This window comes from Rhizobium herbae, from assembly GCF_019511375.1.
Classification (GTDB): domain Bacteria; phylum Pseudomonadota; class Alphaproteobacteria; order Rhizobiales; family Rhizobiaceae; genus Pararhizobium; species Pararhizobium herbae_A.
The window spans coordinates 572,843-786,357 of sequence record NZ_JAEUAO010000003.1 but is presented as its reverse complement, the minus strand read 5'-3'; the positions used below and the strand labels follow the sequence as shown (position 1 = coordinate 786,357).

The window sequence follows — 213,515 nt, the reverse complement described above, 5'->3', positions numbered from 1 at the left end:
AGCGTGGCCGGGGCGGCAAACACCGCCTCGCCGTCGTCGACGTCGCTGACCGTCAGCTTGCCGGACGCAGTCGGATCGCCGCTGCCGGCCTGCCCCGCCTCGACCGCCGCCCGGTCGTCGGTGACCGTCGCATCGACGGTGATCGACGCCGCGTCGTTGGCGCCGGTGAGAGAGATGGAGACATTTGCCTCACTCAGCGTGCCATTGCCAAGCCGTATCGCGTAGACGAAACTATCTTTGAGGATTTCACCGGAAGACAGCGTGTTGATGTCCGCGCCCGCACCCGGCGTGCCGCTTCCATCACTCAGGCGGTACTCGATCTTTCCATTGTTGATCCTGACCCAATTGCCGAGCAGGGTCTTCTCCCAGGCCGATGCTCCAGTCGCTCCGACGTCCTTCGCAAGAAGCTCGTAGTCCGCGGTAATCGGGTTGCCGTCGCCATCGTCGACCGAAAAGAGGGACTTGGCATTTCCGCCAAGATCATTCGACATCACATCAAGGGTGATGGTTTTGCTCGCCTCATTGTAGACCTGCAGACTGATCAGCTGATCTTCTGTCCAGACGTAGGTATCGTCTTTTGCCTGCGGCGTATTGGTGAATGAAGTCGTGCTACCGCCAACCGTGCTCTGTGTGCCCATTGAATTACCCCCCATAACTCAAAAGAAGTAACCCGGCAGAGATTCACGACGAATCATCCCCGACAAGACCTGCGAATTCAATCGCCGCGTCGGATTGTTGGGCAAAATACGCCCATACTTCTTAATTGAAAACCGGATTATTCCCCCTCACTAATAAAGTGTTACCACATATACTGTGAAATGGAAGATGCTTTTCTTGCGGTAGTTAAATTTCGCTAGGCGGAGCGTTGCCTCGAGCACAATTGAGCCGTCGCGGACTTCTCGAAGCCTCAGGCATCCCATGCATGATCTGATCGCTTCCCGAGGGGCATTGCACTACGTCACGCATCATCCCCCAGCAAGTGCTGGTCGACGGCGATGCCATGACTGTGTGGAAGCGCTACGGCGATCCGATAGGTTGAATGCCGGCTTAGTCCTCGTCGCCAGCCGGCACTTCAATCGGCTCGCGGACGGCGGAAAGGATCGCGCGCTTGCCGACATGGTTTGCCGGTCCGACAAGGCCTTCCCGCTCCATGCGCTCGACGAGCGAAGCGGCGCGGTTATAGCCAATCTGCAGGCGACGCTGGATGTAGGACGTCGAGCACTTCTTGTCCCGCAGCACAACCTTGACTGCCTTGTCATAGAGATCGTTGCCGTCTTCCTCGGCGAGCGCGCCCTTGTCGAAGACCGCGCCGTCCTCCTCCACGGCCTCGTCTGCCTCCTCGGCATCCTCGGTGACCGTCCCGAGATATTCCGGGCGCCCTTGCGTCTTCAGATGCGCAACCACCTTCTCGACCTCCTCATCCGATACGAAGGGGCCATGCACACGGGCAATCCGCCCGCCGCCAACCATGTGCAACATATCCCCCTGTCCCAGTAGATGCTCTGCGCCCTGTTCGCCCAGGATCGTCCGGCTATCGATCTTGGAGGTCACCTGGAAGGAAATGCGGGTCGGGAAGTTGGCCTTGATCGTGCCGGTGATGACGTCGACCGACGGGCGTTGCGTCGCCATGATCAGATGGATGCCGGCAGCGCGCGCCATTTGTGCCAGACGCTGGATGGCGCCTTCGATTTCCTTGCCGGCGACCATCATCAGGTCTGCCATCTCGTCGACGATGACGACGATATAAGGCATGGGCGAGAGGTCCATTTCCTCCTGCTCGAAGATTGCCTCGCCGGTCGACCGGTCGAAGCCGGTCTGGACGGAGCACAGGATCGTCTCACCCTTGGCCCGTGCCGATGCGGCGCGCGCGTTGAAGCCATCGATATTGCGCACGCCGAGCCGTGACATCTTGCGATAGCGGTCTTCCATCTCCCGCACCGCCCATTTCAACGCCATCACTGCCTTTTTCGGATCGGTCACGACCGGGGTCAGCAAATGCGGGATGCCGTCATAGACCGACAGCTCGAGCATCTTCGGATCAACCATGATCAGCCGGCATTCCTCGGGTTTCAGCCGGTAGAGCAAGGAGAGGATCATCGTGTTGATCGCAACCGACTTGCCCGAACCGGTGGTGCCCGCGACCAGAAGATGCGGCATCTTGGCAAGCTCTGCCACCACCGGCTCCCCACCGATCGTCTTGCCCAGGCACAGCGCCAGTTTGAACCGGGTCTCCCCATAGTTCTCGGATTCGATCAGTTCGCGGAAATAGACTGTTTCGCGAACCGGGTTCGGAAGCTCGATGCCGATGACATTGCGGCCGGGAACCACAGCGACACGGGCAGACAAGGCTGACATGGAGCGGGCGATATCGTCCGAAAGGCCGATTACGCGCGAGGATTTCACGCCAGGCGCCGGTTCGAACTCATACAGCGTCACCACAGGACCTGGCCGCACGTCGATGATCTCGCCGCGAATGCCGAAATCCTCCAGCACGCTTTCCAACAGACCAGCGCTTTGTTCCAGCGCCTCCGGTGTGATGATCGCCGTTTCCTGAACCGCTGGTTCCTGCAATAGTGCAACAGGCGGGAAAACATATTCGCCCGTCGCGAAACCGGTCGAGGCACCGGCAGCTTTCACAAGGATCTCGGAGCTGACCTGCGGAGCCGGCGCCGAAGCCGCGGCCGGCGGTGCGACATCGACAATCGGCTCTATGACAGCCCGGGTCGCCGGGCGGACTGGTTTCACCTCGGCAAGCACCTCCGACGTCAGTTGCACAGGAGCCTTGGCCGGCGGTCCTGCAACACCGATCCGTGCCGACGGCGTACCGGTAGATCTGAAACCGATCTCGCGGTAGAGCGCCGTCACCGAATCCGGCGCGGCATGAAACGCGGGCGGCTGCCAGCGTGCCGTGGGTATCAGCGCGTCGATGTCAGCAGCCGTATCCAGGGCACTCCAAAACACTTCATCGGAGACGTCATACAAGGCATGCGGCCCCTTCAAAATTGTATCGCGGCTCTGCGTCGCGGCGTGCCGATCCTCGTCCGTCGGAAAACAGGCAAGATCGACAGCATCAATCGCGGCAGGCTCAGTCGCCACGCAGACTGGACTTACATCCGCACGCAGTTCGATCTCCCGCTGCAGGCGCAGCGAAAGCAGCTGAATGCCCATTGCCGCATGCTCGACCCGCATGTCGGCAACGGTCGGCTCGTCTGCCACAGGATTTGCGACGACAGACAATGCAGCGTCACTGCCGGTCGCCACCGTGACGTCCGCCTCTGCCGGCACCGGCTGCTTCTTCATTTCAGCAGTCGTACGCTTGGAATAGGCGCTCTCCGGTGTGCGGGTGAACCGCACGTTGGGTTTGAGTACAAAGGCGCTTTGCCAAACCGGCGCGTCGGCGCGCCCCTCGATCTCGCTTGCCGCCCTGGCATCGGTATCGGTACCGGGCGTATTTTCCTCGCTGTTCGGATCGATCTGAGAGCCATAGACGCGCCGCTGATGCTCCGTCTTCGCCTGATTTTCCTGGTCTGCGCTTTGCTCTCCCGTGTGATCGAAGGGGTTCGAAAAGTTGGTTCGGGAAAGACGCATGGGGACCTACTCACTCATAATTCACGGGCAATGGGCACACCCATTTCAATAGAAAATAAAGGTTAATCACCTCTTTCCAGCCTAGCTGTCTCCCGGAATTTTCAGCGGTGCCCCAAGCGCCGCGTTGGTCACCAAATTCCCATTTTCCGGCACATTACGTCAGGCACAACGATGGCCTGCGACCGGCCGCACGGTGATCGATACGGCTAGCGGCCATGGTGCAGGAACCGTCACCGCGGCGCATTCAGACCATTCAGTGGCGAGGTGGGTTCAAGATGAAGTGTGGCTCAAAGAAAATTGCCCGCCGCCAACCCAGCAAAGCGGCGGGCCCGAGCCAGCGCTCGATCTGCCGCGTACGCTACGCTGCGGCGTATCGAAAACGGCTCAAATAACGCGCAGGTTCCTGGCTGTTTTGATTGGTGCGCTATCGTACATTTCCGGGTCGCCACCGGCGCGCACTTCGGCACGCTACCCAGCTTTCCACGCCTTGCAGCACATGGCCAGGGAACCATTTTGCGCGGATGAAGTTGAGGGGCGCTATCAACCCACATCGGAGGACAACAATGGCTGAGAAGAAACTCGACGACCTGTTCTTGGATACGCTCAAGGACATCTACTTTGCGGAAAAGCAGATATTGAAGGCACTTCCCAAGATGGCCCGTGCCGCTCAGTCGGAGGAAGGCAAGGCCGCTTTCCTGAAGCACCGTGACGAGACTGATGGTCAGGTCGAACGGTTGCAGCAGGTTTTCGACATCGTTGGCAAGGCTGCCCGCGGCAAGACCTGCGAAGCCATCCAGGCCATCATCGCCGAGGGCGAAGAAATCATGGAGGAGTACAAGGGATCTGTTGCTCTCGACGCTGGCCTGATCTCATCGGCCCAGGCCGTCGAGCACTACGAAATCGCTCGCTATGGCACACTCAAGTCCTGGGCCGAGCAGCTCGGACACGCGGAAGCAGTCGCATTGCTCGACGCCAACCTGCAGGAAGAGATCGCGACGGACAAAATCCTGACACAGCTCGGCGAAGCTTCGGCAAATCCCAAGGCTGCGGAATCGAAGGTTGCGTAACCGTATGAGCGCACAGGCTGAGGCCCGCTTCGGCGGGCCTTTCGCGATCAGGCGCAAAATGACCTCCCATGAACGCCGCGCACTGCGGCAAATGTCGTCGGCTGTGGCGGCGATTTCATGGCGCTGGTCGAGCTTTGAATCGAGACCTATATCCGATTTTCGCCGACGCAGTCCGCAGGTCCGCGCCGAACGGGTCGCCTTAAAAGGCAGCCTTGCCGGCAGCGGCGCTGACATCGCGTCGGCAGAAGAGAGGAGGTGAAATGATGGCGAAGGCTCAGACCCCCATCGAAGAAATGACGCAGGTCGCTGCCGACACGCATGCCGCAACGATGAATATTCTTTTGGCCCTCACCAAGGCGCTGGAGGAAGCGGACTGCATCAGAGTTGAAAACTTCGAAGAGATCATTCGCGTAATGGCAGAGGCTGCCGCCAGGAATGGCTCGCCGGCCGTAGCCGCCTTGATGGTTGATTTTGCCGATCAGCTGCAACCGCCACCAAAGCCATCTGGTGGACTGGTATAGGAAATGCTGTTCTGCTGGTAGGCACGTAAGGGGTCAGGTGTTCGAGGTTTGGGACGATTTCGGGCGCCTGCAGGTCAAGCTGAAATTCAAGGACCTTTTGCACAGCGATGCGTCTGATCGATGATATGCCTTGGCGAGTTGCGCCCCCTCGGCGACCCAGTTCGTCGGCCTCGCCGAGAAGTTCGATTCATATCCCGATCAGCTCTCCGGCGGGCAACAGCAGGGCATGGCGATTGCCCCCTCGCTGCCATGCGGCCGAAGGCGATGCTCTTTTACGAGATAACGTCGGCGCTCGGCCCGGAACTGACAGAGGAAGTACTGATGGCGATGGAACAACTCGCCCGTGACGCCTGACCATAATTCTTGTCACGCCTGAAATGAGTTTCGCACGCAGCGTGGCGACGCAAGGCATCTACATGCATAAGGGCATCCGACAGCCGGATCGTCGACAACCGTTAGATTTACCACAAACAACACCGATCAACAGGAATGCCACGGGCATGCGAAGATCTTTACAAGTGCGTTGACGATTTTCTCAAGCCAACTCGTGACTGGGCCACGGCGCGCTCCGCCTCAGCGTCCCTTGCGCCATCGCCGCGCAAATAATTTTTATTGTTAAGCGTGCCATTCGCGCGATATAATACTTCATCTAAGCTTCAGACTGGGAGGTCTGACATGGCAAACGCTCTGATGGAAGGAAAGAAAGTACAGGACTGGGCCAATCTGGTCTTGGCGGCATGCGTGTTCATCTCACCATGGGTCATCGGCTTTACGGCCGAGGCTGTGCCAAGCTGGAACGCATGGATCGTCGGGCTTCTGCTCGGCGGGCTGGCAGTGGCGGCTATTTCGGCATTCGCCGAATGGGAAGAATGGGTCAATCTGGTGCTTGGTCTCTGGCTAGCCGCATCCCCCTGGCTGCTCGGCTTTGCCGCCAATGTGAACGTGATGTGGACGAATGTGGTGCTGGGATTGCTCGTTGCCGTCGTATCGCTCTGGGCAGTCTGGGATCATCATCATCCTCACGCCCACGCCTGAGCTCGACCACGAGCCGATACCGCTAATGCCCGCCGCAGTGAGCGGCGGGCGCAAGCGAATACGCAACATCCGACATTGATGCCTTTGGTGCCGTCATTAACGTAAGTTCTTTAGCTGCCCGTGCCCGGCACCCTGCCGGCCGAGTACGCTAATCGAGTTGTTTGTCACATGTCCCGCCTTCTCGCAGCTCAGCCGAGCTTGAAACCATTCGCCGTGAGATAGACGGCGTAGAGCGAGCTCGTCGCCGTGATGAACAGGCGGTTGCGTCTGGCGCCACCGAAGGTTAGGTTCGAGACGACTTCGGGAATGCGGATCTTGCCGATCAACGTTCCGTCCGGATCGTAGCAGTGAACGCCGTCTTGGGCGCTGGCCCAGATGCGCCCTGTCCGATCAATCCGGAAGCCGTCGAAGAGGCCGCTGGTGCATGTTGCGAAGACCTCGCCACCCGACAGCTTTCCTTCATGCGAAAGTGAAAACCGGCGGATATGGCGCGGCCCGTCTTCCAGGTGGCTGGCGCCCGTGTCGGCGACGTAGAGCAGCCGCTCGTCGGGCGAGAAGGCAAGCCCGTTGGGCTTTTCGAAATCGCCGGCGACTTTCACAACGTCGCCGGACAGTGGATCGACGCGATAGACGTGGCAACCGCCGATCTCTTCCTCTCCGTATTCTCCTTCGTAGTCGTGCATGATCCCGTAGGAAGGATCGGTAAACCAGATCGAACCGTCGGATTTGACGACGACATCATTCGGCGAGTTGAAGCGCTTGCCCTGGAAGCGGTCGGCAATCACCTGCACAGTGCCGTCGAAGTCGGTGCGCGTCACCCGCCGCGTCAGGTGCTCGCAGGTCACCAGGCGGCCCTGATTGTCGACGGTGTTGCCGTTGGAATTGTTCGAAGGCTGCCGGAAGACGGATACGTAACCGCTGGTCTCGTCGAACCGCATCATTCTGTTGTTCGGAATGTCCGACCAGACGAGAAAGCGGCCAGGCGCGAACCAGGCCGGCCCTTCCACCCAGCGCCCGCCCGTCCACAACCGTTCCACGCGGGCATGGCCGACGAAACAGGCGGCAAAGCGGCGATCAAGAACTTCAAACCCTGTTCCTTCGATCTCCCCGAACATGTCTTCTCCCCTTTCAATATTTCGCCGTCCAGCACTTGCCTCTGGCCCGTTGTTTCTTTTGGATGATAGCGATAACATCTATCCGCATAAACAGGTTTTTTGACGCAATCGTCCATGCGGAAGCAGCAATGACGAAAATTCCCAACGGCAAGATAGCGGAACCGCCAACCATGAGCGACGTGGCGCGACGGGCGGGCGTTTCGGCAATGACCGTGTCCCGGGCACTGAAAGAAGGCAGCCACGTTTCCAAGGCAACGCGCGAGCGAATCGCTCAGGCCATCAACGAGCTCGGCTACGTCCTCGACCAATCGGCCGGCAGCCTTTCGTCGCGACGCACCGGCTTTGTCGCTGCGATCATCCCCTCGATCAACAATTCAAACTTTTCCGACACCGCGCGCGGCATCACCGATGCGCTGGAGGGAACCGGCCTCCAACTACTCCTTGGTTATACCAACTATTCGGTCGACCGGGAGGAAGAACTGATCGAAGCCATGCTGAAGCGGCGGCCGGAAGGCATAATTCTAACCGGCGGCTCCCATACACCGAGGGGCCGACGAATGCTGGAACAGGCGGGCATCCCCGTCATCGAGACCTGGGACAGGCCGGCTCAGCCCATCGACAAGGTCGTGGGCTTCTCCAATGGCGAAGCGATGGAGCTCCTTGTGGAGACGCTGGCAGGCAAGGGCTATCAGCGCTTCGGTTATATCGGCGGCACGACGGCGCGCGATACGCGCGGCAGCCAGCGCCGGGCGGGGTTCGTTCGCGCCCTGGAAAGGCTCGGCCTTCCCTCCGACCGGCTGATCTCCTTCGGCGTGCCGCCCATCTCCATGGAACAGGGCGCGCAGGCGGTCGTCAACATGCTCGAGCGCTGGCCGGATACGCAAGTGGCCCTTTGCGTTTCGGACCTTTCGGCCTTTGGCGCATTGATGGAGTGTCAACGCCGCGGCCTGAAAGTCCCGGATGACATCGCCATTGCCGGTTTCGGCGACTATGAAATCGCCGCCTGCTGTCATCCCCGCATGACGACCGTCAACGTCGATTGCTACGGCATCGGTCGACAAGCGGCGCTGAAGCTGACACAGACGATTCAGGCCGTGTCGGCAGAGACGCTGGAACCGATTACCCTCACTAGCTTTCGCGTTGTCGAGCGCGAGAGCACGTAAGCAGGCGTCGGCAACAGACCGCTAGAACGCGATCTGCACCTTCATCGAGCGGCTGCGGTCGCCGGCCGTTTCGAATGCCGCAACCGCATCGTCGAGATCGAAGATACTGGTCAGAAGCGGTTTTACGTCGACGCGGCGACGATTGATGAGGTCGACGGCAAGCGCAAACTCCTCGTGGAACCGGAAGGTGCCGCGCATGTCGATTTCCTTGGCGACCACAAGGTTTTGCGGAATTGAGACATCGCCGCCGAGCCCGAGTTGCATCAGGATCCCGCGCGGTTTCAGCACTTCGAGGCCGGAGCGGACGGCGCGCTCGTTGCCGGACGCCTCGAACATCACGTCGAAGTAACCTTTGTTGGCCGAATAGGCCGCAAGCTTGTCGCCGTCGGTCGCGACATTGATCGTGCGGTCAGCGCCGATATCCGAAGCTTTCGCAAGCACGGCGTCCATAACGTCGGTCGCGACGATCTCCGCGGCGCCATGGGCGCGGGCGGCAAGAATGCACAATGCACCGATCGGGCCGCAGCCGGTGACCAGCACGCGCTTTCCAAGCAGCGAGCCCGCCCGGTTGACGGCGTGCAGCGTTACGGCGAACGGCTCGGCAAAGGCAGCTTCGTTGATCGAGACGTCGTCGGCCACTTTGTGGCACTGCCAGCTCTCGGCAACCAGACGCTGGCGAAACGCGCCTTGGATATGCGGCATCGGTATGGCGCTGCCGTAAAAGCGCATGTTGAGGCAGTGGTTCTGCTGTCCCTTCAGGCAGTAATCGCATGCATTGCATGGCCGGCTCGGCGAAACGGCCACTCGCTCGCCGATGGTGAAACCCGACACGCCACTGCCGAGGGCCTTGATCGTGCCTGCGACCTCGTGGCCGAGGATCATCGGCTCGCGCAGCCGGATCGCACCGAAGCCACCGTGATTGTAATAGTGCAGATCGGAACCGCAAATGCCGCCGGCTTCGATGGCGATCTCGACCTGGCCCGGACCAGCCGTCCCCGGATCGGTATCCTCGATGCGCAAATCCTTGGCAGCGTGGATGACGATGGATCTCATGGCTGTTCCTCCGCTTTTCACACGACCGGCGTCAGCAGCGGCTGACCGGAAAAATGCGCCGCCAGATTGTCACGCACCAGCTTGCCCATGGCCTGGCGCGTTTCCACTGTGCCGCTGCCGTGATGCGGTTGCAAAACAGCATTCTTCAGGCCCGCAAAGCGCGGATCGATGGCGGGTTCATTGAGGAACACGTCAAGGCCTGCCCCGCCAATGCGGCCTTGCTCGAGCGCGTCGAGCAAGGCGGCCTCGTCCACCGTGGTACCGCGCGAAATGTTGACGAAGATGCCATCAGGGCCGAGCGCCTCGATCACCTCCCCAGTGACGATGCCGCGTGTGCCCTCGCCGCCGGCGAGGGTGACGACCAGGAAATCGGACTGCCGGGCAAGCTCGACGAGGTCCCCGACGAACGCATAGGGAAGGTCCGGCTTCGGCGATCGCGCGAAATACGAGACGGTGCAATCGAATGCGGCGGCGCGACGGGCAAAGGCGGCCCCGATCCTTCCCATGCCTACAACACCGACGCGCTTGCCAAAGACCCGGGTCGTCAGGTGCATGTTGCCCTTGGCCCAGCGTCCGTCGCGAGCATGGGCATCGCCTTCGGGGAGCTGCCGCGCAACAGCAAGCATTAAGGCCATGCCCAGATCGGCGACGTCCTCTGTCAAAACGTCGGGCGTATTGGTGACGCGTATACCGTTTTCGCGGGCAAAACGAAGATCGATCGCGTCGGTGCCGACGCCATAGCAACTGACGATTTCAAGCTTCGGCAGTTTTTTCAGAAGCGGCGCCGAAGCGCCGAGTTCGCCACGCGTTGCCACGGCACGGATGCCATCGCCATGCTGGGCCAGGAACCGTTCGCGATCCTCGGCCTCCCAAAGCCGATGGATGGTGTAGCGGGATTCGAGATCTTCCATATCCCAGGACGGATAGGGTCCGACCATCAGCACCTCAGGTTTCGACATGGCTTTCTCCTGAATTTTCCTGCTTGACTTGATATGTTATCGATAACATATGTGTCAATAGAAACCGGCCGCTGTAAATAGTCAGCGTCATTGAAACAATACGGAATGCTGGGAGGCAGCTCATTCATGGGATTTCCACTGTTCGATCTGAGCGGCCTTCGGGCGCTCGTCACCGGCTCCAGCCAGGGCATCGGCTATGCGCTTGCAGAAGGTCTTGCGGCACATGGCGCCGAGGTCATCATCAACGGCCGCTCGGCTGAAAAGGTCGAAGCCGCGGTTGAAACCCTGCGTCAGGCTGGCCACACGGCCCATGCCGCCGTTTTCGACGTGACCGACAAGGAGTCGGTTGCAACAGGCGTCGCTGCCATCGAGGCAGATATCGGGCCGATCGACATTCTCATCAACAACGCCGGCATGCAGTTCCGCACGCCGCTCGAGGATTTTCCGGCCGACAAGTGGGAGCTGCTGCTCTCCACCAATATATCCAGCGTCTTCTATGTCGGGCAGGCCGTCGCCAAACACATGATAGCGCGCGGTCACGGCAAGATCATCAACATCGCCTCGGTGCAGAGCGAGATGGCGCGTCCGGGCATCGCGCCCTATACCGCGACCAAGGGCGCGGTGCGCAACCTGACGCGCGGCATGTGCGCCGATTGGGCCAAACACGGGCTGCAGATCAACGCGATTGCCCCTGGCTATTTCAAGACGCCGCTCAACCAGGCACTGGTCGATAGCGCGGAATTTTCCGGCTGGCTGGAAAAGCGCACCCCGGCCGGCCGCTGGGGCAATGTCGATGAACTGGTCGGATCGGCGGTTTTTCTCGCCGGCAAGGCTTCCTCTTTTGTGAACGGACACACGCTCTATGTCGATGGCGGCATCACCACCTGCCTTTAGGGGGCCGATCGTCGTGATGGGCGTCAGCGGCTGCGGCAAGTCGTCGATCGGCGAGCGGCTGGCGGCTCATCTCGGCCTGCCCTACGTTGAGGGCGACAGCCTGCACCCGGCGGCAAACATCGCCAAGATGTCGGCCGGCGTTCCGCTTGACGACGAAGACCGCTGGCCCTGGCTCGAGATCATCGGCAATCGGCTCGAAGGCGCGCGGGAGACGGGTATCGTCATCTCCTGCTCGGCGCTGAAGCGGATTTATCGCGAGCGGCTCCGGCGGGCAGCGGGCAGCGCCCTCGCATTCGTCTACCTCAAGGGATCGAGGGACATCCTTTTGGCGCGAATGACCGACCGTCCGGGGCATTTTTTCAAGGCCTCGCTGCTCGACAGCCAGTTGGCGACGCTGGAAAGCCCGGAAGGCGAGGATCGTGTCGTGACCGTCGATATCGCACCCTTGCCGGACACCATTGCAACACAGGCGCTTGCGGGCCTTGCCGCGCTGAACGGAGTTGACCCATGACCGATGCGCAAGCCTGCAGGGTCGCCGTCATCGGCGCCGGGATCATGGGATCGGCGATTGCAGCGCGCCTGATCGAGACCGGGCAGACCGTTACCGTCTTTGATCTCGACAAAGAGAAAGTGAAGGCGCTGACGGACAAGGGAGCATCGGCGGCGGCATCGGTCGCTGACGCCACCCGGCGAAGCGACTTCGTCATCCTCAGCCTCAACCATGCCAATATCGTGCGAGCCGTTGTGTTCGGCAAAGAGGGCGTCAGCGCGAGTGCGGATGCGACCAAGATCTTGATCGACATGTCTTCAATCGACCCGGCCGACACGGCGGAAATGGCAGGAAGACTGGCCAGCGAGACCGGCATGAAATGGGTCGATTGCCCCCTGTCCGGTGGCGCACCCGGCGCTCTTGGTGGCCGGCTGACGATCATGGCAGGCGGCGAGGAAGCCGATTTCGAGCGCGCCCGGGCGGTGATGCGGCACCTTGCCCGCAACTACACGCTGATGGGCGGCAGCGGCGCCGGGCAGACGACGAAGCTCATCAACCAGCTGTTCTGCGCGGTGATCTTCCAGGCGGTCGCGGAAGCGACGAAACTGGCCGAGGCAGGCGGCGTCGATGCCGCTTCCATTCCGGCGGCTCTCGCCGGCGGCCGCGCCGACAGCAGCATCCTTCAGGAATTCATGGGAAAGTTCGCCGCCCGCGACTACACGCCTACCGGCCGGATCGACAATATGCTGAAGGACCTGGATTCCCTTCAGGCCTTTGCCTTGAAGACAAAGACGCCCTTGCCGATGACCGGTCAGGTCGTAGAAATCCACCGCCTGCTCTGCGCTGCCGGACTTGGTGCGCGCGATTCAGCCGAAATGATGCGCCTGCTCGACGGCGCCTTCGCCCGATAAAATCGGTTTGAAGCCACTTCGGTCCTTGACTATCCGATTATGTTATCGATAACATATGTCTCATTCGACGCTTTGGGAGGAGCAGGGATGGACAGCCGCAAACTCATCGAGTTTCAGGGGATTACCAAGATATTTGGTGGCACCCGCGCGCTCGAAAATGTCTCCATCAACCTGCTTCCCGGCGAAATTCTCGCTCTTCTGGGAGAAAATGGCGCCGGCAAGTCGACCCTTATCAAGACGCTGGCCGGTATCTACAAGCCAGACGGCGGCCAAATCCTGTTTCGCGGCGAGCCCTACAGCCATCGCCCGCCCAAGCCGAACGAGCGCCAGCCTGTGGCCTTCATCCATCAGGATCTCGGTCTCGTCGAATGGATGACGGTCGGCGAGAATGTCGGCCTCGCACAGGGCTTTTCCCTGCGCTCGCGACTGATCGATTGGCGCCGGACGGAAGAGCGGGCGCGCGAAGCGTTGAAGCTCGTCGGTTGCGATTTCGATCCGAGCACGCGGGTGCAGGACCTGACCCGTACCGAAAAATCGCTGGTCGCGATTGCCCGCGCCTTGGCTGTCGAAGCCGACGTGCTGGTGCTCGACGAGCCGACCGCCAGCCTGCCGGCCGACGAGGTGGAACGGCTCTTCGAGGCCATCCGCCCGCTGAAGGAACGCGGTGTCGGCATGATCTACGTGTCGCACCGGCTTGACGAGATCTTCCGTATCGCCGATCGCGTCGCCGTCTTGCGCGACGGTCGCCTGGTCGGCCAGCGCCCTGTTGCTGAAACAAAGCCTGACGAGTTGATCGAGATGATCGTCGGTCGCCCGGCCAACCAGCTCTTCGTCAAGGCGCCCAGCAAACCGGGCAAGACGGTGCTCGCTGCCCGCAATCTCATTTGCACGGGGACCGCACCGATTTCCTTCGACATCCGCCAGAATGAGCTTCTCGGGCTCGTCGGCCTGCGCGGCGCGGGCCAGGAACTGATCGGCCGGGCCTTGTTCGGCTGCGAAGCCTTCGGCGGCACCATACACTTGAACGGCGAGGAACCGGATCTCGCAAACCCGGTTGCGGCGATGAGATCCGGCATCGGGCTGATCGCGCGCGACCGCACGGAGGAATCGGTGGCAATGTCGCTGTCGCTTCGGGAAAACACCTTCCTCAATCCGGGCGCATCCGGCCGCGGCCTGTTCTCGTTCCTGTCCCCGGCGAACGAAGCCGAAGAGGCCCGCAGGATCGGCGAGACTGTCGGCCTTCGCCCGAACGACCAGAGCCTGCCGATCGAAGCGCTGTCAGGCGGCAACCAGCAAAAGGTCGTCGTCGGCCGCTGGCTCAGAACGAGCCGCAAGCTGCTCGTCGCCGAAGACCCGACGGCCGGTGTCGATATCGGCGCCAAGGCCGAGATCTACAAGCTGATCGCCCGGGCGCTCGAGGCGGGCCTTGCCGTTGTCGTGGTTTCGACCGACTTCGAGGAAATTGCCCATATCTGCCATCGCGCCCTGGTGTTTTCACGCGGCCGCATCGTCGCGGAACTTCAGGGCGAAGCCCTTACCACATCCGCCGTCATAGCCGCCGCATCGGCATCGGAAGCCGCCTGAGAGCCACGGGAGCCAAGAACCATGCAATCGATCGAATCCACGGCCCTTGAGCCGACGCGCAGCGAACTGGCCGGACTGACCGCAAGCCAGAAGATTGCTCGCTATATCCCCGTCTATGGCCTGGTTATCCTGACAGTGCTGCTGATCGTCCTGTTTTCGGTCCTCCTGCCGGCGACCTTCCCGACACTTCTCAACCTGCGCTCCATCGTCTCCGACAAGGCGATCATTGCACTCCTGTCGCTGGCGGCGATGATCCCGATGGCATCCGGCCGCATCGACCTTACGGTTGGCTATGGTATCGTGCTCTGGCATATCCTGGCGATCAGCCTGCAGACCATGTTCGGCGTGCCCTGGCCGGTGGCTGTGGCGATCGTGCTTGCGCTCGGCGCCATCACGGGTTTCCTCAACGGTCTGCTGGTCGAGGTCGCTCGGATCGACAGTTTCATCGCGACGCTCGGAACCGGCACAATCCTTTATGCGCTGGCGCTCTGGCACACGGGTGGCCGGCAGGTGGTCGGGGTCTTGCCGGAAGGCTTCTACGCGCTCAATGGGACGATGGTCCTCGGCCTGCCGATCACCGGCTTTTATGTTCTGCTGCTCGCCGGCGCACTCTGGATCATTCTCGAATATCTGCCAATCGGCCGCTACGTATATGCCATCGGCGCCAACCCCAAGGCGGCGGCGCTGAACGGCATCCCGGTGCGCCGGTTCGTCATTGGCGCCTTCGTCTCGTCCGGAACCCTCGCGGCACTCGCTGGAGTGCTGCTTGCCTCCAAGCTGCGCATCGGCCAGGCGAGCGTCGGGCTTGAATATCTGCTGCCGGCACTGGTCGGCGCCTTTCTCGGCTCCACCACCATAAAACCCGGCCGCGTCAATGTCTGGGGCACGATGACCGGCGTTATCATTCTGGCCGTCGGCATTTCGGGGATCCAGCAGACCGGCGGCTCGTTCTTCGTCGAGCCCCTCTTCAACGGCGTCACTCTGCTCGTCGCCATCGGCATCGCCGGCTATGCCCAGCGCAAACGCGGTGCAGCCGGCAAGGCCGCGGCACCCGGCCCGTTGCCAACGAAAACACAAAACAAATGACGGAACACCATCTTCAAAGGGAGGAAGAACCATGAAACGCAGAACACTACTTCACGGCTCGATTACGACACTCGCGTTAATCGCGGCGTGGCCGGCTCTGGCGGACGCGGTCGCGGATGCCAAGGCGGTCGTCGACAAATACGCGACCCGCGTCACGGCCTGGGACGGCCCGAAGACAAGCCCGAAGGCGCAGGAGGGCAAGACGATCGTCGTTCTCGCCGGCGACCTGAAGAACGGCGGCATTCTCGGCGTCACCACTGGCGTCGAGGAAGCTGCCAAGGCGATCGGCTGGGAGGTCAAGGTGCTCGATGGCGCGGGCTCGATTGGGGGCCGCACGGCAGCATTCGGCCAGGCGATGGCGCTGAAGCCGGCCGGCATCATCATCAACGGGTTCGATGCGGTCGAGCAGGGTCCGGCGCTGGAACAGGCCAAGGCCGCGGGCATTCCGCTGGTTGCCTGGCATGCGGGTCCGGTCATCGGTCCGGATGAAAAGACCGGTCTCTTCGCCAATGTCAGCACCGATGCCATGGAAGTCTCCAAGGCTGCGGCCGACTATGCCTATGTAGACGCGAAGGGCAAGCCCGGCGTGATCATCTTCACCGACTCGACCTATGCCATCGCGATCGCCAAGGCGGACAAGATGAAGGCCGAGATCGAGGCGCTCGGCGGTAAGGTGCTCGAATATGTCGATACCCCGATTGCCGAAACCTCGCAGCGCATGCCGCAGCTGACGACCTCGCTGTTGCAGAAATACGGCGACCAGTGGACGCATTCGCTCGCCATCAACGACCTCTATTTCGACTTCATGGGGCCGTCGCTTGCCGCAGCCGGCAAAACCGGCACGGACGCCCCGATCAATGTGGCAGCCGGTGATGGTTCGGAATCCGCCTATCAGCGCATTCGCGCCGGCCAATTCCAGAAGGTGACGGTTGCCGAACCGCTGAACCTGCAGGGCTGGCAGCTCGTCGACGAGCTGAATCGTGCCTTTGCAGGCGAGCAATGGTCGGGCTACCTCTCACCGCTCCATGTCGTCACCGCTGACAATGTCGAGTTCGACGGCGGGCCGAAGAACACCTTCGACCCGGACAATGGCTATCGCGACGAATACCGGAAACTCTGGGGCAAGATGTAACAGCCCTCCCAGCAACTGGGCACCGCGAATGGTGCCCATTTTTTTCTTCGACCTTCAGACATCCCGCCAACCGGAAGCAATCCCATGATCATTCGCTATGCCCTCTTCGAGGGGGAAATCCATCCAGGCAAGGAAGCCGAATTTCGCACTTACGTGAAAGAAAAGCTCGTCCCGCTCTGGACCCGGTTTCCGGGCGCCGAGGAAGTGCGCGTGCTGGACGGCTCCGACCGCGACGAGGGAGCGCCAACCTTCGCCATGGCGCTTGCCATCCGCTATCCCGACATCGAGACATGCAACAGGGCACTACAGTCGGATGTGCGCTTCGAAAGTCGCGCTGTCACCGGCGGACTGCTTGAGATGTTCAAGGGGCGCGTCCATCACCATGTTTTCACGGCGAACGAATATCCGACTGCGTAGGAGGACGCTTGTCGCAAAATCCTCCCGGCTTGGTGGTCATTCCTCGTCGTCTTCCTCAGATATTGGCGTTGCGAGATCTGCCGACATCATTCCATCGCGCCCGAGCAGCCCCGCGTCCTCCAGCATCTCAATCTCGGGCAGATCACGCAGGGTGTCGAAGCCGAAGGCTGACAGGAATGCGGGCGTTGTCACGTAAGTGTAAGGCGCGCCGGGCTGGGGGCTGCGCGGGCCCGAAGCGATCAGCTCGAGCGAACGCAGGCTGCCGATCAGGTCGCGGCTGATTTCCTTCCCGAAGATCCTCGAAAGTTCTGCGCGCGTTACCGGCTGGAAATAACCGATCGCCATCAAAACGGCGGCTTCGTTGGTATTCAGATCGGCGGCTGCCCGCGTTGGCGCGCCTGAGGCGCGGATTACGCCGGCATGAGCGGGTTTCGTACGATGCTGCCAGCCGCCGGCGACGGATACCAGCTCATAGGGCCGGTCGCGCAGTTCCTCGCGCAGGTCATCGATCAGCAAATCGACACTGCAGTTGCGGCCGACGACCCGCGCCAGCGTTTCGCGCGGCACCGGAATCGCCGAAGCGAAGATGACAGCCTCGACCCTTTGCATCCATTCGCGCCAGCGCAACTCCGGCGGCAAGTCGGCAAGCTCGGTGTCGAGGAGCACATTGTCCGAACCTCTGCGCGATCGTTCCGCCCTTCCGGCTCTGGCTGCGTCTGCTTGCCTTGCCATGATTACAATCCGTAGATCCTGAACGTCGATCGCCCGGACAATTCGCGCACGGCGTCGAATTCGATCAGGCGCTCAAACAATCGACGGCTGGCCCAGCGCGACAGCCTTGCGGTCCGTAACGCACCGGAAACCGCATCCTCGTCAAGCAGGATACGGATTGCCTCGCCTGCACCCTTGGCCCGCAGCTTCGGCGCGACGGCCACCAGCCGATCCGCACGCCTCGCGAGCTCCGACGCCAGCCGGCATGCCTCGGCCGACGCCTGCGCCAGAGCCAGACACACCGCCCGCTCAAATCCTGGCTCTGCCGGGCGCACACGCCCCCTCCCCGCCTCGAGACGAAACGCGGATGAAGCGCGGTGCGCCATCAAGAGCGGGATCGGGCGATCCCAGTGTAGTCTTTGCGCCAGCACCCAGTCGGCCAGCCACCAAGCGAGCGCCTCGGCATCGGGACGAACGGACAAAATCTCCGCCACGATCGCGGCGGCGGCAAAAGGAGCCATCCGCCCGGCTTGATTGAGGTCATCGATCGTGGCCGGGATATTGGCAAGCTCGTCACTCCAGCGGATCGCGAAGAGATCGGCTAGTTCGCGCAGCACCTTGATGTCGATCGGCATCGGCCGGGCCGCCAGCCGCTTGTAGGCCGCAAGGATCGCGCCGGCAGGGCCCAGCTCGTCGCCGGACCCACGCAAGACCCAGACGTCCCGCAAGGCCGCCTCATCCTCGGATCGGCCGGTAAGCCGCACCGCGGATACGGCACATTTCAGCGCCAGGCGCTGACGCCAGACGCCAGCCCAATCCGGTTGGAGCCGCACCAGATTGTCAAGCGTATTCAAGGCCGCTCCCACCTGGAAGGCGGCCTCCGTGTCGCTGCTTACGGGAACGCGCGCAACTGCCCATGCGGGCACAACAGGGATTCGATCCAGCCGGACAATTTGCGAATCGGACTTCGACATCACCGAAGGCTAGTTCAAGAGATCGCTTCAAGCCACGGAATTGTTCGAAAACCGCACAGCGTGCGGCGCGACCACGCTAAGTCCGCGTTACCAGACTCCTGCGGTCGCGGCAGTAAAATGACGTCACCGCTTCTTCAGCTTTCTCTCGGCGAGTCGCTGGACGTCAAGCCAGGATCAGCGCCCTTATCATCTTCGTGTCTCGTGCTGCCGCGACTGCGCGACGACCGGTTGTTTTCTCCTGTTCGCGCGGATCCCGGTTTCGCATTTACGACATCCTCGAGCAGCCAACTGCCGCTGCCGAGAAGGAAGAGAAAGAGAACATAGGTAGCGTTCCAGAAATGAACCGTCCAGCCGACGAGAAAATACCCCGTCATCACGATCAGGTACGCCGTCCTGTACCGCAGGCGTCGCTCGTCGGTTTCCTTTGTGAACGCGACGGACGCAACCATGGTCAGGAAGCCACCCATCATGAAGATCCCCCCTGGGATGCCGAAAAGTATCGCGTGGTACAACCAGTACATATCGATGCTTGGCGGCATCCACTCAGGCCGGTCCCATTGACCGTATCCCACACCGAATATTGGATGGTTCAACGCGGATTGGGATCCAAATTCCCATATCAGAACACGATAATAGGCGGATGCCGGCTCAAAGGAAAAATAGGTCAGGAGAAACTCAAAGACGGTCTGGTTGGATGCCAGTTCTATGAACGCGTACATGGACAGCAAAATGACCCACAAATATTGCCAGCGTCTGGCATCCTTGGCGAGCAGCCAGTTCCAGAACAGGAGAGACACCTGGGCGACAATCGCCGTCAGCGGCCCCGAAGACAGGGACAGGCTGGCCGTGAGCAATACGGTCAGGGTGGCGAACCACCGCTTCGCCGCCGATATTTCTCCACCGAGCACCAGATGGACGAGCGCGAGGATCGCGCCGCAGGACACGCCGAAAAGGATCGGATGCTCGAAAACACCTTGGACGCGCCGCAATCCCCATCGGGGGTCCTTGATCGCTTCGGGATGCGTCGGGAAAAACCTTGAGAAGACGTCCAACGAGACATTGGCGTTTGTGATCGTTTCCACCAACGCGAAGGGCAGCATGATCGCGACGAGCACGAACAACAGTCGCGTCATGGCGTAAAACTGATCGGGCCCGCGGATGAAACATCGTCCAAAAAAATAGGCACCCGCAGTCTCCACGACGATTATGCCGCCTGACTGCAAAGCGACCTGTGCGTCGTGGACGGCAAAGAGGCTTATCGGACACCAGATGCTGTAGAGAATGATCAGGATATCCGGCGTCTGGATTTTCCCTGCTTTTCCGGCAAGCCACAGAAACATGCAAGGCACGAACCCGGCAAGCAATGCCACCCGGTAAGGAAGGATTAGTAGCGGTCCTATCGTCCATAGCCAGGGAATGAAGACGCCAATCAGAAACGCGACGACAAGCCAGGGAAGCGATTTTCGAGTCTTTGCTACGGGTGCCGCCGTTGTGCGCAGTGTCGAACGTGGCCGTCGAGATGCCACAGCCAGCCCGCGCGTGCGCGGTGACGTGAAATGCGATCTGGCCGCGGCTCTCATGACCTATCTCGCTCCAACCGGCTGGGACCTCGGACAGCGCCATACTTCCCCGAATGACGCGAACCGAACCACTTCAACAGCCCGTGTCCGCACCGTCCATATGATCGAATTGCTCAAGCCCTAGCGCATTGGATCAATGGGGGCAGCGATATGGACAAGGACTAAGCCGAATGATGTAGGTTTACTGACAGGCGGCGAGGACCGCTACGCCTTCTTTCCGGGTTTGCAGCGTCCCGGCAATTGCTATCCTTCGACCCTTGCATCAACCCCAGTCAAGGGATGACCCCGCTGAATGAACACGGTCCCGGCACTTCTCGCCAAGGCGCGCAATTTCAGCGGCAAGATGCTGTGGGGACGACGCGTGGTCGGCATGGGAGCTGCCGCTAAAGGCGCAGTGCGAATAGGCTATTTATATCTTCGCCGCCCCCGCAGGAGCGAGATACGGTTGCGCTCCGGCCCGGTTCTCGAATTCGCCTTTCCGAGCCAAGTCCCCCGCGCGCTCCTTGCATTCGGCGATTTCATCGATCCGGAGTTCGCGTTTCTTCGCAAGATTTATCGTCCGGATTGGATCGTCGCCGATGTGGGCGCGGCGATTGGCCAGTTCACCCTATTTGCCGCCACGCTCGCCGCGGCAAAGGTCCACGCTTTCGAGCCGAGTTCTGCAAATGTGGCTGCCCTGTTAAGGAATATCGCCCGCAACAACGTCAGCGACAGGGTGGAGGTCCACAGGATCGCCTTCTCAAACGCCGAATCCGAAGCCTACTTCGAAACCACGCCAAGCACCTGGATGAGCGGCCTTCGTGAAACCGGCACAGAGCGCGTCTCGGTTCGCACATTGAGTGCCGATTTTCAGGAACGAGGATTGGAACATGTCTCCGTCCTCAAGATCAATGTCGCGGGTTTCGAACCGCAGGTCATTGAGGGAGCCGCGGCTTTTCTGGCCAGAGGCGGAGCCGACATTTTGATACTCCTGCTTGGGTTGGGATCGCTGCCGTGGTACGCTAGGCTTGCCACATATGGTTACAGGTTCTTCTATTATCATCCGAATGAGAATGTCCTCTATGAGGTCACAGCTTTCGATGCGGATTCGGTACTGGAGCATCGCCCTTGGCCGGCTCGCAACATCATTGCGGTGCACCGATCGGCGATGGAAACGCATCTTGGTCTGACGATGCCGGTTCGCAAGCTTTAGGGATCGCTCCGGCCTCCCTGCCAGGGCGGTGGGCCTGCCTAAGGAGGCCTGTGAGATGGAAAATAGTTGATTGCGGCTGATGCTTGCCGGGCGGCCCCGCAGCTTGCGGCGTCGCTCATCACAGAATTGCGGTTTCAAGGCGGAAGGCTTTTCCATGTACCGCATCGCTGCCGTCGCTGCTGCCGCGCTTGCAGCGATGGTCGTTTACTCTGCGCATGCCGAGGTGCTGGTCGGGGTTTCCGCCGCGATGACGGGGCGGCTTGCCTGGATTGGCGAGCAGGGGCAACGCGGCGCGGAGATGGCGGTTGGCGATCTCAACGCGATGGGTGGCGTGCTCGGTCAGCAAGTCCGGCTCATCACGGTCGATGATTTCTGCGATCCCGAGCAAGCAGTGGCCGCCGCCGAGAAGCTCGTGGCCGACGGCGTCGTGCTCGTCGTCGGACATTATTGTTCCGGCGCCTCTATCCCGGCATCGAAGGTGTACGAGGCGGCGAACGTTTTACAGATTTCGCCGGGATCGACCAACCCGCTGTTGACCGAACAAGGCCGGGCCAACGTGTTCCGCGTCATTGGCCGCGATGATGCACAGGGTATCGTCGCCGGCAATTACCTCGCCGATCATTGGGGCGACAAGAAGATCGCAATCCTCCATGATGGCACTACGTATGGCAAGGGTCTTGCCGATGAAACCAAAAAGCAGCTGAACAAGCGTGGCGTTGCTGAAGCGATTTACCGCGCTTACGAGCCTGCGAAGAGCGACTATTCGGAAGAAATCGCTGCCTTGAAGGCCGCAGAGGTAGCCGTGGCATATGTCGGAGGCTATCACGCCGAGGTTGCGCTGATCGTTCGCGGCGCACGCGATCACGGAGATACGATCCAGCTGATATCAGGCGACGCGCTGGCGACCGAGGAGTTTGCCCTGATTGCCGGCCCCGCCGCTGAGGGAACCCTCTTCACTTTCTCCGCCGATCCGCGGCGGAACCCGGAAGCGGCCGCGGTGGTGGAGCGGTTCCGTGCAGAAAACTTCGAACCCGCAGGCTATACGCTGTTGAGCTATGGTGCCGTGCAAGCCTGGGCTCAGGCGGTCAAAAACGCCGGTTCGCTGGAACTGCCTGCCGTGATTGCGTCATTGCGCAACCATCAATTTGATACGGTGCTCGGCCGTATCGCCTTTGACGACAAAGGCGATCTCACTGTTCAGCGCTGGGTATGGTATATCTGGAAGGGTGGCGAATACGTGCCATTGGCAATAACCCAACGCTGACCACCTCGGATCGCGTTCGAGGAAATAGCCGTGCGGGCCATAATGAACACACCAGCCGGATCGATGGGTTGCCGCGATGTTTGAGCGTCTCGGCATACGTGGCCGTTTACTCTTCGCTTTCTTTGGCATCAGCACCTTCGCGGTGCTCGCGACAGCCGCAGCCGTATATGCCTTCCTCCAATTGGGCGAGGTTGTCGAGCGCATCACGGAGCACCGCGTGCCCTCCGCGCTTGGTTCGCTTGAATTGTCCCGCCAGGCAGAGCGGGTCGCCGCCACCGCGCCGGCCGTTCTGGCGACGACGACCACGGCTCGGCGCAACGAGGTCTCGGCGGCGATCGGGGCCGAGATGGCGCACCTTGAAGATTTGCTCGCAGCGCTCAAAGGCACCGCGGTAAACACTGCGGCCTTGCCTGAGATCGAAGCCGCAGTGATCGGTCTGCGACGCAACCTCAAAGCTCTCGATGAGCTCGTCGCTGCTCGCCTCACCGTGGTTGCACGCAAAGAGGAATTGCTGCGCCGCTTGTCGGCGGCAACGACCGCGAGCGAGCGTCTCGTCGCGCCCGGCATCCTCGTGATGAGCTCCAAGGTTCCCCAATGGCGTGCGACCGTGGCGGACGCGGCGACACCAAGCGACACGCGCCTTGCGGCGACGGCAGATCTTGTATCGGCAATCTCCTCCTATATTCCGCAGCAGAAGGCGCAGCGGGAAATCTCGGCGATCAACGAAGCGTTGCTCAAGACGGCGGTGGCGCCGACAGCCGGCGATCTGGCCTTAATGTCCTTTCCCTTGCGCCGCTCGCTCGCAGCCCTTGCGGCAGAGATCCCTGAGATCGATGAGAAGCTGCGCGCGCGGTTCCGCCAGCGCGTTGACGAGTTCGCGAGCCTGATCGACGGCCCGACGAGCATCCCCCAGGCGCGGCAAGACGAACTCGCCGTGCTCACAAAGGGCGGCAAGCTCTTGAGTGAGAATGATCGACTGTCGCGCAATCTGACCGGCGCCGTAAATCGCCTGGTCGCTGTGGCCAATCGCGACATCTCCGAGGCCGGCCGCGAGGCTGCGACCGTCCAACGCTACGGCACCGGCGTCGTCCTCGGCTCTGCCGTGCTGAGCCTCCTCAGTTCGGTTCTGGTCGTTTGGCTGTATGTCGACCGCAATCTCCTCGCCCGCCTGGCAGGCTTGAGTCAAAGCATGATCGCCATTGCCGGCGGAAACCTTCGGGCACCGCTGCCGGCCACGGGCCGTGACGAGATCGGCAGGATGGCCAAGGCGCTGGCGCTGTTCCGTGACACTGCGGTCGAGGTCGAGGAAAAAAATCTGCGCGCGGTCGCCGAAGCACGCCAGCGGCTCGTCGATGCAATCGAGAGCATCTCCGAAGGCTTCGCCCTCTACGATGCCCAGGACCGGCTTGTCCTTTGCAACAACCGCTACAAGGAAATCCTCTACCCGGGCATAGCCGAAGCAGTCGTTCCGGGGGCGGAATTTGAAACGATCGTCCGCAAGGCATTGCAGCGAGGCCTTGTCGAGGATGCGAAAGGGCGAGAGGAGGCATGGCTTGCAGCGCGGCTCGAGGCCCATCGCAATCCCAAGCAGACGCTGGTGCAACATCGCAGCCAAGACCGCTGGGTGCAGGTGAATGAGAGGCGCATTGCCGGCGGCGGCACGGTCGCCGTCTACACGGACATCAGCGCGCACAAAAGGCATGAAGCCGAGCTCGAAATAGCGAGGGACGCGGCCATGGCGGCCACACAGGCCAAGAGCAAATTCCTCGCCAGCATGAGCCACGAGTTGCGCACGCCGCTGAACGCCATCCTTGGCATTACGGAAATGTTGCAGGAAGATGCCAGCGAAGCCAATCAAATCGAACTGGCCGAACCGCTCGGGCGCGTTTCCCGCGCCGGAAAGCATCTGCTCAAGCTTATCAACGAGGTGCTCGACCTATCGAAGATCGAGGCCGGCCGCCTGGAATTGCATAACGAGACTTTTGATGTTTCAGGCATGGTGGACGAGGCCGCGTCAACGGCACGGGCCCTTGCAGAGAAAAACCGCAACCGCATCATTGTCCTCTGCGCGGATGACATTGGCAGCATGTGTGGCGATCCGCTTCGCATTCGCCAGATCCTGCTCAACCTGTTGAGCAATGCCTGCAAGTTCACGGAAAATGGTCGGGTCACGATTACCGCTGCACGGGTAAAGGTTGCCGACGTAGAGGGTGTGTCGTTCACCGTCGCCGACACCGGTATCGGTATTACGCCGCAACAGATGACGAACCTGTTCCAGGAGTTTAGCCAGGCCGACAGTTCCACTACCCGCAAGTACGGCGGCACCGGGCTAGGGCTCGTCATCAGCCAACGCCTTTGCCGCGCCATGGGCGGCCACATCACCGTGGACAGCACTCCTGGCGTCGGCACCAAGTTCACCATCTGGCTGCCCTCGGGGATCAGGGAGCCTGTGACGCCGGAACAGCCGCCCATCCCTGCGATCACCGAAGATGATCGTGTTCGCTCCGTCTCGAACGTCGTGCTCGTCGTCGATGACGACGGGGAGGTGCGGGATCAGATGCGCCGGTTTCTCGTCCGCGAGGGTTGCGATGTGGTGACGGCCAAGGACGGTGCAGAAGGTATTGCACTGGCTCGGCAGGTGAAGCCGGCACTCATCACCCTTGACGTGCTGATGCCGGGCTGTGACGGCTGGAGCGTCCTCCAGGAGCTGAAGGCGGATCCGGAGCTCGCGACCATCCCGGTCGTCATGCTCACTATGGCCGACGAGAGGAACCGGGGATTCGCGCTCGGTGCCGCCGATTACATGGTCAAGCCGGTCGAGCGCGACGGGCTACGCCGGCTCATCGCGAAATTCCGTCCCGGCGCGCGTGCCGCAGCGCTTCACGTTCTGATCATCGAGGACGACGAAGACGCCCGCCGGCAATGGCGTCGCATATTGATCGCTGAAGGTTGCGACGTGAGCGAGGCCAAGAATGGGCGGGCGGCACTGGAGCGTCTTGAACAGGCCCTTCCGAATCTCATCATTCTCGATCTGATCATGCCGGAAATGGACGGCTTCGAGTTCCTTGCCGAATTACGAAAGCGGGCAGACTTCAAGGCCGTGCCGGTTGTCGTCGCGACGGCAGCGGCCCTGAGCCATGAAGATCTCCGGCGCCTGAATGGCGGGATCGAGCGCGTGATCGCCAAGGCCGCTTTCAGCCGTAACGAGCTTCTCGAGGAACTGCGCAAAACGGTTTCACTCTACATTCCGAGCCGAGGCTCGCCTACCAAGGATCATGATCGTGGTTAGGATTCTCTATGTCGAAGACAATGAGGACAACATCTACATGTTGTCCTCCCGGCTGCGGCGCAAAGGCTGCGAAGTCATCGTTGCCGTTGATGGCGAGGAAGGCGTGGCGCGGGCCCAATCGGACGCGCCGGCGTTGATCCTGATGGATCTCAGCCTTCCCGTGCTTGACGGCTGGGAGGCGACGAGGCGCCTCAAGGCTATGGCCGAAACGCGCGACATTCCGGTGATCGCGCTCTCGTCGCACACCATGCCGGGCGACCGCGAAGCCGCTCTGGCGGCCGGCTGCGACGACTTCGATGTCAAACCCGTCGAGTTCGCGCGCCTGCTCGCAAAGATCAAGGCACTGCTTCCCGAAGGGTCTATGTCATGAGCAAGAACGCACCTGCCCTGCTCGTAGTCGACGACAACGAGGACAATCGCTTCACGTTGACAGAGCGGCTGAGGCGGGAAGGTTATGGGGACGTGGCATGCGCCGGCAATGGTCTCGAAGCGCTCGAGGCGCTGGCGAAAAGGCCATTCGACCTCGTACTGCTCGACATAGCGATGCCTGAAATGGATGGCTATGAAGTGCTCGCAAAGGTCAAGGCCGACACAAGATTGCGCGATATCCCGATTGTCATGATATCGGCGGTCGATGAGATAGAGAGCGTTGCGCGCTGCATCGGCCTTGGCGCTGAGGACTATCTGTCCAAACCGTTCAACGCGGTCCTGCTTCGCGCGCGCGTTGCTGCCTGCCTGGAAAAGAAGAAGCTGCGCGACCAGGAAGGGGTGTACCTCCAGCAGATCGAAACTGAAAAGCGTCGGGCGGACGAGCTTCTGTACGCGATGCTTCCCGCCGGCGCCGTACGGGAGCTTAAAGCAACCAATGAGGTCCGCCCGCGCCGCTATAACGAAGTCGCGGTCCTGTTCTGCGATATCGTCGGCTTCACAGCCTACTGTGACGATAATCCTCCTGAGAAAGTGGTTGAGGATCTCCAGGCGTTGATCTGCGAGTTTGAACGGATTGTGCACCGGCACGAGATGGAGAAGATCAAGACCATCGGCGACGCTTTCATGGCTACGGCCGGTCTGTTTAGCCCCCTGCCGGATCCGGTTTTCACCAGCATACAATGCGGGCTTGATATGGTGGCAGCGTCACGCCGGATCGAACCCAGGTGGGACGTTCGATGCGGCATTCATTTCGGGCCGGTGGTGGCCGGAATCATCGGCCACCGGCAATACGTCTTCGACCTGTGGGGCGACACTGTCAACGTAGCCTCCCGTATTGCAGCCCGCGCGCCTCCCGGGACGGTGGCGACCAGCGGCGCCACCTGGCTTCGTATTCGCGAACGAGGCCGCGGACGTTCCCTTGGGCTTGTGGATATCAAAGGCAAAGGCCCACTCGAACTCATCGAATGTCAGGAACTGGAAAGGCCGGAGCAATGCTGGACGGGGCACCCGCCATCCTCGCCTCGGTTCAAATGAGTTTCATTCCCCTGCTGACACGTCATGCCTCGTTGAGGCCGGCTTAATCCGTGTGGCTGTCGATCGCGCCGTGGGCGCGGCAATCCTCAGGTCCGATCCTTCTCTTCCGCGATACAATCCCGATCGGCGGCCTCCAGAGCGGCGATGACTTCCGCATCGGTCACCTGCGTGAACTCGTTGTAAAAATGTCCAACAGCATAGAAGACGGGCGGCGTTTCGAGGCAGATGAGCGCATCGACATCGCTTTCCAACTCTTCAAGGGTCTCAGTCGGCGCCACCGGAACCGCCAGCACCAGTTCCCGCGGCTGCTGTTTTCGAATGGCCTTGAGGGCCGCCTTGACGGTGGAACCGGTGGCGATGCCGTCATCGACAACGATGGCCACGCGCCCCCCGAGAGCGATGTTGCCCCGATCGCCGAAATAATGTTGACGTCGGCGTTCGATTTCCGCCTGCTCCAGCGCGCAGATCGACGAAAATTCCTTCTCCCGGATTCCGGCGCGCCGGATTACGCCTTCGTTGCGCACGATCGTCGGCTGCGGTCCGTCGACGATGGCGCCCATCGCCAGTTCCGGCTGGAATGGCACGCCGATTTTTCTAACGAAGAGTAAATCCAGAGGCGCAGCGAGCGCCCTGGCAACTTCACCAGCGACCGGCACGCCGCCGCGCGGAAGCGCAACGACAACCGGCCTTTTCTCTCGATAATCAGCCAGGGCGGCGGCCAGTCTCTGCCCCGCGTCCTTGCGGTTTGCGAATAACATCTCGGCCTGCCTGTTCAAGCGCGGCTAAGCGCGATGCGTTCTTACAGTTTACCTCATTCGTAGACACGCCGCCATTTCAACTACGGCCGAGTGGCTGTCCATCGCCGGCACCAAACTACATGGTGCTTGACGCGCACGCCCGGCTGGTATTATTGATCAGATGTCAGACCAATTTGTTTCTCAAATGAAGGCGGACAATGACGCGCAAGGATGCAAGAGCAGTCCTCATGCCCCTGCCCCCGGTGGATCGGGCACAGCAGGTGACGGCTGCGCTTGCCGACTACATCCAGCGCTCCAATCTCCTCCCCGGCGACAGGCTTCCCGCCGAGCGGGAGCTGATGGCCGCGCTTGCGGTCGGCCGCTCGACCATCCGCGAGGTCATCCGGCATTTCCAGGCGCTCGGTGTTGTCGAGGCTCGCAAGGGCAGCGGCACTTACCTGCTGAAGCCAATATCCGGCGCCACCATCCATATGCCGCTTTCGCTGGAGACCACCCATCTGCGCGACGCACTGTTAAAGACGCTGGAGGTCCGCCGTGGCATCGAAGCCGAGGCCGGCATGGTCGCCGCCCGCATGCGATCGTCACTCGACCTCAAGATAATCGAAGAAAAGCTAAATGAGATGGAGCGAGTGCATCTCTCCAAGGGCACGTCCGGCCCGGAAGACCTTGCCTTCCACCTCGCCATCTACGACGCCACCCACAATCCGCTGTTCAGGCAGTTGCTCGAACAAATGCGCGAGGCGTTCGAACGTTTCTGGGAGAAGCCCTTCGATCGGCCCGACTTCGCGCGTCGATCCTTTCCGTTTCATCGAACCCTCTTCAACGCTATTGCCGCTCAGGACCCGGAAGCGGCGCGCGGCGAAACACTGAAAATCCTCGCGATCGTCGAGGAAGACATCAAGGAAATGTCCAAATGAACAACGGCTTCGCTCCGTTCGAGGATGCTTGCCTCACCGTCGCCCATGACGAGAGCAACGCCTATGACGCCGTCGTGCCGCCGATCGTGCAGACCTCGCTGTTCACCTTCAACGACTATGACGACATGATCGCCTCCTATCGCGGCGAGAAGATCCGGCCGATCTATACCCGCGGCCTCAATCCGACGGTGCGGATGTTCGAGGAAATTCTGGCCAAACTTGAAGGCGCACAAGACGCGATCGGCTTTGCCAGCGGCATGTCGGCCATCTCCTCCACGGTCCTTTCCTTCGTCGAGCCGGGCGACCGCATCGTCGCCGTGAGGCATCTCTATCCCGACGCCTTCCGCCTGTTCGGCACGCTATTGAAGCGCATGCGCATAGAGGTTACCTATGTCGACGGCCGCGACGAGGAAGAAGTGGCCCGGGCGCTGCCTGGCGCGAAACTTCTCTACCTGGAAAGCCCTACGAGCTGGGTCATGGAAACCCATGACATCGCGGCCCTTGCAGCGCTGGCCAGGCGTCACGGCGTCATCACCACAATCGACAACAGCTGGGCAAGTCCGATCTTCCAGCAGCCGCTCTCGCTCGGCGTTGATCTCGTCATCCATTCGGCCTCCAAATATCTCGGCGGCCACAGCGACGTTGTCGCCGGCGTCGTCGCCGGATCGAAAGAGCTGATCGGGCGCGTGCGCTCCGAAGCCTATCCCTATCTCGGCGGCAAGCTGTCCCCCTTCGATGCCTGGCTCCTGATCCGCGGCATGCGAACGCTGCCGATCCGGATGAAGGCGCATGAACAGTCTGCCCTGGCCATTGCAAGGCGTCTGCAGGCTCACGAGGCGGTCGAGGCCGTCTGCTATCCTGGCCTCGCAAACCAGCTGCCGAACGGCCTTTCCGGCACGTCCGGCCTGTTTTCGTTTATCTTCAGGGACGGCGTCGATATCCGTGCATTCTCGGATCACCTGAAGCTGTTCAAGCTGGGTGTGAGCTGGGGCGGCCACGAAAGCCTGATCGTGCCGGGCAATGTCGTCCTGGCGCAAAAAGCACAACCCAATTCCGCGGTCGCCTTCGGCATCAGTCCGCGCTCGGTACGGCTCCATGTCGGCCTGGAGGGAACGGAGGCCCTCTGGAGCGATCTCGAGGCGGCGATCACTGCCGCCTCGTCAGGCTGACGCGACGGCAAGTAACCACCCAAACAAAAAAGGGGATATGAAAATGAGGAAACTGATTGCGGCGACTTTGTTCGCCTCCCTGATGGCAGGCACCGCCTTTGCCGACACGAAGTTGAAGCTGGTGGAAGTTATCACCAGCCCGGAACGCACCGAGACGCTGAAATCGATCGTCGCCAAGTTCGAAGCCGCCAACCCCGGCACGACGGTCGACGTCATCTCACTGCCCTGGGGCGAGGCCTTCCAGAAGTTCGCCACCATGGTCTCGGCCGGTGAAATCCCGGACGTCATGGAAATGCCCGACACCTGGCTGTCGCTGTATGCCAACAACGGCATGCTCGAAAGCCTGGAGCCCTATCTCAAGGAATGGGAGCATACGTCCGGCCTGACGGATCGCGCGCTCGAACTCGGCCGCGACGTCAAGGACACGGCCTATATGCTGCCCTACGGCTTCTATCTGCGCGCCATGTTCTACAATAAGAAGATCCTGGCCGAAGCCGGCGTCGATGGCCCGCCGAAGACATTGGACGATTTCGTCGCCGCCGCCGAGAAGATCAAGAAGCTGCCGGGCAAGTATGCGTATTGCATGCGCGGCGGTCCGGGCGGCCTGAACGGCTGGATCATGTTCGGTGCCACCATGGCCGGCGACAATACGTTCTTCAATGAGGACGGCACCTCGAAGTTCAGCGAAGAAGGCTGGGTGAAGGGCTTCACCTGGCTGACCGATCTCTACAAGAACGGCTACGCGCCGAAGGACAGCGTCAACTGGGGCTTCAACGAGATCGTCGCCGGCTTCTATACCGGAACCTGCGCCATGCTCGACCAGGACCCGGATGCGCTCATCGCCATCAGCGAGCGCATGAGCCCGGCCGATTACGGCGTTACCACCATGCCGAAGGGCCCGTCCGGCAAGACCTTCCCGACCATCGGCTACGCCGGTTGGTCGATGATGTCGGCGAGTGCCAACAAAGATCTCGCCTGGAAGCTGATCGCCACGCTGGAGGGGCCCGAAGGCAACATCGAGTGGAACAAGCGCATCGGTGCCCTGCCTGCCCTGAAAGCCGCCGAGAAGGACCCCTTCTATGCGAGCGAGCAGTTCAAGGGCTGGTTCGAGGAACTGGCCGACAAGGACGCGGTTCCGACCGTCATGCCGACCTACCTGGAAGAGTTTGCCTTCTTCAAGGATTCGATGGCGATCAAGACCAGCCAGGAAGCCATGCTCGGCGATATCACGCCCGAAGAGATGGCCAAGCAATGGGCTGACTACCTGACAAAGGCTCAACAGAAGTTCCTCGCGAGCAAATAGGCCTCGCCGCAGGTAGCAGACCGGTACTGCTACCTGCGGTTCATTAATTGAACACGGCCTGCCCTCGACACGCCGCGAAATGGAAATAGTTGACGATGGATTCACGCGCAGCCCGCAGTAGTGGCTCAAGCAGGGATCAGCGGCCGCTGAGACAGCGCCTTGCCGATGCTTCCGCGCCCTATCTCTATAGCGCACCCGCGCTGATCCTGATCGTCACCGTGATGCTGGTGCCGCTGGTGCTCGGCATTTCCTATGCCTTTCGCGATATCCAGTTGCTCAACCCCTTCTCCGGCGGCTTCATCGGGATAGACCACTTCAAGACGCTGTCACAGGACGAGAATTTCTACCGGGCGCTGCGCAACACACTCTGGTGGACAGGCTGGTCCGTCCTCCTCCAGTTTGCCTTCGGCCTCATCCTCGCGCTTCTACTCGATAAGCCCTTCCACGGCCGAGCGATCGTGCAGGCGCTGGTCTTCCTGCCTTGGGCCGTTCCGAGCTTCCTTGCCGGCCTCAACTGGTCCTGGCTGTTCAACCCCGTCGTCGGCCCCCTGCCCCATTGGTTTTTCGCAATCGGCCTGATGAGTGAGCCGGCCAATATCCTTTCCGATCCGCAGCTTTCGATGTGGGGGCCGATCATCGCCAACGTCTGGTGGGGCATCCCGTTCTTCGCAATCACCCTGCTTGCGGCTCTCCAGGCCATCCCGCGCGACCTCTACGAGGCGGCAAGCATCGACGGCGCGGGACCGGTGCAGCGCTTCATCTCGATCACGCTGCCTTTCCTTGCCCCGACCATCGCCATCACAGTTCTTCTGCGCACCGTCTGGATCTCCAACTTCGCCGACCTCATCATCGTCATGACCAATGGCGGCCCGGCCGACCGCAGCCAGATCGTCGCCAGCTACATCTTCACCCAGGCCTTCAAGCGGCTTGATTTCGGCTATGCCTCGGCCATCGCGCTGGTGCTGCTGGTACTCCTGATCACCTATTCGATGCTGATCGTCGTGCTGCGGCAATGGCTCGTGAGCAAGGATTGAGGCCATGACCGGCAAGCGCATCCTTTCCACCCTCGCCCACCGCCTGGCCATTCTCGCATATGTCGCCTTCGCGCTCTTCCCGCTTTACTGGTTGCTGAAGGTCTCGGTGACGCCGAACAATCTGCTGTATTCCGAAGGCATCAGGATGTGGCCTTCGCAGACGAGTTTCGAACATTTCGAATTCGTGCTGCGCCACAGCGAATTTCCGACCTTCTTCAAGAACAGCCTGATCGTCTCCGGCTCCACAGCCGTCATCGTCACCGTGCTTGCGTCGCTTGCCGGCTATGCCATGTCGCGCTTCAATTTCCGTGGCAAATACTGGATCGTGACGCTGATGCTGCTCACCCAGATGTTCCCGCTGGTCATGCTGGTCGCGCCTATCTTCAAGATGCTCTCGCCGCTCGGCCTGACCAACAGCCTGACGGGCCTTGTCATCGTCTACACCGCCTTCAACGTGCCGTTTGCCACCTTCCTGATGCAGTCCTTCTTCGACGGCATCCCGAAGGACCTGGAGGAAGCTGCGATGATCGACGGCGCCACGCAGTTCGTCGCCTTCCGCCAGATCATCCTGCCGCTGACGCTGCCGGGGATCGCCGCGACGCTGGGCTTCGTCTTTACGGCCGCCTGGAGCGAGCTTCTTTTCTCGCTAATGCTGATATCGGGCAACGACGCGGCGACCTTCCCCGTCGGGCTTCTCTCCTTCGTGTCGAAATTCTCGGTCGACTTCGGGCAGATGATGGCGGCGGGCGTCATGGCGCTCATACCGGCCTGCCTGTTCTTCCTGTTGATCCAACGTTATCTCGTGCAGGGCCTGACGGCCGGCGCCGTGAAAGGCTGATCCCATGGCATCCATCGACATCGCCCACGTCCAGAAATCCTATGGTATCCATCCAGTGCTGCATGGCGTCGATCTCGAGATCAAGGATGGCGAGTTCGTCGTCCTCGTTGGCCCCTCCGGCTGCGGAAAATCAACGCTCCTGCGCATGATCGCCGGGTTGGAAGCTGTCACCGAAGGCGAAATCCGCATTGCCGGAAAACGTGTGAACGACCTTGCTCCGAAGGATCGCGATATCGCCATGGTGTTTCAGTCCTACGCGCTCTATCCGCATATGAGCGTAGAAAAGAACATGAGCTACAGCCTGCGCCTGAGAAAAACCGCCAAGGACAAGATCGCCTCGGTCGTCGCGGGCGCGGCCAGCAAACTCGGCCTCGATCCGCTGATGGAGCGTCGTCCCAAGGCGCTTTCCGGCGGCCAGCGCCAGCGCGTCGCCATGGGCCGCGCAATTGTCCGGCAACCGAAGGCCTTCCTGTTCGACGAGCCGCTCTCCAACCTCGACGCCCGGCTGCGCGAGCAGATGCGCGCCGAAATCAAGAAACTGCACCAGGATCTCGGCGCCACCTCGATCTACGTCACCCACGACCAGATCGAAGCGATGACGCTTGCCGACCGCATAGTTGCCATGCACGGCGGCCTTATCCAGCAGGTCGGCAGTCCGCTCGATCTTTACGACCGGCCCGCCAATCTCTTCGTCGCCGGCTTCATCGGCTCGCCGGGCATGAACTTCTTCGAAGGCCGCTATATGGCAAACGGCGAAACCGCAGACTTTGCTCTCACCGGTGGCGGCATCCTGCCGCTCGGCGGCACTGCCAATCTGGAAAACGGCAGCCGCGCGACCCTCGGCATCCGCCCGGAACATGTGGTTCTCGGCGCAGAAGGCCCGGACGTGCTGAAGGCGACGGTCGACCTCGTCGAGCCGACCGGTTTCGGCATCATCGTCCACCTGAAGCTCGGCCCCACGACCTTTAAGGCCTTCACGCTGGACCGCCGCTTCCTCGGAATGCACGGCGAGGTCACTGTCCGGCTACCCGTCGCCAACCTGCATTTTTTCAACGAGGACGGCCGGAAGGTCTAATGGGCGGAAGCGCGAGCGGGGGAAGTCCCGCATCAATTTCCAAGAGCGCTGAGCCAATTGCCGAATGTGCCTCCATGAGGTCGTTCGGCAGAACCGGTCGGCGGGATGGGACGCTCCAAGGCCGCGGCCTTTCGGAGTTCCCGGGGGCTGAAACCGAATTCATTGCTGAAGGCCCGAGTGAAGTTGGCAGCCAGATCAAAACCGGCCGCTTCTGCTATTTCTGAAATCGGCCGATTGTTCGTGGGATCGTTGAGTTCCGCGTAGGCCGCCAATAGCCGCCGTTTGCGTATGTAGTTGAGAACGCCGCCACTTGTCGCAAAGAGTTGATAGAGCCGGGTCCGAGACAATCCGAGCGCCCGGCAGATATTGTCGGGGGTGAGTTCTGCCGAGTGGAGGTTAGCGTGAATATACCGGTGCGCCCGCTCCATCATGCCCATGTTGTTCGGTAACGTCGCCGTCTCGGGCGGCGCCACCGACGATGCGACGCAGGCAACGACCATATCGCGTATCGTGTGGACGATCCGCGGCAACTCGTCAGCCGTGAGGCTGGAGAGATTGGCCTCGATGCCGTGAATATAGGTGATCAACAACTTGGCGAGATTGCCCGACAATATCGAATTGTTGGCCGCCTTCATAAGAGCGACCTCGTCGGCCAACAAATCGTAAGACATGAAAAGGAGGATGGCGTCCGAGTCGGTTGCCCGCCCGCGATAGGGATAGCCAAGCGATCTGAAGGCGAGCCTGTCCGGCCCGCTTTCCGCAACCCGGCGGTCCACTTCCGTCCAGGCTCTGCCGTCGCGGAACAGTTCAACGTACCAGTGATCGATCGAGCTCAGACGCAACATTGCACGCGAACGGTTATAGCGGTGGGCCGGCGCGCGTTGCTGAACGACAAGCATGTTGCCCAGATGCCATGCCGTCTGATCTGCCGGGAAGCCGTCCTCCAGCGACATGTTGTCGGGCAAACTGACGTCGACCAACGGCGCCATGTGTTCACGCCATGCATGGAACTGTTCGGCCGGCGGAAGCTCGCGTGTCGAAAAATGCAGGGGCATCAGAGCGGGCGGAGCCGAAGGACGCGGCGCCGCCTGCCCCTCGGATTGACGCGGCCATCGGCGACGATCCATGTGCGGCGTTGCCGCCTTCACCGTGCGGTCACCCGGTTTTGGCCCGGTTGGACAATCACTCATTCAATCCTCCAGCCCACGATCGCAGGCGGAAATAGCCCTGGCGATCTCTTGTTCTGGCGCGGCGGCGCCTGGCCTACGCCTTTGTCAGGCTCAGTTGTACTCCATTTGGAGTAGAAATGCACGGGACGATAAATTTCAGGATGCGCGGATAACGACATTCGGGGCCGACCTATGCGATAAATAACCCATGGTTGTTGCTAAAGAATAAATGGAAGTATCTAAAAGACTTTTTAAATATTTCTTTTCCAATGACCTATTTATGACTGTCTTTTGGGGGAAAGACAGGTCCGCCACGGGTTTGGTGAATTTTGTCGCGATTTTATTGCGTAATGAGCGGCAATTCTTCATCAGGGGCAGCCCGTAGCGACAACAAAGTGCTCCGGCGACAAGAAGATCGGAAGCGGATTCTTGTCGCCGGCCACACAGGCTTTTATCGGATCGCATTCCTGCGAGCGTCTCTTTGACGCGGCCATTCCGATCGTTTGCATCGACATCTTCTCGATGAACCACGCTAGTGCCGCGCGGGCATTTCGTTCGCTATGCGGGAACTCGACCAGCGCGCGAAAGTGAATTTATCGGCCGGTCTTGTCAGAGGGCTGGCCATTTCGATGGACGTGTTACCCGGTTTCACCGGATTTTGATGGAGGTTGTGTGATGGTTACGCCGCGTGTACTTGTGACCGGTGGCGCCGGCTATGTCGGCAGTCATACGGCAAAGATGCTCCGCCTGGAGGGCGTTGAGCCGATTGTCTATGACAATCTGACGACCGGAAATCTATCATCGGTGCGCTGGGGACCGTTCGTTCAGGGAGATATCCTCGACACGCCTCGCCTGATCCAGGCCATCGAGCACCACAAGCCCGTAGCCGTCATGCATTTCGCCGCTTCGACCTATGTCGGCGAATCCGTGAGCGACCCAGCAAAATATTACCGCAACAATGTCGGTGGAACGCAGTCGCTTCTCGACGCCTGCCGTCAAACGAGGCTCGACAAGATCATCTTTTCGTCAAGCTGCGCAACCTATGGCGTGCCGGCGAAGCTGCCGGTTGACGAGGCGACACCGCAGGTACCGGTCAATCCCTATGGCAGGACGAAACTCATCGCCGAGCAGATGCTCGCCGACTACGCCACCGCTTTTGGCATGCGTTACGTGGCGCTCCGCTACTTCAATGCCTGCGGTGCCGATCCGGAGGGGGATCTCGGCGAATGGTCCGAACCGGAAACCCATTTGATACCGCGAGCTCTGCTGGCCGCAGCAGGCAAGATTCCGCGCTTGAAGATATTCGGCGACGACTACCAGACGATCGATGGAACCTGCGTACGCGACTATGTTCACGTGGCCGATCTCGCTCGTGCCCATGTGCTGGCCTACCGGCACATCGAAAAGGGCGGCCACAGCGTGGCTCTCAATTTGGGCGCTGGCCACGGGTCTTCCATCAGGGAGGTCTTGCGCGCCATCAACCAGGTCACCGGGCAAGAAGTCCCGATCGCCATCGGACATCGGCGCCAGGGCGACCCGCCGGCTTTGTATGCGGACGTCCGCCGCGCCGAGCAGGTCCTTGGGTTCCTGCCCGAATATTCTGACCTCGCGACCATCGTGCGGACCGCGGCGCCCTTCTTTGGATTGGAGGTGCGGTCCTAATCCGCCGCAGCGGCATCGCGCAAGCTGATCCACACGGGCGCGTGGTCGCTTGCGCCATCCAGGCCGCGGATATGCCGGTCGACGCCCGCGCCACTGAGCCGACGGGTCAGTTTATTGTTCAAAAGGATGTGGTCGAGGCGCAGACCGGCGTCGCGCGGCCATCGGTTCCGGCGATAGTCCCAGAACGTATATAGCGTCTCATCAGGATGAACGCTACGGAGCGCGTCGAGCCAGCCTTGATCAACAAGCCGCCGGAACGCGGCACGGCTCTCCGGCTGGATAAGAGCGTTGTCATCGTAGGAACGGGTGGGATAAATGTCGCGCGGTTCCGGAACGATATTGTAATCGCCGGCAAGCACGACGGGCACTCCCGCCGCAAGCAATTCCGCGGCATGCAGCGCAAGTCGGTCGTGCCAGGCAAGCTTATAGTCGAATTTCGGGCCGGGCTGCGGATTTCCGTTCGGCGCATAAAGAGATGCGATCAGGATGCCGTTTACTGCCGCCTCGATGTAGCGGCCCTGCGTATCGGACGGATCGCCAGGGAGCTCGGCCCGGGTCAGGATCGGTTCGCCGTTACGCGCCAAGATCGCAACCCCGTTCCAGCCTGATTGCCCACGCCAGACTGCGCCGTAGCCGGCGGCTTCGATCGCCGTCCTGGGGAATTGTCCATCCGTTGCCTTGAGCTCCTGGAGGCAGACGACATCAGGCTTTGCCGTGCGTAACCAGGCAAGCAGATTCTCAAGCCGCCGGTTGACGCCATTGATGTTGAAGGTCGCGATCTTCATCAGCGTCAGCGGGCCAGCCGCCCGGCCCAGGTAGCCACGGCCTTGGCCATCGTCGCCAAGTGGTCGGCGGTCGAGAAACCGGAGGCGCTCTTGCGCGGCTTGAGATCATGGTCGCCATCCTCAAGCCAGAGAATTTCGATCCTGTCCGAGAGCTCGTAGTCCTCAACGTCCTGCGGGGTGCCGAACTCGTCACGCGTTCCCTGACAGATCAAGGTCGGTGTCGCCAGCCCGGCGAGATGCTTTGTGCGCAGCTGTTCCGGTTTGCTGGGAGGGTGAAAGGGATAGCCGAGGCAGAGAAGTCCGGCGATTTTCCCCTCAGAATAAAGATCATCGGCGACCATGCTGGCGACCCGTCCGCCCATGGACTTGCCGCCGATAATGAGAGGGCCGTCTGCGGCAAGTTCAGCGACGGCTGCCCTATACTCCGGGTTAAGGGTCTCGGCACGCGGCGGTGGCTTGCGGCCCGATGTGCGGCGGGCTGCCATGTATGCGAATTCGAAGCGCGCGATGCGAAAGCCGACGTCGGCGAGAGCCTTGGCAGTCGCGGTCATCGACGCGGAATCCATCGGCGCACCGGCGCCGTGCGCAAGCAGGATGGTGACGGCAGCATCACCCGGTCCGTCGAGCAGAAATCGCTCAGGCATTTCGACCACCCATTTTAGCGATGAACTGGAGGTCAACGAACTGAACGCCGCGGGCTGCTGTTCGAGCCCATTCGGAATCACTGTCGAGTTCGAGATAGCGTGCCCACCGGCGTCGCGCTTCCCCGAGATTGCCGGCATCGAATTCCAGTTTAGCCAGGTTGAAAATCGCATCCGCATACTCGCCATCGAGTTCGATCGCTTTTTGCAGGTGCCTGCGAGCCGCATCGACCCGGCCCCGCTCGCCCATAAGCCCGGCGAGATTGAACCAGGCCTCGACGAAGCTCGGGTCGAGCTTAAGCGCGCGGGCATAGTCATGCGCGGCCTCCAATTGCCGGCCACCCGCCTTGAGGCAATTGGCGCGATTGAAAGCTGCAACGGGATCCGTCGGATCGATGGCGAGGCAACGTTGATAAAGGGCGGCGGCCTCATCGTACAGGCGATCCGCTTCGGCGGCTTCCGCCTGCGAAAATAGGTCGTCAAGTTCGACGTCGTCTGGCGTTCCAAGATCGAACAGCAATTGGCCGTCGAGTTCGCTCAAACCCTCGCCACCGCGCACATAGATGGCGTCCGAGCCCTCATGGTGGAGCGATAGTCGGGCGAGCGATGCCACCGAACGGGTGCGGGAGACCGACCTTGCGATCGCGCTCCATGGTGCGCCGCTGGCAATCAGGTCCGCATATTTCCTTGCAAGGATCAGATCACGGAACGAATAGGGTTCGGCGGCGTGCTCGAAGGCATCGAACAGGGACAGAAAATCGAAGGTCCGCGGTGAAAGCCGGGACTGGTCGATCAGCGCCTGCCGTGTCAGGGTCGATGTTTCCGGCGATCTCAGCAGGCCCAGCAAGCGAAGAAACCCGTTCTCGCTGAGAAGAAACCTGCCCTGGCTGGTTTCCGCGAACCGTGCTTCGATCTGGGCCTCGCTTGCCTTTGCCAGCAAACCTCTGCCGAAGACCAGATGCGAAGTTTGGCGCGTTACACCGCGCCGTAGATGCCCACCTTGCCGTTCGACTTCGCGCGTCGCCAGCCGTCGCGGAAATGCTGCCAGCGCACCGACGATCCCGAAGGTCTGGCCAGCTACCGCCATCAGATTTTCTTCTTGGACGTCGGTTTGGGCGTTACCGAAGCGGTGGCTTTCGCCGCCGGCTTTGCCGCCGGCTCCGACTTGCTCTTGCTCTTGGCGGGAGGCTTCGATTGCGAAAGGCTCGCCTTCAGCGCGTCCATGAGATTGATGACATTGCCGCGTTCCGGAGCCGCTGCGATGATTGGCTTGTGACCCTTGAGTTTCTCGCGGATCATCTGCATCAGCGCGACTTCGTAGCGATCCTCATAGTTCCTGGGATCAAAGGTCGTCAGTTTCTGCTCAATGAGCGCTTCGGCAAGCTGCAGCATTTCGGGTTCCGGTTTGCCGACCGGGATATTGCCGAAATATTCGGCCGTACCGCGCACCTCGCTCGGATTCCTCAACGTGCAGACGAACATACCGGTCTCGCGCGCGCCGATAGTGACCACCCGCTCGCGGCTCGACAGGACCAGACGCGCGATCGCCAGCTTGCCGGATTTCCGCATCGCTTCCCGCAGCACGATGAAGGTCTCCTCGGCCATCGCTCCATCCGGCGCCAGATAATAGGGCGCGTCCTGGTAGATGACATCGACCGACTTTTCGTCGACGAACGCCTCGATATTCATCGTGTGGTTGGATTCGATCCTGACGCTGTCGAGATCGGCGTCCTCGATGATGATGTATTTCTTGTCTTCGTACTCGTAGCCCTTCACCAGGTCCGCCCGTTCGACCAGGCCGAGTTCAGGATCGACCGGCTTCATGTTGATCCGGTTATGGGTATCCTTGTGAAGCTGATTGAAGCTGATGCGCTCGCTCGAACTGGTTGCCGGATAGAGCCGGACCGGACAGCTCACGAGACTGAGTTTGAGGTAGCCTTTCCAACTTGCCCTGGGCGCCATGATCATCTCCTGCGCGGCAACGCGATTGCTTTCCGGCCTTATGATAGCAAGGGCAAATCCCTGGCAAAGTCGTCGATATCGGCCCATGGATCGCCGGACGTGGCCAGAAGGCCCGGCAATGAAGAATAGTTCAAATCCTCGGGAGCGTCGATAGCTTCAAGATCGGCCCAGCTCACGGGGGTCGATGCAGGCAGATTGGTGCGGGCGCGAAGCGAATAGGGAGCAGCGGCGGTATGACCGCGTGCGTTGCGATGGAAGTCGATGAAAATGCGCCGTATGCGGTTGTCCTTGCCCATCGTCGTGGTGAATGTTTGCGGAGCAGTCGCCGCCAGGCGCGCGGCTATGGCGCTTGTCGCCGGATGCGCTTTCCTCCAGGAGAGCTTGGGCGTAACCGGCACAACCACATGGATACCCTTGCCGCCCGATGTCTTGACGAACGGGACAAGGCCAAGGGCACCCAGTTCACCACCGATGTGGACGGCTGCCTCGACCACCTCGCGCCAGGTGACACCCTCGCCGGGATCGAGGTCGAAGACGATACGATCCGGCTTTTCCAGCCGCTTTCGAGTTGTCCCCCAGGTATGGAATTCGACCACCCCGAATTGTGCCAGCGCGAGGAACCCTCTTGCGTCTTCCACCGAGAGGTAGGATTTCGTTTCGCCCTCGGAGTTGGTGGTTGCGAATGTCGCCATCGAGGATGGCATGCCAGTGAACGGATGGCGCTGGAAGAAGCAGTCCTGCGCCTTTCCCGTCGGACAGCGGACAAGCGAGACCGGGCGGCCGAGAATATGCGGCAGCATGAAATCGCCGACCAAGGCGTAGTAGACCGCGATGTCGAGCTTGGTGGGACCCGATCGACCAAACAGCCGGCGTGTCGGATTGGTAACGGTGATGCTGGCGAGATCGGCATCCGAGATCAGCCGCTCGCGCCGGGCGGCAACCGGGGTGGAAAGCGAGATGTCGCGAAGCCCCTTGAAGACGGCGTGGCGGAGCGCATTGTCGGCGGTGCGGTTGGCGTAGTGAATATGCGCAGAAAGTACCGGCCTGACCCAGATGATATCCCTTGGGGCGCCGTCGAGTTTGGTTGCGCCAGCCCGCAGTGGTTCCAGCCGAGCAAGCAATTGCCTGAGCATGTCTGCGCCGAAACCCGTCCCGACCTTGCCGCGATATTCCAGTTCGCCATCCACCCATTCGCCGAGCGCCAGCGCTGCGAGGCCCTCAGCTGCTTCGGAGATGGTGTAGCCGGCAATCACGAAGTCATCGGCCTTCAAAGCCTTGGTCTTTGTCCAAGTCTGGGACCGGCCGCTCTGGTACCTGGCCGAAACGCGCTTCGACACGATGCCTTCGAGCCCCATTTCCGAAGCCTGTTCGTAAAGCACGCGCCCGTCACCAACGACGTGATCGCTCAGCTGAATGGCGGAGTGGCTGGATATGTGCCCCTCGAGCAGCTGCGCCAGCAGCGCCTTGCGTTTTTCGAGAGCAACGTTGGCAAGGTCCCAGCCGTCGAGATGGAGGAGGTCGAAGGCATAGAAGACAAGGCTGGTGCCTGAGCCTTTGGCGAGCGCATCCTGCAGCAACGCGAATCGGCTGATCCCCTTGTCGTCGAGCACGACGATTTCGCCGTCGATAACGGCATCGCGGCTCGGCAGCCGCCGGAAAGCCTCCGGCAGGTCACCATAGCGCTTCGTCCAATCCAGTCCGCCGCGGGTAAGCAGATGCACCGCACCGGCGGAAACGTGCGCCATTGTCCGGTAACCGTCGAACTTGATCTCGTGCAGCCAGATCTCACCCTGGTCGGCGCGGCCGGGTGGAATTGCCGTGGGCGTTGCAAGTTGCGGCTCGATGCGCGCTGGCAGGGCGCCTTCCACCGCACCAGGAAGCGCCCCCGGATTGAACGTTACCGGCCGACCTGCAGGCTTTGGCTTCTCCACCAGTTCCTCTATCCGCCGGCCGGACTTAACGCTTTCCGGACGCGCCGCGAGGATGTCGAATGTGTCGTCTGCGGCAAGGTCATTTTCCTTGAACAGCAGCCAGTTGCGCTCATGATTCCCCGGCCTGGCCTTCAGCCGCGCAAGCATCCAGCCGCCATTGAGCTTTTCGCCGGCAAGTCGAAACTTGAAGGCACCCGTCCGCAAGCTCTTTTCGACATCGTCCATCGGCGCCCAGACGCCGGTGTCCCAGACGATCATCGGACCGCCGCCGTATTCGCCCTCGGGGATCACACCCTCGAAGTCCACGTATTCCAGTGGATGATCCTCAGTTTCGACTGCCAGCCGCTTGTCGGCCGGGTTGAGCGATGGCCCCTTTGGAACAGCCCAACTCTTCAGGACGCCGCCGACCTGCAGGCGCAAATCGTAATGATCCGCAGTGGCGTGATGCTTGTGCACGACAAAACGGTTGCCGTCGCCAGCGAGACGACCAACCGGCTCCCGCGTCTTCGAAAAGTCCCGCTTCTTGCGATAGGCCGTCAGTTTCGATGTCGCCATTTTTCTACGCTATGGCGTGTCCGGCAAACCTGCAATATCGAGCGCGAGCAACGTGATCTAACGATTCCAGATGTTTTCAGAGGCGCGGCGACGTCGATGCCGTTCTGCCTGGCACTCTTCCATCTCGTCCCGAGAGAATAGGCGCAGACACTGCGAGCGCCATGCTGACGCCCGCGAACCTTCGATTCATTCGTTAACCGCCGCGACTGTCAGGCACTTGCAAGGAACTCCTCTGTATTCATGACCTCAAGTTGAACGGAAAACCGATTTCCCATCAGTTCGAGGGAAGCGTCGTGTGTTTGGTCGGCGACGCTGCAGACCGCATCTTTCAGAATAATCGTGCGGTAGCCGAGATCGATTGCGCCCATCACCGTGGCCATGACGCAGACATCCGTCTCACCGCCACTGATGACCAGGGTCGAAACCTGTTCTCCGGAAAGGGCGGCATGCAGGCTCCCATCGAACCACGGCGAGTAGACGCGCTTATCAAAGCATCTGGCCGGAGGAATGAGCTTTTTCAGACAAGGCACGACGTCAACCATTTCGCGCGGCAACTGCTCGCCTGTCATCATCCACCATTTGCGGTAGTAGGTGCGCCAAGTCCCCGGCAAATCGTCCGGTTTGGGCGGCGGGACAAAACGCGTGAAGATGGTTCGTTGAGCGTGTCGCTCAGCAAGCTCCCTGATCTGTGGCAGCACCGTCTCCATCCACGGGACATGCCAAGGCGTCTCCTCGGCAAACATCCGTTGCATGTCGACACATATATGGCGCCATTCCATCGCATCGTCTCCGCCCGCGCCGTGTCAAACGTTGCCCCTGCCCTGAAAGTTCCCTTTTTCGAGCCGCCCCCAAGCATCCAAGGACCGCTGCACTGCGGCGGCACTGGCCTTTTTCATCGACGCGAGTGATGGGGGTCCGTCAGTACGAAGGGCGAAACTGAGATACCGGCGGACCGTGGCCCTGTCCTGGCTGTAGCCCCCGCCACTCAACTGCAGCTACAAACTCTTCCGATCCGCTCGCGATTAAAGCCGCAGCGGTGCCGCGTCGCGACAGCACCAACCAATGATCAAAGCGCTAGAGACCAGCTATTTTCGCCAGATCCTCCCGGGCACCCGGTCCGGCCGCAAGCACCGGCGCGCCTCTCGTGAGACGTTCGCCTGCAGTCGGGAACGGGTGGCACCACCCGCCCGCTTCATGGACGAGGCAATAGCCGGCAAGGCAGTCCCAGGCATGCATGCAAGGCTCATAATAGCCCACCAGCCGACCCGCAGCGACATAAGCGAGCATCAGCGCGCCTGACCCGTTGCGGACGAAGTTACCACCGGCCTCCAGCAGGCTCTCTACGATTTTGCCGACCGCGGCGGGAGAGACATAGTTGTTGGCGCCGATGCCGGTCACCGCATTCCTGATCGTGCGGCTTGGATCGAGGCTCAGCAGTTTGCCGTTCAGGATGGCACCCTGTCCCTTGGCGGCGGCATAGAGCTCGTCATGGCACGGTGAAAAGATCACCCCGATCACCGGTTCGCCATTCTGGAGCACGGCGATGGACACACACCAGTTCGGCATGCCGTTGACGAAAGGGCTGGTGCCGTCGATCGGATCGACGATCCATGTATAGCCGGATTGCCCCTCGACAAGCCCGTATTCCTCGCCGAGAAACCCGTCCTCCGCGTGAATGTTCGCGACACGCGCGCGGATGAGATTCTCCACCTCGCGATCTGCGATGGAAACGACGTCTTGTGCGTCCCGCTTCGTCTCCACCACGAGCGTGTCGCGTGTGTTGAAATAGCCGAGCGCAACGGCGCCAGCTTCCTTGGCTATGGTTTTCGCCAGCGCGAAACGGGCGTCAAGCCCGGATATCTGCGAAATCATGTCAGCTGACTTTCCTTGCTGCTTGGCGGCTTCTCCCCGGCTTTCCGCAAAATCCAATAAGCCGTTGAGGTACTCCATACCCGTGCAGAGTTGGGGGACCAGATTAAGAATATCGCTCAAAATTCACTCTCTGCGGCCACGTCCGGAACTTCCGCCGCGCCGGGGAATTTCTGACATGCTTGTTCGCCAGGGAGAAGTCCCATGTCCCATAACCCCAGCTTCTTTTCCAGATTTTCCGGGAGCGTTGCAGAATTGACCGGCAAGCCGGCGACGTTTGTGATTGCCGTCGCCGGCATCATCGTCTGGGCCGCAACCGGGCCCTTTTTCGGCTTTTCGGAGACGTGGCAACTTGTTGTCAACACTGGAACGACGATCATCACCTTTCTGATGGTCTTCGTGCTCCAGAATTCGCAGAACCGGGACGGCAGGGCGGTCCAGGCAAAACTGGACGAGCTGATCCTTACCAGCGAGGCGGAAAACCGCTTCATGGGCATTGAACATCTCGATGAGACGGAATTGAAGCGGTTGACGCTGCTGCTGAGAGAAGCCGCCGACAGCGAGCCGGATCACGCGCTTGCCGGAAAAGTCGATCACATCATCCGGGATCGGCGCACCAAGCTGAAAAAGAGGATACAACCAGCAGGAGAGCGACCGGTGGACGGGTGAGACCGTCCGCGTCCGGATTTTTTTGGCAAGTCGTCTTTTCCAACCTGCCAAGTGAACTCCAGAGCATTATATGCGTTTCTATGGGAGGAGAAAAATCATGAGCCGAGCATTTACCCGGGAGGTCGACGACGCCCCTCCCCCACCTATCTTGGAGCGAGCGATTAGCTCCGCCCGCAATCTCGTGACGCCGAACGGAGCGCGCCAAATCGAGCAGGCCATGGAATCGCTGGACCGTCAGATCGGAGCATCTGGTGATAACGATGCACTGGCCACGCTCAGGCGTGAACTGCGGTACTGGCATGCGCGTCACGCCAGGATGGAAATCGTCGAACCACCGGAAGCTCCCACCACCGTCACATTTGGAACCTATGTTGCGATCAAACGCGGTGGCGAAACCAAACATCTCCACATCGTCGGCGAGGATGAGGCCGATCCGGCGGCTGGAACGATCGCCTGGACCTCCCCTCTGGCGCGGGCGCTGGAAGGCGCACGCCCCGGTGATGTCGTCGAGTTCGAAGCGGGCGGACGGGAGGAAGAAATCCTCGTTCTGTCGGTAAAAGGTGCCTCGCAATAGGACCGAAGGGTGCGACATGCGCGTCGAGACCATTCTGTTCGGAGCAAGCGACTGGGTGCCGAACAACCCCGAATTACCGGTGGTGGTTTACCATCATGCCCTTGCAGACGAGGCCGATCTCGCCACCGTATTCGAAAATCGTTTTGCTCAAAACGGTTGGGAGAATTGCTGGCGCAACGGCGTTTTTTCCTACCAGCACTACCACGCCGGCGCCCATGAGGTGCTGGGCATCGCCCGTGGCGAGGCCCGGCTTTTGATCGGTGGAGCCGGCGGTCGCCAGATCGACGTATCGGCAGGCGACTGCATCGTCCTGCCGGCGGGGACGGGACATTGCCGGATCAGCGCCGGTCCGGACTTTCTGGTCGTCGGCGCTTACCCGCCGAACCAGACGGCGGACATCAAGACGGGGGCTGCCGGCCCGAGGGAGCTGCAGACTATCCGCGCGTTACCCTTGCCCCTGGCTGACCCGATCGGAGGCAATCCCGGTGTTCTGACCGATGCATGGCACATCGACGGATGAACGGCTCACGCCCGCCAGCGGCCGCCACGCGCGTTGCATCGGATGCTGGTTCTTCCGGTTTGGATGTGACCCTGTCTCAGCCACTCCAGCAGCGGCATCCGCAGACAAAATTGCACCCTTTTGTTGATCTCCTCCGCGAAACGCGCCAAGACCGTGGCGCGAACAATCGAGGACATGATTTGGAGACCACGCTCTATCTGCCGATCAAGCGCTTCCTTGAGGCCGCCGGGTACAGCGTCAAGGGCGAAATCGCCGGCTGCGACATCGTGGGGCTTACCGTCGACGAACCGCCGGTCGTCGTCATCTGCGAATTGAAACTAAGCTTCAATCTCGAACTCATCCTGCAGGCTGTCGACAGGGCATCGGCCAGCGACGAAGTGTGGATTGCAGCCCGGGTTTCGGCCAGGGGAAAGGGCCGTGAAAGCGACCGCCGCTACCGCGACCTCTGCCGCCGGCTGGGCTTCGGCATGCTTGGCGTCGCCGATAATGGCACCGTCGATGTCATCGTCAGCCCGATTGCGCCGATGCCGCGCAAGAATCTTCGCAAGCGCTCGCGTCTGATGGACGAGCACAAGCGCCGGAAGGGCGATCCTGCAGTCGGGGGAAGTACGAGAGCGCCGATCATGACGGCCTATCGCCAGCAAGCGCTGGCCTGCGCCGCTGCCCTGCGCGATGGGCCGCTACGCCCAAAGGACCTGAAGGCCATCGTACCGGCGGCAGCCAACATCTTGCGGGGCAATGTCTACGGCTGGTTCGAGCGTCTCGACCGCGGCATTTACGGACTGACCGCAGCGGGTGGCGACGCGCTGTTGCGCTGGTCAATATTGCCGACTGACGAGGCTGTGACAGGCCCCTTTGCCGTCGAAGGACGTGAGCACGCTCTCGACATCCCTGGAGACGCTGGCTAAGCCGATCGGATCGTGCAATTCAATCGCGTTCATGTGCCTGCCATCCCATCGGCAGGGACGCGCTCAATAGTCCGATTGATCTCGACCGATCATTCCCGATCGAAGGCGGTGATGATGGGGCACGGGCCACTTGAGGTGGAACCACAGGCATGGGCGAGCCGGCGGAGCGAATCGCGCGCCGCCTGCAGTTCGGCGATCTTGGCGTCGAGAGCCGCGATGCGCTCGGCGGCAAGCGTGCGGGCGCGCTGCCGATCTTCACCGGCATCCAGTTGCAGCAATTCGCCAATCTGATCGAGCGTGAAACCGGCCGATTGGGCCGAGCGAATGAAACGAAGGCGGCGGACGTCCTCTTCCCCATAGCGCCGAACACCGCCGACGAGACCCACACCACCTGTCCGTTCCGGTGTATCGAGCAGGCGCCGCCGCTGGTAGAAGCGGACCGTCTCGACGCCGACGCCGCCTTCGCGGGCGAGCGCTGCAATCGTCATGTTCTTCATCGCTTGACTCCGTACCATGGTACGGACCTTATACTTCCGGCAATCGATAAAACCAACCGAAATGAAAGATTGCACCATGCTTGACCGCGTACCCAAACAGGCCACGCTCTACCGGATGGTCATGGCTAAACATATCTGCCCCTACGGGCTGAAGGCCAAGAATCTCCTGCAGCGCGAAGGCTATACAGTCGACGACCGGTGGCTGACCTCGCGCGAGCAGACCGACGCTTTCAAGGCCGAGCACAACGTCAAGACGACGCCGCAAGCCTTTCTCAATGGCGCACGCGTCGGCGGCTATGACGATTTGCGCCGCCATTTTGGCAAGCCTGTCCATGACCCGAAGGCCGTTACCTATCGTCCTGTCATGGCTGTATTTGCCGTGACGGCCCTGATGGCGCTCGCCACAAGCTATGCCGCCTATGGCGACATCGTCACGGTGCGTGCGGCCGAGTGGTTCATCGCGTTCACCATGGCGGTGCTCGCCCTATTGAAGCTGCAGAACGTCGAGGGGTTCTCGACGATGTTCCTGAACTACGACCTGCTGGCCAAGCGCTGGGTCCGCTACAGCTATATCTACCCGTTTGCAGAACTCGGGGCGGGCATCCTCATGGTTGCAGGAGCGCTGAACTGGATTTCGATTCCCGTCGCGCTGTTCATCGGCACGATTGGGTCCATTTCGGTATTCAAGGCGGTCTATATCGACAAGCGGGAACTCAAATGCGCCTGCGTCGGTGGCGCCAGCAACGTGCCGCTCGGCTTCGTCTCCTTGACGGAGAACCTGATGATGGTGGCCATGGCAATCTGGATGCTGGCGGCAATCCTGTCCGGCAATGGCGCCGAACACCTCATGCCGGCAGCGGGCGCGATTTGAACTAGGGCCGGGTGGAGACACGGCCCATTCTCGACAGCAGGATAACAGGCAGGATGCCGATGGCGACGATGGCGAGAGCGGCGATGGATGCCTCTTCATAGGTGCCCCTCGCCGCCTCGCCGTAGAGATGCGTCGCAAAGGTCTCGACGTTCAGCGGGCGTAAAAGCAGGGTGGCGGGAAGCTCCTTGACACAGTCCACGAAGACCAACAGTCCGGCGGCAGTAATCGCAGCCTTGGACAGCGGCAGATGGACATATCGGAAGGCGCCCATCTTCGACTGGCCCAGGGTGCGGGCGGCATGATCAAACGAGATGGGGATACGTGAAAGTCCCGCCTCGATACCGCCAGCCGAAATGGCAAGAAATCGCACCGTATAGGCATAGAGCAGCGCTGCACTCGATCCCATGGTCAGCAACCCGGTCGAGATGCCGAACCAGGCGATCGCCGTGTGGTCGACGAACCGATCGAATGTTCCAAGCACGATGAGGATGCCGATTGCCACGACCGTACCGGGGGCGGCGTAGCCGAGCGTCGAGAGCCGGTGAAACCAGAATGTCAGGAGGCCGGGGCGCAAGCGCCCGGCATAGGCAACCAGCAGGCCGAAAACAACCGTCATGGCAGTCGCAGCGGCCGCCAGGCCGATGGTGTTGGCGGCCTCATAGAAGAACCGCGACGAAAACCCGGCAAATTCCACCCTTTTCCAGGCCGCGACGACGAGGTAGGCCGCAGGAGCGGCAAAACCGACAAGTATCGGCAGAAGCCCTGCGATGAACAGAAGCAGACCAGTCGCCGAAGAAACACGGCCGGGTTCGAAGGCCCGACTACGCTGCGCGCTCGACGCGTAGCGCTGCTTTCCCCTGCCCCATCGTTCCCACGCCACCAGGGCCACGACCATCGCAAGCAATGCCAGGGCAATCTGTGCCGCCCCCGGCAGATCAGACCGGGTGACCCAGGTGGTGTAGATGGAGACGGTCAGCGTCCTGACGCCGAGAAACTCGGAGGCGCCGATATCGTTGAGCGTTTCCATCAGCGCAAGACTGACCCCGACGGCAACCGCGGGCCGCGCCAGCGGCAGGGCGACACGCCAGAAGATCGCGCGCCTGGAAACGCCGAGCGTTCTTGCAGCCTCGATCAGATTGGCGGCCTGCGTCAGGAACATCGCCCGAACGGGGATGTAGACGTAAGGATAGAGGACAAAACCAAGAAGCACGATGCAGCCGGTCATCGAGCGCAAATCCGGCAGGCGAAACTCCCTCGGGCTGGAATAGCCGAGCAGCCATCGCACCGCCCCCTGCACCGGCCCTATTGGATGGAGGATGTCGAGATAGGCATAAGCGATAATATAGGTTGGCACTGCCAAAGGAAGGAGCAGCGCCCATTCCAGCACCCGGCGGCCTGGAAACATATAGGCCGTGACAAGCCAGGCCGTCGTCGTTCCAATAATGGCAGCGATCAGACCGACTCCGGACAAAAGGATGATCGTATCCATCAGCGCGACGGGCAGGACAGTTGAGACAAGATGCGACCACAGTCCCGCGGATCCCTGTGCCGCCTGCAGCAACAACGCCAGGAACGGCAGCATGACGAAACAGGCGACGGCGCCCGTGCAGACCAGCCATCTGGATCCGGTCGAGCGCCGGTGCCGGCTTCGTGCGGCGCTGGTCATCAAGGGCTATCCAATTCATCGGCGACAAGAAGGCGCCCGCACACACCGCCGGCGCCTTCCTGTTTTAGTTGTCGAAGCCGACCTTGTCGACCAGTTCGCTTGCCTGCTTACGATGGCTGACAATTTCCGTCAAAGGCTTCGGATCGATCTTCAGTTCACCGAAAGATGCGATGATCGGGTCTGTCGCGGCACCCGGCTTCACCGGATACTCGAAATTTGCTTCCGCGTAGATCTTCTGGGCCTCGTCGGAGACGAGGTACTCCAAGAGCTTTACGGCTTCCTCCTTGTTCGGCGCATGTTTTGCGACCGCAGCGCCACTGACGTTGACCTGCGTTCCGCCATCCTTGAAGGTCGGCAGGATGACCTTGATGGCATTGCCCCAGGCTGCCTGCTCCTCACCGCCCTTGCCCGAGCGCATGAGGCCGACATAATAGGAGTTGGCAATGGCGATATCGCAAATCCCTCCGGCAATATCCTTGGCGCCGTCGCGGTCGCCGCCGGCTGCCTTGCGCGCCAGATTGTCCTTGACGCCGGCGAGCCATTTCTCCGTCGCTTCAGTGCCGTAATGAGCGATGTAGTCCGCAAAGAGCGCGGTGTTGTACGGATGCTGGCCGGAGCGAATGCAAATCTTGCCCTTCCATTTCGGATCGGCCAGATCCTCGTAGTTGAGGGCTGCGAGATCGAGGTCCTTCGCCGCATAGACGACGCGGGCGCGCATGGAGAGGGCAAACCAATTGCCCTTCGCATCGCGCAGTTGCTCCGGGATAGACTGCGTCAAAATAGCAGACTCGACCGGCTGGGTGACGCCCTTTTCGGCGAGATCGACGAGATTGCCAGCATCGACGGTCATCAGGATATCGGCCGGCGAGCTTTCGCCTTCGGCTGCGACGCGCTCGACCAGTCCGTCCTTGAGAAAGACCGTGTTGACTTTGGTGCCAGTGGCCGCCGTGAAGGCATCGAGGAGCGGCTGGACGAGACCCGGCTCGCGCGTGGTGTAGATATTAAGCTCCGCCGCCGACACAGCGCTCGCGCCGAGCAACAAGGTCGCCGAGAGCAGTGCAGATTTTCCGATGATCGACATGGTCGTTTATCCTCCAGATGAATTGCGCCACGCTGTCGAGCATTAATGGAGGCGCAAGGTCAAGATTAACAAGGGCGGTTTACCGTAAAGGCCGCCTGGGCCCTCAGGTTGCGGCAAATGCCAGGCAACTCTCCGGCGAGACGACCAGGCCGACAAGGTCCGTCCCGGCTTCCAGGCGCTCCATCGTTTTCACGAGCAACGGCTGCTCCAGGCCGTCCACCTTGACGGCAAGCTGCTCGACGTCGCCGAGGAAAACCCGGCTCTGCACGTGTCCGCGGAATTGCCCGTCTCCGCGCGACACCGAAATTCCCTGTGTGCGGATATAGAGCGTGGCGGGGCTGCCTTCGCCGAGATCCAGCCTCTGGGCAAACCGGCCGATAGCCGTTTCGACATGACCCTCACGGAAGACGCCCGGAACCTTGTTGAAGGCGCAGAAGAACTCGGCGGCATAAGGATTCACGGGTCGGTCATGCAGGTCGTAGCCCGACCCGGTCTGGACGATGCGGCCAGCCCGCATCAGGACAATGCGGTCGCCTGCCGATAGCGCTTCCTCGGGATCATGGGTGACCATGATCACCGTCGTTCCGAGCCGTCGCAGAAGCGAAAGCGTTTCATCGCGCACCCGATCGCGCAGCCCGCGGTCCAGGTTGGAAAACGGCTCGTCCATCAGCAGGATATCCGGTTGGGGCGCAAGCGCGCGAGCGAGGGCGGCGCGCTGCTGTTCGCCGCCCGACAGCATATGCGGATATCTGGCCCTCAGGTGCTCTATGCCGATATGGTCGAGAATTTCGTTGACCCGGTGTGCAGCAGCTTTTTTCGGACGGCCCCTGAGCCCGAACAGGATGTTCTGCTCGACGGTCAGATGCGGGAACAGAGCGTAGTCCTGAAAAACAAAACCGATCTTGCGATCCTCCGGCTCCACGAAAATCGAAGGACCCGAAACCTCGTCACCGTTCAGCAGGATGCGGCCGGCATCGATCGTATCGACGCCGGCGATCATTCTCAGCAATGTCGATTTTCCGCAGCCAGAACGGCCAACGAGACAGATGATCTCGCCGGAGCCGATCGTCAGCGACACGTCGTCCAGAGCGGCGGTCTTTCCGAACCTGCGGCTTACATTGCGAAGTTCGAGGGCCGGATCTTCTGCTGCCGGAATCAAATTCTTCTCCGTCTTACGGTTCCATGCGCCCAAGGTCATCGTTCCTTGCGAAAACACCTATGCGTCTGCCAATAACTTGACAATAGCATTCATGCATTTCATAGGGGAACAAATCCGACTTCCCTTAATCTTTCCACACTGATTGCTCACATGGCACCGCTCTTCACGTCCACGCTGGCAAATTGGGGCGATGCGCCGGCACTGCTTTTCCCAGACCGCGAGCCAATCACCTATCGGGAGCTGGCCGACCGCGTCAGCCGCAAATCCGCAACATTTGGTGCGGGGAAGCTGCTGGTTGCTGTGGAAGCGTCGCATTCCGAGCATGCCATCATCGGCTATCTCGCGGCGCTTCAGGCGGGCCACGCCGTCGTCATGGTCCCGCCCGCGGATCACGCACAAAGCGCGATCATCGACGATGCCTTTGCACCCGACATCCACTTTCGCCAGAGACGCGGGCGCTGGGAGATGTCCCGCCGCGGCTGCGGTGAGGCCGGCGTAGCGCCCCATTCCGATCTGGCGCTTCTGCTCATGACATCCGGCAGTACGGGCCGCGCCAAGGCGGTAAGGCTTTCAAGCCATAACCTTGACGCGAATGCGGCGTCGATTGCGCAGTATCTCGGGCTGACACCATCCGACCGCAGTTGCATGGTGCTGCCCTTGCATTACTGCTACGGGCTCTCCGTGCTGCATTCGCATCTTGCCGTCGGCGCGAGCCTGTATTTCCCAAAGGTCCCGATTTCGGATCCGCATTTCTGCGAGCGGCTGGAACGTGCCGGGTGCACGAATTTTTCAGGCGTGCCCTATTCCTACGAGCTTCTGGAAAGCATCGATTTTCGCAACAAGCGGCCCGCATCCCTGCGGTTCATGACGGTTGCCGGCGGTCGGCTTTCGCCCGATATCATCCGACCCTACAATCGCCTGATGCGCGAAAACGGCGGCGCATTCTTCGCAATGTACGGCCAGACGGAAGCCACGGCCCGGCTGGCCTATGTGCCGCCGGATAAGCTTGAGGGCAACGAGGATCGGATCGGCGTCGCAATTCCCGGCGGTACGCTGACCTTGGAAGACGAGGAAGGACGGCCGATCCTGTTGCCGGGGCAGCCCGGTGAACTCGTGTATCGCGGCCCGAACGTCATGATGGGATATGCAAGCTCGCGCCGCGAACTGACCCGCGGCCACGATCTCGATTGCCTGAAAACGGGCGATCTCGCCGAACTGGACGACCAGCGGCTCTTTCGCATCTGCGGGCGTCTGAAGCGTATTTCGAAGATCGCCGGTCTCAGGATCAGTCATGATGCGATGGAACAGGCGCTCGAGAAACATGGCATTCGCGCGGCCGTCATCGGCAACGACAAGGTAATCCATGCCTATTGCGCCGGTCCTGCCGATGAGCTTGAGGCAAAGCGCATTCTGGCAACGGCAAGTGGGCTCACCCTGTTGCAGGTCGGCGCCACGGCGCGGGCAAAGCTGCCCCGCCTTTCGTCCGGCAAGATCGACTATGGACGGCTGACGGCAGAATTTTCCGCAAAGAATACGGAGAACGACGACCGGAAAGACACCGTCCAGGACGTCTTTGCTCAAGTGTTTTACCCGGTCCGGGTCAGTCCGCGAGACAGTTTTCTGTCGCTGGGAGGGGATTCGCTGCGCTTTGTCCAGCTCTCGATCGCGTTGGAGCGCATCCTCGGTGAAGCGCCGGTGAATTGGGAAAGGCTTTCCATTTCGGACCTAACCGACAGAACCAAGCGGACTGAAACAGCCCCGGCGCTGGAGACCAGCCTTCTCATCCGGGCGTTCGCCATCCTCTTCGTCGTCGTGCAGCATGAGACGCTCTGGCCGATTCCAGGCGGTTCCGCCGCGATGGTCCTGCTTGTCGGCTTCGGACTTGCGCGCTTTCAATGGCGGGCCGTTGCGGAGTTCGATATCATTCGACTTCTCCGCTCTGCACTTCCAATTGTGATCCCCTACTATCTCATTGTCGCAGGCTACGCGGTCGCCTGGGGTGAGGTGCCATGGGCGTCCATGGTGATGGCCGGGAATCTCGGCTTTGCCGATCCCGAGCGACACACCATGCTTCCCTACCTCTATTGGTTCGTCGAAGCCTATTGCCAGATGCTCTTGCTGTTCGCCGCCTTCTTTGCCCTTCCGCCCGTTCGAAAAATGGCAGCACGGTCACCGTTCTCGTCGGGACTGGTGCTGCTGGGCGTGGCGCTGCTTGCCCGCCTGATCATTCCCGACCTCTGGCAAATCGGGAACCGGCAGATTTTCACATTGCCGTGGATGCTCTATCTCGCCGCGATCGGCCTCCTGGCGGCTTTCGCGGATACGACCTCCAAGCGGCTGTTCCTGATGGCGGCTGGCCTGGTCGTCTTCAGCTTTTTCGCGTTCTACGAAAGCGTCTGGATCGGCACGCGGGTCAAATATTTCCTGCAGGTTCCCGTTTTGGCACTCCTCTTGTTCCTCCCGCGGCTACCTGTTCCGCGAGCGCTGAAAGCGCTCGTCCTGCCGGTTTCTGCCGCCAGTTTTCACATCTACCTCCTCCACCGTTTCATGCCGGAACTGCTTCTCCTTCCGCTTTCCGGAAAAATCTCCGCTCCGGCATTTTCGATACTCGCCATTGTCGGAGGCGTGGCCTTGGGGATCATTGCATGGTGGGGCCAAAAACAGGTCCTGTCGTACCTCTCCAAACACCGGGATCTCTCCTCCGGGCTCACCACCATTGCGCTTCGCCGGCACTGCCTCGCTGCAGTCGATTTAGCCAAACGGATCAGCATGCCGAGCGCCGCGCCATATGGCGGCCGTCAAGATAGATGAGCAGCGCAAGCCCCAGCATGCCGGCACAGGCACCGAGCTTCGATGCACCGGAATAGTCGCTGAAACGGGTTCCGAGAGCAAACAGTATCGCGCTCAGCCCGCCGCTCAGGAACAGGTTGACCGAAATCAGCGAACTGCCGAGACCGGGGCGATCGGCGATCAGGTCCTGGATGTAGGTGATCGGGATGCTGATCAGTGCGGCAGCGGCGAAAGCGCTGAGCGGCGTCAGGGCATAGACGTGCCAGGGTGCTGAGGAAAAGCCGAGCAGCGTCAGGTAGACGGCATAGAGCGCCGTGCCGGCTGCAAGCGCCGTTACTGGATGCAGGTGAAGCTGGATGCGCGCCCAGACGAAAATGAACACGACCTCGAGGAAGGCGATCATCCCGACGATGAGGCCGATATCCGTGACCTTGCCGCCCGCGGCGCCGGTGATGATCAGCGGCTGGACCGCCGCGTTGACATGCAGTGTCGACGTGATCAGGGAAACTGCCATCAGCCGCCCGAACACCTTGGGCGATAGGACTTCGGCAAAGGAGGCGAGGAAGGAATGGCGGCGGTCGATCGGCGGTGTGGCCTTGCCTGCCGGCAGTTTGAAATAAACCAAAGCCAGATTGGCGACGCAGCCGAGGCAGGCAAGCAGATAGGCGGGCATCATGCTGCCGCCGCCCGTCAGGACGAGCGCGACAAGTCCCGGAACCAGAACCCAGGCGACGGAAATCGCCGCACGAACACCGGAATTGATCGCCGCCGCATCCCGTCCTCCCCCGGCGTTTGCGACCGCACGGACATTCGCAAACAGCAGCGAGTTCATGGCGTTGTAGACTGGCAAGATGATCAGCGTGCACACCACGAAGCTCGCTGCCACCGGTACGGCATAAACGAGACCGTAGCCGACAATGCCGAACGTCATGACAGTCATCAGCAGGATCCGATAGTTGCCGATCCTGTCGGCGAGCACGCCGACCCAGAGGCTTGCAACGACGTTGACGGCGGCGGCCGTGAAAATCAGGATCGAATAGAGGCCGTCGCTCAGGCCCAGTTCCGTGATGCCGATGACGGACTGATATGGCGACGTCGCCGCGCCGGTGAAGCCGAACAGGAAAATCGCGATCATGCTCAACCGAACCACCGGGTGGCGGAACGCGATCGACAGCGTGGGGGTCATGATGAAAACACAGAGAGAGAGAGAGAGAGAGAGAGAGAGAGAGAGAGAGAGAGAGAGAGAGAGAGAACTATGGTAGCGCCGGAAATGGCGGGTTCGCAGATGGTATTGGTGTTCAGCCTTTGGGACCCATGAGCCAGCGCGCCGAAAGCCTGGCCTGTGGCGTGAATTCAAAATCCCGGTCGAAGGGAAAGACCGGCCTTGTCCTGCGGTTGCTCGCAAGATTGGCGATGTCCTGATTGACGACGCCATCGGTCAACGCCATCAGGTTCGGATTGGCAATCGGCGCGAGTTCCGGCGACAGGTAACCCGATTTAACGACCAGCAGCCGCGCGGTGTTGGGATCGAGCCCAAGCCGGCGGAAGTCCGCAATATTGTGATAGGGACGCCGGCGCGCAGCGAGCACGACCTCGATACCGCCGACACGCACGACGGCCTGGCGCTCGGCCGGGGCGCCCGGATCATCAAGACGCAGGACGGTTGCCGTGACATCGGCGGGAACGCTGGCCGGATCGAGACTTCCGCCAATGCGAAGGGCGAGTGGCGCTCCCTCACCGGCCGCAAAGCAGGCTTCGACGGCGGGCCGATCGGTGATGCCGGCAATAAGCGCTCCCTGCCAGTTGCGCGCAAGCAGCGCACGCAGCACGTCAGCCCGGTCGCCGACGCCGCCGCCCGTCGGATTGTCGGCTGAATCGGCAAGAATGACTGGCTTGGTATTCGCAGCCGCCGCAATCTGAAGCATTTCTGCCAACGGCCCCGTTTGCTGGCCGAAACCGAAGCTGTGCCGCGCATTCCAGTATCGGAGGGCTATTTCCTCGGCTGCCTTCAGCGCACCGGCTTTGTCTACGCCGGTGACGATTGCACACCCCGTTGCCCGCGGCTCGTCAGCCCAGACATAACCGATCATCAGATTGGCATCGAGGATACCCGGCCGGGCATCGAAGCCGGGAAGCTCGCGATAGATCGACTTCGCCGGCTCATCCTCCGTTGAAGTGCATTCGCCCGGCAGCAAGACGGGCACCTTTGCCCAGGCGACGCCCGGACGACGGCCGGTCCGCAGCGTCCCGACCAGCATCGACCAGGCGCGAACCATCGTCTCGCGCACATCGATATGCGGCGCGGTGCGATAGGCGGCGAAAATGTCGAGCTGATCGATGATCCCTTCGCTGACATTGCCGTGGAGGTCATAACTCGCAGCGACCGGGCAATCCGGCCCGACAACCGCGCGCGCCGCAGAGATCCAGTCGCCTTCGGCATCGTCCATACCCTCGACATTGATCGCGCCGTGCATCGCGAGATAGAGACCGTCGATCGGCAAGGCCGCTTGCAATCTTGCAAGAAACTCGGACTTGAGAATTTCATAAGCATCACGCGACACCGGGCCGCCCGGAACGGCGCGCGCGTGCAGCAGGGGCACGTGCTCGATACCGTCCCCCTGCAGGAAACTGAAATAGTCTGCGCCCAGCAGATCCGCATCGCGCAGCACGCGAAAGTCCTCCAGGGTCATCAGGACCGGCGAATAGGTGCTGCATTCGGTATGGATGCCGCCGACGGCAATGCGCATGGCTTCCCTCACGGTTTGGAGTTTAAAGTTTCGGGCAGAGACCGACGATGGCCGCGAAGCGGAGCCAGTTCTTCCCGCTCTTCGGCGTCCACGCCGCCTCCGCAATGGCCGGAAGGCGCGGAAAGACGAGGCGGTTAAAATAGCCGCGCGAGAGGAAATGCTCCGACCAGATACAGGCTTGCACGCCCTTCAGCCGATGTTTCAGCTCCTCTGGAAATTCGCCCTCGGCCTCGTAGTCATAGGTGTGGGCGGGCGGCACCGTGCCGGCCCAGCTGGCGCCCGGCTCCTGCCATGCCTCTGCCTGCACCATGTCGAGATAATAGGCCTGGCCGGGCGTCATGACGACTTCATAGCCTTCGCGGGCAAGCTCAATGCCGACTTCGGGGCTCTGCCAGGCCATGAGCAACGTCTCCGTCGCATTGACACCGCCGCCGTGGGCGACCTCGTTCCAACCGGCCAGCTTCTTGCCGCGCCTGGTCAGCATGTCCTTCACCCGGTTGAGAAAATAGGACTGCAGCCCGAACGTACCGGAAATGCCCTCGCGTTCCATCAACGATCTTGCCAGCGGCGAGGCGAGCCAGGCGCCGTCCGCGACCTCATCACCACCGACATGGACGTAGGCGGACGGAAAAAGCTCGACCATTTCGTCGAAGACTTTTTCTAGGAATTCGTAGGTGAACGGCACTGCCGGGTTAAGCGCATTGTTGGCGTAGCCCTGCACGGAGTGATAACTCTCCGGTGCTTCCTGGCCGTCGGACAGATCGCGCAATGCGACAAGGGTCGCAGCATTGTGACCGGGAATATCGATCTCGGGGACGATCTCGACGTTTAGCGCTGAGGCGTGGGCAACCAGACCGCGGACATCGGCCTGGCTGTAGAAGCCTCCCACGGGCTCGGCACCATTGCCGAGCTGCGGCAGAAGCGGCCCATCGGGGCTCCGCAGGACCCCGACAGTGGTGAGTTCCGGATAGGCCTTGATCTCCAGCCGCCACGCCTCGTCGTCGGTGAGGTGCCAGTGGAAGATGTTGAGCTTCAGCCAGGCAAGAATGTCGATCAGCCGTAAGAGATCGCTGATGGGATAAAATTGCCGCGACACGTCGAGATGGCAGCCGCGCCAGCTATAGCGCGGCGCATCGGCGATGGTGCCGGCGATCGGGAAGCGGAATTTTGCCGGCTCCCGGCGCGCGCCGTTCAGAAGCTGTGCCAGTGTCGTCAATCCGTATTGGCGCCCAGCACCACCGCCAAAGGAGAGCCTGACCTCGTCTGCCGAAAACGCAATCTCGTAGCCTTCCGGGACGAGTGCTGCGTCCTCTTTTAGACGCAGCGTCCTGCCCTGATCGTTCGGCGCAAGACTGAGGGGCGCATGATCCGCCGGGAAAAGGCGGCAGAACAGGGCAAGGACAATCTCGACTGCCTTGAGATCGTCCAACGAGCACCCCTGCGCCGGGTAGAGGCAGACAGGAAAGCCCTCGCCCGGCTCCGCATCGATCCGGCGTGGCCATGGCTGCACGGCGAACGGCAGGTCGAGTTTGCCTTGCGGCAAAAGCACCGGCGGTGGCTCGCTCACCCGGCCCTCGAGCATGAGATCGGAGACGGCAACCGGGACATGGCGGCCGGGGGCGAGCGTCAGATAAGCGGATTTCGCACCATCTGTGCAATGCACGGCCTTGCGGTGCAGGCCGCCAACGGTGAACGTCCACATCGCACCCGGTGCCAAGGCAAAACCGGTCGGCGGCGCAAACTCGTGATAGTTGGCGTCACGCCTGACAAAAGTCGCGTTTTCGCAGGCGTCCTGGTCGATAACCCGCGTCAGTGACGTGTAGACGATCGTGAAGTTCTCAATCGTGCTTTCTGAAAGATTGAAGAGGCGGAAGGTGAAGCGACCGTGCGGACCGCCGTGCGGTTGCCACGCGCTTTCGAGACGATAGGACGCCGTGTGCATGTCTGTTCCTCGTGTTCTAGTAGTGATCCGACTGGGAAAAGGTGCGGGCGAGTTCCGCCTGCCCCGCCGTCAGGCCGCAATCGACCGGCAGGCAGGCGCCGGTGATTGCCGCAGCAAGCGGGCTCGCCAGAAAGCCGACGGCATTGGCGACATCATCCGGAGTGGCGATCCGCTGCAGCGGATACCAGCGCCTGGCATCCTCAAAGACATTCGGATTGGCGGCGGCGCGATCTTCCCACGCTTGCGTGCGCACCGTGCCGGGCGAAACGGCGTTGGCGCGAATGCCGAACTTGCCGTATTCCACCGCAATCAGCTTCGTCAGGTGCAACAGGCCGGCCTTGGCGGCGCTATAGGCGGGATGGCCGAAGACATTGGTACCGTTGACCGAGGCGATGTTGACGACGGACCCCCTCGTTTCTTTCAATGCCTCTTCGACTGCGCGAAAACAGAGGAAGGCAGCCTCCAGATTGAGCACGCTGTCCATACGCCAGATTTCCGGCGTCGTGTCGTGCAGGCTGACCGCCCGCGCTGCGCCCGCATTGTTGACGAGGGTTCGCACCTGGCCAAGCTCGGCCGCGCGGCTTGCCATATCGGCAACATTTGCCGGATCGGTAATGTTGCAGGCAAAGGCAACGAATTTGCCCGGATCACGCAGACTAATTGCCGCCGTTTCGGCCGCAGCCCCGTCGAGATCGGGCATCAGGACGATGTCATGATCTTCGCCAAGCCGGCGGGCGATGGCGCGGCCGATGTCGCCTGCGGCGCCGGTTACGATCGCGACGGATGCTGGCATGCCGGTTCCCCTCTGAGCATGTATGTCAGTCCCCCAAAAGCTGGCGGTCATCGCCATCGCGGTGGGCGACGAGCTGTTGCTTGATACGCCGCAGCGTCACTGTCGCCTGCGGCTGGACGTGGTACGCAACGAGGCTAGCAATGATATCGACGAGGGCGAGATAGGCGATCCGGGTCGAGGTCGGCCGGTAGATGTTGTTGCCCTCAGGCAAATCGACCGGCACGGTGATGTCGGCCGCGCGGGCGACCGGACTGCCGCTCTGGGTCAAGGCAATCGTCGCCACCTTTTGCTCGCGCGCCAGCGTAAAGGACCGCACGAGCTCGGCATTGCGCCCCGAAAACGACGAACCGATCAGAACGTCGGTGGGCTTTGCCGCCGCCGCCATCATCAACTGCATGCTGTGATCGGCACTGGCCGTGACGCGCAACCCAAGGCGAAACAGCCGGTTCTGCATTTCGCTGGCGATCATGGAGGAATTGCCGCCCGAGCCGAAGGCATAGATCATGTCCGCCGATGCAAGCCGCTCCGCTGCCTGTTGGATCGCCGTAAGGTCGAGATTGCGGTGCAGCAAGAAAAGGGCGTTCTGCGCCTTGGTGACGATATCCTGCGCCACGTCGGCGGGCTCCCGGCTTTTCGGCTCGGGCTTCAGATAACGCATGCCCACATAGGCGGTGCGCGCCAGTTGCACCTTGAAGTCGGAAAAGCTTTCGCAGCCAAGACGACGGCAAAAGCGCGTGACGGTCGGCGGCGAGACGTCGGCCTTGCCGGCAAGCTCGATGATCGAGGCATTTACGGCGAATTCGAAATCGGTGAGCAGGATCTCGGCAATGCGGCCTTCGGCCTGCGAGAGCTTGGCCTTCTCTTCCTGAAGCGTGGAGAAAATATCCATTTAAAGTGTACCTTTCATGAGATCGCCGGCCGCCTTGCGGAGGCCGCCTGAAAACCGCGGCAGTGCTGCGATCCGGCACACGATTCTCACCCTATGTCCACCCTCCATCCGGTACCGTGTTCAGACTGGCGCCGTCTTTTCTCTGTAGGCGATGCAATCGATCTCAACCTTGCAATCGACCATCATCGACGCCTGCACACAGGCTCGCGCCGGTGGATGCTCGCCGAAATAGCTTTGATAGATCTTGTTGAAAGTCCAGAAATCGCGCGGATCGTCCAACCAGACACCGACGCGGACGACGTGCTCGGGTCCGTAACCCGCCTCGGCAAGAATCGCCATCAGATTGCCAATGGTCCTGTGGGTCTGCGGAATAATGCCGCCCTCAATGATCTCGCCGTTCTCCATTGCAACCTGGCCGGAAACATGAAGCCAGCCGTTCGCCTCCACCGCGCGCGCAAATGGCAGCAACTTGCCGCCAGCACCCGGCTGTTCGGCGCCGTAACGTTTCATGGACACCCCTTCTTCATGCAAATTATTTTCGTGATGCGTTGACAAATGACCACAGAAAGCAGAATTTGACCAGAGAAAAACGAAGTTTATGAAAAGAATTTCAATAGAGGGAGCAAAGGTGCGCGATCCTTTCGGCAATCCGTTTTCACCGTCCGACGCAGCCCGCCATGCGATATGGCAAATGTTGGTGGAACGGGACATCGATGCCTTTCTTTCCGCCGACTGGTCGAAAGTCGCCGGGGATTTCGTCGAAGAGGGCTTCATCGGCATCGATGGCAGACGCAATGTAAACCCCGACAAATGGCGGCTTGCCTTTCCTTCGCTGAATGCCTATTGCAACGAATGGCTGCGCCAGGCTAAGGACTTCGCGCAGCAATCCTTTGCCGAAGACCCGCGCACTGCGCTCTTCACGACCACGACGCTTGAGGACATCGAGGTTGAAGACGGGATGGCACTTGCCCGCAAGAAATTCGACGGCAGCCTGAAGAAATCGGATGGAAGCGTCGATGTCCTTAAATGGCAGACAGTCTATTATTGTCGCCTGCACCAGGGGCGGTGGAAGATCTGCGGCTTCACCGGCTACTTGCCCAATCCGATGATTGAGGCCTGAGAAGCGAGCAAGAGGCAACTGCATTGCGGATATTTACCGCCACGCTGGCGACCGAAACAAATACTTTCTCGCCGATCTGCGTTGATCGTCGCGCCTTTGAAGCCTCGCTATACGCGCCGCCGGGCAAACATCCGGAAACACCGACGCTCTGCTCGGCTCCAATCACCGTCGGCCGCCGGCTGGCGGCGGAACAAGGTTTCGACCTGATCGAGGGCACTGCCGCCTGGGCGGACCCGGCTGGCCTCGTCAATCGCCTGACCTATGAAGGCCTGCGCGACGAGATACTCGATCAACTTCACGCGACACTTCCGGTCGACGCCGTCGTACTCGGACTTCACGGCGCCATGGTCGCCGACGGCTACGAGGACACCGAAGGCGACTTCCTCACGCGCGTGCGCGATATTGTCGGCCCAGATGTCCTCGTCTGCGCCGAGCTAGATCCGCACAGTCACTTGACCGCGAAGCGCCTGGCCGCCGCCGATTTCTTCGTCTACTTCAAGGAATTTCCCCATACCGATTTCGTCGAGCGCGCCGAGGATCTGTGGCGTATCGCGCTCGATACCCTTGCCGGACGGGTCAAGCCGGCAATGTCGGTGTTCGACTGTCGCATGATCGATGTATATCCGACCTCGCGCGAGCCGATGCGCTCGTTCGTCGACAAGATCATGCGGATGGAAGCCGCAGACCCCGATATTCTGTCGATCTCCGTGGTGCATGGCTTCATGGCCGGCGACGTGCCGGAGATGGGAACGAAGATGGTCGTGCTCACCGACGGCAAGCCGGACAAAGGAGCGGTTCTCGCTCGCGAACTCGGGCTTGAGCTCTTCGCCAAGCGCGGCACCTTCATCATGCCCCAGATCAACGAAAGGGAAGCCGTGTCGCGCGCGCTTGCTGCGGCGAGCGGTCCGGTAGTGATCGCCGACATCTGGGACAATCCGGGCGGTGGCACAGCCGGGGATGCGACAGTGCTTTTAGCGGAATTGCTGGCCAAGGGCGCAAAGGACACGGCAGTCGGCACGATCTGGGACCCGATGGCGGTGCAAATCTGCATGGCGGCCGGCGAAGGCGCCCGGATCCAGTTGCGCTTCGGCGCGAAATCGGCGCCGGGCACCGGCAATCCGATCGACGGCATCGTCAAGGTCATCCGGCTGGTGCGCAATGCCCAGATGCGTTTCGGGGAGAGTTTTGCACCCTTCGGCGATGCAGCGCATATCCAGCTCAACGGCATCGACATCATCCTGAATTCGACGCGGGCCCAGAGCTTCGATCCAAGTCTGTTTTCGGTGATGGGCATCGAGCCGACGTCGAGGAAAATACTGGTGATCAAATCGACCAACCATTTCTACGCCTCCTTCGCCCCAATCGCCTCGGAAATCCTTTATTGTTCGGCAGGCACCCCCTACCCGAACAACCCGGCCCGCACTGCCTATCGCCGGGCGCCGCGCGACATCTGGCCGATGGCGGACAATCCGCACGAAGATGCGCAAGGCGCGGCTTGAGAAACGCGATCGCGTCCTCATGCTGGATGGCAAAGGCTGCATTTGCAGTGCTGAATGAAAATTCACGGGCAATGTCAGCGCTCGTCACAAGGCACCCTTAACTACCCCCCGAGCGCGAGATCCGCTCGCTCGCACGCCAACAATAGCGCCGCGCGAGCACCGCTCTTGGCCTATTTTCATCGGCTGCCCTCCGTGACCACCCCCGTTCGCTTGCCGCGCCTGGGAAGCGGACATACCTTTCCGCCAAGCCAGGCTGGGTGATCAGCAGCGCGCTTGCAGGGTCTTGAGACCGACCTCCACGGATGGGGATGCACCGTAAGGTACCCCGCCGACATGCTGCCTGCACGCGCATCGTGGCCGGACGGCCGCCCTCAGACCCCGCCAGCCTTCAACAGCCCCATATCGACATCGCCGAGTTCCAGCCGGCGTTCAAGGGCAATGCCGTCGGCGTCGAAGAGATGGCAATCGGCGGCTTTGAGGCCGACCGGAACCGTCTCCTCCGTGCGGATCGCTGCGCTGCCTGGCAGCATGGCGCAAAAGTTCTCGCCTTCGCCGTTGACGGCCGCATAGGCGACGGTGTGGGCGCCGAGGTGTTCGATCACAGAAGGCGCAATTGCCAGTGCGAGGTCCGCCGCGCCGAACTGAATGTGTTCCGGGCGGATGCCGAGCGTCAATGGCTGTCCGACGAGGCCGGCGCGTCCTTCGACGGGGATGGTCGCAGTCTGGCCCTGGAATTCGATCTCGACGCCTGTGGCGCCGACGGCTTTGCAGATAACGGGGAGCATGTTCATCTTCGGATTGCCGATGAACCCTGCGACGAACATGTTGGCGGGCTTGTGGTAGAGTTCGAGCGGTGCGCCGGTCTGAGCGATCTCCCCGGCATTGAGAACGACGATCCGGTCCGCCATCGTCATCGCCTCGACCTGGTCGTGCGTGACGTAGATCATCGTCGCCTTCAGCTGCCGGTGGAGTTTCGCCAGTTCTATGCGCATGTCTGCGCGCAGCGCCGCGTCGAGGTTCGACAACGGCTCGTCGAAGAGAAAGATCTTCGGCTCCCGCACGATCGCCCGGCCAATCGCCACGCGCTGACGCTGGCCGCCGGACAGCAATCCCGGCTTCTGCTGGAGCCGCTGGTCGAGATGAAGAATGCGGGCAGCGTTTTCCACCTTGGCCTTGAGCTTGTCCTCCTGCATCTTTTCAACACGCAACGGAAAGGCGATATTTTCGAACACGGTCATATGCGGATAGAGCGCATAGGATTGAAAGACCATGGCGATCCCGCGCTTGACCGGCGGCAGGTCGTTGACACGTTTGCCGTCGATCAGGATATCACCCGCGCTGGTCTCGTCGAGACCGGCGATCATTCTGAGCAGGGTCGACTTGCCGCAGCCGGAGGGCCCGACGAAAACGACGAACTCGCCGTTTTTGACCTCGAGATCGATGCCTTTGAGCACCTCGAACGTGCCGTAGAATTTCTGAACCGTGTTGAGATTGAGCTGTCCCAAGAATCTGTCTCCGGCCGCCGACGGAAGCAGCCTTTTCATAGCAGCAGAATTGGACCGCGAACCGGTGGGTTCCCGGTCCGATGGCCTTACTTGTACTGCTCGAGATCGGCAGCCGCCTTCTTGAGTGCGTCGGCGGGCTCGGCCTTGCCGGTTACGACCGACTGGACCATCTCGATCATCGTGTTCTGAAAGCCCTTGTAGTCGGTGAAGAGCGGTTCTGGACCTCCATAGGCGATGCCGTCGATGAATGGCTTCCAATAGGGCTCCTTGGCAACGAATTCATCGACAACGGCGCCAGGGCGCAGAGGGGTCAGGCCGGCGCCGCCCTGCAGCTCATATTCGTGCTGGATGTCGGTCGAGGTGATGTATTTGGCGAACTCGGCCGCCTTCTCCTCGACGCCCGTTCCCTTGAAGATGGCCAGGCTGTCGGTGATCAACAGCGTGCCTTCCCCCTTGGCGGAGGTGCCGAGCGGCAGCGCTGCAACACCCCAATTGATCTTGGTGTCCTTGAGGCGGGCGGCAGCACCCGAGCCGGCCTGGATCATTCCGACCTTGCCGTCGAGGAAGATGGCACGGATCTCGTTCTGTTCGTATGCGGTAGCGCCTTCGACCGAGTAGGGCGTGATGTCCTTGTAGGCCTGCAGTGCAGCCAGCACTTCGGGGCTGTCGATAACGATCTTGTCGCCGTCGATCACCTTGCCGTTGTTGGTGTAAACCCAGTGCATGAACTGGTGCATGGTGTTGTCAAAGGTCTTGGCCGGCAGGCCGTAGCCGGCCGTTCCGGTCTTTTCCTTGATCTGCCTGGCGAAAGCGATCTCTTCAGCCCAGGTCTTCGGCGGCGTTTCGGGATCGAGGCCGGCAGCCTTGAACAGGTCCTTGTTCCAATAGAGAGCCTTGGTCGAGAAGGCGATCGGCACGCCCCACTGGTTGTCCTCAAACGTCACAGTGTCGACGATGTTCGGATAGTAGCTCTTCTTCTCGTCTTCCGTCATCGGAACCGGAATGATGAGATCGTTCTGCGCGAACTCCTTCAGCGTACGCGAACCGACATAGGCCATGCCGACCGGTGTGCCGGCAGCAGCAAGCGTCGTTGCCTTGTCCTGGCACTGCTCCCACCCGACGACTTCCGGTGCAATCTTCCAGCCGGCGTTCTTGCCTTCCCATTCCTTGATGTATTTTTCATGGATCGGGTCGATCTTGTCGCCGCAATAGATCCAGCTGATTTCCTGGTCAGCAGCATGTGCGGTCATGGCGCCGAGCGCGGTCGAGCCGAGCAAGGCAAGGGTAAACACTCCGGTCGTGAAATGGCCGGTCTTGAAACGAATTGTCACGTTTTTAGCTCCCATTTTTCTCTGGTGGTTCGGCTTATTGTTTCACCGCGCCGGCGGTCAGCCCGCTGACGAGATAGCGTTGCAGGAAGAAGATCACGATCATGGCAGGCGCAATGCCGACGAAGCTCGCGGCCATGAGCTCGTTCCAGATGACCTCCTGCCGGCCGAAATAGGCAAACAGGCCTACCGGCAATGGCGCGTATTCCGTCTTGGAATTGAAGGTCAGCGCGTAGATGAACTGCTGGGCGTAGGAGCCGATGAAGGTGGTAATTGCAACCACCGTGATGCCAGGCATGGCGATCGGCAGGATAACGCGGCGCAGCGTATAGAAATGGCTCGCGCCATCGACGAATGCAGCCTCGTCGAGTTCCCTTGGAATACGCATCATGTAGGTGCGCAAAAGCCAGATGGCAGACGGGATCAGGAATGCTACGCCCGGCACGATGATGGCGAAGTAGGTGTTCAACACACCGAAGGAGCGCATGAGCCGGAACAGCGGGATAAGCAGCACCGCACCGGAAAACATATTGACCGCGAGGAAGGCGCCGAGCAGGTGGCCCGATCCCCTGAATTTAAAGCGGGCAAAGGCATAGGCCGCAGGGACAACCAGCATCAGAACGACTGCGGTCACGATGGTCGAGATAAAGAAGGAATTGAAAATATAGCGGGCAAAGCCCGGGACGCTGACCCACATGGTCCGGTAGGCCTCGAAGGACCCATTTTGCGGAATGAACCGGTACGGAGATGAAAAGAGCTGGCTGAGCGGTTTTAGCGAAACCAGGAAACCCTCGACGAAGGGCGCCAGGATGAAGGTAAGAAAGGCCAGGATACCTGCATAGATGCCGATCAATTCGTACCAGCGATAGCGGTTGACCATCAAAGGCTGGCTCATCGGTTCTCTCCCGAGGAAAGACGGCTGGTGACGCGGAAATAGGCGAGACAGAAGATCGACAGAAAGATGCAGATCAGCACGGCGCGGGCGGCACCCTCGCCGTATTTGTTCGATCCGATCGCCGTGCGGTAGGTATCGATGATCATCGTCGTGGTCTCGCCGCTCGGACCACCGCGGGTGAGGATCCAGATGATGTCGAAGGAATTGAAGGTTGCGATCAACGACAGCATCGACATCGTGATCAGCGAGGGGATGAGCAGCGGCAGGGTGATGCGCCGGAAACGATAGAAGCGGCCGGCGCCGTCGGTCCAGGCAGCCTCATAGAGATCCTGCGGGATCGATTGCATCGCGGCCAGCATATAGAGCGTCACGAGCGGCACACCGATCCAGACGTCGGTGATAATCGTTGCCCAGAAGGCCGTGGAGCCCTGCGCAAGAAAAGCGATTGGCCCGTCTGCAAAGCCAACCCGCTGCAGCACCCCGGAAATCATGCCGAACTGGCCGTTATACATCCAGCCCCACATGAAGATGCCGATGGCCATCGGCACGATCCATGGTGGCGTCGTGAGCACGCGAAACAGCGCCCGGCCGGGGACGGCCGCGTTCAGCATGGAGGCGCCGAAGACGCCAATGATCATTTTGATCGACACCGAGAAGAAGGTCCACACGAAGGTGCGGATGATGACCTCGGCGAAGGTGGCGTTGAAGATCTTTTCGTAATTGATCCAGCCGACCCATTTGGTCGTTTTCTTCAGCGAGGCATCGGTGAAGGACAGGATGAAAGTGTCCACCAGCGGATAGGCGACGATCACCGTGACATAGAAAAGAGCCGGCAGCAGCAGGATCCAGGCGAAGATGACGGTGCTGCGCTGAACACTCATCCTGCCGCCTCCTTACGCCGCGCGGGCGTGGAGCGCCTCGTCGAAGCGGTCCCAGGTGGGTCGCAGATCGACGACGCTTCGCTTGCGCCGCGCCTCGTCCATCGACAAAGCCAGGATGCCGGCTTCGAGCGCATCGAGCGTTGAGACGGGCAGCGCGCGGCCGTCGCGGACATGGCCGATGATGTCGGCTGCCATCTGCTCGTCGGCCCCGTAATGCTGCGACAGTTCAGTCGCGGCATATTTGTTTTCGATGACCTTCTTGCCGGTCAGCATCTCGTGGACGTCGAAATAGCCGCGGATGAAATCGCCCTCGGCCATGCCGCGCGAGCCCATGATGCAGAAGCGGCGGAACTGGTCTGGAACGTTGAGATTGGTGTGGAAGTTCATGCCGACGCCGTTGGCATATTCGACGATCGCCACCTGGTAATCGATAATGTCGCCATCGCTGTCGAAAACCTTGTCGGAGCCCATCCAGCCGCTCGGCTTGCGATGGAAGAGTTCGAGATCGTTAACGCCCTCACGGGCCGGATCGTTGGCAGGGATAAAGCTCTTGCGACCGCCGAAGCTCGCGACCCGCTCCGGCCGCGCGCCGACGATGCCGTTATAGAGATCGAGGTCGTGGCAACATTTTTCCAACATGAAGCTGCCGGAATAGCGCTCGTAGCGGCGCCAGTCGCGCATGAAGAAGGCGCCGTGGTAGGGCTCGATGTGCTCGGCCGCCTCGATCGAGACGACCTGGCCGAGCGTTCCGGCGGCCTGGGCGGCACGCAGGTCGCGATACATCGGCGCATAGCGCAGTACGAGACCGACCATCAGACGTTCATGCCCGTACCTGGCCATCAGCCGGGCAAGTTCCAGGCTTTCCTCGACGGTCGTAACGATCGGTTTTTCGCTGAAGACCTTGAGACCGGACTGCAGCCCGATGCGAATATGATCAAGGTGCATGTGGTTCGGCGAACCGATCATCAGCAGATCGAGGTTTTCGTTGGCGACCAGGTCTTCGGGGGTCTCATAGGCGGTGCCGGCGGAAATGCCTTTTTCCGTAAGGCCAGACAGGCCGGCCGGTTTCGGATCGACATAACCGGCGATCTCGAAGCTTTCATCCATGGCCTTGAAGACGTAGCCCAGATAGCCGAGACGGAATCCGAGCCCGATGATGCCCACTTTCATTGTTCTGGCATTCCCCGTTTATGTCGTAATTTATTTTCTCAGACTGAGGCAGATTTTCACCATCGTCAACTGAAATCCGCCCAAATTTTTATTTTCATGAAATTCATTTTCATGTGTGCTCATGCGGTATCAGATTGGTCCTGTTCTGGAGTGCATGCGTGTGGTTGAAATCCGGTTGAGGGGCGTGTGGGGGAGCAGGTTTCCTGCTGCCTTGGAAACGCGTAAAGGCGGCGACGGCTGGCAGCCGACCCGCCGCAAGCATCGCCGCCTGTTTTCTGGGGAGAGGGATTATTTTCCCTGAAACTTCGGGTCCCGCTTCTCGATAAACGCCGTCATGCCTTCCTTCTGATCAGCGGTTGCAAAGAGCGAGTGAAACAGGCGCCGCTCGAAAAGAAGACCCTCGCGCAAGCCGCCTTCAAGGGCGCGATCAACGGCTTCACGCGCGGCCATGGTTGCGGCCTTGCCGTAGCCGGCAATGGTTCGGGCAGCAGCCAGTGTTTCATCCATCAGCTTGTCTGCCGGAACGACACGCGCGACGAGGCCGCAGCGTTCGGCCTCCGTCGCGTCCATCATCCGCCCGGTGAGGATCATGTCCATCGCCTTCGATTTGCCGACGAGTTTCGTCAGCCGCTGGGAGCCGCCCATTCCCGGCATCACGCCAAGCTTGATCTCGGGTTGGCCGAACATGGCCGTGTCGGCGGCGAAGATGATGTCGCACATCATCGCCAACTCGCAGCCGCCGCCGAGCGCGTAGCCCGACACGGCGGCGATCTTCGGCGTCCGGAAGGAAGCGAAGCGATCCCAGGCTGCAAAGAAGTCGTCGCCGAACATGTCGGAGAACGATTTGTCGGCCATTTCCTTGATGTCGGCGCCCGCGGCAAAGGCCTTGTCCGAGCCTCTCAGCACGAAACAGCCGACGCCCGGATCGCGGTCAAGTGGCACTAGTTCGGCTGCCAGCGCGTGCATGATCTCCGAATTCAGCGCGTTGCGGGCGGCGGGCCGGTTCAACGTAATGATCACGACCCGGTCCTGCTGTTCGATGATGATCGGTCTTTCCATTGTCTTGCTCCTGAATTTTCACGGCCGCAGGCTGGGTCCCTCACGCGGCTGCGCCGCCTGATTTTTCGCGCAACAGGTTGATGATACCCGAAAAGTCCTTGTCGGCGTTTCCGAGTTCATTGAACAGTTGATAGAGTTCCGTGGCCTTGGCGCCGAGCGGCGTCGTCGCTCCGGTCGCTGCCGCCGCTTCCTGTGAGAGCTTCAGGTCCTTCAACATGAGCGCTCCAGCAAAACCGGGCTGGTAGTCGTTGTTGGCCGGCGAGGTGGGAACCGGACCGGGCACGGGGCAATAGGTGGTAAGCGACCAGCACTGGCCCGAGGAGACGGACGCCACGTCAAAGAGCGCCTGATGTGTGAGGCCGAGCTTCTCACCGAGCACGAAGGCCTCACCAACGGCGATCATGCTGATACCAAGGATCATGTTGTTGCAGATCTTTGCCGCCTGGCCCGCCGTCGCACCGCCGCAGTGGATGATGCGCTTGCCCATTGCCGCGAATATGGGCTGTCCCTTGGCGAAGACCTCTTCGTGGCCACCGATCATGAAGGTCAGGGTGCCCGCTGCCGCCCCGCCGGTGCCCCCGGAAACCGGTGCGTCGAGCGAAGGACAATTTTCCGCAGCAGCCATGGCATGCGCCTTGCGGGCACTGTCGATGTCGACGGTCGAGCAGTCAATGAGCAGCGTGCCGGAGGGCACGGAGAGCACCAGTTCCCCCCAGACTGACAACACGTGCTTGCCGGCAGGCAGCATGGTGATAACCGTATCGACGGCGTCTACTGCTTCGGCGAGGGACGCACACGGGATCACGCCGGTTTGCCGTGCCTGCTCCAGCAATGCCTGCGACAGGTCGAAGCCCCTGACCGTGTATCCGGCCTTGACCAGATTGGCCGCCATCGGGCCACCCATGTGGCCGAGACCGATAAAGCCGATGGATGTCATGCGCGGGGTCCTCCCTCATTCGTGTCCGAAAAAAGCGGATTGGCAGATGGTTGAAAGTAGGCAGCGACCTGCGTTTCGGTGACGTCACCAAGATGGCCGGGATGCCATTGCGGATTGCGGTCCTTGTCGATGACCGCCGCGCGCACGCCTTCGTAGAAATCATGGCTGCGCAGCACCGCCGCGGTCGCGGCGAACTCCCGTTCGAGACACGATTCCAGGCGTGCCGTCTGCCGTCCGAGCCTCAGCAGGCCAAGCGTGACCTTGAGGCTGAGCGGTGATTTTGCCTTAAGGACGGCGAAGGTTTTTTCGGCGAACGGGCTGCCATCCCGACGCAGGGCTTCGACTATCTCCTCCATCTTGTCGTAGGCAAACAGGCGATCGATCGCCTGTCGATGCGGTTCGAGTGCGGCTGCAGGTGGCGGGGCCGAAAAATCCTGGATGCGGGCGGATATCACCTCACTCGCGTCTCCCGCTGGAAGACTCGCCAAAGCCTCCGCGAGGGCCGGCAGGCGCTCCGACGGGACAAAACGATCTGCAAGGCCGACCAGAATGACATCGGCAGCGCCGAGCGGCTCGCCAGCAAGCGCAACATAAGTCCCCAGTTCGTTGGTCTGGCGGGTCAAGAACCAGGACGCACCGATATCGGGGAAAAATCCGATGCCAGTTTCCGGCATGGCAAAACGGGTTCGCTCCGTCACGATGCGGTGGCTGCCATAGACGGAGATGCCGACACCGCCACCCATGACGATTCCATCCATAAAGGCGATATAGGGTCTGGAATAGCGGCCGATCCGGGCATTGAGACGGTACTCTTCACGCCAGAAGGTTGCCGGCAATCCCGACCCGGCCTTTCCGGCGTCATAGATGGCGCGGATATCGCCGCCGGCGCAAAGGCCGCGCTCGCCCTCGCCTGTAACAAGAACAGCGGCAATGGCCGGATCGTACTCGAACCTGTCCAGCGCAGCTTCGATGTCGCGGACCATCTCAAGTGTCAGGCTGTTCAGCGCTTTTGGACGATTGAGCCGGATACGGCCAAGGGCGCCATCGCGATCGACCAGTGTTTGCGGCGTAGCGCCGAGAGAAACGGGTTCAGATGTGGAGGGCATGGCCAAGGGCTTTCAAAGCGGCTTCCTGGAAGCCTTCGCTGCGCGTCGGGTGCGCATGGATCGTTGCGGCGACGTCTTCCAGGCGCGCGCCCATTTCGATTGCCAGCGCAAAGGTGCTCGACAGTTCGGAGACGCCGGCGCCGACAGCCTGAATGCCGAGGACGAGATTGGTGTCCGCGCGCGCGACCACCCGAACGAATCCATCCTCGGAAAGCGTGGTCATGGCCCGACCGTTGGCGTTGAACGGAAACTGGCCGACGCGGATTTCAAAACCTTGCGCCCTCGCCTCGTCCGGCGAAAAACCGGCGGTGACGATTTCAGGGTCGGTGAAGCACACCGCCGGAATGCAGCGCTTGTCCCATGTTCGCTTCTTTCCCGCCACGATTTCGGCAACCATTTCACCCTGCGCCATGGCGCGGTGGGCCAGCATCGGCTCGCCGGTTATATCGCCAATGGCATGGACGCCGCGCATCGACGTCCGGCAGCGCTCGTCAATGCGCAGGAATTTGCCAGCGCGGTCGAGGTCGAGTTCGTCCAACCCCCAGCCTTCGGTACGCGGCTTGCGCCCGACAGTCACGAGGATTTTGTCGGCAGCAAGCCGCTCCTCGCCCTCGGTGGTTTCGATCAGCAGCGTTTCACCGGAAAGCCCCCGGGCCTTCGCGCCGGTCACGACCCGCACACCCAGTTCGCCCAGCCGCTTGACAACGGGTTTTACCAGTTCGGCATCATATTGCGGCAGGAGTTGCGGCGTCGCTTCAACGACCGTCACCGCAGAGCCCATCTTGGCGAAGGCAATGCCAAGTTCCAACCCGATATAGCCGCCACCCACGACGACGAGTTTCTGGGGCACGGCTTTCAACGACAGCGCCTCGGTCGAGGATATGACCGGCCCTCCGAAGGGCAGCGACGGCAGTTCCACCGGCTCGGAGCCAGTCGCGATCACCACCGTCTCGGCACGGATGACCTGCGTTCCCGTTTCCGTCTCAACCTCGACCGTCTTACCGTCGCGGAAGGTTGCCCTTCCGTGGACGATCTTGACCTTGGCCTTGCGCAACAGGCCGAGCACACCGCTGTTCAGCCGGCCGACGATGCCGTCTTTCCAGGCAACGGTTTTGGTCAGATCGAGCTTTGGAGTCTCGACGCTGATGCCGAGTGGGCTTTTCGCGGCGGCCATATGACTGACTCTTTCGAATTCCTCGGCCGCATGGATAAGCGCCTTGGACGGGATGCAGCCGATGTTGAGGCAAGTGCCGCCGGCTTTGACGGCTTCGACGATGACGGTATCGACCCCAAGCTGCCCGGCGCGAATGGCGCAGATATAGCCACCGGGACCGGCGCCGATGACCAGAAGTTTGCAGACGATCTCTTTCATGGCATCAGCTTTCAATGAAGATCAGCGCGGGGGTTTCGAGCAGCACCTTGAGCCGCTGGACGAAGGCCGCCGCGTCCCAGCCGTCCACGACCCGATGATCGAAGCTCGACGACAGGTTCATCATCTTGCGCGGAATGAACTGGCTGCCGTCCCACATGGGACGCGTCATGATCTTGTTGACGCCGACAATGGCCACTTCAGGGTGATTGATGATCGGCGTCGTCGCGATGCCGCCCATGGCCCCGAGCGAGGTGATGGTGATCGTCGAGCCGGAAAGCTCTTCGCGCAGGGCGGATCCTGTTCTTGCCGCGTCCGCAAGGCGCACCAGTTCGGTGGCGCAGTTCCAGATGTTGCGCGCTTCGGCATGACGCACGACCGGGACGGTGAGGCCCGCCGGCGTCTGGGTCGCAATACCGATGTGGACGGCACCGTGACGCGAGATGATGCCGGCATCATCATCGAAAGTGGCATTCACGCCTGGTTGCTCCGCGACCGCTTTCACAATCGCCCGCATCAGAAAGGGCAGGATCGTCAGCTTCGTCTGGTCCGGTTTGCGGCTGGCGTTCATGGTCGTCCGCAGATCTTCGAGATCAGTGACATCGATCTCCTCCACATAGGTGATGTGGGGAATGCGCGAGGTGGCGAGCACCATCTTTTCGGAGATACGGCGGCGAAGGCCGGTGACTTTGATCTCCTCGACCGCCGTTTTCATGGCAAGACCCGCCGGCGTGACCGAGGGCTGAGCGCCACGCGCAAGAAACTGGTCGAGGTCGTCGTGAGTGATGCGTCCTGCCGGCCCGGTGCCCGGGACCTGACGCAGGTCGATGCCGCTCTCCTGCGCCCGAAGACGAACGGCCGGCGAGGCAAGCGGCTTGTCTGCCGGCGACTGCACCACGGCACGGGCCACCGGTGCGGGCTGCACCGGTGTCTTCACCTCGACTGACGGCGGGCTTTCCACCTTCGCGGGGGGAGATTGCTCGTCGGTGGTGTCAATGGTCACCGCTTCCGGCACCGGAGCAGCAGCGACCTCGCCCCCCTCGCCTGCCACCTGAATGCGCAGCAGCGGCGATTTGACGGCAACGGTATCGCCAATCTCTGCCCCCAGCCACAGAACCGTGCCGGTCACCGGTGAGGGTATCTCGACCGTTGCCTTGTCGGTCATGACGGCGGCAAGCACCATGTCCTCACGAACGGGATCGCCTGGTTTCACATGCCATTCGACGAGCTCGGCCTCGGCCACGCCTTCGCCGACATCCGGCATCTTGATGATGAATTCACCCATGGTCACGCCTCCATGACTTCGGCGAGCGCGCGTCCGACGCGGGCGGGTCCCGGAAAATAGTCCCATTCCTGCGCATGCGGATAAGGCGTGTCCCATCCGGTTACGCGAACCACCGGTGCCTCCAGATGGTAGAAACAATGCTCCTGCACCAGCGCCACCACCTCAGCGCCATAGCCGGACGTCAGGGTCGCCTCGTGTACCATGACGCAGCGGCCGGTCTTGGTGACGGACTGCACGACGGTGTCGAGATCGAGCGGCAGCAGGCTGCGCAGATCGATCACCTCCGCATCGATGCCCATTTCCTCGGCTGCTGCCAGCGCGACATGAACCATGGTGCCATAGGCAATGACGGTGACGGCGGATCCTGGCCGGCGGATTTCGGCCTTGCCGATCGGGATGCTGTAGTGGCCTTCGGGAACCTCACCAAGATCATGCTTCGACCAGGGCGTGACCGGCTTTTCATGATGGCCGTCGAAGGGGCCGTTGTAGAGCCGCTTCGGTTCGAGGAACATCACCGGGTCCGGGTCCTCGATCGCCGCGATCAGCAGCCCCTTGGCATCGTAGGGATTGGAGGGGACGACGACCTTCAGGCCGCAGACATGGGTAAACAGCGCCTCCGGACTCTGGCTGTGCGTCTGGCCACCGAAAATGCCGCCGCCGGTGGGCATGCGCAAGACGATCGGGCAGGTGAAATCGCCGTTGGAGCGGTAGCGGATGCGGGCAGCTTCCTGGGTGATCTGGTCGTAGGCCGGATACATGTAGTCGGCGAACTGGATCTCCACACAGGGTTTCAAGCCATAGGCAGCCATGCCGATCGCCGTCCCGACGATGCCGCTTTCGCTGATCGGCGTATCGAAACAGCGGGTCCTGCCGTATTTTGCCTGCAGGCCTTGCGTACAGCGGAAGACGCCGCCGAAATAGCCAACGTCCTCGCCGAAGACGACCACGTCATCGTCGCGCTCCATCGAGACGTCCATGGCGCTGCGCACCGCCTCGATCATTGTCATTCTGGCCATGTCAGTATCCTGCCTTCTGCCTCTGACGGCGAATATGTGCGGGCATCTCGGCATAGACCCCCTCGAAGATGTCGCGCACCGAGGGCTTACCGCCGGCATGCAGCGTACCGTGCGCCTCCGCCTGCTTCTGTGCCTGGATCACTTCGTCGAGGATCTCGGCTTCCGCCTGCACGTGTCGTTCCTCAGACCAGACACCCCTGGCGATCAGATGCTTCTTGAGGCGCAGAACGGGATCGCCGAGCGGCCAGGCTTCCGATTCCGTCTTCGGGCGATAGGCGCTCGGATCGTCCGAGGTCGAATGCGCGCCGACGCGATAGGTGACGTACTCAATGAGCGTCGGCCCGAGATTGCGCCGGGCGCGCTCGGCCGCCCAGCTGGAAACGGCGTAGACGGCCAGATAATCGTTGCCATCGACGCGAAGGGCCGGGATGCCGAAACCCAGGCCACGCGCGGCAAACGTGCCGGAGCCGCCGCGGGCAATGCCCTGGAAGGTCGAGATCGCCCACTGATTGTTGACGATGTTGAGGATGACCGGTGCCTTGTAGGTCGAGGCAAAGACCAGCGCAGAATGAAAATCCGATTCCGCCGTCGAACCGTCACCGATCCACGCCGCCGCGATCCTGGTGTCGTTCTTGATGGCCGAGGCCATGGCCCAGCCAACCGCCTGGACATATTGGGTGGCCAGATTGCCGGAGATGGTGAAGAAGCCATGCTCCTTTGAGGAATACATGATTGGCAGCTGCCGGCCGCGCAGCGGATCGCTCTCGTTCGAGTAGATCTGGTTCATCATCTCGACCATCGGATAGTCATCCGCGATGAGCAGCCCTGCCTGGCGATAGGTTGGGAAGTTCATGTCGCCCTTGCGCAAAGCCTTGCGGAAGGCGCAGCTGACCGCCTCCTCGCCGAGATGCTGCATGTAGAACGAGGTCTTGCCTTGCCGCTGCGCCATCAGCATGCGGGCATCGAAGGCACGCAGCTTCATCATGTTGCGCAGACCCGTCAGCAGTTCCTCGTCCGACAGCAAGCCGGCCCAGGGACCAACCGCGTCTCCGTCGCGGTTGAGGACGCGAATGATCGAATAGGCGAGATCCCGGATCTCTTCCGACGCGACATCGACCTCCGGCCGTGGCACGACGCCGGCCTTGGCGATCTTGACATTGGAAAAATCCGGCTGATCGCCGGGCCGGACTGCCGGCTCCGGAACATGCAGACTTAATTGCGGGAACTCGGTCATGCCCTCGTTCTTCCTCCCCTTTTCGCCCACGCTCTCCTCTTCTCTCCCGGAAAACGAGGGGCCCTCATTTCACAGAGTACGCGCAATCACGATGCGCTGCACGTCGCTTGTTCCCTCATAGATCTGGCAGATACGGACATCGCGGTAGATGCGTTCCACCGGATAATCGGACATATATCCATAGCCGCCATGGATCTGGATCGCATCCGAGCAGACCTTTTCCGCCATTTCCGAGGCAAAGAGTTTGGCCATCGAGGCTTCGGTCAGGCAGGGCTCCCCGCTTTCCTTCAATTGCGCAGCATGCAGCACCATTTGCCGTGCAACCTCGATCCGCGTTGCCATGTCGGCGAGACGGAAGGCGACCGCCTGATGTTCGATGATGGGCTTGCCGAAGGCGATGCGTTCGCGGGCGTAGTCGCGCGCCGCCTCGAAGGCCGCGCGCGCCATCCCGACCGATTGCGAAGCAATGCCGATCCGGCCGCCTTCGAGATTGGCGAGCGCGATCCTGTAGCCGTCACCCTCTTGCCCAAGCCGCAAATCCGCAGGGATACGCATGTCGGTAAAAGCGATCTGACAGGTATCGGAGGAATGCAGGCCGAGCTTGTGCTCCACGCGCACGACCTCGTAGCCGGGCGTATCCGTTGGCACGATGAAGGCGGTAATGCCCTTCTTGCCGGCAGCGGCATCGGTGACGGCGAAAACGATGATGACCTGTCCGTTCTTGCCCGATGTGATGAACTGCTTGGCGCCGTCAAGCACATAGTGATCGCCGTCGCGGCGAGCGCGGGTGCGCAGGTTTGAAGCATCCGAACCGGCCTGCGGTTCCGTCAGTGCAAAGCCGCCGATCCATTCGCCGCACGCGAGCTTGGGCAGGAAGCGCTGCTTCTGTTCCTCCGTCCCGAATTTGAGGATAGGCACGCAGCCGACGGAACTGTGAACGCTCATGATCGTCGAGCAAGGGCCATCGCCGGCGGCTATCTCTTCGATTGCGACGGCGTAGGCGACGGTTCCCGTCTCCGAGCCCCCGTAGGTTTCAGGCACAAGCATGCCGAGGAAGCCGAGTTCGCCCATCTCCTTCAATTCGGCTTTCGGAAAGGAATGCGACACATCGCGCTCGGCGGCGCCTGGCATCAGGCGTTCGCGGGCGAAGTCGCGAGCCATGTCGCGAATCTGGACTTGCTGTTCAGTCAGGATCATCTATCGGTCTCCTCCCAGCCCGATCACGGCCGCTCGACCGCGATGGCAGTAGCCTCGCCGCCGCCTATGCAAAGCGAGGCCATGCCGCGTTGCAGCCCGTAACGTTCGAGCGCAGCCAGCAGTGTGACGATGACGCGTGCGCCGGACGCGCCGATCGGGTGACCAAGCGCACAGGCACCGCCATGCACATTGACCTTGTCATGCGGCAGGTCGAGGTCGCGCATCGCGGCCATCGCAACGACGGCAAAGGCTTCGTTGATCTCGAACAGATCGACATCCTTCAAATCCCAGCCAGTCCGTTCCGAGAGCCTGTTCAGGGCGCCGATCGGCGCGGTCGCGAAGAGATTGGGCGCCTGCGCGTGGGTCGCATGACCGGCAATGGTCGCAAGCGGCGTGAGGCCCCTGCGATCGGCTTCGGAGCGGCGCATCAGCACGAGCGCCGCTGCGCCATCGGAAATCGAGCTGGAGTTGGCGGCCGTCACCGTTCCGTTTTCACGGAATGCCGGCTTTAGTGTCGGGATCTTTTCAAGTCGCGCCTGACCGGGCTGTTCGTCGCGGCTGACAACCTGCTCCGTTCTTGCGCTCTTCACCGTGACCGGCGTGATTTCGGCGTCGAAAAGTCCCTCCTTAACAGCCTTCTGCGCGCGCCCCAGCGAGGTCACTGCAAAATCGTCCTGCGCAGGCCGGGTGAACTGATAGGCCTCAGCGCAATCCTCCGCAAAAGTCCCCATCAGCCTTCCCTTGTCATAGGCATCCTCCAGCCCGTCGAGGAACATGTGATCAATGATGCGGCCATGACCGAGCCGGTAACCGCCGCGTGCACGATCGAGCAGATAGGGCGCATTGCTCATGCTTTCCATGCCGCCGGCAACAGCAATGTTCGCGCTGCCGGCCGCGATCAGGTCATGCGCCAGCATCACCGCCTTCATGCCCGAGCCGCACATCTTGTTGACGGTGCTTGCGCCTGTCGCGAAGGGGAGGCCAGCGCCGATCGCGGCCTGTCGCGCCGGCGCCTGCCCCTGGCCGGCCGGCAGGACGCAGCCGAAAACCACTTCCTCCACCGCGTCGGCGGAAACGGCGCCGCGCTCGAGGGCGGCGCGAATGGCCGCAGCCCCGAGTTGCGGAGCGGTTGCATCCTTCAGTTCGCCCTGAAACCCGCCCATTGCGGTGCGGGCGGAACCGACGATGACGATTGGATCAAGCATTGCCATGACAACCTCCCGGAACTCGCCTCAACGCGGCCCCATTCGCAAGGCGCCGTCCAGGCGGATCACCTCGCCGTTCAGCATCGTATTCTCGCAGATATGGCGTACCAGCGCCGCAAATTCTGCAGGGCGGCCGAGCCGGGGCGGAAAGGGCACGCCCTTGCCCAGTGCATCCTGAACCTCCTGCGGCATGCTGGCCATCATCGGCGTTTCGAAGATACCGGGTGCGATCGAAACGACGCGGATGCCGTGGCGGGCCAATTCGCGGGCGATCGGCAGGGTCATGCCGACGACCCCGCCCTTCGAAGCCGCGTATGCGGCCTGACCGATCTGTCCGTCGAAGGCAGCAATCGAAGCGGTGTTGACGACAATGCCCCGCTCGCCTTCGCGGTCCGGTTCCTCCTTGTGGATGACCGACGCCGCAAGACGGATCATGTTGAAGGTGCCGACGAGATTGATGCCGATGGCGCGGCTGAAATTTTCGAGGCGGTGGGGACCGTCGCGACCCAACACCTTTTCGCCGGGCGCGATGCCCGCGCAGTTTACCAGACCATGCAGATGGCCGAAGGCCTCAAGCGCTGCGTTGACCGCGGCCAGACCGTCCGCTTCGCTGGTGACGTCGGTGCGCGCGAAACGCGCGCTCGCGGCACCCAGTTCGGCGCTCATCCGCTCGCCGGCCTCGAGTTTGACATCGGCAATGATGACCCGGGCTTCAGCCTCGACCAGCATGCGGGCGACGGCCGCGCCCAAGCCCGACGCGCCACCTGTCACCACAAAGACCTTGCCGGGGATCAACATGATCGTCCGCTCCCATTTAGAGCGGGCACGGGTGCTGATTTTCGATCCATCCACAGCCCTCCCCTGCCGCGCCTGATCCAGGGCGCCCTTGTTGACTGCGCCATCTTGCGCGACTCTACGCCGACGCAGTATTGCAATCGATGACAGAACTGTCCTTCATTTTTCGGCCAGTTTTGCCATACGAGAGGAGAAGCGATGGCGGATGCGGACCGGCGGATGATCTCGCCCTACTTTGTGGAGGAGGCGCTGGATTGCCTGCGGCGACAGGGCAAGCCGACGGCGCCGCTGCTGGCGTCGCTCGGCCTGCCGCCAGTGATCGAAAGGCCGATTTCGGCTGAAAGCTATGGCGCCCTCTGGCTAGCTGTTGCAGCTGCGGTCGATGACGAATTCTTCGGCATGGGCGGGCGGCCGATGCGCCGCGGCAGCTTCACGCTGCTTTGCCATTGCGTGCTGCACGCAAAGACCCTGGAACAGGCGCTACGGCGTGCCTTGCGGTTTCTCGGCGTCGTGCTCGACGATCCTAGCGGCGAACTCGTCATCCGCGACGGCCTCGCCGAAATCGTGCTGACGGACAAGGGCGAGGCCCGCTCGGCCTTCGCCTACCGCACCTACTGGATCCTGCTGCACGGCATCACCTGCTGGCTGGTCGGGCGTCGCATCCCGATCCGCAGGGTGGACTTCCGTTGTGCTGAGCCGCAACAGGGCGCCGATTACCGCCTGTTTTTTGGGGCGCCTGTACAGTTTTCACAACCCGTCAGCCGCCTTGCCTTCGACCGCGCGGTGCTGAAGCTGCCGATCGTTCGAACCGAGCAGGCCCTGAAGCAATTTCTCCGCGGTGCTCCAGCCAATATTCTGGTGCGCTATCGGTATGACGCTGGAATCGCCGCAAGCGTACGCAAGCGGCTGCGGCAAGCGACACCGTCAGCATGGTCCAGCTTCAGTGAGCTTGCGGCGCAGATGAAGATGTCTCCGTCGACGCTGCGCCACCGCCTGCAGAGTGAAGGCCAAAGTTATGCCAGCATCAAGGACGAGATCCGTCGGGACCTTGCGATCAAGATGCTGCTGCATGGACACGGCAGTGTTGGAGACATTGCCGCCCAGGTCGGCTTCTCCGAGCCCAGCGCCTTCCACCGCGCCTTCCGCAAATGGACGTCGAAGAGCCCCGCAGCCTTCCGGCGCGAGGAGGGTTCGGTTGTTGCCCTCTCCGAACGTTAGGCCCTCGCGCTTCCATCAAAAGGATTCATTCTAGATCCCGATCACGCAGGCGCCACCGGTCAGTCCCGCGCCCGCCGCAGTCAACAGCAGTTTTTCGCCGGCGGCGAAAGGCACAGCCTGTTGGGCAAGCGATAGGGAAAGCGGGATCGTTGCGGCGGAAGAGTTTCCATAGTCCATGATCGTGCGAACGGTCCTTTCCGGTTCGATGCCAAGATGGCTGCAGACGGCATCGAAGATGCGTGCGTTTGCCTGGTGCGGAACAAAACGGCTGACATCCGCAGCGGCGAGTTCTGCTTTTGCAAGTGCCCGTTCGCCACACAGGCTCATCATCCCGACCGCCTGCGTATACATCTCCCGACCGTCACGCATCGTCATCAGGCATTCGCTCGCTGCGACGTCCGCCGCAAAGGGCCGGTTGCTTCCACCAGCCGGAATCGAGATCAGGTCGTAGCGGCTGCCATCGGACGCAAGGTCGACGCCGAGTAGCCCCGTGTCGGGGACCTCTGACGGCATCAGCACGACGGCGCCTGCGGCATCGGCAAACAGCACTGCGCTTGCCCGCTCGGCCGGGTTGATTCGGCGGCTCAATATGTTGGCCGCAACGACCAGGACCGGACGGCCATGCGCGCGGACAAAGCCGTCGGCGAGCGTCAGCGCATAGAGGAAGCCGGAACAGGCACCGGCGAGATCGATCGCACCGGAATTGGCAAGCCCGAGCTGATGGGCAAGAAGCGGCGCCGAAGGCGGCAAAAGATGATCTGGCGTTGAGGTAGCAAGAAGCGTAAGTGCGATATCGCCCGGGACTGTGCCGGCATTTTCGAGTGCCATCGCTCCGGCCTTCGCAGCAAGGCCGGACAGCGTATCGCCAGGCTCCGCCCAATGCCGCGCCCTGATGCCGGTCCGGCGCTCGATCCAGCCCGGCTCGAGGCCGAGGCTTTCCTCGATCTCGGTGTTTTCGACGCGGCGATGAGGAACGCAATGACCGAAACCGGCAAGCCGCGACGACCGCGCCCCCTTCAAAGCCGCCCCGCCGCGAAATACACCGCCGCTTCGTCGATGGCGTCATAGGCCAGGTCGAGTTCGGCGGCTGTGACACAATAAGGTGGCATCAGGTAGATGACGTTTCCCAGCGGCCGGATCAGCAGTTTTCGCTCGCGAAAGAAGGCCCTGAGCCGCGGACCGACATCCGACAGATAGCCGCCTGCCGGGACGCGCAGATCGAGAGCCGTGATCGTGCCCGCCTGCCGAATATTGGCGAAGCGCAGATCCTCCTGGAAACGGGCAAGCCGCTCCTGTTGCATGCCCACTAGCGAGCCGATGCGCTCGCGCACCGGCTCGTCCTTCCACACGGCAAGATTAGCGACGGCGGCCGCGCAGGCAATCGGATTGGCGGTGTAGGAGCTCGAATGGAAGAACGTCCGGCGACGGTCCGCAGACAGATGCGCTTCGAATATTTCGGCGGTGCAGAGCGTCGCGGCAAGCGGCAGGCTGCCGCCGGTCAGGCCCTTGGACGTGCAGAGGATATCGGGCATCACACTGGCCTGTTCGCAAGCGAACAGGCTGCCCGTGCGCCCCCAGCCGGTCATCACCTCGTCGGCGATCATCAGGGCGCCATGCCTCTCAGCGATCCGCTTCAACTCAGTGAGGACAGAGGCCGGATAGATGCGCATGCCGCCGGCGCCGAGAACAAGCGGCTCGATCAACAACGCCGCCACATGGCCTGTCGCGCAGAAACGCTCGAAGGCATCGAACGTCGCCTGCTCCCGGCCGGTCACCGGAAACGGCAGCCGGTCGACGCCGAACAGCAGCGGCTCGTAGGCCGCGTTGAAGACGCCGCGTTCGCCTGCCGACATCGTGCCGATCGTATCGCCGTGATAGCCGTCCTCCATGACGCAGATGCGGCCGCGCGGCGCGCCGGAATTGTGGAAGAAGCCGAGCGCCATTTTCAGCGCGACTTCGACCGAGGTCGAGCCGCTGTCGGAATAAAAGACATGCGTGAGCCCGGCCGGTGCGATCTCGATCAGGCCCCGCGCCAGTTCCTCGGCCGGTTCATGGGTGTATTCAGCGAAGATGATCTGGTCGTAGGTCTCACATGCCGTCTGGATCGCCTTCATGATCGCGGGATGACGGTGGCCGTGGGTAATGACCCACCAGGAAGAAATCGCATCGAGGATGCGCGAGCCGTCCTCATCGACCATGCACGCGCCGTCCGTTTGTATGACGCGCTTCATCGACGGTTCTAGCGCATGCTGGGTGAAGGGGTGCCAGACGGGTGAGGTCATGCCGTCCTCTCCTGAAAGGAAGAAAGTGGGAAATGGTCGCGAAAGGTGTGTTCCAAACGCGCCGGCGTCAGCGGGTCAAGGGGCGGCAGACGCCCGAGAATCGGCACTTGCCCCATCGCGCCAACAATCCGTTGCGTTTCTGCTTCCTCGTCGCCGATAAACGCCACGCCGAAAATGGGGATGGACCTGTTGCGCAGCGCTTCGAGCGACAGCAGCGTGTGATTGATCGTGCCGAGCCCCGTGCGCGCGCAGAGGATCACGGGGATGCGCCAGCGCGCAAAGACATCGGCGAACACGTGGTTTTCCGTCAACGGCACCAAAAGACCTCCGGCCCCTTCGATGACGAGCGGCGTGTCGGTCAGTGGCGGCGTCAGGGTCTCGGGTGCGATCTCGACCTCGTCGAGGCGCGCAGCGAGATGCGGCGACGCGGGGGTTCTGAGCCGATAGGCTTCCGGCAGAATGCGTTCCGGCGGCAGGCAGCCCAACCGGCTGACGGTCTGGCTGTCCGTTTCTTCCTCGAGCCCCGACTGCACCGGCTTCCAGTAAGCGCCGCCGAGTGCCGCAGTCAGCGCGGCGGAAAACACGGTCTTGCCGATGCCGGTGTCCGTGCCGGTCACGACGAAACGCATCACGACGTCTCCTCCGCCATGATGGCCGCCAGTCGCACGAACATGCGGCTGATGACGCTCTCATCAACGTTGAGCGTGATCGCGATCCTCAGCCGTGCTGTGCCTTCGGGAACGGTCGGCGGGCGAATGGCGCGGATGTCGAAGCCTTCGGCCCGCATGCGCGCGGCGATACGGATCGCCCGCCCGTTGTCGCCGACGATCACGGGCAGGATCTGCGAGCCGCTGCCCGCCATCCCGAGCTTGTCGGCAAGTTCCCTGTTGGCAAAGTTGCGCAAGGCGTCGAAGTCCGCGCGCCGTTTTGGCTCATCCACGAGCATGCGCAGGGCTTCGCGCACGGCAGCCGCCATCAGCGGCGACGGCGCGGTCGAATAGATGAAACCACGCGCCCGGTTGACCAGATAGTCGCACAGCGCCGCGCTTGCACCGAGCAGTGCGCCGGAAACCCCGAGCGCCTTGCCGCAGGTGTGCAGCACGATCACATTCCTCCGGTTCTCCAACTCGGCGGCGAGACCACGACCGCCGGCACCGAAGACGCCCGTCGCATGCGCCTCGTCGATCACCAGAAAGCCGGCATGGCGTTCGGCAAGGGCTGCAAGTGCTGCGAGCGGTGCCCGGTCGCCGTCCATCGAATAGAGGCTTTCGACCGCGATCCACGGATGGCCGGTGCCGCCGCCCTGCCGCCAGCGGGTGATCGCCTCTTCGAACGCCGCGACATCGTTGTGCGCTGCCGCCACCGCCTGTGCCCGGCTCGCCTGCATCCCCTCGTGCGCACTGGCATGCACCAGCGCGTCATGCACGATCAGATCGCCGCGCTGCGGTAGGGTTGAAAAAAGCGCGGCATTGGCGGCAAAGCCGGTGCTGAAGTAGAGGACGCGCTCGGCCTCAAAAAAGGCAGCGGCCTCCGCCTCCAGCGCTTCATGCTCCGGGTGGTTGCCGCGCAACAGCCGCGAGCCGCCCGCACCAACGGGTACACCACGCTGAAGGGCTGCCGTGATCGCCGTTGCCAGCCGCGTCGAACCGGCAAAGCCGAGGTAATCGTTCGAGCTGAAATCGACGCCGTCCCGCACCATCAGCGTCCGAAGCCGCTCACGGCGCTCCAGCCCCGCCAGCGTCGCTTCATAGCGCGCGAGCCGCGTCGGCGTCATTCAGCGGGCTCCAGTTCCATGGGCTTCAGACCAAGACGGCGGAACAGCGCCATATCGTGATCCTCGCCCGGGTTCTCGGTGGTGAGCAGTGTATCGCCGGCAAAGATCGAATTGGCGCCGGCGAAGAAACAGAGCGCCTGCATTTCGTCGCTCATCTGGGTGCGCCCGGCCGACAGGCGGACGTGCGTGGACGGCATAAGGATGCGGGCGAGCGCGATGGTTCTGACGAATTCGATCGGATCGACCGGATCCGCGTCGGCCAGCCGCGAACCGGGTATGGGAATCAGCATGTTGATCGGCACGCTCTCGGGCGCAGGCTGGAGATTGGCGAGCGTTACCAGCATGGAGATGCGGTCGTCGGTCGTTTCGCCCATGCCGAGAATGCCACCGGCGCAGACCTTCATGCCCGCTTCGCGCACGTTCGACAGGGTCTCCAGCCTGTCGGCAAAGGTGCGTGTGGTGATGATTTCGGAGTAGAATTCTTCCGACGTATCGATATTGTGGTTGTAGTAGTCGAGGCCGGCCTTGGCCAGTTCGCCGGCCTGGGCGGGCGACAGCATGCCGAGTGTCATGCAGGTCTCCATTCCAAGCGCCTTGACGCCTCCGACCATGGCAACGAGCGTTTCCATGTCGCGGTCCTTCGGACTACGCCATGCAGCGCCCATGCAATAGCGGGTCGCACCCTCAGCCTTCGCCTTGCGCGCTTCGGCGACGACCTTTTCGACCATCATCAGCTTGGAAGCCTTGAGACCGGTCGGCGAATGGGCCGACTGGCTGCAATAGCCGCAATCCTCGGCACAGCCGCCCGTCTTTATCGACAAAAGCCGGCTCAACTGCACGGCATTGGGATCGAAATTGGCGCGATGAACGGTTTGGGCGCGATACAGCAGATCATTGAACGGCAAATTATAGATAACTTTGGCCTGCGCGAGTGACGTGCATTTCTCTAGCGCACTCTTAGGCGCCTCCGCGCGGTTTTCGGCTGTGTTTTCGTGCAACATTCTCAATCGGCTCCCTTCGATGCGACTGACTACAAATCCCCGTATAGATAAGAGCGAATATTATCTATAATTTATTGCAGCGCGATCGAACGCAAGCGCCCTTTCGTTGAGCAGCTATAAGATTGCAATCAAAAGAAGATTTCACGGACTGCGCTGGTGGGTGGATGTCAGGCAAGAAGCTGACAGACAGGCACCGGTCGGCGGGCGGTCAGCCAACGATCGCGAAAGCCTCGCGCGTCGTTCCGGAGGCATTCCGGACGGGTTTTTGGCCGATCCACTGCACGTGGCGCTCAAGGACGGCAGCGGCATTTTCGATGTTGCCTTGGCGCAGAAACGTCAGGATCGCACGATGGTCGTGATCGGTGCGCACTTCCCATTCCGAACGCCAGCTTGCAAACAGAAAACGCGCGCTGGCGGCATGCAGATCGTTGATCGAAGTCAGGAGGCGGGGCATGCCGCAAGGTGCCAGAATCAGGCTGTGAAAGCGCCGGTTGGCCTCTTCCCAGGACCGAACGTCGCGGGAGTTGTCGCCGGCGACCGTCGCTTCCTCCGCCTGATCGAGGATCGACGGCGTCAGGTGCGGCGCAGCGTGCCGAAGCGCCAGGACTTCCAGCGCCGCCCGCATCTGTGCTACCTCGCGGACTTCCTTGAGATCGAAGGACGCGACCCTAACGCCGCGGCGCGGCTCGCTGACCGCCAAGCCCTGCGCCTCCAGCCGGCGAAAGGCTTCGCGCACCGGCACATGGCTTGTTCCGAACTCCTCGGCGATATGATCTTGGCGCAATTTCGTGCCCGGATCGAGCTCCCCCGTCACGATCCTGTCGGCAAGGATGCGGCTGATACGGCTGGCGATGGTGTCTTCGTGCGTCGAGGTCATTTTTTATAGATAATTTGCCACAGCCGCGCTGTCGAGACAAAGACTGAAATCGTTGAAAATCTTTACAGCTTGCCGTGCAGGCGCAGCCGCCGCCGCTTCAGCCCCATCGCGCCCGTCGCGCCAACAAGGCCTTGACGGGCCGTCCTGAACCATGCCTTACTTGCTGCATTCACCAGGGGGGTCCCGACAAGGGGCTGAGATACTGCTGGCGTGACAGGCGGCCTTGCCGCCCTCAAGAGCGCAGTGACCCGTTGAACCTGATCCAGTTCATACTGGCGTAGGGACGGTGCAAGCGCTGTTGCGGCTCGAATTCCATTTGTGGACTCGCGTCGGCGTCTTTTCATCATTCCGGCTTTGATGACTGGGTCTCCAACCTTAAAATTTGGAGCCTCAAACCATGAATATTGCCGCAAAAAACCTCACTCCGACCGTCACGACCGGGCCGCTGCCCGCATCGCGAAAGATCCATGTCGCCGGGGAGATGCATCCGGACATTCGCGTGCCAATGCGCCAGATCGCACTTCATCCGACATCCGGCGAGCCGCCCGTCACCGTCTATGACAGCTCCGGGCCCTACACCGATCCATCGCATGCCGTCTCGATCGACGCCGGCCTGCCGAGACTGCGCGCCGCCTGGGTGACTGCCCGCGGCGACGTCGAGGCGTATGAGGGCCGACATGTCAAACCGGAAGACAACGGCTTTGCCACGGGCGAGCGGCTGACCCCGGAATTTCCGCTCCGCAACCCGCCGCTGAGAGCGAAGGACGGCAAGGCCGTCACGCAGATCGCCTATGCGCGGGCCGGGATCATCACGCCGGAAATGGAATATATCGCCATCCGCGAAAACCTCGGCCGCAAGGCTGCCAAGGAAGCGCTCGTCCGCGACGGCGAAAGCTTCGGTGCCCATATTCCCGATCATGTCACGCCGGAATTCGTCCGGGCCGAGGTCGCGGCCGGCCGGGCGATCATTCCCGCCAACATCAATCACCCCGAAGCCGAGCCGATGATCATCGGCCGCAATTTCCTGGTGAAAATCAACGCCAACATCGGCAATTCGGCCGTCACCTCCTCGATGGCAGAGGAAGTCGAAAAGATGGTCTGGGCAACGCGCTGGGGCGCCGACACCGTCATGGATCTTTCGACCGGCCGCAACATTCACAACATCCGCGAATGGATCATCCGCAATTCGCCCGTCCCGATCGGCACTGTGCCGCTCTACCAGGCACTGGAAAAGGTCAACGGCATTGCCGAGGATCTCACCTGGGAGGTCTTCCGCGACACCCTCATCGAGCAGGCCGAGCAGGGCGTCGACTATTTCACCATCCATGCCGGCGTCCGGTTGCATTACATTCCGCTCACCGTCAACCGCGTCACAGGCATCGTCTCGCGCGGCGGCTCGATCATGGCCAAGTGGTGTCTGCATCACCACAAGGAGAGCTTCCTCTACGAGCAGTTCGAGGAAATTTGCGACATCTGCCGCGCCTATGACGTCTCCTTCTCGCTTGGCGATGGCCTGCGCCCGGGCTCGATCGCCGATGCCAACGACGCCGCGCAATTCGCCGAACTCGAGACGCTCGGCGAACTGACGCAGATCGCCTGGGCGAAGGATTGCCAGGTGATGATCGAGGGCCCCGGCCATGTGCCGATGCACAAGATCAAGGAAAACATGGACAAGCAGCTGAAAGTCTGCGGCGAGGCGCCCTTCTACACGCTCGGGCCACTGACGACCGACATTGCGCCAGGCTACGACCACATCACCTCCGGCATCGGTGCTGCCATGATCGGCTGGTTCGGCACGGCGATGCTCTGCTACGTCACGCCGAAGGAGCATCTGGGATTGCCCGATCGCAATGACGTCAAGGTTGGCGTCATCACCTACAAGATCGCGGCGCACGCAGCCGATCTCGCCAAGGGGCACCCCGCAGCCCAGGTTCGCGACGATGCTCTGTCGCGCGCCCGCTTCGAGTTCCGCTGGGAGGATCAGTTCAATCTCTCGCTCGATCCGGAAACGGCCCGCTCCTTCCACGATGAAACGCTGCCGAAGGAGGCCCACAAGGTGGCGCATTTCTGCTCGATGTGCGGGCCAAAATTCTGCTCCATGCGGATATCGCATGACATTCGCGCCGAAGCGCAGAAAGAGGGCCTCGAAGCCATGGCCGCGAAGTTCCAGGCCGGCGGCGAACTCTATATGCCGCTTGGTGCGGATGGGACCGTCGCGCCTTCAGGAGAGTGATCATGCGCGTCCTGATCAAGGGGGCCGGCGTTGCCGGTCTCACGCTCGCCCATGAGTTGACGGCGAGAGGCGCCGCCGTCGAGGTGGCGGAGATCGCACGCCACGTCGGCGGCGGCGCCACCTGGTTTGCCGGCGGCATGCTGGCGCCCTGGTGCGAAAGCGAAAGTGCACCCGACACCGTACTAGCGCTCGGACGCGAGGCTGCCGACTGGTGGCACACAGTCCTGCCCGGCCACGTGACCTGCAAAGGCACACTGGTCGTCGCGCCGCAGCGCGACACCGGCGAGCTTGCCCGCTTCGCGGCCCGCACGTCCGGCTGCGACTGGCTGGATGCGGATGACATCGCCTCCCTGGAACCGGATCTCGCCGGGCGGTTCCGAAAGGCGCTGCATTTCCAGAACGAGGCGCATCTCGATCCCCGTCGTGCAATAATGGCTCTCTACGGCACGCTGCAGGCGAGCGGCGTACGTTTTCATCTCGGCGCCGGGCCGGATTTTCCGGAGGCCGGGTTCGATCGTGTCGTGGATTGCACCGGGGCAAACGCAATCGGCCAAGCGGCGGAACTGCGCGGCGTGCGCGGCGAGATGCTGATGCTGGAAACGCCCGATCTGAGCCTTTCGCGCCCAGTCCGGCTGCTGCATCCGCGCATCCCGCTCTATGTCGTTCCGCGCGGCGATGGCCGTTTCATGATCGGCGCTACCATGATCGAGAGTGACGATGCGGGACCGGTGAGTGCCCGGTCGCTGATGGAGCTTCTAAACGCCGCCTATACGGTTCATCCGACCTTCGGAGAGGCGCGCGTGATCGAAACCGGCGCCGGCGTGCGCCCTGCCTACCCGGACAATCTGCCACGCCTCTCGGTCGATGGAGGCGCCATCCGCCTCAACGGCTTTTACCGCCACGGGTTTCTGCTCGCTCCGTCAATGGCGAAGGACGCCGCAACCCGCATCTTCGGCATGCAAGCTGACAACGGGCAACAGTCTTTGGTTCGCCCAAGCTCGCGTGACCCTTCCGAACGCAACGTCATTCCACTTCAGATCGGAGCTGGCCGATGAAACTGACAATCAACGGCGAAGACCACTATACGGATATCTCCGTCCTTTCGGACCTTCTCGTCTCGCTTGAATACGAGGGCGAGTGGCTGGCGACAGCCGTCAATGGGGAACTGATCCATCGCGAGGATCGCTCGGTTTTTACCCTTTCCGACCGCGACCGCATCGAAATCCTCTCTCCCATGCAGGGAGGTTGACGGTGCTTGAGCTTTACGGACACGTCGTTGCCTCTCGCCTGCTGCTGGGAACGGCGCGCTACCCCTCGCCGGCCATCCTCGCCGAGGCGGTGCATGCTTCAAAGACCGACATCGTCACTGTGTCGCTTCGCCGCGAAATGGCGGGCAGCCGCGCGGGCGGCGCCTTCTTCGAGCTGATCCGAACGCTTGGCGTCAGGGTTCTGCCCAACACCGCGGGATGCCACACTGTCGCAGAAGCGGTGCTGACGGCGAAGATGGCCCGCGAGGTGTTTGCCACGGACTGGATCAAGCTGGAAGTGATCGGCAACCACGACACGCTGCAACCCGACGTGTTCGCGTTGGTCGAGGCGGCCCGCATCCTGAGCGGCGAAGGGTTCAAGGTTTTTCCCTATACGACCGATGACCTCGTGGTGGCGGAACACCTCATGGAAGCGGGATGCCAAGTGCTGATGCCCTGGTGCGCGCCGATCGGTTCGGCCATGGGGCCGGTCAACCTGCCGGCGTTGCGCAGCATGCGTGCGCATTTTCCGGATGTCCCGCTGATCGTCGACGCCGGCATCGGGCGGCCATCCCACGCCGCTATCGTCATGGAGCTCGGTTACGATGCGGTGCTGCTGAACACCGCCGTTGCCGGTGCTGCCGATCCGGCGGCGATGGCTGCGGCGTTTACCGGCGCGATCGAAGCAGGTCACATTGCTTTTCGAGCCGGCATGCTCGAGCCGCGCGACATGGCGGTGCCCTCGACACCGGTCATCGGCAAGGCGGTGTTTTCATGAAGCTTGATCCCTTTTATCTGATCGTCGACAGTGCCGACTGGATCGAGCGCCTGGTGCCGCTCGGCGTGAAGCTCGTTCAGCTGCGCAAGAAGGATTGCACCGCGGCGGAATTGCGCCAAAACATCCGCCGCGCGAAAACGATCTGCGCGGCGCATGGCTGCCAGCTCATCATCAACGACTATTGGCGGCTGGCGATCGACGAGGGTTGCGATTTCGTCCATCTCGGCCAGGAGGATCTGGCAACCGCTGATCTCGCCGCCATACGCTGCGCGGGCGTGAAGCTCGGCCTCTCGACCCATGACGAGGCGGAGCTCGAGACGGCGCTGGCAGCGGCGCCGGACTACGTGGCGCTCGGGCCGGTCTGGCCGACGATCCTCAAGGCAATGGCATGGGCACCGCAGGGTCTCGAGAGGCTGCGCGACTGGAAGGTGCGTATCGGCAACCTGCCACTCGTCGCCATCGGCGGGGTCACTGCCGATCGCATCGGCAGCGTCTTTGCCCATGGAGCCGACAGTGCCGCCGTTGTCACCGACATCACCCTCAATGCGGATCCGCAAGCACGCACGCGAGAGTGGATTGAGCGGACGGCGCAATTTCGATGACGAGGAAGTCGCATGTGCTTGTCGTCGCAGGATCGGATTCCTCGGGCGGCGCCGGCATCGTCCGTGACATCGAGACGCTGGCCGCGTTTGGGGTGAAGGCCTCTGTGGCAGTCACCGCGGTCACCGTCCAGACCCATCACGGCGTTCAACATGTCGATGCCATTCCGCCAGAGCGTGTCGCCCAGCAGATGCGTGCTGCCCTTACAGCCAATGACGTCGATGCCATCAAGATCGGTATGCTGGCAACGGCCGCGACGATTACCGCCGTCGCTTCAGTTCTGACGGACCATCCGGATATTCCGGTGGTGCTCGATCCGGTTCTTGCATCCTCATCGGGGGGCATCCTGCTTGCTCCCAACGCCACAGCCTCCTTGCATCGGCTGTTCCTCCAATGCGCACTGATTACGCCAAACCTGCCCGAGCTTTCACTTCTCACCGGTTCGATGAACGAGGAACCGCCGGAGGCCGCAATCGCCCAGGCACGAGAGTTGGTTACCGCAGGGGCGCAAGCCGTTCTTGTCAAGGGAGGCCATGGCGACGGCCTGGAATCAGTCGATATGCTTGTTCAGGCAGGCTGCGCCATCCAGGGCTTCGCGGCTCCTCGCCTTGCCGTCTCGATGCGCGGGACCGGTTGCATGCTGGCGAGCGCAATTGCGGCGCGGCTGGCCTGCGGTGGCGACTTGGCGACTGCGGTCGGCGACGCCAAGGCCTTTGTTCATAACCAGCTGAGTGAGCGGAACGACTGATCGGGAATAGCGACGCCAGTGTGGCCACTGCCCCCGAGGCGAACAGTTGTTGGCGGCCTATCCGACATCATCAATCTCGCCTACATTGCCAATGCCGGTTGGGGGCCCAGCGTGCCTGAGAGGTCGGCGCGGTGGCAAATGGAGTTGGAGGTTGAGCATGCAAGACGGTCACGACACGAGCCAACTCGAGATGGTCGTACTGATGACGCCCGACATGGCGAATTTCAGCGGCAAGGTCCATGGCGGGGCGCTGCTCAATCTCTTGGACCGGGTCGCTTACTCCTGTGCGTCTCGATATTCGCAGGAATATGCCGTGACTTTGTCCGTCGATCAGGTCGTCTTTCGCCAGCCGATCCATGTCGGCGAGCTCGTCACCTTTCGCGCTTCGATCAACTACGCCGGACGGACCTCCATGGAAGTCGGCATAAGGGTCGAGGCGGAGAATATCCGGACCGGCGAGCGACGGCACACCAATTCCTGCTACTTCACTATGGTTGCCGTGGATGCGGAAGGGCGTCCAACCACTGTGCCGATCTATGAGCCGGCCGATGAAATGCGGCAACGCCGCCTGCGTGCGGCAGAGACACGGCGCAGTCTGCGGCGCGAATTCGAGGAACGCTTTCGCGCTGCCGGCTCGACTCATGACGAGTAGGCGGTTGTGCACGTGGCGCAAAGAAGCCCGCATGGCGGCATGACGCGCAACCATGCGGTGGTCACGTGGTTTCGCCCAATGTCCGTTGGCAGCGCCTAGTTTATGGCAGTGAGGGTTACAGAAGTGCCGCCCGCAGCGAGGTTCAGGCCAATCTGCCCCGTGACGCTGACCGTCTGGAGGTGAATCGAACCCGACGTGCCGCCGACCAGAATATTGGCGCCGACGCCGGCTCCGACCGTCGCCTCAGCGCTCGCCCCCTGGTAGAGGCCGCTCAGGGAGCCCTGATGATAGCCCGCCGTCGGCGCAAAGACTGCCCAGACCAGCTTGCTGCGAGTCGTGAAGCCGAGGTCGAGGCCCATCTTCCGCACCGCACCGGTATAGTGGTCCGTGCGCTCTTCACCGACAGCGGAGTGGAAGACGCAGTCGATGTCCTTGGCGGACCCCAGAACGTAACCGGCGCCGCCGCCGACATCGCACTCGAGATAGCCGATCTTTACGCCGCCCCGGGCGTCCGGTTCCTGGTATGTCGGGACGGGGTCGTTGGCCCGCACATCGGCCGCCCTGGCGGTACCGCCGGTTGCGCCCATTGACACGGCGAAAAGCATCATCGCGACAGATTTATTCATCGATTTTTCCTTCTTGACCCCACTCGATGCGACAGCCGAGCAACACTCGGTCCTTTGCTGACGCATCGTGTCGGGAGAGTGTTCCCATCCGCCGTTTCGACGCAGCCGGCGCCGAGCTGTGAATGGACCACACGTTAACAGACCATTCACACTTCAACCGGCAATAGGACTTTTCGAAGGCACGATACCGACGCGCGACCGGAACCGGCCGCTCTGCCGGCACATCGATCACACGGCCCGTTTAAGGGCATCGCCAAGCACGGAGACGATCTCGCCGATCTGTTCCTTCTCGATGATCAGAGGTGGCGAGAAGGCGATGATGTCGCCGGTAACCCTGATCAGCAGGCCCTTCTGGAAGCAATCGACGAAAACGTCATAGGCGCGCGCACCGAGCGCCCCGTCGCGGGATGCAAGCTCGATACCGGCAATCAGACCGATCGTGCGGATATCGATAATATGCGGCAGGCCCCTCAGGGAGTGCATTGCCTCGTGCCATTCCGTTTCGAGTTCGGCAGCGCGCGTGAGAAGTCCCTCGCCGCGATAGATGTCCAGCGTGGCTATGCCCGCGGCGCATGCTGCCGGGTGACCGGAATAGGTGTAGCCATGGAAAAGCTCGATCTGACTTTCAGGCCCATGCATCAGCGCGTCATGCACGGCGCGGCTGGTGAAGACGGCCCCCATCGGGATCGCACCGTTGGTCAATCCCTTCGCGGTTGTGACGATATCCGGACGGACGCCGAAATAGTCCGCGGCGAAGCCGGCACCAAGGCGGCCGAAGCCGGTAATGACCTCGTCGAAGATCAGGAGAATGCCGTGACGGTCGCAGATTGCCCGCAGCCGGTCGAGATAGCCTTTCGGCGGCACGAGCACGCCGGTGGAGCCGGCCACGGGCTCGACGATGCAGGCCGCGATCGTTTCGGCGCCGTGAAGCGCGACCAGACGCTCGAGATCGTCGGCAAGCTCCGCTCCGTGCTCCGGTTGGCCCTTGATATAGGCGTTGCGGGCAAGATCATGAGTGTGCCGCAGATGGTCAGAACCGGCGAGTTGCGGGAAAACGCGGCGATTGTTGACCAGGCCGCCGACCGAAATGCCGCCGAAGCCGACGCCATGATATCCGCGCTCGCGCCCGATCAGCCGGGTTCGCGTGCCCTGACCGATAGCACGCTGGTAGGCGATGGCAATCTTCAACGCCGTATCCACCGATTCCGAACCGGAACCCGTGAAGAAGACCCGGTCGAGCCGATTGTCCGGCCCGCCGGGCGCGATCTCCGCCAACCGTTCGGCGAAATCGAACGCGATCGGATGCCCCATCTGGAAGGACGGTGCATAGTCGAGCGTCGTCAACTGACGCTCGACTGCCGTTGCGATCTGGCGGCGCCCGTGGCCGGCGTTGACACACCATAGCCCCGCCGTGCCATCGAGAATCTTGCGGCCGTCGGTCGCAGTGTAGTGCATGCCTTCAGCCGATTCGAGTAGACGCGGTGCAGCCTTGAATTGCCGGTTGGCGGTAAATGGCATCCAGTAGCTGTCAAGAACCGGGGCATTTGGTTTGGTGTGTGCGTCCATCTTAAATCTCCCTTGCGATGGGCCATTGCCGCCATGATTTTCCCGATCGAACAAGTCCTTTTCTGCGCCAGATCAAACTGTTGAATTTGTTAGATGAGCGTGCTTGTATTTGCGCTATTTCGAACAACAGGAACGGATCTCCATGTCAGTCGATATCGGTGGCCGCCTCAGGTACCTGCGGACAACGCGTAATCTCTCCCAGCGCGAACTTGCCAGACGGACTGGCGTGACCAATTCGACGATCTCGTTGATCGAATCCAACTCCGCCAACCCGTCGGTTGGCGCGCTGAAGCGCATTCTCGACGGCATTCCAATCGGCCTGGCCGAGTTCTTCGCCTTTGAGCCGGAGCGGCCGCGCAAGGCTTTCTACCGCTCCGATGAACTCACCGAGATCGGCAAGGGACCGATCTCCTACCGGCAAATCGGCGACAATCTGTTCGGACGCAGCCTGCAAATCCTCAAGGAGTGCTATCAGCCGGGCGCCTATACCGGAAAGGTTCCGCTCGTCCATGAGGGCGAGGAGGGCGGGATCGTGCTGTCCGGACGGCTGGAGGTGACGGTGGATGACGAGCGGCGCGTCCTTGGACCCGGCGACGCCTATTACTTTGAGAGCCGGCGGCCGCACCGTTTCCGCTGCGTGGGACCGGTCGCTTGTGAGGTTATCAGCGCCTGCACGCCGCCAACCTTCTGAAACCGCTGCGACGCTGCTCTTAGCCGCCGTTCACCAGCGCTAGAATCAGTTGGTGAATATTGCCGCCATCACTGAGCTCCATACGGTCGAAATCCCGGCTTTGCTGTCGTTGCGCCCGGGAGAGCGCGCCAAGGCGGGTGGTCATTTCGGTCTTGATCTTCTTGCAACCGGGATCCGCAAGAACGCTGAGCCCGACGGTTGCGGCTTCGATCTTTTTCACCATGTCTTTTATGTGATCGCCATGCACGAGCTCATGCTTGTGGACCCCGGCACTGAATGCTTCCCAATTCTTCTTCGTGTCGGCAGGTAACGGCTCGGACGGCCTTGGCAAAGTATAGGTGATGATGAGCTTGGGTCGCGCCGAAACGAGCACGCAGGCGTCGCCCTGCACTTCGTATTTCCTGGTCCAGGTCAACTTGAAACTGGTGTGTGCGATTGCCCGTCCCAGACCACCGGCCTTCGGCCCTCTTTCGCCAATCGAGGCATAGAGCTCGGCGCCGCTCCTGCCGGCGATGGCGTAGGGCTGGACTTTTTCGACCGCCCGCCACTCCGCACGCGTGTCCATCGGCGGGAATGCGAAGCAGGCTGCGAGCAGGCAAAGTCGGACGTCTATCTTCACGCAAATCCCCGCAAAACCGGTGCTTCGTCGGTCTCATGACTAAAGGACACGAAGACCGCGTTCAATCGTCCATACGCCGATTGTTGATTGTCGGCCGGAGATCGGCGACGGCTATCGCGTTTCAACCGTGAGATGGGCCAGTTCGTGCACCGGCGCCAGACGCGAACGCACGGTCTCGCCACTAACCGCACCCGTGACGCTGACAATGGCTGCGTGCGCCCCGGGCCCTACACGCCAGATGTGCAGATCGGTAATCCGGGCGTCACCTTTGCCCTCGACATGCGCGCGCACTTCGGCTTCAAGATGTGTGTCAGTCGTATCCAGCAAGACCGCCGCCGTTTGCCGGATCAGCGACCACGACCAGGTAGCGATGACGATGGCTCCGACTAAACCCATCACCGGATCCAACCACACCCAGCCGAGATAGCGCCCGCTGAGCAGCGCGGCAATGGCCAGGACCGAGGTCAACGCGTCGGCGATGACATGCACAAACGCCGCGCGCATGTTGTTATCGTGATGATGGGTGCCGTGGCTGTGGTGGTGGCCATGATGATGATCATTACCGGCATGCTGATGAATATGCTTGTGGCCACCGCTCAGCAGCAGTGCGCTGGCGATATTGACCAGCAAGCCGATAACCGCAACCAGGGTTGCTTCGGTGAACGCGACCGGGCGCGGTTCCATGAGGCGAACCACGGAGTCGACGGCAATGCCAAGCGCAATAATGCCCAGTATCAAAGCGGAAGCAAAGCCTGCGAGGTCACCCACCTTGCCTGTTCCGAAACTGAACCGACGGTCACGAGCGTGCCGCCTGGCAAAGGCATAAGCCCATGCCGCGATTGCGAGAGCCCCCGCATGCGTCGACATATGAAAACCATCCGCCAGGAGCGCCATGGAATTGAACATCGAGCCGGCAATGATCTCGCCGATCATCATGACCGACGTGAGCACCACGACCCAAAGGGTTCGCCTGGCATTTGTGTCATGAGAATCGCCCAGATAGCTATGCTCATGGGTAAGAGGGCTGATGTCACCGTGGCCGGTCATGCGCGGCATTCCCTATCTGGCGTAGCGACGGATCACAGCAGCAAGTTCGTCCGCTCCTTTCGCGCGCGCCGCCCCGTCGAGATCGGGATGGGCCACATGTTCACGCAAATGATCCTCGATAATTTCGTCCATCAATCCGTTGATCGCACCGCGGGCGGCGGCGACCTGCTGGAGAACAACCGCGCATCCGGTCTCCGCCTCAAGCGCCCGCTCGAGCGCTGCAACCTGTCCGGCGATTCGCCGGACCCTGGCGATGAGGTCACCCTTGTTGGTTTTCGTGTGAGACATACTATACTCCTATATAGTATATTTTGACCTTCAGCAAGGCGGCGCTCCATTGGTGGCGGCGCGCCCCCTCCCAACCAGGAGCGTTCACGCGTCCAACGCAACAATTGTGGCCGTTCGGTGCGGTTGAAATTTTAACGCTGGTCTATCACCTTGCGAAAACTTCAAGCTGGCCGCAGAAGATCCGCAAGTCCAACTTCCACCGAGAACTCTGGTGAGGAGGCGGCAGCCCGGCTACAAGCCTGCGGGAAAACTGCTCGACGGCTACCCATCGGGTCCTCGATGCAAGATGACAACAGATGACGGGGAAAAGCGGAGGCAACCGAGTGACAAGCAACATCTTGGAACCGGGCGACGGCCGAAGGACGATCCCGGCGGGAATCTGGGTGCTCGGCTTCGTGTCGATGCTGATGGATATTTCCTCAGAGATGATCCACGCCCTGCTTCCCGTCTATATGATCTCAGTGCTCGGGACCTCGGTGCTTACCGTGGGCATTATCGAAGGCATCGCGGAAGCGACCGCTTCGATCACCAAGGTATTTTCCGGAGCGCTCAGCGATTGGCTCGGCAAGCGCAAGCTCCTCGCCGTCCTCGGCTATGGCCTTGCCGCGCTCACCAAACCGATCTTTCCGCTCGCACCAACGGTGGGTTGGCTGGTTGCTGCGCGTTTTATCGACCGGGTTGGCAAGGGCATTCGCGGCGCGCCGCGCGATGCGCTTGTGGCCGACATCGCTCCACCCCATCTGCGTGGCGCCAGTTTCGGCCTGCGCCAATCGCTCGACACGATCGGCGCCTTTCTCGGGCCGCTTCTCGCCATCGGCCTGATGTGGCTGACGGCGGATCACTTCCAGGCAGTGTTCTGGGTCGCTGTCCTTCCGGCGTTTCTGGCCGTTGCGCTCTTGGCCGTCGCGGTGAAGGAGCCGAAGCGGCCTGAAGGATTGCGCCGCGTCAGCATGCCGTTGCATCGCGACGAACTTGTCCGCCTCGGGCCGAACTATTGGTGGGTAGTCGTCGTCGCCACCGTGTTTACCCTTGCCCGTTTCAGCGAGGCGTTCCTGCTGCTGCGGGCTCAGTCCGACGGTCTGCAGTTGATGCTCATTCCGGCAGTCCTTGTCGTGATGAACATAGCCTATGCCCTGTCGGCCTATCCCGCCGGAGCCTTGTCGGACCGCGTAAACCGGGTGGCGATGCTGGTAATCGGCCTTCTCCTGCTTATCGCGGCGGACGTGCTGCTCGCATTCGTGCCCGGCTTCCCCGGCCTGATCGCCGGCGTGGTGTTGTGGGGGCTGCACATGGGGTTCACGCAGGGACTGTTTGCAACTTTGATTGCCGACGCCGCGCCGGCCGAGCTTCGCGGGACCGGATTCGGCATATTCAACCTCGTCACTGGCCTGGCCCTGCTGCTTGCCAGTGTCATCGCCGGCGTATTGTGGGATATGGTGGGGCCACAGGGTACATTTCTGGTTGGCGCCGCTTTTGCTCTTTTCGCGCTGATCGGGCTGGCGCTTCTGGGCCGCCGGTTGAGTGGCGTTCCCGCATAGCGCCTCAACTCAGGTCTTCAGATAGCTTACGACCGCGTCGGCGATCAGTGTCTTGTGCCGCTGCGCCGTTGCGGGCTCGGAGAGATCGCGCCGAAAGATCGTTCCGAACGTGTAGCGGTTCGACACCCGGAAGAAACAGAAGGCGCTGATGAGCATGTGGATGTCGATCGGGTCCGCGTTGCGGCGGAACACGCCCTGCGCAACGCCGCGATCAAGAATTGCCGCAATCGTTTCAATCACCGAAACGTTGAGTTCGCGGATGGCTTCGGAACGCAGCATATGCGCGGCATGATGGATATTTTCAATGCTGACAAGGCGTACGAAATCGGGATTGGTCTCATCATGATCGAACGTGGAGGATATCAGCGTTCTCAGAGCCTCCTCCGGCGCCAGGCTCGAAAGGTTCAGGTCCTCTTCGTGCGTGCGGATTTTCCGGTACGAGCGCTCGAGAACGGCAAGATAGAGGCCCTCTTTGCTGTCGAAATAATAGTAGATCATCCGTTTGGACGTTCGGGTCTTCTCGGCAATCGCATCTACGCGTGCGCCGGCGAGACCATGGGTGGCGAACTCCTCGGTGGCGACAATCAGGATATCTTCCTTCGTTCGCTGTGGATCGTTTTTGCGTCCGTTTTCTCGCGCCGCCATTCCTAGCTGTTTCTCCCCCGCCACAGTCCTGATTTTCAACGCGAAAGGTAAAAACCAAACGCGTCGCACGCGAGCTCCATTCCCGCGCACTGCCCCACAGTCTTATTGACCTTGGCGATGTCTTTCAAGAGATCGTACTTGACATTCGAACTAGTTCGTACATTTTAGAGGGAGGCAACGAAAGCTTGGAGGAGTGATCGTCGCATTCGCCTTGTTGTAAACCTGTCCTGACCGATGAGGACCTGGAAGACGGCGAGACGGTAACCGCTTGGGAGGAGCGAATGATCCGGATAATTGAATTCTGTTTTCTGGTGGTGAAGGCCGCGATGGCGCTGCTGCTTGCCGGCATGGTCGTGCTGGTTTTCGGCAACGTCGTCCTGCGCTATGCCCTAAACACCGGCATCACCTATTCCGAAGAACTTTCACGTATCTTCTTTGTCTGGCTGACCTTCCTTGGCGCCGTCGTCGCCATGCGGGAGCATGCCCATCTCGGCGTCGACTCCCTGCTTCGGCGGCTGCCTCCCCTTGGGGCTAAAACCGCGGTCCTCGCTGGCCACGCGCTGATGCTATGGGCAACGTGGCTGATGATCAGTGGAAGCTGGGCACAGGCAGCGATCAACCTGCATGTCGCAGCACCGGCGACCGGTATCTCCATGGCCGTCTTCTACGGTGCCGGGCTCGCTTTCGGCATTCCCGCGTTCCTGATCATCCTTTGGGACGCCTTTGCGGTCGCAACCGGTCGGATCGACGTCAAGACCGCCGAGTTGGTGCGCGACAGCGAAGACCAGCTTGCTCTCGACGACCATGTTGCTCCGGCGCTGGTTCAGCCCGTTGCAAAACACTGAGGAGCGCGCCATGACAGTCACGATTTTCCTCGGAGCCCTGCTTGGCCCCATGGCGCTCGGCGTGCCGATTGCGTTCGCACTGATCATCAGCGGCGTCGCCCTGATGATGTATCTCGGCCTGTTCGACGCACAGATCGTCGCGCAGAACGTCTTGAACGGCGCAGACAGCTTTCCGCTGATGGCAGTGCCGTTCTTTCTTCTGGCCGGTGAAGTCATGAATACGGGCGGTCTGTCGCGCCGCATCGTCGAACTCGCCATGGCCATGGTCGGCCACATCCGCGGCGGTCTCGGCTTCGTGGCAATCTTCGCGGCCTGTATTCTTTCGAGCCTGTCCGGCTCGGCGGTGGCGGACGCGGCCGCACTCGGCGCGCTGCTATTTCCGATGATGCTGAAGTCCGGCCACGATCCGGCCCGCACCGGCGGTCTCCTCGCTTCTGCGTCTGTTATCGGCCCGATCATCCCGCCCTCCATCGGCTTCATCCTGTATGGCGTGGTCGGCGGGGTTTCGATCACGAAGCTGTTCCTCGCGGGCATTTTTCCAGGGCTGATGATTGCCGGAGCACTCTGCGCCACCTGGATGATCGTGGCCCGCAAGGAGCAGTTCGCCTTGCCGGCGAAACAAAGCGGTGCGGTGCGGCTGAAGGCATTCCTCGACAGCATCTGGGCGCTGATGCTGCCGCTGATCATTATCATCGGGCTGAAGTTCGGAGTTTTCACACCGACGGAAGCCGGCGTCGTCGCAGCCGTCTACTCTCTCTTCGTGTCGATGGTGATCTACCGCGAACTGCCGCCCGCCAAGCTGTTCCACGTCTTTGTGGCCGCAGCGAAGATTACCTCGGTCGTGATGTTCCTGGTCGCCTGCGCCGCCGTTTCCGCCTGGCTGATCACGGTCGCGGACGTCCCGGGGGATCTGGCAAAGCTCGTCGAACCCCTGATGGACAATCAGACGCTGCTGTTGCTTGCGATCATGGGCCTGGTCGTACTCGTCGGCACCGCGATGGACATGACGCCGACCATTCTGATCATGACGCCCGTCTTGATGCCGATCATCAAGCAGGCGGGCATCGATCCTGTCTATTTCGGCGTCCTGTTCATCATCAACAACGCAATCGGACTCATCACGCCACCGGTCGGCACCGTCCTCAACGTGATCTGCGGCGTCTCCAAACTGAACATGGAAGAGCTGATGAAGGGCGTGATGCCTTTCCTTATCGCCGAACTCGTCGTGCTGCTGCTGCTCGTTGTGTTCCCGCAACTGGTGACCGTCCCGGTCTCCTGGCTCGGACACTAATGCCTCAAATTCAACTGGCCGATGGGAAACCCAGGCCAAATTCGGGAGGAAGACATGTTGAATAGACTGATGAAACTGGCCCTTGGCCTTGCCATACCCTTCTCATTGCTGACCGCCGGTCCGGCGCTGGCGGAAATCCGCGAGCACCAGCTCAAATTCGCAGCCGCCAACAACAAGGGCCACCCGCAGGTGACCGGCATGGAAAAATTTGCCGAACTGGTCTCGGCGAAAAGTGGCGGCAAGATCGAGGTCAAGCTCTTCCCCGGCGGTGTGCTGGGCGGCGACGTGCAGACCGTCTCGGCTCTGCAGGGCGGGGTGATCGAGATGACGGTGCTGAACGCTGGCATTCTCGCCGGCAATGTAAAAGAGTTCGGAGCTGTCGATCTTCCCTTCCTCTTCAACAATGGCGAGGAAGCCGACAAGGTGATGGACGGCGCCTTCGGCACCGGCCTGATGGAGCGTCTGCCCGACACCGGCCTGGTTGGCCTTGCCTATTGGGAGCTCGGTTTCCGCAATCTCACCAATAACCGCCATCCAGTCACCAAGCTTGAGGATATCAGGGGCTTGAAGATCCGCACGATCCAGTCGCCGATCCCGATCGAACTGTTCAACACCCTTGGCGCCAATGCAGTACCGCTGCCCTATACCGAGCTCTACACCGCGCTCGAAACCGGCACGGTTGATGGCCAGGAAAACCCTGCTGCAAACATCCTCAATGCCAAGTTCTACGAAGTGCAGAAGTACATGACGGTGACCCGCCACCAGTACAACCCGCAGATCGTCCTGATCAGCAAGAAGTTCTGGGACGGCCTGAACGACGAGGAGAAGGCTGTCTTCCAGTCGGCCGCCACAGAGGCCCGCGACTACCAGCGCAAGGTCTCGCGCGAACTCGACGCTAAGGCGATCACGGATATCAAGGCGACCGGGATGGAAGTCAGCGAACTCTCCGCTGAAGAGACACAAAAACTGCGTGATGCGGTCAAGCCGGTGGTCGACAAGTTCAGCGCTGAAATCGGCGCCGACACAGTCGCTGCCCTGTTCAAGGAACTTCAAACCCTGCGTGGGCAGTAAGCTTTTCGCCGGCCTGCCCAGCCCGCAGGCCGGCATTTCCCCATCAATGGAATCAGTTGCGATGACCGAGACACTCCTCAAACCGTTAAAGGCCGGATTGATCGGCGGCGGCATCCAGGCGTCGCTCACCCCTGCCATGCATATGCGCGAAGGCGCAGCACAGGGCATGTCCTATCAATATGAGCTGATCGACCTCAACCAGCGCGGCGCAACGCCCGCGGATCTGCCGCAGCTCTTGCGGGACGCGGAACTCAAGGGCCTTGCCGGCCTGAACATCACCCACCCGTGCAAGCAACTGGTCATCCCGTTTCTCGATGAGCTTTCAACCGAAGCCCGCGATCTTGGCGCGGTCAACACAGTCGTGCTGAAGGGCGGCCGCCGTTACGGCCACAACACCGACTGGTGGGGTTTCGCCGAGAGCTTTCGCCACGGCCTGCCCGATGCGGACCTGTCGTGTGCCGTACAGCTGGGCGCCGGCGGAGCCGGTGTGGCGACCGCCTATGCGATCCTTTCGCTCGGCCTCAAGTCGCTCCTGGTTTACGACCGGGAGATGGATCGCGCAGATGCACTTGCCACACGCCTGTCCGTCCTGTTCCCGGATGTGGGCATTCGGGCTGAAGCTGATCTGTCCCTGGCGATGAAAAAGGCCGCCGGATTGATCCACGCGACGCCGACAGGCATGGCGAAATATCCCGGCTTGCCCCTTCCGGCCGCTCTGCTCGAATCCCGCCACTGGGTTGCGGAGATCGTCTACTTCCCTTTGGAGACCGAGCTTCTGGCGGAGGCGAGGCGACGCGGATGCAAAACGCTCGACGGCGGCGGCATGGCCGTCTTCCAGGCTGTCGGCGCCTTCCGGCTGTTTACCGGGCGCGAACCGGATGCTGCCCGCATGCTCAACCATTTCAAGGCACTCACAGCCTGATCACCGAACGTCAAGGAGAACAGGATGAAGACCTCGATCGCGACCGTTTCGCTGAGCGGTGATCTCAAGGACAAGCTGGGCGCCATCGCCAAAGCCGGCTTCGACGGTGTCGAGATCTTCGAGAATGATTTCCTGGTGTTCGATGAAAGCCCCCGGCAGGTGGGCCGGATGGTGCGCGATCATGGGCTGGAGATCACCCTGTTCCAGCCGTTCCGTGATTTCGAGGGCATGCCGGAGCCGCTGCGCGGCCGCACCTTCGATCGCGCCGAGCGCAAGTTCGACCTGATGCAGGAAATGGGCACCGAGCTGGTGCTCGTCTGCTCGAATGTCTCGTCGGCGGCGATCGGTGGGCTCGACCGTGCGGCGGCGGACTTTCATGAGCTTGGCGAACGGGCCGCCCGGCGCGGCCTTAAGGTCGGCTACGAGGCGCTGGCCTGGGGTCGCCACATCAACGACCATCGCGATGCCTGGGAGATTGTCCGCCGCGCCGATCACCCGAACGTCGGCCTGATCCTCGACAGCTTCCACACGCTGTCGCGCAGGATCGACGTCAACTCGATCCGCTCGATCCCAAAGGAAAAGATCTTCATCATCCAGCTCGCCGACGCGCCGCTGATCGACATGGACCTCCTGTACTGGAGCCGGCATTTCCGCAACATGCCGGGCGAAGGCGACCTGCCCGTGCTCGATTTCATGAAGGCGGTGGCCGCCACCGGTTACGACGGCTATTTGTCGCTGGAAATCTTCAACGACCAGTTCCGCGGCGGCAATGCCAACGCCATCGCCGTCGACGGCCGCCGTTCGCTGATCTATCTCGGCGACCAGGTGCGAAGGGCTGAACCGGACAGCGCCCTCGCCGTACCGGCAATGCCGGCGCGAGTTGCCGTCGAGAGCGTGGCCTTCGTTGAATTCGCGATCGACGAGGCCGAAGCGCCCCAGCTTGAAGCGCTGATCTCGACACTCGGATTCCACAAGGCGGCGAAGCACAAGACCAAGAGCGTCACGGTCTTCCGTCAGGGCGGCATCAATCTTGTCGTCAACACGGAAAGCCGCGGCTTTGCCGCCTCCTCCTACCTCGTGCATGGGACATCCGCCTATGCCATGGGTCTGCTCGTCGGGGACGCGCAAGCGGCGCGCAGTCGCGCGGTGGCGCTTGGCGCCGAACCGTTCGACCAGCCGCTGGACCCCGGCGAAATCGAAATGCCGGCGGTACGGGGCGTCGGCGGCGGCATCGTCTACTTCCTCGACCGCAACAGTGCGCTTGCCCGCATATGGGATGTCGAGTTCGAGCCTATTGCCGATACATCAATGACCCCACCCGCCGGCCTGGAAGCAATCGACCACGTCGCCCAGACCATGCAATATGACGAACTGCTGACATGGCTGCTCTTCTACACGTCCTTGCTGGAGGCACACAAGACGCCGGTTGTCGACATCGTAGACCCCTCCGGTATCGTGCGCAGTCAGGTTGTGGAAAACGCCGCAGGAACGCTGCGCATCACCATGAATGGCGCCGAGAACCGCAACACGCTCGCCGGCCGCTTCATCGCCGAGACCTTCGGCTCCGGAATCCAGCATCTGGCTTTCAGGACGAACGATATCTTCGCAACGGCCGCGGCGCTTTCGGCAAACGGTTTTGTCTCGTTGGCAATCTCGCCGAACTACTACGACGATCTTGAAGCACGCTTCGGGCTTGAAGCGCAGATGAGCGAGCGGCTGCGGTCACACAACATTCTCTACGACCGTGACGAGCACGGCGAGTATTTCCAGCTCTACAGCCCGACCTTCGCGGAAGGCTTCTTTTTCGAGATTGTCGAGCGCAGGGGGTATCGCGGTTACGGCGCGGCAAACGCGATTTTCCGCATCGCGGCGCTGCGCAAACATCTGCGGCCCGCGGGAATGCCACGCGCATAGAGCTCCGTCGAAGGCAACACGTCAGACGCCGCGCTTGTTGCCCCATAGCAGCACGTGCAGTTGCGGCAGAACGCGCGCCTCGAACCAGCGATCTGCGGTCACCTTGTCGACCAGCCAGAGCATCCGGTCCATGATGCCGTCGACATCGACCTTTGCATCGTCGTCATCGGGCGGCGGCGGCGTGTGGTTGCCGGGCTGAAGGTAGACGGGGAGATCGGGATGGCGCGCGGCGGCCGCGCGGGCGTAGAGGTAGTCTCGATCGTCGAAGACGACGACTTTTAGTGCAACCTGCGGCTTTTCCGCAGCCATTCGCAAACAGGCGTCGAAAGCGTCCCAATCCGTTTCCATGCCGCTTGAGGGCGGTTTCGGGCTCAGCACCAGAACGTCGAGATCGGCGAACCAATCCTTGGCAACGCTGCCCTGCGTCTCCAGCGCGAAACGGTAACCCTCGCGGTGCCCGCGCTCGATGAGTGGGCCGAGCGGTTGGATCGCCGGGTTACCGCCTGACAGCGATACCGTCAGCGGCCTGTTGCCGGCAAGCCGGGTCACCTCCTGCCAAATCTCGTCTGTCGACATCAGGCGCCATTGATCGCGATAGTCACTGTCGACCGCATGCAGCGTGTCGCACCACGAACAGCGGTAATCGCAGCCACCGGTCCGGACAAAGACGGTCGGCAGGCCGATCAGGATGCCCTCCCCCTGGATCGTCGGCCCGAAGATTTCGCTGACGCGGATGTGCCTCTCGCGGGCGGCGGTCATGGCCGGTATTCCGCCCAGGTCTTCGGCGTTTCGCTGACGCGAACGGCCGAGGTTTCCGGCAGGCGTTGCTTGCACCAGTCAAAGAAATGTTTCGCCAGCCATTCCGACGTCACCCGGTCGTGGCCGAGAACGTCGTTCAGATGCCGATGGTCGAAACGCTCATCAATATAGCGCTTTAGCGGCGCGAGTTCGTGATAGTCCCTGACGAAACCGTTTTCATCGAGTTCATCAGCCGAAAGCTCCACCTCGACGATATAGTTGTGTCCATGCAGCCGGGCGCATTGGTGATCGGCCGGCAGGTGGGTCAGCTGATGCGAGGCCGAGAAGTGAAATTCCTTGGTGATGCGGAACATCATTTCACCTCTTCGGCACCAAAGCCCGCAGTCGCGGCGAGCCAGAAATCGGGATCCTCGTACTCGGTCGGATCGTCGACCCCGGCGAGATGGAAAGCCTCTCGTCGTTCGACGCAGGTTCCGCAACGGCCGCAATGGCGCGTACCGCCCTTGTAACATGACCAGGTGTCCGCAAACGGCGTGCCGTTCCTTGCACCATCGGTGACTATGTCCGCCTTTGAGATTGTGACGTAGGGCGCATAGAGCGTGACGCTGGCGTAACCGTCGAGCGCTTGGTTCTGCATCGCCTGAAACGCATCGATGAAGCCCGGCCGGCAGTCGGGATAGATGAAATGATCGCCGCCATGCACGGCAACTGCAACGGCATCGGCCTTCTGAGCGGCGGCAAGACCGAAAGCTATGGCGAGCATGATCGCGTTTCGGTTTGGAACGACGGTGGCTTTCATCGTCTCCTCCGCATAATGCCCGTCCGGCACGTCGACATCGTCGGTCAGCGCCGAACCGGTGAGATGGCTGCCGATATTCCGGATGTCGATGATCTGATGCGCGACGCCCAACCGTTTGGCGCAGGTGGCGGCGAAATCCAGTTCCTTGCGATGACGCTGTCCATAATCGAAGGACAGAAGCCCAACGAGCTGATGCTCCGCGGCGACCCTATGGGCAAGCGAAATGGAGTCTAGTCCGCCGGAGCAGATGACGATGGTCTTCATAGTATGGGATCCCTTGTTTTGACCGGGTGGGCTGCGACCGGATTTCGGGCGACTATTAGCGCAAACGCGCCGCGTTGGAAAGGGCGCGCCTGCTGCTACGGGAATCTGCGAGGCTTACAGCTGCAATCCTGAGCGGGATGTCAGCGAAGATCGAAATCGCGGTTCACGCGCCAGCTGGCTCGGGACTTGCAAGATTGACCCTCATTCCACAAAAGCGCCCCATGGGGGAGACAAAAACCGGGCCGAAGCCATTTTCCTGATGGAGTGGCGGCCGAAATGGGGATCCAATGTTCAGTTTCGCCCCATATTTTTCTGGTACGCTTAGAATAAGCGCCCAGGGCAACGCCGTACTTTTAGACGCAAGACCATGCTGGAGACCTCGCCTATGCCAGAGCCAAAAGACGCCAAGATCAATGGAGGGGCAAAAACCACAGACGAGCAGCCGTTTCGCGATCAGTTACGAATGATGCAGCGTGCATTCATTGCCTCTCCCGTGCGCAACGTGATTGCGTGGCTCGCGATCGGTATAGCCGTTCTCATCGTGGCGACCGCATTCGGTCAAATTCTGCTCAACAGGTGGTACAAGCCGTTCTACGACACTCTGGAGCGGCGCGATCTCTCGGCATTCCTGCTGCAACTGATCGTCTTTGCCGAGATCGCCGGTGGGCTCCTGATCCTCAACGTCTTGCAAACCTGGCTGAACCAATGGATCAGGATCAAACTGAGAGAGGGCCTCACGCTTGATCTGATCAACGAGTGGATGAAGCCGGCGCGCGCGTTCCGTCTCGCCAATGCCGGCGCCATCGGCATCAATCCCGACCAGCGGATACACGAGGATGCCCGTCATCTAGCAGACCTGACGGCAGGCCTTTCCATTGGCCTGTTTCAGTCGGGCGTTCTCCTCGCCAGCTTCGTCGGTGTGCTCTGGTCGCTTTCGGCCGGCTTCGTCTTTCATATCGCCGATTACGACATCAATATTCCGGGCTACATGGTGTGGGCTGCCTTTCTCTATGCCGGCACGGCAGCGACTTTGAGCTGGTTCGTCGGACGACCGCTGGTCAGGCTCAATGGCGAGCATTATGCCAGGGAAGCCGTCCTGCGCTTCTCCCTGATGCGCGTCAACGAACATATAGAGGCGGTCTCGCTTTCGGCAGGCGAAGCAAATGAAAAGCGGCGACTCCAGCGCGACCTTTCATCGGTCCTGGAAATCAGCCACAACCTCATGCTTGCGCTGACCCGCCTCACATGGGTTACATCCGGCTATGGCTGGGTTACCGTCATCGCGCCGATCGTCATCGCCGCTCCGGTCTATTTCGCTGGCGATCTCAGCTTCGGTGGCCTGATGATGGCCGTCGGCGCCTTCAACCAGGTGCATGTGTCGCTGCGCTGGTTCGTCGACAATATCGACACCATCGCCGACTGGCGAGCGACCTTGCTTAGGGTCGCCGCTTTCCGTTCCGCGATGGTGATGACCGACGAGCGCCATGAGAGCGACAAACGCATCGAATTTGCCAAAGCAGACAACCGGTTGACAATTGACCACCTCGAGATCGCATTGCCGTCCGGATGCATCAAGCTGAAGGAGCCGCATGTGGAAATCCGTCCGGGCGATCGTGTTCTCGTCACCGGCGCCCCGGATGTGGAAAAGGCCCCGTTTTTCCGTTCCATCGCCGGGTTGTGGCCTTGGGGAGACGGCCGTATCTCGCTTCCGGAAGGAGGTGACATAGCCTTCGTGCCCCGGACGCCCTATTTCCCGCCAGGCACATTGGAGGAGGTTCTCTCCTATCCGAGAAATCCGGGCAGTTTCCCCAAGACGGAGCTGGCGGCGGTTCTCTCCAAGGTTGGTCTCGAAAAGTTGAGCGACCGCCTCGACCAGGATATGCGCACGAAACTGAAACTCAACGAGACGGAACTGCGGCTTCTTGCCGTTGCCCGGCTTGGCCTGCACAAACCGCGCTGGGTCATCATTGACGAGGCGCTCGACACGCTGGGAACCGGTGCATACCAAGCGGTCGTGACCTTCCTGGAACAGCAGCTTGGCGATGCGGCGGTCGTGAATATCGGCAGGACTGAGCCGGGCAATCGCTACTTCACACGCGTGCTGCAGCTCCAAAGCGATCCGGCAGGCCGGTCGCTGCGGCTGCTCCAGCCGAAGAGCTTGCGCGCACATGACCCTCAGATGGGGTGATGGAGCCGGAGGGAAAATCTGACTTAGCCGCGACAGACGCGAATCGGGCGCTTGCGGTGACGCATTGACGAGAGCCGGCGGCGTCACGTCTCACAAGCAGATCGACGTCACCCCTGTCGGGACCCGGATCGCAACTCGACCGTTTCGACGACAGTCCCGAAATCAAAGACCGTTCACGTTGCGATTGTGAATATCAAATTTTCTGATATGAATCATGCATATTTTGCTGATTTAAGGTCGCCATGAGCAGAAACTTCCTCGTCATCGAGCCTGAAGAAGGACTAGCGGTTCTCAAGGGACTCGCCTCGTCCGTCCGCGTCCAGATGCTCAAGCTGCTGCATGAGAAAGGCCCGATGAACGTCAACGACATCGCCAGCATCCTGGCGTTACCGCAATCGACGGTCTCCACCAATGTCCAGGTGCTGGAGGATTGCGGATTGATCCGCACTGAAAACCAGAAGGCCAGGAAGGGCAGCCAGAAGATCTGCCACCCCGCCGCCGAGGAGGTGCTGGTCGTCTTCAAGAGCGAATATCGCGAGACGCGCAGGGACACGATCGAGGTCTCCATGCCAATCGGCCTCTACACGGGTTTCGAGGTCACCGCGCCATGCGGCCTCTGTTCTCCCGAGGGCATTATCGGTCTCCTCGATGTGCCCAACGCCTTTCTAGACCCTGACAGGATGAAGGCCGGTTTGCTGTGGTTCACCCGTGGCTTCGTCGAGTATCAATTTCCCAACAACGCCAAGCTATCCAACCTGGAGATCCATGAAATCGAGGTCGTCATGGAACTGAGTTCGGAGGTGCCGGGCACCAGCGCCGACTGGCCGTCCGACATCACCCTGTCGATCAACGGCAAGGATGTCGGCGTCTGGATGTCACCGGGTGATTTCGGCGACAAGCGCGGCGTCTTTACCCCTGCCTGGTGGAAACTCAAGGGCTCGCAATACGGCAAGCTGAAGAACTGGCGCATTGCCAGGGACGGGACCTATGTCGATGGCGTCAGGATATCCGATGTGACGATCGCAGAACTCGACCTAGCCAACCACCATTCCGTTCGGCTGCGCATCGGCGTCCACGAGAATGCGGCCCATCCTGGCGGCATCAATATTTTCGGCAAGGGTTTTGGCAACTATGATCAGGACATCGTGCTGCGGTTGAAGACAGCCTGAAACCCGACTTTTTGATATTGAAAATAAACCATTAAACACAGCGGCCTAGAAGAACAGCGCAGGCTCCTGAGCCTGATTTATACTACTTTTTCGTCAGGACGGCTTGACCCCGTCGCGATTCCTGCCATTTAATATCAGCCAAGATGATTTAAATCATCAAAGTTGATATGAATGGGAGGTTTATAATGAAGGCTGCCGTGACGGCACATCCGCGCTATATCGTGTCGGAAATCGACCCGCGGCTCTATGGGTCCTTTATCGAGCATCTGGGACGCGCAGTTTACACCGGCATCTACGAGCCCGGTCACCCGACGGCGGACTCCAACGGTATGCGCCAGGACGTCATCGACCTGGTCAAGGAGCTCAATGTACCGATCGTCCGCTATCCCGGCGGCAATTTTGTCTCGGCCTACAACTGGGAAGACGGCGTCGGCCCAAAGGAAGAACGTCCGGTACGCCTCGATCTGGCTTGGCACACTTCGGAAAGCAACGAAGTCGGCCTGCACGAATTTGCCGACTGGTGCGCGTCGGCTAACACCGAGATGATGCTTGCCGTCAATCTCGGCTCGCGCGGTCTCGACGAAGCCCGCAACTTCCTCGAATACACCAACCATCCCGGCGGCAGCGAGTGGAGCGACAAGCGCATCGCCAACGGCCGCAAGGAACCCTACAACGTCAAGCTCTGGTGCCTCGGCAACGAGATGGACGGCCCCTGGCAGATCGGCCATAAAACCGCCGACGAGTATGGCCGCCTCGCCCATGAGACCGCCAAAGCCATGCGCGCCTTCGACAAGTCGCTCGAGCTCGTCGTTTGCGGTTCGTCCAACGCCAAAATGCCGACCTATCCCGAGTGGGAAGCGACCGTTCTCGACCATACCTACAACGAGGTCGATTATATCTCGCTGCACATGTATTTCGACAACGAGTCCAACGACACGCCGAACTATCTCGCCATGAGCGAGAAGCTCGACGCCTATATCGTCTCGGTCGCAGGCGTCATAGACTACATCAAGGCCAAGAAGCGCTCCAACAAGCGTGTCTATATCTCGTTTGACGAATGGAACGTCTGGTACCATTCCAAGGAGCAGGACAAGAAGATACTTGGAGGCAACCACGGCTGGCCCTTCGCCCCGCCGCTGCTTGAAGACATATACAATTTCGAGGACGTGCTGCAGGTGGGCCTGATCCTCAACACTTTCATCCGTCGTGCCGATGTCGTGAAGATCGCCTGCCTCGCGCAGCTGGTCAATGTCATCGCCCCGATAATGACCGTTCCGCACGGCCCAGCATGGCGCCAGACAACCTTCTACCCCTATTTTTATGCCTCGATCTACGGCCGCGGCAACGCGCTGGACCTCAAGATCGAAAGCCCGACCTACACCTCCACCGTTGCCGGCGACGTTGCCTATGTCGACGTCACCGGAGTGCATGACACGCAAACCGGCCACGTGACCTTCTTTGCCATAAGCCGGCATCCGCATGACGCGATTGAAACGGTCATTGACCTGACCGGCTTCGGCGCGGCGGAGATCGTCGACCATCAGGTGATGACGCATGCGGACCTGAAAGCTGTCAATTCGTCCGAAAATCCTTTCAAGGTCGCTCCCAACAAGGGTGCAGGCGCCAAGATGACTGACGGCAAGCTCAGCCTGTCTCTGCCGGCCTATTCCTATCAGATGATCCGCCTGAAGCTTTGATTTCAGGCGAACCATCGAGACGGTGTATGCGCTGAGGAGGAGCGTCGACGTGACCGCAAATATCGAAATCAGGAATGTGAGCAAGCAGTTTGGTGCCATGACGGTGCTCGATGACCTGTCGCTCTCCATCAGGGCGCGCGAATTCATCGTGTTCCTTGGGCCATCGGGTTGTGGGAAATCGACCCTTCTGCGCATGATTGCCGGACTTGAAACCGTGGATGGTGGCGAAATCGCCATCAACGGTGAACGCATCGACCACCTGCCGCCCGGCAAGCGCGGCATCGCGATGGTGTTCCAGTCCTATGCGCTCTACCCGCACATGACGGTGCGCGACAACATGGCCTTTGGCCTGGATAATATCGGCGTCGCGCGCGACGTGATCGATGCGCGCATTGCCGAGGCGGCCCGTATTCTTGAAATGCCGCAACTGCTCGATCGCAAGCCCGGACAGCTCTCCGGCGGCCAGCGCCAACGCGTCGCCATCGGTCGCGCCATCGTCAAGGAGCCGAAGGCCTTTCTGTTCGACGAGCCGCTCTCCAATCTCGATGCTGCACTACGCACGCGCACGCGCATAGAACTCGCTCAGCTTCACCAGCGCCTGCAATCGACGATGATCTTCGTCACCCACGATCAGGTGGAGGCGATGACGCTTGCCGACCGTATCGTCGTCATGAACAATCGCAGGATCGAGCAGATCGGTTCGCCGATGGAAATCTATGAGCGTCCAGCGACCAAGTTCGTTGCGGGGTTCGTCGGCGCGCCAGCGATGAATTTCGTCGATGCGGCGATCGATAGGTCCGGCGACGTAATTACCGTGACGTTTGCCGACAGCACGACCATCGCTACCGATATAGCTTCGAACCAGGTCGTCGACGGCGCACACACATTTGGCGTCCGCGCGGAAGACGTGCGCATCGCGCCAACCGGCCAAGGCAATGTCGACGGCAAGGTCGATGTGCTTGAGCGTCTTGGGGAACGCACACTCGTCTATACGCGCCTCAGCGATGGTCAGATCATCGTCGCCTCTGACGCCGGCAACAGCCGCGTTGCCGTCGGCGACACGGTCGGGCTCGCCTTCGATGGCCGAAAATCGCACCTCTTCGATGAGACCGGGCGCGCCTGGCATGCGCGGAGGGCCTGATATGGCTGACCAGATGACGATCCGAGAAACCGCTGCGCCGGCCGTCGGCGTCAGGGTCCCAAGCGCCAATATCTATGCACCGCAATGGCGAAACTTCGTTTTCGTCGCACCGTTTCTGTTCTTCTTCACGACGCTGCTCATCCTCCCGCTTTTCTGGGGCATGTGGCTGAGTGTCCACAAGGCCGACACATTCTCGACCGGCAGGTTTGTCGGCCTCGACAACTATGTCAGGCTCGTTCATGACAAGGTCTTCCTACAATCGGTGTGGAACACCTTCTACTTCGTGCTGTTGACGGTGCCGGCGCTGGCGCTGATCGGCCTTTTTCTGGCGCTTTGCCTCAACCGCCGCACCCGCACCGCCGCCGTGCTGCGGACCCTGTTTTTCTCCTCCTCGGTATTGTCGGTTACCATCGTCACGCTGATCTGGCGGATCGTCTACATTCCCAATGTCGGCCTGCTGTCGACGATCTACGGATGGTTCGGCGCAACCGCACCGGCGTTCATCTCCGATCCAAGCCTGGCAATGATCGGCATTGCCATCGCCACGATCTGGTGGTGCATCGGTCTGCCGATGATGCTGTTTCTCTCGGCCCTGCAGCAGATCCCGCAGGATATCTACGAGGCTGCGGCGCTCGACAATGCCAACCGCTGGCAAACGCTGCGGTCGATAACCCTGCCTTCGATAAAACGCACCTTCATCCTGGTAATCATCATCCAGATCGTGCTGCAATTCCAACTGTTCGGCCAGGCCTGGCTGATGACGCGCGGTGGCCCGAACAATCTCACCAAGCCGATCGTGCTCTACATCTATGACACCGCGTTCCGCCGCTGGGACCTCGGCATGGGTGCCGCAGCCTCGGAAATGCTCTTCGTCCTCATCCTCATTGCGGCCATGGCCCAATACCTCGTGACTCGCAACAAGGGAGATCAGGCATGAGCGCTCCCTCCAACTCCATCAAGGGACGGGCATTCGGGGACCGGATGCTGCTTGCCCTCGTTATCCTGCTGTCGATCATCATGATCGCGCCAGTGCTTTGGGTGATCGGCCTGTCGCTCAAGGAAAACGCCGAGCTGATGGCCAATCCGAATTCGGTGTTCCATGCGCCGTATACGTTGAAGAACTACATCAATACCATCGGCACATCGTCTGTTTTCCGCTGGGTGCTCAACAGCATCATCGTTTCGGGCGGCCTGACGCTCGGAACGTTGATTCTGTCTTCGCTCGCCGGCTACGGTTTTGCGCGGCTGAACTTCCCTGGTCGCAACATCCTTTTCGTCATCGTTCTCTTCGGACTGGCGGTTCCGGAGCAGGCCGTGCTGGTCGCCCGCCATCAGATCTTCAGCATGCTGAAGTTCCACAACACCTATCACGGCCTAATTCTCCCCGGCCTGTCGGCTTCGTTCGGCGTCTTCCTGATGACCCAGTATTTCAGGGCCATCCCGAAGGAGCTGGATGAAGCCGCCATGCTGGACAATGCCAGCCGCTTCAAGATTTTCTGGAAGGTGCTTCTGCCGCTCACCGTACCGGCCCAGGCAACCCTTGGCATCTTCACCTTCCTCGGCGCATGGAACGATTACTTCTGGCCGCTGATCTCGGCAACCAAGAAGGACATGTTCACGCTGACGGTCGGCATGGCTTCGACACAGACAAATTTCGCCCAGTCGGAGGGCATCGGCTTCTTGATGGCGCAGGCCGTGTTCGCCGGCGCGCCGATCCTGATCATCTACCTCTTTTTCCAGAAATACATCGTCACAGCGGTTTCTGGTGCCGCGGTACGATAGCGAAAGGTGCCTGTCGGCCGAGAGGAGTGGCCGCAGCAGCGAATGAAGCCAATCCGGGGTGGAGTGGCGGAAACTCAGTAGGAGGAACTGATATGAAAATGAACGCAATACTGCTTGCCGCGGTCTCCGCGGGTGCAATGATGCTCGCCAATCCGAGCTTTGCGGCAACGGAACTGACCGTTCAGCGCTTTTTCGGTGCCTGCGACGCCGATTTCGGCACCAATACGGATGTCTCCAAGGCCGTTGGAGAATGCGGAATCATCACGTCGTTGATCAACAAGTTCAATGCCGACAATCCGGATGTGCATGTGACGGTCACCACGGTGGAGTGGCCTGGCTATGATCAGTTGACCGCCCAGTTCGCGTCGGGCGACGCGCCTGATATCGTCACCATCCATGAATCGGTGCTGTCGGACTATCAGTCCAAGGGACTGCTCCTGCCGCTCGACGACGTGCTGAAGTCGGTCGGCGTGACCCCGGATGCATTTACGGATGCCGCCCGCAACGGCGCTACCAAGGACGGCAAGATCTATGGCCTGCCGATCGACAGCTGGACCATGCTTTACCACATAAACATGGACCTGTTCAAACAGGCCGAACTCGTGAATGCCGACGGCACGCCGATCCTGCCCAAATCTGTCGATGAACTCCTGGCCCAAGCCGAACAGTTCAAGCAAAAAACCGGCAAGCCTTATTTCGTCCAGAACCTTGCCAACGAGACCGCGCTCTTTACGCGCAACCTCTATACCTATCTTTTCCAGCAGGATTCGGACTTCTTCGCCGATCCGAAGCACGTGGAGCTTAATACGCCGGAAGCCAAGAAGGTCGTCGAGATGTACAAGACGATCTTCGCCAAGGATTACACCACCAAGGGTCTCGATTACGGGGGCGCGATCAATGCCTTCCTCGCGGGTGAGGGTGGTGTGCAGCTGAACGGCACCTGGGTCGTCGGTGATTACAACGCACAGTCCGAAACCAATGGCACCGCGCTGAACAAGGGCGGCTATGCCGTCTACCCCTATCCGCAACTTTTCGATGGCGCGCACGCGCAATATGCCGACGGCCACACCTGGGCGGTTTCGGCCAAGGAAGATCGTACGGCTGAGCAGACCGCTGCGATCGGCAAGTTTCTGAAGTTCTTCACTGACAACAACTTCGACTGGTCGCGCACCGGCCACCTGCCTGCGGTCAAGTCGATAATTGCCTCCGACCAGTTCAAGGCGCTGCCGCACCGCGACACGATTTCTGCCGTCGCAGAACTTGGTCGATCGCTCCCGCCAGAAGTGGAGCGTCAGTTCGCCATCCAGGAGATTATCGGCGAGGAAATGGCTGCTGCAACCTCCGGTCAAAAGGAGACCGACGCAGCCCTTGCCGATGCCGAAACCCGTATCAACGAGTTGCTTGCCAATCTCTAAGCTCCCTGGCGCGGTGGCTTCTGGGCCGCCGCGCATTCGAGCGCCTGTGCCTGTTTGCACGGGCGCTCTCCCTCCCAGGAGTTTTCAATAAGCAGATAAAGATCGGAGCAGAGCGTCGTCGCCGCTCAGGCGGGAGACCGGCGTCGACCCCCGGAACAACTGGCCGCATGGCATCATTTAAAGTCGAAAGACGACAGCAATGCATTGGCGGGCTAACGCCCCTCCCCTCTGCTGACGGGACCCGTCGACTCGCGAAGGATCAATTCAACCGGCCAGAGTTCTTGGATCTCCGTCGGCGGCTTCCCTGAAAGCAGTTGCAGGACCATTTCCGCAGACCGCTTGCCGGCGGCGCGCATGGATGACCGCGTCGTGGACAGCGACGGAGCCATGTTGTCGGCGTTGAGGTAGGGGAAGACGTCGTCATGGGCGATGACCGAGATATCCTTGCCGACGACGAGGCCAAGTGATCGGGCAGCGCTATAGACGCCAAGCGCCGTCATCATCGAACCTGCGACGAGGGCTGTTGGACGCGGCGATTGTTCAAGGAAGGACCGCGCGAAACGAAAGCCAACTTCGTCGGTGAAACTCCCATGGGCGACCAGACGCGGGTCGAACTGCAGGCCTCGCTCGACAAGAGCGTCACGATAGCCCTTGTCGCGATGCAGGGAAAACGTGACACCCGGGCGGCCATTGATCATGGCGATCCGCGTGTGTCCAAGATCGAGCAGATGTGCGGTGGCGCGCTTGATTGCGCCTTCGTTGTCGATGTCAAGCCAAGCATAGGGGACATCGGTCTCCGACCGGCCGTGAACCAGAAATGGCATTCCGAGTTTGTGAAGCAGTGCGATGCGCTCGTCATTGGGTCTCGGCGCATTGACGATAAAGGCGTCGACGCGCCTACTTTCGACCAGCCGGCTAAAGAGTTGCATCTCCTCCTTGGCGTCATGTTCGGCTATCGGGCTGACGAGAATGTCGATATCCTCTCCGTCCAGGCGCTCGCCCATTCCGCTCAAAAATTCCGCGAAATTCACTTCGCGACCCCTCTCCATCAGTATGCCGATGGCACCCACTCGTCCTGTTACGAGGCGCACCGCGTTGATGTTCGGCCGGTAGCCCAGGCGTAACGCCGCGTCGGCAACACGCTTGCGGGTACTTTCACGAACTTCCGGATATCCGCTCAGGGCTCGGCTTACCGTGGTCGGCGAAAGGTCGAGATGCTTGGCAAATTCTTTGAGTTTCATAGGGTCCGACGCTGTCTTGCATTCTGCCTATTAGCTATAGCTCCACAACCGTACTGCCAGCAATCCACATCGCAGGGAAGATCGCGCATCCGACCCGGTTTAAATTAAATCGTTTTCAAAAATGCATCTCAAAGCAAGCCTTCACGTCGCGCCCGAAACAAACATGGGGCGCATACATGTCGATGTTAACAAATTGATTAGAAATAGTTTTGTCTACGGACACACCAGCTTCTAGCGCAGTCATATGTTGTGGTCTTGACTCGATTTCTCGTTTCTGACAGTTTTTCTTCAACCAAAGCGCTTTCGATTTTGCTGATCCGGTTTCAGCGCGCTTTTGGAGGCCTGGGAGGAGCCGACCATGAAACTTTTTGCGACAGCCGTAGTTCTGGGCACGATCACAAGCGGCAGTGCTTTTGCCGCCGAACTCTCGATGGCGGCAAACGTGACCGGCAAGGCTGCCGAGTTCCTCCGCGCGCGCCTTGCCGAGTTCGAAGCGAAAACGGGCAACAAGGTCAATCTCGTGACGATGCCCGCATCGAGCAGCGAACAGTTTGGCCAGTACCGCCTCTGGCTGGCGGCCGGAAATACGGATGTCGATGTCTACCAGACAGATGTCATCTGGGCGCCCCAGCTTGCCGATCAGTTCGTCGACCTGACGGAAGCCACAAAGGATGTAATTGGCGAGTTTTTCCCGTCGGTCGTCCAGTCGCAGACGGTCAACGGAAAGCTTGTCGCCTTGCCGATGTTCACCGACGCCCCCGCCATGTACTATCGGAGCGATCTTCTCGAAAAATACGGCAAGCAGCCCCCCAAGACCTGGGGCGAGCTGGAGGCTACGGCAAAGGAAATCCAGGAAAAGGAACGCGCCGCCGGGCAGGCGGATTTCTGGGGCTTCGTATTCCAGGCCAATGCCTATGAAGGCCTGACCTGCAATGCGCTCGAATGGATCAAATCCTCGGGCGGCGGGCAGATCGTCGAGCCGGACGGAACCATTTCCGTCAACAACGAAAAGGCTGCCGCTGCGATCGACCGTGCAAGGGGCTGGATCGGCACCATCGCGCCGGAAGGCGTGCTCTCCTACCAGGAGGAAGAGACGCGCGGCGTGTGGCAGACCGGCAAGGCGGCCTTCATGCGCAATTGGCCCTATGCCTATGCACTCGGCAACGGCGACGACAGCGCGATCAAGGGCAAGTTCGACGTCATGCCGCTTCCCGTGGCCGCCGCGGGCGACCAGCCGGCGTCCTCTCTCGGCGGTTGGAACGGGGCCGTCTCTAAATATTCGGACGAGCAGGAGGCCTCGATCGAGCTCGTGAAGTTTCTGGCCTCAAGCGACGTACAGAAAAAGCGCGCGGTCGAGCTTGCCAACCTGCCGACCCTATCGGCTCTCTATGACGATGCGGATATCGCCGCCAGCCAGCCTTTCATGCCGAGCTGGAAACCGATCTTCCAGAATGCCGTGCCGCGCCCGTCGGCCGTGACGAAGGTCAAATACAACGAAGTCTCGGCCGATTTCTGGGGGGCGGTGCACAACACGCTTTCCGGAAACGGTTCGGCTGCAGAGAACCTTGAACTGCTCGAAGCCGAGCTGACGGAGCTCAAGGGCGACGCCTGGTAATCGCATTCAGCCGCGGACGGCAGCCGTATGTTGCCATCCGCATGTTCGATGCTTCCGGCCCCCGCCGGATGACAACCAGTGGGCAACCGTCATGACCGAGCTTTCTCTAGAATCCGCTGCGACCGTTCCATTGGACGGCAGCGTGATCAGGTCTGATCTGCGCGCGCAGCGCGTCCGTTCAGCCTGGATATTCCTGGCCCCCACCCTTTTCGTGCTCGCTATCGTCGCGGGCTGGCCACTGATCAGGACCATCTATTTCAGCTTGACCGATGCGTCGCTGACCAACTTGTCGGGGGCCGAGTTTGTCGGTCTCAAAAACTATCTCTCCTGGGTCACACTGAAGAGCGGCCGGGTCGTCTATAGCGGCCTGCTTGCCGACCCGGCCTGGTGGGGCGCCGTGTGGAACACGCTGAAGTTCACATTGATCTCCGTAAGCATCGAAACCGCGCTCGGGCTGATCGTGGCGCTCGTCTTGAATGCCGAATTTCCCGGGCGCGGCCTTGTGCGCGCTGCGATCCTCATCCCCTGGGCGATCCCGACGATCGTTTCCGCCAAGATGTGGGCTTGGATGCTGAACGATCAATTCGGTATTTTGAACGATATTCTGCTCGGCCTTGGTCTGATCAGCCAGAAGATCGCGTGGACGGCCAGTCCGGATACGGCGATGATCGCCGTGCTGGTGGTCGACGTGTGGAAGACCATTCCTTTCATGGCGCTGCTGATCCTCGCGGGACTGCAGATGGTTCCCGGCGATATCTATGAGGCCGCACGCATCGACGGCGTTCACCCGGTGCGCGTGTTCTGGCGGCTGACGCTGCCGCTCATCCGTCCGGCGCTGATGGTTGCCGTCATCTTCCGCATGCTGGACTCGCTTCGCATCTTCGATCTTGTCTACGTGCTGACGCCGAACAATGCACAGACGCGCACCATGTCGGTGCTCGCTCGCGAGAACCTCTTCGAGTTCGACAAATTCGCCTACGGAGCGGCGGCTTCGACCATGCTTTTCCTGATTCTCGCGACGATCACGACCCTTTACATGTGGTTGGGCCGGGTCAATCTGGAAGGAGAGCGCTGATGATTGCCACACTTGCCAAACGCTCAGCGTTCTATGCGCTCGTCGCCGCCATCATCGTCATCTCGGTGTTTCCTTTCTACTATGCGATCCTGACCAGCTTCAAATCCGGTACGGCGTTGTTCCGGGTGGATTACTGGCCAACAGCCCTTTCGCTCGCAAACTATGCCGGAGTTCTCTCCGGTGGCAGCTTTCTTCGAAATCTCGGCAATTCGCTGCTGGTCGCGGGACTGGTGGTCGCCATTTCGCTGCTCCTTGCAGTTACGGCATCCTATGCGCTTGCGCGCGTGTCCTTTCGAGGTCGAGGCTTGCTGCTGCTGACCATTCTGGCGGTTTCGATGTTTCCGCATATTGCCGTTCTCGCCGGGCTGTTCGAGCTCATCCGCTGGATCGGCATCTTCAACACGCCGTTTGCGCTCATCTTTTCCTATATGATCTTCACCTTGCCGTTCACGGTCTGGGTCCTGACCACCTTCATGCGGGACCTGCCGATCGAAATCGAGGAAGCGGCCATTGTCGACGGTGCAAGCCCCTGGGTGATCATCACGCGGGTCTTCATGCCGCTGATGTGGCCAGCGCTCGTTACCACCGGATTGCTCGCCTTCATCGCCGCCTGGAACGAGTTCCTGTTCGCCCTGACATTCACGTCATCGGACATCCAGCGCACGGTCCCCGTGGCCATCGCCATGCTTTCCGGAGGCAGTCAGTTTGAGATCCCCTGGGGCAGCATCATGGCCGCTTCCGTGATCGTCACCGTCCCACTTGTGATCCTCGTGCTGATCTTTCAGCGGCGGATCGTATCCGGCCTTACCGCCGGCGGCGTCAAAGGATAGGAGAATAAAATGGCAGAGATTCAACTGCGGGATATCCGCAAGTCCTTCGGCGCCTACGAGGTCATCAAGGGTGTCAGCATGGACATCCGGGCGGGGGAATTCATGGTGTTCGTTGGGCCCTCCGGCTGCGGCAAGTCCACCCTGCTTCGGCTCATCGCAGGGCTGGAGGAAATCACCTCGGGCACACTTTCATTCGATGGGCGGGTCGTTAACCAGCTTACACCTCCCAAGCGCGGCATTGCCATGGTGTTCCAGTCCTATGCGCTGTATCCGCACATGACGGTCTTCGAGAACATGTCCTTTGGCATGCAACTGGCCGGGCGGGACAAGGCACAATGCAAGCAGCGGGTGGAGGCGGCAGCCGCAATGCTGCAGCTCACGCCCTATCTGCAGCGCCTGCCGCGCCAGCTTTCGGGCGGGCAGCGCCAGCGCGTGGCGATCGGCCGGGCGATCGTGCGCGATCCGAAGGTGTTCCTGTTCGATGAGCCTCTGTCGAATCTCGATGCAGCACTGCGCGTCGCGACGCGCCTGGAGATCGCCAAGCTTCACCGCAGCATGCACAAGACGACGATGATCTACGTTACCCATGATCAGGTGGAGGCCATGACGCTTGCGGATCGCATCTGCGTGCTGCGGGACGGCTTGGTCGAGCAGATCGGCACGCCCTTGGAACTCTACGAGAACCCGAATTCGCTTTTCGTCGCCGGCTTCATCGGCTCGCCGAAAATGAACTTTCTCTCGGGTGATTTCTCGCGACCCTATGGCGCCCACACGATCGGCATCCGCGCCGAGCATATCGCGATCACTGAGCATGAGGGGCACTGGGCCGGCACGGTCGTCCATTCCGAAATTCTCGGCTCCGACAGCTATGTCTATCTTGATGTCGGATCGGCGGAACCGCTGATCGTTCGGGAAACCGGCGTCTCGGGACATCAACCCGGCCAAAGACTGCAGATCACACCGATGGAAGGCCGCGTGCATCGTTTCGACATTGCGGGCCAGGCAATCGCCTCGGCAAAAATACGTGGTGCAGCTTAGTGAGTTAACGAGCCCTCATTCCCGCAAGCCATGCCCCATGGGATGTTGCGAGTTCCGAGGCCTGATTGCCCGCCATGGCGGGATCGGAGGCCTCTGCAAGCCCGAGCAGGGACCGTCAGGAAGAGGAGGTCACTCGACGATCGTTCGTTGTGCCTCGATACGTGACGTTCGCCAGGAGGACCAGACGAAGGCGACGACGAACATCGCGGTCATCAACAACACGATGGTCGGCGCCGGCGCGCTGTCGATGAAGAATGAGAGGTAAACGCCAAGGAAGGACGCCGCGATCGCGACCAGGACGGCGACGATGAGCATGGCACCCATCGTGCGGGTGACCAGGAAGGCGATGGCGCCCGGCGCGATCAGCATGGCGATGGCGAGGATCAGGCCGACGGCCTTCAGGGCTCCGACGATCGTGAGCGACAGCAGGGCAAGCAGCCCGTAGTGCAGCCAGTTGACAGGCAGGCCGACGGCCTTAGCCTGCGCGGGATCGAAGGCATGCAGCAGGAAGTCACGCCACTTAACGCCCAGGATGCCAGCGGCCAAGAGCGCAATCATGCCGGTCTCGATGACATCGGGCCAACCGATACCGAGCATGTCGCCGAAAAGGATGTGGTCGAGGTGCACGTCGCTCTGGATCCTGGTGTAGAGCACCAGTCCAAAGCCGAACATGCCGGAGAAGACCACGCCCATCACCGTATCCTGCTTGATACGGCTGTTTTCCTTGAGGTAGCCGGTCAGGAGCGCGCAGGACATGCCAGCGGCAAACGCTCCCGCCGCGAGCGGCAGTCCGACGATGTAGGAGATGACGATACCGGGAAAGACGGCGTGCGAGATCGCGTCACCCATCAACGACCAGCCCTTCAGGACGAGGAAGCATGAGAGCATCGCCGTCGGGATCGCCACGAGCACGGAAATCAGAAGCGCGTTGCGCATGAACTCGAATTCGAAGACGGCAAAAAGCGTGTCGAGCGAGGTCATCGAGCGACCTCCAGCGCTTCGGCACTACGCCTGCGAGCGGCAAGCAGGCCATGCTTCGGGGCAAAGAGGAAGGCTAGAAGGAAGATCAGCGTTTGCAGCACGATAATGATTCCGCCGGTGGCGCCGTCGAGGAAATAACTGAAATACGCGCCGAAGAAGCTTGTCAGCGCGCCGATCGCCACACTGATCACGATCAGCTTGGGAAAGCGGTCGGTGAGCAGATAGGCGGTTGCACCGGGGGTTACCACCATGGCGATGACGAGGAACGCGCCGACGGTCTGGAGCGCCGCGACAGTGCAGGCCGAAAGCAGGGTGAAGAACAGCAACTTCAGAAAGGACGTCGGGATTCCGATCGAGCGGGCGTGGCTCTCGTCGAAGAAGGTGACCATCAGGTCCTTCCATTTGGCGGTGAGGATAACAAGCGAGACGATGCCGATGAGCGCAAGCTGCAGCGTATCGGCAGGCGTAATGGCGAGAATATTGCCAAGCACGATCGTCTGGATATTTACCGAGGTCGGCGACAGCGACACCATAAACAGCCCGAGACCAAAGAAGGAGGTGAAAATCAGCCCGATGATGGTGTCTTCCTTCAGCCGGGTACGCTGGTTAAGAAAGAGCATTGCGCCCGCTGCGAGTCCGCCGGAGAAGAAGGCGCCGAGCGAAAAGGGCAGACCCAGCATGTAAGCGCCGGCAACGCCGGGAACGATGGCGTGCGAGAGCGCATCGCCGATCAGTGACCAGCCCTTCAACATTAGATAGGACGAGAGAAAGGCGCAGACCGCGCCAACCAGTGCGCTCACCCACATGGCATTGACCATATAGTCGTAGGTGAAGGGTTCCCAAAGCGAAGCCATCATTTGCCGTCGGCCTCCGGGTCACTCTCGGGCTTCGCCGGTTGCGATACCATTTGATCCTTTGCTCCGTACATGACCAGCGGCCTTTCGTCATCGGTGATGACGGAAAGCTGGCGCGGATCGGCGTCGTCGTGCAGGTTTTCGCCACCCAAGACGAAATGACGAAGGACGCCACCGAAGGCGAGCTCGAGGTTCTCACGCGTGAAGGTGGTGTCGGTGGGGCCGTAAGCAAGCACAGTATTCTTCAGAAGCACTGTGCGGTCACAGAATTCCGGCACGCTGCCGAGGTTGTGAGTGGAGACCAGCATGACCCTGCCTTCGTCGCGCAAACCGATCAAAAGGCGAATAATCGCGTCCTCGGTCTTCACATCGACACCGGTGAAGGGCTCATCAAGCAGGATGACGCGACCATCCTGCGCCAGAGCACGGGCGAGGAAGACGCGTTTCTTCTGGCCCCCGGAAAGCTCGCCGATCTGGCGCTTGCGAAAGTCGCTCATGCCCACGCGGGCAAGCGCGGCTTCGACGGCGTCATGATCGGCCCTCTTCGGGATCCGGAGAATGTTCATGTGGCCGTAGCGGCCCATCATCACCACGTCCTCGACAAGGACCGGGAAGTTCCAGTCGACTTCTTCGGCCTGGGGTACATAGGCGACGAGGTTTTTCTTCAGTGCTTCCGGCACCGAAAGGCCGAGAACGGAGATCTCTCCAAGCGCCAGCCGGGCAAACCCCATGATCGCCTTGAAAAGGGTCGATTTACCGCTGCCATTGACGCCAACCAGTGCCGTGATGGTTCCGGTCGGGATTTCGAACGAGGCATCGCGCAATGCGCGATGGCCGTTGCGATAGGTGACAGTGACACCTGAGGCACGGATGCCGCTACCCGCCTCACCCGACGCCGGCGTTTCGCTCCATCGGGTTTTCACCTGAAAGTTCATTGCGAAAGGCCTTTCGCGATGGTTTCGGACGTCACCCGCAGCAGGTCGACATAGGTCGGAACCGGACCATCCGCTTCGCTCAGCGAATCAACATACAACACGCCACCATATTTTGCCCCCGTCTCGCGCGCGACCTGCTGGGCAGGGTCCGGGGAAATCGTGCTTTCAGAAAAGACGACGGGGATGTTGTTGGCGCGAACCGCATCAATCACCTTGCGGACCTGTTGCGGCGTGCCTTGCTGATCGGCGTTGATCGGCCAGAGATAAAGTTCCTTCAGGCCGAAGTCCCTCGTCAGGTAGCTGAAGGCCCCTTCGCTCGAGACAAGCCAGCGCTTTGCCTCGGGTATCTTGCCAATCTCGGCCCGGATGGGCTCGATCGTGGCTTGGATCTTCTTCTTGTAGGCTTCGGCGTTGGCCTTGTAGGTCTCTGCATTGGCCGGGTCGTATTTCACAAGGGCGTCCCGAATATTGTCGACATAGATCAGCGCTGCCGAAGGCGACATCCAGGCGTGCGGGTTTGGCTTACCGCTATAGGGTCCTTCGGCGATCCCCATCGGCTCGACGCCCTCGGACACGACGACGCCAGGGATATCGTCAAAGTTCTGGAAGAACTTCTCGAACCAGAGTTCCAGGTTGAGGCCGTTCCAGAAGATCAGCTTGGCATCATGCGCTTTCAGGATATCGCGCGGCGTCGGCTGGTAATTGTGGATTTCCGCACCGGGCTTGGTGATCGACTCGACGATTGCAGCGTCACCCGCAACGTTCTTTGCCATGTCTGCAATCACCGTGAAGGTGGTGACGGCCTTGAATTTCTCCTGCGCCCAGACAGCGCCGGGAGCGAGCGCGAAAGCTGCCAGTGCTGTTGCCGCTGCCAGGATCGCGCGTCTCGTCGGATCGATCATTCCATACTCCCTGATGTTGTCTGTGACAGCACTTAAGCGAATGGCCTGCATAAGTCAATGCAAATGCGAACCATTTGCAACTGGCTATTTTCAAACCCGCTACCCTTGGCTAGTGTTGAGACCATGAAACAGAACAAGAATCGGGTCGAGGAACTTGAGGGTGTCCTGCGCGACGGCGGCGTACGCGTAACGCGTCAGCGCGCCGCAATTCTGAAGATTCTCGCCGTTGCCGAAGACCACCCGGATGCCAGCGAACTGCACCGTCGGGCAAAAGAAATCGATGCAACCGTCTCGCTCTCGACGGTCTACAGGACGCTGTCTGCGCTTGAACAGCAAGGCGTCGTGCAACGCCATGCATTCGAAAGCGCCACGGCTCGCTTCGAAACCGCGGACGCCCCGCACCACGATCACCTGATCGATATCGATACCGGTGCTGTCATTGAATTCCGCTCCGACAAGATCGAACAATTGCAGGCTGAGATCGCGGCAGAACTCGGCTACGACCTCGTGCGGCACCGGCTGGAACTCTATTGCCGCAAGCGCAAGCACTGACGAACCGTTCAGCAAGCACACCGAGCACTGGGGCAAGGCCAGAAATCCCTTTGCCATGGGTTTAGCGCCGCTACCGGCGGCATTAAGGTTGCTTCCAAAATGGCAATCGCATAGATAGCGGTTCGCATCCGTCTTTAGGTTCCAACGATGGCGATTCCGTCATTTGACACCCAAAAACGCACAATTATTGCTCTGCCGAGCCTCCGGATAAGCCAGGCCGCTACAGCAAACAGCAAGTAGGATCTACAATTTATGTCCAAAGCTCGTGTGATGGTCGACGGCTACAATCTCGCCTTGGAAAAAGGGACCGGGATTGCCACATACGCCCGGAATTTGAGTAACCAACTGACCGAGCTTGGATATAAGGTCGACTTGATGTACGGCGTACGCTCATCGACCGGGAAAAACGAACTTCTTGCGGAAGTGAGCTTCTTCGATCCATCGGTCAAGCCGATCAAGACAAAGGAAATCGTCAAGAGCCTTTTAACGTCGCCGTTCGGTGTAACGGCCAAGCAGGTCCCGATCACCGGTAAAGTCATCCCCAAAAGATCAGCGGGTGCCCTACCTGCTCACGACCGGATTTACAATTCGCGCAATCTCTATGCGATGGCCCGTTGGCATTTTCGCACCTATGGTCAATTCATGAATGTAGATTACTCTGGCCGTGCTGGTATTGCGCACTGGACCTATCCCATGCCGGTCAAACTCAAGAGCGCAGCCAATCTGTATACGATCCATGATCTGGTCCCAATGCGCCTCCCCTACACGACGCTCGACATCAAGAACGAGTTTCTCAAGCAGCACCGGCACATCGGGAAAAAAGCGGATCACATCGTCACCGTTTCTGAAGCTTCCAAGCGGGATATTATCGAGCTTCTCGGCGTTGACGAAAGTCGCATTACGAACACTTATCAGGCCGTCAATCTGCCGAGCTACATTCTGAACCGGCCGGAGGACGAAGTCCGCGAAGAGGTCTCGTCGATCTTCGGCCTCGAGCATCGTCAGTATTTCCTCTTTTTTGGCGCGATCGAGCCGAAGAAGAATGTTGGCCGGATTATCGAAGCCTATTTGGCCAGCCATAGCCAACACCCACTGGTGATCGTCGGTCAGTTGGTTTGGAAGGATGCCTCTGAGCTTCGTCTTGTCGACGCTCTGCAGGACACCGAGAAATCGCTTCTCAAGAAACTGATGCTAGGCCCCGCGACAGATCGCCCCGCAAAGACATCCTCGGTGATTCGTCTGGAATATCTGCCTCTTAATCTGTTAACGTCGTTGATCCGCTGTGCCAGGGCGGTGGTATTCCCTTCGCTGTACGAAGGATTTGGCTTGCCGATCCTCGAGGCGATGCAACTAGGTACCGCGGTCATTACCGGTAGCGAAGGCGCAAACCCGGAGATCGCCGGCGACAGCGCTTTAATCGTCGATCCGTACAACGTCAATTCCATCTCACAAGCTATGAAGACCATTGCACATGACGATGGATTGATGGAGCACTACCAGAGAATGGGTCACGAGCGCGCGAAACTGTTTTCTCCGGAAAAATATGCCGAGCGTCTCCAGAACCTCTATGCCAAGTTCAAGTGAGGCTCTGTGAAAATGTCTGCGACGAACTCGTATTGAAGAAGTCAGAGCACCGATGAACGACCAGAAGCCTTCAGTGAATGACCTTCTCGCGAGGGCGCGGGACGAAGCGCAAATGATGGCCGACAAAAAGGCCGCGGCCCTTCTTCTCGAAGTGTGCGCCGCCGCGTCTACACTCGTCGCAGAGCAGGAGAGCATAAGGAAAGAGGCTTTTCGCGATGGTATCCGCGGGGCCGCCAAGGTGATCCGCAACCGGCAGGCAGCACCCGGGTCAGCCCTTTCGGAACTGTTCACAGGTGACGGGACCAACCCCGACCTCTTTGCGGATGAATTGGCAAAAATAGCCGCCAGTACGGCGGTCACGGTCAACGATCTGCGCAAACTCCGCCAGAAAGTAAATGCCGCGCCTGAGGGCAGTGACGAGATCGATGACGAGATCAGGCGCATCTATTATTCGGTGATGAGCGATCGCAATCCGACATCTGCCGACATTCTGCCGCCAGGCTCTCCATCGAGATCGCTCGACGTCGCCACATTCGTCATCGAAAAGATCCTGCGCGAGGGTTGGTGGACGCTCGGCAACGGCGGAGTCAACACAGGCGACAAACCCGTCGGCAAGGTCGGGTTAACTCCGGCTCAAAGCTCCAAGCCGCAAACCGCTGCGACAGCGCCCTTGACGCTGCTTTCCGCGCTGATACTGACTTTGATCGAAAGCAGCAAAGCCCGCTGACGTACAGAAGCGGAACGCATCGGTCACGCGGCGCCCGCGCGGGCATCATTTCGCCGCGCGCAGCTTGTCCTTGCGCTTCAACTCGTTAACGTCGTGCTGTAGCATCAGGTTTTGAAGAACCGGATGATCCCAGATCGTCTTCCCCGCAGGCGCCGTCAGGGGCGCGAGATCGAGCGGGAAAGCGTCGAGAAGCGCTTGCGCATTGAATGCCTTAGGTACCCAGGTCCGATCGATCGCACCCATCAGGTCATTCCAGTCGGTCAGTTGATGGCGATCCTGTGTGTAAACGGGTAGTTCCGTCAGGCCCAGCCCGCGATAGAGGTCGATGAATCGGAGATCGAGATCGCAGTTGGCGTCCAGCTTTCGGACATTGAGTCCTTGATTTGGTCCGTGCGTCGGAAAATGCAGACACGGAATGCCATAGCTTTCGGCAAAGACGATGCCATGAAGGCTGGTGGACACGATGCGCTCACAGGCCAGAATTTCGTCGATTTTGTCTTTGATGGAGGTCATGCTGATCGGCGTCACCGTGTTGATGAGGTGGATGTCGTCCTTCAGGCTCTCCGGGATCGCATAACGCTGGAGTTCCTGCTTCAGGTGAGCCTCGGTATCGCGATCCGACAGCTCGGACAGGTGAACGATAACGCCCAGCTTCCATTTCTTTTTCGGCGTCGGCGCATAGAAGCGCGGCAGCAGCCAGACGGGGTCGCCATAGACACCGACGGTGCCCTCCGGCTTGCCCGTCAGCAGACGCTCCGACAGCGGGCCACGTGTCGCTGTCACATTGAACCCGGTCTCTCCGGCGACGGTGAAATCCTGTTTTTGGTCAGCTGCAGCTGATGGGTTTTTCCACGGCGATGCACCGGTTCCCCAGAACCAAACTTCGCCGCCTTCAAATCCATGGCCGATCGTCCCGACGCAGGCCATCCGCAGAGACGTCGATTTTGATGGGATGCGCTCGACATCACGTCCAGACAGAAGTGCTACCATCACAGCGCTGAGCGCATCACCGATGTTGAGATAATCCATGTTGGACGTGGAGCCAGCCCAGGACAGCGGAACCGTACCATGACGACGCACATATTCGGCCAAGCCGTTTGATTTCCCGCCTGTTGCCTGTGCTCTAAACGCCTTGAAGATCGACTTCACCAAGCTTCTCCTGAGATGCTGTCATGCCGCTTCGTACGGGCCCTTTCGCTTTTCTGCAAGACGGAATTGAATCCTCCTGAAGCAGAAATGCGTTTGAGCGCAGGCGGCCAGTTGTACGCAGCCGGATGACAAGACGCCTTATTGTCCCGTCGAACACAAAGCCGGGGTGAATTTAAACACCCCGGCCAATTTTCTCGCGACTTCTCCCGCCAGGCGAGCGAATGGATCGATGCACACGATTTTCTGTGGCATCCGGGCGCTGACATCGCGATACTCAAGTGACTGACCGACCGACAACGCGACCATGAGGAACCGACCACAACATGACGAAGAGCGGCTTGAAGGATAGCGGGGAGACTCATCCCTCCCAGCTGATAGATGCGAAAATAAGGGAGCTGAGCGATTGGCGTGGCGAGACGCTCGCGCGGGTCCGCGGCCTTGTCAGGCAGGCCGACCCGGAAGTAGTCGAGGAGTGGAAATGGAGAGGAGTTCCGGTGTGGTCCCACACCGGTATCATCTGCACCGGCGAGACCTACAAGAATGTCGTGAAGATGACCTTCGCCAAGGGCGCCGCGCTGGAGGACCCTAAAGGCCTCTTCAATTCCAGCCTCGAGGGCAACACCCGGCGCGCCATCGATTTCCACCAGGGCGACAAGATTGACGAAGAAGCGTTGAAGGCGCTGGTTCGTGCCGCCGTCGCACTGAACACCTCGGTGCAGACGACAATGCGCTCTCGAAGAAAACCAAACAGCGCTTGAGCTGCTTCGTGGCGCACCTAACCTTGATTAGAGTCCGTCCCATTGAGGACGGACGAATGAATAAGCAGAGATTTACGGAAGAGCAGATTATCGGTGTTCTGCGAGAGCAGGAGGCTGGCGCGAAAGCGGCTGATCTCTGCCGCAAGCATGGGATTTCCGAGGCGACATTTTACAACTGGAATGCCAAATACGGCGGCATGGAAGTCTTCGAAGCGAAGCGGCTGAAGGCGCTTGAGGAAGAGAACGCCAAGCTGAAGAAGCTGCTCGCCGAGCAAATGCTGGATGTGGCCGCTCTTCTCTCTTGGAAGTTCAGCATAGCGGCCATTCCCTTTCGCTCGATGTCTCCCGATTGGCGTGCCGCATCGCCGATGTTCCTCCCCAGGTGGCCTGGTGGTTCGCTTTCATGAAGACGTACCAAGCCACCAATCCCCATAACCGCTTTGCCCTGCCGCTTACGCGCTGAAATCAGGCCGAATTGCTCGCTCGACCGGACGTTCTCGGTTCTGGAACCAGATTATAAGGAGCACACTGACGTTCGCTCGACCAGTTTACAAGGCACAACGCGACTGCTCGGAGGAGCCTTGCTTCCCGCCACCACGCTATTCAACAATTCCGCGCCTTCCCGACCTAAATCGTAATAAGGTAAGGCCGCGGTGGTCAGTTGCGGCTTCAGCGCCAGGGAAACCGTGCGAAAATCGTCAAAGCCAACAATACTGACATCCTCGGGGATGCGGAGACCCAATGCCATTGCCGCGATGTAGATTTGGATGGTCATTTCGTCATTGCCGCTCATGATTGCAGTCGGTCGATCTTTTTGTTGTAACATCTCTGTCGCAACGGCATAAACGTAGTTCTTCTCCGCTCCAACCGGTCCTTCCATGCCCAGGCGGATACTGAGGTCGCTCTCTGCAAGACCAAAGTCTCCAGCGGTTTTCCGGAAGGCATCGAGTCGCAGTTGCGCACCCAACAAGATGGGATTGAGCCGGATGTAGCCGATCTTTCGATGCCCCCTGTCAAGCAGATAGCGGGTAAGATCTTGCGCGCCCTGGTAGTCATCAGGCACGATCGACGGTAACAGTTCGTTCGTCTGAGGCGTGCAGTTGATCATCACCGTGGGGATGCTGACATCGCCGGTTTCGGGGTCGACGATGCGATGAAACATCGTTACGTAGAGAACACCGTCGATGCGATGGGATTGGAACATCTTCCAAATTTCCGCCTCCCGCTCGGACGCGCCGCCGGTGTTTGCCATCAGGATAGTCTTTCCGTTTGCATTTGCCCAATCCTGGACTCCGCGAACGATATCCACCGAGTAGGGCGTGGTCGACACATAATCCGTGATGATGCCGAATGTGTTGGAGCGACTTGAGCGGATGAGGCGCGCGGCCATGTTCGGCACGTATCCGAGGTCTCGAATGGCCTTTTCTACCCTCTCCCTTGTCTCCTCGGTCACATAAGGTTCGCCGTTAATCACCCTAGAGACAGTTTTGTTCGAAACCCCCGCCACTTTCGCGACGCTGACTATGCTCACCATGTCCGCAAATCTCCGTGTTGAGATTCGTTTTAAACCAGACGCATGACAACGTCGACATATTTTTCTGACAACGTCGACATTCCGTATTGACAACGTCGTCATACGAAGATTACCTTCGCATCAAGAAGGAGGCTCAGCGCAAGTGCCACGAGCCAGATGGGAGGAATTGATGAAGAAATTGCTTGGTGCTAGCGCACTCGCGCTTGTTTTTATGGCCGCTACTGTCAATGCGGAAACCATCAATATTTTGGTCGAAGGCGGCGGCGAAATGCTGCAGAAGGCGGTAGCCGAGAAGTTTACCGCCGAGACCGGCATCGAGGTGAAGTTCACCGTCGTCCCCTATCAGGGTGTCTTTGACAAGTTCTCAGCCGAGATCGCTTCCGGTTCGTCGGCCTTCGACGTGGTGACAATTGATGTCGTGTGGAATGCGAAGTTTGCAAGCCATGTCGAAGATCTCTCACCTCTTTTCACCGATGCGATTCGGGCAGATTTGCCACCTGCTTTACTTGCAGACGCAAAGGTGGGTGACAAATTGATCGGCATGCCCGGGTGGGCAAACGCCGAGATCGTCTTCTATCGCAAGGACCTCTTCGATCAAGCGGAGGAAAAGGAGGCGTTCCAGGCAAAGTACGGCTACCCCCTTGCTCCTCCCACGACCTGGCAGCAATGGCGCGACATCGCAAAATTCTTTACGCGTGACAAGGACGGTGATGGCAAGGCCGATTTCTGGGGCACCGACACCATTGGCACGTTTTCAGAGGAATGGATGGCGCATGTGCTGCAGGCGGGTTCGCCCGGCGTGATCCTCGACAAGGATGGGCAGGTCATCATCGATAACGAGGCACACAAGAAGGCACTGGAGTTCTACATCGCGCCGCACTGCACAGATCACTCAGTCCCGGAAAACGTCAATGAAATCGGCTGGGGCGAGGCCCAGAACCTCTTCTACCAGGGCAAGACGGCGATGATGAAATTCTGGGGTCACGCCTACAAGATGACGCCCCCGGACTCCAAGGTCAGCGGCAAAGTTGGCGTCGCGCCGATGCTGGCTGGCGATGCTGGAATCGCAGCCATTCCCGGTCCCTGGTACAACGTTGTTCCGTCGACCTCCCAGAACAAGGACGCCGCGAAAAGGTTCATCGCTTTCGCGATCGCCAACAACGCTTTGGGCATCGAGGCCCCACTCGGTCTCGCCGCGACGAATTCCGCTTATCGCAGCTATGCCGGCAAGCCCGGTTATGAGCATTTCACCCCGCTTCTTGAAACACTGAGTGCTCCTGCGACGCAAGGTCGGCCGATGAACGAGAAATATCAGGAAATAGTCGACGAAGCTGTGCTACCCGCGGTGCAGCAGGCACTCACCTGTAAGGCGGATGTCGGTGAGGTCCTCACGGAAGCGAAGGAAACGATTGAGGACATCCTCAACTAGCCTCGGACATTCCTCAACATCGCGGGGGGACAATATGCCACCCGCAGTCCTCAGCTTTCGGAGACGGACATGTCGGGTGAAGACCGATTCGTGTTTTGCATGCTCGCGCCTGCGGCCGCCATCCTTGGCCTGCTGGTCGCCTATCCTGTGGGGCTCCTGGTATTCGATTCCTTTTTCAAGGTCGATACGATCACGCCCCATATACGCGAATGGGTCGGCCTGCAGAACTATTTCGATGCCTTGACTTCGAAACGCGTCGTGGAAAGCGCTCTGCGGACCGTTCAGTATTCAGTCTTCGCGCTGTTCTTCGAGTTTACGTTTGGCTTCTGTGCGGCGCTGCTTTTTTCGGCGCTTGCCGGTCAATCGCGGTGGCATCGCACGATCTTCGCTCTGCCGTTGATGGTTCCGCCAATCGTCGCGGGTCTACTGTGGCGATTTCTGCTCGTCGGCAATATCGGCATTCTGAACTACGGGCTCGTCCGTTTGGGTCTCATAAGCGATCCAGAAGCGATCGCATGGTTGTCCAGCGAAGATATCGTCATCTATTCCGTTTCCTTTGCCGACATCTGGCTGACGACCTCCTTTGTCGCACTTGTGTCCTATGCCGGGCTGACGAACATCCCAAAGGACCTGCTGGAGGCAGCACGGATCGACGGGGCGAATGCGCTCAAGCGCTTCTGGCATGTCACTCTTCCTCTGATGCGGCCGGTGATCGCCGTCGTCGTGATCGTGCGGGGTGTGGATGCTGCAAAGACATTCGACTTGATCTGGATACAGACACAGGGTGGTCCCAGTCATGCTTCTGAGGTGTTCTCGATGAACATCTACCAGCGCATGGTTCGGTTCGGCGATCTGGGCGAGGCTTCCGCGTCCGGAACTTTGTTTCTCATAGTCATGATGATCTTGGCGGCATTCTCCTATTGGAAGATATGGAGGCCGGTACATGCATAGAGCTGCACGCCTCAATGTCAGCGGAGTCCTGATCAACGCGGCAGCCCTCGTGCTGGTGCTATCCTACGCGCTGCCTTACATTTATCTCCTGATGACCTCCATAAAGCCGGCGGCTGATGTCCAGCAGATCCCGCCGAGCTTCTTTCCGGCTGTCGTATCGTTCGAGAACTTTCGCGAAGTGCTGCGGTCCTCAACCTTGCCGAGAGCCTTCGTCAATTCGCTCACCGTCGCGGTGCTGACGACTGCTCTCTCGCTGTCAGTGGCCGTTACTGCTGCTTACGTTGCCACGCAGTACCGGCGCCGGGTCACCACCATTTTCCTACTCTTCGCACTGGTGACCCGTATGGTGCCGTCGGTGGCGCTGGGAGTGCCGCTGTTCCAGCTTTTGAAGTCGCTGGGTTTGCTCGATACAATTCCAGGCCTGGTCCTCGCTCACACGTCGGCCGCGGTACCACTGGCGCTGCTACTCATGTCCGCCTTCTTCGAGGGGGTACCGAAGGAGCTCGAAGAAGCGGCGCGCATGGATGGCTGCACACGATTCCAGGCGTTTCGAAAGATTATCCTTCCAGTCATGACCGGGGGCATGGCGGTCACCGCGCTCTTTACCTTCATCACAAGCTGGAACGAGTTCCTCTACGCGCTGCTGTTGACGTCGGAGGCGACCAAAACGGCTCCGATCGTCATCGCCGAATACAATTCGGTCTATGGGCTTGCCTGGGGCGCGATGACAGCTGCGGCCGTACTCTACTCGCTGCCGGTCATCATCGTAACGCTCGCACTTCAAAAACAAATCGTCGGCGGCCTGACTTTCGGCGCTGTAAAGGGATGAGGAAGGCAAAGGCATGGCCGGCATAGAACTATGCAATATCAACAAGGTCTACGGAAACAGCTTTCACGCTCTGCACGATCTGAGCTTCGACATCAGGGATGGCGAGTTCATGGTTTTCGTCGGTCCGTCAGGATGTGGAAAGTCGACGGCACTCAGGATGATCGCTGGCCTGGAGAGCATTACTAGCGGTGAACTCAGGATCGGTGACAGATTAGTCAACGATGTCGATCCCAAGGATCGCGACATCGCCATGGTCTTCCAGTCTTACGCGCTATACCCGCACAAGACAGTGCGAGAGAACATTGCCTTTCCCTTGCTGATGGCAGGCCTGCCGAAGACCGAGATTGCCAGCCGCGTAGACGAAGCCGCACGCATCCTCGAACTGACGGCTTTGCTCGACCGCAGGCCGGCACTTCTTTCAGGAGGCCAGCGTCAGCGTGTCGCCATGGGACGAGCGATCGTCCGCAAACCGGCGGCATTCCTGATGGATGAACCGTTGTCGAACCTCGATGCCAAGCTGCGCGTGCAGATGCGCGCCGAGATCGCCAGCCTCCAAAGAAAACTGAATGTCACTACGATTTACGTGACCCACGACCAGGTCGAGGCGATGACGATGGGTGACCGCGTAGCTGTCATGAAAGGCGGCGTGCTGCAGCAAGTCGACACACCGCAAAACCTGTACAATCGCCCTGACAATGTCTTTGTCGCCGCTTTTATCGGATCGCCCTCGATGAACTTGTACGAGGCCGTTCTGAATGGAACGACACTGACCTTGGGCAGCAACAGTTTCGAAATCCCTGACCGGGTTTTCGAATACCGCCCCTCCCTCGGCGGTGCGTCTAGCCGTCGGGTCATTGTCGGTATCCGGCCCGAGCACATGAACGACGCCGCAATCCGGCCTTCTTCGGCCGAGATCTCGGCGCCGGTCACTCTTGTCGAGGCGCTAGGTTCTGAATCCATGGTGCATCTGAATATCGACGCACCTCGGGTGGATGCTGGCGACCCGGATGCCGTTGCCGACATCGGCAGCAAAAAAGCTGCTGTAGCCCGTTTTTCTCCGAAGAGCCTCGTACGCGCAGGTGACATCGCGCGCATCGCTGTCGATGCCGAAGAACTTCACTTCTTTCAACCCGACAGCCGCACCAGCATCTGGTGATGGTTCGCGGACTTTTGTTCCAAACCCGAGCGAGATAGCCGGCTTAACGCGTATCCCAGGCGGCTTTCGCACGACAAGCCCGTCAAGAACATCGGTCAGGAAATGGCCGAGGAGAGATGAACAATGGCAAGTGAAAACTTTTACGACGTAACATGCTACCCCGCAGGAAACCCCTATGAGGATATCGGATCGGTCATCAACAGCATCATTGCGGATATTAAGAGCAGGCAAGCGGTTCCCGACCTGAATGATGGCGGAAAACCTGGAGCAGTCATCTATATACCACCAGGCGATTATCGTCTTGTCACTCAAGTCTTCATAGACGTGAGCTATCTGAAGATTGTGGGCTCTGGACATGGTTTTACGTCTTCGAGCATCCGTTTCAACTCACCCGCAAACGAACTGGCACAGTGGCGTGAAGTGTGGCCGGGCGGAAGTCGCATACTTGTGGACATTTCTCCAGAGGCCGCCGATGGTGAGGCTGCTGGAGCCGCCTTTTATGTGAAGCGCGCCGGAAATCCTCGTATAAGCTCCGTGGAGTTTGCTGACTTTTGCATCGATGGCCTGCACTTCATTGACGATGGTTCGGAGCAAAATGATGCGGAAAATACATACAAGAATGGCAAAACGGGAATTTATGTAGGCAGCGCCAATGACTCATTCCGGATAACTGGGATGGGTCTAATCTATCTGGAGCATGGCGTTACTGTTCATGACGCGGATGCGCTGGCGATAGACAACAATTTCATTGCGGAGTGCGGCAACTGTATCGAATTGAAAGGTATGGGGCAGGCCTCAAGAATAGCAAATAATTTTGTCGGAGCCGGATATCGGGGACACTCCATCTACGCTGAAAACTATGGTGGCATTCTAGTATCCTCAAACAATGTATTCCCCCGAGGAGCTAGCAGTGTCTATTTTTCCGGCGTGGTGCGTTCTTCGATCACAGGAAATAGATTCCATTCCTTTTATCCCGGAATGTTGGTTTTTGCCGCCAATTGTTGCGAGAACTTGGTCTCCTCAAATCACTTTTTGCGAGATCGCGAGCCATGGGCGCCCATGCAGAAGTACGATAACGGCCTGGATGATCTGTTTGGACTTTTGCAAATTGATGGCAGCAACAATTCTGTAATCGCGAACCACATTTCGGAAACAATAGATGCTCAATATATCAAACCTCTCGCCGTAAAGCCTGTGATAATTAATGTTGTTTCCGGCAGCGGCAATTACATAGCCAATAATCACATTGTGGCAACGACCGAAATATCTCAAATCAATGATGCACAAAACAGCGCCTGCTTTTCAACACAAGTTGGGGCGCTGCTTTCAACTGACAATTTGAAGGTACTCGAAGTAACGACAGTATTGGTGAAAAAGGGGTTGGTACGGAATACCGTCCTAGATTCAGGCAGTGACGAACAGGTTGAGATGGACAGAACAATGAATGCATTTAGGGGCACTCCAGTTCCTAGGCAATAGTTGGCAGTTTCAATGTAGACCGAGGGGAACCTAGATCGTCTCTCGAAAATTCAGTGACTATTCGGAGTTGTGTTCATGACCAACCAAATGGAAAACGGGAAGGTGGCCCGTTGATGAAGCAAAACCTATTCCTGCCCTCGGGTTACCGCTTGGAATTTTGGGCCGCGGGCGACGGCTTTTTTCGTATCAACATTGATGGCAAAACCGTTTGGCAGGTTCCGGCATCTTCCATCCATCCGGAGTTTTTCACGTATCACCACAGGGAAGCTTGCGAGGTCACCATTGTTACCAATGCGCCGGACGCTGTTCTTTGGGCATATGGATATCAGCCTCAAACCGTCAACGAGACCGGTATAACAGTGTTTGAATTTTCGGAAAGAGGGATCCTTCAACGCACCGGTGCGGAAATTGAAGATTGGCTTCGGTCCGATCCGGCTCGTCCTGCGCTCCATTTCTCGCCGATCCGGCATTGGATGAACGACCCCGTAGGTCTCTGCAAGATCGGCGAGCTATGGCACCTCTTTTATCAATTCCATCCCAGCGGCAGTGATTGGGGACCGATGCACTGGGGACATGCGACGAGCCGTGAGCTGGTCAATTGGCTTCACATGCCGGTATTTCTGCATCCAGAGCAGAACCTGTGGCGTCTCGGCGCCACAGGTGGTGCATTTTCCGGCAACGCCTTTCGGGATCGAGATGGGAGCCTGATGTTCTTTTACACCGAGCGCCTGCCCGCCTATGACCTTTTCAAAGGTTATCGGGAGATTCAGAAAATAGCGCGCCCAGATCGGCGGATGATCAAGGCGGAAGGCATTGTGACGGTGTTGGAGGAGCGTCCCCACGGGGTCGAGCACGACTTTCGAGATCCAAAGGTTTGGTGGGACGACGCAGCCAACGCCTATCGCATGATACTCGGCGCGTCGATCGAGGGCGATCCCGCTGTCTTGTTGTTCGGCTCCGGCGATGGCCTCGATTGGCAGTATCTTAGGCCGCTCTACCGCGCGCCGGCGAACTTCCGCCAAGAAGGCGCACGTGCGGTAGAATGCCCGGATTTCTTTCCGCTGGAGGACAAGTGGGTTTTGGTGATGGGCTTTGTTGGCCACGTCGAGCCACGAACACGGCGCCACAATCTTCTTTACGCGCTGATCGGTGAGTTGAACGACGGCCATTTCGTGCCCGACACGCCGGAACTGCAATTGCTGGATTTCGGGACTGACTATTACGCGATGCAGAGTTTCGAGGCCGATGGACGTCAGATCGCGTTTGCCTGGCTTTTCAACTGGGAATACCGCAAGCCCGAAGGTTCATCCTATTCCGGCGAGATGTCCCTGCCGCGCGTTTTAAGCCTGAGCGAAGACAAGAAAAAGCTGCTCATGCTGCCAGCGATTGAAGTCGACGAGCGCTGTGCCGCCGACCCTGTATTTGAGAACCAAAATGGCCAATACTTGCTGCCGAAAGCTCCCATTGAAATCCGGCTTGCGGGGCCGCTCGAAGGCAGCAAGCTTGTCGCGACGAAAGGTGGCGAGCTTGCTTTCGAGGTGAGCGTTGCCGACGGCATCCTTTCGATTCGCCTTGCCCAGGACGACGGTTCACTCCACTATGTGGCGGAGCTCGGCGAGGCGAAAGACCTTCGTCTTTTTCATGACTTCGGAATCGTCGAGATATTCGCCGACGGCGGAGCGGTTTGTGGAACGCGCCGCGGCTACGTGAATATTGACCCCGATCGCCTGGAAATCTCGACCCCTGCATCAACGCAGGTGCTTGGAAGGTATACGAAACGATTCTCTGCTGTGGCGAAGCGCTGATTGACATGATCCCGGCGTCGACAATCGACGGAGGCAGGTATTGCCAGTTTTGTTCCACCGGCTCTGGCGAGTCGCAGCCAAGAACAATAGTGCTGATTGCGGGATGGGCAGTGACAAACCGCAAAGCCACTTCTGGCAAGGCGACGTTGTGGGCGTCTTCCGCGACTGCAGCAACCCGCCGCACGACGCTCTCGCGAGCTTTGGCATAGTCGTAAGTGCTCATGGCTTTGCGAGTGCCGCTACCGAGAATTCCCGAGTTGAAGACACCGGCTGCGATAACCTTGATACCCTTCGACATCATTAGGAAGGAACTCCTCAAGGGCGCTAATGGTCGATCAGCGTGTAGCGGCCTGCAACAAGGCAGCAATCGAGATCAAACTCCCGAGGCGGCTGTCGAGATCATCAAGAGCGCCAAGATTGACTCGGTCACCCGCGTGTCGCCGGGCACTACCGGCTCCGGAGCATCGCAACCCGCCATTATCCTCGATCCGATCGCCATCACGCGAGACAACCTCGACCACGTCGTGCAGGCCGGCTGGATTTCGAAGGATGTGCTGTGCAAGGCGTGACCGAAAATCCGCCACCGCCGCGGCTTCCAACTCCTTGGCCTAACAGCAGCCCGGGGCGTGCAGCCAGCGGTCAGCTGACATTCTTCAGGTAAAGCGAGAGCAGCTGTGTTTGGGAGGAGATGCCGAGTTTGCGATAGACGTTGCGGCGGTGGACCTTCACCGTTCCGGTCGAGATGTTGAGCTTCAAGCCGATCGATTCCGATGAGTGCCCCTGTAAAACGAGCTCGACGATGGCAGTCTCCCGGCTCGTCAAATTGAGATCCCGCCAGACGGTTTCCGCTGGCGGGACAGTCTCGTTCTCGCCCTTCCTGCGCCGGCTCCTGCTGCCGGCCACCAGTTGCGTATCGAAGCGAGAGGCGAGGCCGGACCAATAGTATCTCACCATGTTTGCGACCAGCGCCTCGACCTTCTTCAGCATAGCAAATTCCGCAGGCGGAAAAACCCCGGTCTTCTCGCGCCGCATCAATGACAGGACGATGGTGACGTCCTCGTCGGCATTGACGAAGAAGCCGATCTCCTCGGCCAAGCCGGTCTGAACATAATAGGTTCGGTAATATTCGCTGGAAAAGAAGCGATCCGGCGCCAGCTCCCGCATCCTGAGCACGCCTTCGCGGCGTTCGCGCGCCGTGTGGTAGAAGGGATCCAGCAAATAAGGGCCAGCCTGGTAGAGCGTGACGAAAACGACATGTTCTTGGGGATCGAAGGTACTGTAGAGATCGATCGGCCGCTCCTTGCCTCGGTAGGCGAAAACGACCACGTAGTCGAACCGCACCAGCGCCGCCATCATCTGACGGAACGTCTCTCCGAATTCGGCATCCGCCATCGTCGATCGGCCGATCATGGCATTGAAGGCGGCAAACAGCCCTTCAAGGTCGGTGCTCATGTGACGGATCTCCTCTTCCGCCCTGCGCATTCAGCGCAGCCCTTATATACACCTCCCACGAACCATTCTGCGCGAAAATACCTCTTTCGGGGTATATACCTCGCGAGAAGCTCAGGCTTACTCTTTCCTTAACGACGGTGGCAATAAGGCGGCGATAGACTGCCATTCCAAACCAACCGCAGGGAACAGACGTGGCATCCGCTTCGACGAACGATATCGAATTCCGTTCGGTCACAAAGAACTATGGCGTTGTGACCGCTGTGACGGACATTAATCTTACTGTGCCCAAGGGTGCCTTTCTGGCACTGCTCGGACCTTCCGGCTGCGGCAAGACGACCTGCCTGCGTATGATCGGCGGCTTTGAACAGCCGAGCGAAGGCGCCGTGCTGATCGACGGGCGCGAGATGAACGGAGTTCCGGCCTATCGGCGTCCGGTCAATATGGTCTTCCAGCACTACGCGCTGTTTCCGCATTTCAATGTCGAGCAGAACGTCGCCTATGGGCTCAAGCAGATGCGCCCGAAGATCGCGGCAAAAGAGATCGACAGGCGCGTCGCCGAGGCGCTCGAAATGGTCCGGCTCGGCGGTTTTGCCAAACGGCGCATCCATGAAATGTCGGGTGGGCAACAGCAGCGTGTGGCGCTTGCCCGCGCCATCGTCAACCGCCCTTCGGTATTGCTCCTCGACGAACCTCTGGCTGCACTCGACAAGAAGCTGCGGTCGGCCATGCAGATCGAGCTGCAAACCCTGCAGCGTGACCTCGGCATCACTTTCGTTCTTGTGACCCACGACCAGGAAGAGGCGCTTTCGATGGCCGACGTTGTCTGCGTGATGAGCGCCGGCCGCATCCGTCAGCTCGGCAGCCCGCAGGAAGTCTATGACCGGCCTGTAGATCTTTTCGTTGCCGATTTCGTCGGCAAGACGAACCGTATCGCCGCGGCAATGGAAGCCGATGGTACGACGCTCAGGCTGGCGGATGGCTCAGCAATCGCCAGCGGCAAGCGGCTGGCATCGGGCGACGTTATCGCGGCTCTCCGTCCCGAGGCGATCCATCTGACGCGCAAGGCTGCGCCATCAGGCACATCGTTCAAAGGAACCGTGACGCATCGCATCTTCCTCGGCTCGTCTGCCGAATATGCGGTCAGCGTTCCGGGGCTTGGCGACTTCCTGATTACGGCAGACCGCCGCAGCATGAACGAGAGCGATCTTGTGGAACCGGGCGAGGAGGTTTTCCTCGGTTTCGACCCCGCCGCCATCCATGTCTTTCCAGCATCGAATGCATAAACCAAAACAAGGGAACAGCATCATGAGCAAGGATTATAAGGACAATCTGCCCATTTCCGCCGAAGGCTTCATGGACGAGTTCATGCGCCTGAAGCGCGGCTCCGTCAGCCGCCGCCACTTCCTCGGCGTTACGGGCCTCGGTCTTGCGACCGCCGTGCTGTCGCGCTTCCCGGGCGCGCTGTCGACGCCTGCCTATGCGGCCGAAGATCTGGGCACGCAAATGTCGATCGCCACATGGCCGAACTATCACGACCCGGCAACATTCGAAAACTTCAAGGCGGCAACCGGCGTTGCCGTCGAGGTCAACGTCTTCGGTTCGAACGAGGAAATGCTCGCCAAGCTTCAGGCCGGCGCTTCCGGTTGGTCGCTCTTCGTGCCGACCAACTATACGATCTCGACCCATCACAAGCTCGGTCTGATCGAAGAACTCGACCTTTCGAAGATCCCGAATTTCAGCCAGGCAACCGAAAATCCGCGCTTCACCAAGGAAGGACAGATCGACGGCAAGACATATGCCGTGCCGAAGAACTGGGGCACGACCGGCTTTTCCGTCAACACATCCAAGATCAAGACCAAGCTTTCCAGCTGGAAGGACTTCTTCGAAATCGCCCAGACGGAAGCCGATGGCCGCGCCATGGTGCATGATTATCAGCTGACTACGATCGGCAGCGCGCTCGTCTCGCTGGGCTATGACTTCAATTCGATCAAGGCCGACGAGCTTGCCAAGGCCGAAGAGCTGCTGATCAAGGTGAAGCCGCATCTCTTCGCGATCAATTCCGACTATCAGCCGTCCATGCGCTCGACCGATGCATGGCTCACCATGTGCTGGACCAATGACGGCGCCCAGCTCAACCGCGACATGCCGGAGCTTGCTTATGTCCTCGGCACCGACGGCGGCGAAATCTGGACCGACTATTATGCGATCCCCAAGGATGCGCCCAATAAGGCCGCCGGTTACGCGCTGCTCAACTACCTCATGGACCCGCAGAATGCGGTGAAGGAGCATATCGCCAACGGCGCACCGAGCACCGATAGCCGCGTCATTGCGCTGCTGCCCAAGGAGGTAACATCGAACAAGATCGTCTATCCGGACGAAGCGGCACTGACACCGCTGGAATTCGGCGCCGCCGTGACACTCACCGACCCGGGCCGCGCCGAATTGATGGCGCGCTTCAAGTCGGCGTAAGTCTATCCCGCATCCCGGCTTCCCCCGCCCTGTAGCTGCGGAAGCCGGTTCAGCTTCGTGATCCGGTAGATGAAGACCCAGCCATGCCCCTGCCCCACGCCACCAAACGGCGCCTGATCACCGCGGCCCTCGTCGGCCCGGCCAGTGTCTGGCTGTTCGTCTTCCTGGTGCTGCCCTTCATCGCCATCATCGTCTTCGCCTTCGGCGAACGGGCGCCGGAAGGCGGTTATCAGGCGGCTTTCACCTTCGAACAGTTCGCCAATCTTGGCGCGCGCTCGGCAGCCTTTGTCAATACGCTGATCCTGGCACCGATCGGGGCCGCAGCCTGCCTCATCGTTGCCTACCCGGTCGCCTATTACCTTGCGGTCAAGGCGAGCCCGCAGCGCCGGCTGTTGCTCGTCTCTCTTGTCGTCGTGCCCTTCTGGACCAGCCTGCTGGTGCGCACCTATGCCTGGATGTATCTGCTTGGCGCGCGCGGCATTCCGCATCTGTTCGAATTCGTCGGCATCGAAAACGTCAGGCTGATCAATACGCCCGGCGCCGTGCTGCTCGGCATCGTCTACGGCTACCTGCCGCTGATGATCATGCCGATCTATGTCAGCCTGGAAAAGCTGGATCGCCGGTTGCTCGAAGCCTCGGCCGATCTCGGTGCTAAGCCGATCTCGACGTTTTTCGGCATCACCCTGCCGCTATCGCTTCCGGGCGTGATGACCGGCGTTGCGCTGGTCACGATTCTGCTTCTCGGTGAATATTTGATCCCGCAGCTTCTCGGCGGCGGCAAGGTCTTCTTCATCGGCAATGCGCTTGTCGATCTCTTTCTGCAATCGCGCAACTGGCCTTTCGGATCGGCGATTGCCGTCACATTGGTTGTCGTCGTTGTCATCGTGCTGCTTGTTGCCATGCGTATCGCCTGGCGCGTTGCCGGTACCCGGCAGGTGGATCTCATCTGATGCGCGCACTCGTCACTTTCGTCTATCTCTTCCTTTACACGCCGATTGCGCTCGTCGTGCTCTTCTCCTTCAATGCGGGCCGCAATGCCAGCGAGTTCACCGGCTTCTCGACGCAATGGTATGGCCGGGCGCTGTCGAATACCTTTCTGATGGAAGCGCTGCGCAACAGCCTGATCATCGCGGTCACCAGCGCCGCACTCGCAGCGGTCTTTGGCACCATGGCTGCTATCGGCATGGAGCGGCTCGGCGCCCGGACGCGTGCCATCTTCGACGGGCTCTTTGCGGCGGCGATCGTCGTGCCGGGCGTCGTCATCGGCATCGCGACGCTTGTTGCACTCGTCGAGGTCTTCGGCTTCATCAATCCCGTCATCGCCGCCCTCTGGCCGGGCGATCAGCCTCCGAAGCTCGCGCTGGGCTACGGCTCGATCATTGCCGCGCACGGGCTGTTCACCATGGCGCTGGTGACGATGATCGTGAAGGCCCGTATCGCCAGCCTCGGACGCGATATCGTCGAGGCCTCCAGCGATCTCTACGCAACACCCTTCACGACGTTCCGGCAGATCGTGCTGCCACAGATCATACCGTCGATTCTGGCGGGTTTTCTGCTCGCCTTCACCTTTTCCTTCGACGATTTCATCATCGCCTTCTTCGTGGCCGGCTCGAAGACAACGCTGCCGATCTACGTCTTCGCCTCCATTCGCCGCGGCGTGACGCCCGAAATCAATGCGATCGCGACGATGGTGCTCGTCGCCTCGCTCGTCCTTATTTTCATCGCGCGCTTCCTGATGCGCGAAAGGACAACGACAAACTGACCGGGGGAATGCCATGATACTGAGAGATCGCATTGCAATCGTCACGGGCGCAGGCTCGGGCATCGGTCAAGCCGGCGCACAGATCATGGCGCGCGAAGGCGCCCATGTGATCGTTGCCGATATCAACTTCGAGAATGCCGAAGAGACGGTCGAACTGATTGCCGAAGCCGGCGGCAATGCCGAAAGCCTGGTAGTCGATGTGACCGACGACAGGGCGCTCGAAACCGGCATTGCCGCTACTGTCGCGCGCCACGGCCGGATCGACATTCTGCATAATCACGCAGGCGCACAGGTGGCAGGTGATCTGGAGCAGGTTGCAATCGACGGCTTCGACAAGTCCTGGAGCCTGAATGTGCGGGCGCACTTCATGGCCGCGCGTTTCGTCATGCCGATCATGAGGAATGCCGGCAAAGGCGTGATCCTGAACACGTCATCATCATCAGGTGTGCTCTATGACCGCGAAATGATCGCCTACACGACGACCAAACATGCTGTCATTGCCATGACCCGTCAAATGGCGGGCGACTATGCGAAGTTCGGCATTCGCGTGAATGCTCTTTGCCCCGGATGGGTTGACACGCCATTCAATGCACCGTTCATCGCGCAGATGGGTGGACGCAGCGCCATTGAAGGCTACATCGCCGAGAAAGTGCCGCTCGGCCGCTGGGCGGATGTTTCGGAGATAGCCGAACCGATCCTTTTCCTCGTCTCGGACCGCTCGTCCTACATGACGGGGCAGATCCTTGTCGTCGATGGCGGCGAGACCGTCGTTTAGACTTGACCACCCGATTGTTACCGGGGGAATATGTCTTGACACGCGGTCGAGCACGTCAGCCAGATAGGCCCGCGGATCGAGGCCACTCATCTTGGCGCTTTCTATGATCGTCATGGCCCGTGCCAGGGTCTCTGCTCCGGTGTCAGCACCAGCGAAGTGCCAATTTCGGCTCCCGACTCCCACACGACGCAATGCTCGCTTGGCAGCATTGTTATCGATTGCGACACGGCCGTCTTCCAGGAACAGGCAGAATGGGGAGCACCTGCTCAAGCCGTATCGGAAAGCGCCCGCTAGATCGCTCTTGCCGAGAATACCGGTTAGTTGCAATCGCATCGAAAAATCTCAAACTATTTGCCATCACCTGCCGGAACGGGCGCATTCTTATGATTAAATGCCAACGACACAGGCGATTGCTGGTCAGGCTTGTTGAAGAACAAGGCCTCAGGCCGATGCGGATCACCACCGACAAACTGCGTTCATATGGAGCGGCAAAGCGGGATGTAATGCCTAGGCATCTTTCGGCAGCACTGAGCGAACCCTTGCGATGAAGACATGGAAGTCTCTCATGAACGTGCGAAGAAATTCGGCGGTGGAGTCGTTCGTCACCTCGCCGTCATCTGTAATCAGTCCCGGTGTGAACTGAATGTAGGCTTCCGGGGCATTCATCTGGGGAGAGTTGCAGAAACTGAGCACGCTGCGCAAGTTCTGCTGGGCGACGGCTGTGCCTATCGCGCCCGGCGACGTGCCGATCACCGCCGACGGCTTGCGTGTGAATGAGTTGGTTCCATAGGGGCGGCTCGCCCAGTCGATTGCGTTCTTCAGCCCGCCGGGGATCGATCGATTATATTCGGGCGTGACGAATAGCACGGCGTCGACGGCCGCGATTGCCGCCTTGAATATCCTGCCGGCCGGAGGGTAGTCGGCGTCATAGTCGTAGCTGTAGAGAGGCAGGTCCTCGAAGGATATCTCCGACATTTCAAGTTCCGGCGGGGCGAACCGCACCAACGCCTTGGCGAGCTTGCGATTGATCGAGCCCTTGGCGAGGCTGCCGATGAGATAACCTACTTTATGCGTGGTCATGGCGTTCTCCAATATCCCGCGTGATAACGGACCTATCATACGCGGGGATCATAAAAGGGTCTCTTGTTTATTGAGCGCAAATCATTCATCGCCGAGGAAGGTGACCGTCTCGGCGAGCGGGGCGCGGCCTGTACGGGCGTAACCCACCGCGGGGTCCTCGTACCCGATCGACATGCCGCAGAACAGGATGAGCCCATCCGGGGGTGACAGGGCCTCCGCGACCGTTTCGCGAACCTGCGACCACGCCATCTGCGGGCAACTGTGCAGACCTTCGGCGCGCAGCAGCAGCATGACGGTCTGCAGATACATGCCGACGTCGGCCCATTGCGGCAGGCCAAGGTCATGGTCGATGTAGCAGAACAGGGCTGCGGGGGCCCCGAAACAGTTCCAGTTGGCGATAGCTGCCCGCTGGCGCGCCTCCCAGTCCTCGCGCGCAATGCCGAGCGCGCTGTAGCGCTCCTTGCCGAAGGCGGATCGGCGCTCCCCGTACGGGGATTTCAGCTCGGGCGGGTACATCTCGTACTGCCGCTTGTCCCAGGCGTCGCCATGGGCCACGCGCTCGACGGCTGATGTCTTGAGCTCCGCCAGCGGTGCGCCGGTCACTACATAGGTATTCCACGGCTGGATGTTCGATCCTGATGGCGACCAGGCTGCGGCCGTCAGCACGCGCTCGAGAACCTCCCTTGCCACAGGCTTGTCCTTGAATCCGCGCACCGACCGGCGGCTTGTCACTGCCTCATATACGTCCATGCTCGCCTCCATCCTGACGGCCGTTCGTTTCGTCCCGTTTCCGATGTGGTTCATTACCTCCGTTCGCAATGGCGACGTAATCACACCGTGGTCTAGGAGGCTTACATCCAACGTCCATGTCCGCGAAGGACCGCAGGAACCCATGGTCAGTGCATCCGGGCCTTGCTGAGAAGCCCGCCGGACGGCCTCAGCTTGGCGCTTGCCGTTCCCTAGATATCCTCGAGAACCAACGGCGGAGCCAATGGTCATGATTGTTGTGGAGGTTTCGACCACTAGCGGAGTAGCCCGTCGCGCCGCGAACTCTTCCACGCTAGGCGGATCGGTTCAGACGAATATCAGCCTCGTGCATCGATACAGGCAGAGTTCCCCAGGCCCGGATCAACTCACCGATGGAATTGACCTCCATCTTACGCATAACATTGCTGCGATGCAGCTTGACGGTCACTTCGCTGATGCCGAGGTCGAAGGCGATTTGCTTGTTAAGGCGCCCGCGCGCAACTTCGTACAGAACCTCGCGTTCGCGGTGGGTCAGCATTTCAACACGTTCGATATTGCGTTTGGCAATCGCCGCTTCCACCCGTCGCGCGGCATCCATAGCAATACCTGCGATCACGGCGTCGAGCAGCGTTTGATCCCTTACCGGCTTGGTGAGAAAATCCACGGCGCCGGCTTTCATCGCCTCGACGGTCATCGGGATATCGCCATGTCCGGTCAGAAAAATGATCGGCTTGGGATTGCCGCTCTCGGTCAAATGGCGTTGCAGATGAAGTCCGCTCTCTCCCGGCATGCGCACGTCGAGAATCAGACAGCCGGGATTGTCCAGAATGTCGGCATCAAACAATTCGCGCGTCGATCCAAAACTGACGGATTGCAAGCCAGCCGACAGGATCAGCTCCGACAGCGCCTCTCGAACGGAGGCGTCGTCGTCGACAATGATGACAAGCGGTTGGTCCGTGACACCTCCTTGCGGCGACGACGATCCGCGCGGGAAACACTGGTCAATTCTCATCTCACCCTCCATTTCTCGATTTGTTTAAGGCATCGGCGATAGCCGCAAGCAGGGCCTGGGCATCGAAGGGCTTGCGGAAAAATCCACTGATACCCTGCGCCCTTCCCTGATCGGCTATTTCATGTCGACCCGTAATCAGGAACACCGGCAGTTCTGGACGTGATTTCTTAACCAGATCGCGAAGTTCAAACCCGTTCATGGCGGGCATTCCGATGTCCGTGATGAGCACATCAAGGTCCGCCAATCCGCTGCCGAGCAACGACGAGGCGGAGGGGAAGGCGCGAGCAAGGTAACCCGCCGATTCCAGCAGGTCGCCAACCGATTCAAGCAATCTTGGATCGTCATCGACGATTCCCACCACATGTCTTGTCTCATTCATGTTCATTCCCTTCCACCCGACGCGAGTGGGTAATCGGTACATCCAGTTTCTCCGCAATGCGCACCAGATCGGCGAGCGACGCCGCCGCCATTTTCAGCATCACATTTCGTCTATGGACCTGCAGCGTGACCTCGCTGATACCGAGCTTGGCTGCCGCTTGCTTGTTGAGAAGACCGCTCACGACGAGCGGCAGCACGTCGCGCTCGCGCGGTGTCAGATTGAAATACCGTTGCCTCAACGCGCCGAGATCTGAGCTATCCGCTCTTTGCTTTCGGTCCTCCGCTATCGCGGCCTGAATCGCCGCCAGGAGGTCGGCATCGCTGAAGGGCTTGGTCAGGAAGTCCACGGCTCCGCTCTTGATGGCACGCACCGAGGACGGAATGTCGCCATGGCCCGTAATGAAGACGATCGGCGGGTGGCCGCCTTGCGCGATTTGCCTTTGAAGGTCGAGACCGTTGATGTCGGGCAATTCGATATCGAGCACCAAACAAGCCGCGACATCCGGCTTGCTCGCGCACACATAGTCGCCGGCTGATCCGAACGCCATGGCGCGCATGCCATGAGATTCCAGGAGCTCGATGAGCGCCTCTCGAATTCGCTCATCGTCATCCACGATAAAGACGGCATAATCATCGCGTGTCATGGCGCGGCCTTCGCTTCCGCCGGCAAGGTGAAGATGAATGTTGCACCTTGCGCTCCGTTTTGCTCTGCCCACAATCGTCCGCCATGCGACTCGACGTTCGAGCGGCATATCGCCAGCCCCATGCCTAGGCCGTCTTCCTTCGTCGTGAAGAAGGCCTCAAACATTTTCTCCGGAAATTCGATGCCCGGGCCGCGGTCGCTGATTTCGGTCTGGATGAGGTCTCCGGTCCGGCGCACGCGTATCCCAAGCACTTTGTCGCTTGAGATGGTATCCATCGCCTCCATGCCGTTGCGCATAAGATTGACCAGGACCTGTTGAATCTGAACACGATCGATTACGATATCCGGCAGGCCGTTGTCGATATTGACGTCCATCCGCACGCGACGCCGCAGCGCCTCGCTGGTCATGAGTTTATGCGCCTCGTTGACGACGTCGGACAGCGCCGCAACGGTCCTGGTTTCCGCCGATTGCTTGAATAGGGCGCGAATACGGCTGACGACATCCGCCGCTGAGTTTGCATCCCGGACGATGCGCTCCACCGTTCGCTGCGCGCGTTCAATATTTGGCGGCGCGGCTGTGAGCCAGCGATGACAGGCATGGGAATTTGCCACGACCGCGGCCAGAGGTTGGTTGACCTCGTGGGCGATGGAAGCCGAGAGTTCCGCCAGACTGGCGGCTTGGCTCGCGCGCGCGAGGCTCTCCTGCGCTAGTCGCAACCTTTCCTCCGCCCGAACCTCGCCGTCAATATCCAGGCAGATAACATTCCACTGCACGATGGTGCCCTCGTCATCGCGCATCGGCGCGGCACGCGTCTCGACCCAGCGATATTCACCATCGAAACGCCGCAGGCGGTGCCTCCGCGCATAGGGCTCCCCCGTCGCCAGCGAATAAGCATAGTCCTCCTTGACGCCGGTGACCTCATCCGGATGAACGCCCGCGTCAAGCGTGCCCTCCAACCGGGACTTTCCGGTCCCGTCCAGCTCTTCGAGCTTGTAGCCAAGGAAGTCACGGAGCCGAGGATTGCGATAAACGGGCTCTCCGTCGGGCGCGGCACAGTCGATCATTGCCGGCAGCGTCTCAACAATCTGCCAGAGCGCGCGCTCTTTCTCACGCAGCGCCTCCTGAACGCGCAATTGATCGTCGATGTCATGCGAGAGACCAAACCATTGAACGATCCTTCCACTCTCATCTCTGAGTGGCTCCGCATTGCCTTGCATCCAGCGATAGACACCATCTGCACGCCGAAGACGGTACTGCTTGGAGAAGCTCTTGCCGGTGGTGAGCGAACGGTTGAGCGCCTCGCCAAGATCGTCCGCGTCATCCGGGTGGACGGCAGCTTCAATGATGGCTGCCAATCGGTCCGTGCTCGGCGTCTTCAAATCCGCCAGGTCCAGGCCCAGAAAGTCTACCAGCCGGCTATTGAAAAAGGTCGGCTCGCCGTCGGGGCTCAGACGCCAAAGAAGGCTGGGGACCATGCTTACCAACTGCGAGAGTTCTCGCTCGCGTTCCCGCAGCGCTTGCTGCGCGCGTACCTCGTCATCAATATCGATGGCAGCTGCGTACCATTGCACGATCTCTCCACCTTGATTCCGCAGCGGCTCCGCACGACCCTCCATCCAGCGATAAGCGCCGTCTGCACGACGTCGTCGATATCGTATCGTGTAGGGCTCACCGGTGAGGAGAGCATGGCCAAGAACCTCCTTCATACGGGGTCCATCCTCGGGATGAACGACTTGCCCTATCAGGGCCGACAAGCGAGTCCTGTCGAGATTGTCCCAACCCGCGACGTTCTCCAGCCCAAGAGATTCCAAAGTACGCTTGCTGAAAAAAGTTGGCTCGCCGTCGGGCGCCATACGTGCAATGTGAACCGGAACCATATCGACCAGCAGCGTCAGTTCCCGCTGCCGCTCCCGTAAGGCTTCCTGTGCGCGCACCTCGACCTCGATATCGAGAGCAACCGCGTACCACTGCACAATCGCTCCGCCTTGATCGCGTAGCGGCTCGGCCCGGCCCTCCATCCAGCGATATGCGCCGTCCGCGCGCCGCAGACGATATTTCCTGGAAAAGCTCTCGCCAGTGACGAGGCAGCGGTTGAGTTCATCGCCGAATTCTTTTGAATCTTCCGGGTGAATGGCGGCCGCGATCGCGGCCGCCAGCCGGGTCATTCCGGGCGTGTTCGTATCCGCTACGTCGATACCGAGAAAATCGCTCAGGCGCTTATTGAAGAAGGTCGGCTCGCCGTCTCGCGTCAGACTGGCGATAGCGACCGGAACAACGTCGACAAGGAGCGCAAGCTGTTGCTCGCTTTGCCGCAGCGCCTCTTCGGCCCGCATCTGATCGTCAATGTCATGGCAAATGCCATACCACTGGATGATACAACCGGCCTGGTCACGCATAGGCTCCGCCCGGCTCGACATCCATCGATAGCAGCTGTCCGCGCGACGCAGCCGATAGCGCATCGCGAAGCTGCCGCCGGTGGCGAGACTCTGTCGGAGGGTACTCCGGAACTCCGTTTGATCCGCCGGATGGACGACAGTCTCAATGAAGGCGTCCAGCCGGTTCATGCCGGGCTTGTCCATTTCCGCCGCATTGAGACCGAGGAAGTCGACCATACGTTTGTTGAAGAAGGAAAGCTCCCCATCCGGACTCAGTCGCCAGACGTGGCTCGGAACCATATCCACGAGTTGCGAAAGTTCGCGTTCCCGGTCTTGCAATGCGTCCTGCGCCCGCACCATGTCTTCGATGTCAACGGACACGCCGTACCACTGGACGATCGCGCCGAACTCGTTACGCAAAGGTTCCGCCCGGCTCTCAACCCACCGATGGGGGCCATTGGCCCGGCGCTGACGATATCTGCAAAGAAGAGACTCACCCGTCTCGAATGAGCGCGCGAAAGTCTCGTCCATGGCTACACGATCATCCGGATGGACGACGGTGAGGGATCGCGACCCGTCCGGCGCGATCAGATCCTTCAGAGTGACACCTGTGACATCCATGACCTGCTTGTTGAGATAGCATGGAATTCCTTGCGGCGTCGTACACCAGATGAGAGCGGGAACCGCGTCAATAAGCTGCTGAAGTCGGTGTTCACTTTCACGCACCGTTAGCAGTGCCAGCTGGTACTGACGGGATATGGCAGCCACGATGAGTGCGGACAATGCAGAAACTGCGAGAAAGAGCTGCAGCATGATCTGCTTTTCTCGCTGCGCCTCTGGACTGCCGGCAAACTGACTGGTGCCGGACAATGTGAAAACGGCCGTGACCAGGGCGAGCAAGATCAGCGTAACGACGGCGCCCTTGAACTCAAAGCGGACGGCCACCCAGAGAAGAGGCGGCATGATGATGTAGGCGAATGGCAGGTAGCCGCTCAGAGAAAAAGCGGCGACACCGAGAAAGATCAATCCCAGGACACAGAATTCCATCCATTGCGCGGTGGAGAGATGATCCTTACCGCGCCAGTTCTGCAGTGCGACGAGCATAAGCGGTGCGACGATCAGTACTCCCGTGGCGTCTCCGATCCACCACAGGGGCCATGCGGCGGTGAAGGTTTGCGATTGGATGCCAAACCAGGCAAGCGTCACGCTTCCCACGCTCGCGCCCACTATTGGCGCAACCCCTGCGCCTAATCCGACAAATGCGAGAACTTCCGGCAGGCTCTCCAGACGGGCCGGCCCCCTCAACGCCCGCTCGATCAGCCATGCGCCGGTCATCGCCTCAAGGGCGTTGGCGACGTAGATCAGGAAGGCTGCGGGCAGCGGACTGTGGAACCACACGGCATTGCTGAACATCTCGCTCGCACAGCCCACGAGGAGCCACCACGGCCAGCCGCGTCGGGGAGCCAGGATGAGGGTTGCCATAAAAAGCCCGCCCGGAGGCCAAATAGAAATGCCGGTCCCAGGCACGATCGCAAGCGACTGTGCGAATCCGCATCCAAGGACATAGGCGAGGCTAAAGAGCCCCAGATGCAAGAATTGGGGGCGGTGCGACCAGACGCTCATCATCAGCTGCTCCTGCCGGACAAGAAAGTCACGGAATGACCAGCCTAATCCTCCCCTGCCCCCCTCGCAACTTATGGAAATCCATGTATTGGGCGTCAATCACGCGGCTGCCTATGCGGAAAACGGCGTCGTGGTCACGGTTCCATCACGCCATGCACCCATTCGGCGGAAGAGCGCACCTACGCCTTCGGATAGCCTCTTCAGTATCAAATGCTCGCTGCGCCACACCGGCAGCGCAGACCGCCCTATCTCAAGGTGTTGCCGTCCCTGCCCCCTGGTGCGGTCGACCGCCGACACGCTCAAACCTAGTGTAAGCGACGAGGCCTATCTCGATCCCGCAAACAGGAGCGCATCATGTCACAGGCAGAAGCAAAACCGCACATGAATAGCCAGCAGGACACCCAGCAGGACACAAAACTGAACTTGGAGACAGCATCCCCCCGCAAGCCTGACGAATTGGTCCCCTCGCGTTACGCTTTGCAGATCGGTGAGATTGAGGTGCTGATCGTTAGCGACGGGGTGCTGCCCCTTCCCACTGCCATGCTGGCCCACAACATCGACCCGTCCGAGCGGGCCCAGTGGCTGAAAGACATGTTCCTGCCGCCGGATGCTTACGACTGGGCACTGAACGTCGTGGTGCTGCGGAGCGGCGACCGGACCGTTCTTGTCGACGCCGGCCTGGGATTAGACCCCGATTTGAACCTCCCGCGGGCCGGGCAGTTGATCAAGCGCCTGGCCGACGCAGGCATCGATCTTACCTCCGTCACCGACGTGGTTCTGACCCACATGCACATGGACCATATCGGCGGGCTGCTCATCGACGGCGTGAAGGAGCAACTGCGTCCCGATCTGCAGATCCATTTGGCGGCCGCCGAAGTCGAGTTCTGGCAGAAACCCGATTTCTCCCGTGTCTCCATGCCGAGTGGGTTCCCGGATGCGCTTCGCTCAGCCGCCAAGCGGTTCATGAAGGAATATGCTAGCCAACTGCGGCCGTTCGATGAGCGGTGCGAAGTGGCGCCGGGCGTGGTTGCCCACCGCACCGGTGGCCACACGCCCGGGCATAGCGTTGTTCGCGTGGCATCCGGCGGTGACAAGCTGACATTTGCCGGCGACCTTGTGTTCGCGGTCGGGTTCGAACATCCCGAATGGTACAACGGCTTCGAGCACGATCCCGAGGAGGCCGCCCGCGTTCGCATCCGTCTCTTGAAGGAACTTGCAGGAACCGGCGAATACCTGGTGGCCACGCACTTGCCGTTCCCGTCCGTCGGACATGTGGCAGTCGATCGGGGCGCCTTCCGCTGGGTCCCGGCCTTCTGGGACTATTGACCGCTTCTTAAGGACCGAGGTTGCGCCGGGCGTGCTCGCCTGGCGCACCGCCGCATGCGTCTGAACAAGGCGCGGGTGTGACTGACGATGTCCGCCGGCTTGGGCGCTCGAATGCGAGTCCAGCGTTCCAGGATGGGGCCACGCTCGGCAGGTGGCCTGCGCCCCTCGCCTCGCCGGGGCGACAATTAGGCTTGCGCCCCGTTCGCAAGAGCCGACGCTGGAGCGACGCCCCCGCGCGGCAAGTGTACCCCGATCCTGCGGGAAATCCCCTGACGATCCCGCCTCGCACCACAAGGAAACCACCATGAAAACCATCCTACGCATCATGCTCGTTTTGATCGCCACCGTTGGCGCCCTGCCAGTTGCAGCAGCAGAGGACAGTGCAAAGGTCACGCCCCTGATGTCCAAGGATTTGCAGGATTACCCCGGAAAAGAGGGACTGATGCTGTCGGTCGAGTATGAGCCCGGCGGCTCCTCCCCAATCCACCGACACAACGCCCACGCCTTCGTCTACGTCCTGGAGGGCTCGATCGTCATGCAGATCAAGGGCGGCGAAGAGGTCACCGTTGCGCCTGGGGAAACCTACTACGAGAACCCCTCCGATATTCATCTCGTCAGCCGGAATGCGAGCACGACGAGCTCAGCCAAATTCATCGTGGTTCTGCTCAAGAACAAGAATGCTCCGGCCGTCATGCCGGTGGAGTGACGCGCGTCTGATCCGGGAGGGAAAGCAGCCATGCAGCCGCGTCAAAGTGCGGCTGCGCTTGCTCGAGAGAAGCGAGAGCACAGGAGGGAATAGCCGTCATGTCAACCTCCTATCGTCGGTCCGCGCGATTGCCACGCTCGCGCGTCTGGTCCGCCGCCAGGCCGTTGTCCTGTCGATCATCGACGGCTTTGCCGCCTTTCTGGGGCGCTATTGCTGGGCTGCTGCTGGTGAGCCTCATGCGAGCCGCGCCGCCGGGACCACTGACGCCTGGCCGAATGCCAGCCAAAGCGAGGTCGACCCAATGACGGCCGACAGCAAGGGGCACCGGCCGAGCGCGGATTGCACATTGAACATACCGCGACTGATCAATCTCGCTCTTTTGGTGTTTTTGCTGCCGTTCCTTGTATTGTCGCCATCATGCTCAAACTCGCAGTACAAAACCGGCAAGCACCCGATCGCACGAAAGGCGTCCGTTTCTCACGTCAAACAGGGCAAGCCGCTCGGTATAGTTTACGTGACCAACCGAGCGCCTTCCCCTTCGGTTGATGGCAAAGTTTCTTACAGCTCGTTTCGTGGCCATTCCATGAGCTACGGTTCCGTGACGCTTGCCCGCAAGGGATCGTCGCTAGACGTCTTGCACATAGCCAAACGAGGAGAGTTTCCTCAGTCGCCATACTCCATTGAACTCACCGGGCAGGGTCCCCGCCGGGTACCTGCCATTGTGGATGCGCATCTCCGGGCAGCCTCAGCGTTGCAGCGTGAGGTGAACGATCGCCTTGCGAAGGCGAAACGCAAGGAGGTGGTCGTTTTCATTCATGGTTACAACAACAGTTTCGACGACGCGGCAAAAGCCACCGGAAAGATATGCAACACACTGTCCGTGGAGTTTGTGTGCGTGTCGCTGTCATGGCCCGCGGGCGGGGCAGGCGGCGCGTTCTATGGTTACAATATCGACCGGGAGTCCGGCGAGTTCGCAGTCCTGGATTTAAAGAAGGCCATTCGCACCCTCTCCGCAGCCAACCGCGTCAAGCGTCTTCATCTTATCGCACACAGCCGTGGTGCGGACGTTCTGCTCTCCGCCCTTCATCAACTCGGAATGGAAGGCTACATCACCCGAACGTCCCTCGGCGAGCGCTACAAAATCAACAATGTCGTGCTGTTCGCCCCCGATGTTGATCTGGATGTCGCCACAACGAAACTGTTCGGCTTCGTGTCTGATCCGGATGCTCCATTCGGAACACGAGCAAGTCCCTACGGCCTTCTGCCGCCCGTTGGCTCGCTGCATCTGACCGTCTATTCGTCCCCCAATGACAAGGCGCTCGCCCTCTCGAGTGCTCTGTTTGGAAGCGTCGTTCGGCTTGGGCGTTTGACGAGCACCAGCATAGGTTCCAAAGCGGCGAGCTCGAATGCGCTGTGGAGCAATTCACAGATATCGGGTGTCGTCGACTTCATCGAATACGAGGGAAATGCCGGCTTTTCGGGCCATAGCTACTTCCTGTCCGACCCGGCGGTTCAACAAGATCTGGACGCCTTGCTGAGGGGGCGCCTCAAGGCCGGCGATCCCCGTCGACTACTGGTCGAAACGAAGCCTCCGTTTTGGAAATTTGTGGGCCGCACCCACCAAACCGTAGGAGACTGATTGAACGACCCCGCACGAGGCCTCGACCGTGACCGTGCGAAACCCGCCCGGCCGTCAGCCGTTCTGGCAATCGTCGGCCTCGTCGCGGCGCTTTTGCCGGCGCGCCAGCGATTGGCTCGAGGCGCAAAAGAAGCTTCGCCATCCTCGCGAAGCTACTGAGCAGACCGTCAGCATGCGAAGCCGGCGTCAGCAAACTGTGACAACCGGCGATCGTCGGGTGAGGCAATATGCCCGTTCGAGAGATGTTGTCGATGCTTGATGCCCGGCGCACAACGCAAGGTCACATTTGGCGTCATCTGCCTGAGCGCATGGCGAGGAGATTCTACCCCCGCTTCGACGCGTCTGGCTTCACTAGAATGTGCAATCGCTACCTGTTCTCCGGACAGGATATCCTGGACCTTCGCATAGGATACTTCCGCGCGGCTTTCATTATAGATGACGGTGTCGAGACAATTTCCGACCGGGTAAGGACAAGAGAGGCCTGGGGTGAAGAAACCATCACCCCGCTGCAGTTCGAGCCGATGGATGCCTGAAGAAGCTGCAGGCGACATTCGGTAACGGAAACATTGCCGCGTGGAGTTCTCGACGCACCACAGGAACTCGCTTGCGGGTGTGGAACAGGCGTGTCGGTGAGATCGACGACTTTGCTTCACAGCTGTTTTCAACAAGGACTGAGAGGGATGTCATGTCTAGTAATATCGTGATTATTGGTTCCGGCTTCGCGGGGCTGATGGCAGCGCTGGGGGCTTCCCGGCTACGCCATGAAAAAGGCGTCTCGCCGGACGAACTGGCGATCACCGTGGTGTCGCCTACGCCGGAAACGGTCATCCGTCCGCGTCTCTATGAACGCAACCCCGAACAGATGGTCGCGCCTCTCACCAAATTGTTCGCCGCCACTGATATCAACTATCATCAGGGTCGCGTCGAGACGATCGACAGCGTCGCTTCGGCGATCACGATCATCGCGGCAGATGGCACTTCGGCCACCCTAGCCTATGATCGGCTGGTCCTCGCGGCGGGAAGCAATGGTTTCACGCCCCCGATCCCTGGCCTCGCCGAGTTCGGCTTCGCCGCCACGGAAATGGCCGAGGCAGTGGCCCTCGATCGCCACCTGCATGCTCTGGCGCAGAAACCGGCATCGACAGCGCGAAACACGGTTGTGGTGGGTGGTGCCGGGTTCACCGGGCTGGAGGTCGCCACCGAGCTGCCAGGACGTCTGCGCGAGATACTGGGCGAGGATGCGGATATCCGTGTCATCATCGTCGATCGGTCGGAACATGTCGCGCCGGCAATGGGCACCGATCCCCGACCCTTCATCGAGGAGCGGCTACGCGCGCTGGGCGTCGAAACGCGGTTGAATGTCGGCATCGGAGCACTCGACGAAAACGGTGTGACACTGGGTAACGGCGAGCGGATCGAAACGTCCACGGTGATCTGGTCCGCCGGTATGCGCGCCTCGCCCCTGACGGCACAACTGCCCGCCGACCGCGACAATCTGGGCCGGGTCATTGTAGAACCCGATCTGCGGGTGCCGGGAACGAACCAGATCTTCGCAACGGGCGATACGGCCAAGGCGCGGACCGACATGGCGGGGAACTATGCCGCCATGTCATGTCAACATGCCCGCCGCCTGGGTGCCTTCGCCGGACATAACGCTGCAGCGGATCTGCTTGGAGAACCGACACTTCCCTACGATCAGCCCGTTTATGTGACGTGCCTCGACCTCGGCGCCGACAATGCAATTTTTACACGCGGATGGGACTCCAAGGTGGAAATCACCGGCGCGCAGGCCAAAGCGGTCAAGAAGGAGATAAACGAGGTCTGGATCTACCCGCCAATCGCCGAACGCACAGCCGCCTATGAGAATGTGCTCGCCGCTCGCACAGTCGATTTCTAATCGCCACGTTGTGCAGCGAAGCCGTGTGGCAGCGGTGGGGAAGTTCCGCTGCCACACCGGTTGGACGAAGCGGCCGGAGCGCCTTCGATCGCGTCATTGAGACGGCCGCCTCCCCCCTCGCCCCGGAGCCGACACCCCGTGTCCCGCCGCGAGGGCTTTGAGCCGCTGCCGTCCTCCAGCGAGGTCCTCGGCCTCTATATCGGCGCCTGTGCCGCAGGCAGTGTCAAGACACCGCTGCCGGATCCCTCCCCTCTCCGTCGCGACGATCGAGCGGCGCTTCTCCGGCCTGGCCTGGAACTTTGCCCAACGCGGCGTGCCGATGACCGCGGCGACGGCCGTGGCTGGATCGAGATTTTTCCAGACCAGGGCGTGCTGGTGACGTAGCGTTGCAAGACCGGCTGGCCATGCTGCCCCATCGCGCCTGCTCCGACAGGCGAAAAATCTGCAGCATTTTCAATGCTGGCGGATGAGGGATGCTTTGTTCGGTGACAACTGGAACTTATCTCGGTCACGAAGGTTGAACCTGGAATACGAGGAGTTGACGTCATGAGATTGGAACCGCGCAGAATTGTTCTCTCTGCAGAGCGCCTGGAGGATTGCCGGGAGTCCCTTGAAGACGCCTTTCACGAGGTGGTCGACCAAGCTATTAGCCGCGGTTGGTCGCTCGATGAAATCTTGGTCGCCCTCAATGGGTTGATAGCGCAGGAAATCGCGGACCCCGATCGCGAGATCACGCTACATTAGGCATCTGTACGCAAACCGGCGAGCGGTCTCGCACTCGCCGTGTCACCCTGAACAGCCACGTTTGACAGACGCAAACGTCCCTTTTTTCCTTTCCGCCTTGGGCTGGCGAGCCATGTTCTTCCCTTCATCGGGCATTCCTACCTGGGCGCAGACCCGCAACACCATTGCGATCAGTTACGTTTGCCAAGCCGAATGTTTTTCGCAGGCTGCGATCGACTGCAGATGCCGGCATGAACCTCCGCAGCCGCTCAACACTGTGGCCGGACCGCGCGTCCGTCGCCGCATACGGTACGGTCCATTGATTGCCGTTAGAATTTGGACGGCAACAACGGACGCCGACTTTATCTGCGCCTCGACAGCCTTGGTGGTTGCCGAGGCCTCCGACGCGTAAACCTCTGGCAGCTCGGCCCCATATAGCCTCATCCTGAACGTAGCTGTCATCCTGCAACGCCCGAAGCGTCGCGAGCGGTTCATGCTGAAAATACGAGCATAACCGCACCGGACGTCGACAGTTCACAATGAGTGATAATTATGACCAGTGGGGGGATGGCCTTTACCCCGCCTCGGAGCAGTCGGTATGGACACGGCATCTTCGCCGGCATCACATATGGCCATCCTGCCCCGATAAACGACCTGCCGCGACTGCCGGCTGCGAAGGCATATCACGATGCTGCCCTCGTCGTCTTAATGCGCTGCGCTCGCATCAGTGCCATCAGCATGGGACCGAGGGAAAACTCTCCCCGCCTGGCTTTGGCAGTGAGATCTCGCAGATAACCGCCGGCCGAGGTGATGTGCCCTGCCCTTTCGAGGATACAGGCCATGGCCACAGCTGCGTTCTCCGCACCCATGACGTGGCAGGCGTCCTCAAAGGCTGATGGGGTGACGCCGAGCATGGACCGCACCACGACTGCCGCTGACATGAGATCCCGCCAATCGGTTATGGTGCCTCCCGGCGCATAATCGGCTATATCAGGGCATGCTTGCAGCACCATGATCAAGGGAAAGGTCCGGATCGCGGCACTTTTCGGACGCAGGTTCTCGATCGGCCTGGCATCCAGCGCATTTTCAGAACGACGTTCAAGTTCATTGATGGAATCGGTATATGAATTCTGTATGTGGCGGTCAAAACGGACATCATCGGTGTCTATTTTTTCGGATTTAATCTGCATTTCCAGCGCATTAATGATGCTCTCGCGGAGCGCTTCCATCTCCTGGAGGAGATCCACCAATTGGCTGGTCGTCGGCGATCGGGGGATGCGAGCCAGGAGAGCATGAAAGTGTTCCTCGATTGTCCCCCAGTTGCCGGACGCTCCTTCGTTCATCGCAGCGGCGATCAACTTGCGGATATCACGTCGGCATACTGAAAGTGCTTCCTTGGCAATTCGCAGGTTTTTGCGCTCGGCAGCGACGTGTTGAGCCATCGCGGCCAGTTCTTCTGCGCGGGCAAGCATAGGCGCGAGGCTGAACCCGAAGGCCTGCTCGAGCTCGCCGGACCTGCCGCGTCGAGCGTAGCGCTTGCCGTTCGGGCTATCTTTGCGGATGATGAGACCAGCCTCCACCAGAGCGGCAAGGTGCCGCCGTAGGGTCGTTCCTGTGATCCCATGAGCCCGTACAGACAGTTGGGCGTTCGACGGAAACACGACCAGCCCACGTTCGTGTGACAGTTCGTTGTCTGGATAGAATGTCAGCAGGGCGTCGAGAACGGCAAGCGCTCGGTCCTGAATCCCAAGGATCGCCCTCGCTTCGCAAGCGTCGCGGAAGACCTTCCATTTGTCGGCAGTCTTGCCTGCCTTCATGTCTGCTGTATCGAGCTGCCTTTTCAACAAGGCAAGCGTCATCGGCCGCCGTCCGACGGACGTCGTTACACTCTGTATTTGCATTTTCCTTCACCTTTCGTGAGGCAAAAGAAATCCACTCACCAAAACGGTGCCAAAGACTCTTGACTGGGATTCGGGGAAATGCGATTCTCTAGGTGCGAACTATGAGAGAGGCTTCCACGACGGCAACGTTTGGGGGCCTTTTTCTTTTGCGGTTCAGTCTCCTTTTCCAGCCATATACTTTGACTGCATAAACTCGTCATAAAGCGCGCTCAGCCTCGCTTCGACAAAGGAACCGAACTCGGGTTCGATCGCCTTGTCGAAGGCGAGATTTAACTTAGCGTCAGTTTCCGAAATCCTGACGACCTTCCCGCCCCTCGCGGTTTTCCAGACCGCCGTTCTGGCCTTGTCCTTGACCTTGCGAAGGTGGTCGTAGACGGCCTGGAAGCGCTCGTCCGACGTCATGGTTTGAAAGTCTGGCGTCTGGACGAGTTTGATGGCTTTGGCTCTTTTCCCGGTCTCCTCCAGAAGATCGGCAATTTCGGCCCATCTGGTGCGCCCAAATCCCGGTGCAGCACCGATTGCTTCGATCAGCTGGTCCGGAAGACGGCTGACCAGGGCAATCATGCGCGACAGTGCTGCTTTATCGACGCCGAGCGCCGACATGATTATGTCGCGGCTGAACTGACGCGCTTCGAGCCGGAACGCGAAGAAAGATCGTTCAATGAACGTCAGGTCGGTGCGAGCATTGTTTTCCTGCCCCTGGCTAACAACGAGTTGTTCGTCGCTGAGATCTCGCACAACGGCCTTGACGGCTCCGCCTATCTGCTTGATCGCTGCCAGTCGCCTGTGCCCGTACGCCACCTGGAAGCGCCCCGGCATTTCGGGATGCGGACGAACAAGAATAGGCACCTGCTGTCCATGCTCTCTTATCTGCGCAACAAGCGTTTCCTGGTCCTCCGCATTGACGCTCAAGCGGTCTGCGACGAAGGAACTGTCGATCAGTAAGGGATCGAGCTCTACAATAGCCTGACCTTTGGCGAGCTGCTTCTCCAGATCATCGACGCGTTGCGCCTTTTCATTGATTCCACCCAACGACTGCGAAATTGCGCCGACGGGGGTTGCACGGCGAAGCGGTTTCTCAAACCCCGCAAGCGGCCTCGTGTTGACGAGCGGATGGTCGATCTCCACCGGTGTTGCAGGATCAGTCTCGACCAGACCGAAAACGTTCTTGCGAGCCATGGGTTACTTCCTCCCCCAGGTCTGCTTGATGAGATCTTCGATCTCAGAGTTCACCGCAGTAAGAGAATCCAGGGCGCGGTCATAGGTGCCGCGCGTGAACTGGCTGCGATCGACTTCGTACAGCGTCTGCTTGGTCAAGCCGGCGTCGGAAATAGCGGTGGATTTGACCATCGCGTTCTCCAGAAGCCGATTGCCGAAGATAGACTTCATGAAGCCAGACATCTGCGACTGCGGCCCGTCGTTCGGCTCGAATCGGGTCACGAGATAGCGCATCCAATCGTAATCCATCGTTCCGCCGGCGTTTTCCACCACACGCAGCAAATCACCGGTCATATGAAGAAACTGACTCATGGACATCACATCCAGCATTTGCGGATGGACGGTTATGAGAACTGCCGTTGCCGCGCAAAGGGCGGACAAAGTCAGGAAGCCAAGTTGCGGCGGGCAGTCGACGACGACGATATCATAAGCGCTCTCGATTTCGGCCAGGCACTCGCCGATCCGTGCGAAGAACATAGAATCTGTGCTTTGGCGCGCCGCAAGTGCCTTAGGAGTCTCGTGTTCAAACTCCATGAGTTCGAGATTGCCGGGTATGATGTGCAGGTTCGGCGTGTAGGTTGCCCTCACAATCTCGGTAATATCCCGTCTCGCTTCATCATAGCGGATCGCGCCGTAGATGGTCTCATTTTCCCCGACATCCAGTTCGGGCTGATGACCGAAGAGCGCCGAAAGGGACGCCTGGGGATCGAGATCCACGGCCAGAACGCGGTAGCCTCTGAGGGCGAGAAACTGCGCAAGATGGGCGGACGTGGTCGTCTTACCGGATCCGCCCTTGAAGTTCATCACAGAGACGACTTGTAGTTTTTCGCCATCGCGGCGGTGACGAATATATTTGCGAGGCCCCTTCCCGCCCTCATCAAGGGTCCGACGCAAATTCTCGATATCCTGAACGGAATACATCCGCCGACCATTCGCCAAAGGCTCCGGACCGTGTCCGTCGGCCACGATCTGACGGAGATAGCCCTGATGAATGCCGATGAAGTCTGCAGCCTCTGCTGGTGTGAACTGACGGATGGTCTTGAGGGCGGTCGGAGGGAATGTGCGCTGCTGATGGGCCTGGAGCTGGCGCGTCAACTCATCCGCGTCAGACGAAATGAGGGAGCGCAGGTTGCTGCTCCTCTGGTTGCTTGCCGTGTTCAACATCGTTGCCTCGGTGGGTGAAATCTGCGCTTATTACGGGCGAAGCGCTCAAAAAGCGCTGATGGCAATAGACCCGATTCTAGGCAGCGTGGCAAAGAGTTTTTCATTAACAGCTGGTTAATCGCCTTTTTGAGAAAAATGCTCTCGCACCAGCGTTGTACATGTACAACTGAGCTTCTCCGGCAGTCCTATTCGATTCGCGCGCCGGCGTGGAGTCAGCCCGATCGTGCTTGGCGTTTTTGCCCCGGGTTCCGCTCGGCTCCCTGCCCGTTCGCCGGCCTGGCTTGACGAGCGCGTGGTCGCGCCCAGACCGCTTTCGGCGACTTTCAGTCGATCGTTGTCGCAATGCCCCTTGCGCATGCGTCTATGCGGGCGGCTTCGAGTGCTCGCCGGATAAAGCACTTACTCACGAAATGGGGCCGCAATTCTGTCGGGTAGTTCACCGACCTTCCTTGCCGTGCCGGGCCATTTGCGGCAAGGATTGGTTCCTGGCGTCGCGGCTTGTGAATGCTGAAAGGTGCGCGGCTTCAATCGGAGATCGGGGCTACGTCCGCCACAGCGTCGGCGGGGTTGATCCCCGGCGTTCGCTTTTTTGCCGCTCATGTGAACGCTAGGGTCTCTACGCCCCGCCCCCATCGGTCCCTTTCGGAGAAGGGACGTTGGGGCGCAAGGAACGCCCGGAGAATTGCGCAACTCTGTCGTGCTCGGCGAGCTCGCCGATACCGGCAGCCAAAGCTGTACGCTTGACGAGGCGAGCCACCTCCTGACCGTTCAATCGTTGCGACCCGACCAATTTCCCACGTCCGGTCACGCGGCGGAAAAGCGGACCGTGGGTGATCCTGGCGAACTTAAGCCACATCTCCAGAGCTGCGACGGGGCAGGTGGCGTCCGGTGAGTCACGGCTAATCTCGACGGTGCGCAAGCGGGTTCTCCCGCGTAATGTCACAAGCAGTCTTTCGTCACCAATCTCTACCCAGCCGCCACCGTCGTCCGACTGATCTTTCTCAACGTCAAGGCCAACGATTTCGGAGCGGCGCAGACGGCCGGCAAAGCCGATCAGCAGTATGGCGCGATCCCGAATGCCCCTTAAGCTTCCCCGATCGAGGGTCGCGAGCATGGCGATAATGTCATCATGATTCACTCGTATCTTTTGGATCGGTGGCTTTGAAAGAGAGTTGCGGATTTCGGCCATGACGGCGGTGATGTGGTGATCCTTGCGATCCAGGCGCTCGCCCCGCTGAACATAATTCCAACTGAGCGAAGAGAGGCGCCGCTCGATCGTCGCGGCGGAGTTTGGCCTTTTATCGCCCGTCACCGAACCGGCTGCGCAGGCGGCTAGATACCGGCTGACGATCTGCGCCTCTGGGGGGAGGGCGGCTTCGCCATGGCGTCGACACCATGCGGTAAAATGCTTCCAGTCGCCGGCATAAGCGCGCCGCGTATTGTGCGACGCCGACATTCGGGCAGAGTCTCCCGCTCCCGCGGGGTCAATGCTGACGCTTGACAGGCCAGCCGCTTGCCCAGGCTGCGAGGCAGGCATTCCAGAGATGGAGGGCGTTGCGGGCATGTTGCCTCGGTGGGTTTTCATATTTTCATCTCGGCGATCATTCACACGGTATCGGCATTATGTACAACAGCGTCGTTGCCGTTGAAGGGAAGGGATGGATCAGGCACGGGTGCGGAAAACGCAGTCACCGGTGTCACCGACGCCGACGACCTTCATTTCCTCGCATGGCCGAGGCTGATGGCAAACCGGCGGATGTTGTCTTGATGCGTATAGGCACTTTCATCTGGTCGGGGAGGCGTTCAGGAACATAAGCATCTTGCAACAACTCAGCAAGAATCATCGGATTCCATGTCTTCTGGTCATGACCCAGCCACGCGGGAGCGAACCAGTCCCAAACGCCGTGCGTCGTCCAACAGCGCCCTGACGGAAGAAGGCTGCCATTTGCGGCCACCACGCGGGGGGCGCTCCTGCATCTGCTCCAACTGGGCGGCAATGCCACGCAAAGAGAGATGGGGCTCGGAAATGGCGATCCCGGCGACGACCTTCATCAGACGATCCTCGGGTGGCCGGCGCGGGGAACGCTGGATCAACTCCGGTTCCGCCAAGCGTTCACGCACCATGCGATGCACCGCGCGTCGTAAGCGTTCGACTGTCCAGTCGAGCCCCTTGCGATTGAGAATACGCACGACATCCTCCCAGCTGTGCTGTGGCCGCAGATGCCGGACCGTCGGCAGCCATGCTTGCGCCGATGACGTCAATTCATTGAGGTAGGCGCGGTCGCGTGCGTCCGAGACGGCGCGGATTGCGTCCGGTCTGTGTTGCCGCAGCCCGGGATTGCCGGCGAGTCGCCCGCGAGCCTTGGCCGCTTTCATGCCGGCCTTTGTCCGTTCCGCAAGGAGCGAGCGTTCCAACCGAGCCACTGCTTCGAGGACTTGCACGGACAGCTTGCCGTGTGGCGTCGAGGTGTCGATCGGATCGTGGAGGGAGCGGAAATGCACACTACGCTTGTCCAGGTCTTCGATGACTTCAAGCAAGTGTCTTACCGACTGCGCCAGTCGATCGAGCCGCACGACGACAAGTACATCGCCAGGATCAAGGTCCCGCAGCAGCCTCGCAAGGACAGGTCTGCTCCCCGTGCTGCCGGGTTCCTGCTCCTGATGGATGCGGTGACAACCGGCAGCTCTCAGTTCGTCGATCTGCGTATCGATGGACTGCTCCTCCGTGGAGAGCCGGGCATATCCGATCAGCCTCGAGTGCAGGGAAGGCGGAGGCGTGTTCATGGTTGGGGGCATGTGGCTTCCTCCTTGTTCTGAAGAGCGTTTGTACAGATATACGATGCGCAATAATGTACCTTTGAAAACGAGTTTTATATGCAAGATTAAGCGCCGTACAGCACGAAATAGGGCGAAGAGCGAGTTGATGCACGTCACGTCGGCAAAGGCGCGCCTGTGGGCCGCCATGGCCGAAATGCTTGTGAGAGTGGGTAAACGTGGGCCGCCGAATTTTTTAACGTGCCGGGCGCCGCTTCGGGGGCAGACGGAAACTCCGCGTCGTGTTAGGACCGAGCCGGTCATCCGTCACTGATCGAGCCCAGAGAGCGATTGCCTTGCCATTATCGTTCGTTTTGCGAAGGCGACGGGCAGTGCGGTTTTGTGCATATTGACGCGGCTTAGTGCACATGATGTCCGGGTGTTGGCCGGTGAAAGCAGGCGGTCGATCAGATCTTCACGTCGTCCGCTCCAAGTCGGTAAACAATCTCAAGGTGACCTGCCGGACGGCGACGCTCAGCGGGCGGTCGCACACCAGCCGGTATTGGCAGGGTTACCAAACAGTTTGGACATCACAATCGTCAGGCGCGAGACACTCGTACTCAGACGCGTCGCCACCTCCTCGTCGAGCAACATCTCCGGGGGGGCAGAATCGGTCCGCTTCTGCTTCGAGAAAGCCGACGGGGCGGAAAGGCAGCAAGACTCCATGTCGTGGCGGACCTCTTTACGAAGCAGTCGTTGTTCGGCGCGATTTCTTAAATCCCTGATCCGTCGAATTGCTGGGCGTCGCTGCCTTCCCAAGGTGAGGGCATCGAGAGGCGATTGAGATTGGCCGAGGGCATCGGCATCCAACACTTCAACTCCGGCTCCGCGTATTCGATGATGTGCCCGGGCGAGGAATCAGACGCGCGCCAGCCTTCTCCACCGAACTGATCACCATTCGACCAATAGGCAAGGTCAACTGCTGCCGGCCCCTGTTCGGTCGGGCGGATCGTGACTAAGATCCGACTACCATCTTTCGGTGCGCTGGCCATGTGGCGCCAGCGGTCTGTCTCGTCCATCGTTTTTCCTCCTGCCTTGCTGCGGGTTGCAACTGTCGCCTCGCCATCGAAAACGGTCAAATCAAACTTTGCGAAACCAGGCCTTCAATTTAGAAACGATGCACCCGATCTCCGATCCACCTTTGAGAACTGCGGAAATATGAACACTGGCTCGCGGGTCAGCTCCACGTCGCGAGACGCCGATTTCGTGCCTTATCACCATTTAAGGGGGCCCGCAGGTCGCTACACACGGGCCTTACCGCATCGTTCGGAGATAGGCTGAGGGGGCGTTTCCTCGAAGGTGCGAGAACTGTTTTGGAGCGCCCCGAACGGAGACGCCGACCTCGGCCACTGCCGCCGACGCAAACGGGCAACTCGCCGTCTGATCTGCTCCATTGAAAACACAGTGACTGGAAATGCTGAAACCACACGGATTTCTTCACGACTTCTAAATTAAACGCGCGCATAGCTTGACCCTGAGGTGGCCGGCTACACCAGCTTGAAGCGGTTGGAATCGATGAATCGCGGCGGCCTCTCGCCTGAGGAAATCCCGTTCGTTAAGTGTGACAATGCCCAGAGAGATCGATACCACCCGGCAATTCTTCTTCAAGGTCATTCTGCCGCTGGCTCTGCTGACCGCATTGCTGCTCGTCGGTTCGGGCGGTGGCCTGATATGGCTTGCGAACTATCAGACGAACACCGCGATTGGTGAGCAGGCGCGACTGGCGCGCGCTGCGGTCAAGGTTCACGGCGAAGCGCTTGCCAAGGGAGCATCAGATTACGGCCACTGGGACGAGGCCGTGGTTGCCATTGTCGATCGCTTCGACTTTCCCTGGGTTGATGGCAACATCGGCCAGGCGGGTTCAACCAGTTATGGCTTGGCGATGTCATTCGTGCTGGATCCGGAAAATCGCTCTGTCTACTCCCATGTCGATGGGAAAGGTGGAGCTGTCGACGCCCGGTCGCTGTTGTCCAATGGCTTCAATGAACTCGTCGCGCGCAACCGAGCCGGCGATCACATCAGTGCGACATTCGGTCTTGTCACGGCGCGAGACGCCCTCGCTATGGTTGCGGTAGCGCCTTTGCGTCCCTTCGATGACAAAGAAAGACCGCAGGAGACTGGATATCTGATCGTTTTCGTCGATGTCTTGAACGAGGCCCGCTTGGCCGAGCTTGGTCAAACCTATCTGTTGCCCAATCTGCGGCTTGTTGACATCGATGATGCGAGTGTCGATCCCCGGGCGCGAATTCGCGTTTCCGACGAGATGCGGGCAACGGCACGTTATCTCGCCTGGGATCCTGTGCGCCCCGGAGATGCACTCTTGCGAACGGCCGGACCGGTTCTTGTCGTCACCCTTTGCGCCTTCTTTGTTCTGTCGATCTTCGTGCTGCGCTATTCGAGCGAGGCCGCACGATTGATCCGTAGCAGCGAGGCTCGCGCCATGCGCGACGCACTTACCGGACTGCCCAACCGGGTGCTGTTGCTTGATCGCCTGGATCGCTTGGTCGGACATCTCAAGAGCCGCCAGCCGGGCGTGGCGCTCATGTATCTCGATTTGGACGGCTTCAAAGCGGTCAACGACGGGCACGGCCACGCCGCTGGCGATGAGCTTCTCTGCCAGGTCGCGGAGCGGTTGCGATCGCTCCTTCGCGGTCAGGATACGGCCGCCCGCCTCGGCGGCGATGAGTTCGTCGTGGTCATGCCGGGGCTGACCAATCACGCGGAGTTGCGGGCGCGGGCGAGCTGGATCATCGATACTTTGCGCTCCCCCTATCGATTAGGAGACACCGTGATCGAAATCGGTGTCAGCATTGGCATCGCCGTTTCGCCCACCGATGGACAGGAAAGCGCCGATCTCCTGCAGAAGGCCGATCGAGCGCTTTACTTGGCCAAGTCCAGCGGCAAAGGCAATGCGCGCTTCCACTCGGAAAATCCCCTGCAGGTGGTGAGCGGCTGAGTATTCTACGATGCGGGTTGCCGGAACGCATCTGAGCTGAAAGACCATTCCGCTTGCCGTCCGCTCGAAATGGACATTTCTGCCACCGGTGATTGGGGCCACAATCGAACCGTTGAGGGAGTGGGATGATGGGCACGGCGCCGGCGGTGCTTTCGCCATTTTATAACCAGCCGACCGAATTTCAGCTCGGCTCGCTATCAAGTATGCGCTCATAAAGCTTCACATAATCCCGCGCCATCCGCTCGACTGCGAAGCGCTGGGTGACGAGTTCTCGTGGCTTGTGTCTGTCGATACCTGTCACGGCTTCAACTGCGGCCACGGCTTGTTGCAGACTGTCGACAATAAATCCGGTCCGCCCGTGCTCGATAATTTCGGGCATCGAACCGCGCCTGGTGGCAATGACCGGCGTTCCGCAGGCCATGGCTTCGACCACCGACAGTCCGAATGGCTCCTCGAAATTGATCAGGTGGAGAAGCGCATGTGCGCGGCCGAGGATTACGCGCTTTTCGACGCCGACCGGTTCATGCAGAATGACGGATCTCCCGTCGATCTTCGGCTTCACGCTGCGCTCGAAATAATCACCGTCTTGTATGATGCCGTAGATATGCAGTCTGCGGCCGCAGGCATTGGCAACCTCGATTGCTTCCTTCGTCCCCTTGTCCGGATGGATCCGCCCGAAAAAAAGCAGGTCTTCACTGCCTTTCGGATCAAATTGAAAATCCTCGACCCGAATCCCATGATGAATTGTCGCGGCATAGCGGAGTCCCGGATGTCGGTCGGCGTTGCTGATTGCCACGAAGTGCACACGCTCCTCATAAGGCTTGTACATCGGCAAGATGCGTTCCGACGAAAATCCGTGGATTGTCGTCACCATGGGTGTTCGCACCAGGCCGGAAAATGCATGCGCGGGAAAATCCGCCTGATTGTGGATTATGTCGAAGCGATCGGCCCGTTCGAACAGGTAAGCAAGATGTCGGTATTCCCAGACCTTCGCATCGATGGATGGATCATCGCAATAGGGAGCGGGGACAATGCCATCGAGCTTGGCCGTGGTCAGGCTGTCGCGCGTAGCAAACAATGTCACATCGATACCGCGGGCAACAAGCGCTTCCGTCAGGAGGTGAGTGACCAGTTCCCAAGGGCCGTAGTGGCGGGGGGGTGTGCGCCAGGCAATCGGCGCCAGCATGGCGATTCGCATGAGGTGACCCTTACGGCGAGCGGTTGCGCCAAGAAGCGCCCAACCTCATCAGCGTTCCCTGGCCGATGGGACCGCCCGTGCGAGGTTGGATTGGAGCGGTGCGAGTGCGTGTGATTAACAGGGTCATGGTAACTGACCTACAGCGTCACGAATTCACCATCATACCACGTCCTCGACAATTGAGGCATTGCGCCTGAGAACCCGTCGCGCGAGCGGCGCGCCCGTTTAGGACAACCAGTCATCGTGCAGATCGCGATCGCTCGGGCTTGCCGGCTCGCTTGCTTCGGTTGGTACGATCTTCTTCAGAAACGATGGCGCTCAGTTCATCCTCTCTGATTGTCTCCCGCTCCAAAAGGAGCTTTGCCGATCGCTCCAGAATTGCCCGCTGCTCTTCAAGCAGCGCGACAGTGCGATCGAACGCGTTCTCGATAATTTTGCGTACCTCTTCGTCTAGAATCGCCGCAGTTTCCTCGGAATAATCGCGTTCGCTCGGGCCGGAATACAGCGGATCAGTCGTCAGCAGCGAACGGCGATCCCTCTCCAGCGCGACATGGCCGAGTTTTGCCGTCATCCCATAGCGCGCGACGATCGCGCGTGCGATGTCCGTCACCTTCACGAGGTCGTCTGCGGCCCCTGTGGACAGATGACCGAAAACGATCCATTCCGCTGCACGTCCGCCAAGCAGGACCGCCATCTTGTTTTCAAGCTCCTCTTTCGTCATCAGGAAGCGATCCTCCGTGGGGCGTTGGATCGTGTAGCCGAGTGAGCCTATACCGCGCGGGATGATCGAGACCTTGTGCACGGCGTCCATTCCCGGCAGTGCCATGGCCACCAGCGCATGACCCATTTCATGATAGGCGACGATTTCGCGCTCCCTTGGATTGAGCAGCCTGTTGCGTTTCTCAAGCCCTGCGATAATTCGCTCGATCGCATTGTTGAAATCGTCCATCGTGACCGCTTGGGCTTTGCGCCGGGTCGCCAGCAGGGTTGCTTCATTAACGAGATTGGCGAGGTCCGCGCCGGTGAAGCCGGGCGTCAGTGCGGCGATCTGTTCGGGCCGAACATCCGACGCAAGCTTGGCCGTCCTCAGATGTACATCGAGGATTTGCGCGCGCCCGCTTTTGTCGGGGCGGTCGACGAGCACCTGACGATCGAAGCGTCCCGACCTCAACAGCGCTGGGTCGAGAATTTCCGGGCGATTGGTGGCCGCGAGCAGGATGAGACCAGTCGAAGAGTCGAATCCGTCGAGTTCGACCAGCAACTGGTTCAAGGTCTGCTCTTTTTCGTCATGGCCGGCCATTGGCCCGATGCCGCGTGCCCGCCCGAGCGCATCAAGCTCATCGATGAAGATGATGGCCGGCGCCTTCGCTCGGGCCTGTTCGAAGAGATCGCGCACGCGGGCAGCACCGACACCGACGAACATCTCCACGAATTCGGAGCCAGAAATGGAGAAAAACGGCACGCCTGCCTCACCCGCCACGGCTTTTGCAAGCAGCGTCTTGCCAGTGCCGGGTGGTCCCACGAGCAGGATGCCCTTCGGCATCCGACCGCCAAGCCGACCATAGCCTTTGGGGTCCTTGAGAAAGTCGACGATCTCCTTCAACTCATCCTTTGCCTCGTCTACGCCCGCCACGTCCTTGAAAGTCACTCCGGTATCACTCTGAACATAGACCCTTGCCTTCGACTTTCCGATCTGCATGAGGCCACTGCCCATGCTGCCGCCCAAGCGCCTGAACATGAACATCCAGATGCCAACAAAAACGGCGACGGGAATTGCCCATGACAGGAGGTCCCGAAGGAAGGTGCTCTCAACCTGGCCCGTCACGACGACGCCGCCCTTACGCAACCGCTCGGCAAGATCCGGTTCCACGCGAGTCGTGATGAACCTCGGTTTGCCATCGTGCGGCGCCTTCAAGGTCCCTTGGATGAAGCGATCCGAGACTGCGACCTCCTCAATCTTCCCCTCGGAAAGATAGGTTTCGAACTGGCTGTAAGGGATCTCGGCGACCTGCGTGGCCGCCGCGAAGAGATGCTGAAAAAGCATCAGGCCAAAAAAGGCGATGAGCCAGTACCAGACGTTGAACTCGGTCTTCTTGTTCATCTTGGTGCCGTGTACGGTTATGGCTGCGTCAGCGTCGCGGGCTGCTGGCCCTGACGATCGTTACAGACCAAACGCTGTCGGGGTACGGCAGTTCCGCCGGATGGTGGCTAAAAGACCGCCCACGGGGCGATGCATTTCCGCCTTGGCCTTGAAGAAGCCCGACATTGCGCGAACCATTATCGTCGGTGACTTCGCGCCCTTCGACCGCCCGACTTACATGTATGCGAGCCTGCAGAAGCTGAGCCAGCCGCACCTTCACGGATTCAACGCGGATCAAGGGCTTTACAGCTCATCCACTATGATCTGCGATCAAGCGAAATGTCGGTCGGTCCTAGTTATTTTTTCAGAATCACGGATACATTGGCTCGCAGCTCGCCGTTTCCGGAAGATGACTCGCCGGAGCAATGAGCCGATACAGTGACCGGGAGGCTTACAGCGTGCTGACACTTCGACAGATCGAGGTCATTCGCGCCATCATGGTTACGGGCACGATCGCGGGGGCGGCGAAGCTGCTCAACGTCTCGGCGCCGGGAATTAGCCGGTTGATGAAATATACCGAGGATTCGCTCGGCATCAGGCTGTTCAACCGCAGTCATGGCCGCTACGTGCCGACCTCCGAAGCACGCACCGTGTTCGGCCAACTCGATACGGTCTACAAGAAGGTCGAGGACCTGCAATTCGCCATCGAGCGGCTGGGGAAGGGGGAGGGCAGCGAACTCAGCTTCGCCTCGGTGCCGAGCATCGCCAATGTCATGGTGCCTCGCGCCGTCGAACGCGTCATCGGCAAGTATCCCGAACTCGACATCAACATCAACATATTGAAGATCGAGGAGGCTATTGATTACCTGCTTCTGGGGCGGGGGGAGTTCGTCGCGATCAGCAGCCGCTCTGATCATTCCGTCGTTCATTTCGCGCCGCTGGCGACGGGCCGGCTGTTCTGCATCGTGCCCGCCGAAAGTGCGCTTGCGCAGCGCAAATCGATCAGCCCCAAGGAGATCGTCGAGCACCCGCTGATCGGTATCGATCCTAACGATCCCTACGGCGCGATCATGACCGAAATCTTCCGCCGCCAGAACCTGGAATACAGGATGAAGATCAGGGCGCGCTTCGGCACAACTGTCTGCAGCCTGGTGGCGGCTGGAGCAGGCATTGCCATCATTGACCAGTTTACCGTTGCCCATGGCAAGGTGAACGGCATCAAATGCCTTGAAATCGAGGCGGACACAAGGTTCCACGTCTATGTCGCCTATCGCAACGATCTGGCGCTCTCGGTCTTCGCGGAGGAATTCATCACGACGCTGCGCGCAGAGATGCGGTTTGTTTCCGAAAATGCGGAAGGGCGCCGCACCGCCAAAGCCGAAAAAAGCAGCTGAAATCCCGGTCTTCGTTCTGCAGGCAGGCCGTGGGCTCGCATGAGCGATTGGTCTCTGGAAAGATAACATCATGTTATCCGCAAATGATATTTTTGTATTTGCAGTTAAGTTTCATTTTGACGAAACTCGGCGCGGGTGAAGGCAGAAATGCGAGCGGGAGGCTTGCATGCCTGTTTCGAAAGGACTCGGAATCCGATGACATCCATTATGTCGTTAGGTTCCAACCTTGCTTGATCTTTTTCGAAGCCGGAATAGGTCGGAGATGCGCTCTAAAGGGAGGACTATACCAATGAACCGCAGATATTTTCTCGCACTGACGGCAGGTGCCGCCTTTGCAATGGTCGCCGCCGCACCGTTTGCCGCAACGGCGGCGGACCCGATCAAGATTGCCAATGTGATCGAGCTGTCCGGTGCCGGCGCTACTGTCGGCACGAACTGGCGGGACGGCCTGACGCTCGCCTTCGAGGAGATTAATGCCGCGGGCGGCCTGCTCGGCCAGTCGGTGGAGGTTCTGAACTACGATACCCAAACAGACGCGCCGACCTCGCGCGCGATGGTGCAGAAGGCTATCGACGACGGCGCCTATGTCATTCTCGGACCGATTTATTCCGGAACAGTCAAGGTCAACATGCTGGTCGCGCAGCAGAACGGCGTGCCGCAACTCACAGGCGCCGAAGCTCCATTCATCACCGGCATGGGCAACCCCTATATCTTCCGCACCTCCTTCGGCGCGCAGCAGTCGATGCCGAAGCTTGCGAAATACCTTTCCGAAAAAGCCGGCACGAAAACGGTGGCCGTTGCCTGGTCGAATGACGATTTCGGCAAGGGCGGGCGCGATTCCTTCGTTGCCGAAATGGAAAAACACGGCATTCAGGTCGTGGCGGATATTTCGAGCGAAGTCGGGCAGGCGGACTTTGCCGCCGACGTCGTCAAGCTGAAGGGCAGTGGCGCGGAAGCTATCTTCGTCTACCTGCACGAAGAGGAAAGCGCACGCCTGCTCAAGGAAATTCGCAAGCAGGACGTCAAGCAGGCGATCTTCGGCGAAACGACGCTGATGAACCAGAAGGTGATCGATCTCGCCGGTGATGCCGTCAACGGCGTGCGCGGCCACGTGGGCCTGACGGCGGATGCACCGGTTCCGGGCATCGAGGACTTCGTCAAGAAGTTCGAGGCGAAATACAAGTACAAGCCTGACCACAACGCCATCAAGGCCTATACTGGCGCCTATGCCGTGAAGTTCGTCACCAATAAGATCGGCAAGGCCGATCGGCAGGCCTTTGCGGATGCGCTCCATAATCTGACGATCACGCCCGCGGAAGAGCCCGGGATTCTCATGGAGACCTCATGGGACGACAAGGGTGAGATCAATCGTGAAAGCTTCCTCGTCGAAGTCGTCGATGGCAAGCAGAAGGTCATCGAAACCTTGCCGAAGCTCTAAATCCAAAGCGGAGCGCGGCGTGCCGTGGCTCCGCTACTCCTCACGGCGGATAGGTCCATGACAGAATTCATCCAGTTGCTGATTTCCGGTCTCGCCACCGGATCGATCTACGCGTTGGCCGCAATCGGCTTCACGCTCCTTTGGCAGGCATCCCAGACGATCAATTTCGCACAAGGCGAATTCGTCATGCTGCCTGCCTTCTTCGTGCTTGCCGGCATGCATTTCCTTGGTCTCGGTTTCGGGCCGGCGATCCTTCTCGCTCTGGTCGCCTCGCTGCTGATCCTGGGGCTTACCTTCAAGCGCGTAATCATCGATCCGCTACTGCCGCATGGCGTATTGCCAGTGGTGATCGCGACGATCGCGCTCGGCATCCTGATGAAAGAGAGTGTCAAGCAGTTCTACTCGGCCGAAGCCCAGCCCTTCCCGGCGTTGTTTTCGGAGCGGACCATCACCGTTCTCGGCGCGGTCGTCTCGGTGCAGGATATCGCGGTGCTGCTGATTTCGCTTTCGGCGGTGGGTCTCCTGCAGTTCTTCCTGACTGGAACAAAGACCGGCCGCTGCATGCAGGCGACGGCGCAGAATCCGGCGGTTGCGGAAATACTCGGCGTCAACGTCAAGAGAATGATCCTCTATACCTTCCTGATCAACGCAGCGCTGGCACTGCTTGCCTCGGTACTGATCTCGCCCATTTATCTTGCCAAGTTCAACAACGGCGAAACGCTCGGCCTCATCGCCTTCATCGCGGCGATCGTCGGCGGCTTCAACCAGATTCGTGGTGCGATTGCCGGCGGGCTGCTGATCGGCGTTATCGACAACCTCGCCGCGGCCTATGTCTCCGCGCAGTACCGCTCGGCAATCCCGCTGATCCTGCTGATCATCATCATTCTCATCCGCCCGCAGGGTCTCCTCGGCAAGGCAGAAGGACGCACGGTATGAACGCGCGCGCCAATTTCCTCGCAATCCTGGCCGCTGTCGCGGTGCTCGCGGTCCTGCCCTCGTCGCTTTCGACCTACAGCGTCTATGTCCTCTGCTCGTGGATGGTCTTTTCCATCGCGGCAATGGGCCTCAACCTGACGCTCGGCTTTGCCGGGCAGGTCTCCCTGGCGCAGGCCGCCTTCATGGGCATCGGCGCCTATACGACGGCACTGATGACCATGGCCGGCATTCCCTGGCCGCTCGCCATGATCGCCGCCGCCGTCGAATGCTTTCTGATTGGTCTCGTGCTCGGCTATCCGGCGCTGCGCGTCCAGCATCACTTCCTTGCTTTCGTAACGCTCGCCTTCAACGCGCTGGTCTTCCTGGTGCTGCGCAACGAGGAATGGTTGACCGGCGGCACCTATGGCGTGGTCGGCATTCCCCGGCCATCGGTTCTCGGTTTCAGCACCAACCAGCAGACTGGCTTCTACTATGTCGTGTTCGGCTTCTTCCTGGTCTTGAGTGCTGTGCTTTATGGCATACTGCGGTCGCCCTGGGGCCGGGCTTTCCAGGCACTGCGCGAAAACCCGATCCGCGCCAACAGCCTGGGTGTCGATATCCGCCGCATGACGCTGCTTGCCTTCGCTATCGGCTCGGCCTATGGCGGCATCGCCGGCGGGCTTCTCGGGCAACTGGTGCAATTCATCGACCCGAACTCGTTTACGCTGACCATCTCGCTGAAGGTGCTCCTGATGGTGATCGTCGGCGGCGCCGGCTACTTCTTCGGTCCCTATCTGGGTGCCCTTCTGGTCATCCTGATGCCGGAGTTCCTGCGCTTCACCGAAGGCTATTACCTGATGCTCTACGCGCTTCTGGTGATCGTCCTAATGATCTCCTGCCCGAAGGGGCTGCTCGGCATCGTCGATCGCATCAAGCTCAGCATCAAGCTTCGCCAAAATCCGTCGGCTACCGCATGGGAGCAAGGCAAATGAACCCCGTTCTCTCCGTTAAAGGCGTCAGCAAGCATTTCGGGGGCCTTAAAGCCGTCGACGACGTCACCTTCGAAGTCCGTCGGGGCGAGATCCTCGGGCTCATCGGTCCAAACGGCTCCGGCAAGTCGACGCTCTTCAACTGCATCCTCGGGCAGCTTCCTGCCAGCGGCGGGAAGGTCGAGGTAGATGGTAGGGACGTCGCGGGTCTGCGGCCTTGCGATCTCAACCTGCTCGGCGTCGGGCGCACTTTCCAGATGTTGCAGGTCTTCCCGGAGATGACGGTGCTAGAAAACATCATCCTCGCCGGTCAGGAGCACAAGGGAACCATGTTCTCCAGGCTCTTCGGCAAGCCCGATGCCGGTCTCACCGACGAAGCGAAAAGGATGATCGAATTCTTCCGCCTGACGCATCAGACCAACGAGAAGGCAGGCTCGCTCTCCTACGGCCAGCAGAAGCTGCTAGACGCGGCGATGGCCTTCATGGCCGGGCCGAAGCTGGTGCTGCTCGACGAGCCAGCCGGCGGCGTCAATCTGACGATGCTCGCCCATCTGAAAGAGCGCCTGAAGGCTTTCAACGAGGAGCGCGGCGCCACCTTCGTGGTGATCGAGCACAACATGGAATTCGTCATGTCTCTGTGCACGCGCATCATCGTGCTTGCCAACGGCAGGATCATTGCGGAGGGCGAACCGGAAGCGGTGCGCAACGATCCGCAGGTCATCGAAGCGTATCTCGGAGGCTGAGCCAATGCTGGAACTCAAGGACATTTTCGGCGGATACGGCAAAATGACGATCCTGAACGGCACGTCGTTCAAGATCGATCGCGGCACGATCACCACCGTCATCGGCCCGAACGGCGCGGGCAAATCGACCGTCTTCAAGGCGATCTTCGGCCTGTTGCGCATCCGCTCCGGTCAGATCCTGCTCGACGGCACCAACGTCACCTCGAACACGCCGGCTCGGATGTTGTCGCACGGCGTCTCTTACGTGCCGCAGGGGCGCAATCTCTTCCCGATGCTCTCCGTCCGCCACAATCTGGAGATCGGCGGTATCTCGTCGCCGGACCAGGCGAAGATCCGCCGACGGATCGACGCGGTGATGGACCAGTTCCCGATCCTGCGAGAGAAGGCTGATAGCCAGGCAATCACGCTTTCCGGCGGCCAGCAGAAGCAGCTCGAAATCGCACGTGCCTTGCTTCTGGAGCCGCGGCTGATCCTCATCGACGAGCCGTCCATTGGCTTGTCGCCCCAGATGATCAACGAGACTTTCCGCACGCTAATCCGGCTGCGCGACGAGGGCGTGACCATATTGATGGTCGAGCAGAACGCGAAGGCCGCACTTGCCATGTCCGACTACGGCCTTGTGCTCGAACAGGGCCGAGCACGCATGTACGACAAGGCAGACAAGCTCCTGCACGACCCGCGCGTCGGGCAATTGTTCCTCGGCGCGCATCTCGAGGAAGAGGCCTGATATCGTGAGCGGAGACAGCGCGCGGATATCCGGCTCCACCCGGTTCATCGCCCTGATTGGCCACCCCGTCGTTCAGGTGAAATCGCCGGAGCCGCTGAACCGCTGGTTCGATGAGCACGCTGCGGGCGCGGTGATCCTGCCGATGGATGTCCAGTCTGACCGCGTTGGCGCCTTTCTGGAGGCGATGCGCGCAACGGAAAACTGCATAGGCGTCTCCGTGACGATGCCACACAAGCAGGCAGCCTTCGCGCTTGCCGACGAGGTCAGCGATAGGGCGCGGCAGGTGAGGGCGGCGAACATCCTGCGGCGGACAACGGATGGCAGGCTGGTGGGCGACATGGTTGATGGCATCGGCATGATGACTGCACTGGAAGCGAACGGCGTGTCGGTCGTTTCCCGGCATGTGCTCGTCGTCGGTGCCGGTGGGGCAGGGACGGCGATTATCCATGCCGCCGCGGAGAAGGGGGCGGCGGTGATCACGGTGATCGAGGCGGACGTGGCGCGTGCGCGCGAGGTCGTGTCCGGTGTCAGCACCCGCCACCCGGATATTCGCGTCCGCACCGACCTACCCGCGAGCGATACGGTCGATATCGCCATCAATGCATCGCCCGCGGGCATGAAACCCGGCGATCCGCATCCGTTTCCGCTGGAGCGGCTTGCCGGCTCCACCATCATTGCGGATGTCGTGACCAGGCCGGCGCTTACGCCCTGGCTCGTGGCCGCGCGGGAACAGGGGTTAAAGATACAGGCCGGCGCCGAAATGACCCTGGCACAGCTTTCCATCCAGCTGAATTTCTGGGGCTTCCCAGCCGAAGCCGTCCAGTTTTCCAAGAGGGATCGGGCATGAAGACCTCGATCGCGACCGTGTCGCTGAGCGGTGATCTCAAGGACAAGCTGGGCGCCATCGCCAAAGCCGGCTTCGACGGTGTCGAGATCTTCGAGAATGATTTCCTGGTGTTCGATGAAAGCCCCCGGCAGGTGGGCCGGATGGTGCGCGATCATGGGCTGGAGATCACCCTGTTCCAGCCGTTCCGTGATTTCGAGGGCATGCCGGAGCCGCTGCGCGGCCGCACCTTCGATCGCGCCGAGCGCAAATTCGACCTGATGCAGGAAATGGGCACCGACCTGGTGCTGGTCTGCTCGAATGTCTCGTCGGCGGCGATCGGTGGGCTCGACCGTGCGGCGGCGGACTTTCATGAGCTTGGCGAACGGGCCGCCCGGCGCGGCCTTAAGGTCGGCTACGAGGCGCTGGCCTGGGGTCGCCACATCAACGACCATCGCGATGCCTGGGAGATTGTCCGCCGCGCCGATCACCCGAACGTCGGCCTGATCCTCGACAGCTTCCACACGCTGTCGCGCAGGATCGACGTCAACTCGATCCGCTCGATCCCAAAGGAAAAGATCTTCATCATCCAGCTCGCCGACGCGCCGCTGATCGACATGGACCTCCTGTACTGGAGCCGGCATTTCCGTAACATGCCGGGCGAAGGCGACCTGCCCGTGCTCGATTTCATGAAGGCGGTGGCCGCCACCGGTTACGACGGCTATCTGTCGCTGGAAATCTTCAACGACCAGTTCCGCGGCGGCAATGCCAACGCCATTGCCGTCGACGGCCGCCGTTCGCTCGTCTATCTCGGCGACCAGGTGCGAAGGGCTGAACCGGACAGCGCCCTTGCCGTACCGGCAATGCCGGATCGTGCAGAAGTCCAAGGGATAGAGTTCATCGAATTCGCGACCAGCGAAGATGAGACTGAAAGTCTCGTCGCACTGCTGCACAGCCTCGGCTTTAGCTTGAGCGGACGACACAAAAGTAAACGCGTGAGCCGCTACAGTCAGGGTGGCATTAATATCCTGGTCAACGCGGACGAGGAGGGCTTCGTTTACTCCTCCTATGCGATGCACGGCACCTCGGCCTACGCGATCGCACTCAAGGTCGCCGACGCGGGGCGCGCCTTCGAGCGCGCGCTAACGCTCGAAGCCCAATCCTTCGAGCAGGATGTGCCTTCAGGCGAGTTGAACATCCCAGCGATCCGCGGGATTGGCGGCGGATTGATCTATCTGGTGGACGACGTCTCCGAGCTGTCGCGGATATGGGATGTCGACTTCCTGCCAGAGGCCGAGGCGACGAGCCCGCAAGAGGCGGGCCTGACGGCAATCGATCATCTCGCTCAGACGATGAATTCCGAGGAAATGCTGACCGCGATCTTATTCTACACCTCGATCTTCCGGATGAGGAAAACGCCGGTTATCGACGTGATCGATCCGGCTGGCATCGTGCGCAGCCAGGTCGTCGAAAATGAGACAGGCACGCTGCGCATAACGTTAAATGGCGCTTCCAATCGCCGCACGCTTGCCGGACATTTCCTTGCCGAAAATTTCGGTCCGAGCGTGCAGCACGTGGCTTTCGCGACAGGCGATATCTTTGCCACCGCCAGCGCTCTCAGGGCCAACGGCTTTCGTGCGCTGCCGATCTCTGCAAACTATTACGACGACGTGGAGACCCGTTTCGGCTTGGCCTCGGACTTCGTGGACCGGATGAAAGCCGAGAACATTCTCTATGACCGCGACGAGCACGGCGAATTCTTCCAGCTCTACAGTCCGAACTACGGTGAAGGCTTCTTCTTCGAGATCGTCGAGCGACGCAGCTACAGCGGCTATGGCTCGAATAACGCCATTTTCCGCATAGCGTCGCAGAAGCGGCAGATAAGGCCGGACGGGCTGCCGGCGGCCTCCTGAACCAGAGGGTCACATATGCCTGATCTCGAATGCGGAAGAAGTTACCGAGCAATTTCAGCTTTGCGCGCTCTGGGCGAAAGTCAGCATTTCCGCGACACGAAAAACTCCTCTTGCCTTAGAGTCTGACGCCGTTATCTCCGGTCATTGTGAGGAATAGCGGCTCGGGCCGATCCGCGACAACCCGTCAGCCTCCGGCGGTTCCATGAGGCTGCGCAATTCTTCGGTGAACCGCCACCACAAAAGGACGGCTGTAACCCCGAAGCCCAGGCAGAGGCCGAACCAGATACCGCTGCTCCCCCAACCCAGCCCATATCCGCAAGCGGCCATCGCCGGGATACCAATCAGCCAATAACCAATGAGCGTGTTGAACAGTCCCGCCTTGGTGTTGCCGAGGCCGCGCAGCACTCCGATGCAGATATTTTGCGACCCCTTCAGGAACTGATGGGCAATCGCAAACCAGAGCAACGTGGCCGCTGCTGCGACAACACCTGGATCAGCGCCCGCGCCAAGGAAGGGATAAAGCACGACGCTTGGCAGAAGGACGTAGATGACGCCGACCACGGCCATGGCCGAAAAGCTGATCGCCAGGCTACGCCGGGCAATGGCTCCAACCTCGCTTTGCTCACCCTTGCCGACCGCACGGCTGACCAGGACCGACGAACCGTGGGAAAGCCCGATATTGAGCTGGTAGACGATATAGGCAAGCTGGTTGACGACATTGGACGCGGCAAGCGCCACCGGCCCGAACGTTCCCATGAAGATCGAGGCGATCGAGGTGATCGCCGCCTCGGATCCATAGGTAAGGGCAATCGGCGTCCCCATCCTGGCGATCTTCATCACCGTGGCAGGCTCAGCGCGCCAGCCGTCAAGGGCAAGGAGGGGGCTCAAGGCCCCGTCGCGGCGCACGGTCCGGAAATAGACCAGGAAAGTCCAGACCTGGACGAGTGTGGTCGAGAGGCCGATACCGGCAAGGCCCAGCACCGGAAGGCCGAACCATCCATGGATGAAGACGGCATTCAGGAAGATGTTGACACCGATGGAGATGATTGTGACCCGCAGAAGCGAGCCGGCACGCCGCATGCCCACCGCGAACTGCCGCAGCACATTGAGCCAAAGCATAGGTAGAAGCCCGGGCGCAAGAGCGAACATGGTCGGTTGGGCGAGGTCCGCCACCCGAGGGTCCTGTCCGAGAAAGCCGAGCATATAGCCGAGCCCCACGAGGAGGATGCCGGCGAAAGTCGCGACGATCGTGGCAAGCAGCATGGACGCCCGCACCAGATCGCGCACCTCGTTGCGGGCAATTTCATCGGCGGCCCCAGCGCCGGTCCGTTTTTCCCCGCGCGCAATCGCCGCGGCGATCATGTTGCCGACACCGGTGACCATGCCGACGCACATCGTGCGGAGCTGGTTATAGAGCAGCATGGCCAATCCGCCCGCGGCCACCGCCTCGACGCCGATCAGGCCCATCATGAGAAGATCGGCGCTGGTGAGCGCGACCTGGGCGAATTGAATCCCCGCAATCGGCGCGGAGAGCTTGATGATGTCGAGATAAGGCTGGGATCGATTCTGCATCTTGCTTACGCCTTCATCCGCGGCGGGGTAACGGCGGCGAGGCGGATCGATTCCACATAGGCCTCGAAGAGCCCGTTGATCCGCTGATGGGCGGCTTCGCTCAGCAACTGGCGCTCCATCAGCCAATCGTCGTTGAAGACTGTATCGAGATACTTCTCGCCGGCATCGCACACCAGAACGACCATCGTGCTGGCCGGCTCGGTCAGCGCCAACCGGTTGAGCGCTACGTAGATCGCGGCCCCCGCCGTGCCGCCGACCAGTATTCCTGTGCGGCGCGCGACGATGCGCGCGGTGGTGAAGGCCTCGACGTCGCCGACCGTCAGGCCCTCATCGATCAGGGCATGATCGACATTCGGCCCCACGGTGAAGCCGCCGGGAGCACCCGCCCCGGTCTGCCAGTAGCGGCCGGCAGGGCCTCCGAAGATGATCGACCCCTTGGGTTCAACGCCGATCGAGGTTGCCCTGCATCCATGGTCACGCAATTCCGCGACGGTTCCGCAAAGCGTGCCGCCCGTGCCGACGGCGCCGACCAGGTAATCGATATCGAGTCCCAGCGCCTCGATCAGCTCCGCGGCAAGACCGACATAACCCTTGTTGTTGTTCGCGTTATAGTGCTGGTCCGGCCAGAAGGCACCGCTCCTCTGGACGATCTCCTCGGCGACACGCCGTCGCGCCACCGTACTCGGTCCATCGCCGTTGGAGTCGACGAAGACGAGTTCCGCGCCCATGGCCTTCATGGCCCGCAGCTTGTCGCGCGAGGCGTGCCCGTCGACGACAGCCGTGAACTTATAACCTCGCTCGATGGCGACGAGCGCAAGGCCTGCGCCGGTATTGCCGGATGTCGGCTCGACGATGCGACCGCCAGGCTTGAGCTTTCCGGAACGCTCGGCCGCCAGCACCATTTCCCGCGCCATCCGGACCTTGCAGGAGCCGGTCGGATTGAACTGCTCCAGTTTCAGGAGCAACCGGCTGCCCGACCCGGTCCGGGCCAGCTCGAACAAGGGGGTATGGCCGATGAGCGCGGCACTGCTGGTGGCGATTTTCTCGGTACGAAGACGTTCGAGCATCATGGTTGATCCATTCTCCAGGTAAAAGCTCCGCCCTCCTGCGACACCACGATCTTCGGTGGCAGGGCGAGCTGGTGAAACTCACTCTCGTTCTTGTCCATCTGGTAGCCGGCCGTGTTCGGATAGACGATCAGGTCGCCATGGCGGGGTGCCGCCGGAAACAGGATCTTGCGCCAGGTCAGCACGTCATATTCCATGCAGCTCGAACCGCCGATCGCGGCGCGAACGCGTTCCTGCGGACGATCCGGACCACGCTGTACGAGCATCGGCGTGGGTAGATATTCGCTATTCTTCCACTGTTCGGAGAGGCTCATGCTGAGACCAGCCACGGTGACGATGCCGTGTTCGGCATTGCGCTTGAAGCCCTGCACGGGGAACACCGTCAGCCCCGCGCCATCGAGCAGAGCGCGGCCCGGTTCGAGATAGAGCGCCACCTGCGCCGCGATCAGCTTGGACGCCAGCATCTCGGACCCAACCTCGGTCGCAAGGATCGCATCCAGCATCGATGCCCCTGTGGGCGACTGGTGATAGGGGTAGAACTGCTGAAAGCTCTTTTCGGCATGGAACTGCGACGGATCGAGCCGCTCGCGGAAGTTCTGCCAATCGTCCTGCTCGACATAGGCGCAGGCAAAGCCGCCTCCGATGGAGATGGCCGAGCAGGGAAAGCCGTATTGGCTTCGGGTCTCCTTGCACAGTTCGACCAGCGTGGCGGCAAGTTCCGCCCGTGGCAGAACCGCATAACCGTCGAGATGGAAGGAAAAGCCCTCGACGGTGATCTGTTGCTGGGCCTCCCCGCAGCGCCGAAGCGCTGCGGAAAGATCGGTTGGGTTCAGCCCAAAGCGGCTATTGGGACTTTTGGGCGGGAGCACCCGCAAGAGCACCCTGAGCGGCCTTGCCTGATCGGCAATGGCAATCGCCCGCTCGAGTTCATCGAGCGCGTCAATAGCAACGGTCGCGCCATGGCGGCTTGCCAGCCACAGAAGATCGTCGCTCTTGGCCGCCCCCGTAACGCCAACATCCTCGCCACGTACGCCATTGGCCAGCGTGTGCACGAATTCCGGCACGCTCGCGACATCCACCGCGCCGTCGAGCTTTGCCACTTCGCGCAGCCAGGCGGCGGCCTTGTTAGCCTTCTTGCCGAAATAGACGCGACCAGCAACGCTCCTTTCCCGCAGCACCCGCTGGAAGGCCGCGAGGTTATCGGCAAAGCTTGCGGGATTGACAAGATGGAACGGCCCGTCGATGGTGCGGGCGATCTGGTCGAGCAAGGCGATATCCTGCCGCGCGGCAATGGCCCAATCCCGCTCCCGGGCCAGCATCGGCATCGATCCTAGTTCCATAGCTCGACCCTCTTGCCGCGGCCGGCGGCGATGGCGCGGGTGGCAAGCGCATGCGCCACGGGAATATCGGTGATGATCATGCCGCTGCTGAAGGCAAAGACACGATCTTCCTGCGACCGGCGGCCGGGCTTGCGGCCGGCGACGATATCTGGCAGTTCGGCATCGATATGGGCCACGCCGTCCGGTCCAGCGAGCCGCTTGCCGGTAACGCCCATCTGGCCTTCGTTCGTAGCGATCGCATAATCGGCCTGGTGCAGGGCGCCTGCTTCCACGCCCTTGCTGGCCACAGAGATCAGAAGCCCGCCGGGCTTCATCCAATTCGTCTGCACCTTGGGGTGGGCGGCGCGACCCGAGGCGGCGACGACGATGTCGGATTCCGCCACCGCGGCCGGCACATCCTGAACCAGTTCGATCTTGCGATCAGGGAAATAATGTTCGAACCGCTCGATGCTGGCAGTAATGCCATCCGGGTGGGTGCCGAAGAGCCGCACGGTCTCGAGGTCGGGGCGGACGGTCAGAAGATAGGGCAAGGTATTGACGCCTTGCGCACCGGTGCCGAGCATCAGTGCCGAGCGGGCGTTCTCGGCGGCGCAATATTTGGCGATGATCGCCGTGGTCGCAGGCGTTCGCGAGCCGCCGACCCGGTGGCAATCCATGAAGGCGAAGGGCAGGCCGGTCGTATCGTCATAGAGACTGATGGTGGTGTAATATTTGTCGGCGCTCTCACTGCCCTGGCGGTAGGACGTCTTGAAGCCCAGTTGCTGGAGCGCACCGTCATAGCCGAGCATCGAATAGGAGACCGCATCGCGCTCTTCGAGCGGCAGCGGCATCATCAGCTTGGTCGGGCAACGGGATTCACCGCCAGCGAAAGAGCGGTAGGCGTCTTCGACCAGCCGGATCACATCCGCCGGAGGTACCTCGACGTCGCTGAGGTCCGACCGGGACAGAATGTGAAGGGCAGGCGTATGCAGATAAGAAGCACTCATGCGTGGTACCTTTCAAGTGTCTCGACATGGGATGGAGAAATGGAGCTGGCAGCGGTCGACCCGGACCGCGGAGCTGGCTGTCGGTGAGGCAGTGGTTACCGGCTGCCTTGTAGTAAGCGCGCAAATTCGCGCCGGATTTGCCGGCCCGCAAATCAGGGCAAACTGCTGCTGGTTCGTGTATCGTCGGTGACGCTTCGGATCGAGGGGCTTACGCTTCCGCCCGCGGCGGCGACCTAAGCGCCGTTCTGTTGGATCCTGCCAGATAGTCGACTGGCGGATTACGAGGGGCACGCCTCAGATCGCTGAGCGGGATCGCGCATTCGGGGATTGGATGGGCAAAGACATGCCCCGTCGTCTTGCACGGGAACTTGTCCCCGCTGCGCACCATAACGAAGATGCTCTCGGGTGTTATTGTTTCCCCCGGTCGCCAGGCCTCGACATGCACGCTGTCATAGTCGAGAAGAACGACCGGCAGGAGCTCCAGTCGAAGACGCTTGGCGACCGTCAGCCGATGGTGCCCGTCCATGACGAACAAGGCGTCCCTATGAACGGTGATCGGAACCTTCCAGCAACCAGACTGAACAATCTGGTCTTCCAGCTCGAACACGCGCTCGACATCCACGTCCTCCGTGGGAATCAAGCTGTCGAGGGGCAGCAGGCGATATTTCATACCAATACCTCTGATGATGTGTGCAAACCTGAGAATTGCATCTTGATGGTTTAATGCTCGCGATAGATGTGATCCTAAGCCATTTGGTTTCGGCAAGTCAATAAACATGAGTAAATCAATCATGTTTTATGAAGAAGATTATTTCGCAGTCGTCGGTCGCCGATCCAAATCGGGACAACCGGCGCTGGAGCAGCAGTCTCTCCCAAGCCTGCATCGAAGGCGTTTTGGCCGAGGATAACCGATCTCATAAAACATGATTGCATCTATCATGTTTTATCGCTAGAAGGCGTGACAGTTCATTCAAGGGGGTTGACGAGGCTATGAAAATCTCAAGCATCTTCTGTGTAGCGGGAATGTTGACGGCATTGGCGGCGGGCTCGGCTGCCGCAGAAGACGCGAGGACGCTTTCCATCGTCGACGATCGCGGAGCGACGGTAGAGGTTGCCGCGAGCCCCAAGAGAATTGCATCGATTTCCTATCTCGCAACCGACGTTGCGCTGGCTCTCGGCATCAAGCCCATTGCGACGACCTACATGACCAAGGGGCGCGACCCGGACTTCCTGCTCGGCCTGACCAAGGACATGAAGCAGATCGGACAGCGCGCCAAGCCCAACCTCGAACTGCTATCGGAAGCCAAGCCCGACGTGATCGTCTCGATGAAGCGCTATACAGTGGGCAACGCGGCGCAGCTCGAAAAAATCGCCCCCTATGTCGCCTACAACATGGAACTCCTGAGCGAGAGCTACCAGGAAGTCGCCGATCTCTCAAATCTGTTCGGCAATCCTGAGCGCGGTGCCGAACTCAATGCCGCCTTCAAGAAAGATCTCGAGGACTTCAGCGCGAAGGCTCCCAAGGGCGCGCATCCGCGCTTCGTGATCATGTGGGGCGGCGACATACCGTTTGCCTTCCACACCGAGAACACTACGGCTTCCATCGTCACGGCGGTAGGCGGCGACAATATCGCCGGGCCAATGACGCCGGGCGGCACGTTCGGATTGGAAATCAGCCTGGAAACCATGCTGGAAAAGGATCCGGAAGTCATTTTCGTCTATGACAGTGGCCCCGATCGTCCGCATGAGAACAACCCGATCTGGCAGCAGCTCTCCGCCGTCAAGAACCATCGCGTCCATTATGTCGGCGATCAATGGGTTGAAGCCAATGGCCCGATCGGTCGCGAGATCGTTCTTCGCGAGGCCGCCCACTACCTCTATCCGGACACATTTCCCGCGGTCGACGTGCGGAAAGAAGCTGCAAAGCTCATTCCCGCCACCCTGCAAAATTGACCGAGATCGTAGCAGCCAGACAGACGATGAATATGGGGCGGTCATCAGCGAAGACCGCCCTCGTGGTCATTGTCGCCGCCATACTGATTATCGCCGGCGGATTGCTCGTCGGCGCAAAACCGCTTGCGCCGCAGGCGGCCTTGAAGGTCCTGTTCTTCCCCGACGGCAAGATCGATTCCATCCTCGTCTGGACGCTTCGCCTGCCGAGAAGCCTCGCGGCTTTTGTCGCCGGCGCCGGCCTCGGCGTGTCGGGCTATCTGCTGCAGGTGCTGACCCGCAATCCGCTCGCCGGACCGGGCCTGACCGGTGTGACCTCCGGCGCGGTCGCACCGATCGTCTTCTGCTTCGTCTTCCTTCCCTGGTTTTCCTCCGTATTCTATCCACTGGTGGGCATGGCCGGCGGGCTTGCCGCCGCCTTCGTCACCTTCTGGATTTCTCGTGGTGGGAGAGGCCGACCCTTGCATCTGGCACTCGGGGGCATCAGCGTTTCCCTGTTCCTTGGAGCAATCACGACCTACATTCTCCTTCTGAGCGGAACGCAGGCGCCATCGCTCCTGTTCTGGCTGACGGGCGGGCTTCAGGGGCGCTCCTGGACGCAGCTTGCCTATATGCTCCCGTGGGTTGTCGCCGGCCTCGGCGGCGCACTCGCCGTCCACCGCGCCATCGGCCTCCTCATGCTCAACGAAGAGGCAGCCGCCGGCATGGGACTGCGGCTAGAGCTCTGGAAGCCGCTCTTGCTGCTGCTGGCCGTCCTTCCGGTGGCGGGCATCGCGCCGGTGGCGGGACCGGTGGCCTTCGTGGGCTTGGCCGCACCGCACATCGCAAGGCTCCTGAAGCCCGGCGGTCCCCGCTCGTCCATTGCGCTGACCGCGGCGCTCGGCGGTCTCATCCTGGTTGCTGCCGATGTGATCGCCCGAAGCATCGCCATTCCCCAGGAATTGCCTGTCAGCATCGTCACCGCGCTGATAGGCGGCCCGGTGTTCGTCTATCTCGTACAGCGCCGCAGCGTGTCTTTCTGAGGGCTCTTTTCATGACCACGACCCTCGATGTCCGCAAGCCCGCTCCGCTCTGGTTCCTGCCGGCCACCTTTCTCTTCGCACTGCTTTCGCTTTCGCTCGCTCTCTTCCTCGGCGTTGCCGACGTCGCGCCTTCCGATATCATCGCCGTGCTGACCGGCCATGGTTCAGCCGAGGCGCGGTCCATCATCATGGAGATACGGCTGCCGCGGATCCTGACCGGGATCCTGGCGGGTGTCCATTTCGCCGTCGCGGGGCTTCTGCTTCAGACTATTACCCGCAATCCGTTGGCCGATCCTTCCATCATGGGCGTTTCCCAAGGGGCGACCCTTTCGGTGACCATCTTCCTGGTATTCACCGTCTATATCGAGGATCCCGGTTCGAATACGCTCGCGGCAATCCCGGTCGAATGGCTGCCGGCTGTGGGCATGCTCGGAGGGCTTGTCGCCGGCGGCATTATCTATCTTCTCGCGTTCCGCCGCGATCTTGGCCCGCTCCGGATCACCCTTTGCGGCATCGCCGTCGGCGCGGTGCTGCATGCGCTCGCCATCGGCCTGATCGCCGGATGGGGGTCGGCCCGCATCGAAGTGCTCCTCGAATGGCTGTCCGGTAGCCTCTATGCCCGCAGCTGGGAGCACGCAGTCTTCCTTCTACCGTTCACGATCGCCGGCCTCGCGGTCCTGCCCCTGATCCGACGGTCGCTGGAACTCCTGCGCTTCGAGGCCCCGGTCGCCCGATCGTTCGGGCTTTCCTATCGGCGGCAGTTCTCGATCGTCCTGCTGCTCTCCTGCGGCCTTGCCTCCAGTGCCGTTGGCGCCGTCGGGCCGGTGGTGTTCGTCGGTCTCGTGGTTCCCCATCTTGCCCGCTTCCTTGCCGGCCGGCATTTCGCCTTGGTGCTACCGCTGACCGTCGCGCTCGGTGCGATCGTCGTCACGCTCAGCGATCTGGTCGGCCGCTTGGCTGGCCAGGCCGACGAAATCCCGATCGGTGTCGTGACCGCGATCTGCGGCGTGCCCGTCCTCGTCGCTTTTCTTCGCAAAACACCGTGAGATGTCCATGCTGCTCTCCTGCTCCAGCCTGTCCGTCACCTATGGCCGCCGAAAGGCGCTGAACGCCTTCGATCTTTCCCTTCGGAAGGGCGAAATCCGGGCGCTGGTCGGGCCGAACGGTTCCGGCAAAAGCACGGCGCTGCAGACGCTCGCCGGCCTGATCAAACCCGCCGAAGGCATGGTGGAAATCGACTGTCGCCCGATCGGCTCCATGTCGCGGCGGCAGCTGGCACGGCATCTCGCCTTCCTGCCGCAACAACCCTCGGCCCCCGACGAGATGACCGTGGAGCAACTGGTCCGCCAGGGACGGTTCGCCCATGTGGGTTTGTTTCGGAACTATGGCATCGAGGATGAGGAAGCGATTCGCTGGGCGCTGGAAAGCACCGGCCTTGCAGGTTTTGACAACCGAAGCTTGAGCGAACTTTCCGGCGGCGAGCGCCAGCGCGCCTGGATATCGGCGGCGCTCGCCCAGGAGGCGCAAATTCTGCTTCTCGACGAACCTACCTCGTTTCTCGACATTGGCTACCAGATCGAAATCCTCGATCTCGTCTACCGCCTCAGCCGCGAGAAGGGCGTCACCGTCGTCATGTCGATCCACGACCTCAATCAGGCCATGTCGATCTCGGACCACATTTCGCTTCTGGAACGGGGCGAGCTCATTTTCGACGGCGAACCGAAGCAATTGGCCGATAGCGGGCTGATCGAGAAGGTGTTCCGGGTGAAGGGCAATTTCGTCCAGATCGCGCCGAACGCCCCACCCCATTTCGACGTGGAACTGGCGCGACGGACAGCACTTACGGCTTGACCAGGCGGAACACCACCTTGGTCTCAGAATAATAGGTCAGCGCGTCGGCGAAATCCGGCGTCCAGCCATCAGCGACGTAAGGAACGAAGCCGTCGAATTCCAGCTTGCGCGCCGACACCTTGAAGCCCGCTCTTTCGAACACCCGGGCATATTCGGTGTCGAGCGGTCCTGCACGACGGTGTTGGTACGCGCCGCCACGAGATCGCGCCACTTCGGCCAGAGGGGATTATCGGTATGGCAGCCGGTGACCGCGTAATAGACGCCGCCCGGTTTGAGCGACTGCCAGATGTCGGCGGCATGAGCATCGATATCCCTGACGCGGGCTCTTCTGGTTCTTCCGTCACAGCCAAGGGGCCCACACATTGGTCGTCGCCAGACCCCGTCTCGTGCCTCAAGGGACAAACAACGATTATTGGCGGCTCGACAAACCGGGCAGGGGGCGACGCAACCGGTTGCGGTTGCACGATCTCGAGCGGGCCAAAAATGTCCGGTGCGGTGGCCGGCAGGTGGCGCATGTGGGAAGCGCGGCGTCTTGCGGCGGGACGGTCGCGAGCGGTTGTACCGGCGTGGGCGTCATCTGAACGGGCGTCAAGTTCTTGTGTCCTTCGGCGAGCATTGGCGAAATCAACCCATATGTCCGCGGGACCCCTCCACTGGTGCAGTTTTAGCATGCGCAGCTGTTGGCCGTAGCCACGCGCAGGCGTGGACTTGAACTCAGTTTTCCGCAGAACTATCTGTTACTTGCGCCTGCTGGAGACAGCTGGCGTCTCCCTTGAAATACGTCTGTGGAGGTTACAATGGCAACGCTGATGGAAGGAAAAAAGCCGCAGGACTGGATGAACCTCGTCCTCGCAGTCGCCCTTTTCGTCTCGCCTTGGGTCATGGGCTTCGCTGGTGAGTTCATGGCGGCCTGGAACGTCTGGATCGTCGGGATCGTCATAGGTGCCTTGGCGCTCGCCACGTTGACCGTGTTCTCAGAATGGGAGGAATGGGCGAACATGATAGCTGGCTTCTGGCTGGTTATCGCTCCATGGGTTCTCGATTTCGCCACGCACGTCAACGCCATGTGGACCCATGTGGTCCTGGGTCTGCTGGTCGCGGCGATATCGGCATGGGCTCTGTGGGATGAGCGGCAGAATCCGCACGCCCGGGCTTGATCGCAAGGGATGCCCGCCGCGAAGCGTGCGGGCATCCCAACTTAATGAACGCATCGAAAGGCTTCCCCTCGATAATCTCGTTTGCGCTTCGTAGAGTGATGCACGAGTATCAGTTTCCGGTTGCCAGCCCTCGCTAGAGTCACCCGATCGTCGTCCCCGGCCAACGGCATGTGACCTTTACGCTTTTTCAGGAACAATAACTCGAAAAGGCGGTTGGTTTGGATAAATCCGATCGGAGGAGAACCGACGTTTGGAAACGGCGAATGCCCGGCCGAACCTCAAGAAGGAAGAGCATGCAGCGGCCGAACCAGCGTTAAAATTTCTGACGCTGTTGGAATTGGGACCCAGTTCATGCCGGTGGCCAGTCAACAGCCCCGCGCCGCGCAGTCTCTATTTGTTTTGTGGTTCGCCGACCGATGGACAAAAGCCGTATTGCAAGCTGCATTGCGAAATCGCTTACAGGCCAAATGTAAGAAAGCAGAGCGCCACTAGGCAAGAAACGTGAAAATTCAGGTTCTGTTGCAAGATCCTTTGACGACGGGATGATCGCTGGCAATTTTCAGCGAGAGACTTTTGATGAATGATTTCAAGTGGCGTCATTTTCAGGGTGAAGTGATTTTGTGGGCGGTGCGATGGTATTGCCGCTATGGGGTGAGCTACCGTGACCTTGGCGAACGGTTTGCCCGTCGACCATCGACACGACGGCCGGAGATCGAGGTGTCCGGGATCGCCGCCAGGCATTCGCGCGTCACGTCATCGACGATGGTGAGCACGCGAAATCTTCTTTTGCAGGCGAACTGATCATGGACGAAATCCAATGGCCAACGGGCATTGGTTTTCGCTTAGGCCAGTATCGGCGCACGCGTGCGACGGCAGGGCTCAGGCCCTCCGTTTGCGGACCGACAAGCCTTCCTCGCGGTATAAATTCAGTGAACGGTAACGTACTGATATTGTTGAGTCAGGTGACATCTCGCTAGTGTACTTCCAGCGCCTCCTTGCGCAGGACATATTTGATAACCTTTCCGGACCCGGTTCTCGGAAGCTTATCGACAAAGCGGAACTCCTTCGGGACCTTGTAACGGGCAATGAATGACTGGCAGTGGCGCGCGAGTTCCTCCTGGTCGAGCTCCTGACCCGGTGCGGCGACGACGTAGGCGCGGCCGACTTCACCCCATCGCTTGTCGGGAACGCCGATCACAGCGACCTCGCGCACCGCGGGATGTTCCAAAAGCACTGCCTCGATCTCCACCGGATAGACGTTCTCTCCGCCCGAGATGAACATGTCCTTACGGCGGTCGACGATCGTGATGTAGCCGTCCTCGTCACGCCGTCCGATATCGCCGGTACGGATCCAACCGTCCTCGGTGAAGCTACCTTTGCGCTCCTCCGGCAGGTTCCAGTAGCCGGCGATCACGTTCAATCCGAAGACCAGGATCTCGCCCGGTTCGCCGTCAGGCACGTCCTGGTCATCCTCGTCCACCAGCCGCACAGTCGTCAGCGGTCCCGGAAGACCCGCCGCTCCAGCCTTGCTGTAGAGCAGGTCGCGCGAAAGGGGCATGCCGAGCGTGGTGCCGGTTTCGGTCATGCCGTAGCCGTCGACCATCCGCACGCCCCGCTCAAGCCACCAGCGGATGTGTGCCGCGGGATTGGGTGCGCCGCCGGTGAACAGCGCCTTGAGCTTTGTCCAACCCTCCGGTTCGAAGTTCGGCGCCTGACGCAGGGCCTCGGCCATCTGCGGCACGCAGAAATAGTGTGTAACGCCGAAATCGGGATCGCTGAGCCGGTCGTTGGTCTTCTCCGCATCGAAGCCGGGCGAGACGATGAAAGTCCCGCCGCGCAGCATGGGCGGCCAGATCTGTGTGACGATGCCGATGACATGGAACATCGGGGTGTCGCACAGGAATATGCAACCGGTGTCGACCTCCCCGAGCACGTTGAAGTTCATCGCCGTCGCCAGAAGAAATTGGGCGGTGAGCTGCGCACCTTTCGGCATCCCTGACGTACCGGAGGTGTAGAGGATGATGCAGGTGTCGCTGCTCGAATGCGGAAGGCAGCGCGGTGCCGGATCGAGAGCTGCGAACTCAGAGGCAAAGCTCACCAAGCTGTGGCTGCGGCAGCCCGGCGGCAGGTCGGAAACTTCATCGTCCGTATACAGGATGGTGGGAGTGCAGTCCTTCAGCAGATGCGGCAACTCCTGCTGGGACAGACGCCAGTTCAGTGGCACGAAAATCGCGCCGAGCCGCATCAGCGCCTGTTGCAGGATGATCTGGTAGACGCTGTTGCGAGCAAGGACGGCAATCCGGTCGCCCTTGTCGATGCCCTCGTGGTGCAACAGGGCGACTGCGCGCTGAATGTCCGTATCGAGTTCGCGGTAGGTCCAGCGGCAGTCGCTTGCCAGGTCAACGCAGGCAAGCGAATCTGGCCGAAGGCGCGCATGCAGTGCCACCGGATCGGGACAAAAAAACTCCTGCATCGTTCTCCTCCTCCTTCCTTCCTCCAGGGCATCAGCGGATCTGTCGATCCTTGTCGTAGGCGCCGAGACCCGGCCTGTAGGACTTCTCGTCGATGAACTGGCGAATGCCCTCCTTGCGGCCGTCATTGTCGAACGAGTTGGCGGCCTCCTGAGCGCGGACGAGGTAGTCCTCCGCCTCATCGTAGGCCATGATGCCGACGCGGCGCACGGCGTCCTTGGTGGCTTTCAGCGCCACAGAGTTCTTTTCGAGCAGGACCCTGGCAACTTCGATCACCCGGTTCTTGAGCCCCGCGAGCGGCAGGCTCTCGTTGACGAGGCCCCACTCCGCGGCGGTCTTGCCGTCGATCGGTTCGCCCAGCAACGCATGATACATCGCCTTGCGGAAGGGCAGGAGTTCGACGGCGACCTTGGTCGCTCCACCGCCCGGCAGGATACCCCAGTTGATCTCCGAAAGGCCGAACTTTGCCTCGTCCGCCGCGAAGGCGAGATCGCAGGCGAATAGCGGACCGTAGCCGCCGCCGAAGCACCAGCCGTTGACCATTGCGATGGTCGGCTTCTGGTACCAACGCAGCCGGCGCCACCAGCCGTAGCTCTCGCGTTGCGACTTGCGGACGCCCTTGAGGCCCTCCGCCTCCGTCTCGCGGAAATATTCCTTAAGGTCCATGCCGGCCGTCCAGGCGGCGCCTTCTCCAGTCAGCACCAGCACGCCCACGTCGTCCCGGAATTCGAGTTCGTCGAGCACCTCCATCATCGCGCGATTGAGCGTCGGGCTCATTGCGTTGCGCTTGTCGGGCCGGTTGAAACGCACCCAGGCGATGCGGTCGACGACATCATATGCGACGGTCTCTATATCGTTGGCCATAGGGCCCTCCTTGTATGTGCATAGCCTCGGCCGAATTGGCCGGCGGTGCTCGGCCCCGTTCAGAGCGGAAAGCGGCCGGGCTCGGTCTCGATGGTGATCCAGCGCAACTCGGTGAACTCGGCGATTCCGGTCTTGCCACCGAAGCGCCCGTAACCCGAGGCCTTGGTGCCGCCGAAGGGCATCTGCGCCTCGTCGTGAACCGTCGGACCATTGATATGGCAGATGCCGGAACGGATACGGCGGGCCACCGACAGCGCCCGGGCCGTGTCGCGGCTAAATACCGCAGCGGAAAGGCCGTATTCGCTGTCGTTGGCGAGACGGATTGCGTCCTCCTCGTCCTTAGCGCGCAGGATGGCGACGACCGGGCCGAAACTCTCCTCCGAATAAAGTCGCATCTCGGAGGTCACCTTGTCGACCACCTGGGCGGGCATGAGCACACCTTCCGCAGCGCCGGCGCCGGTCACGGTCGCGCCCTTGGCCACGGCGTCGGCGATCAGCGCGTCGACCTTCTCCACGGTGCGGAGATCGACGACGGCGCCGAGCGGGGCCGCCCCCTCGCGCGGGTCGCCCGCCTTCAGGGCCTGGGCGCGCGCGGTGAACTTTGCCACGAACGCCTCGGCCACTTCGGGCACAACGATGATCCGCTCGGTCGACATGCAGATCTGGCCCTGGTTGAAGAAGGCGCCGAAGATGGCGGCCTTGACCGCCTCTTCGATGTCGGCGTCCTTCAAGACGAGGAGCGGCGCTTTGCCGCCGAGTTCCAGGAGGACCGGCTTCAACTGTCGGGCCGCACGTTCGGCGATGATCCGGCCGACTCCGGTGGAGCCGGTGAAGTTGATGCGCCGGACGGCGGGATGGTCGATCAGCGCGCCGACAATTTCCCCCGCGTCTTCCGGCGCGTTGGTGACGAGGCTGACCACCCCTGCCGGCACGCCGCCCTCCTCGAGGGCCTCGACAATCAGCGCGTGGGTGCGAGGGCAGATCTCCGACGCCTTGAAGACAATTCCATTGCCGCAGGCAAGCGGCGTCGCCAGCGCTCGCACGCCGAGAATGACCGGCGCGTTCCAGGGGGCAATGCCGAGCACAACGCCGGCGGGCTCGCGGACCGCCATTGCGAGGCAACCGGGCTTGTCGGAGGGGATCACTTCGCCGGAGACCTGCGTCGTCAGCGCGGCGGCCTCGCGCAGCATGGACGAGGCGAGCATGACGTTGAAGCGGGCCCACGCCTCCGTTGCGCCGATCTCGGAGGCCATGGAGGCGACGAAGGCGTCACCTTTCGCGGCGAGCGCGTCGGCTGCTTTTAGGAGCACGGCGCGGCGCGCATTGGGTCCAAGCGCGGCCCAGGCGGGGAAGGCCGCCGCGGCCGCATCAGCCGCGGCGGCTGCGTCGGCAACAGTCGCCGCGGCGGCTTCACTCGCCACGTCGCCGGTTACCGGATTCTGCCGGCGGAATGTGCGGCCGGTCGAGGCGGCATGTTCCGCCCCAGCAATGCGCATCGATACGAAAGCCATCTGTCTCCTCCCAAAGACGGCCGGCGAAGGTTGAGAGCTGCCGGCGAATACCCGCTATGTCATATAGCGGATTGACTGTTATGTGACATAGCATTATGAATAATGCAAGAGCCAATGCGGGAGACGCCACATGCCTTTGGAAAAAACGCAGCCCGAGCGGAATCCCGAAGACGCAAAGTTCGGCCGGCTGGACGACCTGGTGGGCTACCATCTCCGCCGTGCGTCGATTTTCGACCTGCAGGGAGTAGGGTCGGCGCTCGAACGGGCGAACACACGGCCGGTGCCGATGAGCGTATTGCTGAGCATAACCGAGACGCCCGGCATCAGCTCGGCGGAGATCTGCCGTTCGCTCGGCATGCAGAGGGCAAACATCGTGCCGATCCTCGCGGAGCTTGAAGAACGGGGGCTTTTTCTGCGCGAGGCGGATGAGTCCGACCAGCGGGTACAGCGGCTCTTCCCGACCCGGCGGGGCGAGGAGGCGGCAACCGAGTGGCTGGCGCTCGTCGCCGAGCACGAACGCAGCATGCTTCGCCGCCTGACGGCGGCGGAACAGACGGAGCTTCGCCGGCTGTTGGCGAAGATCTGGCAGGAGGATGGGCCGAAGCAGGGCTAGGCCTGCAACCAGCGGGTAGGTAGGAACCCGCTTTCTGGAGGATGAAATGCAGACCACCAACGACCACCGCTCCGGCGGGCGGCGAGCGCTCGCGCTCGCCTTCATGGCAGCTATCATTGAAGGCTTCGACCTTCAGGCAGCCGGCGTCGCAGTGCCCAAGCTTGCACCGGCTTTCGGGCTGACGCCTCAACAGATCGGCCTCTTCTTCTCTTCTGCCACGATCGGCCTGATCTTCGGGGCGCTCGCCGGCGGGCGGATCGCCGATGCCTGGGGAAGGCGCTCCGGGCTCGTGCTTGCGCTCGTGACTTTCGGTATATTCTCGGCCGCCACCGCCTATGTCACCAGCTTCGAACAACTCGTCATCATGCGCTTCCTGACCGGGGTCGGCCTCGGTGGCGCTTTGCCGAACCTCGTCAACATCGCCGCGGAATCCGCCGATCCGGGCCGCCGGGGGCGCGCTGTCTCAATCATGTATGCCGGCGTGCCGTTGGGCGGTGCCGTGGCAAGCTGCGTCGCAATGCTCGGCCTGCACGGCGGCGACTGGCACTCGATCTTCCTCGTCGGCGGCATCACGCCGTTGCTGCTCGCGCCGGCCATCCATATCCTGCTGCCGCCGCTCCGCGTGGTGAAGAGCGAGGCCAAATCCACTTCGGGCGCTCTTTCGAGCATTCTGGCGCCGCAGACGCTGCTTTCCACGGCGGCGCTCTGGCTCTCGTTCTTTCTCGGGCTGCTCGTCGTCTATCTGCTCTTGAACTGGATGCCGCAGCTTCTCGTCTCCCGCGGCTTGGCGCGTGAGGAGGCATCGTTCGTTCAAATACTGTTCAATCTCGGCGGCGCTGCAGGTAGCCTGGCCGGCGGTCGGATGCTCGACCAGAAGAACCCGGTCATGCCGGTCGCGCTAGGCTTCGCGGCGGCGGCCGCAGCTTTGCTCATGCTCAGCCTGCTGCCCGCACATCTCGGGCTCACCCTCATGGCTGGAGCGCTGGTCGGCGGTGCTATCCTTTGCGTGCAGGCAATCCTCTACGGCGTGGCGCCCCAATGCTATCCCTTCGAAATCCGTGGCACCGGTGTCGGTATGGCAGTGTCCGTCGGCCGGCTCGGTTCCATCGCGGGGCCATTGTTGGCGGGTTTTCTCGTCGCCGGCGGCAGCAGCCCGTCTGACGTGATCTTCGCGCTCGTTCCGATCACGCTACTGGCTGGGCTGACCACCGTCCTGCTGCTGGTGCGTCGGGAGCGATCCCTGCAGGCGGCCTGACGCGGGAGCGATCTGCAGAATCAGAGGCGGGGAGACCGCCGCGGCGGCCTCCCCGCATGTCATTTGTGTCACCGGGGCTTCTTTTCAAATATGGGCGGCAGCGAGCCCGCCATCGATCGGCAGATTGATGCCCACGACCCAACGGGCGGCGTCCGAGCAGAGGAAGAGTACTGGGCCGGCGATCTCGTCGGCGAAGGCCGGGCGCTTCATTCGCGTCGCGTCGTGTTCGACGCGCTCTTGGCCGAGCATACTGATGAAGTCCCCAAGGATCGGGGTGAAGACCGGCCCGGGGGCCACCGAGTTCATGCGAATGTCGTGCCGCGTGAAGAGCTCGAAGCTGCGCTTGTGCGACCAGACGATCAGCGCCTCCTTGAGGTACTGATAGCAGGTCTCCTGCCGGATCGGGTTCTCCTCGAGCCACGCCAGGCCTTCGGCGAAGCTGGCGGTGGCGGCCAGGGCCCTGTGGGCCTCGACGCGTCTCGGCCATTCGGCGCCCAGAATGGAGGCGAAATTGACGATCGAGCCGCCCTGCGGCATGCGGTCGACCACGAGTTCCGTCAGGTGCCGCAATCCGAGATAGTTGACCCTGGCGACGATATCACGGTCGACGGTCCCGGGAACCCCTGCGGCATTGATGAGAGCGTCGATCCGATCCGGCAGTTGGGTCACGGCCGCGTCGATTGCTGTCGGATCGCTGAGGTCGGCGTTGACGAAACCGTCGAGGCTTAGCGTCGCCTCGTTGCGGTCGACGCCGACGACGCGGGCGCCGTGGAAGCGGGCGAGGCGGGCGACTTCGGCGCCGATGCCTGAAGATGCGCCGGTGATGACAATGGTCTTTCCATTGATGGTCATGTGTTGTTCCTGTCTTGGTCGGAATGAACGCGTGCCGCGAGCGGGCCAGCGGGCCCTTGCTACCGGCTTGGTTCAGCGTTGAATCAGAACGGATAGGGTGTTGCGGCGTCCTTCACCGACACCCATTGCCACTGGGTAAATTCCTCGATGTCGGCCGGGCCGCCGACGCGCGTGCCGTTGCCCGACTTGCCGCGGCCGCCGAAGGGCGCGTAGGGTCCGCCGTTCACTGTCTGATCATTGATGTGCAACTGACCGACGTTGAGCTGGTCGCCGACGGTGATGGCACGGCCCAGATTGGCAGAGATCACGCCCGCGGCCAGGCCGTATTCGGAGCGGTTGGCGAGCTCTATCGCCTCCTCGTCCGTTTTGAACGAGGCGATGCAGGCAACGGGACCGAAGATTTCCTCTTCGAAGGCGAGCATGCCCGGCCTGACGCCGGCAAGAACGGTCGCCGCATAGCAGCGGCCGTCATGCGTGCCGCCGGCGAGCAGTCGGGCTCCCTGGGCGACGGCCTCGTCGACGATCTTCTGGATGCTCGCGACCTGGGAATCGGAGATGATCGGGCCGAGTGCGACCCTGTCGGTCGAAGGATCGCCCGCCGGTAAACGCTGGGCCTTCGCCACCAGGCGAGCCGTGAGCGCCTGCTCGATCTTCTCGTCGACAAGGATCAGACCGGTGGCCATGCAGATCTGGCCCTGGTGCAGGAAGGCGCCCCAGGCGGCATTCGATGCAGCGATGTCGAGATCGGCATCGTCGAGGACGATTAGCGCATTCTTGCCGCCGAGTTCGAGCTGGACGCGCTTCAGGTGACGGCCGCAGACTTCGCCGACCCGGGCACCGCCACGGGCGGAGCCGGTAAACGAAATCATCGCCACATTCGGGTCGCTGCACAGGGCCTCGCCGGCATCGGCGCCGCCAGGAACAATATTGAGAACGCCTTTGGGCAAGCCGGCCTCCTCGAAGATGCGCGCGATGATGATTCCGCCGGAGATCGGCGTGCGCGGATCGGGCTTGTGGACGACCGCGTTGCCGAGCGCCAGCGCCGCCGCGATCGAACGCACCGAGAGCACCAGCGGAAAGTTGAAGGGCGAGATCACGCCGACGACGCCGTGCGGCACGCGACGCGCATAGTTGGTACGGCCGTCCATGCTTGGCAGGAACATGCCGGTCGGCGCCGTGGCGAGTGTTGCCGCGTGGCGGATGAAGAGCGCGCCGTGTTCGATCTCGATCATCGCCTTCGCCCGGATGGAGCCGGATTCCTTCATAATCCATTGGGCGAGTTCGTCGCCGTTTTCCTCGAGCAGCTCGGCCGCTTTGTTGAAGATCCTGGCGCGCTCGGCCGGCAGCGTCTTTGCCCAGCTCTTCTGGGCAGCCCGGGCTCCGGCCGCCGCCCAGGCGATGTCCTCCGGGCCGCCAAAGGCGACTGAGGCGAGCACGGTGCCGTTGGCGGGATCGGTCACTTCGATCGTGCCGCCGCCTGTCGGCTCCCAATCGGATATGAAGGCGCGGCCCGTCCAGCGTTCCGCGTCGAGAAAGTTCTGGTTATGCGTGTTCATCGAAGGCCTCCTCGGTCCTCAGTTGGTGGAGCAAGGCATGGCTTCGCCTTCCTGCGGCGAGGGTGATCCGCCACGGTTCCGGTATGCCGCCAGTGCAATGCTCCGGGCCGCATTTTCCTCCAGCGGCCTGCCAGTAGCTTTGCAAGGCGCGTACCAGTTTGCAGTTCTGGTTGCTAAAGGCGGCCATCTCGTCGGTGATGTCGCTGAAAGGATTTGTCTTCTCGCATTTTGTCGGAGATATGAAACCGGCACTGCTCGACCTTGCGCCTATTCAGCAAATCATGGAATGTTTTATAAATTTCAGCATTTCATGAAAGACCGCCGATGCCGAAGAGCGAAACTCCATCTCAGCTCATTTCTCTAGCCGACGCATCAAGGGCGACCGGCAGGATGCTCTCTAAAGGCACCTTCAGCGAGCTCGACACCGGTGCCTCGCCCACGCTGGTCGAGCTTGCCGAGGCGTTGAATTTCGCCCTCGGCGATGGCCGGATCTGGCTCAACGACCAGCGCATGGTGCTGATGCAGTCCCAGGTGCTCGGGCGGCTTAGGCAGGAGATCATCGAGGCTTTCGGTGTGGAGACGGCCAAGGGTATCTTCATGCGGGTCGGCTATATGCAGGGCGTGCGCGACGCCGAACTCATCCAGAAGCGTTTCCCGCAACAGGATCTCACGCATGCACTGGCGGCCGGACCGCGCGTTCATACGCTCGAGGGTTTCGTCAAGGTCACCACCAGGCACTTCGAATTCGACAGCGTCAAGGGAAGATATTACGGCGAATTCTACTGGGACGATTCCTCTGAAGCCGCCGAGCACATCGCCCATCACGGTCTCGCGAGCGAACCGGTGTGCTGGATGCAGTCGGGCTATCCGACCGGCTACACCAGCACATTGTTCGGCCGGCCGGTCATTTTCCGGGAGACCGAATGCGTCGCAATGGGCGCGCCGCGCTGCCTGGTGGTCGGAAAAAATGCCGAAGAGTGGGGCGAGAATGCGCCGGAGCGGGCCTATCTCGGGCTCGAATGGAAACGGACGCGCCGTCCCCTGCGAGGAAAGGCCGAGGCGCCGCTGCCGGCGGTCGAGCTATCCGGGAGGGGACCGGAAGAGCCATTGGCCGTTAGAGATCAGGTCGTCGGCGTCTCAGCCAGTTTCCTGCGCGCCAGGCTGATGGTGGAAAAAGTTGCCGACACCGAAGCGACCGTGCTGCTGATCGGCGAATCCGGTGTTGGCAAGGAACTCTTCTCGCAACAGCTTCATCGCCTCAGCGCCCGCGTCAATAGGCCCTTCGTGCCCATCAATTGTGCCGCGATACCGGAGGGGTTGGTAGAATCGGAGCTCTTTGGAGTTGAGAAGGGGGCATTCACCGGGGCAGTCGCTTCCCGCCCGGGCTATTTCGAGCGAGCTGCCGGCGGCACGATCTTTCTCGACGAAATCGCCTCCCTGGCCTATGCCGCCCAGGGCAAGCTCCTGCGCGCGATTCAGGAGCGCCAGATCGAAAGGGTGGGCGGCACCCGCACCATCCCCGCCGACGTGCGCGTGATCGCCGCATCCAATGTCGACCTCGCCGAGGAGGTTCGCGCCGGCCGCTTCCGTCAGGACCTTTATTTCCGTCTCTGTGTTTTCCCGATCGTCATTCCACCCCTGAGGGAGCGGCGCGACGATATCCCCCTGCTCGTCGATCACTTCCTCCGCCTGTTTCGCGAGCGCCACCGCAGGGATACCGTCGGTCTGTCCCGCCGGGCGATGGACGCCCTCCTTGCCTATGACTTTCCCGGCAACATCCGCGAACTGCAGAACCTGATCGAGCGAGGCGTCATTTTTGCCGAGCCCGGTGGCCAAATCGACATCCAGCATCTTTTTACCGCCGGCGAGGTCTCACCCGTCTTGCCGCAGTGGCTCAGCCCGGAGGGAAGAATCACGGTCAAGGCCCCCCTTCCGAAGTCCACCGATGCCGCGTCGATCCCTGCGCAGATTTCCTCATCAGCGGATCTTGCCACCGCCGAGAGCGCCCTCTATCAAAACGCCCTGCGCCTCGCCGGTGGCAATGTTTCGGCTGCCGCACGCGGCCTCGGACTGACCCGTGCCAAGCTGGAGTACCGGATGCGAAAGCTCGGCCTGATTGGCTGAGGAGGCTGCCATTCAGTAGGGAAGCCCGAATAGTTTTCGCAAGAGCGGTGGAGGCGGCGCGTGATTGCACGAGGCAGACCGGTTCGGGTTCCTGAATACGCTGACCGAAATCGCCGGTATCAGGAAAACGATGCATCATCGTCGTGATCTACCCAGGAAAAGCGCACCGCCTCCAGACGCGGGAAAGCGCCTTCCGCGAATAGGCGTCGATCCCCGCTACAGACCTCTCGCGATGAAATTCGAACACCACGCATGCAGTCACACCCAGGTGCGCCGATGACGCAAACCGGGGTGTCGCGCTAAGTGCGCGCACCGTCCTGTTGGTGCTTCGGTCGAGCACTCAATCCAAGAGAACCACTGCCTCAACCTCGAAAAGCATGGGATCAATGGCGAGCTTTGGCACCGGAACCAGCGTCTGCGCAGGCAGCTTGGCGCCGAACATCCGCTTCACGTTCTCGGTCAGCACACCCAACTTCGACATATCGTGGTCGACCACGAAAACTGTCAGTTTCACGACCCGGTCCGGGCGAGCGCCGAGCGCGTCGATCACGCCGGCGAGGTTCGCGTAGGCTTGCTTTACCTGCTCGCAGAAATCGGACGAGAGTGCGCCGGTCTGGTCCTGTCCGCCTTGCCCTGAGATAAAAGCCAACCGACCGGAAGCAGGGGCGATGGTCACTGTGCTGTAGCCATTCGGCGTCGGGTCATGCAGGTGGGAAGGGTTGACGCTGACCGGCGTTACCGTGGGGGCGGGTGTCTGGCTTTGGGATGTCATGTTCAGTCTCCTTGCTGAGTTGCCACGACCCGCCTAGAGTAAATCGGTGCCATAATTTGGCACCGATTGTGCTAGGGTCCGCAAATGAACATCCGCCTCAGACATGACGCCATAGTGCGCATCCTCCGGCGCAACGGAACCTTAACGGTCAACGATTTGGCGGAGGAAATTGGCGCTTCTAGGCGAACGGTGCTGCGCGACATCGGAGCGTTGCGTGACCAAGGCTTCGTCATCCATTCCGAATCCGGCCCGGGCGGCGGGCTTCAACTCGATCCTGAATCGGTGCAAACCACTACTCGGCTCTCCGTGACGGAAGTGTTTGCACTCATCATCAGCGTTGCGGCAATGCGCGCGGCCCGATCCCTTCCCTTCTCCGCTCTCGCCGATGCGGGGCTTGCCAAGATCGAAAAGACATTGCCCGCCGACAAGGTGCGAGACCTGCGCCGGCTTCTCGACTGTCTGTATGTCGGACAGTTGTCGCCCAAACAGGATATATCAAACCTGGGTGCAATCGACCCCGAACTGCTGCCTGCCTTCGAGGCGGCATTTCTCCAGCGGCTACATCTGCGGTTCCGGTACCGTGACGCCAAAGGAGTGGAAACCGTCCGCGAAGTCGAACCACAGGCAATGCTGATCCTGCCGCCACTTTGGTATCTCGTGGCTTGGGACTCCGGCCGTGAAGCTTTCCGCCACTTCCGCATGGACAGGATCAACAAGCCGGAGATCGTGGAGGGCACACAGTTTCGGCGACGGCACGTACCCTTCGAAGACGATGTTTGCCCTTTCAAAGAGATGCCACGCTAGACCAGGTGTAGCCCGCTCGAATATCGCGCGAGTGCCGCAGGCTCCCCTTCCAGAGCCAGAGGACGCCCGGCGGGGTATTCTTTCTGAGTTTGTAACGGGGCCAAAGCGCGACTCAAATCGGCGACTTGCCGGTGGATGGAAGCCCGGCTTGTCGTCCCGCCGTCCTTGCAGATGACGACATCATTCGGTGACTCTTGCGCAAGGATTTTCTCGGCATCCGGCTTGCACTCCTGGATGAAGCTGAAGTGCATCGCATCTCCGATCTCGACGAATTGCGCAGTGTCGTCAGGCAGATATTGCGCCAGGTAACCCGATTCAAGCCGCGTTGGCAGGCTGCTGCTGTCCGTCCCGGCGCCGATGATGAGAAATGGCTTGCGCACGGATCGTAAGCTTTCCGGTGTAAAGCCGCGCGCCAACCCGATATCGAGAGTGACAAAGGCGCCAATACGGTGATCGGTCAGCGAGTCTTCAAGGATCGCTTTGTTGTCCATTGAAATGCGCGGTCTTGCGCAAGTCCGCAAGTGAAAGGATTCGGGTGCGCTTGGCAATCGGCCAAAAACTGTTCGGTGTCGAACCGCCCGCCAGCCAATGCGGCAACGGTCCGTCCTCCGAGCGATGGCCGATCGATGCGATTCGCGGGCGATCAATCGTTGCGAAGGGGAAACCCTCCGCAGCCAACGCGTCAATCATGCGGGTCAGATCACGCGGCCGCTCCCATAGCTCCTGGCTTTCAGCGGGATTTTTTTGAAAGCGGTGGTGCCGGGATGATCAGGTGCCGCGACGATATAGCCCTCCTGCACAAGTGCGACCGCGAGCCAGCTTAGATTTCTCCAACTGCCGCCACACCCATGGGAAAGAAGGACAAATGGGGAAGGCGTCTTGTTTGAAGCTTCGGGTACATTGACATGCTGTACGGCGGTTTGAGACCTAGATCACGATTTAGCACCTTTGATCGTGCTCGGGGGCTCATCACCTCGAACACGCGTGCTCACCCGCGGGTGACGACTTGTTTTCAAGGAATGACGCCTTTCTGGCCGGAGCCCCAATGGCCTAACGTCGTCTGCACGGCTCCGCGCACCGGGCGATTTCAGCCCCAATGTTTTGAAGCGAAATTGCGATCGGGTTAACCTCGTGCCCGAAATACCCTCAGGCGGCCAATCGCCCCGAAAGGCCAGCCTGACCGAAAAGGGGTTTCTATCAAATGGAAGGTCAGATGCGAGACAGCCAGCACCGCGGCCACCGCAACGAGCGTCGACAGCGTACCCAAGCTCTGATCGAGTGCCAGCATCGTATCACCATTCGCGGCCACTACGGTCGGTAGCGTCATGCCAAAGCGCAGAACCTGTGTGACTACCCAACCGATGATCGAATGAGTCAGGTAGACGCTGTAACTAATGGTGCCCAACCAGACGAAGAACGGCCATTCGAGAAAGCGGCGCAACGCTGTATCCCCCCGCAAGTTGGCGACGGCCACGACTGCTACGGCAAAGAGCGGTGGTAGAAGGATTTCCGCTCGGCTTCCGCCAAGGCCCGAAGTAGCCAACACGATGAGTGCCAGGGCGGCTGCCGTTATCGCCGCCGGCGCATTTCTGGAAAAGCGGGCTTGAAGCGAAGCAGCCCATGCGCCGAGAAAGAAGGAATATATGCAGCGGATGATCGCAAACATTGGATCGGTTTGGAGCCGCCCGCCTTCAAGGCTTAGCAAGAAGATGGCAGCCAGGGCAGCCAGAACAAGGCACCACCGCATGCGTAGCCGCAACAGTCCCATCGTCAATGCGAAGATCAGATAGGTCCAGAACTCGACGGAGATGGACCAGCTCGGGATATTGAACCCGGGGTGGGCCAGAACCACGCCCTGCAGCAGAAATACATTGGCAAGAAATGCGCTTGAATCGGAAACGACAAAGGCAGGACTGTTAGAAGCGATGCCCGTCTTTTGTTCAAAGATGTATTTGAGACACTCGATCCCGAGGAAGGCGAGCAACGTGAACAAATGAAGCGGATAGAGGCGCCAGAATCGCCGGCGCTGAAAGCTCGCGAGATCTGCGGGGCTGGCTAATCTGTTTGCGTAGCTGAGAGCGATCACGAAGCCGCTGAGTACGAAAAAGAAGTCGACCATAAGGTAGCTGTGCCGGATGAAGGTGTTTTCACTCAGCAGGCTGCCATAACGGAAGTGATGGAGGGCGACGGCGATGGCGGCGAAACCCCGCAAGGATTCGAGCGCCAGAAGTTTGGGTTTCGTCGCCATAGTGGAGGATTCCCCATTCCTGATAGCTGTCGCCGCCATTTCATCACGCTCGCGGCGCTTGGATTTTCTGCTGCGAAGGAGGCAGGCCGCAAGGACAGTTGTGGGATAGTTTGACTGGGAAGGCTTAAAATCCCGTATATCCAATTAGCCAAGAGTGCATCGTAATGATCAAACCATTGGTCAGAAAGGGGAATCCATGATCGGCCAAATATGAACGATAAGACAAGCTTAATGGACATTATTGGGTGGCGACGGGCGGTGCGGTTTAGTGCCATTGGTCCTTCTCAACCGCCCGCGAACCCAACGGTTGCCCCACACCAAAAAAGCCTCTTTATTGAAAAGACACCTCAGCCCAAGAACCGTCAGTCCGCTGCCGGCCCCGTCGCAGAAGGCTTCGGCCGCGCGAAATTCATAGAGGCAGTTCAAGTTGCGACGCGGCATGGCCTTCGCGGAACTCAGCGATGAAAGAGCGATGCCCGAGCTCCACATGTCAGACATTCCTGGAGCCTGTATCTTGCGTTAGGCTGGTCATGGCCACCTGGTAAACTATTGATTACCCGCAGTACGCGACGCGGAGTCATGTCCAGAACGCGGCACACGCGGCCGAGGAATTTCTTCGGATGTGACGAGCAGTGTCTCGTTGAAGGCACTACCCCTTCAGCGCCGTTTCGACTGGCTCACCGGTTGTCCTCATCAACATCTCAGCCGACATCCCGCGGCCTTGCTTGGATGGATACCGTGCAACAACCGAGAGATGATCGTCACATTCGGGTTCTGCATTCTGTTCAAAGTATCCACGCTTCTCCTCACGTGACCAATTCCGCCGTTGGCGTCCACTCAATTTGCTTGCAAGGGCGTGTTTGGCAGCTTCAAAAGCTACTTCATCGCGGTAATCTCGGTGCCAAATGCTTGCATGCTCAACGCTAAACAAATCAACGCGAGGCCAACCAGTCCGGGTAGGGTGTTAATTAAGGCTAACGCGCCATCGTCGACGAGAAAATCGCGCCAGTTCATCTGCGTGGCGTTAAGATGCAAACCCGTGACACCTCTTCTTCCTCTTTTTTTTTCACGTAATGCGAGTTCCGTCCACGCAGGACCGCGTTGCGGGAAATGCGCGCTTCCCTGAATAGCGCTGTCGAGTATCGGGAATAATAGATTGCCATGAGACGCGCCGCCATTGAGATGAAGAAGATAGTCGTACCACATCCTGACAAAACCAACCAAAAGGGCAAAGTTTTAGGTCCTGTTGACAAAGTGGATTCCCAAATCACTCGGAGCATGATTCAAGACTGTCTTTTAGGAGGCGGCTTTGGCTCGTGGCGATCTGACGGATTTGGAATGGAGGATCATTGAAGGGCTGCTGCCTACCGAGCGCGGGAGGAAATCTCGTCCCTCGCATGACAACCGGCGATATCTCAACGGAATGCTCCATGTTCTGCGGATCGGCTGCCCTTGGCGCGACATGCACGAGCGCTACGGCAAGTGGAATTCCATCTATGTGCGCTTCCGTCGCTGGGCAGAACAAGGCGTGTGGGATACACTTCTTGAAACACTTGTCGAGTTGGGACTGACCGACGATTGGCAGCACATGATCGACAGCACCACGGTTCGGGGCGATTCTCAGGCTGCGGGCGCTAAAGGGGG

192 protein-coding genes, 14 pseudogenes and 1 riboswitch (1 of these 207 cut by a window edge) are annotated in these 213,515 nt (G+C 60.6%); of the genes and pseudogenes, 106 read left to right on the top strand and 100 right to left on the bottom strand.

Annotation, left to right across the window (positions count from 1 at the left end):
* A partial coding sequence (locus tag JNB71_RS16780; RefSeq protein WP_220372910.1) for a VCBS domain-containing protein occupies positions 1-638 on the bottom strand: 638 nt, incomplete at its 3' end.
* 409 nt (positions 639-1,047) lie between these two features.
* Positions 1,048-3,588 carry a DNA translocase FtsK gene (locus tag JNB71_RS16775; protein WP_222857307.1) on the bottom strand — a complete coding sequence of 847 codons (2,541 nt, stop codon included), beginning with the start codon at positions 3,586-3,588 and terminating at the stop codon, positions 1,048-1,050.
* Positions 3,589-4,151: 563 nt separating this feature from the next.
* Here JNB71_RS16775 and JNB71_RS16770 point away from each other — a divergent pair.
* The 4 genes and pseudogenes from JNB71_RS16770 (at position 4,152) to JNB71_RS16755 (ending at position 6,211) form a co-directional block, all read left to right on the top strand.
* Positions 4,152-4,655: a ferritin-like domain-containing protein gene (locus JNB71_RS16770; protein WP_220372909.1), complete on the top strand. Its 504-nt coding sequence runs from the start codon at positions 4,152-4,154 to the stop codon at positions 4,653-4,655.
* 260 nt (positions 4,656-4,915) lie between these two features.
* A complete protein-coding gene (locus tag JNB71_RS16765; protein ID WP_220372908.1) occupies positions 4,916-5,176 on the top strand; it encodes a hypothetical protein in 261 nt (86 codons plus the stop codon).
* Positions 5,177-5,333: 157 nt separating this feature from the next.
* A pseudogene (locus JNB71_RS16760) lies at positions 5,334-5,604 on the top strand (amino acid ABC transporter ATP-binding protein); the annotation flags it as partial.
* Between the two features lie 247 nt (positions 5,605-5,851).
* Positions 5,852-6,211 carry an SPW repeat protein gene (locus tag JNB71_RS16755; protein WP_220372907.1) on the top strand — a complete coding sequence of 120 codons (360 nt, stop codon included), beginning with the start codon at positions 5,852-5,854 and terminating at the stop codon, positions 6,209-6,211.
* Positions 6,212-6,399: 188 nt separating this feature from the next.
* On the opposite strand, the gene JNB71_RS16750 is transcribed toward JNB71_RS16755, so the two are convergent.
* On the bottom strand, positions 6,400-7,326 hold the full coding sequence (locus JNB71_RS16750; protein WP_220372906.1) for an SMP-30/gluconolactonase/LRE family protein: 927 nt from the start codon (positions 7,324-7,326) through the stop codon (positions 6,400-6,402).
* A gap of 128 nt (positions 7,327-7,454) precedes the next feature.
* On the opposite strand from JNB71_RS16750, the gene JNB71_RS16745 reads away from it, so the two are divergent.
* Positions 7,455-8,489 carry a LacI family DNA-binding transcriptional regulator gene (locus JNB71_RS16745; protein WP_223215878.1) on the top strand — a complete coding sequence of 345 codons (1,035 nt, stop codon included), beginning with the start codon at positions 7,455-7,457 and terminating at the stop codon, positions 8,487-8,489.
* Positions 8,490-8,510: 21 nt separating this feature from the next.
* Here JNB71_RS16745 and JNB71_RS16740 read toward each other — a convergent pair whose 3' ends face one another.
* Both JNB71_RS16740 and JNB71_RS16735 read right to left on the bottom strand, forming a co-directional pair.
* Entirely contained in the window at positions 8,511-9,542 is a 1,032-nt protein-coding gene (locus JNB71_RS16740) for an L-idonate 5-dehydrogenase (protein WP_220372904.1), read from the bottom strand.
* A gap of 17 nt (positions 9,543-9,559) precedes the next feature.
* The gene (locus tag JNB71_RS16735) at positions 9,560-10,501 is read right to left on the bottom strand and encodes a 2-hydroxyacid dehydrogenase (RefSeq protein ID WP_220372902.1); all 942 of its coding nucleotides are present in this window, start codon (positions 10,499-10,501) and stop codon (positions 9,560-9,562) included.
* Positions 10,502-10,627: 126 nt separating this feature from the next.
* Here JNB71_RS16735 and JNB71_RS16730 point away from each other — a divergent pair, with 126 nt between their 5' ends.
* From JNB71_RS16730 to JNB71_RS16700, 7 genes are all read left to right on the top strand, one after another.
* Positions 10,628-11,395, top strand: a complete 768-nt coding sequence (locus JNB71_RS16730) for an SDR family oxidoreductase (RefSeq protein WP_220372900.1) — start codon at positions 10,628-10,630, stop codon at positions 11,393-11,395.
* A 16-nt stretch (positions 11,396-11,411) separates the two neighbouring features.
* Positions 11,412-11,906 carry a gluconokinase gene (locus tag JNB71_RS16725; RefSeq protein WP_262927110.1) on the top strand — a complete coding sequence of 165 codons (495 nt, stop codon included), beginning with the start codon at positions 11,412-11,414 and terminating at the stop codon, positions 11,904-11,906.
* Positions 11,903-12,796 (top strand): NAD(P)-dependent oxidoreductase, encoded by an 894-nt coding sequence (locus JNB71_RS16720; RefSeq protein ID WP_220372898.1) that lies wholly within the window; start codon positions 11,903-11,905, stop codon positions 12,794-12,796. Before JNB71_RS16725 ends, JNB71_RS16720 begins: the two co-directional genes overlap by 4 nt.
* Positions 12,797-12,883: 87 nt before the next feature.
* A complete protein-coding gene (locus tag JNB71_RS16715) occupies positions 12,884-14,380 on the top strand; it encodes a sugar ABC transporter ATP-binding protein (RefSeq protein WP_220372897.1) in 1,497 nt (498 codons plus the stop codon).
* 21 nt (positions 14,381-14,401) lie between these two features.
* Positions 14,402-15,466 carry an ABC transporter permease gene (locus tag JNB71_RS16710; protein ID WP_220372896.1) on the top strand — a complete coding sequence of 355 codons (1,065 nt, stop codon included), beginning with the start codon at positions 14,402-14,404 and terminating at the stop codon, positions 15,464-15,466.
* A 31-nt stretch (positions 15,467-15,497) separates the two neighbouring features.
* Entirely contained in the window at positions 15,498-16,598 is a 1,101-nt protein-coding gene (locus tag JNB71_RS16705) for an ABC transporter substrate-binding protein (protein WP_220372895.1), read from the top strand.
* A gap of 84 nt (positions 16,599-16,682) precedes the next feature.
* On the top strand, positions 16,683-17,015 hold the full coding sequence (locus JNB71_RS16700; protein ID WP_220372894.1) for a hypothetical protein: 333 nt from the start codon (positions 16,683-16,685) through the stop codon (positions 17,013-17,015).
* Between the two features lie 36 nt (positions 17,016-17,051).
* Here JNB71_RS16700 and scpB read toward each other — a convergent pair whose 3' ends face one another.
* The 3 genes from scpB to JNB71_RS16685 all read right to left on the bottom strand — a co-directional run bounded on the left by scpB (position 17,052) and on the right by JNB71_RS16685 (position 20,280).
* Entirely contained in the window at positions 17,052-17,747 is a 696-nt protein-coding gene (gene scpB, locus JNB71_RS16695) for an SMC-Scp complex subunit ScpB (RefSeq protein WP_220372893.1), read from the bottom strand.
* Between the two features lie 2 nt (positions 17,748-17,749).
* The gene (locus JNB71_RS16690) at positions 17,750-18,700 is read right to left on the bottom strand and encodes a DUF1403 family protein (protein ID WP_220372892.1); all 951 of its coding nucleotides are present in this window, start codon (positions 18,698-18,700) and stop codon (positions 17,750-17,752) included.
* Between the two features lie 134 nt (positions 18,701-18,834).
* Positions 18,835-20,280 (bottom strand): O-antigen ligase family protein, encoded by a 1,446-nt coding sequence (locus JNB71_RS16685; RefSeq protein ID WP_223215877.1) that lies wholly within the window; start codon positions 20,278-20,280, stop codon positions 18,835-18,837.
* Between the two features lie 292 nt (positions 20,281-20,572).
* Between JNB71_RS16685 and JNB71_RS16680 the strand changes: the two genes are divergently transcribed.
* From JNB71_RS16680 to JNB71_RS16660, 6 genes and pseudogenes are all read left to right on the top strand, one after another.
* Complete coding sequence (locus JNB71_RS16680) at positions 20,573-21,472, top strand: FkbM family methyltransferase (protein ID WP_220372890.1); 900 nt, start codon at positions 20,573-20,575, stop codon at positions 21,470-21,472.
* Positions 21,473-21,626: 154 nt separating this feature from the next.
* Entirely contained in the window at positions 21,627-22,736 is a 1,110-nt protein-coding gene (locus tag JNB71_RS16675; protein WP_220372888.1) for a branched-chain amino acid ABC transporter substrate-binding protein, read from the top strand.
* Between the two features lie 76 nt (positions 22,737-22,812).
* Positions 22,813-24,681: pseudogene (locus JNB71_RS24510) on the top strand (PAS-domain containing protein); the annotation flags it as partial.
* A gap of 51 nt (positions 24,682-24,732) precedes the next feature.
* A complete protein-coding gene (locus JNB71_RS24505; RefSeq protein ID WP_346657281.1) occupies positions 24,733-26,025 on the top strand; it encodes a response regulator in 1,293 nt (430 codons plus the stop codon).
* A complete protein-coding gene (locus tag JNB71_RS16665) occupies positions 26,018-26,395 on the top strand; it encodes a response regulator (RefSeq protein ID WP_220372885.1) in 378 nt (125 codons plus the stop codon). The genes JNB71_RS24505 and JNB71_RS16665 overlap by 8 nt, the downstream gene beginning before the upstream one ends.
* Positions 26,392-27,489, top strand: a complete 1,098-nt coding sequence (locus JNB71_RS16660) for an adenylate/guanylate cyclase domain-containing protein (RefSeq protein WP_220372884.1) — start codon at positions 26,392-26,394, stop codon at positions 27,487-27,489. The genes JNB71_RS16665 and JNB71_RS16660 overlap by 4 nt, the downstream gene beginning before the upstream one ends.
* Before the next feature lie 86 nt (positions 27,490-27,575).
* Here JNB71_RS16660 and JNB71_RS16655 read toward each other — a convergent pair whose 3' ends face one another.
* Positions 27,576-28,247: a phosphoribosyltransferase gene (locus tag JNB71_RS16655; RefSeq protein ID WP_220372883.1), complete on the bottom strand. Its 672-nt coding sequence runs from the start codon at positions 28,245-28,247 to the stop codon at positions 27,576-27,578.
* 197 nt (positions 28,248-28,444) lie between these two features.
* Between JNB71_RS16655 and JNB71_RS16650 the strand changes: the two genes are divergently transcribed.
* From JNB71_RS16650 to JNB71_RS16625, 6 genes are all read left to right on the top strand, one after another.
* Positions 28,445-29,164 (top strand): FadR/GntR family transcriptional regulator, encoded by a 720-nt coding sequence (locus JNB71_RS16650; RefSeq protein WP_220372882.1) that lies wholly within the window; start codon positions 28,445-28,447, stop codon positions 29,162-29,164.
* Positions 29,161-30,333 (top strand): PLP-dependent transferase, encoded by a 1,173-nt coding sequence (locus JNB71_RS16645; protein ID WP_220372881.1) that lies wholly within the window; start codon positions 29,161-29,163, stop codon positions 30,331-30,333. The genes JNB71_RS16650 and JNB71_RS16645 overlap by 4 nt, the downstream gene beginning before the upstream one ends.
* Before the next feature lie 43 nt (positions 30,334-30,376).
* Positions 30,377-31,636 (top strand): ABC transporter substrate-binding protein, encoded by a 1,260-nt coding sequence (locus JNB71_RS16640; protein WP_220372880.1) that lies wholly within the window; start codon positions 30,377-30,379, stop codon positions 31,634-31,636.
* 95 nt (positions 31,637-31,731) lie between these two features.
* Positions 31,732-32,670, top strand: coding sequence for a carbohydrate ABC transporter permease (locus JNB71_RS16635; protein ID WP_220372879.1), 939 nt, complete (start codon positions 31,732-31,734; stop codon positions 32,668-32,670).
* A gap of 4 nt (positions 32,671-32,674) precedes the next feature.
* A complete protein-coding gene (locus JNB71_RS16630) occupies positions 32,675-33,508 on the top strand; it encodes a carbohydrate ABC transporter permease (protein ID WP_018329354.1) in 834 nt (277 codons plus the stop codon).
* Positions 33,509-33,512: 4 nt separating this feature from the next.
* Complete coding sequence (locus tag JNB71_RS16625; RefSeq protein ID WP_220372878.1) at positions 33,513-34,583, top strand: ABC transporter ATP-binding protein; 1,071 nt, start codon at positions 33,513-33,515, stop codon at positions 34,581-34,583.
* Positions 34,584-34,615: 32 nt separating this feature from the next.
* On the opposite strand, the gene JNB71_RS16620 is transcribed toward JNB71_RS16625, so the two are convergent.
* A complete protein-coding gene (locus tag JNB71_RS16620) occupies positions 34,616-35,773 on the bottom strand; it encodes a helix-turn-helix transcriptional regulator (protein WP_431029089.1) in 1,158 nt (385 codons plus the stop codon).
* 654 nt (positions 35,774-36,427) lie between these two features.
* Here JNB71_RS16620 and galE point away from each other — a divergent pair.
* Positions 36,428-37,414, top strand: coding sequence for a UDP-glucose 4-epimerase GalE (gene galE, locus JNB71_RS16615; protein WP_220372877.1), 987 nt, complete (start codon positions 36,428-36,430; stop codon positions 37,412-37,414).
* On the opposite strand, the gene JNB71_RS16610 is transcribed toward galE, so the two are convergent.
* From JNB71_RS16610 to JNB71_RS16580, 7 genes are all read right to left on the bottom strand, one after another.
* Entirely contained in the window at positions 37,411-38,199 is a 789-nt protein-coding gene (locus JNB71_RS16610) for an exodeoxyribonuclease III (RefSeq protein WP_220372876.1), read from the bottom strand. The genes galE and JNB71_RS16610 overlap by 4 nt on opposite strands.
* Before the next feature lie 5 nt (positions 38,200-38,204).
* Complete coding sequence (locus tag JNB71_RS16605) at positions 38,205-38,843, bottom strand: alpha/beta hydrolase family protein (protein ID WP_220372874.1); 639 nt, start codon at positions 38,841-38,843, stop codon at positions 38,205-38,207.
* On the bottom strand, positions 38,836-39,927 hold the full coding sequence (locus JNB71_RS16600; protein WP_220372873.1) for a tetratricopeptide repeat protein: 1,092 nt from the start codon (positions 39,925-39,927) through the stop codon (positions 38,836-38,838). The genes JNB71_RS16605 and JNB71_RS16600 overlap by 8 nt, the downstream gene beginning before the upstream one ends.
* Positions 39,927-40,802, bottom strand: coding sequence for a Ku protein (locus tag JNB71_RS16595; protein WP_220372872.1), 876 nt, complete (start codon positions 40,800-40,802; stop codon positions 39,927-39,929). Before JNB71_RS16595 ends, JNB71_RS16600 begins: the two co-directional genes overlap by 1 nt.
* A gap of 38 nt (positions 40,803-40,840) precedes the next feature.
* The gene (gene ligD, locus JNB71_RS16590; RefSeq protein ID WP_220372871.1) at positions 40,841-43,288 is read right to left on the bottom strand and encodes a DNA ligase D; all 2,448 of its coding nucleotides are present in this window, start codon (positions 43,286-43,288) and stop codon (positions 40,841-40,843) included.
* Positions 43,289-43,497: 209 nt separating this feature from the next.
* Complete coding sequence (locus JNB71_RS16585; RefSeq protein WP_220372870.1) at positions 43,498-44,067, bottom strand: cysteine hydrolase family protein; 570 nt, start codon at positions 44,065-44,067, stop codon at positions 43,498-43,500.
* A 295-nt stretch (positions 44,068-44,362) separates the two neighbouring features.
* Positions 44,363-45,160 (bottom strand): inositol monophosphatase family protein, encoded by a 798-nt coding sequence (locus JNB71_RS16580; protein ID WP_220372869.1) that lies wholly within the window; start codon positions 45,158-45,160, stop codon positions 44,363-44,365.
* Positions 45,161-45,361: 201 nt separating this feature from the next.
* Between JNB71_RS16580 and JNB71_RS16575 the strand changes: the two genes are divergently transcribed.
* The 4 genes from JNB71_RS16575 to JNB71_RS16560 all read left to right on the top strand — a co-directional run bounded on the left by JNB71_RS16575 (position 45,362) and on the right by JNB71_RS16560 (position 47,828).
* Positions 45,362-45,826: a low affinity iron permease family protein gene (locus JNB71_RS16575; protein WP_220372868.1), complete on the top strand. Its 465-nt coding sequence runs from the start codon at positions 45,362-45,364 to the stop codon at positions 45,824-45,826.
* A gap of 97 nt (positions 45,827-45,923) precedes the next feature.
* On the top strand, positions 45,924-46,400 hold the full coding sequence (locus JNB71_RS16570; RefSeq protein WP_220372867.1) for a GreA/GreB family elongation factor: 477 nt from the start codon (positions 45,924-45,926) through the stop codon (positions 46,398-46,400).
* Between the two features lie 16 nt (positions 46,401-46,416).
* The gene (locus tag JNB71_RS16565; RefSeq protein WP_220372866.1) at positions 46,417-46,920 is read left to right on the top strand and encodes a cupin domain-containing protein; all 504 of its coding nucleotides are present in this window, start codon (positions 46,417-46,419) and stop codon (positions 46,918-46,920) included.
* Between the two features lie 179 nt (positions 46,921-47,099).
* Complete coding sequence (locus JNB71_RS16560; protein WP_220372865.1) at positions 47,100-47,828, top strand: DUF2161 domain-containing phosphodiesterase; 729 nt, start codon at positions 47,100-47,102, stop codon at positions 47,826-47,828.
* A gap of 89 nt (positions 47,829-47,917) precedes the next feature.
* Here JNB71_RS16560 and JNB71_RS16555 read toward each other — a convergent pair whose 3' ends face one another.
* The gene (locus JNB71_RS16555) at positions 47,918-48,343 is read right to left on the bottom strand and encodes a MerR family DNA-binding protein (RefSeq protein WP_220372864.1); all 426 of its coding nucleotides are present in this window, start codon (positions 48,341-48,343) and stop codon (positions 47,918-47,920) included.
* A 58-nt stretch (positions 48,344-48,401) separates the two neighbouring features.
* Here JNB71_RS16555 and JNB71_RS16550 point away from each other — a divergent pair, with 58 nt between their 5' ends.
* Positions 48,402-49,196: a MauE/DoxX family redox-associated membrane protein gene (locus JNB71_RS16550; RefSeq protein WP_220372863.1), complete on the top strand. Its 795-nt coding sequence runs from the start codon at positions 48,402-48,404 to the stop codon at positions 49,194-49,196.
* Position 49,197: 1 nt separating this feature from the next.
* Here JNB71_RS16550 and JNB71_RS16545 read toward each other — a convergent pair whose 3' ends face one another.
* The 3 genes from JNB71_RS16545 to JNB71_RS16535 form a co-directional block, all read right to left on the bottom strand.
* Positions 49,198-50,862, bottom strand: a complete 1,665-nt coding sequence (locus JNB71_RS16545) for an ABC transporter permease (protein ID WP_431029082.1) — start codon at positions 50,860-50,862, stop codon at positions 49,198-49,200.
* A 64-nt stretch (positions 50,863-50,926) separates the two neighbouring features.
* Positions 50,927-51,943 carry a Fe(3+) ABC transporter substrate-binding protein gene (locus JNB71_RS16540; RefSeq protein WP_220372862.1) on the bottom strand — a complete coding sequence of 339 codons (1,017 nt, stop codon included), beginning with the start codon at positions 51,941-51,943 and terminating at the stop codon, positions 50,927-50,929.
* Between the two features lie 103 nt (positions 51,944-52,046).
* Positions 52,047-53,141 carry an ABC transporter ATP-binding protein gene (locus tag JNB71_RS16535; protein ID WP_220372861.1) on the bottom strand — a complete coding sequence of 365 codons (1,095 nt, stop codon included), beginning with the start codon at positions 53,139-53,141 and terminating at the stop codon, positions 52,047-52,049.
* A gap of 111 nt (positions 53,142-53,252) precedes the next feature.
* On the opposite strand from JNB71_RS16535, the gene JNB71_RS16530 reads away from it, so the two are divergent.
* A complete protein-coding gene (locus JNB71_RS16530) occupies positions 53,253-55,913 on the top strand; it encodes an AMP-binding protein (protein ID WP_220372860.1) in 2,661 nt (886 codons plus the stop codon).
* Here JNB71_RS16530 and JNB71_RS16525 read toward each other — a convergent pair.
* The 6 genes from JNB71_RS16525 to JNB71_RS16500 form a co-directional block, all read right to left on the bottom strand.
* A complete protein-coding gene (locus JNB71_RS16525; RefSeq protein ID WP_220372859.1) occupies positions 55,867-57,078 on the bottom strand; it encodes an MFS transporter in 1,212 nt (403 codons plus the stop codon). The two genes, JNB71_RS16530 and JNB71_RS16525, sit on opposite strands and share 47 nt — an antisense overlap.
* A gap of 112 nt (positions 57,079-57,190) precedes the next feature.
* Complete coding sequence (locus tag JNB71_RS16520) at positions 57,191-58,639, bottom strand: M81 family metallopeptidase (protein WP_220372858.1); 1,449 nt, start codon at positions 58,637-58,639, stop codon at positions 57,191-57,193.
* Positions 58,640-58,661: 22 nt separating this feature from the next.
* Positions 58,662-60,581 carry a beta-N-acetylhexosaminidase gene (locus JNB71_RS16515; RefSeq protein WP_220372857.1) on the bottom strand — a complete coding sequence of 640 codons (1,920 nt, stop codon included), beginning with the start codon at positions 60,579-60,581 and terminating at the stop codon, positions 58,662-58,664.
* A 16-nt stretch (positions 60,582-60,597) separates the two neighbouring features.
* Positions 60,598-61,374: an SDR family oxidoreductase gene (locus tag JNB71_RS16510; RefSeq protein ID WP_220372856.1), complete on the bottom strand. Its 777-nt coding sequence runs from the start codon at positions 61,372-61,374 to the stop codon at positions 60,598-60,600.
* A 25-nt stretch (positions 61,375-61,399) separates the two neighbouring features.
* A complete protein-coding gene (locus JNB71_RS16505) occupies positions 61,400-62,263 on the bottom strand; it encodes a MurR/RpiR family transcriptional regulator (protein ID WP_220372855.1) in 864 nt (287 codons plus the stop codon).
* A gap of 120 nt (positions 62,264-62,383) precedes the next feature.
* Complete coding sequence (locus tag JNB71_RS16500) at positions 62,384-62,779, bottom strand: RidA family protein (RefSeq protein WP_220372961.1); 396 nt, start codon at positions 62,777-62,779, stop codon at positions 62,384-62,386.
* Positions 62,780-62,891: 112 nt separating this feature from the next.
* Here JNB71_RS16500 and JNB71_RS16495 point away from each other — a divergent pair, with 112 nt between their 5' ends.
* Both JNB71_RS16495 and JNB71_RS16490 read left to right on the top strand, forming a co-directional pair.
* Positions 62,892-63,383 carry a hypothetical protein gene (locus tag JNB71_RS16495; RefSeq protein WP_220372854.1) on the top strand — a complete coding sequence of 164 codons (492 nt, stop codon included), beginning with the start codon at positions 62,892-62,894 and terminating at the stop codon, positions 63,381-63,383.
* A gap of 23 nt (positions 63,384-63,406) precedes the next feature.
* Positions 63,407-64,882, top strand: coding sequence for a M81 family metallopeptidase (locus tag JNB71_RS16490; RefSeq protein ID WP_220372853.1), 1,476 nt, complete (start codon positions 63,407-63,409; stop codon positions 64,880-64,882).
* A gap of 371 nt (positions 64,883-65,253) precedes the next feature.
* On the opposite strand, the gene JNB71_RS16485 is transcribed toward JNB71_RS16490, so the two are convergent.
* From JNB71_RS16485 to JNB71_RS16415, 16 genes and pseudogenes are all read right to left on the bottom strand, one after another.
* Complete coding sequence (locus tag JNB71_RS16485) at positions 65,254-66,387, bottom strand: ABC transporter ATP-binding protein (RefSeq protein ID WP_220372852.1); 1,134 nt, start codon at positions 66,385-66,387, stop codon at positions 65,254-65,256.
* Positions 66,388-66,473: 86 nt separating this feature from the next.
* Positions 66,474-67,637 carry an extracellular solute-binding protein gene (locus JNB71_RS16480; protein WP_223215895.1) on the bottom strand — a complete coding sequence of 388 codons (1,164 nt, stop codon included), beginning with the start codon at positions 67,635-67,637 and terminating at the stop codon, positions 66,474-66,476.
* A gap of 115 nt (positions 67,638-67,752) precedes the next feature.
* On the bottom strand, positions 67,753-68,610 hold the full coding sequence (locus JNB71_RS16475; RefSeq protein ID WP_018329304.1) for a carbohydrate ABC transporter permease: 858 nt from the start codon (positions 68,608-68,610) through the stop codon (positions 67,753-67,755).
* On the bottom strand, positions 68,607-69,491 hold the full coding sequence (locus JNB71_RS16470; RefSeq protein ID WP_220372850.1) for a carbohydrate ABC transporter permease: 885 nt from the start codon (positions 69,489-69,491) through the stop codon (positions 68,607-68,609). Before JNB71_RS16470 ends, JNB71_RS16475 begins: the two co-directional genes overlap by 4 nt.
* Before the next feature lie 12 nt (positions 69,492-69,503).
* Positions 69,504-70,661: a Gfo/Idh/MocA family protein gene (locus JNB71_RS16465; RefSeq protein WP_220372849.1), complete on the bottom strand. Its 1,158-nt coding sequence runs from the start codon at positions 70,659-70,661 to the stop codon at positions 69,504-69,506.
* A 288-nt stretch (positions 70,662-70,949) separates the two neighbouring features.
* Positions 70,950-71,720, bottom strand: a complete 771-nt coding sequence (locus tag JNB71_RS16460) for an enoyl-CoA hydratase (RefSeq protein ID WP_220372848.1) — start codon at positions 71,718-71,720, stop codon at positions 70,950-70,952.
* Positions 71,721-71,760: 40 nt separating this feature from the next.
* Positions 71,761-72,657 (bottom strand): 3-hydroxyisobutyrate dehydrogenase, encoded by an 897-nt coding sequence (gene mmsB, locus JNB71_RS16455; RefSeq protein WP_220372847.1) that lies wholly within the window; start codon positions 72,655-72,657, stop codon positions 71,761-71,763.
* Positions 72,654-73,763, bottom strand: a complete 1,110-nt coding sequence (locus tag JNB71_RS16450; RefSeq protein WP_220372846.1) for an enoyl-CoA hydratase/isomerase family protein — start codon at positions 73,761-73,763, stop codon at positions 72,654-72,656. Before JNB71_RS16450 ends, mmsB begins: the two co-directional genes overlap by 4 nt.
* A complete protein-coding gene (lpdA, locus tag JNB71_RS16445) occupies positions 73,747-75,135 on the bottom strand; it encodes a dihydrolipoyl dehydrogenase (RefSeq protein ID WP_220372845.1) in 1,389 nt (462 codons plus the stop codon). The genes JNB71_RS16450 and lpdA overlap by 17 nt, the downstream gene beginning before the upstream one ends.
* A 4-nt stretch (positions 75,136-75,139) precedes the next feature.
* Positions 75,140-76,054: pseudogene (locus JNB71_RS16440) on the bottom strand (dihydrolipoamide acetyltransferase family protein); the annotation flags it as partial.
* Between the two features lie 101 nt (positions 76,055-76,155).
* A pseudogene (locus tag JNB71_RS24840) lies at positions 76,156-76,417 on the bottom strand (biotin/lipoyl-containing protein); the annotation flags it as partial.
* 2 nt (positions 76,418-76,419) lie between these two features.
* The gene (locus tag JNB71_RS16435) at positions 76,420-77,433 is read right to left on the bottom strand and encodes an alpha-ketoacid dehydrogenase subunit beta (protein ID WP_220372843.1); all 1,014 of its coding nucleotides are present in this window, start codon (positions 77,431-77,433) and stop codon (positions 76,420-76,422) included.
* Position 77,434: 1 nt separating this feature from the next.
* The gene (locus tag JNB71_RS16430) at positions 77,435-78,667 is read right to left on the bottom strand and encodes a 3-methyl-2-oxobutanoate dehydrogenase (2-methylpropanoyl-transferring) subunit alpha (RefSeq protein ID WP_220372842.1); all 1,233 of its coding nucleotides are present in this window, start codon (positions 78,665-78,667) and stop codon (positions 77,435-77,437) included.
* 69 nt (positions 78,668-78,736) lie between these two features.
* Positions 78,737-79,864: an acyl-CoA dehydrogenase family protein gene (locus tag JNB71_RS16425; protein WP_220372841.1), complete on the bottom strand. Its 1,128-nt coding sequence runs from the start codon at positions 79,862-79,864 to the stop codon at positions 78,737-78,739.
* Between the two features lie 23 nt (positions 79,865-79,887).
* Positions 79,888-81,075: an acetyl-CoA C-acyltransferase gene (locus tag JNB71_RS16420; RefSeq protein WP_220372840.1), complete on the bottom strand. Its 1,188-nt coding sequence runs from the start codon at positions 81,073-81,075 to the stop codon at positions 79,888-79,890.
* 21 nt (positions 81,076-81,096) lie between these two features.
* Positions 81,097-81,867 carry a 3-hydroxyacyl-CoA dehydrogenase gene (locus tag JNB71_RS16415; RefSeq protein ID WP_220372960.1) on the bottom strand — a complete coding sequence of 257 codons (771 nt, stop codon included), beginning with the start codon at positions 81,865-81,867 and terminating at the stop codon, positions 81,097-81,099.
* A 195-nt stretch (positions 81,868-82,062) separates the two neighbouring features.
* Here JNB71_RS16415 and JNB71_RS16410 point away from each other — a divergent pair, with 195 nt between their 5' ends.
* On the top strand, positions 82,063-83,082 hold the full coding sequence (locus JNB71_RS16410; protein ID WP_220372839.1) for an AraC family transcriptional regulator: 1,020 nt from the start codon (positions 82,063-82,065) through the stop codon (positions 83,080-83,082).
* A gap of 30 nt (positions 83,083-83,112) precedes the next feature.
* Here the strand turns inward: JNB71_RS16410 and JNB71_RS16405 are convergent, their stop codons facing one another.
* The 6 genes from JNB71_RS16405 to JNB71_RS16380 form a co-directional block, all read right to left on the bottom strand.
* The gene (locus tag JNB71_RS16405; protein WP_220372838.1) at positions 83,113-84,102 is read right to left on the bottom strand and encodes a beta-ketoacyl-ACP synthase III; all 990 of its coding nucleotides are present in this window, start codon (positions 84,100-84,102) and stop codon (positions 83,113-83,115) included.
* A complete protein-coding gene (locus tag JNB71_RS16400) occupies positions 84,099-85,364 on the bottom strand; it encodes an adenosylmethionine--8-amino-7-oxononanoate transaminase (protein ID WP_220372837.1) in 1,266 nt (421 codons plus the stop codon). The genes JNB71_RS16405 and JNB71_RS16400 overlap by 4 nt, the downstream gene beginning before the upstream one ends.
* Complete coding sequence (gene bioD, locus JNB71_RS16395; protein WP_220372836.1) at positions 85,361-85,993, bottom strand: dethiobiotin synthase; 633 nt, start codon at positions 85,991-85,993, stop codon at positions 85,361-85,363. Before bioD ends, JNB71_RS16400 begins: the two co-directional genes overlap by 4 nt.
* A complete protein-coding gene (locus JNB71_RS16390) occupies positions 85,993-87,138 on the bottom strand; it encodes an 8-amino-7-oxononanoate synthase (protein WP_220372835.1) in 1,146 nt (381 codons plus the stop codon). The genes bioD and JNB71_RS16390 overlap by 1 nt, the downstream gene beginning before the upstream one ends.
* On the bottom strand, positions 87,135-88,139 hold the full coding sequence (bioB, locus tag JNB71_RS16385) for a biotin synthase BioB (RefSeq protein ID WP_220372834.1): 1,005 nt from the start codon (positions 88,137-88,139) through the stop codon (positions 87,135-87,137). The genes JNB71_RS16390 and bioB overlap by 4 nt, the downstream gene beginning before the upstream one ends.
* Before the next feature lie 208 nt (positions 88,140-88,347).
* Positions 88,348-89,016: a GntR family transcriptional regulator gene (locus JNB71_RS16380; RefSeq protein ID WP_112852575.1), complete on the bottom strand. Its 669-nt coding sequence runs from the start codon at positions 89,014-89,016 to the stop codon at positions 88,348-88,350.
* 164 nt (positions 89,017-89,180) lie between these two features.
* Positions 89,181-89,318: riboswitch (TPP riboswitch) on the top strand.
* A gap of 95 nt (positions 89,319-89,413) precedes the next feature.
* Here JNB71_RS16380 and thiC point away from each other — a divergent pair.
* From thiC to JNB71_RS16345, 7 genes are all read left to right on the top strand, one after another.
* Entirely contained in the window at positions 89,414-91,249 is a 1,836-nt protein-coding gene (gene thiC, locus JNB71_RS16375; RefSeq protein WP_220372833.1) for a phosphomethylpyrimidine synthase ThiC, read from the top strand.
* A 2-nt stretch (positions 91,250-91,251) separates the two neighbouring features.
* Positions 91,252-92,304, top strand: a complete 1,053-nt coding sequence (gene thiO, locus JNB71_RS16370) for a glycine oxidase ThiO (protein WP_220372832.1) — start codon at positions 91,252-91,254, stop codon at positions 92,302-92,304.
* Positions 92,301-92,498, top strand: coding sequence for a sulfur carrier protein ThiS (gene thiS, locus JNB71_RS16365; protein WP_220372830.1), 198 nt, complete (start codon positions 92,301-92,303; stop codon positions 92,496-92,498). Before thiO ends, thiS begins: the two co-directional genes overlap by 4 nt.
* Before the next feature lie 2 nt (positions 92,499-92,500).
* On the top strand, positions 92,501-93,274 hold the full coding sequence (locus tag JNB71_RS16360; RefSeq protein ID WP_220372829.1) for a thiazole synthase: 774 nt from the start codon (positions 92,501-92,503) through the stop codon (positions 93,272-93,274).
* The gene (locus tag JNB71_RS16355; protein ID WP_220372828.1) at positions 93,271-93,876 is read left to right on the top strand and encodes a thiamine phosphate synthase; all 606 of its coding nucleotides are present in this window, start codon (positions 93,271-93,273) and stop codon (positions 93,874-93,876) included. Before JNB71_RS16360 ends, JNB71_RS16355 begins: the two co-directional genes overlap by 4 nt.
* Positions 93,873-94,622 (top strand): hydroxymethylpyrimidine/phosphomethylpyrimidine kinase, encoded by a 750-nt coding sequence (locus JNB71_RS16350; protein ID WP_220372827.1) that lies wholly within the window; start codon positions 93,873-93,875, stop codon positions 94,620-94,622. Before JNB71_RS16355 ends, JNB71_RS16350 begins: the two co-directional genes overlap by 4 nt.
* 157 nt (positions 94,623-94,779) lie before the next feature.
* Positions 94,780-95,274, top strand: coding sequence for an acyl-CoA thioesterase (locus JNB71_RS16345; protein WP_220372826.1), 495 nt, complete (start codon positions 94,780-94,782; stop codon positions 95,272-95,274).
* 95 nt (positions 95,275-95,369) lie between these two features.
* Here JNB71_RS16345 and JNB71_RS16340 read toward each other — a convergent pair whose 3' ends face one another.
* Both JNB71_RS16340 and JNB71_RS16335 read right to left on the bottom strand, forming a co-directional pair.
* Positions 95,370-95,900: a DUF992 domain-containing protein gene (locus JNB71_RS16340; protein ID WP_220372825.1), complete on the bottom strand. Its 531-nt coding sequence runs from the start codon at positions 95,898-95,900 to the stop codon at positions 95,370-95,372.
* 228 nt (positions 95,901-96,128) lie between these two features.
* Complete coding sequence (locus JNB71_RS16335; protein WP_220372824.1) at positions 96,129-97,466, bottom strand: aspartate aminotransferase family protein; 1,338 nt, start codon at positions 97,464-97,466, stop codon at positions 96,129-96,131.
* A gap of 142 nt (positions 97,467-97,608) precedes the next feature.
* Here JNB71_RS16335 and JNB71_RS16330 point away from each other — a divergent pair, with 142 nt between their 5' ends.
* Positions 97,609-98,157: a cupin domain-containing protein gene (locus JNB71_RS16330; protein WP_220372823.1), complete on the top strand. Its 549-nt coding sequence runs from the start codon at positions 97,609-97,611 to the stop codon at positions 98,155-98,157.
* A gap of 19 nt (positions 98,158-98,176) precedes the next feature.
* On the opposite strand, the gene JNB71_RS16325 is transcribed toward JNB71_RS16330, so the two are convergent.
* The 3 genes from JNB71_RS16325 to JNB71_RS16315 form a co-directional block, all read right to left on the bottom strand.
* Positions 98,177-98,776 (bottom strand): DUF922 domain-containing Zn-dependent protease, encoded by a 600-nt coding sequence (locus tag JNB71_RS16325; protein WP_220372822.1) that lies wholly within the window; start codon positions 98,774-98,776, stop codon positions 98,177-98,179.
* 111 nt (positions 98,777-98,887) lie between these two features.
* Entirely contained in the window at positions 98,888-99,823 is a 936-nt protein-coding gene (gene dmeF / locus JNB71_RS16320; RefSeq protein WP_220372821.1) for a CDF family Co(II)/Ni(II) efflux transporter DmeF, read from the bottom strand.
* 12 nt (positions 99,824-99,835) lie between these two features.
* Positions 99,836-100,111 carry a metal/formaldehyde-sensitive transcriptional repressor gene (locus JNB71_RS16315; protein ID WP_220372820.1) on the bottom strand — a complete coding sequence of 92 codons (276 nt, stop codon included), beginning with the start codon at positions 100,109-100,111 and terminating at the stop codon, positions 99,836-99,838.
* 296 nt (positions 100,112-100,407) lie between these two features.
* Here JNB71_RS16315 and JNB71_RS16310 point away from each other — a divergent pair, with 296 nt between their 5' ends.
* Positions 100,408-101,649 carry an MFS transporter gene (locus JNB71_RS16310; protein WP_220372819.1) on the top strand — a complete coding sequence of 414 codons (1,242 nt, stop codon included), beginning with the start codon at positions 100,408-100,410 and terminating at the stop codon, positions 101,647-101,649.
* A 9-nt stretch (positions 101,650-101,658) separates the two neighbouring features.
* On the opposite strand, the gene JNB71_RS16305 is transcribed toward JNB71_RS16310, so the two are convergent.
* Positions 101,659-102,294 carry a TetR/AcrR family transcriptional regulator gene (locus JNB71_RS16305; protein WP_220372818.1) on the bottom strand — a complete coding sequence of 212 codons (636 nt, stop codon included), beginning with the start codon at positions 102,292-102,294 and terminating at the stop codon, positions 101,659-101,661.
* A 281-nt stretch (positions 102,295-102,575) separates the two neighbouring features.
* On the opposite strand from JNB71_RS16305, the gene JNB71_RS16300 reads away from it, so the two are divergent.
* The 5 genes from JNB71_RS16300 to JNB71_RS16280 all read left to right on the top strand — a co-directional run bounded on the left by JNB71_RS16300 (position 102,576) and on the right by JNB71_RS16280 (position 108,337).
* Positions 102,576-103,139 (top strand): TRAP transporter small permease, encoded by a 564-nt coding sequence (locus JNB71_RS16300; protein ID WP_220372817.1) that lies wholly within the window; start codon positions 102,576-102,578, stop codon positions 103,137-103,139.
* 10 nt (positions 103,140-103,149) lie between these two features.
* Positions 103,150-104,430: a TRAP transporter large permease gene (locus JNB71_RS16295; protein ID WP_220372816.1), complete on the top strand. Its 1,281-nt coding sequence runs from the start codon at positions 103,150-103,152 to the stop codon at positions 104,428-104,430.
* 54 nt (positions 104,431-104,484) lie between these two features.
* On the top strand, positions 104,485-105,501 hold the full coding sequence (locus tag JNB71_RS16290) for a TRAP transporter substrate-binding protein (RefSeq protein ID WP_220372815.1): 1,017 nt from the start codon (positions 104,485-104,487) through the stop codon (positions 105,499-105,501).
* 61 nt (positions 105,502-105,562) lie between these two features.
* The gene (locus tag JNB71_RS16285; RefSeq protein ID WP_220372814.1) at positions 105,563-106,423 is read left to right on the top strand and encodes a shikimate dehydrogenase; all 861 of its coding nucleotides are present in this window, start codon (positions 105,563-105,565) and stop codon (positions 106,421-106,423) included.
* Between the two features lie 24 nt (positions 106,424-106,447).
* Positions 106,448-108,337 carry a bifunctional sugar phosphate isomerase/epimerase/4-hydroxyphenylpyruvate dioxygenase family protein gene (locus tag JNB71_RS16280; protein WP_220372813.1) on the top strand — a complete coding sequence of 630 codons (1,890 nt, stop codon included), beginning with the start codon at positions 106,448-106,450 and terminating at the stop codon, positions 108,335-108,337.
* 21 nt (positions 108,338-108,358) lie between these two features.
* Here the strand turns inward: JNB71_RS16280 and queE are convergent, their stop codons facing one another.
* The 3 genes from queE to queC are packed head-to-tail and all read right to left on the bottom strand — an operon-like array spanning position 108,359 to position 110,159.
* Positions 108,359-109,096 (bottom strand): 7-carboxy-7-deazaguanine synthase QueE, encoded by a 738-nt coding sequence (gene queE / locus JNB71_RS16275; RefSeq protein ID WP_220372812.1) that lies wholly within the window; start codon positions 109,094-109,096, stop codon positions 108,359-108,361.
* Positions 109,093-109,449, bottom strand: a complete 357-nt coding sequence (queD, locus tag JNB71_RS16270; protein WP_220372959.1) for a 6-carboxytetrahydropterin synthase QueD — start codon at positions 109,447-109,449, stop codon at positions 109,093-109,095. Before queD ends, queE begins: the two co-directional genes overlap by 4 nt.
* Positions 109,449-110,159, bottom strand: coding sequence for a 7-cyano-7-deazaguanine synthase QueC (gene queC, locus JNB71_RS16265; RefSeq protein ID WP_220372811.1), 711 nt, complete (start codon positions 110,157-110,159; stop codon positions 109,449-109,451). The genes queD and queC overlap by 1 nt, the downstream gene beginning before the upstream one ends.
* A 385-nt stretch (positions 110,160-110,544) precedes the next feature.
* Here queC and JNB71_RS16260 point away from each other — a divergent pair, with 385 nt between their 5' ends.
* The 7 genes from JNB71_RS16260 to JNB71_RS16230 all read left to right on the top strand — a co-directional run bounded on the left by JNB71_RS16260 (position 110,545) and on the right by JNB71_RS16230 (position 119,551).
* The gene (locus JNB71_RS16260; RefSeq protein ID WP_223215875.1) at positions 110,545-112,347 is read left to right on the top strand and encodes an ABC transporter ATP-binding protein/permease; all 1,803 of its coding nucleotides are present in this window, start codon (positions 110,545-110,547) and stop codon (positions 112,345-112,347) included.
* Positions 112,348-112,589: 242 nt separating this feature from the next.
* Positions 112,590-113,516 carry an ArsR/SmtB family transcription factor gene (locus tag JNB71_RS16255; RefSeq protein ID WP_220372809.1) on the top strand — a complete coding sequence of 309 codons (927 nt, stop codon included), beginning with the start codon at positions 112,590-112,592 and terminating at the stop codon, positions 113,514-113,516.
* Between the two features lie 185 nt (positions 113,517-113,701).
* A complete protein-coding gene (locus JNB71_RS16250) occupies positions 113,702-115,213 on the top strand; it encodes an alpha-N-arabinofuranosidase (protein WP_220372808.1) in 1,512 nt (503 codons plus the stop codon).
* 49 nt (positions 115,214-115,262) lie between these two features.
* Positions 115,263-116,354: an ABC transporter ATP-binding protein gene (locus JNB71_RS16245; RefSeq protein WP_220372807.1), complete on the top strand. Its 1,092-nt coding sequence runs from the start codon at positions 115,263-115,265 to the stop codon at positions 116,352-116,354.
* A gap of 13 nt (positions 116,355-116,367) precedes the next feature.
* Positions 116,368-117,291: a carbohydrate ABC transporter permease gene (locus JNB71_RS16240; RefSeq protein ID WP_223215892.1), complete on the top strand. Its 924-nt coding sequence runs from the start codon at positions 116,368-116,370 to the stop codon at positions 117,289-117,291.
* Entirely contained in the window at positions 117,288-118,136 is an 849-nt protein-coding gene (locus tag JNB71_RS16235) for a carbohydrate ABC transporter permease (RefSeq protein WP_220372805.1), read from the top strand. Before JNB71_RS16240 ends, JNB71_RS16235 begins: the two co-directional genes overlap by 4 nt.
* 98 nt (positions 118,137-118,234) lie before the next feature.
* A complete protein-coding gene (locus JNB71_RS16230; protein ID WP_220372958.1) occupies positions 118,235-119,551 on the top strand; it encodes an extracellular solute-binding protein in 1,317 nt (438 codons plus the stop codon).
* 212 nt (positions 119,552-119,763) lie between these two features.
* On the opposite strand, the gene JNB71_RS16225 is transcribed toward JNB71_RS16230, so the two are convergent.
* Positions 119,764-120,792 (bottom strand): LacI family DNA-binding transcriptional regulator, encoded by a 1,029-nt coding sequence (locus JNB71_RS16225; RefSeq protein WP_220372804.1) that lies wholly within the window; start codon positions 120,790-120,792, stop codon positions 119,764-119,766.
* A 358-nt stretch (positions 120,793-121,150) separates the two neighbouring features.
* Here JNB71_RS16225 and JNB71_RS16220 point away from each other — a divergent pair, with 358 nt between their 5' ends.
* The 4 genes from JNB71_RS16220 to JNB71_RS16205 all read left to right on the top strand — a co-directional run bounded on the left by JNB71_RS16220 (position 121,151) and on the right by JNB71_RS16205 (position 125,350).
* Positions 121,151-122,407, top strand: a complete 1,257-nt coding sequence (locus tag JNB71_RS16220) for an ABC transporter substrate-binding protein (protein WP_220372803.1) — start codon at positions 121,151-121,153, stop codon at positions 122,405-122,407.
* Positions 122,408-122,498: 91 nt separating this feature from the next.
* Positions 122,499-123,482, top strand: coding sequence for a carbohydrate ABC transporter permease (locus JNB71_RS16215; RefSeq protein ID WP_220372802.1), 984 nt, complete (start codon positions 122,499-122,501; stop codon positions 123,480-123,482).
* On the top strand, positions 123,482-124,312 hold the full coding sequence (locus tag JNB71_RS16210; RefSeq protein ID WP_220372801.1) for a carbohydrate ABC transporter permease: 831 nt from the start codon (positions 123,482-123,484) through the stop codon (positions 124,310-124,312). Before JNB71_RS16215 ends, JNB71_RS16210 begins: the two co-directional genes overlap by 1 nt.
* A 9-nt stretch (positions 124,313-124,321) precedes the next feature.
* Complete coding sequence (locus JNB71_RS16205) at positions 124,322-125,350, top strand: ABC transporter ATP-binding protein (protein ID WP_220372800.1); 1,029 nt, start codon at positions 124,322-124,324, stop codon at positions 125,348-125,350.
* Between the two features lie 129 nt (positions 125,351-125,479).
* Here the strand turns inward: JNB71_RS16205 and JNB71_RS16200 are convergent, their stop codons facing one another.
* The 4 genes from JNB71_RS16200 to JNB71_RS16185 are packed head-to-tail and all read right to left on the bottom strand — an operon-like array spanning position 125,480 to position 129,022.
* Positions 125,480-126,331: a metal ABC transporter permease gene (locus JNB71_RS16200; protein ID WP_220372799.1), complete on the bottom strand. Its 852-nt coding sequence runs from the start codon at positions 126,329-126,331 to the stop codon at positions 125,480-125,482.
* Positions 126,328-127,188 carry a metal ABC transporter permease gene (locus JNB71_RS16195; RefSeq protein ID WP_276572476.1) on the bottom strand — a complete coding sequence of 287 codons (861 nt, stop codon included), beginning with the start codon at positions 127,186-127,188 and terminating at the stop codon, positions 126,328-126,330. The genes JNB71_RS16200 and JNB71_RS16195 overlap by 4 nt, the downstream gene beginning before the upstream one ends.
* The gene (locus JNB71_RS16190) at positions 127,185-128,120 is read right to left on the bottom strand and encodes a manganese/iron ABC transporter ATP-binding protein (protein ID WP_220372798.1); all 936 of its coding nucleotides are present in this window, start codon (positions 128,118-128,120) and stop codon (positions 127,185-127,187) included. Before JNB71_RS16190 ends, JNB71_RS16195 begins: the two co-directional genes overlap by 4 nt.
* Entirely contained in the window at positions 128,117-129,022 is a 906-nt protein-coding gene (locus tag JNB71_RS16185; protein WP_220372797.1) for a metal ABC transporter substrate-binding protein, read from the bottom strand. Before JNB71_RS16185 ends, JNB71_RS16190 begins: the two co-directional genes overlap by 4 nt.
* Before the next feature lie 123 nt (positions 129,023-129,145).
* Here JNB71_RS16185 and JNB71_RS16180 point away from each other — a divergent pair, with 123 nt between their 5' ends.
* The 3 genes from JNB71_RS16180 to JNB71_RS16170 all read left to right on the top strand — a co-directional run bounded on the left by JNB71_RS16180 (position 129,146) and on the right by JNB71_RS16170 (position 131,885).
* Complete coding sequence (locus tag JNB71_RS16180) at positions 129,146-129,574, top strand: Fur family transcriptional regulator (RefSeq protein ID WP_018329220.1); 429 nt, start codon at positions 129,146-129,148, stop codon at positions 129,572-129,574.
* A gap of 252 nt (positions 129,575-129,826) precedes the next feature.
* A complete protein-coding gene (locus JNB71_RS16175) occupies positions 129,827-131,158 on the top strand; it encodes a glycosyltransferase (RefSeq protein WP_223215873.1) in 1,332 nt (443 codons plus the stop codon).
* Between the two features lie 112 nt (positions 131,159-131,270).
* A complete protein-coding gene (locus tag JNB71_RS16170; RefSeq protein ID WP_220372796.1) occupies positions 131,271-131,885 on the top strand; it encodes a hypothetical protein in 615 nt (204 codons plus the stop codon).
* 45 nt (positions 131,886-131,930) lie between these two features.
* Here JNB71_RS16170 and JNB71_RS16165 read toward each other — a convergent pair whose 3' ends face one another.
* Positions 131,931-133,034: a polysaccharide pyruvyl transferase family protein gene (locus JNB71_RS16165; RefSeq protein ID WP_346657278.1), complete on the bottom strand. Its 1,104-nt coding sequence runs from the start codon at positions 133,032-133,034 to the stop codon at positions 131,931-131,933.
* Between the two features lie 323 nt (positions 133,035-133,357).
* On the opposite strand from JNB71_RS16165, the gene JNB71_RS16160 reads away from it, so the two are divergent.
* Both JNB71_RS16160 and JNB71_RS16155 read left to right on the top strand, forming a co-directional pair.
* A complete protein-coding gene (locus JNB71_RS16160) occupies positions 133,358-133,792 on the top strand; it encodes a DUF1801 domain-containing protein (RefSeq protein ID WP_220372795.1) in 435 nt (144 codons plus the stop codon).
* Positions 133,793-133,848: 56 nt separating this feature from the next.
* Positions 133,849-134,088 (top strand): annotated as a pseudogene (locus JNB71_RS16155) (transposase); the annotation flags it as partial.
* Positions 134,089-134,306: 218 nt separating this feature from the next.
* Here JNB71_RS16155 and JNB71_RS16150 read toward each other — a convergent pair.
* Positions 134,307-135,326, bottom strand: a complete 1,020-nt coding sequence (locus JNB71_RS16150) for a LacI family DNA-binding transcriptional regulator (protein ID WP_220372794.1) — start codon at positions 135,324-135,326, stop codon at positions 134,307-134,309.
* Between the two features lie 169 nt (positions 135,327-135,495).
* On the opposite strand from JNB71_RS16150, the gene JNB71_RS16145 reads away from it, so the two are divergent.
* The 6 genes from JNB71_RS16145 to JNB71_RS16120 all read left to right on the top strand — a co-directional run bounded on the left by JNB71_RS16145 (position 135,496) and on the right by JNB71_RS16120 (position 142,975).
* Entirely contained in the window at positions 135,496-136,755 is a 1,260-nt protein-coding gene (locus JNB71_RS16145) for an ABC transporter substrate-binding protein (protein WP_220372793.1), read from the top strand.
* A 69-nt stretch (positions 136,756-136,824) separates the two neighbouring features.
* Positions 136,825-137,706 (top strand): carbohydrate ABC transporter permease, encoded by an 882-nt coding sequence (locus JNB71_RS16140; protein WP_220372792.1) that lies wholly within the window; start codon positions 136,825-136,827, stop codon positions 137,704-137,706.
* On the top strand, positions 137,699-138,535 hold the full coding sequence (locus JNB71_RS16135) for a carbohydrate ABC transporter permease (RefSeq protein WP_220372791.1): 837 nt from the start codon (positions 137,699-137,701) through the stop codon (positions 138,533-138,535). The genes JNB71_RS16140 and JNB71_RS16135 overlap by 8 nt, the downstream gene beginning before the upstream one ends.
* A 13-nt stretch (positions 138,536-138,548) precedes the next feature.
* Positions 138,549-139,691, top strand: coding sequence for an ABC transporter ATP-binding protein (locus JNB71_RS16130; protein ID WP_220372790.1), 1,143 nt, complete (start codon positions 138,549-138,551; stop codon positions 139,689-139,691).
* Between the two features lie 123 nt (positions 139,692-139,814).
* Positions 139,815-141,170: a NosD domain-containing protein gene (locus tag JNB71_RS16125; protein ID WP_220372789.1), complete on the top strand. Its 1,356-nt coding sequence runs from the start codon at positions 139,815-139,817 to the stop codon at positions 141,168-141,170.
* Between the two features lie 113 nt (positions 141,171-141,283).
* Complete coding sequence (locus JNB71_RS16120; protein WP_220372788.1) at positions 141,284-142,975, top strand: glycoside hydrolase family 32 protein; 1,692 nt, start codon at positions 141,284-141,286, stop codon at positions 142,973-142,975.
* A 94-nt stretch (positions 142,976-143,069) separates the two neighbouring features.
* On the opposite strand, the pseudogene JNB71_RS24835 reads toward JNB71_RS16120, so the two are convergent.
* Positions 143,070-143,273: pseudogene (locus JNB71_RS24835) on the bottom strand (aldo/keto reductase); the annotation flags it as partial.
* Between JNB71_RS24835 and JNB71_RS16110 the strand changes: the two are divergent.
* A complete protein-coding gene (locus JNB71_RS16110) occupies positions 143,233-143,544 on the top strand; it encodes a hypothetical protein (RefSeq protein ID WP_220372787.1) in 312 nt (103 codons plus the stop codon). The pseudogene JNB71_RS24835 and the gene JNB71_RS16110 sit on opposite strands and share 41 nt — an antisense overlap.
* A 70-nt stretch (positions 143,545-143,614) precedes the next feature.
* On the opposite strand, the gene JNB71_RS16105 is transcribed toward JNB71_RS16110, so the two are convergent.
* The gene (locus JNB71_RS16105; protein ID WP_220372786.1) at positions 143,615-144,427 is read right to left on the bottom strand and encodes a helix-turn-helix domain-containing protein; all 813 of its coding nucleotides are present in this window, start codon (positions 144,425-144,427) and stop codon (positions 143,615-143,617) included.
* 191 nt (positions 144,428-144,618) lie between these two features.
* Here JNB71_RS16105 and JNB71_RS16100 point away from each other — a divergent pair, with 191 nt between their 5' ends.
* From JNB71_RS16100 to JNB71_RS16080, 5 genes are all read left to right on the top strand, one after another.
* A complete protein-coding gene (locus tag JNB71_RS16100) occupies positions 144,619-145,710 on the top strand; it encodes an ABC transporter ATP-binding protein (protein ID WP_220372785.1) in 1,092 nt (363 codons plus the stop codon).
* 22 nt (positions 145,711-145,732) lie between these two features.
* Entirely contained in the window at positions 145,733-146,896 is a 1,164-nt protein-coding gene (locus tag JNB71_RS16095; RefSeq protein ID WP_220372784.1) for a polyamine ABC transporter substrate-binding protein, read from the top strand.
* A gap of 83 nt (positions 146,897-146,979) precedes the next feature.
* Complete coding sequence (locus JNB71_RS16090; protein ID WP_220372783.1) at positions 146,980-147,846, top strand: ABC transporter permease; 867 nt, start codon at positions 146,980-146,982, stop codon at positions 147,844-147,846.
* Positions 147,846-148,658: an ABC transporter permease gene (locus JNB71_RS16085; RefSeq protein WP_220372782.1), complete on the top strand. Its 813-nt coding sequence runs from the start codon at positions 147,846-147,848 to the stop codon at positions 148,656-148,658. The genes JNB71_RS16090 and JNB71_RS16085 overlap by 1 nt, the downstream gene beginning before the upstream one ends.
* Positions 148,659-148,671: 13 nt before the next feature.
* On the top strand, positions 148,672-149,433 hold the full coding sequence (locus JNB71_RS16080) for an SDR family NAD(P)-dependent oxidoreductase (RefSeq protein WP_220372781.1): 762 nt from the start codon (positions 148,672-148,674) through the stop codon (positions 149,431-149,433).
* Positions 149,434-149,463: 30 nt separating this feature from the next.
* Here JNB71_RS16080 and JNB71_RS16075 read toward each other — a convergent pair.
* A pseudogene (locus JNB71_RS16075) lies at positions 149,464-149,757 on the bottom strand (IS66 family transposase); the annotation flags it as partial.
* Positions 149,758-149,828: 71 nt separating this feature from the next.
* Here JNB71_RS16075 and JNB71_RS24500 point away from each other — a divergent pair.
* Positions 149,829-149,942: pseudogene (locus JNB71_RS24500) on the top strand (IS6 family transposase); the annotation flags it as partial.
* Here the strand turns inward: JNB71_RS24500 and JNB71_RS16070 are convergent.
* From JNB71_RS16070 to JNB71_RS16045, 6 genes are all read right to left on the bottom strand, one after another.
* The gene (locus JNB71_RS16070) at positions 149,941-150,513 is read right to left on the bottom strand and encodes an NADPH-dependent FMN reductase (protein ID WP_220372780.1); all 573 of its coding nucleotides are present in this window, start codon (positions 150,511-150,513) and stop codon (positions 149,941-149,943) included. The pseudogene JNB71_RS24500 and the gene JNB71_RS16070 overlap by 2 nt on opposite strands.
* 81 nt (positions 150,514-150,594) lie before the next feature.
* Entirely contained in the window at positions 150,595-151,263 is a 669-nt protein-coding gene (locus tag JNB71_RS16065) for a nitroreductase (protein ID WP_220372779.1), read from the bottom strand.
* A gap of 310 nt (positions 151,264-151,573) precedes the next feature.
* Positions 151,574-152,272 (bottom strand): response regulator transcription factor, encoded by a 699-nt coding sequence (locus JNB71_RS16060; protein ID WP_220372778.1) that lies wholly within the window; start codon positions 152,270-152,272, stop codon positions 151,574-151,576.
* Position 152,273: 1 nt separating this feature from the next.
* On the bottom strand, positions 152,274-152,651 hold the full coding sequence (locus JNB71_RS16055; protein ID WP_220372954.1) for a response regulator: 378 nt from the start codon (positions 152,649-152,651) through the stop codon (positions 152,274-152,276).
* The gene (locus tag JNB71_RS16050; protein WP_220372777.1) at positions 152,644-153,294 is read right to left on the bottom strand and encodes a response regulator transcription factor; all 651 of its coding nucleotides are present in this window, start codon (positions 153,292-153,294) and stop codon (positions 152,644-152,646) included. The genes JNB71_RS16055 and JNB71_RS16050 overlap by 8 nt, the downstream gene beginning before the upstream one ends.
* Complete coding sequence (locus JNB71_RS16045; protein WP_220372776.1) at positions 153,291-157,295, bottom strand: PAS domain-containing protein; 4,005 nt, start codon at positions 157,293-157,295, stop codon at positions 153,291-153,293. The genes JNB71_RS16050 and JNB71_RS16045 overlap by 4 nt, the downstream gene beginning before the upstream one ends.
* 351 nt (positions 157,296-157,646) lie before the next feature.
* Here JNB71_RS16045 and JNB71_RS16040 point away from each other — a divergent pair, with 351 nt between their 5' ends.
* The 7 genes from JNB71_RS16040 to JNB71_RS16010 all read left to right on the top strand — a co-directional run bounded on the left by JNB71_RS16040 (position 157,647) and on the right by JNB71_RS16010 (position 163,604).
* A complete protein-coding gene (locus tag JNB71_RS16040; protein ID WP_431029045.1) occupies positions 157,647-158,618 on the top strand; it encodes an MBL fold metallo-hydrolase in 972 nt (323 codons plus the stop codon).
* Between the two features lie 304 nt (positions 158,619-158,922).
* Positions 158,923-159,324, top strand: coding sequence for a cupin domain-containing protein (locus tag JNB71_RS16035; RefSeq protein ID WP_220372775.1), 402 nt, complete (start codon positions 158,923-158,925; stop codon positions 159,322-159,324).
* Between the two features lie 58 nt (positions 159,325-159,382).
* On the top strand, positions 159,383-160,963 hold the full coding sequence (locus tag JNB71_RS16030; protein WP_223215872.1) for an alpha/beta hydrolase: 1,581 nt from the start codon (positions 159,383-159,385) through the stop codon (positions 160,961-160,963).
* A gap of 251 nt (positions 160,964-161,214) precedes the next feature.
* A complete protein-coding gene (locus JNB71_RS16025; RefSeq protein WP_220372774.1) occupies positions 161,215-161,496 on the top strand; it encodes a hypothetical protein in 282 nt (93 codons plus the stop codon).
* Positions 161,497-161,648: 152 nt separating this feature from the next.
* Positions 161,649-162,860 carry an NAD(P)/FAD-dependent oxidoreductase gene (locus JNB71_RS16020; protein ID WP_220372773.1) on the top strand — a complete coding sequence of 404 codons (1,212 nt, stop codon included), beginning with the start codon at positions 161,649-161,651 and terminating at the stop codon, positions 162,858-162,860.
* A 138-nt stretch (positions 162,861-162,998) separates the two neighbouring features.
* Complete coding sequence (locus tag JNB71_RS16015; RefSeq protein ID WP_223215871.1) at positions 162,999-163,244, top strand: hypothetical protein; 246 nt, start codon at positions 162,999-163,001, stop codon at positions 163,242-163,244.
* 162 nt (positions 163,245-163,406) lie between these two features.
* The gene (locus tag JNB71_RS16010) at positions 163,407-163,604 is read left to right on the top strand and encodes a hypothetical protein (RefSeq protein ID WP_220372772.1); all 198 of its coding nucleotides are present in this window, start codon (positions 163,407-163,409) and stop codon (positions 163,602-163,604) included.
* A gap of 124 nt (positions 163,605-163,728) precedes the next feature.
* On the opposite strand, the pseudogene JNB71_RS24495 reads toward JNB71_RS16010, so the two are convergent.
* From JNB71_RS24495 to JNB71_RS15980, 7 genes and pseudogenes are all read right to left on the bottom strand, one after another.
* Positions 163,729-163,994 (bottom strand): annotated as a pseudogene (locus JNB71_RS24495) (hypothetical protein); the annotation flags it as partial.
* 272 nt (positions 163,995-164,266) lie between these two features.
* The gene (gene repC / locus JNB71_RS16005; protein ID WP_220372771.1) at positions 164,267-165,484 is read right to left on the bottom strand and encodes a plasmid replication protein RepC; all 1,218 of its coding nucleotides are present in this window, start codon (positions 165,482-165,484) and stop codon (positions 164,267-164,269) included.
* Between the two features lie 153 nt (positions 165,485-165,637).
* Positions 165,638-166,663 carry a plasmid partitioning protein RepB gene (repB, locus tag JNB71_RS16000; RefSeq protein ID WP_220372770.1) on the bottom strand — a complete coding sequence of 342 codons (1,026 nt, stop codon included), beginning with the start codon at positions 166,661-166,663 and terminating at the stop codon, positions 165,638-165,640.
* A 3-nt stretch (positions 166,664-166,666) separates the two neighbouring features.
* Positions 166,667-167,866 (bottom strand): plasmid partitioning protein RepA, encoded by a 1,200-nt coding sequence (gene repA, locus JNB71_RS15995; protein WP_220372769.1) that lies wholly within the window; start codon positions 167,864-167,866, stop codon positions 166,667-166,669.
* A 616-nt stretch (positions 167,867-168,482) separates the two neighbouring features.
* The gene (locus JNB71_RS15990; protein ID WP_223215870.1) at positions 168,483-169,322 is read right to left on the bottom strand and encodes a site-specific integrase; all 840 of its coding nucleotides are present in this window, start codon (positions 169,320-169,322) and stop codon (positions 168,483-168,485) included.
* 407 nt (positions 169,323-169,729) lie between these two features.
* A complete protein-coding gene (locus tag JNB71_RS15985) occupies positions 169,730-170,662 on the bottom strand; it encodes a recombinase family protein (RefSeq protein WP_220372767.1) in 933 nt (310 codons plus the stop codon).
* Between the two features lie 731 nt (positions 170,663-171,393).
* Positions 171,394-171,699, bottom strand: a complete 306-nt coding sequence (locus tag JNB71_RS15980) for a hypothetical protein (RefSeq protein ID WP_220372766.1) — start codon at positions 171,697-171,699, stop codon at positions 171,394-171,396.
* Positions 171,700-172,247: 548 nt separating this feature from the next.
* On the opposite strand from JNB71_RS15980, the gene JNB71_RS15975 reads away from it, so the two are divergent.
* A complete protein-coding gene (locus JNB71_RS15975) occupies positions 172,248-173,636 on the top strand; it encodes a diguanylate cyclase domain-containing protein (protein WP_220372765.1) in 1,389 nt (462 codons plus the stop codon).
* 181 nt (positions 173,637-173,817) lie between these two features.
* On the opposite strand, the gene JNB71_RS15970 is transcribed toward JNB71_RS15975, so the two are convergent.
* Together JNB71_RS15970 and ftsH are read right to left on the bottom strand one after the other, a co-directional pair.
* Positions 173,818-174,834 (bottom strand): glycosyltransferase family 4 protein, encoded by a 1,017-nt coding sequence (locus JNB71_RS15970; RefSeq protein WP_220372764.1) that lies wholly within the window; start codon positions 174,832-174,834, stop codon positions 173,818-173,820.
* A 238-nt stretch (positions 174,835-175,072) separates the two neighbouring features.
* Positions 175,073-176,935, bottom strand: a complete 1,863-nt coding sequence (ftsH, locus tag JNB71_RS15965; RefSeq protein ID WP_220372763.1) for an ATP-dependent zinc metalloprotease FtsH — start codon at positions 176,933-176,935, stop codon at positions 175,073-175,075.
* A gap of 142 nt (positions 176,936-177,077) precedes the next feature.
* Here ftsH and JNB71_RS24490 point away from each other — a divergent pair.
* From JNB71_RS24490 to JNB71_RS15925, 9 genes and pseudogenes are all read left to right on the top strand, one after another.
* Positions 177,078-177,176, top strand: a pseudogene (locus tag JNB71_RS24490) (alpha/beta fold hydrolase); the annotation flags it as partial.
* Between the two features lie 196 nt (positions 177,177-177,372).
* Positions 177,373-178,308: a LysR family transcriptional regulator gene (locus tag JNB71_RS15960; RefSeq protein WP_220372762.1), complete on the top strand. Its 936-nt coding sequence runs from the start codon at positions 177,373-177,375 to the stop codon at positions 178,306-178,308.
* 289 nt (positions 178,309-178,597) lie between these two features.
* On the top strand, positions 178,598-179,746 hold the full coding sequence (locus tag JNB71_RS15955) for an ABC transporter substrate-binding protein (protein WP_220372761.1): 1,149 nt from the start codon (positions 178,598-178,600) through the stop codon (positions 179,744-179,746).
* A 57-nt stretch (positions 179,747-179,803) separates the two neighbouring features.
* A complete protein-coding gene (locus JNB71_RS15950; RefSeq protein ID WP_220372760.1) occupies positions 179,804-180,682 on the top strand; it encodes a branched-chain amino acid ABC transporter permease in 879 nt (292 codons plus the stop codon).
* Positions 180,679-181,653, top strand: coding sequence for a branched-chain amino acid ABC transporter permease (locus JNB71_RS15945; RefSeq protein WP_220372759.1), 975 nt, complete (start codon positions 180,679-180,681; stop codon positions 181,651-181,653). The genes JNB71_RS15950 and JNB71_RS15945 overlap by 4 nt, the downstream gene beginning before the upstream one ends.
* On the top strand, positions 181,650-182,393 hold the full coding sequence (locus JNB71_RS15940) for an ABC transporter ATP-binding protein (RefSeq protein WP_220372758.1): 744 nt from the start codon (positions 181,650-181,652) through the stop codon (positions 182,391-182,393). Before JNB71_RS15945 ends, JNB71_RS15940 begins: the two co-directional genes overlap by 4 nt.
* Before the next feature lie 4 nt (positions 182,394-182,397).
* Positions 182,398-183,120, top strand: a complete 723-nt coding sequence (locus JNB71_RS15935) for an ABC transporter ATP-binding protein (protein ID WP_220372757.1) — start codon at positions 182,398-182,400, stop codon at positions 183,118-183,120.
* Between the two features lie 4 nt (positions 183,121-183,124).
* Entirely contained in the window at positions 183,125-183,967 is an 843-nt protein-coding gene (locus JNB71_RS15930; protein WP_346657277.1) for a shikimate dehydrogenase family protein, read from the top strand.
* Positions 183,964-185,856 carry a bifunctional sugar phosphate isomerase/epimerase/4-hydroxyphenylpyruvate dioxygenase family protein gene (locus JNB71_RS15925; RefSeq protein ID WP_220372756.1) on the top strand — a complete coding sequence of 631 codons (1,893 nt, stop codon included), beginning with the start codon at positions 183,964-183,966 and terminating at the stop codon, positions 185,854-185,856. The genes JNB71_RS15930 and JNB71_RS15925 overlap by 4 nt, the downstream gene beginning before the upstream one ends.
* Positions 185,857-185,997: 141 nt before the next feature.
* Here JNB71_RS15925 and JNB71_RS15920 read toward each other — a convergent pair whose 3' ends face one another.
* From JNB71_RS15920 to JNB71_RS15900, 5 genes are all read right to left on the bottom strand, one after another.
* Positions 185,998-187,428, bottom strand: a complete 1,431-nt coding sequence (locus JNB71_RS15920; protein WP_220372755.1) for an MATE family efflux transporter — start codon at positions 187,426-187,428, stop codon at positions 185,998-186,000.
* A gap of 5 nt (positions 187,429-187,433) precedes the next feature.
* A complete protein-coding gene (locus tag JNB71_RS15915) occupies positions 187,434-188,498 on the bottom strand; it encodes a PLP-dependent cysteine synthase family protein (protein ID WP_220372754.1) in 1,065 nt (354 codons plus the stop codon).
* Positions 188,495-189,835, bottom strand: coding sequence for an alanine racemase (locus tag JNB71_RS15910; RefSeq protein ID WP_220372753.1), 1,341 nt, complete (start codon positions 189,833-189,835; stop codon positions 188,495-188,497). The genes JNB71_RS15915 and JNB71_RS15910 overlap by 4 nt, the downstream gene beginning before the upstream one ends.
* Positions 189,826-190,821: an ornithine cyclodeaminase gene (locus JNB71_RS15905; protein WP_220372752.1), complete on the bottom strand. Its 996-nt coding sequence runs from the start codon at positions 190,819-190,821 to the stop codon at positions 189,826-189,828. The genes JNB71_RS15910 and JNB71_RS15905 overlap by 10 nt, the downstream gene beginning before the upstream one ends.
* A gap of 208 nt (positions 190,822-191,029) precedes the next feature.
* Positions 191,030-191,491, bottom strand: coding sequence for a hypothetical protein (locus tag JNB71_RS15900; RefSeq protein WP_220372751.1), 462 nt, complete (start codon positions 191,489-191,491; stop codon positions 191,030-191,032).
* Positions 191,492-191,811: 320 nt separating this feature from the next.
* Between JNB71_RS15900 and JNB71_RS15895 the strand changes: the two genes are divergently transcribed.
* Genes JNB71_RS15895 through JNB71_RS15880 form a run of 4 tightly spaced genes read left to right on the top strand, consistent with a single transcriptional unit; the run spans position 191,812 to position 195,644 of the window.
* Entirely contained in the window at positions 191,812-192,774 is a 963-nt protein-coding gene (locus JNB71_RS15895; RefSeq protein WP_220372750.1) for an ABC transporter substrate-binding protein, read from the top strand.
* Between the two features lie 32 nt (positions 192,775-192,806).
* Entirely contained in the window at positions 192,807-193,793 is a 987-nt protein-coding gene (locus JNB71_RS15890; RefSeq protein ID WP_431029033.1) for a FecCD family ABC transporter permease, read from the top strand.
* A gap of 11 nt (positions 193,794-193,804) precedes the next feature.
* Positions 193,805-194,839, top strand: coding sequence for a FecCD family ABC transporter permease (locus JNB71_RS15885; RefSeq protein ID WP_220372748.1), 1,035 nt, complete (start codon positions 193,805-193,807; stop codon positions 194,837-194,839).
* A 7-nt stretch (positions 194,840-194,846) separates the two neighbouring features.
* Positions 194,847-195,644: an ABC transporter ATP-binding protein gene (locus JNB71_RS15880; RefSeq protein WP_220372747.1), complete on the top strand. Its 798-nt coding sequence runs from the start codon at positions 194,847-194,849 to the stop codon at positions 195,642-195,644.
* On the opposite strand, the pseudogene JNB71_RS15875 reads toward JNB71_RS15880, so the two are convergent.
* A pseudogene (locus JNB71_RS15875) lies at positions 195,634-195,962 on the bottom strand (class I SAM-dependent methyltransferase); the annotation flags it as partial. The gene JNB71_RS15880 and the pseudogene JNB71_RS15875 sit on opposite strands and share 11 nt — an antisense overlap.
* A gap of 479 nt (positions 195,963-196,441) precedes the next feature.
* Between JNB71_RS15875 and JNB71_RS15870 the strand changes: the two are divergent.
* From JNB71_RS15870 to JNB71_RS15860, 3 genes and pseudogenes are all read left to right on the top strand, one after another.
* On the top strand, positions 196,442-196,801 hold the full coding sequence (locus JNB71_RS15870) for an SPW repeat protein (protein WP_220372746.1): 360 nt from the start codon (positions 196,442-196,444) through the stop codon (positions 196,799-196,801).
* A gap of 250 nt (positions 196,802-197,051) precedes the next feature.
* On the top strand, positions 197,052-197,306 hold the full coding sequence (locus JNB71_RS24830; RefSeq protein WP_220372745.1) for a GcrA family cell cycle regulator: 255 nt from the start codon (positions 197,052-197,054) through the stop codon (positions 197,304-197,306).
* A gap of 71 nt (positions 197,307-197,377) precedes the next feature.
* Positions 197,378-197,491 (top strand): annotated as a pseudogene (locus JNB71_RS15860) (IS6 family transposase); the annotation flags it as partial.
* Positions 197,492-197,496: 5 nt separating this feature from the next.
* On the opposite strand, the pseudogene JNB71_RS15855 reads toward JNB71_RS15860, so the two are convergent.
* The 4 genes and pseudogenes from JNB71_RS15855 to JNB71_RS15840 all read right to left on the bottom strand — a co-directional run.
* Positions 197,497-197,821, bottom strand: a pseudogene (locus JNB71_RS15855) (IS3 family transposase); the annotation flags it as partial.
* Positions 197,775-199,274, bottom strand: a complete 1,500-nt coding sequence (locus JNB71_RS15850; RefSeq protein ID WP_220372744.1) for an AMP-binding protein — start codon at positions 199,272-199,274, stop codon at positions 197,775-197,777. The gene JNB71_RS15850 and the pseudogene JNB71_RS15855, both read right to left, overlap by 47 nt.
* A 31-nt stretch (positions 199,275-199,305) precedes the next feature.
* Positions 199,306-200,136: a p-hydroxycinnamoyl CoA hydratase/lyase gene (locus JNB71_RS15845; RefSeq protein WP_220372743.1), complete on the bottom strand. Its 831-nt coding sequence runs from the start codon at positions 200,134-200,136 to the stop codon at positions 199,306-199,308.
* A 59-nt stretch (positions 200,137-200,195) separates the two neighbouring features.
* Positions 200,196-201,647, bottom strand: coding sequence for an aldehyde dehydrogenase (locus tag JNB71_RS15840; protein ID WP_220372742.1), 1,452 nt, complete (start codon positions 201,645-201,647; stop codon positions 200,196-200,198).
* 130 nt (positions 201,648-201,777) lie between these two features.
* Between JNB71_RS15840 and JNB71_RS15835 the strand changes: the two genes are divergently transcribed.
* Together JNB71_RS15835 and mhpT are read left to right on the top strand one after the other, a co-directional pair.
* Complete coding sequence (locus JNB71_RS15835) at positions 201,778-202,260, top strand: MarR family winged helix-turn-helix transcriptional regulator (protein ID WP_220372741.1); 483 nt, start codon at positions 201,778-201,780, stop codon at positions 202,258-202,260.
* Positions 202,261-202,306: 46 nt separating this feature from the next.
* On the top strand, positions 202,307-203,515 hold the full coding sequence (gene mhpT, locus JNB71_RS15830; protein WP_220372740.1) for a 3-(3-hydroxy-phenyl)propionate transporter MhpT: 1,209 nt from the start codon (positions 202,307-202,309) through the stop codon (positions 203,513-203,515).
* An 84-nt stretch (positions 203,516-203,599) separates the two neighbouring features.
* On the opposite strand, the gene JNB71_RS15825 is transcribed toward mhpT, so the two are convergent.
* Both JNB71_RS15825 and JNB71_RS15820 read right to left on the bottom strand, forming a co-directional pair.
* Positions 203,600-204,367 carry a coniferyl-alcohol dehydrogenase gene (locus JNB71_RS15825; protein ID WP_220372739.1) on the bottom strand — a complete coding sequence of 256 codons (768 nt, stop codon included), beginning with the start codon at positions 204,365-204,367 and terminating at the stop codon, positions 203,600-203,602.
* Between the two features lie 83 nt (positions 204,368-204,450).
* The gene (locus JNB71_RS15820; protein ID WP_220372738.1) at positions 204,451-205,923 is read right to left on the bottom strand and encodes a benzaldehyde dehydrogenase; all 1,473 of its coding nucleotides are present in this window, start codon (positions 205,921-205,923) and stop codon (positions 204,451-204,453) included.
* Between the two features lie 390 nt (positions 205,924-206,313).
* Here JNB71_RS15820 and JNB71_RS15815 point away from each other — a divergent pair, with 390 nt between their 5' ends.
* Complete coding sequence (locus tag JNB71_RS15815) at positions 206,314-208,047, top strand: sigma-54-dependent Fis family transcriptional regulator (RefSeq protein WP_223215869.1); 1,734 nt, start codon at positions 206,314-206,316, stop codon at positions 208,045-208,047.
* Between the two features lie 17 nt (positions 208,048-208,064).
* On the opposite strand, the pseudogene JNB71_RS24485 reads toward JNB71_RS15815, so the two are convergent.
* Positions 208,065-208,294: pseudogene (locus tag JNB71_RS24485) on the bottom strand (4-hydroxybenzoate 3-monooxygenase); the annotation flags it as partial.
* Positions 208,295-208,387: 93 nt separating this feature from the next.
* Positions 208,388-208,819 (bottom strand): RidA family protein, encoded by a 432-nt coding sequence (locus JNB71_RS15810; RefSeq protein WP_220372736.1) that lies wholly within the window; start codon positions 208,817-208,819, stop codon positions 208,388-208,390.
* 84 nt (positions 208,820-208,903) lie between these two features.
* Between JNB71_RS15810 and JNB71_RS15805 the strand changes: the two genes are divergently transcribed.
* The gene (locus JNB71_RS15805; protein ID WP_220372735.1) at positions 208,904-209,623 is read left to right on the top strand and encodes a helix-turn-helix transcriptional regulator; all 720 of its coding nucleotides are present in this window, start codon (positions 208,904-208,906) and stop codon (positions 209,621-209,623) included.
* Here the strand turns inward: JNB71_RS15805 and JNB71_RS15800 are convergent.
* The 3 genes from JNB71_RS15800 to JNB71_RS15790 form a co-directional block, all read right to left on the bottom strand.
* On the bottom strand, positions 209,620-210,114 hold the full coding sequence (locus tag JNB71_RS15800) for an alpha/beta hydrolase family protein (RefSeq protein ID WP_220372734.1): 495 nt from the start codon (positions 210,112-210,114) through the stop codon (positions 209,620-209,622). The two genes, JNB71_RS15805 and JNB71_RS15800, sit on opposite strands and share 4 nt — an antisense overlap.
* Before the next feature lie 632 nt (positions 210,115-210,746).
* Positions 210,747-211,871, bottom strand: a complete 1,125-nt coding sequence (locus JNB71_RS15795) for an acyltransferase family protein (RefSeq protein WP_220372733.1) — start codon at positions 211,869-211,871, stop codon at positions 210,747-210,749.
* Between the two features lie 876 nt (positions 211,872-212,747).
* Entirely contained in the window at positions 212,748-213,077 is a 330-nt protein-coding gene (locus tag JNB71_RS15790) for a hypothetical protein (protein WP_220372732.1), read from the bottom strand.
* A gap of 103 nt (positions 213,078-213,180) precedes the next feature.
* Between JNB71_RS15790 and JNB71_RS15785 the strand changes: the two genes are divergently transcribed.
* A protein-coding gene (locus JNB71_RS15785) for an IS5 family transposase (protein WP_223215868.1) occupies positions 213,181-213,515 on the top strand; the annotation gives its coding sequence in 2 pieces (ribosomal slippage) (positions 213,181-213,511 and positions 213,511-213,515; 792 coding nt in all); it runs 456 nt beyond the window's last position.

Bases quoted from the DNA above. Each gene is read 5' to 3' on its own strand.
- JNB71_RS16775 (WP_222857307.1), bottom strand. From the start codon at position 3,588: ATGCGTCTTTCCCGAACCAACTTTTCGAACCCCTTCGATCACACGGGA.
- JNB71_RS16770 (WP_220372909.1), top strand. From the start codon at position 4,152: ATGGCTGAGAAGAAACTCGACGACCTGTTCTTGGATACGCTCAAGGAC.
- JNB71_RS16765 (WP_220372908.1), top strand. From the start codon at position 4,916: ATGATGGCGAAGGCTCAGACCCCCATCGAAGAAATGACGCAGGTCGCT.
- JNB71_RS16755 (WP_220372907.1), top strand. From the start codon at position 5,852: ATGGCAAACGCTCTGATGGAAGGAAAGAAAGTACAGGACTGGGCCAAT.
- JNB71_RS16750 (WP_220372906.1), bottom strand. From the start codon at position 7,326: ATGTTCGGGGAGATCGAAGGAACAGGGTTTGAAGTTCTTGATCGCCGC.
- JNB71_RS16745 (WP_223215878.1), top strand. From the start codon at position 7,455: ATGACGAAAATTCCCAACGGCAAGATAGCGGAACCGCCAACCATGAGC.
- JNB71_RS16740 (WP_220372904.1), bottom strand. From the start codon at position 9,542: ATGAGATCCATCGTCATCCACGCTGCCAAGGATTTGCGCATCGAGGAT.
- JNB71_RS16735 (WP_220372902.1), bottom strand. From the start codon at position 10,501: ATGTCGAAACCTGAGGTGCTGATGGTCGGACCCTATCCGTCCTGGGAT.
- JNB71_RS16730 (WP_220372900.1), top strand. From the start codon at position 10,628: ATGGGATTTCCACTGTTCGATCTGAGCGGCCTTCGGGCGCTCGTCACC.
- JNB71_RS16725 (WP_262927110.1), top strand. From the start codon at position 11,412: ATGGGCGTCAGCGGCTGCGGCAAGTCGTCGATCGGCGAGCGGCTGGCG.
- JNB71_RS16720 (WP_220372898.1), top strand. From the start codon at position 11,903: ATGACCGATGCGCAAGCCTGCAGGGTCGCCGTCATCGGCGCCGGGATC.
- JNB71_RS16715 (WP_220372897.1), top strand. From the start codon at position 12,884: ATGGACAGCCGCAAACTCATCGAGTTTCAGGGGATTACCAAGATATTT.
- JNB71_RS16710 (WP_220372896.1), top strand. From the start codon at position 14,402: ATGCAATCGATCGAATCCACGGCCCTTGAGCCGACGCGCAGCGAACTG.
- JNB71_RS16705 (WP_220372895.1), top strand. From the start codon at position 15,498: ATGAAACGCAGAACACTACTTCACGGCTCGATTACGACACTCGCGTTA.
- JNB71_RS16700 (WP_220372894.1), top strand. From the start codon at position 16,683: ATGATCATTCGCTATGCCCTCTTCGAGGGGGAAATCCATCCAGGCAAG.
- scpB (WP_220372893.1), bottom strand. From the start codon at position 17,747: ATGGCAAGGCAAGCAGACGCAGCCAGAGCCGGAAGGGCGGAACGATCG.
- JNB71_RS16690 (WP_220372892.1), bottom strand. From the start codon at position 18,700: ATGTCGAAGTCCGATTCGCAAATTGTCCGGCTGGATCGAATCCCTGTT.
- JNB71_RS16685 (WP_223215877.1), bottom strand. From the start codon at position 20,280: ATGAGAGCCGCGGCCAGATCGCATTTCACGTCACCGCGCACGCGCGGG.
- JNB71_RS16680 (WP_220372890.1), top strand. From the start codon at position 20,573: ATGAACACGGTCCCGGCACTTCTCGCCAAGGCGCGCAATTTCAGCGGC.
- JNB71_RS16675 (WP_220372888.1), top strand. From the start codon at position 21,627: ATGTACCGCATCGCTGCCGTCGCTGCTGCCGCGCTTGCAGCGATGGTC.
- JNB71_RS24505 (WP_346657281.1), top strand. From the start codon at position 24,733: ATGGTGGACGAGGCCGCGTCAACGGCACGGGCCCTTGCAGAGAAAAAC.
- JNB71_RS16660 (WP_220372884.1), top strand. From the start codon at position 26,392: ATGAGCAAGAACGCACCTGCCCTGCTCGTAGTCGACGACAACGAGGAC.
- JNB71_RS16655 (WP_220372883.1), bottom strand. From the start codon at position 28,247: ATGTTATTCGCAAACCGCAAGGACGCGGGGCAGAGACTGGCCGCCGCC.
- JNB71_RS16650 (WP_220372882.1), top strand. From the start codon at position 28,445: ATGACGCGCAAGGATGCAAGAGCAGTCCTCATGCCCCTGCCCCCGGTG.
- JNB71_RS16645 (WP_220372881.1), top strand. From the start codon at position 29,161: ATGAACAACGGCTTCGCTCCGTTCGAGGATGCTTGCCTCACCGTCGCC.
- JNB71_RS16640 (WP_220372880.1), top strand. From the start codon at position 30,377: ATGAGGAAACTGATTGCGGCGACTTTGTTCGCCTCCCTGATGGCAGGC.
- JNB71_RS16635 (WP_220372879.1), top strand. From the start codon at position 31,732: ATGGATTCACGCGCAGCCCGCAGTAGTGGCTCAAGCAGGGATCAGCGG.
- JNB71_RS16630 (WP_018329354.1), top strand. From the start codon at position 32,675: ATGACCGGCAAGCGCATCCTTTCCACCCTCGCCCACCGCCTGGCCATT.
- JNB71_RS16625 (WP_220372878.1), top strand. From the start codon at position 33,513: ATGGCATCCATCGACATCGCCCACGTCCAGAAATCCTATGGTATCCAT.
- JNB71_RS16620 (WP_431029089.1), bottom strand. From the start codon at position 35,773: ATGAGTGATTGTCCAACCGGGCCAAAACCGGGTGACCGCACGGTGAAG.
- galE (WP_220372877.1), top strand. From the start codon at position 36,428: ATGGTTACGCCGCGTGTACTTGTGACCGGTGGCGCCGGCTATGTCGGC.
- JNB71_RS16610 (WP_220372876.1), bottom strand. From the start codon at position 38,199: ATGAAGATCGCGACCTTCAACATCAATGGCGTCAACCGGCGGCTTGAG.
- JNB71_RS16605 (WP_220372874.1), bottom strand. From the start codon at position 38,843: ATGCCTGAGCGATTTCTGCTCGACGGACCGGGTGATGCTGCCGTCACC.
- JNB71_RS16600 (WP_220372873.1), bottom strand. From the start codon at position 39,927: ATGGCGGTAGCTGGCCAGACCTTCGGGATCGTCGGTGCGCTGGCAGCA.
- JNB71_RS16595 (WP_220372872.1), bottom strand. From the start codon at position 40,802: ATGGCGCCCAGGGCAAGTTGGAAAGGCTACCTCAAACTCAGTCTCGTG.
- ligD (WP_220372871.1), bottom strand. From the start codon at position 43,288: ATGGCGACATCGAAACTGACGGCCTATCGCAAGAAGCGGGACTTTTCG.
- JNB71_RS16585 (WP_220372870.1), bottom strand. From the start codon at position 44,067: ATGGAATGGCGCCATATATGTGTCGACATGCAACGGATGTTTGCCGAG.
- JNB71_RS16580 (WP_220372869.1), bottom strand. From the start codon at position 45,160: ATGATTTCGCAGATATCCGGGCTTGACGCCCGTTTCGCGCTGGCGAAA.
- JNB71_RS16575 (WP_220372868.1), top strand. From the start codon at position 45,362: ATGTCCCATAACCCCAGCTTCTTTTCCAGATTTTCCGGGAGCGTTGCA.
- JNB71_RS16570 (WP_220372867.1), top strand. From the start codon at position 45,924: ATGAGCCGAGCATTTACCCGGGAGGTCGACGACGCCCCTCCCCCACCT.
- JNB71_RS16565 (WP_220372866.1), top strand. From the start codon at position 46,417: ATGCGCGTCGAGACCATTCTGTTCGGAGCAAGCGACTGGGTGCCGAAC.
- JNB71_RS16555 (WP_220372864.1), bottom strand. From the start codon at position 48,343: ATGGTACGGAGTCAAGCGATGAAGAACATGACGATTGCAGCGCTCGCC.
- JNB71_RS16550 (WP_220372863.1), top strand. From the start codon at position 48,402: ATGCTTGACCGCGTACCCAAACAGGCCACGCTCTACCGGATGGTCATG.
- JNB71_RS16545 (WP_431029082.1), bottom strand. From the start codon at position 50,862: ATGACCAGCGCCGCACGAAGCCGGCACCGGCGCTCGACCGGATCCAGA.
- JNB71_RS16540 (WP_220372862.1), bottom strand. From the start codon at position 51,943: ATGTCGATCATCGGAAAATCTGCACTGCTCTCGGCGACCTTGTTGCTC.
- JNB71_RS16535 (WP_220372861.1), bottom strand. From the start codon at position 53,141: ATGACCTTGGGCGCATGGAACCGTAAGACGGAGAAGAATTTGATTCCG.
- JNB71_RS16530 (WP_220372860.1), top strand. From the start codon at position 53,253: ATGGCACCGCTCTTCACGTCCACGCTGGCAAATTGGGGCGATGCGCCG.
- JNB71_RS16525 (WP_220372859.1), bottom strand. From the start codon at position 57,078: ATGACCCCCACGCTGTCGATCGCGTTCCGCCACCCGGTGGTTCGGTTG.
- JNB71_RS16520 (WP_220372858.1), bottom strand. From the start codon at position 58,639: ATGCGCATTGCCGTCGGCGGCATCCATACCGAATGCAGCACCTATTCG.
- JNB71_RS16515 (WP_220372857.1), bottom strand. From the start codon at position 60,581: ATGCACACGGCGTCCTATCGTCTCGAAAGCGCGTGGCAACCGCACGGC.
- JNB71_RS16510 (WP_220372856.1), bottom strand. From the start codon at position 61,374: ATGCCAGCATCCGTCGCGATCGTAACCGGCGCCGCAGGCGACATCGGC.
- JNB71_RS16505 (WP_220372855.1), bottom strand. From the start codon at position 62,263: ATGGATATTTTCTCCACGCTTCAGGAAGAGAAGGCCAAGCTCTCGCAG.
- JNB71_RS16480 (WP_223215895.1), bottom strand. From the start codon at position 67,637: ATGACCGCACATGCTGCTGACCAGGAAATCAGCTGGATCTATTGCGGC.
- JNB71_RS16475 (WP_018329304.1), bottom strand. From the start codon at position 68,610: ATGAGCCAGCCTTTGATGGTCAACCGCTATCGCTGGTACGAATTGATC.
- JNB71_RS16470 (WP_220372850.1), bottom strand. From the start codon at position 69,491: ATGAGTGTTCAGCGCAGCACCGTCATCTTCGCCTGGATCCTGCTGCTG.
- JNB71_RS16465 (WP_220372849.1), bottom strand. From the start codon at position 70,661: ATGAAAGTGGGCATCATCGGGCTCGGATTCCGTCTCGGCTATCTGGGC.
- JNB71_RS16460 (WP_220372848.1), bottom strand. From the start codon at position 71,720: ATGGAAAGACCGATCATCATCGAACAGCAGGACCGGGTCGTGATCATT.
- mmsB (WP_220372847.1), bottom strand. From the start codon at position 72,657: ATGACATCCATCGGCTTTATCGGTCTCGGCCACATGGGTGGCCCGATG.
- JNB71_RS16450 (WP_220372846.1), bottom strand. From the start codon at position 73,763: ATGCCCTCCACATCTGAACCCGTTTCTCTCGGCGCTACGCCGCAAACA.
- lpdA (WP_220372845.1), bottom strand. From the start codon at position 75,135: ATGAAAGAGATCGTCTGCAAACTTCTGGTCATCGGCGCCGGTCCCGGT.
- JNB71_RS16435 (WP_220372843.1), bottom strand. From the start codon at position 77,433: ATGGCCAGAATGACAATGATCGAGGCGGTGCGCAGCGCCATGGACGTC.
- JNB71_RS16430 (WP_220372842.1), bottom strand. From the start codon at position 78,667: ATGACCGAGTTCCCGCAATTAAGTCTGCATGTTCCGGAGCCGGCAGTC.
- JNB71_RS16425 (WP_220372841.1), bottom strand. From the start codon at position 79,864: ATGATCCTGACTGAACAGCAAGTCCAGATTCGCGACATGGCTCGCGAC.
- JNB71_RS16420 (WP_220372840.1), bottom strand. From the start codon at position 81,075: ATGGCAATGCTTGATCCAATCGTCATCGTCGGTTCCGCCCGCACCGCA.
- JNB71_RS16415 (WP_220372960.1), bottom strand. From the start codon at position 81,867: ATGTTGATCCCCGGCAAGGTCTTTGTGGTGACAGGTGGCGCGTCGGGC.
- JNB71_RS16410 (WP_220372839.1), top strand. From the start codon at position 82,063: ATGGCGGATGCGGACCGGCGGATGATCTCGCCCTACTTTGTGGAGGAG.
- JNB71_RS16400 (WP_220372837.1), bottom strand. From the start codon at position 85,364: ATGACCTCACCCGTCTGGCACCCCTTCACCCAGCATGCGCTAGAACCG.
- bioD (WP_220372836.1), bottom strand. From the start codon at position 85,993: ATGCGTTTCGTCGTGACCGGCACGGACACCGGCATCGGCAAGACCGTG.
- JNB71_RS16390 (WP_220372835.1), bottom strand. From the start codon at position 87,138: ATGACGCCGACGCGGCTCGCGCGCTATGAAGCGACGCTGGCGGGGCTG.
- bioB (WP_220372834.1), bottom strand. From the start codon at position 88,139: ATGTTGCACGAAAACACAGCCGAAAACCGCGCGGAGGCGCCTAAGAGT.
- JNB71_RS16380 (WP_112852575.1), bottom strand. From the start codon at position 89,016: ATGACCTCGACGCACGAAGACACCATCGCCAGCCGTATCAGCCGCATC.
- thiC (WP_220372833.1), top strand. From the start codon at position 89,414: ATGAATATTGCCGCAAAAAACCTCACTCCGACCGTCACGACCGGGCCG.
- thiO (WP_220372832.1), top strand. From the start codon at position 91,252: ATGCGCGTCCTGATCAAGGGGGCCGGCGTTGCCGGTCTCACGCTCGCC.
- thiS (WP_220372830.1), top strand. From the start codon at position 92,301: ATGAAACTGACAATCAACGGCGAAGACCACTATACGGATATCTCCGTC.
- JNB71_RS16355 (WP_220372828.1), top strand. From the start codon at position 93,271: ATGAAGCTTGATCCCTTTTATCTGATCGTCGACAGTGCCGACTGGATC.
- JNB71_RS16350 (WP_220372827.1), top strand. From the start codon at position 93,873: ATGACGAGGAAGTCGCATGTGCTTGTCGTCGCAGGATCGGATTCCTCG.
- JNB71_RS16345 (WP_220372826.1), top strand. From the start codon at position 94,780: ATGCAAGACGGTCACGACACGAGCCAACTCGAGATGGTCGTACTGATG.
- JNB71_RS16340 (WP_220372825.1), bottom strand. From the start codon at position 95,900: ATGAATAAATCTGTCGCGATGATGCTTTTCGCCGTGTCAATGGGCGCA.
- JNB71_RS16335 (WP_220372824.1), bottom strand. From the start codon at position 97,466: ATGGACGCACACACCAAACCAAATGCCCCGGTTCTTGACAGCTACTGG.
- JNB71_RS16330 (WP_220372823.1), top strand. From the start codon at position 97,609: ATGTCAGTCGATATCGGTGGCCGCCTCAGGTACCTGCGGACAACGCGT.
- dmeF (WP_220372821.1), bottom strand. From the start codon at position 99,823: ATGACCGGCCACGGTGACATCAGCCCTCTTACCCATGAGCATAGCTAT.
- JNB71_RS16315 (WP_220372820.1), bottom strand. From the start codon at position 100,111: ATGTCTCACACGAAAACCAACAAGGGTGACCTCATCGCCAGGGTCCGG.
- JNB71_RS16310 (WP_220372819.1), top strand. From the start codon at position 100,408: ATGACGGGGAAAAGCGGAGGCAACCGAGTGACAAGCAACATCTTGGAA.
- JNB71_RS16305 (WP_220372818.1), bottom strand. From the start codon at position 102,294: ATGGCGGCGCGAGAAAACGGACGCAAAAACGATCCACAGCGAACGAAG.
- JNB71_RS16300 (WP_220372817.1), top strand. From the start codon at position 102,576: ATGATCCGGATAATTGAATTCTGTTTTCTGGTGGTGAAGGCCGCGATG.
- JNB71_RS16295 (WP_220372816.1), top strand. From the start codon at position 103,150: ATGACAGTCACGATTTTCCTCGGAGCCCTGCTTGGCCCCATGGCGCTC.
- JNB71_RS16290 (WP_220372815.1), top strand. From the start codon at position 104,485: ATGTTGAATAGACTGATGAAACTGGCCCTTGGCCTTGCCATACCCTTC.
- JNB71_RS16285 (WP_220372814.1), top strand. From the start codon at position 105,563: ATGACCGAGACACTCCTCAAACCGTTAAAGGCCGGATTGATCGGCGGC.
- JNB71_RS16280 (WP_220372813.1), top strand. From the start codon at position 106,448: ATGAAGACCTCGATCGCGACCGTTTCGCTGAGCGGTGATCTCAAGGAC.
- queE (WP_220372812.1), bottom strand. From the start codon at position 109,096: ATGACCGCCGCCCGCGAGAGGCACATCCGCGTCAGCGAAATCTTCGGG.
- queD (WP_220372959.1), bottom strand. From the start codon at position 109,449: ATGTTCCGCATCACCAAGGAATTTCACTTCTCGGCCTCGCATCAGCTG.
- queC (WP_220372811.1), bottom strand. From the start codon at position 110,159: ATGAAGACCATCGTCATCTGCTCCGGCGGACTAGACTCCATTTCGCTT.
- JNB71_RS16260 (WP_223215875.1), top strand. From the start codon at position 110,545: ATGCCAGAGCCAAAAGACGCCAAGATCAATGGAGGGGCAAAAACCACA.
- JNB71_RS16255 (WP_220372809.1), top strand. From the start codon at position 112,590: ATGAGCAGAAACTTCCTCGTCATCGAGCCTGAAGAAGGACTAGCGGTT.
- JNB71_RS16250 (WP_220372808.1), top strand. From the start codon at position 113,702: ATGAAGGCTGCCGTGACGGCACATCCGCGCTATATCGTGTCGGAAATC.
- JNB71_RS16240 (WP_223215892.1), top strand. From the start codon at position 116,368: ATGACGATCCGAGAAACCGCTGCGCCGGCCGTCGGCGTCAGGGTCCCA.
- JNB71_RS16235 (WP_220372805.1), top strand. From the start codon at position 117,288: ATGAGCGCTCCCTCCAACTCCATCAAGGGACGGGCATTCGGGGACCGG.
- JNB71_RS16230 (WP_220372958.1), top strand. From the start codon at position 118,235: ATGAACGCAATACTGCTTGCCGCGGTCTCCGCGGGTGCAATGATGCTC.
- JNB71_RS16225 (WP_220372804.1), bottom strand. From the start codon at position 120,792: ATGAAACTCAAAGAATTTGCCAAGCATCTCGACCTTTCGCCGACCACG.
- JNB71_RS16220 (WP_220372803.1), top strand. From the start codon at position 121,151: ATGAAACTTTTTGCGACAGCCGTAGTTCTGGGCACGATCACAAGCGGC.
- JNB71_RS16215 (WP_220372802.1), top strand. From the start codon at position 122,499: ATGACCGAGCTTTCTCTAGAATCCGCTGCGACCGTTCCATTGGACGGC.
- JNB71_RS16210 (WP_220372801.1), top strand. From the start codon at position 123,482: ATGATTGCCACACTTGCCAAACGCTCAGCGTTCTATGCGCTCGTCGCC.
- JNB71_RS16205 (WP_220372800.1), top strand. From the start codon at position 124,322: ATGGCAGAGATTCAACTGCGGGATATCCGCAAGTCCTTCGGCGCCTAC.
- JNB71_RS16200 (WP_220372799.1), bottom strand. From the start codon at position 126,331: ATGACCTCGCTCGACACGCTTTTTGCCGTCTTCGAATTCGAGTTCATG.
- JNB71_RS16195 (WP_276572476.1), bottom strand. From the start codon at position 127,188: ATGATGGCTTCGCTTTGGGAACCCTTCACCTACGACTATATGGTCAAT.
- JNB71_RS16190 (WP_220372798.1), bottom strand. From the start codon at position 128,120: ATGAACTTTCAGGTGAAAACCCGATGGAGCGAAACGCCGGCGTCGGGT.
- JNB71_RS16185 (WP_220372797.1), bottom strand. From the start codon at position 129,022: ATGATCGATCCGACGAGACGCGCGATCCTGGCAGCGGCAACAGCACTG.
- JNB71_RS16180 (WP_018329220.1), top strand. From the start codon at position 129,146: ATGAAACAGAACAAGAATCGGGTCGAGGAACTTGAGGGTGTCCTGCGC.
- JNB71_RS16175 (WP_223215873.1), top strand. From the start codon at position 129,827: ATGTCCAAAGCTCGTGTGATGGTCGACGGCTACAATCTCGCCTTGGAA.
- JNB71_RS16170 (WP_220372796.1), top strand. From the start codon at position 131,271: ATGATGGCCGACAAAAAGGCCGCGGCCCTTCTTCTCGAAGTGTGCGCC.
- JNB71_RS16160 (WP_220372795.1), top strand. From the start codon at position 133,358: ATGACGAAGAGCGGCTTGAAGGATAGCGGGGAGACTCATCCCTCCCAG.
- JNB71_RS16150 (WP_220372794.1), bottom strand. From the start codon at position 135,326: ATGGTGAGCATAGTCAGCGTCGCGAAAGTGGCGGGGGTTTCGAACAAA.
- JNB71_RS16145 (WP_220372793.1), top strand. From the start codon at position 135,496: ATGAAGAAATTGCTTGGTGCTAGCGCACTCGCGCTTGTTTTTATGGCC.
- JNB71_RS16140 (WP_220372792.1), top strand. From the start codon at position 136,825: ATGTCGGGTGAAGACCGATTCGTGTTTTGCATGCTCGCGCCTGCGGCC.
- JNB71_RS16135 (WP_220372791.1), top strand. From the start codon at position 137,699: ATGCATAGAGCTGCACGCCTCAATGTCAGCGGAGTCCTGATCAACGCG.
- JNB71_RS16130 (WP_220372790.1), top strand. From the start codon at position 138,549: ATGGCCGGCATAGAACTATGCAATATCAACAAGGTCTACGGAAACAGC.
- JNB71_RS16125 (WP_220372789.1), top strand. From the start codon at position 139,815: ATGGCAAGTGAAAACTTTTACGACGTAACATGCTACCCCGCAGGAAAC.
- JNB71_RS16120 (WP_220372788.1), top strand. From the start codon at position 141,284: ATGAAGCAAAACCTATTCCTGCCCTCGGGTTACCGCTTGGAATTTTGG.
- JNB71_RS16105 (WP_220372786.1), bottom strand. From the start codon at position 144,427: ATGAGCACCGACCTTGAAGGGCTGTTTGCCGCCTTCAATGCCATGATC.
- JNB71_RS16095 (WP_220372784.1), top strand. From the start codon at position 145,733: ATGAGCAAGGATTATAAGGACAATCTGCCCATTTCCGCCGAAGGCTTC.
- JNB71_RS16090 (WP_220372783.1), top strand. From the start codon at position 146,980: ATGCCCCTGCCCCACGCCACCAAACGGCGCCTGATCACCGCGGCCCTC.
- JNB71_RS16085 (WP_220372782.1), top strand. From the start codon at position 147,846: ATGCGCGCACTCGTCACTTTCGTCTATCTCTTCCTTTACACGCCGATT.
- JNB71_RS16080 (WP_220372781.1), top strand. From the start codon at position 148,672: ATGATACTGAGAGATCGCATTGCAATCGTCACGGGCGCAGGCTCGGGC.
- JNB71_RS16070 (WP_220372780.1), bottom strand. From the start codon at position 150,513: ATGACCACGCATAAAGTAGGTTATCTCATCGGCAGCCTCGCCAAGGGC.
- JNB71_RS16065 (WP_220372779.1), bottom strand. From the start codon at position 151,263: ATGGACGTATATGAGGCAGTGACAAGCCGCCGGTCGGTGCGCGGATTC.
- JNB71_RS16060 (WP_220372778.1), bottom strand. From the start codon at position 152,272: ATGAGAATTGACCAGTGTTTCCCGCGCGGATCGTCGTCGCCGCAAGGA.
- JNB71_RS16055 (WP_220372954.1), bottom strand. From the start codon at position 152,651: ATGAATGAGACAAGACATGTGGTGGGAATCGTCGATGACGATCCAAGA.
- JNB71_RS16050 (WP_220372777.1), bottom strand. From the start codon at position 153,294: ATGACACGCGATGATTATGCCGTCTTTATCGTGGATGACGATGAGCGA.
- JNB71_RS16045 (WP_220372776.1), bottom strand. From the start codon at position 157,295: ATGATGAGCGTCTGGTCGCACCGCCCCCAATTCTTGCATCTGGGGCTC.
- JNB71_RS16040 (WP_431029045.1), top strand. From the start codon at position 157,647: ATGTCACAGGCAGAAGCAAAACCGCACATGAATAGCCAGCAGGACACC.
- JNB71_RS16035 (WP_220372775.1), top strand. From the start codon at position 158,923: ATGAAAACCATCCTACGCATCATGCTCGTTTTGATCGCCACCGTTGGC.
- JNB71_RS16025 (WP_220372774.1), top strand. From the start codon at position 161,215: ATGCTTGATGCCCGGCGCACAACGCAAGGTCACATTTGGCGTCATCTG.
- JNB71_RS16020 (WP_220372773.1), top strand. From the start codon at position 161,649: ATGTCTAGTAATATCGTGATTATTGGTTCCGGCTTCGCGGGGCTGATG.
- JNB71_RS16010 (WP_220372772.1), top strand. From the start codon at position 163,407: ATGAGATTGGAACCGCGCAGAATTGTTCTCTCTGCAGAGCGCCTGGAG.
- repC (WP_220372771.1), bottom strand. From the start codon at position 165,484: ATGCAAATACAGAGTGTAACGACGTCCGTCGGACGGCGGCCGATGACG.
- repB (WP_220372770.1), bottom strand. From the start codon at position 166,663: ATGGCTCGCAAGAACGTTTTCGGTCTGGTCGAGACTGATCCTGCAACA.
- repA (WP_220372769.1), bottom strand. From the start codon at position 167,866: ATGTTGAACACGGCAAGCAACCAGAGGAGCAGCAACCTGCGCTCCCTC.
- JNB71_RS15990 (WP_223215870.1), bottom strand. From the start codon at position 169,322: ATGTCGGCGTCGCACAATACGCGGCGCGCTTATGCCGGCGACTGGAAG.
- JNB71_RS15985 (WP_220372767.1), bottom strand. From the start codon at position 170,662: ATGCCCCCAACCATGAACACGCCTCCGCCTTCCCTGCACTCGAGGCTG.
- JNB71_RS15980 (WP_220372766.1), bottom strand. From the start codon at position 171,699: ATGGACGAGACAGACCGCTGGCGCCACATGGCCAGCGCACCGAAAGAT.
- JNB71_RS15975 (WP_220372765.1), top strand. From the start codon at position 172,248: ATGCCCAGAGAGATCGATACCACCCGGCAATTCTTCTTCAAGGTCATT.
- JNB71_RS15970 (WP_220372764.1), bottom strand. From the start codon at position 174,834: ATGCGAATCGCCATGCTGGCGCCGATTGCCTGGCGCACACCCCCCCGC.
- ftsH (WP_220372763.1), bottom strand. From the start codon at position 176,935: ATGAACAAGAAGACCGAGTTCAACGTCTGGTACTGGCTCATCGCCTTT.
- JNB71_RS15955 (WP_220372761.1), top strand. From the start codon at position 178,598: ATGAACCGCAGATATTTTCTCGCACTGACGGCAGGTGCCGCCTTTGCA.
- JNB71_RS15950 (WP_220372760.1), top strand. From the start codon at position 179,804: ATGACAGAATTCATCCAGTTGCTGATTTCCGGTCTCGCCACCGGATCG.
- JNB71_RS15945 (WP_220372759.1), top strand. From the start codon at position 180,679: ATGAACGCGCGCGCCAATTTCCTCGCAATCCTGGCCGCTGTCGCGGTG.
- JNB71_RS15940 (WP_220372758.1), top strand. From the start codon at position 181,650: ATGAACCCCGTTCTCTCCGTTAAAGGCGTCAGCAAGCATTTCGGGGGC.
- JNB71_RS15935 (WP_220372757.1), top strand. From the start codon at position 182,398: ATGCTGGAACTCAAGGACATTTTCGGCGGATACGGCAAAATGACGATC.
- JNB71_RS15925 (WP_220372756.1), top strand. From the start codon at position 183,964: ATGAAGACCTCGATCGCGACCGTGTCGCTGAGCGGTGATCTCAAGGAC.
- JNB71_RS15920 (WP_220372755.1), bottom strand. From the start codon at position 187,428: ATGCAGAATCGATCCCAGCCTTATCTCGACATCATCAAGCTCTCCGCG.
- JNB71_RS15915 (WP_220372754.1), bottom strand. From the start codon at position 188,498: ATGATGCTCGAACGTCTTCGTACCGAGAAAATCGCCACCAGCAGTGCC.
- JNB71_RS15910 (WP_220372753.1), bottom strand. From the start codon at position 189,835: ATGGAACTAGGATCGATGCCGATGCTGGCCCGGGAGCGGGATTGGGCC.
- JNB71_RS15905 (WP_220372752.1), bottom strand. From the start codon at position 190,821: ATGAGTGCTTCTTATCTGCATACGCCTGCCCTTCACATTCTGTCCCGG.
- JNB71_RS15900 (WP_220372751.1), bottom strand. From the start codon at position 191,491: ATGAAATATCGCCTGCTGCCCCTCGACAGCTTGATTCCCACGGAGGAC.
- JNB71_RS15895 (WP_220372750.1), top strand. From the start codon at position 191,812: ATGAAAATCTCAAGCATCTTCTGTGTAGCGGGAATGTTGACGGCATTG.
- JNB71_RS15890 (WP_431029033.1), top strand. From the start codon at position 192,807: ATGGGGCGGTCATCAGCGAAGACCGCCCTCGTGGTCATTGTCGCCGCC.
- JNB71_RS15885 (WP_220372748.1), top strand. From the start codon at position 193,805: ATGACCACGACCCTCGATGTCCGCAAGCCCGCTCCGCTCTGGTTCCTG.
- JNB71_RS15880 (WP_220372747.1), top strand. From the start codon at position 194,847: ATGCTGCTCTCCTGCTCCAGCCTGTCCGTCACCTATGGCCGCCGAAAG.
- JNB71_RS15870 (WP_220372746.1), top strand. From the start codon at position 196,442: ATGGCAACGCTGATGGAAGGAAAAAAGCCGCAGGACTGGATGAACCTC.
- JNB71_RS15850 (WP_220372744.1), bottom strand. From the start codon at position 199,274: ATGCAGGAGTTTTTTTGTCCCGATCCGGTGGCACTGCATGCGCGCCTT.
- JNB71_RS15845 (WP_220372743.1), bottom strand. From the start codon at position 200,136: ATGGCCAACGATATAGAGACCGTCGCATATGATGTCGTCGACCGCATC.
- JNB71_RS15840 (WP_220372742.1), bottom strand. From the start codon at position 201,647: ATGGCTTTCGTATCGATGCGCATTGCTGGGGCGGAACATGCCGCCTCG.
- JNB71_RS15835 (WP_220372741.1), top strand. From the start codon at position 201,778: ATGCCTTTGGAAAAAACGCAGCCCGAGCGGAATCCCGAAGACGCAAAG.
- mhpT (WP_220372740.1), top strand. From the start codon at position 202,307: ATGCAGACCACCAACGACCACCGCTCCGGCGGGCGGCGAGCGCTCGCG.
- JNB71_RS15825 (WP_220372739.1), bottom strand. From the start codon at position 204,367: ATGACCATCAATGGAAAGACCATTGTCATCACCGGCGCATCTTCAGGC.
- JNB71_RS15820 (WP_220372738.1), bottom strand. From the start codon at position 205,923: ATGAACACGCATAACCAGAACTTTCTCGACGCGGAACGCTGGACGGGC.
- JNB71_RS15815 (WP_223215869.1), top strand. From the start codon at position 206,314: ATGCTCTCTAAAGGCACCTTCAGCGAGCTCGACACCGGTGCCTCGCCC.
- JNB71_RS15810 (WP_220372736.1), bottom strand. From the start codon at position 208,819: ATGACATCCCAAAGCCAGACACCCGCCCCCACGGTAACGCCGGTCAGC.
- JNB71_RS15805 (WP_220372735.1), top strand. From the start codon at position 208,904: ATGAACATCCGCCTCAGACATGACGCCATAGTGCGCATCCTCCGGCGC.
- JNB71_RS15800 (WP_220372734.1), bottom strand. From the start codon at position 210,114: ATGGACAACAAAGCGATCCTTGAAGACTCGCTGACCGATCACCGTATT.
- JNB71_RS15795 (WP_220372733.1), bottom strand. From the start codon at position 211,871: ATGGCGACGAAACCCAAACTTCTGGCGCTCGAATCCTTGCGGGGTTTC.
- JNB71_RS15790 (WP_220372732.1), bottom strand. From the start codon at position 213,077: ATGTGGTACGACTATCTTCTTCATCTCAATGGCGGCGCGTCTCATGGC.